Origin of the sequence: Marinimicrobium koreense (assembly GCF_003762925.1) — a bacterium.
In the GTDB taxonomy this organism is placed as follows: domain Bacteria; phylum Pseudomonadota; class Gammaproteobacteria; order Pseudomonadales; family Cellvibrionaceae; genus Marinimicrobium; species Marinimicrobium koreense.
The window spans coordinates 2,416,212-2,646,897 of sequence record NZ_RJUK01000001.1; the positions used below are offsets into that span (position 1 = coordinate 2,416,212).

The 230,686-nt window shown below is 59.4% G+C and carries 189 protein-coding genes and 2 pseudogenes (2 of these 191 only partly in view); 69 read left to right on the top strand and 122 right to left on the bottom strand.

What is annotated here, in order from left to right; genetic code table 11:
- The 3 genes in view from EDC38_RS10575 to EDC38_RS10585 are tightly spaced (at most 35 nt apart) and all read left to right on the top strand, a layout consistent with a single transcriptional unit that may run on beyond the window.
- Positions 1–48, top strand: the 3' portion of a protein-coding gene (locus EDC38_RS10575) for an anti-sigma factor (protein WP_123638479.1). It extends 666 nt beyond the left edge of the window; 48 of the gene's 714 nt are visible here — the last part of the coding sequence; its start codon lies beyond the left edge, outside the window; its stop codon occupies positions 46–48.
- Positions 49–83: 35 nt separating this feature from the next.
- Positions 84–722 (top strand): leucine-rich repeat domain-containing protein, encoded by a 639-nt coding sequence (locus EDC38_RS10580; protein WP_123638480.1) that lies wholly within the window; start codon positions 84–86, stop codon positions 720–722.
- The gene (locus EDC38_RS10585; protein WP_123638481.1) at positions 712–1,944 is read left to right on the top strand and encodes a hypothetical protein; all 1,233 of its coding nucleotides are present in this window, start codon (positions 712–714) and stop codon (positions 1,942–1,944) included. Before EDC38_RS10580 ends, EDC38_RS10585 begins: the two co-directional genes overlap by 11 nt.
- Positions 1,945–2,184: 240 nt before the next feature.
- Here EDC38_RS10585 and EDC38_RS10590 read toward each other — a convergent pair whose 3' ends face one another.
- Genes EDC38_RS10590 through EDC38_RS10600 form a run of 3 tightly spaced genes read right to left on the bottom strand, consistent with a single transcriptional unit; the run spans position 2,185 to position 5,776 of the window.
- Positions 2,185–3,285, bottom strand: a complete 1,101-nt coding sequence (locus EDC38_RS10590) for a hypothetical protein (RefSeq protein ID WP_123638482.1) — start codon at positions 3,283–3,285, stop codon at positions 2,185–2,187.
- Positions 3,269–4,078 (bottom strand): hypothetical protein, encoded by an 810-nt coding sequence (locus tag EDC38_RS10595; RefSeq protein WP_123638483.1) that lies wholly within the window; start codon positions 4,076–4,078, stop codon positions 3,269–3,271. The genes EDC38_RS10590 and EDC38_RS10595 overlap by 17 nt, the downstream gene beginning before the upstream one ends.
- 15 nt (positions 4,079–4,093) lie before the next feature.
- Positions 4,094–5,776 (bottom strand): hypothetical protein, encoded by a 1,683-nt coding sequence (locus EDC38_RS10600; protein WP_123638484.1) that lies wholly within the window; start codon positions 5,774–5,776, stop codon positions 4,094–4,096.
- 183 nt (positions 5,777–5,959) lie between these two features.
- Between EDC38_RS10600 and EDC38_RS10605 the strand changes: the two genes are divergently transcribed.
- Both EDC38_RS10605 and EDC38_RS10610 read left to right on the top strand, forming a co-directional pair.
- Entirely contained in the window at positions 5,960–8,251 is a 2,292-nt protein-coding gene (locus tag EDC38_RS10605) for a TonB-dependent receptor (protein ID WP_123638485.1), read from the top strand.
- Positions 8,252–8,273: 22 nt separating this feature from the next.
- Complete coding sequence (locus tag EDC38_RS10610; protein ID WP_123638486.1) at positions 8,274–9,611, top strand: PepSY-associated TM helix domain-containing protein; 1,338 nt, start codon at positions 8,274–8,276, stop codon at positions 9,609–9,611.
- Between the two features lie 110 nt (positions 9,612–9,721).
- On the opposite strand, the gene EDC38_RS16355 is transcribed toward EDC38_RS10610, so the two are convergent.
- The 3 genes from EDC38_RS16355 to EDC38_RS10625 form a co-directional block, all read right to left on the bottom strand.
- Positions 9,722–11,182 (bottom strand): RICIN domain-containing protein, encoded by a 1,461-nt coding sequence (locus tag EDC38_RS16355; RefSeq protein ID WP_170162894.1) that lies wholly within the window; start codon positions 11,180–11,182, stop codon positions 9,722–9,724.
- Between the two features lie 240 nt (positions 11,183–11,422).
- Positions 11,423–11,860, bottom strand: coding sequence for a DUF3429 domain-containing protein (locus EDC38_RS10620; protein ID WP_211331071.1), 438 nt, complete (start codon positions 11,858–11,860; stop codon positions 11,423–11,425).
- Positions 11,861–12,802 (bottom strand): pirin family protein, encoded by a 942-nt coding sequence (locus EDC38_RS10625; RefSeq protein ID WP_123638487.1) that lies wholly within the window; start codon positions 12,800–12,802, stop codon positions 11,861–11,863. It abuts the gene before it with no gap.
- A gap of 152 nt (positions 12,803–12,954) precedes the next feature.
- Between EDC38_RS10625 and EDC38_RS10630 the strand changes: the two genes are divergently transcribed.
- Together EDC38_RS10630 and EDC38_RS10635 are read left to right on the top strand one after the other, a co-directional pair.
- Entirely contained in the window at positions 12,955–15,201 is a 2,247-nt protein-coding gene (locus EDC38_RS10630) for a methyl-accepting chemotaxis protein (RefSeq protein ID WP_170162895.1), read from the top strand.
- 72 nt (positions 15,202–15,273) lie between these two features.
- Complete coding sequence (locus tag EDC38_RS10635; protein WP_246004381.1) at positions 15,274–16,260, top strand: Gfo/Idh/MocA family protein; 987 nt, start codon at positions 15,274–15,276, stop codon at positions 16,258–16,260.
- 146 nt (positions 16,261–16,406) lie between these two features.
- Here EDC38_RS10635 and EDC38_RS10640 read toward each other — a convergent pair whose 3' ends face one another.
- A complete protein-coding gene (locus EDC38_RS10640) occupies positions 16,407–17,582 on the bottom strand; it encodes a phosphoglycerate kinase (RefSeq protein ID WP_123638490.1) in 1,176 nt (391 codons plus the stop codon).
- 163 nt (positions 17,583–17,745) lie between these two features.
- On the bottom strand, positions 17,746–19,743 hold the full coding sequence (gene tkt, locus EDC38_RS10645) for a transketolase (RefSeq protein WP_123638491.1): 1,998 nt from the start codon (positions 19,741–19,743) through the stop codon (positions 17,746–17,748).
- 491 nt (positions 19,744–20,234) lie between these two features.
- Between tkt and EDC38_RS10650 the strand changes: the two genes are divergently transcribed.
- The 8 genes from EDC38_RS10650 (at position 20,235) to EDC38_RS10685 (ending at position 28,123) form a co-directional block, all read left to right on the top strand.
- Positions 20,235–21,239: an ArsR/SmtB family transcription factor gene (locus EDC38_RS10650; protein ID WP_123638492.1), complete on the top strand. Its 1,005-nt coding sequence runs from the start codon at positions 20,235–20,237 to the stop codon at positions 21,237–21,239.
- A gap of 49 nt (positions 21,240–21,288) precedes the next feature.
- Positions 21,289–22,449 carry a methionine adenosyltransferase gene (gene metK, locus EDC38_RS10655; RefSeq protein WP_024461470.1) on the top strand — a complete coding sequence of 387 codons (1,161 nt, stop codon included), beginning with the start codon at positions 21,289–21,291 and terminating at the stop codon, positions 22,447–22,449.
- 162 nt (positions 22,450–22,611) lie between these two features.
- Positions 22,612–24,012, top strand: coding sequence for an adenosylhomocysteinase (gene ahcY / locus EDC38_RS10660; protein ID WP_123638493.1), 1,401 nt, complete (start codon positions 22,612–22,614; stop codon positions 24,010–24,012).
- 137 nt (positions 24,013–24,149) lie between these two features.
- On the top strand, positions 24,150–24,998 hold the full coding sequence (gene metF / locus EDC38_RS10665; protein WP_123638494.1) for a methylenetetrahydrofolate reductase [NAD(P)H]: 849 nt from the start codon (positions 24,150–24,152) through the stop codon (positions 24,996–24,998).
- 561 nt (positions 24,999–25,559) lie between these two features.
- On the top strand, positions 25,560–25,904 hold the full coding sequence (locus EDC38_RS16685; protein WP_342769073.1) for an aspartyl/asparaginyl beta-hydroxylase domain-containing protein: 345 nt from the start codon (positions 25,560–25,562) through the stop codon (positions 25,902–25,904).
- 3 nt (positions 25,905–25,907) lie between these two features.
- The gene (locus EDC38_RS10675; protein WP_123638496.1) at positions 25,908–27,038 is read left to right on the top strand and encodes a hypothetical protein; all 1,131 of its coding nucleotides are present in this window, start codon (positions 25,908–25,910) and stop codon (positions 27,036–27,038) included.
- Positions 27,039–27,119: 81 nt separating this feature from the next.
- Positions 27,120–27,413, top strand: coding sequence for a DUF6916 family protein (locus EDC38_RS10680; protein WP_123638497.1), 294 nt, complete (start codon positions 27,120–27,122; stop codon positions 27,411–27,413).
- 89 nt (positions 27,414–27,502) lie between these two features.
- Entirely contained in the window at positions 27,503–28,123 is a 621-nt protein-coding gene (locus tag EDC38_RS10685; RefSeq protein ID WP_123638498.1) for a phage tail protein, read from the top strand.
- A gap of 74 nt (positions 28,124–28,197) precedes the next feature.
- Here EDC38_RS10685 and EDC38_RS10690 read toward each other — a convergent pair whose 3' ends face one another.
- Entirely contained in the window at positions 28,198–28,692 is a 495-nt protein-coding gene (locus tag EDC38_RS10690) for a GNAT family N-acetyltransferase (protein ID WP_123638499.1), read from the bottom strand.
- Positions 28,693–28,823: 131 nt separating this feature from the next.
- On the opposite strand from EDC38_RS10690, the gene EDC38_RS10695 reads away from it, so the two are divergent.
- The 4 genes and pseudogenes from EDC38_RS10695 (at position 28,824) to EDC38_RS10705 (ending at position 40,976) form a co-directional block, all read left to right on the top strand.
- Positions 28,824–29,681, top strand: coding sequence for a sulfotransferase family protein (locus tag EDC38_RS10695; protein ID WP_123638500.1), 858 nt, complete (start codon positions 28,824–28,826; stop codon positions 29,679–29,681).
- A gap of 212 nt (positions 29,682–29,893) precedes the next feature.
- Positions 29,894–30,490, top strand: a pseudogene (locus tag EDC38_RS16725) (DUF4347 domain-containing protein); the annotation flags it as partial.
- A 372-nt stretch (positions 30,491–30,862) separates the two neighbouring features.
- Positions 30,863–39,358 (top strand): tandem-95 repeat protein, encoded by an 8,496-nt coding sequence (locus EDC38_RS10700; protein WP_246004382.1) that lies wholly within the window; start codon positions 30,863–30,865, stop codon positions 39,356–39,358.
- Positions 39,359–39,566: 208 nt separating this feature from the next.
- Entirely contained in the window at positions 39,567–40,976 is a 1,410-nt protein-coding gene (locus tag EDC38_RS10705; protein WP_123638502.1) for a PTS transporter subunit IIC, read from the top strand.
- Between the two features lie 8 nt (positions 40,977–40,984).
- Here the strand turns inward: EDC38_RS10705 and EDC38_RS10710 are convergent, their stop codons facing one another.
- From EDC38_RS10710 to EDC38_RS10720, 3 genes are all read right to left on the bottom strand, one after another.
- On the bottom strand, positions 40,985–41,539 hold the full coding sequence (locus EDC38_RS10710; RefSeq protein ID WP_123638503.1) for a CBS domain-containing protein: 555 nt from the start codon (positions 41,537–41,539) through the stop codon (positions 40,985–40,987).
- Positions 41,540–41,628: 89 nt separating this feature from the next.
- Complete coding sequence (locus EDC38_RS10715) at positions 41,629–41,931, bottom strand: hypothetical protein (RefSeq protein ID WP_123638504.1); 303 nt, start codon at positions 41,929–41,931, stop codon at positions 41,629–41,631.
- 112 nt (positions 41,932–42,043) lie between these two features.
- Entirely contained in the window at positions 42,044–42,703 is a 660-nt protein-coding gene (locus EDC38_RS10720) for a Fe2+-dependent dioxygenase (protein WP_123638505.1), read from the bottom strand.
- A gap of 83 nt (positions 42,704–42,786) precedes the next feature.
- Here EDC38_RS10720 and EDC38_RS10725 point away from each other — a divergent pair, with 83 nt between their 5' ends.
- Complete coding sequence (locus EDC38_RS10725) at positions 42,787–43,617, top strand: hypothetical protein (protein WP_123638506.1); 831 nt, start codon at positions 42,787–42,789, stop codon at positions 43,615–43,617.
- 95 nt (positions 43,618–43,712) lie between these two features.
- Here EDC38_RS10725 and EDC38_RS10730 read toward each other — a convergent pair whose 3' ends face one another.
- From EDC38_RS10730 to EDC38_RS10760, 8 genes are all read right to left on the bottom strand, one after another.
- Complete coding sequence (locus tag EDC38_RS10730) at positions 43,713–44,042, bottom strand: YnfA family protein (protein WP_123638507.1); 330 nt, start codon at positions 44,040–44,042, stop codon at positions 43,713–43,715.
- A 54-nt stretch (positions 44,043–44,096) separates the two neighbouring features.
- A complete protein-coding gene (locus tag EDC38_RS10735; protein WP_123638508.1) occupies positions 44,097–44,642 on the bottom strand; it encodes a cytochrome b in 546 nt (181 codons plus the stop codon).
- Positions 44,643–44,688: 46 nt separating this feature from the next.
- Positions 44,689–45,255, bottom strand: coding sequence for a manganese efflux pump MntP (locus EDC38_RS10740; RefSeq protein ID WP_024461480.1), 567 nt, complete (start codon positions 45,253–45,255; stop codon positions 44,689–44,691).
- A 124-nt stretch (positions 45,256–45,379) separates the two neighbouring features.
- Positions 45,380–46,015, bottom strand: a complete 636-nt coding sequence (locus EDC38_RS10745) for a tetratricopeptide repeat protein (protein ID WP_123638509.1) — start codon at positions 46,013–46,015, stop codon at positions 45,380–45,382.
- A 1-nt stretch (position 46,016) separates the two neighbouring features.
- Positions 46,017–46,880: an SDR family oxidoreductase gene (locus EDC38_RS10750; RefSeq protein WP_342769069.1), complete on the bottom strand. Its 864-nt coding sequence runs from the start codon at positions 46,878–46,880 to the stop codon at positions 46,017–46,019.
- Positions 46,777–47,469 carry an iron-containing redox enzyme family protein gene (locus EDC38_RS16415; protein ID WP_211331073.1) on the bottom strand — a complete coding sequence of 231 codons (693 nt, stop codon included), beginning with the start codon at positions 47,467–47,469 and terminating at the stop codon, positions 46,777–46,779. Before EDC38_RS16415 ends, EDC38_RS10750 begins: the two co-directional genes overlap by 104 nt.
- 5 nt (positions 47,470–47,474) lie before the next feature.
- Positions 47,475–48,992 (bottom strand): AMP-binding protein, encoded by a 1,518-nt coding sequence (locus EDC38_RS10755; RefSeq protein ID WP_211331074.1) that lies wholly within the window; start codon positions 48,990–48,992, stop codon positions 47,475–47,477.
- A 10-nt stretch (positions 48,993–49,002) separates the two neighbouring features.
- Positions 49,003–49,656, bottom strand: coding sequence for a thermostable hemolysin (locus tag EDC38_RS10760; RefSeq protein WP_123638511.1), 654 nt, complete (start codon positions 49,654–49,656; stop codon positions 49,003–49,005).
- Positions 49,657–49,818: 162 nt separating this feature from the next.
- On the opposite strand from EDC38_RS10760, the gene EDC38_RS10765 reads away from it, so the two are divergent.
- Positions 49,819–50,499, top strand: a complete 681-nt coding sequence (locus EDC38_RS10765; RefSeq protein ID WP_123638512.1) for a response regulator — start codon at positions 49,819–49,821, stop codon at positions 50,497–50,499.
- Between the two features lie 38 nt (positions 50,500–50,537).
- Positions 50,538–51,974 (top strand): ATP-binding protein, encoded by a 1,437-nt coding sequence (locus EDC38_RS10770; protein ID WP_211331075.1) that lies wholly within the window; start codon positions 50,538–50,540, stop codon positions 51,972–51,974.
- Here the strand turns inward: EDC38_RS10770 and EDC38_RS10775 are convergent.
- The 10 genes from EDC38_RS10775 to EDC38_RS10820 all read right to left on the bottom strand — a co-directional run bounded on the left by EDC38_RS10775 (position 51,959) and on the right by EDC38_RS10820 (position 64,753).
- Positions 51,959–55,063: an efflux RND transporter permease subunit gene (locus EDC38_RS10775; RefSeq protein ID WP_123638513.1), complete on the bottom strand. Its 3,105-nt coding sequence runs from the start codon at positions 55,061–55,063 to the stop codon at positions 51,959–51,961. The genes EDC38_RS10770 and EDC38_RS10775 overlap by 16 nt on opposite strands.
- A gap of 15 nt (positions 55,064–55,078) precedes the next feature.
- Positions 55,079–56,098: an efflux RND transporter periplasmic adaptor subunit gene (locus EDC38_RS10780; protein WP_123638514.1), complete on the bottom strand. Its 1,020-nt coding sequence runs from the start codon at positions 56,096–56,098 to the stop codon at positions 55,079–55,081.
- The gene (locus EDC38_RS10785; RefSeq protein ID WP_170162897.1) at positions 56,095–57,345 is read right to left on the bottom strand and encodes a TolC family protein; all 1,251 of its coding nucleotides are present in this window, start codon (positions 57,343–57,345) and stop codon (positions 56,095–56,097) included. The genes EDC38_RS10780 and EDC38_RS10785 overlap by 4 nt, the downstream gene beginning before the upstream one ends.
- Positions 57,346–57,557: 212 nt before the next feature.
- The gene (locus EDC38_RS10790) at positions 57,558–57,911 is read right to left on the bottom strand and encodes a hypothetical protein (RefSeq protein ID WP_123638516.1); all 354 of its coding nucleotides are present in this window, start codon (positions 57,909–57,911) and stop codon (positions 57,558–57,560) included.
- 94 nt (positions 57,912–58,005) lie between these two features.
- Positions 58,006–59,223, bottom strand: a complete 1,218-nt coding sequence (locus EDC38_RS10795) for an EAL and HDOD domain-containing protein (RefSeq protein WP_123638517.1) — start codon at positions 59,221–59,223, stop codon at positions 58,006–58,008.
- A gap of 110 nt (positions 59,224–59,333) precedes the next feature.
- Complete coding sequence (locus EDC38_RS10800) at positions 59,334–60,554, bottom strand: EAL and HDOD domain-containing protein (protein ID WP_123638518.1); 1,221 nt, start codon at positions 60,552–60,554, stop codon at positions 59,334–59,336.
- A gap of 129 nt (positions 60,555–60,683) precedes the next feature.
- Entirely contained in the window at positions 60,684–61,691 is a 1,008-nt protein-coding gene (locus tag EDC38_RS10805) for a zinc-dependent alcohol dehydrogenase family protein (protein ID WP_123638519.1), read from the bottom strand.
- A 188-nt stretch (positions 61,692–61,879) separates the two neighbouring features.
- Positions 61,880–63,478 carry an alkyl hydroperoxide reductase subunit F gene (ahpF, locus tag EDC38_RS10810; protein WP_123638520.1) on the bottom strand — a complete coding sequence of 533 codons (1,599 nt, stop codon included), beginning with the start codon at positions 63,476–63,478 and terminating at the stop codon, positions 61,880–61,882.
- A 97-nt stretch (positions 63,479–63,575) separates the two neighbouring features.
- Positions 63,576–64,142 (bottom strand): alkyl hydroperoxide reductase subunit C, encoded by a 567-nt coding sequence (ahpC, locus tag EDC38_RS10815; RefSeq protein WP_123638521.1) that lies wholly within the window; start codon positions 64,140–64,142, stop codon positions 63,576–63,578.
- 260 nt (positions 64,143–64,402) lie between these two features.
- Entirely contained in the window at positions 64,403–64,753 is a 351-nt protein-coding gene (locus EDC38_RS10820; protein WP_123638522.1) for a DUF3147 family protein, read from the bottom strand.
- Positions 64,754–64,908: 155 nt separating this feature from the next.
- On the opposite strand from EDC38_RS10820, the gene EDC38_RS10825 reads away from it, so the two are divergent.
- The 9 genes from EDC38_RS10825 (at position 64,909) to EDC38_RS10865 (ending at position 73,972) form a co-directional block, all read left to right on the top strand.
- Entirely contained in the window at positions 64,909–66,102 is a 1,194-nt protein-coding gene (locus EDC38_RS10825; protein WP_123638523.1) for an acetate/propionate family kinase, read from the top strand.
- 5 nt (positions 66,103–66,107) lie between these two features.
- Positions 66,108–68,243, top strand: coding sequence for a phosphate acetyltransferase (gene pta, locus EDC38_RS10830; RefSeq protein WP_123638524.1), 2,136 nt, complete (start codon positions 66,108–66,110; stop codon positions 68,241–68,243).
- A 129-nt stretch (positions 68,244–68,372) separates the two neighbouring features.
- Positions 68,373–69,953: an ABC-F family ATPase gene (locus tag EDC38_RS10835; protein ID WP_123638525.1), complete on the top strand. Its 1,581-nt coding sequence runs from the start codon at positions 68,373–68,375 to the stop codon at positions 69,951–69,953.
- A gap of 249 nt (positions 69,954–70,202) precedes the next feature.
- Positions 70,203–71,033, top strand: a complete 831-nt coding sequence (locus EDC38_RS10840; protein WP_123638526.1) for a class I SAM-dependent methyltransferase — start codon at positions 70,203–70,205, stop codon at positions 71,031–71,033.
- Between the two features lie 229 nt (positions 71,034–71,262).
- Positions 71,263–71,661, top strand: a complete 399-nt coding sequence (locus EDC38_RS10845) for a hypothetical protein (protein ID WP_123638527.1) — start codon at positions 71,263–71,265, stop codon at positions 71,659–71,661.
- A 495-nt stretch (positions 71,662–72,156) separates the two neighbouring features.
- On the top strand, positions 72,157–72,546 hold the full coding sequence (locus EDC38_RS10850; protein WP_123638528.1) for a hypothetical protein: 390 nt from the start codon (positions 72,157–72,159) through the stop codon (positions 72,544–72,546).
- 57 nt (positions 72,547–72,603) lie between these two features.
- The gene (locus EDC38_RS10855; protein ID WP_123638529.1) at positions 72,604–72,828 is read left to right on the top strand and encodes a hypothetical protein; all 225 of its coding nucleotides are present in this window, start codon (positions 72,604–72,606) and stop codon (positions 72,826–72,828) included.
- A 90-nt stretch (positions 72,829–72,918) separates the two neighbouring features.
- A complete protein-coding gene (locus tag EDC38_RS10860) occupies positions 72,919–73,563 on the top strand; it encodes a hypothetical protein (protein WP_123638530.1) in 645 nt (214 codons plus the stop codon).
- 190 nt (positions 73,564–73,753) lie between these two features.
- On the top strand, positions 73,754–73,972 hold the full coding sequence (locus EDC38_RS10865; protein WP_425462029.1) for a type II toxin-antitoxin system Phd/YefM family antitoxin: 219 nt from the start codon (positions 73,754–73,756) through the stop codon (positions 73,970–73,972).
- 171 nt (positions 73,973–74,143) lie between these two features.
- On the opposite strand, the pseudogene EDC38_RS16530 reads toward EDC38_RS10865, so the two are convergent.
- From EDC38_RS16530 to EDC38_RS10885, 4 genes and pseudogenes are all read right to left on the bottom strand, one after another.
- Positions 74,144–74,254: pseudogene (locus EDC38_RS16530) on the bottom strand (Txe/YoeB family addiction module toxin); the annotation flags it as partial.
- An 11-nt stretch (positions 74,255–74,265) separates the two neighbouring features.
- The gene (locus EDC38_RS16535; protein ID WP_246004384.1) at positions 74,266–74,415 is read right to left on the bottom strand and encodes a hypothetical protein; all 150 of its coding nucleotides are present in this window, start codon (positions 74,413–74,415) and stop codon (positions 74,266–74,268) included.
- The gene (locus EDC38_RS10880; protein WP_123638531.1) at positions 74,396–74,668 is read right to left on the bottom strand and encodes a type II toxin-antitoxin system Phd/YefM family antitoxin; all 273 of its coding nucleotides are present in this window, start codon (positions 74,666–74,668) and stop codon (positions 74,396–74,398) included. The genes EDC38_RS16535 and EDC38_RS10880 overlap by 20 nt, the downstream gene beginning before the upstream one ends.
- 138 nt (positions 74,669–74,806) lie before the next feature.
- Positions 74,807–75,697 (bottom strand): SRPBCC family protein, encoded by an 891-nt coding sequence (locus EDC38_RS10885; protein ID WP_123638532.1) that lies wholly within the window; start codon positions 75,695–75,697, stop codon positions 74,807–74,809.
- Between the two features lie 115 nt (positions 75,698–75,812).
- Between EDC38_RS10885 and EDC38_RS10890 the strand changes: the two genes are divergently transcribed.
- Complete coding sequence (locus EDC38_RS10890) at positions 75,813–76,610, top strand: helix-turn-helix domain-containing protein (RefSeq protein WP_123638533.1); 798 nt, start codon at positions 75,813–75,815, stop codon at positions 76,608–76,610.
- Between the two features lie 35 nt (positions 76,611–76,645).
- Here the strand turns inward: EDC38_RS10890 and EDC38_RS10895 are convergent, their stop codons facing one another.
- Positions 76,646–77,161, bottom strand: coding sequence for an MOSC domain-containing protein (locus EDC38_RS10895; protein WP_123638534.1), 516 nt, complete (start codon positions 77,159–77,161; stop codon positions 76,646–76,648).
- Between the two features lie 17 nt (positions 77,162–77,178).
- Positions 77,179–78,186, bottom strand: coding sequence for a histone deacetylase family protein (locus EDC38_RS10900; protein ID WP_024461515.1), 1,008 nt, complete (start codon positions 78,184–78,186; stop codon positions 77,179–77,181).
- Positions 78,187–78,300: 114 nt separating this feature from the next.
- On the opposite strand from EDC38_RS10900, the gene EDC38_RS10905 reads away from it, so the two are divergent.
- The 3 genes from EDC38_RS10905 (at position 78,301) to EDC38_RS10915 (ending at position 83,306) form a co-directional block, all read left to right on the top strand.
- Complete coding sequence (locus EDC38_RS10905; protein ID WP_123638535.1) at positions 78,301–78,675, top strand: hypothetical protein; 375 nt, start codon at positions 78,301–78,303, stop codon at positions 78,673–78,675.
- A gap of 87 nt (positions 78,676–78,762) precedes the next feature.
- Positions 78,763–80,178 (top strand): efflux RND transporter periplasmic adaptor subunit, encoded by a 1,416-nt coding sequence (locus tag EDC38_RS10910; RefSeq protein ID WP_123638536.1) that lies wholly within the window; start codon positions 78,763–78,765, stop codon positions 80,176–80,178.
- On the top strand, positions 80,175–83,306 hold the full coding sequence (locus EDC38_RS10915) for an efflux RND transporter permease subunit (RefSeq protein WP_123638537.1): 3,132 nt from the start codon (positions 80,175–80,177) through the stop codon (positions 83,304–83,306). The genes EDC38_RS10910 and EDC38_RS10915 overlap by 4 nt, the downstream gene beginning before the upstream one ends.
- An 8-nt stretch (positions 83,307–83,314) precedes the next feature.
- Here the strand turns inward: EDC38_RS10915 and EDC38_RS10920 are convergent, their stop codons facing one another.
- From EDC38_RS10920 to EDC38_RS10935, 4 genes are all read right to left on the bottom strand, one after another.
- Positions 83,315–84,220 carry a DUF3667 domain-containing protein gene (locus EDC38_RS10920; protein WP_123638921.1) on the bottom strand — a complete coding sequence of 302 codons (906 nt, stop codon included), beginning with the start codon at positions 84,218–84,220 and terminating at the stop codon, positions 83,315–83,317.
- A gap of 22 nt (positions 84,221–84,242) precedes the next feature.
- Positions 84,243–85,175, bottom strand: coding sequence for a sensor domain-containing diguanylate cyclase (locus EDC38_RS10925; protein ID WP_123638538.1), 933 nt, complete (start codon positions 85,173–85,175; stop codon positions 84,243–84,245).
- A gap of 108 nt (positions 85,176–85,283) precedes the next feature.
- Positions 85,284–86,921: a methyl-accepting chemotaxis protein gene (locus EDC38_RS10930; RefSeq protein ID WP_123638539.1), complete on the bottom strand. Its 1,638-nt coding sequence runs from the start codon at positions 86,919–86,921 to the stop codon at positions 85,284–85,286.
- 160 nt (positions 86,922–87,081) lie between these two features.
- Positions 87,082–87,846: an alpha/beta fold hydrolase gene (locus EDC38_RS10935; RefSeq protein WP_123638540.1), complete on the bottom strand. Its 765-nt coding sequence runs from the start codon at positions 87,844–87,846 to the stop codon at positions 87,082–87,084.
- Between the two features lie 165 nt (positions 87,847–88,011).
- Between EDC38_RS10935 and EDC38_RS10940 the strand changes: the two genes are divergently transcribed.
- Together EDC38_RS10940 and EDC38_RS10945 are read left to right on the top strand one after the other, a co-directional pair.
- A complete protein-coding gene (locus EDC38_RS10940) occupies positions 88,012–89,160 on the top strand; it encodes a helix-turn-helix transcriptional regulator (protein WP_123638541.1) in 1,149 nt (382 codons plus the stop codon).
- 160 nt (positions 89,161–89,320) lie between these two features.
- A complete protein-coding gene (locus EDC38_RS10945; protein ID WP_123638542.1) occupies positions 89,321–90,358 on the top strand; it encodes a LacI family DNA-binding transcriptional regulator in 1,038 nt (345 codons plus the stop codon).
- 74 nt (positions 90,359–90,432) lie between these two features.
- Here EDC38_RS10945 and EDC38_RS10950 read toward each other — a convergent pair whose 3' ends face one another.
- Positions 90,433–92,097 carry an alpha-amylase family glycosyl hydrolase gene (locus tag EDC38_RS10950; RefSeq protein WP_123638543.1) on the bottom strand — a complete coding sequence of 555 codons (1,665 nt, stop codon included), beginning with the start codon at positions 92,095–92,097 and terminating at the stop codon, positions 90,433–90,435.
- Positions 92,094–93,602 carry an MFS transporter gene (locus EDC38_RS10955; protein ID WP_246004385.1) on the bottom strand — a complete coding sequence of 503 codons (1,509 nt, stop codon included), beginning with the start codon at positions 93,600–93,602 and terminating at the stop codon, positions 92,094–92,096. Before EDC38_RS10955 ends, EDC38_RS10950 begins: the two co-directional genes overlap by 4 nt.
- 368 nt (positions 93,603–93,970) lie before the next feature.
- Between EDC38_RS10955 and EDC38_RS10960 the strand changes: the two genes are divergently transcribed.
- The 5 genes from EDC38_RS10960 (at position 93,971) to EDC38_RS10980 (ending at position 104,063) form a co-directional block, all read left to right on the top strand.
- A complete protein-coding gene (locus tag EDC38_RS10960; protein ID WP_123638544.1) occupies positions 93,971–95,599 on the top strand; it encodes an alpha-glucosidase family protein in 1,629 nt (542 codons plus the stop codon).
- 345 nt (positions 95,600–95,944) lie between these two features.
- Positions 95,945–98,755: a TonB-dependent receptor gene (locus EDC38_RS10965; RefSeq protein WP_123638545.1), complete on the top strand. Its 2,811-nt coding sequence runs from the start codon at positions 95,945–95,947 to the stop codon at positions 98,753–98,755.
- A gap of 74 nt (positions 98,756–98,829) precedes the next feature.
- Positions 98,830–100,320, top strand: coding sequence for a tryptophan halogenase family protein (locus tag EDC38_RS10970; protein WP_123638546.1), 1,491 nt, complete (start codon positions 98,830–98,832; stop codon positions 100,318–100,320).
- Positions 100,321–100,333: 13 nt separating this feature from the next.
- The gene (locus EDC38_RS10975) at positions 100,334–102,175 is read left to right on the top strand and encodes a glycoside hydrolase family 13 protein (protein WP_123638547.1); all 1,842 of its coding nucleotides are present in this window, start codon (positions 100,334–100,336) and stop codon (positions 102,173–102,175) included.
- 13 nt (positions 102,176–102,188) lie between these two features.
- Positions 102,189–104,063, top strand: a complete 1,875-nt coding sequence (locus EDC38_RS10980) for an alpha-amylase family protein (RefSeq protein ID WP_123638548.1) — start codon at positions 102,189–102,191, stop codon at positions 104,061–104,063.
- Here EDC38_RS10980 and EDC38_RS10985 read toward each other — a convergent pair.
- Positions 104,060–104,965, bottom strand: coding sequence for an alpha/beta hydrolase (locus tag EDC38_RS10985; RefSeq protein ID WP_123638549.1), 906 nt, complete (start codon positions 104,963–104,965; stop codon positions 104,060–104,062). The genes EDC38_RS10980 and EDC38_RS10985 overlap by 4 nt on opposite strands.
- 416 nt (positions 104,966–105,381) lie before the next feature.
- Here EDC38_RS10985 and pulA point away from each other — a divergent pair, with 416 nt between their 5' ends.
- Positions 105,382–108,876 (top strand): pullulanase-type alpha-1,6-glucosidase, encoded by a 3,495-nt coding sequence (pulA, locus tag EDC38_RS10990; protein ID WP_246004387.1) that lies wholly within the window; start codon positions 105,382–105,384, stop codon positions 108,874–108,876.
- 69 nt (positions 108,877–108,945) lie between these two features.
- Here the strand turns inward: pulA and EDC38_RS10995 are convergent, their stop codons facing one another.
- Positions 108,946–110,580: a lytic polysaccharide monooxygenase gene (locus tag EDC38_RS10995; protein ID WP_123638550.1), complete on the bottom strand. Its 1,635-nt coding sequence runs from the start codon at positions 110,578–110,580 to the stop codon at positions 108,946–108,948.
- A 299-nt stretch (positions 110,581–110,879) separates the two neighbouring features.
- On the opposite strand from EDC38_RS10995, the gene EDC38_RS11000 reads away from it, so the two are divergent.
- From EDC38_RS11000 to EDC38_RS11025, 6 genes are all read left to right on the top strand, one after another.
- Positions 110,880–111,473 carry a uracil-DNA glycosylase family protein gene (locus EDC38_RS11000; RefSeq protein WP_246004388.1) on the top strand — a complete coding sequence of 198 codons (594 nt, stop codon included), beginning with the start codon at positions 110,880–110,882 and terminating at the stop codon, positions 111,471–111,473.
- Between the two features lie 98 nt (positions 111,474–111,571).
- The gene (locus EDC38_RS11005) at positions 111,572–113,440 is read left to right on the top strand and encodes an extracellular solute-binding protein (RefSeq protein ID WP_246004389.1); all 1,869 of its coding nucleotides are present in this window, start codon (positions 111,572–111,574) and stop codon (positions 113,438–113,440) included.
- Positions 113,441–113,468: 28 nt separating this feature from the next.
- A complete protein-coding gene (locus tag EDC38_RS11010) occupies positions 113,469–114,542 on the top strand; it encodes a microcin C ABC transporter permease YejB (RefSeq protein WP_123638551.1) in 1,074 nt (357 codons plus the stop codon).
- Positions 114,543–114,557: 15 nt separating this feature from the next.
- Positions 114,558–115,574 carry an ABC transporter permease gene (locus tag EDC38_RS11015; protein ID WP_123638552.1) on the top strand — a complete coding sequence of 339 codons (1,017 nt, stop codon included), beginning with the start codon at positions 114,558–114,560 and terminating at the stop codon, positions 115,572–115,574.
- Positions 115,575–115,578: 4 nt separating this feature from the next.
- The gene (locus tag EDC38_RS11020) at positions 115,579–117,189 is read left to right on the top strand and encodes an ABC transporter ATP-binding protein (protein ID WP_123638553.1); all 1,611 of its coding nucleotides are present in this window, start codon (positions 115,579–115,581) and stop codon (positions 117,187–117,189) included.
- 68 nt (positions 117,190–117,257) lie between these two features.
- Positions 117,258–117,449, top strand: a complete 192-nt coding sequence (locus tag EDC38_RS11025) for a CPXCG motif-containing cysteine-rich protein (protein WP_024461539.1) — start codon at positions 117,258–117,260, stop codon at positions 117,447–117,449.
- 135 nt (positions 117,450–117,584) lie between these two features.
- Here the strand turns inward: EDC38_RS11025 and EDC38_RS11030 are convergent, their stop codons facing one another.
- The 5 genes from EDC38_RS11030 to EDC38_RS11050 all read right to left on the bottom strand — a co-directional run bounded on the left by EDC38_RS11030 (position 117,585) and on the right by EDC38_RS11050 (position 125,478).
- Positions 117,585–118,349, bottom strand: a complete 765-nt coding sequence (locus EDC38_RS11030) for a slipin family protein (RefSeq protein ID WP_123638554.1) — start codon at positions 118,347–118,349, stop codon at positions 117,585–117,587.
- Positions 118,350–118,388: 39 nt separating this feature from the next.
- The gene (locus EDC38_RS11035) at positions 118,389–119,807 is read right to left on the bottom strand and encodes an NfeD family protein (RefSeq protein WP_170162898.1); all 1,419 of its coding nucleotides are present in this window, start codon (positions 119,805–119,807) and stop codon (positions 118,389–118,391) included.
- 326 nt (positions 119,808–120,133) lie between these two features.
- A complete protein-coding gene (locus tag EDC38_RS11040; protein ID WP_123638555.1) occupies positions 120,134–121,726 on the bottom strand; it encodes a general secretion pathway protein GspF in 1,593 nt (530 codons plus the stop codon).
- Between the two features lie 69 nt (positions 121,727–121,795).
- Positions 121,796–124,285 carry a LamG domain-containing protein gene (locus EDC38_RS11045; protein ID WP_123638556.1) on the bottom strand — a complete coding sequence of 830 codons (2,490 nt, stop codon included), beginning with the start codon at positions 124,283–124,285 and terminating at the stop codon, positions 121,796–121,798.
- A complete protein-coding gene (locus EDC38_RS11050; protein ID WP_425462030.1) occupies positions 124,285–125,478 on the bottom strand; it encodes a hypothetical protein in 1,194 nt (397 codons plus the stop codon). The genes EDC38_RS11045 and EDC38_RS11050 overlap by 1 nt, the downstream gene beginning before the upstream one ends.
- A gap of 304 nt (positions 125,479–125,782) precedes the next feature.
- Between EDC38_RS11050 and EDC38_RS11055 the strand changes: the two genes are divergently transcribed.
- From EDC38_RS11055 to EDC38_RS11080, 6 genes are all read left to right on the top strand, one after another.
- Complete coding sequence (locus EDC38_RS11055; RefSeq protein WP_123638557.1) at positions 125,783–128,614, top strand: HzsA-related protein; 2,832 nt, start codon at positions 125,783–125,785, stop codon at positions 128,612–128,614.
- A 398-nt stretch (positions 128,615–129,012) separates the two neighbouring features.
- Positions 129,013–129,717 carry an SH3 domain-containing protein gene (locus EDC38_RS11060; protein ID WP_123638558.1) on the top strand — a complete coding sequence of 235 codons (705 nt, stop codon included), beginning with the start codon at positions 129,013–129,015 and terminating at the stop codon, positions 129,715–129,717.
- The gene (locus tag EDC38_RS11065) at positions 129,687–130,325 is read left to right on the top strand and encodes an outer membrane beta-barrel domain-containing protein (RefSeq protein ID WP_123638559.1); all 639 of its coding nucleotides are present in this window, start codon (positions 129,687–129,689) and stop codon (positions 130,323–130,325) included. Before EDC38_RS11060 ends, EDC38_RS11065 begins: the two co-directional genes overlap by 31 nt.
- Positions 130,326–130,360: 35 nt before the next feature.
- Entirely contained in the window at positions 130,361–130,837 is a 477-nt protein-coding gene (locus EDC38_RS11070; RefSeq protein ID WP_123638560.1) for a TlpA family protein disulfide reductase, read from the top strand.
- Positions 130,834–131,058, top strand: a complete 225-nt coding sequence (locus tag EDC38_RS11075; RefSeq protein ID WP_024461549.1) for a DUF4266 domain-containing protein — start codon at positions 130,834–130,836, stop codon at positions 131,056–131,058. Before EDC38_RS11070 ends, EDC38_RS11075 begins: the two co-directional genes overlap by 4 nt.
- Positions 131,045–132,235: a DUF3570 domain-containing protein gene (locus EDC38_RS11080; protein WP_246004390.1), complete on the top strand. Its 1,191-nt coding sequence runs from the start codon at positions 131,045–131,047 to the stop codon at positions 132,233–132,235. The genes EDC38_RS11075 and EDC38_RS11080 overlap by 14 nt, the downstream gene beginning before the upstream one ends.
- 33 nt (positions 132,236–132,268) lie before the next feature.
- On the opposite strand, the gene EDC38_RS11085 is transcribed toward EDC38_RS11080, so the two are convergent.
- The 32 genes from EDC38_RS11085 to ftsY form a co-directional block, all read right to left on the bottom strand.
- A complete protein-coding gene (locus EDC38_RS11085) occupies positions 132,269–133,276 on the bottom strand; it encodes an NAD-dependent epimerase/dehydratase family protein (RefSeq protein WP_123638561.1) in 1,008 nt (335 codons plus the stop codon).
- A 119-nt stretch (positions 133,277–133,395) separates the two neighbouring features.
- Positions 133,396–135,681: a TIM-barrel domain-containing protein gene (locus EDC38_RS11090; protein ID WP_123638562.1), complete on the bottom strand. Its 2,286-nt coding sequence runs from the start codon at positions 135,679–135,681 to the stop codon at positions 133,396–133,398.
- A gap of 49 nt (positions 135,682–135,730) precedes the next feature.
- Positions 135,731–137,827, bottom strand: a complete 2,097-nt coding sequence (locus tag EDC38_RS11095; RefSeq protein WP_211331077.1) for a hypothetical protein — start codon at positions 137,825–137,827, stop codon at positions 135,731–135,733.
- 160 nt (positions 137,828–137,987) lie between these two features.
- Entirely contained in the window at positions 137,988–138,170 is a 183-nt protein-coding gene (locus EDC38_RS11100; RefSeq protein ID WP_123638563.1) for a PLDc N-terminal domain-containing protein, read from the bottom strand.
- A gap of 52 nt (positions 138,171–138,222) precedes the next feature.
- On the bottom strand, positions 138,223–139,173 hold the full coding sequence (locus EDC38_RS16335) for an AgmX/PglI C-terminal domain-containing protein (protein WP_148071157.1): 951 nt from the start codon (positions 139,171–139,173) through the stop codon (positions 138,223–138,225).
- Position 139,174: 1 nt separating this feature from the next.
- Positions 139,175–139,684 (bottom strand): ExbD/TolR family protein, encoded by a 510-nt coding sequence (locus tag EDC38_RS11115; protein ID WP_123638565.1) that lies wholly within the window; start codon positions 139,682–139,684, stop codon positions 139,175–139,177.
- Complete coding sequence (locus EDC38_RS11120) at positions 139,681–140,199, bottom strand: ExbD/TolR family protein (protein WP_123638566.1); 519 nt, start codon at positions 140,197–140,199, stop codon at positions 139,681–139,683. The genes EDC38_RS11115 and EDC38_RS11120 overlap by 4 nt, the downstream gene beginning before the upstream one ends.
- A 47-nt stretch (positions 140,200–140,246) precedes the next feature.
- Positions 140,247–140,927: a MotA/TolQ/ExbB proton channel family protein gene (locus EDC38_RS11125; RefSeq protein ID WP_211331078.1), complete on the bottom strand. Its 681-nt coding sequence runs from the start codon at positions 140,925–140,927 to the stop codon at positions 140,247–140,249.
- A gap of 198 nt (positions 140,928–141,125) precedes the next feature.
- Positions 141,126–141,434 (bottom strand): hypothetical protein, encoded by a 309-nt coding sequence (locus EDC38_RS11130; protein WP_123638567.1) that lies wholly within the window; start codon positions 141,432–141,434, stop codon positions 141,126–141,128.
- Positions 141,431–142,111 (bottom strand): tetratricopeptide repeat protein, encoded by a 681-nt coding sequence (locus EDC38_RS11135; RefSeq protein WP_170162899.1) that lies wholly within the window; start codon positions 142,109–142,111, stop codon positions 141,431–141,433. The genes EDC38_RS11130 and EDC38_RS11135 overlap by 4 nt, the downstream gene beginning before the upstream one ends.
- Entirely contained in the window at positions 142,098–144,965 is a 2,868-nt protein-coding gene (locus EDC38_RS11140; RefSeq protein ID WP_123638569.1) for a tetratricopeptide repeat protein, read from the bottom strand. The genes EDC38_RS11135 and EDC38_RS11140 overlap by 14 nt, the downstream gene beginning before the upstream one ends.
- Positions 144,962–146,815 (bottom strand): tetratricopeptide repeat protein, encoded by a 1,854-nt coding sequence (locus EDC38_RS11145; RefSeq protein WP_123638570.1) that lies wholly within the window; start codon positions 146,813–146,815, stop codon positions 144,962–144,964. Before EDC38_RS11145 ends, EDC38_RS11140 begins: the two co-directional genes overlap by 4 nt.
- Complete coding sequence (locus EDC38_RS11150) at positions 146,812–147,348, bottom strand: AraC family transcriptional regulator (protein ID WP_123638571.1); 537 nt, start codon at positions 147,346–147,348, stop codon at positions 146,812–146,814. The genes EDC38_RS11145 and EDC38_RS11150 overlap by 4 nt, the downstream gene beginning before the upstream one ends.
- 118 nt (positions 147,349–147,466) lie before the next feature.
- Positions 147,467–148,483: an FAD:protein FMN transferase gene (locus EDC38_RS11155; protein ID WP_246004391.1), complete on the bottom strand. Its 1,017-nt coding sequence runs from the start codon at positions 148,481–148,483 to the stop codon at positions 147,467–147,469.
- Between the two features lie 9 nt (positions 148,484–148,492).
- Positions 148,493–149,272 (bottom strand): type II secretion system protein N, encoded by a 780-nt coding sequence (locus EDC38_RS11160; RefSeq protein WP_123638572.1) that lies wholly within the window; start codon positions 149,270–149,272, stop codon positions 148,493–148,495.
- A gap of 15 nt (positions 149,273–149,287) precedes the next feature.
- The gene (gene gspM, locus EDC38_RS11165; RefSeq protein ID WP_123638573.1) at positions 149,288–149,770 is read right to left on the bottom strand and encodes a type II secretion system protein GspM; all 483 of its coding nucleotides are present in this window, start codon (positions 149,768–149,770) and stop codon (positions 149,288–149,290) included.
- A complete protein-coding gene (gene gspL / locus EDC38_RS11170; protein ID WP_123638574.1) occupies positions 149,767–151,020 on the bottom strand; it encodes a type II secretion system protein GspL in 1,254 nt (417 codons plus the stop codon). The genes gspM and gspL overlap by 4 nt, the downstream gene beginning before the upstream one ends.
- Positions 151,021–151,095: 75 nt before the next feature.
- Positions 151,096–152,094 carry a type II secretion system minor pseudopilin GspK gene (gene gspK / locus EDC38_RS11175; protein WP_123638575.1) on the bottom strand — a complete coding sequence of 333 codons (999 nt, stop codon included), beginning with the start codon at positions 152,092–152,094 and terminating at the stop codon, positions 151,096–151,098.
- Positions 152,075–152,776 carry a type II secretion system minor pseudopilin GspJ gene (gspJ, locus tag EDC38_RS11180; RefSeq protein WP_123638576.1) on the bottom strand — a complete coding sequence of 234 codons (702 nt, stop codon included), beginning with the start codon at positions 152,774–152,776 and terminating at the stop codon, positions 152,075–152,077. The genes gspK and gspJ overlap by 20 nt, the downstream gene beginning before the upstream one ends.
- Entirely contained in the window at positions 152,763–153,188 is a 426-nt protein-coding gene (gene gspI / locus EDC38_RS11185) for a type II secretion system minor pseudopilin GspI (protein WP_246004392.1), read from the bottom strand. The genes gspJ and gspI overlap by 14 nt, the downstream gene beginning before the upstream one ends.
- Positions 153,185–153,754: a type II secretion system minor pseudopilin GspH gene (gene gspH, locus EDC38_RS11190; protein ID WP_123638577.1), complete on the bottom strand. Its 570-nt coding sequence runs from the start codon at positions 153,752–153,754 to the stop codon at positions 153,185–153,187. Before gspH ends, gspI begins: the two co-directional genes overlap by 4 nt.
- The gene (gene gspG / locus EDC38_RS11195) at positions 153,754–154,212 is read right to left on the bottom strand and encodes a type II secretion system major pseudopilin GspG (protein WP_024461570.1); all 459 of its coding nucleotides are present in this window, start codon (positions 154,210–154,212) and stop codon (positions 153,754–153,756) included. The genes gspH and gspG overlap by 1 nt, the downstream gene beginning before the upstream one ends.
- Positions 154,213–154,248: 36 nt before the next feature.
- On the bottom strand, positions 154,249–155,481 hold the full coding sequence (gene gspF / locus EDC38_RS11200; RefSeq protein ID WP_123638578.1) for a type II secretion system inner membrane protein GspF: 1,233 nt from the start codon (positions 155,479–155,481) through the stop codon (positions 154,249–154,251).
- 26 nt (positions 155,482–155,507) lie between these two features.
- Positions 155,508–157,055 (bottom strand): type II secretion system ATPase GspE, encoded by a 1,548-nt coding sequence (gene gspE / locus EDC38_RS11205; protein WP_123638933.1) that lies wholly within the window; start codon positions 157,053–157,055, stop codon positions 155,508–155,510.
- Between the two features lie 18 nt (positions 157,056–157,073).
- A complete protein-coding gene (gene gspD / locus EDC38_RS11210) occupies positions 157,074–159,029 on the bottom strand; it encodes a type II secretion system secretin GspD (protein ID WP_246004393.1) in 1,956 nt (651 codons plus the stop codon).
- A gap of 60 nt (positions 159,030–159,089) precedes the next feature.
- Positions 159,090–160,151: a type II secretion system protein GspC gene (gspC, locus tag EDC38_RS11215; protein WP_170162900.1), complete on the bottom strand. Its 1,062-nt coding sequence runs from the start codon at positions 160,149–160,151 to the stop codon at positions 159,090–159,092.
- Positions 160,152–160,453: 302 nt separating this feature from the next.
- Positions 160,454–161,179, bottom strand: a complete 726-nt coding sequence (gene trmB / locus EDC38_RS11220; RefSeq protein ID WP_246004394.1) for a tRNA (guanosine(46)-N7)-methyltransferase TrmB — start codon at positions 161,177–161,179, stop codon at positions 160,454–160,456.
- A gap of 43 nt (positions 161,180–161,222) precedes the next feature.
- On the bottom strand, positions 161,223–161,603 hold the full coding sequence (locus EDC38_RS11225; RefSeq protein WP_123638581.1) for a DUF423 domain-containing protein: 381 nt from the start codon (positions 161,601–161,603) through the stop codon (positions 161,223–161,225).
- 85 nt (positions 161,604–161,688) lie between these two features.
- Positions 161,689–162,546, bottom strand: a complete 858-nt coding sequence (gene rpoH, locus EDC38_RS11230; protein ID WP_024461577.1) for an RNA polymerase sigma factor RpoH — start codon at positions 162,544–162,546, stop codon at positions 161,689–161,691.
- A gap of 296 nt (positions 162,547–162,842) precedes the next feature.
- A complete protein-coding gene (gene ftsX, locus EDC38_RS11235; protein WP_024461578.1) occupies positions 162,843–163,850 on the bottom strand; it encodes a permease-like cell division protein FtsX in 1,008 nt (335 codons plus the stop codon).
- Positions 163,847–164,515 (bottom strand): cell division ATP-binding protein FtsE, encoded by a 669-nt coding sequence (gene ftsE, locus EDC38_RS11240; RefSeq protein WP_024461579.1) that lies wholly within the window; start codon positions 164,513–164,515, stop codon positions 163,847–163,849. Before ftsE ends, ftsX begins: the two co-directional genes overlap by 4 nt.
- Before the next feature lie 17 nt (positions 164,516–164,532).
- Complete coding sequence (gene ftsY / locus EDC38_RS11245; RefSeq protein WP_123638582.1) at positions 164,533–165,684, bottom strand: signal recognition particle-docking protein FtsY; 1,152 nt, start codon at positions 165,682–165,684, stop codon at positions 164,533–164,535.
- 79 nt (positions 165,685–165,763) lie between these two features.
- Here ftsY and rsmD point away from each other — a divergent pair, with 79 nt between their 5' ends.
- From rsmD to EDC38_RS11260, 3 genes are all read left to right on the top strand, one after another.
- Positions 165,764–166,378 carry a 16S rRNA (guanine(966)-N(2))-methyltransferase RsmD gene (rsmD, locus tag EDC38_RS11250; protein WP_425462024.1) on the top strand — a complete coding sequence of 205 codons (615 nt, stop codon included), beginning with the start codon at positions 165,764–165,766 and terminating at the stop codon, positions 166,376–166,378.
- An 82-nt stretch (positions 166,379–166,460) separates the two neighbouring features.
- The gene (coaD, locus tag EDC38_RS11255) at positions 166,461–166,952 is read left to right on the top strand and encodes a pantetheine-phosphate adenylyltransferase (RefSeq protein ID WP_024461582.1); all 492 of its coding nucleotides are present in this window, start codon (positions 166,461–166,463) and stop codon (positions 166,950–166,952) included.
- Positions 166,953–166,954: 2 nt separating this feature from the next.
- Positions 166,955–167,893, top strand: coding sequence for a DMT family transporter (locus tag EDC38_RS11260; RefSeq protein ID WP_123638583.1), 939 nt, complete (start codon positions 166,955–166,957; stop codon positions 167,891–167,893).
- Here the strand turns inward: EDC38_RS11260 and mutM are convergent.
- The 5 genes from mutM to EDC38_RS11285 form a co-directional block, all read right to left on the bottom strand.
- Positions 167,884–168,696: a bifunctional DNA-formamidopyrimidine glycosylase/DNA-(apurinic or apyrimidinic site) lyase gene (mutM, locus tag EDC38_RS11265; RefSeq protein WP_123638584.1), complete on the bottom strand. Its 813-nt coding sequence runs from the start codon at positions 168,694–168,696 to the stop codon at positions 167,884–167,886. The genes EDC38_RS11260 and mutM overlap by 10 nt on opposite strands.
- Positions 168,697–168,865: 169 nt before the next feature.
- Complete coding sequence (gene phoR / locus EDC38_RS11270) at positions 168,866–170,155, bottom strand: phosphate regulon sensor histidine kinase PhoR (protein ID WP_123638585.1); 1,290 nt, start codon at positions 170,153–170,155, stop codon at positions 168,866–168,868.
- Between the two features lie 61 nt (positions 170,156–170,216).
- The gene (gene phoB, locus EDC38_RS11275; protein WP_024461605.1) at positions 170,217–170,912 is read right to left on the bottom strand and encodes a phosphate regulon transcriptional regulator PhoB; all 696 of its coding nucleotides are present in this window, start codon (positions 170,910–170,912) and stop codon (positions 170,217–170,219) included.
- A 136-nt stretch (positions 170,913–171,048) separates the two neighbouring features.
- Entirely contained in the window at positions 171,049–171,972 is a 924-nt protein-coding gene (gene ubiA, locus EDC38_RS11280) for a 4-hydroxybenzoate octaprenyltransferase (RefSeq protein WP_123638586.1), read from the bottom strand.
- Positions 171,969–172,571 carry a chorismate--pyruvate lyase family protein gene (locus EDC38_RS11285; protein WP_211331079.1) on the bottom strand — a complete coding sequence of 201 codons (603 nt, stop codon included), beginning with the start codon at positions 172,569–172,571 and terminating at the stop codon, positions 171,969–171,971. Before EDC38_RS11285 ends, ubiA begins: the two co-directional genes overlap by 4 nt.
- 167 nt (positions 172,572–172,738) lie before the next feature.
- Between EDC38_RS11285 and EDC38_RS11290 the strand changes: the two genes are divergently transcribed.
- The gene (locus EDC38_RS11290; protein ID WP_123638587.1) at positions 172,739–174,001 is read left to right on the top strand and encodes a dicarboxylate/amino acid:cation symporter; all 1,263 of its coding nucleotides are present in this window, start codon (positions 172,739–172,741) and stop codon (positions 173,999–174,001) included.
- Positions 174,002–174,015: 14 nt separating this feature from the next.
- Here EDC38_RS11290 and EDC38_RS11295 read toward each other — a convergent pair whose 3' ends face one another.
- The 5 genes from EDC38_RS11295 to EDC38_RS11315 form a co-directional block, all read right to left on the bottom strand.
- Complete coding sequence (locus EDC38_RS11295) at positions 174,016–174,429, bottom strand: acyl-CoA thioesterase (protein ID WP_170162901.1); 414 nt, start codon at positions 174,427–174,429, stop codon at positions 174,016–174,018.
- A gap of 22 nt (positions 174,430–174,451) precedes the next feature.
- The gene (locus EDC38_RS11300) at positions 174,452–175,228 is read right to left on the bottom strand and encodes a 2-keto-4-pentenoate hydratase (RefSeq protein ID WP_123638589.1); all 777 of its coding nucleotides are present in this window, start codon (positions 175,226–175,228) and stop codon (positions 174,452–174,454) included.
- A gap of 69 nt (positions 175,229–175,297) precedes the next feature.
- Entirely contained in the window at positions 175,298–176,698 is a 1,401-nt protein-coding gene (locus tag EDC38_RS11305) for an HDOD domain-containing protein (RefSeq protein ID WP_123638590.1), read from the bottom strand.
- Positions 176,699–176,926: 228 nt separating this feature from the next.
- Entirely contained in the window at positions 176,927–179,017 is a 2,091-nt protein-coding gene (gene recG / locus EDC38_RS11310; protein ID WP_123638591.1) for an ATP-dependent DNA helicase RecG, read from the bottom strand.
- A gap of 12 nt (positions 179,018–179,029) precedes the next feature.
- Entirely contained in the window at positions 179,030–179,950 is a 921-nt protein-coding gene (locus EDC38_RS11315; protein WP_024461613.1) for a hydrogen peroxide-inducible genes activator, read from the bottom strand.
- A gap of 76 nt (positions 179,951–180,026) precedes the next feature.
- On the opposite strand from EDC38_RS11315, the gene EDC38_RS11320 reads away from it, so the two are divergent.
- Entirely contained in the window at positions 180,027–180,884 is an 858-nt protein-coding gene (locus EDC38_RS11320) for an SDR family oxidoreductase (protein WP_123638592.1), read from the top strand.
- Positions 180,885–180,893: 9 nt separating this feature from the next.
- On the opposite strand, the gene EDC38_RS11325 is transcribed toward EDC38_RS11320, so the two are convergent.
- The 10 genes from EDC38_RS11325 to EDC38_RS11370 all read right to left on the bottom strand — a co-directional run bounded on the left by EDC38_RS11325 (position 180,894) and on the right by EDC38_RS11370 (position 197,691).
- The gene (locus EDC38_RS11325; protein ID WP_123638593.1) at positions 180,894–182,120 is read right to left on the bottom strand and encodes a Dol-P-Glc:Glc(2)Man(9)GlcNAc(2)-PP-Dol alpha-1,2-glucosyltransferase; all 1,227 of its coding nucleotides are present in this window, start codon (positions 182,118–182,120) and stop codon (positions 180,894–180,896) included.
- Positions 182,117–183,940 carry a DNA helicase RecQ gene (recQ, locus tag EDC38_RS11330; RefSeq protein ID WP_123638594.1) on the bottom strand — a complete coding sequence of 608 codons (1,824 nt, stop codon included), beginning with the start codon at positions 183,938–183,940 and terminating at the stop codon, positions 182,117–182,119. The genes EDC38_RS11325 and recQ overlap by 4 nt, the downstream gene beginning before the upstream one ends.
- A gap of 524 nt (positions 183,941–184,464) precedes the next feature.
- The gene (locus EDC38_RS11335; RefSeq protein ID WP_123638595.1) at positions 184,465–186,966 is read right to left on the bottom strand and encodes a glycoside hydrolase family 9 protein; all 2,502 of its coding nucleotides are present in this window, start codon (positions 186,964–186,966) and stop codon (positions 184,465–184,467) included.
- Between the two features lie 29 nt (positions 186,967–186,995).
- Positions 186,996–188,141, bottom strand: coding sequence for a PD40 domain-containing protein (locus EDC38_RS11340; protein WP_123638596.1), 1,146 nt, complete (start codon positions 188,139–188,141; stop codon positions 186,996–186,998).
- Positions 188,142–188,312: 171 nt separating this feature from the next.
- Entirely contained in the window at positions 188,313–190,298 is a 1,986-nt protein-coding gene (locus EDC38_RS11345; protein WP_123638597.1) for a glycoside hydrolase family 6 protein, read from the bottom strand.
- Positions 190,299–190,497: 199 nt separating this feature from the next.
- Positions 190,498–192,111 carry a cellulase family glycosylhydrolase gene (locus EDC38_RS11350; protein ID WP_123638598.1) on the bottom strand — a complete coding sequence of 538 codons (1,614 nt, stop codon included), beginning with the start codon at positions 192,109–192,111 and terminating at the stop codon, positions 190,498–190,500.
- A gap of 520 nt (positions 192,112–192,631) precedes the next feature.
- The gene (locus EDC38_RS11355; protein ID WP_123638599.1) at positions 192,632–194,680 is read right to left on the bottom strand and encodes a discoidin domain-containing protein; all 2,049 of its coding nucleotides are present in this window, start codon (positions 194,678–194,680) and stop codon (positions 192,632–192,634) included.
- Positions 194,681–195,416: 736 nt separating this feature from the next.
- Complete coding sequence (locus tag EDC38_RS11360) at positions 195,417–196,178, bottom strand: ABC transporter permease (protein WP_123638600.1); 762 nt, start codon at positions 196,176–196,178, stop codon at positions 195,417–195,419.
- Positions 196,175–197,101 (bottom strand): ABC transporter ATP-binding protein, encoded by a 927-nt coding sequence (locus EDC38_RS11365; protein WP_123638601.1) that lies wholly within the window; start codon positions 197,099–197,101, stop codon positions 196,175–196,177. Before EDC38_RS11365 ends, EDC38_RS11360 begins: the two co-directional genes overlap by 4 nt.
- Positions 197,102–197,160: 59 nt before the next feature.
- Entirely contained in the window at positions 197,161–197,691 is a 531-nt protein-coding gene (locus tag EDC38_RS11370) for a GyrI-like domain-containing protein (RefSeq protein ID WP_170162902.1), read from the bottom strand.
- A 157-nt stretch (positions 197,692–197,848) separates the two neighbouring features.
- On the opposite strand from EDC38_RS11370, the gene EDC38_RS11375 reads away from it, so the two are divergent.
- On the top strand, positions 197,849–198,823 hold the full coding sequence (locus tag EDC38_RS11375) for a helix-turn-helix transcriptional regulator (protein WP_123638603.1): 975 nt from the start codon (positions 197,849–197,851) through the stop codon (positions 198,821–198,823).
- A gap of 25 nt (positions 198,824–198,848) precedes the next feature.
- Here the strand turns inward: EDC38_RS11375 and EDC38_RS11380 are convergent, their stop codons facing one another.
- The 7 genes from EDC38_RS11380 to radC all read right to left on the bottom strand — a co-directional run bounded on the left by EDC38_RS11380 (position 198,849) and on the right by radC (position 203,564).
- Complete coding sequence (locus tag EDC38_RS11380; RefSeq protein WP_123638604.1) at positions 198,849–199,193, bottom strand: YciI family protein; 345 nt, start codon at positions 199,191–199,193, stop codon at positions 198,849–198,851.
- Between the two features lie 180 nt (positions 199,194–199,373).
- Entirely contained in the window at positions 199,374–199,850 is a 477-nt protein-coding gene (locus tag EDC38_RS11385) for a CBS domain-containing protein (protein ID WP_123638605.1), read from the bottom strand.
- A 193-nt stretch (positions 199,851–200,043) separates the two neighbouring features.
- Positions 200,044–201,294: an RNA polymerase sigma factor gene (locus tag EDC38_RS11390; protein WP_123638606.1), complete on the bottom strand. Its 1,251-nt coding sequence runs from the start codon at positions 201,292–201,294 to the stop codon at positions 200,044–200,046.
- A gap of 30 nt (positions 201,295–201,324) precedes the next feature.
- Positions 201,325–201,906 (bottom strand): porin family protein, encoded by a 582-nt coding sequence (locus EDC38_RS11395; protein WP_170162903.1) that lies wholly within the window; start codon positions 201,904–201,906, stop codon positions 201,325–201,327.
- A 192-nt stretch (positions 201,907–202,098) separates the two neighbouring features.
- On the bottom strand, positions 202,099–202,254 hold the full coding sequence (rpmG, locus tag EDC38_RS11400) for a 50S ribosomal protein L33 (protein ID WP_024461630.1): 156 nt from the start codon (positions 202,252–202,254) through the stop codon (positions 202,099–202,101).
- 12 nt (positions 202,255–202,266) lie between these two features.
- Positions 202,267–202,503 (bottom strand): 50S ribosomal protein L28, encoded by a 237-nt coding sequence (rpmB, locus tag EDC38_RS11405; RefSeq protein ID WP_024461631.1) that lies wholly within the window; start codon positions 202,501–202,503, stop codon positions 202,267–202,269.
- 386 nt (positions 202,504–202,889) lie between these two features.
- Positions 202,890–203,564: a RadC family protein gene (gene radC / locus EDC38_RS11410; RefSeq protein ID WP_024461632.1), complete on the bottom strand. Its 675-nt coding sequence runs from the start codon at positions 203,562–203,564 to the stop codon at positions 202,890–202,892.
- A gap of 134 nt (positions 203,565–203,698) precedes the next feature.
- Here radC and coaBC point away from each other — a divergent pair, with 134 nt between their 5' ends.
- The 4 genes from coaBC to slmA all read left to right on the top strand — a co-directional run bounded on the left by coaBC (position 203,699) and on the right by slmA (position 209,122).
- Entirely contained in the window at positions 203,699–204,895 is a 1,197-nt protein-coding gene (coaBC, locus tag EDC38_RS11415; RefSeq protein ID WP_123638608.1) for a bifunctional phosphopantothenoylcysteine decarboxylase/phosphopantothenate--cysteine ligase CoaBC, read from the top strand.
- Between the two features lie 44 nt (positions 204,896–204,939).
- Positions 204,940–207,408, top strand: coding sequence for a phosphomannomutase/phosphoglucomutase (locus EDC38_RS16540; RefSeq protein WP_123638609.1), 2,469 nt, complete (start codon positions 204,940–204,942; stop codon positions 207,406–207,408).
- A 45-nt stretch (positions 207,409–207,453) separates the two neighbouring features.
- A complete protein-coding gene (gene argB / locus EDC38_RS11425) occupies positions 207,454–208,368 on the top strand; it encodes an acetylglutamate kinase (RefSeq protein ID WP_123638610.1) in 915 nt (304 codons plus the stop codon).
- 142 nt (positions 208,369–208,510) lie between these two features.
- Entirely contained in the window at positions 208,511–209,122 is a 612-nt protein-coding gene (slmA, locus tag EDC38_RS11430) for a nucleoid occlusion factor SlmA (RefSeq protein ID WP_123638611.1), read from the top strand.
- Between the two features lie 16 nt (positions 209,123–209,138).
- Here the strand turns inward: slmA and EDC38_RS11435 are convergent, their stop codons facing one another.
- Both EDC38_RS11435 and pyrE read right to left on the bottom strand, forming a co-directional pair.
- Complete coding sequence (locus tag EDC38_RS11435) at positions 209,139–209,750, bottom strand: coiled-coil domain-containing protein (protein ID WP_123638612.1); 612 nt, start codon at positions 209,748–209,750, stop codon at positions 209,139–209,141.
- 41 nt (positions 209,751–209,791) lie between these two features.
- Positions 209,792–210,433: an orotate phosphoribosyltransferase gene (gene pyrE, locus EDC38_RS11440; protein WP_123638613.1), complete on the bottom strand. Its 642-nt coding sequence runs from the start codon at positions 210,431–210,433 to the stop codon at positions 209,792–209,794.
- 258 nt (positions 210,434–210,691) lie between these two features.
- Here pyrE and EDC38_RS11445 point away from each other — a divergent pair, with 258 nt between their 5' ends.
- Complete coding sequence (locus EDC38_RS11445) at positions 210,692–211,465, top strand: exodeoxyribonuclease III (protein WP_123638614.1); 774 nt, start codon at positions 210,692–210,694, stop codon at positions 211,463–211,465.
- A gap of 100 nt (positions 211,466–211,565) precedes the next feature.
- Here the strand turns inward: EDC38_RS11445 and rph are convergent, their stop codons facing one another.
- Complete coding sequence (rph, locus tag EDC38_RS11450) at positions 211,566–212,300, bottom strand: ribonuclease PH (RefSeq protein WP_123638615.1); 735 nt, start codon at positions 212,298–212,300, stop codon at positions 211,566–211,568.
- Positions 212,301–212,427: 127 nt separating this feature from the next.
- On the opposite strand from rph, the gene EDC38_RS11455 reads away from it, so the two are divergent.
- Positions 212,428–213,294, top strand: a complete 867-nt coding sequence (locus tag EDC38_RS11455; RefSeq protein WP_123638616.1) for a YicC/YloC family endoribonuclease — start codon at positions 212,428–212,430, stop codon at positions 213,292–213,294.
- Between the two features lie 70 nt (positions 213,295–213,364).
- Here EDC38_RS11455 and EDC38_RS11460 read toward each other — a convergent pair whose 3' ends face one another.
- The 7 genes from EDC38_RS11460 to EDC38_RS11490 all read right to left on the bottom strand — a co-directional run bounded on the left by EDC38_RS11460 (position 213,365) and on the right by EDC38_RS11490 (position 219,804).
- Entirely contained in the window at positions 213,365–214,327 is a 963-nt protein-coding gene (locus EDC38_RS11460; RefSeq protein WP_123638617.1) for a sensor domain-containing diguanylate cyclase, read from the bottom strand.
- Complete coding sequence (locus EDC38_RS11465) at positions 214,317–215,162, bottom strand: alpha/beta fold hydrolase (protein ID WP_211331080.1); 846 nt, start codon at positions 215,160–215,162, stop codon at positions 214,317–214,319. The genes EDC38_RS11460 and EDC38_RS11465 overlap by 11 nt, the downstream gene beginning before the upstream one ends.
- A gap of 111 nt (positions 215,163–215,273) precedes the next feature.
- A complete protein-coding gene (locus EDC38_RS11470) occupies positions 215,274–215,507 on the bottom strand; it encodes a hypothetical protein (RefSeq protein ID WP_123638619.1) in 234 nt (77 codons plus the stop codon).
- A gap of 37 nt (positions 215,508–215,544) precedes the next feature.
- Positions 215,545–217,020, bottom strand: a complete 1,476-nt coding sequence (locus EDC38_RS11475) for a sodium:solute symporter family protein (protein WP_123638620.1) — start codon at positions 217,018–217,020, stop codon at positions 215,545–215,547.
- Positions 217,017–217,409, bottom strand: a complete 393-nt coding sequence (locus EDC38_RS11480; RefSeq protein ID WP_123638621.1) for a RidA family protein — start codon at positions 217,407–217,409, stop codon at positions 217,017–217,019. The genes EDC38_RS11475 and EDC38_RS11480 overlap by 4 nt, the downstream gene beginning before the upstream one ends.
- A gap of 63 nt (positions 217,410–217,472) precedes the next feature.
- Complete coding sequence (locus tag EDC38_RS11485; RefSeq protein ID WP_123638622.1) at positions 217,473–218,909, bottom strand: N-acyl-D-amino-acid deacylase family protein; 1,437 nt, start codon at positions 218,907–218,909, stop codon at positions 217,473–217,475.
- 28 nt (positions 218,910–218,937) lie between these two features.
- A complete protein-coding gene (locus tag EDC38_RS11490) occupies positions 218,938–219,804 on the bottom strand; it encodes a MurR/RpiR family transcriptional regulator (protein WP_123638623.1) in 867 nt (288 codons plus the stop codon).
- A gap of 709 nt (positions 219,805–220,513) precedes the next feature.
- Here EDC38_RS11490 and EDC38_RS11495 point away from each other — a divergent pair.
- Positions 220,514–221,701: an amino acid deaminase gene (locus EDC38_RS11495; RefSeq protein ID WP_123638624.1), complete on the top strand. Its 1,188-nt coding sequence runs from the start codon at positions 220,514–220,516 to the stop codon at positions 221,699–221,701.
- 25 nt (positions 221,702–221,726) lie between these two features.
- A complete protein-coding gene (locus EDC38_RS16545) occupies positions 221,727–225,572 on the top strand; it encodes a family 20 glycosylhydrolase (protein WP_170162904.1) in 3,846 nt (1,281 codons plus the stop codon).
- Here the strand turns inward: EDC38_RS16545 and EDC38_RS11505 are convergent.
- The 4 genes in view from EDC38_RS11505 to EDC38_RS11520 are tightly spaced (at most 44 nt apart) and all read right to left on the bottom strand, a layout consistent with a single transcriptional unit that may run on beyond the window.
- Positions 225,569–227,095 carry a tryptophan halogenase family protein gene (locus tag EDC38_RS11505; RefSeq protein WP_123638626.1) on the bottom strand — a complete coding sequence of 509 codons (1,527 nt, stop codon included), beginning with the start codon at positions 227,093–227,095 and terminating at the stop codon, positions 225,569–225,571. The two genes, EDC38_RS16545 and EDC38_RS11505, sit on opposite strands and share 4 nt — an antisense overlap.
- 44 nt (positions 227,096–227,139) lie before the next feature.
- Positions 227,140–228,156: a cupin-like domain-containing protein gene (locus EDC38_RS11510; RefSeq protein WP_123638627.1), complete on the bottom strand. Its 1,017-nt coding sequence runs from the start codon at positions 228,154–228,156 to the stop codon at positions 227,140–227,142.
- 1 nt (position 228,157) lies between these two features.
- Positions 228,158–229,714, bottom strand: a complete 1,557-nt coding sequence (locus EDC38_RS11515) for a tryptophan halogenase family protein (RefSeq protein ID WP_246004395.1) — start codon at positions 229,712–229,714, stop codon at positions 228,158–228,160.
- A gap of 42 nt (positions 229,715–229,756) precedes the next feature.
- On the bottom strand, positions 229,757–230,686 hold the end of the coding sequence (locus EDC38_RS11520) for a TonB-dependent receptor (RefSeq protein ID WP_246004396.1). The gene runs 2,349 nt beyond the window's last position; 930 of the gene's 3,279 nt are visible here — the last part of the coding sequence; its start codon lies off the right edge, out of view — the gene reads right to left on this strand; the stop codon is at positions 229,757–229,759.

Below are 230,686 nucleotides of genomic sequence, written 5' to 3' on the forward strand. Positions count from 1 at the left end.
GACCGGACGCTGGCAAGAGGTGCCTGCGTGCGCCTGTCGACGAGCTAGAATGAGAGAATAACGGAATACAACGGAAGGATAGTATGTTTACACGCCACTGCGCGGTTTTGCTGTTAAGCCTCGCCGTCGACCCGCTGTTGTGGGCCGACGACGCCCCTGTGCCCGACCCCGCGTTCAACCGCTGTGTGAAGACGCTGATGGCGGAGCACGGCTGGTCCTCGCCCGCCGAAGTCACGGCGATCGAGTGTCACGGCGCGGGTATTGAACAGATCGGCGATCTGTCAGCCTTCACCGCCCTGGAAAAACTGTCACTTTATGACAACCGCCTTGAGCAGGCCCAGCTATCCGGCCTGCCCCACCTGAAACACCTCAATCTGGCCCGCAACCACCTCAAACAGGTTTCGATCCGTGAACTGCCCCGACTGGAAGAGCTGTATCTGTTTCGCAACCAACTCGGAACCCTGACATTGCAAAACCTGAAGGCACTGAAGGTGCTGCGGGCCAATTCCAACCGCATGCAGCGATTCGAGTACGAAACACTGCCCGCGCTGGAAAAGATCTACCTGTTCGACAACGAGATGGAACACATCGACATCCATCATCTGCCGGGCATGCGTTATATGGATGTGCGGGAAAATCCCATGCCGGATCCACTGTACGAGGAGATGGACCGGATGACCCAGGTCACCATTCTGCATGACGGTAATGCCGATGACTGGTAAGCACCGGGCTACCCTGATCAGCCTGTTATTGTTCAGTGTCTGTTGCGGTGCGGCCGAACATTCGACCGATGTGAGCGTCCGGGCCCGCCTGGCGGATGCCTCGGTCGCGGGTGAAACGGGGCGGGCGGCCTCCCTGCTGCTGCGCGCGCGCCTGGCCAGCCGCTGGAACCGACAGTGGTCCAGCCTGGTGGAGATCGACCATGTCAGCAGCACCTGGCGGAGCGACCACAGCGACGGCCGACGCCTGAACGGCAAGCCCCTGATTCCCGATGTGCCCGGCACCGAAGTGAATCAACTGGCCCTGCGCTACCGGGGTGCGGAAACCGAAGTCACCCTGGGACGCCAGCGCCTGGAGTGGGACGAGCAGCGGTTTCTGGGCAGTGACAGTTTCTGGCAGCAGGACCAGACCTTCGACGCCCTGGCGCTCGAACGGCGCCTGCTGATGAGCTCCCGCTGGCAATACCTTTATATTGGCCGGGCCCACCGCATTTTTGGTCGGGGTCGGGACCAGTCCGAGCACGACTATCCGCCCTACCCGGAAACGGACGAACCGCCCGGCTATTACCCCGACGATTACAGCTTGGCTGGTGAGCACCGACACGACAGCCATCTGACCCGGCTGGAACTCAATGAATGGGACTACACCCAGCTGGTGCTTTATGGCCTGGCAGTGGACAACCGCGACCAGCCGAGCATGTCCAACGACACCCTCGGCGCCCGTTACCGGTTTTCCTACCAGGCGCATCCGCTGCGCTACCGGCTGCTGCTGGAAGTGGCCGGACAGGAGCGCCCGGAGCTGCCCGGACGCCCCCAGCCGCACTATTACTTGGCGGAACTGGCAGTAGGCTTTCAATCCTGGGAATGGCTGGGACGCCACGAAGTGTTGGGTTCAGACCAGGGCTATGGCTTTACCACCCCCATCGGTTCCACTTACCTCTTTCAGGGGTTTGCCGGCGTCTTTGCGATCACGCCCGATGACGGCCTGAAAGACAGCTCCCTGCGCCTGAATTGGCGCGCCCACCCATGGGAAGTTTCCGTCCGCCACCACTGGTTCAGCGCCCAGACCGACGGCCGGGACTACGGCCGAGAATGGAATATTGAAGTGCAACTCAAACCCGCCCGCCCCCACGAAGTCGCCCTGCGTTACGCCGATTTCCAGGGGTCGTCCCCTTACCTGCCCAACCAGCGGTGGGCCTATCTCGACTATCGCTACAACTTTTAACCTCTTCATCAGCGGGTGCAGCGTCAAGTCCGGGCCGCTGCGGGACAAGCCCTTTCAAGACACGCCGTAAATACGTCCATGTAGGCTCGAATCGCGGGTCCCCCGCTCCACGGTCTTGAAAGGGCTTGTCCCGCATCGGCCCTCAGTGCCAGTGGTGACGTAGGGCGGATAAGACCGAAGGTCGCATCCGCCGCAATGACGGTCGGAGTATCCAACGGCAAACCGAGATGCAAACCAACTTCAATAGTAAAAATGCAGCTGCACAAACCCCTGGGTGAAGTTACCCGTTTCACGCTGGGGAATATCCTCGCCGACGCGGATTCCACCGCGCAGCTGTACACTGGCGTAGGGGGTATATTCCAGCAGGAGTGAATGGCGAGTGCGTTCGTTTTCGTCGATGGCGGTATCCGGGTCCAACCATTCGGTGGTCAGCTTCAGGTTATAGCCCTTGGCCAGTTCCCGGTTGAGTTCCACCAGACTCACCTCCTGCACCTGGGCAATGCCCGGCCGATTGGTGACCGACTCGTCCTCAATGCGACTGAGCTCCAGCAGCACCCCGTAGCCACCGAAAGTGAAACCGCCAAACAGGCTGGCCAGCTCGCGTTGCCCAATGTCGGCATCATTCAACACGTAGCTGCCACCGGCACGCCAATGGCGGGTCACGTATTCCCCCCGGGTCAGGTACTGAAAATTCCGATCATCGTTGTTCTGGCTGTTGCTGCCGTTGCTGAGCGCTACATCGACGCGGAGCCGGTCGAAGTTCAACCCCAACTCGACGCCCTGATCACTGTTATTGAAATTGAACCCGGACGCCTGGCGAACAAAGGCGCTGTCATCCTCCAGCCGCAACCCGAAGGGCAGCATCAGATTGCCCGCCTTCACGCTGTGATCGCCAAGGCGCATCATGACGAAGGCCTCCCGATTACGACCGCCCCCGGGCAGCAGTTGCTGATCCAGGTACAACATGACCGGTGAATCCTTGGGCTGGAACGCCAGATACAACTGCCCGGTCTGGGTACTAAAGCTGCGAGCATCGCCGGCTTCATCACCGTCGAAGTCCATCTGGGTGGCGCTGAAGCGCAGGTCGGTGCCCAGGCGCAGGCTGTCATTGACCTGGCCCCCGTCGAACGCCTCCATGGCACCCGGCTGAGCAGGCAGCTCATGCGTACCGTAGTAAGCGCCGTAACTGGAACGCAGACCGCCACCACTGGGATTGACGTGGCAGGCGGCACAGGGTTGCCCTGTGCGCACGGCCAGATAGGGCTCAGCACTCAGTATCGAAGGTACCGCCAGCAGTGCCCCGAGGAACAGTAAACGAATCACACTAGAATGAGATTTCATGGCGGAACAACCCTCCTTCGGTTCGGTCTCGGTCACCGTCCAGCACACGGTGTTGTTGATCCAGCAGGGTGGCGACAGCGGGGTCATTCACGACAAACTCGGCGGCCGTGACCGGGTAGTCCGGTAAGTACCAGTGAATCCGCAGTTGCTGTCCGTCCTGCAGACTCAGCGCATACTGCTCCGGCGATGCCAGAACACGTTGACCATCACGATGGAAATAGACCTGCACGGCATCGGACAGCGACTCGGAAGAGATCGCCCGGCTGAAGCGAAGCGTCACAACACGCTGTTCAGACTGATGGCCCTGCAGGGAAACGCTGGTGGGTGCATCACCTACACCTTCCCGGGGTGCACCGTTTTCAATCCAGTCGCGCACCTGGGCAATGCGGGTGGCACTGAGCGGACTCATGCCCAGAGGCATTTGCCCGCCATCGATGCCGTCGGCCCCTTCCAGTTTACGCAGCAGGTAGCTCGCCTCCGGGTCTCCCGGCGCTACGCGCAGCACTGAAGGCTGCTGACCGGAGGGCTGGTTGACCAGAGAATCGTAACTGTTCTGCTCGGAGTCCAGCCGCAGGCCCTCCGGCGCCGCGCCACCGGTGTGGCACTGGGCGCAAATGGGGCTGAAGATATCCGCCTGTAGCTGGGCCAGGCTGCCCGGCACCGGCGGCGTGTCATTGCCGCCGGTGCCGTTGTCATCCGAGGGTAGACCCTGCTCGTCCAGTCCCTCCCCGGACCCGGCCCCACAGCCGGTCAACAGACCGGCGAGCAGGAGACACAGTGATACTCGCTTCATGACCGCGCCTCCCTGTTACGGCGTTGCGAAGAACCAGGTACCGAAGCCATCGGTAATATCGCCGTTGGCATCTCCCGGTGCGCTGTCGCCCGCGTAGAAGTAAAGGGGCTCCTCCTGATAGCGCCACTGGAAGCCGCCCTCCGGGTGCTCGATCACGCTGAAGTCACCGAAGTCGCGGGCGTCCGCTGGTGCATATAAGGCGGGCCAGACATCCAGGCAACTGCCCGTACAATTGGACTGGCCGTCGGTATCTTCGGAGAAGGTATAGAGCGTGAATCCGTGCCGCTCGTTGTCCGGGTCGCCATTGGCGTCCACCAACATGCCCCAAGCAACAAACAGCGCACCTTCATCGGGATGGGTGTTGACTGCCACCGGTGGAATCCGGGCAAGGCGCCAGAGGTCGTTGACTTCGTCGCCACTGACATCTCCGGGCTCGGAATCCCCGCTGAAGAAGTACAGCGGCATGCCGTGCAGGGCCCACTGCTGTTCCCCGGAACCGCGTTCCACCAGACTGAACGGCGCGACCGCTTCGGCACCGTCATGAGCGATCAGCGCGGGCCAGGCGTCCAGGCAACTGTCGGCGCAGTTGGAGACACCCGGTTCATCATTATCGAAGGTATAGAGGGACATGCCATGAGCGGCGACCGCGTCGGTCTGCTCCGCCATACCATCGGGCGTGGCCTGCAGCAGCAGTCCGGCGCCGACATAAGCGGAACCCCGCGATGTGTCCTGAATCAGCCAGGGCAGTGGGCGCGCCAGCTCCCAGTTCTCGATGGCGGCACCATTGACATCCCCAGCCTGGGTATCGCCGACAAAGAAGTACAAGGGCATGCCCTGATAGGCCCATTGCATGGCCGTGGCCCCCTCGGTGTCCATAGCCCGTTCGATCAGGCTGAAGGGCGGCTCGGCCACATCGTTCTGCTCGGCCAACAGCGGCGGCCAATTGGCCAGGCATTGACCATTGCAGACGGATTCTCCCGACGGGTCCATGGCAAAGGTATACAGGGTGTAGCCGTGCCGATTCTGTTTTTCGGCGACAAACACATCGGTCTCGCCGTCGGTTTCGGGGATACCCACGGCAACCTCACCGGTGGCGGTAAAATAGCGCCCTTCATCGGTATTGCTCATTTCATCACTGAGCCGGGCCGGTTCGGTAACTGCCACCCGCCAGAGATCGTTGACGCCCTCGCCATTGATATCGCCGGGCTGGCTGTCACCGGCGTAGAAATACAGCGGTTCGCCGCGCAGCGCCCACTGGGTGCTGCCATCGTCCCGCTCCACGGTGGACAGGGGCGGCTCCACCACCGAATCGTCAGTGGTCAGCAGCGGCGGCCAGGCCTCCACACAGTCGACATTATTGCAGGCCGACTCACCGGGGTTATCCATATCGAAGGTGTACAGCGTCATGCCATCCAGCTCGCGGTTTTCTTCCATAAAAGTGCCGCCGTCGTCGTACAACACGCGGGCATTACCATCGGCCACATAGGTACCGCCAATAAGCGTCACCGTCGTCTGCAGTGGCGTCGGCCCTGGGTCATCCACCGTGCCATTGCTACTGCTACTACTGCTGCTGTACCCGTTGCCGTTGCCATTCCCGTTGCCGTCACCGTAGCCACCACCTCCACCGCCACAGGCGGTCAGAGTCAGGGTCACGGCACACCAGAAAATCAGAAGTCGGAATAAATTGGAGACTGTCATGGGTCGCACTCCTTTTCAGATTGAGTCTCCGCAAGTTACGGATCAATCAGAAAAAGGTTGCAGGTGACGGGAAGCATTCAATCACTTCGCGGCTGCGACAATTTGTCACTGTGCGCCGGCGTCCGTCTACCTTAAGCTTGCGCGCACAGCGGATCAATACGAACAAAGCGGAGGCCAGTGGTCATGTCATTGTTGGGAAAGCATAACCTCCTGGGGCTGAGTCTGGCGGGGCTACTGGCACCGTCTGCCGGCGCGGATCATGCGCCGGGGGAACTGGCCACGGAGGAGGTGCGGGTCTGGGGTGAGCGAGGGCGCGGCAGCGAACACCAGACCACCGGCCCAAGCCACACCATTGGCCCGGAGGATATCCGGGGTATCAATATCACCACCACCGAGGACCTGGTGAAATTCGAACCCAGCCTGGTGGTGCGGCGCCGGTTTATCGGCGACGCCAACGGCACCCTGGGCATACGCGGCTCCAACATGTTCCAGACCGCCCGCTCGATGGTCTTTGCCGACGGTGTTCCGCTGCACTACCTGCTGGAGTCGCGCTGGAGCGGCTCGCCCCGCTGGACCCTGGTGTCCGCCAGCGAGATCGCCCAGGTGGAGTTGCTCTACGGCCCCTTTTCCGCGGAGTACAGCGGCAACGCTATGGGCGGGGTGATCAACATTGAAACCGCCATCCCCGAATCCCGCCGCATCCGCATCGACGGCAGTGTTTTCTCCCAGGGTTTCGACGCCTACGGGTTTGACGATTCCCTGAACGGCTACAAAGGTTTTGCCTCCTATGGCGACCGCTTCGGCGATCTGAGCGTTTATCTGTCCTACAACCACCTGGACAATGAGGCCCAGCCCCAGTCCTATTACTACGGCGGCGGCACCAATAATCCCACGCCCCAGCCGGTCAGCGGCGCCATCCGGGGGTTGGACAGTGAGGGCAACGAGCGACTGTTTTTCGGGGACACCGGGGTGATCAACACCACCACCGACAACCTCAAGCTCAAGCTCGGCTACGATTGGACACACTGGTCCACCCTGCTCAATGTGGCTTATGAGGATCGCCTGTCCCGCACCGACGATGCCAACAGCTATGTGACCGATACCAATGGCGACCTCGTCTGGGGTGGCGACCTGGTGCAGAACGGCGCCGCCTTCTCCATGCCCGCCTCGCGCCTGAACGTCAGCGCCATGGAGCGGGATACCCTGTCCACCGGCTGGCGTCTGCAGGGTGACCTGACAGAAGACGTCTCCCTGGAAACCAGCCTGAGTCATTTCACCATCCTGCGGGATGAAAGCCGGGCGTCGGCGGTCAACCCGGCGCACCCCGAGGCCTCGCCCGCCGGCCAGGTCAGCGACTACGGCGATACCGGCTGGCGGACAGCAGAAGTCAAACTGCGCGCGGAAAACTGGCTGACCGAAGGCCTGTCCCTGGTGACCGGCGCCCGCACCGAAGCCTACGAATTGAACCTCAATGTTTACGACTCCGACGATTACCGCGCGGGCGAGAAAACCGAAGCCACCAGCCGCAGCGGGGGAGAAACCCGCATCGACGCCTTCTACGCCCAGGCCGCCTGGCAGTTCCATCCCCGATGGGATAGTACATTGGGATTGCGCTACGAAGACTGGCGAAGTGACAACGGCTATTTCTCCAACGACCAGCCCGACACCCCGGCGTTGGATCTCACTCCGGTGCCGGACAACAGCCGTCAGCGCGTATCGCCCAAGTTTTCCCTCGGGTTCACGCCGAACAACGACTGGCAACTGCGCTACTCTCTAGCCCGGGCCTATCGCTTCCCCATCGTGGAGGAATTGTTCAGCCAGTACCAAGCGTACAACGCGGTCAGTGAAGCCAACCCGGAACTGAAACCGGAGGACGGCGTGCACCACAACCTGATGCTGGAGCGGCACCTGACCAACGGCCTGATGCGCCTCAACCTGTTCCAGGAAAACGTGAAGGACGTGATCGAATCCCAGACAGAACTGTTGCCGGGCGGAGGCTCGGTGCGCACCTTCGTGCCCATCGACGAAGTGGAAACCTGGGGCGCCGAGTGGATCGCAGACCTGCAGGGTCTCTGGCACCCACAACTGGATTGGCGTTTCAACCTTACCTACACCCGCTCGGAAGTCACCGACAACGAACCTAACCCGGACCTCGAGGGCAACACCTTTCCACGCATGCCGCGCTGGCGTGGCAACCTGCTTGCCAGTTATCACCTGAGCGCCGACTGGCAGGTAAACGCCAATATCCAATACGCCAGCGACAGCTTCGGTAGCCTGGACAACAGCGACACTGAGAAGGGTGTCTACGGTGCCCAGGACGGCTACATCTTTATTGGCCTGAAGACCCGCTATCAATTGGACGACCACTGGGGTTTCAGCCTGGGCCTGGATAACGTCACCGACGAACGCGCCTACGTGGCACACCCCTGGCCCGGTCGAACGGTATATGCCAGCTTCTCCTACGATTGGCACTGACGTTGAATGAGGCTCCCCCACAATGAACCAAGCCACCTTTCCCGACAAAGAGTCCCACCATCAGCGGAGCACTGCCAGAGCCGGGCACTGGTACCGAACCCTGTGGCGCTGGCACTTTTACGCGGGTCTGTTCTGCATCCCCTTTGTGGTCATACTGTCGGTTACCGGCGGTATCTATCTGTTCAAGCCGCAACTGGACCACTGGGCTGAGCGGGACTTTCGGAACCTAGCCACTGCCGGGAAAGCTTTGCCCATTGAGAAACAGATCGAACACGCGCTGGTGGCCTACCCCGACGCCATGCTGGTCAACATACGGGTAACCGCCAATACCCAGGACGCACACCGATTACTGATTCGGCAAGGCGGTGAAACCATACATCTGTACGTGCATCCCGCCACCGGCGAGGTGTTGCAGGCCAATAATCCGGACCGACGCTTGACTGCCTGGGTAAAAAATCTGCACGGCGAACTGTTGATCGGCACCGCCGGTTCAATACTGGTGGAGCTCGCCGCCTGCTGGGCCTTTGTGCTGTTGATGACCGGCGTCTACCTCTGGTGGCCCCGAGGCCAGAAAGGCCTGGGCGGCGTACTCTATCCCCGACTGCGTAAGGGCGGGCGCACGTTCTGGCGGGACCTGCACGCGGTGATCGGCTTCTGGCTGGTAGGGCTGACCTTCTTCCTGCTGATCACCGCCCTGCCCTGGAGTCAGGTGTGGGGCAGCGCGTTCAAGGAGCTGCGCCAGCTTGCAAGCGGGCCAACGGAACATAGCTGGCGAATCAGCAGCCACTCTCATGGCGATCGCACCTCATATGACACACCCTTGCCCACCACCAAGGTATGGCAGCAGGCTCGAGCGCTTGAATTTGCCCCTCCCGTGGAGCTGTCCTGGGACCACCAACGACACCACTGGAAAGTGGCTTCTCAGCACCAGAACCGCCCGCTGCGCCAAACCGCCTGGCTGGATTCCGACACTGGCGAACTGATTGAGAGCAACGGCTTTTCAGAGAAAGGCGCACTGGATAAAGCCATTGGAATCGGCATTGCGGCGCACGAAGGGCATTTATTCGGCTGGTTGAATCAACTGTTGGGATTACTGACGGCCCTGGGGTTGATCACGGTGTGCGTGTCCGGCGCAGTGATGTGGTGGCGACGACGCCCCGAAAAACGACTGGGTGCGCCCAAGCCTGTGGAAGCCCACACCGGAAAAGTGATCGGAGGCCTAGTCCTGCTGCTGGGTGTGTTGTTGCCGGTGGTGGGGTTGTCGTTGATTGCCTTGTGGATGATGGAGCGATGGGTAGTGCGGCGCTTTAAATCCGTGGCGGTTTGGTTGGGTGTTTACAGGGATATTCAGGAAAGTTAACGGCGGATGCGCTTCGCTCCGATACGTCGAACCGATCCGCCCTACAGATGCTGCCGTGGTCCGCGTAGGGCGGATAAGGGCCGCAGCCCGCATCCGCCGTTACTCGAACACTACTGCCGGATCAACTCAAACTGCTGATTGGTGCTATCGGCACTGCAGGTCCACTGAACGATATTGGCCCCATCCCCCTGACTGCGGGCCTCCACGTCCAGGCACTTCTCGCTCTGCCGGCCAATGATGCGCCAGCGACCTTCGCCCGCACTCTGAAAACGGAACTGCTGGTTGTGGCCCCCAAGATACTCCCAGAGCATCAGGTTCGCGCCATTGTCGGTCGACAACCCCTCCACATCCAAAGCCCGGCTCGAGGCATTGAGTGGCGAAATGCGGTGGTAATCGCCATCGACCGGGGAGATATCCCACTTTTGGCAATCGTTGTTCAGCCAGCTCCACTGCTGCACATTGGTACCGTTTCCGGTGCCGCAATTGGCCACGTCCAGGGTCTTGCCGCTGTGCACCGGCACAATGCGGTAGATGCCATCCACGGTGCCGTTATTGCCACCCCCTGAACCACCACCGGGCGCCGTACCGACACTGTCGCAGCCGGACACATTGATACTGGAGCTATCGGTGCGCACCAACTGGCAGTTGGGGTTGCCGTTGGAGACCGAGCCGCTCAACACATGGGTATCTGAAGCGTCTTCCAGAAAAATGCCGTGTGAGGTGGTATCGGCAATGTCCACATAGTTGACGGTGGTGCCATGGCTGTCCGAGACGCTGAAAAAGCCCCGTCCGGAGTTGCGCGAGTAAACACTCTGCACGCTGACATTGGGGCCGTTATTGTTGGCCACCCGGAAGGTCGCATAACCACCCCCCTGATTGTTGTAGTGGCCGGTCACATTGCCCACGGTGCCGTTGCGGGAATTGTTCAGCAGCAGGCCGCAGCCCCCGTTGTTGGTGACCGTCACATCGCCGATGGTGAAACCGTCAATCCCGTAGGTTTCCACCCCATGGCCCTTGGCTCCATTGATGTTGATATTGCCCGCAATGGTCAGGTCAGTTGCCGAGCCGGTGGAATCGTCCACCCGGATGCCCAGCCCGACCGGGCTGTTGTTGCTCAGGTCCATGGTGATGTTTTCCAGGGTCACATGAGAGCATCCCCGGAACCAGATACCGTAGCGCGGATTACCGGTCACGTGCAGGTTGCGTACCGTGATGTTGTCGCGACGATCACAGTACACCGGCACCACCAGATCGCCGCCGTTGGCATTGACGGTGTGTCCGTGAAAATCCAGTGTCTGACCGGCACGGGGCCGGATGGAGTAGACATTGCCCCCATCGGGGCCACTATCGCCGGAGTTGCGAATATTGACCGTACCGGAGCCCATATTGTTGATCGCGGCGTTGATCGCATCGAAATAGCGGGAACCGTCATACACCGTATTGCCATCCACCCGAGCCAACCAATTGCCATTGGTGCGGGTCACTTCGGCGTCCGCCCAGAGGCTGGGCGACAGGAATATCAGAAACAACAGAACAACCAGCGGCGAGCGCCGCAGACGAGATAGGAACATAGATTCTCTCCAGTTTTTATTGCCGTTATGGTGGAGACGCTGACGCGTCGGTCCGACGAGAGATACCGCATGTGAGGACTGCCAACCCCACTCAGGTCGGGAACCATGAACCTACAAGAGTTTTCCGCTAACTTGTATTACATTACGCTCAAAATGCGAACCAATTCACACATTATAAATCACTAACGCGCACAAATAGTCGTATAAGGGCATGAAACCCAGTCAATTCCGTCAATATCGCTACCAGACAAGCGCATAAAGCAGGTGCATAAACACCACCACTGCGGTCAACTGCCAGCGCAGTTGGGGATATCGCGCCGGGTACTGGCGATCCACGCCCGCCAGATATTCAAACAGACGCAACCCCAAAAACAGAGCCGCCTGGAGCACGAGCGCTTCCGGGGGACGCAGGAACGCAAAACCGACGATGCTCGCGACCGGGAAAGCCACCGCCACTAACGCCCGGCGCGTGGGATGTGCCGACTGGTACAATACCGGCCAAAGCACACCGGCCATAAAGCCCAGAATCAGAGCGCTGTACAGTTGAAACAGGCGTAACGCCTGACCGGTCTCAATCAGGCCCAGAGCGGACAAGGGCGGCAGGAGCACAAAAGGCAAGAGCCCCAGATAGCCGAGGCGCTGGATGGCGTTCAGACGTTTGATAAACGACAGGTTCATTCAGGTTCTCCAGGGAATCGGTGGTGCGGGCAGCGGATCACCCTCGTAGCCGGGTACCTTGCCAAAACGCTCACTGCCCGTTTCCCACTCATCCTGAGCCTCGGTGATCTCCTCCCGGCTGTGCCCGACGAAGTTCCACCAGATCAGAATTTCTTCCCCCAGTGGCTCTCCGCCCAGCATCAGCAGGCGGGTACCCGCCGTCAAATGGACGCGTACTTCATCGCGACCACCACCGATATACGCGAGGTGGTTGGCGGCAAACGCTTCACCCTCCACCTGAATATCGCCCTCAAGGGCGACCAGACCGTATTCGAAGTCAGGTCGCAAACTCAGCGTCAGATCACCGGCCTGCTCCGCCAGAAATTCCACCGCGACCAGCGGACTGAAACTGAGCGTGGGTGCTTGACGGCCGGCGTACTCGCCCACCAGCAGCGTCGCCTCGACATCCCGCTCCTGCCAGCGAGGCAACTCCGGGTAGTGATCAAACCGCGGTACCGTATCTTTGTGCGCTTTGGGCAAGGCTATCCATAACTGAGCGGCGTGCATCATCGGCTCGGGACCCGTGGCCTCTTCGGTATGGGCAATGCCGTGACCCGCAGTCATCAGGTTGACCTGCCCCGGGCGAATCACCTGCTCACTGCCGAGACTGTCCCGGTGCAACACCTCCCCCTGAATCATCCAGGTAAAGGTCTGCAACCCGATGTGCGGGTGGGGCCCGACCCGAAAGCCGGGGGCATCCTCCGGAAAACGGCTGGGTCCGGCGTGATCGAGAAAGCACCAGGCGCCGATGGTGCGCCGCTGTCGGCGCGGCAGAATCCGGTTCACCGGAATGCCGCCCACGTCCGCCACCCGTGGAGTCACGGTCTGAATCTGGTAGCGACCATCGACCTTAGGACATTCTAGGTTGGATTCGGGGGTCTTGGGCCATTCGGTATTGGTCATGGTCTTATCCTGTTCGTGGATTGTGCGTGGTCGGCAGAGTCGTGTGAATCATAGCAGTGCTCGCCCTCTGCAAATGGCGCGAATATCAACAATAGTCTTAAAACTGTCATGTTTTGTTCTTACTCTGCCCGCTGTTATGAGAGAGGATGCCTATGACCATCTCCCGCCGCCTTATGTTGGGCGCCTTACTTCTGACCACTTTATCCGTCGTAAGCTCCACCGGCATCACTGGCTGGCTTGCCTTGACCAAAAGCTCCCAGGCGATTGAGCACTCACTGACCCGGCAGTTTCAGACCATTGCCACCAGCCGTGAAGATGCCATCAGGCAGCTCTTTGACGGGTACCGCGACCTGCTCCAGGCGCTTGCTCACAACCGGATGACTCAGGAAGCACTCTACGGTTTTGTTCGCCCCTTTGACTCCTACCGATACGAAGTGCCCTACACGCCAGAGGAAGCCCTGAGAGATGAGCTGCAAGGCTGGTACCAAGACCGGTTTGCCTCTCAATACCGGCGCATCACAGGAAGCAATGCCCCCATACACTCTTGGCTGGACGGCATGACCTATGAGGCACAGTTGCTACAGCGCCATTATCTGGTAACCAACCCACAGGGGCTGACCGAACCGGAACGATTGGTAGATGCCCAGGACGGTACGATTTACGGACAACAGCACAAAAAGTATCATCCCAGCTTTCGCGATCTTCGCCAACGCTTTGGCTTCAATGACCTCATGCTGGTGGATCGCCAAGGCGAACGGATTGTCTACGCGGTGCGCAAGGGGCCTCACTTGGGCACCTCTCTCCGCCAGGGCCCGTTCAAGCACTCCGCATTGAGCAAATTGATCGCCTCGCTACGTGACAAGCCCGACGAGCTGGCAATTTCCGGTTTTGAACCGGCCACCTACCGCTACGACCAACCCGTTATCTATATGGCAATCAGTGTCAGCCATGACACTCTGAGTCCGGATCAACCCACGGGCTACCTGGTTGCTGAAATCCCGGCAGACCGACTCAGCAGCGTTACGACTCTGGCAGGTGACTGGCAGGGACTTGGTCTCGGTGAAACCGGCCAGGCGTTTCTGGTCAGCCCTGAGGGGGAGCGAATCACCACACCTCGTGGCCAACATGCCGATGCGCCGGTCGGCCAATTGACGCCGGTCCGATCAGCCCTGGCCGGCGAGCGCGGCATTGGTACGTTGGAGGACGGTCTCGGGCAACCGCAACTGTTTGCCTGGCAGCCCGTTCGCCTGGGCCAGCAAGACTTCGCTCTGGTAGTACAGCAATCTCCTTCTGAGGTGTATTCGGAGCTGGACGCTCTTCGCGCCCAGATCTGGGCAAGTGCACTGATCTCCTCTACCCTGCTGTTACTGCTTGCCTCCGTACTGGGTTGGTACTTTGCCCGCCGACTCAGTCAGCCACTGACCCAACTGACCCGGCAGATCGATCAGGCAACCAGTGAACTTGACCTGACCGCAGCGTTCACCACCGACCGTCAAGATGAAATTGGTACCATCAGCCGTAGCCTGTCGACGCTGTTCGCCAGCCTTCGCGACACCCTGGGGGACGTTCATGACGCAACCCGGCACGCCGCCGAAACCGCACAGGACAATGCTGCCATTAGCTCACAGTGCCGGATTGAAGCGGATAAGCAGCGGGTAGGGATGTCAACGCTGGATTCTGCAATCAGCCAGACAAGCAATGCCCTTGAAGGTATCGGTGGTGAACTCGGCCATGTAAGCACAGCCGTACAGGAAGCCTCAGAACTGGCCGAACAAGGACGCAACCAGGTCGACAGTGTGGCTCGAAATGTCGAAGCATTGCGTCAACAGGTTATTCAGTCTGACGCCAGTATGGGAGACTTGATTCAGGCCGCCGACTCGATTGTCGCTGTGGTTGACACCATCCAGAGCGTCGCAGAACAAACCAATCTGTTGGCCCTGAACGCCGCCATCGAAGCCGCACGGGCCGGTGAGCACGGCCGTGGTTTTGCGGTGGTGGCGGATGAGGTCAGACGCCTGTCAGCCAGCACCCATCAAGCCACCGGGGAAATTCAGGCACTGGTCGATCGCCTTCGACATACCGTGGCCTCAACCGCCGAGGGGCTCAAGGCCGAGCAGGCCAGTGCCCAGGCGTGTACGGAACAGTCACGGCAAGCCGAAGGCGCCCTGGGAACCATTTACGAAACGGTCATACGCGCCCGCCAGGTCACCGACGGACTCCAGAGCCGCTCACGGGAAGAGCGCCAACGCGCGGGCGAATTACACCGACAGCTGGAAACCATGGTAAGCATGGTGGAAGACACCGATGCGGCCATCAGCCGACTCGCGGACAGTGCCGTCGCACAACGCCGAATGACCGAGAACTCTTTGCAGCTCCTTCGGAAAATCAAGATCTCATAAGCATAGGCTGGTAGAGCCGGGCCCCTGTAAGGTAACCTTTTGGGCCGAATGAAGTTACCGAGGTCAGTCAAGGTGTCAAACTCAAATGCCGTTATCCGCTGGGGCATCATCGGCGCCGGCGATGTCTGCGAAATCAAAAGCGGGCCGGGCTTTCAGAAGGCGCCAGGCTCGGAGCTGGTCAGCGTCATGCGCCGCAATGCGGCCAAGGCGGAGGACTTTGCCCGGCGCCACGGCGTCCCCCAATGGACCGACAATGCCGAGGCGCTGCTGAGCGATCCCGATATCGATGCCATTTATATCGCCACGCCTCCCGCCAGTCATAAAGATTACGCTGTTGCCGCACTGGCCGCTGGAAAATCCGTGTATGTGGAAAAGCCGGTCGCGCGCAACGCGGCCGAGTGCGAGGCGATGATTGCGGCCGAGAGCACCTCAAACGGCAAGCTTTGCGCGGCTCACTACCGGCGGTTTTTACCGAGCTTCATGAAGTTGAAGGCGTTACTGGACGAGGGCGCGATCGGGAGGCCATTGATCGTTCGGCTGGATATGCTGCAACCGGCGGACTCAGCGTTGATCGCCAACTCTGAAGAGAACTGGCGCATTGAGCCGTCCATTGCCGGTGGCGGTCTGTTTCACGATCTGTCTCCCCATCAATTGGACCTGATGCTGCACTGGTTCGGTCCGGTGTCCCGGGCGAGCGGGTTCGGCACCAATCAGGGCGGTCACTACAAGGCCGATGATTGTGTACACGGCTGGGCCGAGTTCGACAGTGGCGTGGTGCTTCAGGGGCGCTGGCACTTTGCGGTGCCGGAATCCGAGGCGCGGGATCTGTGTGAGGTGATCGGCACCGAGGGGCGGATAACCATCAATTTTTTTGGGGAGCAGGTGTTAAGGCTTTTCAATAAAGATGGAGAACAGACTTTCCGCTTACCCAACCCACCCCATATTCAGCAACCGATGATTGAGCAGGTGGTGCGTTACTTTCAGGGAGAGAGGGACAACCCGTGCAGTATGACGGAAGCGCGGGATGTGATGGCGTTGATGGATGCGTTTGTAAAGTGAGGAGGAACGAGAGGGTAACGGGATAACGGCGGATGCGGCCTTCGGCCTTATCCGCCCTACGGGACTCTGTGCAGGGCGGATCCGCCGGCACCAAAAAAGGCGGCCCGCTTACGCGGCCGCCTTTTTGTTTCGCGTGACGATAACCATCAATCGTTCGCGCGCTGCTCCAGAATCTCTACAGCCGGCAATACTTTACCTTCGACAAACTCCAGGAAGGCGCCACCACCGGTGGAGATGTAGGAGATCTTGTCCGCCAGGTTCCACTTGTCGATGGCCGCCAGAGTGTCACCGCCGCCGGCGACGGAGAAGGCGCTGCTCTCGGCGATGGCGTCGGCCACGACTTTGGTGCCCTTGGCAAAGGCATCAAACTCGAACACACCACAGGGACCATTCCACAGAATGGTTTTGGCGTTCTTGATGATCTCCGCCACGCGCGCCGCGGTTTCCGGACCGTAGTCGATGATTTCTTCATCGGCGCCGATCTGATCGACCTTCTTCACTTCGGTCGGCGTATCATTGGCCCAATCATCAAACCCGGCCGTGGTGGTACGCACGTCAGTGGCGTAGATCACTTCGGTGGTGTTGGTCAGACGCTGCGCTTCGGGGATCAGGTCTTTCTCGTGCAGGGAGTTACCCACTTCGTAACCGGCCGCGGCCACAAAGGTGTTGGAGATGCCGCCACCGACCACCAGGGTGTCGGAGATCTTGGACAGCGAGTCCAGCACGCTCAACTTGGACGAGACCTTGGCACCCCCCACGATGGACACCAGCGGGCGCTCCGGGTTATCCAGCACCTTGCCCAACGCGTCCAGCTCGTTGGCCAACAGCGGACCGGCGCAGGCGACGGGCGCGTACTTGGCCACACCGTGAGTAGAGGCCTGGGCGCGGTGTGCGGTGCCGAAGGCGTCCATCACAAACACGTCGCACAGCTTGGCCATTTTCTTGGCCAGCTCGTCGTCGTTGGCCTTCTCGCCCTTATTGAAGCGTACATTCTCCAGCAACACTACGTCGCTGTCGCCCATATCCACACCATCAACCCAGTCGCGGATCAGGGGGACGTCTTTACCCAGAGACTCGCCCAGCGCCTTGGCGACCAGTGCCAGGGAGTCTTCCTCGCTGAACTGGCCCTCTTCCGGACGCCCCAGGTGGGACATCACCATGACCTTGGCGCCCATTCCCAGGGCTTTCTTGATCGTGGGCACGGCGCCGTCCAGGCGCACGGTGCTGGTGATTTTGCCATCGCGAATCGGGACGTTGAGGTCCTCGCGGATCAGTACGCGCTTTCCGGACAGGTCCTGGTCTTGCATTCGTTTTACGGTCATGAATGGCTCCAAATTCGTTGCATTCTGGGTGGCCGTCGGGTCTGATAACCACCCCGGAAAAAAATAGCCCGACTCGGGCGAGTCGGGCTAATGATAGCGCATTCGCGCCCGGCCGTCGCCGACGCGCGCTCTCGCGAGGCGCGCGGGGAGCGGCCGGAACCGCTTACAGCAGGCTTTCGGCGGTTTTGGCGATGTTTTCCGCAGTGAAGCCAAAGTGCTTCATCAGGTCGCCACCTTTACCGGATTCCCCGAAGGTATCCAGAGTCACGGTAGCGCCATCCAAGCCCAGGTACTTGCGCCACTGGTCGCCGTGGGCGGCTTCCACCGCCACCCGGGCGGTAACGCTGCGCGGCAGCACTTCGTTCTGGTATTCCTTGCCCTGCATATCGAACAGGGTGGTGCTCGGCATGGACACCACGCGTACCTTGCGACCTTTCTCGGTCAGCAGGTTGGCGGCTTCCAGGGTCGGCGCCACTTCGGAACCGGTGGCCATCAGAATGACTTCCGGCTCGCCGTCGCAATCGCTCAGGATATAACCACCGCGGGCAATCGCTTCCACCTGCTCGTCGGTACGCTCCATGGCGGGCAGCCCCTGACGGCTGAAGACCAGCGCACTGGGGCGATCCTTGTTCTCGACCGCGAGTTTCCAGGCGGTGGCGGTTTCGGCCGCGTCACAGGGGCGCCATACGTCCATATTCGGCGTGGCGCGCAGGGTGGCCATGTGCTCAACCGGCTGGTGAGTCGGACCATCTTCACCCTGACCGATGGAGTCGTGGGTGTAGACAAAGATGTTCGGCAGCTTCATCAGTGCGGACATGCGCACGGCGTTGCGGGCGTAGTCCATGAACATCAGGAAGGTGGCACCGTAGTGAATGAAACCACCGTGAGCGGTGATGCCGTTCATCATGGCGCTCATGCCGAACTCGCGTACCCCGTAGTACACATAGTTACCGGAGGCGTCTTCTTTGGTGATCGGCTTGGAACCGTCCCAGATGGTCAGGTTGGAACCCGCCAGGTCGGCGGAGCCACCCATCAGCTCGGGCAGAATCTTGCCGAAGGCTTCGATGGACTTCAGCGACGCCTTACGGCTGGGCATATCTTCTTTCTTGGCCTGGCACTCTTTGATGAACTCGTTCGCCTTGGCAGCGAAGTCGGCCGGCAGCTCACGCTTGATCACGCGGCGCTCAAATTCAGCGGCCAGTTCGGGATGGGCTTTTTTGTACGCCTCGAAACGCTCGGTCCAGCTGCTCTCGGCGGCCTTACCCTTCTCTTTGGCGTCCCAACCTTTGTAGACTTCGTCCGGAATTTCAAACGCACCGTGTTTCCAACCCAGCTTCTCGCGGGTCAGGGCAATTTCATCATCACCCAGGGGCGCGCCGTGGGAGGAGTGGCTGCCCGCCTTGTTGGGCGAACCAAAACCGATCACGGTTTTGCAGCAGATGATGGTGGGCTTGTCGGTTTCAGCGCGGCCGGCTTCGATCGCCGCCTTGATGGCCGCCGAATCGTGACCGTCTACGCCCGGCACCACGTGCCATCCATAGGCTTCAAAACGCTTGGGGGTATCGTCGGTGAACCAGCCTTTAACCTCACCGTCGATGGAGATGCCGTTGTCATCGTAAAACACGATCAACTTGCCCAGGCCCAGAGTGCCAGCCAGAGAGCTGGCTTCGTGGGAAATGCCCTCCATCAGGCAACCGTCACCGGCAAACACGTAGGTGTAGTGATCGACAATGTCGTGACCATCGCGATTGAACTGGGCCGCCAGGCTCTTCTCGGCCAGCGCCATGCCAACACCATTGGCCAGACCCTGACCGAGCGGACCAGTGGTGGTTTCAACACCGGGGGTGTAGCCCAGCTCCGGGTGGCCCGGGGTTTTGGAGTGCAACTGACGGAAGTTTTTCAGCTCTTCCATTGGCAGGTCATAGCCGGTCAGGTGCAACAGAGAGTAAACCAGCATGGAGCCGTGACCGTTGGACATGATGAAGCGGTCGCGATCGGCCCATTCCGGGTTCTGCGGGTTGTGCTTCATGAAGTCATTCCACAGGACTTCGGCGATGTCTGCCATACCCATGGGGGCGCCGGGGTGGCCGCTGCCGGCTTTCTGGACGGCGTCCATACTCAGGGCACGAATGGCATTGGCTAGATCGTTACGAGTGGGCATGTTTTGAATAGCTCCTTCGATAATGGTTGGGTGTTCTGGGTTTTACCGGCCGCTGGTGGCCCGCCGGGCAAGGGCGGCATGGGCCAATGATTCAGCGCCTGGGCCAGGGTTTCTGGCCTCTGCCGGCATCAAGTCACGCTGGCTCGGACTCCGGTCGCGTCGATTCGGAAGCGTCAGGACACGGGGTATTCATCTGTGTTCTTGGGGTCTCTGCGCTCACAACGCGGATTGTACGACTCTTGTATGACGCTCGGGCGTCCCGACGATCGGACCCACCTAGCTGAGCTGGCCGCTAATTGTATGACATTTGGCGGAGAATTTTAACTGTTCCGCCCAACTTTCACTGCATTGATCATAAAGCGCGCTATTTTCCCCTACCCGAGGCCGACAGTAAAGCCTTGTTATAGTTTTTATGACTATTAAGGGCATTGCCAACCACCTATATCAAAATATTTTGATATAGAACCAAACCCCTGCTAAACTCCCCTCCCATGAATCAAGCCCACACCCTCCCAGACCCGGACACCCTCGCGCCGGACGCCCTGCCCCAGCTGCTCAAGGCCGCCGGCGATTCTCTGCGTCTGGACATTCTGCGGGTCATGAAACGGGACTCCTTTGGGGTGCTGGAGCTGTGCCAGTTGCTGGATGCCAAACAGTCCGGCATGAGCCATCACCTGAAGGTGCTGACCAACGCAGGGCTGCTGGCGCCGCGGAGGGAGGGCAACTCGATTTTCTACCGGCGCGCCTACCTGGCCCCGGACAATCCGCTGCAAGCCCTGCAGCAGCAGTTGTTCGCGACGCTGGACCGAGAGCCCCTGCCGGCGGCACTGAGTGAGCGTTTAAAGGCCCTTCGCGGTGAGCGAGCACTCGCTTCACAGCATTTTTTCGCGGACAACGCCCACAAATTCCGCGCCCAGCAGGACCTGATCGCCAGCTATCCGGTGTACGCCGAGCAGGTGGGCCAGCTGCTGGCCAATACGCCCCTGCCGGACAACCACCTGGCATTGGAAGTGGGCCCGGGGGAAGGCGAGTTCCTGCCAGTGCTGGCCCGGCGGTTCAAGCATCTGGTGGCCCTGGACAATGCGCCCATCATGCTGGAACGCGCTCAGGCCCTGGCGGCAGAACGGGGGCTGAGCAATGTCGAGTTTATCGGTGGCGATACCCGAGCCCTGAAAGCCCATAAAGTGCTGGCTGATTGCATCGTGGTGAACATGGTGTTGCACCACACCCCGTCACCGGCGGACATCTTTCAGGACCTGAGTGCCGCCCTGGTACGCGGCGGCGCCCTGCTGGTGACCGACCTATGCCGCCACGAGCAGACCTGGGCCCGGGAAGCCTGCGGCGACCTGTGGCAGGGTTTCGAGCCGGACGATCTGTCCCGCTGGGCGTTCGATGCCGGCCTGAGCGAAGGGCAGAGCGTTTATTTCGCCTTGCGCAATGGTTTTCAGATCCAGTTACGACAATTTTTTAAGTCCGTTAATCCGTTACAACCGTAAATAGCATTCACGACTTTGACTGTTCACGACCTTGATATAGGAGCCGCCCATGGCTGAGTACTCACTGTTTACCTCGGAATCCGTATCCGAAGGCCACCCGGACAAACTGGCGGACCAGATTTCCGACGCCGTGCTGGATGCGATTCTCAAAGACGATCCCAACGCCCGCGTTGCGGTGGAAACCCTGGTCAAAACCGGCATGGCCATCGTGGCCGGGGAAGTGCGCACCTCCACGTACGTGGATCTGGAAGACCTGATTCGCCAGGTCATTCTGGACATCGGCTACAACTCCAGCGACGTGGGTTTTGACGGTGCCTCCTGCGCCGTACTCAACGCCATCGGCAAGCAGTCCTCCGACATCGCCATGGGCGTGGACGAAAACGAAGCTTCCGCCAAAGATCAGGGCGCCGGTGACCAGGGCCTGATGTTCGGCTACGCCTCGGATGAAACCGACGTGCTGATGCCCGCGCCGATCTATTTCTCTCACCGGCTGGTGGAAAAGCAGGCCGAGCTGCGCAAGAACGGCACCCTGCCCTGGTTGCGCCCGGACGCCAAGAGCCAGGTGACCCTGCGCTACGAAAACGGCAAGCCGGTGGCGGTAGACGCGGTAGTGCTGTCCACTCAGCACAACCCCGATGTCAGCCAGAGCCAGATTCACGAAGCGGTGCGAGAAGAAATCATCAACAAGGTGCTGCCCGCCGAATGGCTGCACGCCGATACCCAGTACCACATCAACCCGACCGGCCAGTTCATCATCGGTGGCCCGGTGGGTGACTGCGGCCTGACCGGACGGAAGATCATTGTCGATACCTACGGCGGCATGGCCCGTCACGGTGGCGGCGCCTTCTCGGGGAAAGACCCCTCGAAAGTGGACCGCTCCGCCGCCTACGCCGGTCGCTATGTGGCGAAAAACATCGTTGCCGCAGGCCTCGCCAGTCGCTGTGAAATTCAGGTCTCCTACGCCATCGGCGTGGCCGAGCCGACCTCGATTTCAATCAACACGTTCGGCACTGGCAAACTGCCGGACAACGAAATCGCCAAAATCGTACGCGAGCACTTCGACCTGCGACCCAAGGGCCTGATCGACATGCTTGACCTGAAGCGCCCGATATACCGGCCCACCGCCGCTTACGGACACTTTGGTCGAGAGCTGCCGGACTTTACCTGGGAGAAGACCGATAGGGCCGAGTTGCTCAAGAAGTATTTGTAAGGGCGTGAAGTTGGGTTACGGCGGGTGCGGCCTTTGGCCTTACCACGCCCTACGCAACCTCTGAGGTATCCGTAGGGCGGATAAGCGCGACGCGCGCATCCGCCATCACCCAAACCGACACTCGCACCAAACCGAATTCCAACGCTTAACCGGAGCTAAACCATGAACATTGCTGCCAACTTCACCGACTACAAAGTCGCCGCCAAAACCGCCGAACAATTCCAGAAAGACGCCGACTGGGGCCGTCGCGAAATCGACATCGCTGAAGGCGAAATGCCCGCACTGATGGCACTGCGCCGCAAATACAAAGCGGAAAAGCCGCTGGCCGGCGCCAAGATCATGGGCTGCATTCACATGACCATCCAGACCGCCGTGTTGATCGAAACCCTGGTGGAACTGGGCGCGGAAGTACGCTGGGCCTCGTGCAACATTTTCTCCACCCAGGACCACGCCGCGGCCGCCATCGCCGCCGCGGGCATTCCGGTGTTTGCCTGGAAAGGACAGACCGAAGAAGAATTCTGGTGGTGCATCGAACAGACCGTCAATAAAGACGGTAAGGTCTGGGACTCCAACATGATTCTCGATGACGGCGGCGACCTGACCGGACTGATGCACGAGAAATACCCGGAGCAACTGGACAAGATTCACGGCATTTCCGAAGAGACCACCACCGGTGTACACCGTCTGTTGGATATGCTGAAAAAAGGCGAGCTGAAAGTCCCCGCCATCAACGTCAATGACGCGGTCACCAAAGCCAAGAACGACAACAAGTACGGCTGCCGCCACAGCCTGAACGATGCCATCAAGCGTGGCACCGACCACCTGCTGGCCGGTAAAAAAGCGCTGGTCATCGGTTATGGCGATGTGGGCAAAGGTTCGGCCGCTTCACTGCGTCAGGAAGGCATGATCGTCAAAGTCACCGAGGTCGATCCGATCTGCGCCATGCAGGCCTGTATGGACGGCTTTGAAGTGGTGTCCGCCTACAAAAACGGCGTCAACTCCGGAAAAGACGAAGACATCAACCACGCCGTGCTGAGCAACACTGACCTGGTAGTCACCACCACCGGCAACGTCAATGTCTGCGATGCCCCCATGCTGCGTGCCCTGAAGAGCAGCGCCGTGGTGTGTAACATTGGCCACTTCGACAGCGAGATCGATACCGCCTACATGCGCAAGAACTGGCACTGGGAAGAGGTGAAGCCGCAGGTGCACAAGATCTACCGGGACAAGGACAGCAACGATCACCTGATCCTGCTCTCAGAAGGTCGCCTGGTGAACCTGGGCAACGCCACCGGTCACCCCTCGCGCATCATGGACGGCTCCTTCGCCAACCAGGTACTGGCACAGATGTACCTGTACGAGCGCAAGTTTGCCGACCTGCCCAAGGACCAGAAGAAGGAGCACCTGTACGTGAAGGTATTGCCCAAGAAACTGGACGAAGAAGTGGCCAAAGACATGGTGGAAGGTTTTGGTGGTGTAATCACCAAGCTGACCCCGCAGCAGGCCGAGTACATCGACGTGCCGGTGGAAGGGCCGTTTAAGCCGGAGAGCTATAAGTATTAATTGAGTAATGGTTACGGCGGATGCGGCCTTCGGCCTTATCCGCCCTACGAAAGTCTGCGTAGGGCGCGGTAAGCGAAGCGCACCCGCCGTAACCCAACCCTGAATCTACGAAAAAAGACCAAAGAGCACCACCCAAAATGACCGACACCGATCAACCCCAACTAAGTTTCGAATTCTTCCCCCCCAAAACCGACCAGGGCCGGGAAAAACTTCTGAACGTACGCAAGAAGCTCTCCGAGTTCGCCCCGGACTTTTTCTCCGTCACCTACGGCGCCGGCGGCTCCACTCGCGACAACACCAAAGGCATCGTCAAGCACTTCAAAAGTGAAGGCGTATCAGTGGCACCCCACCTGTCCTTTGGCGGTGATGACGAAGCCACTATCATCGAACTGATTCAGGAATACAAAGACGCGGGTATCGACCGCATCGTCGCCCTGCGCGGGGACATGCCCTCCGGCGTCGGCGGCGGCTACCAGATGGTATACGCCAATGAACTGGTGGCCTTTATCCGCAAGCACTTTGGCGATCACTTCCATCTGGAAGTGGCGGCCTACCCGGAAATCCACCCCCAGGCCAAGAGCTACGACGACGACGTCAAATTCCTGAAAGGCAAATTCGATGCGGGCGCCAACAGCGGTATTACCCAATACTTCTACAACCCGGACGCCTACTTCTACTTTATGGACCAGTGCCACAAGGCGGGCATCACCCAGCCCATCGTGCCCGGCATAATGCCCATCATCAGCTTCAAAAACCTGACCCGTTTTTCCGACGCCTGCGGCGCGGAGATTCCCCGCTGGATGCGCAAGCGCCTGGAAGCCTACGGCGATGACAGCGACAGCATCAAAGCGTTTGGCGAGGAGCTGGTCACTGAGCTGTGTGAGACGTTATTGGAAAACGGAGCGCCGGGTTTGCATTTTTATACGATGAACCAGTATCAGCCCAGCGCGCAGATTGTGCATAACCTCGGCCTGCAGCCGGAATAAGCGACTGCACGACTTGCCAGTAGGCCGGATTAGCAACGCTTAATCCGACCTACTGGATAGCCGACATCCCTATCCCTCAAAGATAGTAACAACTCACACACGGAACCCTGCCGACCAGTCAGAAAATTGGCGCTTTGCTACCTTCAAGATTGACCACCTCAGTCCGACAATAAATCGTCACCACTAACATTCCCCTTTGGCCTTGTTCCCGACAACCTAAGAGCAAAAAAGTATTTGCACTCATCGGGGCGCTCCACTAGCCTTATCCCACTTGGAATCGATATGTGCCAAAGGGGGAATACCTTGCGGGAGGCGCTCAAGGATCTACAGGAATCACCCATTGACCGGGCCCGTTTACACACGTCAAGCTGCCTTGAGAGCTTGCAGAGCGATGTTAAGAGGCTTTCACGCGACCCGTGGACCGATCATGTCAATTCGGCGGACTACAGTGGCGGCTGGGACGTTCTACCGCTACGGTGTTTACGCCGACATCGCGATGCCCACCCAATCCTGCAAGCGTTCGCCCATGAGTCCGAAGATGAGTGGGTTGACCTGCCGTCAATGGCGTGCACGCCGGCTATTTCAGCCGTTGTTGAATCTTTGCAGTGCCCCGTTCAGTCCGTTCGGCTCATGCGTCTCAAGCCGGGCGCCATTATCAAGCCACATCGAGACCATCAATTAAGCCTGGAATACGGATTGGCACGCCTGCACATGCCGATCGTAATGGAGGACGATGTGCAGTTTGTATGCAACCATAACCCCGTCCCCATGAAGCCGGGAGAGCTCTGGTACATCAATGTCGACAAGACCCACAGTGTTCGCAACACGGGAACAACGGATCGAATCAACCTGGTGATCGACTGTATTGCCAACGACTGGTTGAAGAACAAGGTTCTCAAAGGTTAACAAATGGTCAGCATTCAATCCGCGTACAAGCAGACCATTTCATCGTCACTGGCATCGGAAGCGCTTGGCCCGCCAATGACGACCGACCGCTGGCTGGCCCGGTTCAAGCGCCAGTGGCAGCTTGAACCGCTGCCCGGCAACGACCTGTTGGCGGCCCTTTCTCACTGTAACCAGCGCGCCATCAGCCTGAACGTGAACCGTATCAAGGGGCATTGGGTGCCTCGCCGCTATCACCCGGCCGATGGGACGCTATCCCTCTGCAGGCCGGACGGCAGAGCCAACGAACCCTTTTATGACCAGTTTGTGACCCGCTCCTGCCAGCGGCTCCCCGTCAATCTCCTAAGCCCCAGGATACCGATAAAAGCGCTGGAGCAAGTACACTCGTCGTGTTTAAGGAGGCCGGCAGGGTTTATTGCGCACCTGTCCCGCTGCGGGTCGACCTGGGTTTCGGGCAGCATGGCCGAATTGGACCGGTCCGCCGTCATATCCGAGTCACCCGCGCTGACCGAGTTTCTCCTTGACGCGCAACTGAGTGAGGGTGAACGCCAACAGCTGTTACCACGCTTGGCGGACTTCCATGTTCCCGGTGGCTCGGCGACATCACGCCCCGTGGTCAAATGGAACGCTTGGGACCTGTGTCATTGGCACACGGTTCAGGCCGCTTTCCCAGACACCCCGGTGCTGTTAATCATTCGCCACCCTCTTGAAATACTGGCCTCTCACCGTCGGCAGACGGGGCGGCACATGTCGGGCGACCCCACCCTGGCGTCTCTCGGCCCCACATTTCGTCCAGACCACAGCAGGAACCTGTGGGAGCTTCGCCTCCGGGTTCTGCGTCTGTTGATGGAGCACATGATCGACATTTGCGGGAACGAAAACACCGAAGTGATTGATTACTCACAGATCAGCCCGGTCACGATGCGGGACTTCGCTCGTCATTTCGGATTTCGTGCCAGCAAACAGGAAATGGCCCGAGTGCACGAACGCTCCGCCTATTGCGCCAAACACCCGGAGCGGAAGTTCATCCCGGATAGCTCGATGAAACGAGAAGGCTTCAGCAGCCGTGAAATCGAGGACGTTGAACGCGAACTTATGCCCCTGTATTGTCGACTTATGAGCCAAACGAGCCACTAATTCGTTTACAGGGGAATTAGCGCTGGCAACTGAAGCATCGTGGATCGCAAGAATTGTATAATTGAAAGGAAACAGCGTTCGATGAATGAACTGAAATACGACACGTTTAAAAAGCTGGAGGGCCAGCAGGTCGAAGTGTGTGACGCCAACGGCCAACAGGTGCCGATGAAAGTGAAAACGGTGGACAAATACGACATGCAGTCCAGCCAGTGGCTGGGATGGAGCATGTTACTGGAGACCGACCAGCCCCTTTCAGTTGCCGATGGCTCCTACCAACTTAAGCATCCAACCATTGGCGAACCATTATTGCACCTATCCGCCAAAGGCGAAGCATACTATGAAATTGTTGTCACAGAGGCGTGTGACGCCGAGTGACCGTACCGGGTTAGCCAAGGCTGACAAGGCGGCAATGCGGGAGCCTTGCCGCATCCATAACAACATTGCATCATTAAGGAGCATAAGCGATGTCAGAACCATTTATCGGTCAAATTCAGATGTTCGGCTTCGACTTTCCACCGCGCGGCTGGTCGCTGTGCCAAGGACAACTGATTGCCATTAGCCAGAATACGGCACTCTTTTCATTGATTGGCACAAACTTTGGCGGCGACGGCCGGACCACCTTTGGCCTTCCGGATATGGCCTCCAGGGCACCGGTCGGCCAGAGCCGCGGTCATACCCCACCCGGTTTGACGCCTTTTCGAATTGGCCAACATGGCGGTGCCCAAACGCACACCATGATCGAGACGGAATTGGCACGGCATACGCACCAGGCGACCTTTACGTCAGGCGGCGGCAATACCGAGGTTAAAGCGACGACAGATGAGGGCGATGCCACAACACCCAGCCAGGGAGCCTATTTATCCAAGACGAAAGCAACCGGTGGCCCCCAGGATCAGGATGAGAACATCTACAAATCCAATCCATCGGACGACTCGCTCGTCTCGCTGGGCGGAGTATCCGGTGGCGCCAGCGGTACGGTTCAAGTTGAAGCCGCAGGCGGTGGCCAACCGTTCAGCATACAAAACCCGTTCCTGGCCCTTAACTTCTCCATCGCACTTCAGGGTATTTTTCCTTCCCGGAACTGATGGCCGAGAAGTAATAAAGCGCAGCACAAAGCGTGCTGCGCGCTTTGGCTCTCATTTGACGGTTTACGGGGCTCCTATCCAACTCCGGGGTACCAAAGCATAAACAGGTGGCTGATGGAGTTTTCGTAGGGAGAAAAGCCCAGCGAAAGATACAACTTCCGGGCTCGGGTGTTTTGATGTTCGACCGACAACCCGACGGGTAACCGCTGCTTTTGGGCAATGTGCTGGACGGCCTGAATCACCGCCTTGCCATAGCCTTTGCCCCGAGCCTCCGGAATAAACGACAGATCAACAATATGGGCGATGTTTTTGCCAAAGTCCAACACCAGGCGCCCGATGGGCGTTCCTGACTTATCAATAATGAAAGTCATGGCATCCGGCGACTGTTCGCCATAAGCCTCGGTCTGAATGTCGAGCTGCTGGTCAATAAGGTGGTGAATATAGTCCTTATCCTGATCAGCCAGGTAAAACGCCTCGCGGGTGGAGTGAAACAATGCAGCAATAAAAGGTTGATCGGAAGCGGTTGCCTGACGCAACCCCAAACCATCGGGCAATGTGACTTTATCCATGCGGTTACAGGCTCACCTAGGTACGTTTGATCATCTAATTTGTCGAAAGAACAGTATGCCCACAATTCGCTACACAGATCAATACAACCGGAACCATCAATAGTATCGTTACCAACAAACACAGTAACTCTATGAATCGAAACTACCATTTTATTTCGGGATTGCCTCGATCCGGCTCCACGCTGCTGGCCGGCATCCTTCGGCAGAACCCTGATTTCCACGCCGCCATGTCGAGTCCGGTGGCGGCCTTAATGAATTCCTGCCTGGAGCAGATAGGTGCCGGCAGCGAGTTCTATGCGTTTTTCGACAGAGACAAACGAAAACGCCTGACCGAAGGAATCTTCGAAGCCTACTACAGCGACAAGGACGAAGCTTCCACCATTTTCGACACCAACCGAATCTGGACAGCCCGGATGCATCAGCTTGTAGAACTCTTTCCTGAATTCAAAATGATCTGCTGCGTTCGCAACCCGGCGTGGATCATGGACAGCTTTGAACGTATTTACCGGAAGAATCCGTTTGACTACAGCCGAATGTTCAACCCCGCCTCACGCATGACCGTCTACAGCCGCTGCGAGACCCTAATGCAAGCGGGGAGCGCCGTTGGCAGTGCCTGGACGGCGCTGAAGGAGGCCTACTACGGTGAACACTCAAACCGGTTATTGCTGGTTGACTACGATTTATTAGCAACGAACCCGGCCCGCACTATTGAACTTGTCTATCGATTTCTCTCGCTACCAGAGCATGATCACGACTTCGACAACGTGGAATACGAGGAAAATGAATTCGATCAAACATTGGGCATCGACGGGCTTCACCGGGTGAAACGCAAAGTGGAATTCACACCCAGGCGAAGCATCCTGCCGCCCGATTTATTTACAAAATATAGCGATATGGCCTTCTGGAAAGACCAGACCGGAACGGAGTCCAGCATTATCGCACCCAAACACACAGCTGAAGAGCCTATCAGTCTGAGGAGCCAACCATGAACCAAAGAAAAATGACCCCCTTAATGGCGTTGTTAGTGCCTTTAGGCGTTCTTTCCATGCCAGCATCGGCATATACCACGGTTGGAAGCTACCAAAGACGACTATCTCATCCGGGTGAAATTTCTTACAAAAGTAACGGGGGAGAAAGCCAACTTGGCACTAACCGTGACCGATTTGTAGCGACCGAAAGGGGCCCGCTCTCGGCAAGTGATATGCGGCTTGTGAAACCGGCCAAACAAGCCCTCGACCTGAAAGTAAACACTCACACTTTAAAAAGCGAAAGCCCACAAGCACAACCGCTCGATTTGCAGGCGGGACGTAACATCAGGGAAATTGTGATTATCGACACGTCCGTGCCCAACTACACGACATTTACACAAAACCTAAAGCCCGGATTGCAAGTTCGGTTTGTGAATGCGGATTCCGACGGCGAACAGCAGCTACAGTCTATCCTCAGCGACTATGCGGATCTCGATGCTATCCACATCGTTTCTCATGCTGCGTCCGGCCGCATTCAACTGGGCACGAGCACATTGACCTCAGAAAACTTTGGCAGCGACGCCACAGCCACCTCGCTCAACGGCGCGCTGCGTGAAGGCGGCGATCTGCTTTTTTATGGTTGCAACCTGGCAAACGGACGGAAGGGCAATGAGTTTCTCGACCTTGTCTCTTCACGCACCGGTGTAGACGTAGCGGCCTCAAACGACTTTACAGGGGACGCCGGAAAGCATGGTGATTGGGACCTTGAGGTGGCCAGAGGTACCATTGAGTCATCAACGCCTTTTTCTCCATCCGCTCTCAAGAGCTTCAACCATGTTCTTCCCCTCGTTAGCGGTGGAGGGGGTTCTATTTCCTACGCAGGTTCCCAGGGCGGTGCCGCCAGCATCGATGCAACCTACACGCTTTCGGGGGGCCAAACCCTTGAGTTCGATGGCGCGGACGTCAGCACTCACATTATTACTTACGTGACAGCAGGGTCCAGTGGGTCCTACGAGTCCACGCTAACGGTATCCATGACCGGTGGAGAAACATTCGATGTTTCCAGCCTAGAGTTCTTCGGTACTGGGTACACCTATACATTCACACCCAGTAACGGGTCACCTGTAGACGCTTCGGGGTCGGGAACCGCAACGCTGAACTTTACTGGCGTCTCACATTTTACAGTGACATCCACTGGCAATATGTACGCCTCATTCGGTGAAATTGGTATAAGTAATATTCAAGTTCCCTCTCCCAACAACGAGCCCACCCTGACTTCGACGGGCGATAACCCGACCTTTATCGAAGGCGGCTCCGCGGCCAGCCTGTTCAGTGGCACCACTATCAGCACCTCTGACTCCGGGCAAACCATTCAAGCACTGACCTTTACCGTTTCCAATCTCAGCAACGGCAGCAATGAGCGAATCAACCTCGACGGCTCAACCATCGTACTGACCGATGGCGCCAGCGGCACCACGGCGGGTAATGGCCTTAGCTACAGCGTGTCGGTCATCGGGGGTACCGCAACGGTCTCCCTGACCGGCGGTTCCCTGTCCGAAGCGGCCGCCCAAACACTGGTTGACAATATCAGCTATCAGAACAGTAGCAACACGCCGGATACTACTAACCGTGTGGTTACTCTGACGAGCCTTCAGGACAGTGGCGGCACCGCAAACGGGGGTGATGACACTGTTTCACTGGCCGTCGACTCGACCGTCACCATGGTGGAGACCAACGACGAGCCCACGCTCACCGCCACCGGCAGCAACCCCACCTTTACCGAAGGAGGTTCGGCGGCCGGTCTGTTCAGCGGCACCAGCGTCAGTACCATCGAAGCCGGCCAGACACTGGGCGCCCTGACCCTGACGGTGACCAACGTCAATGACGGCACCGATGAAGTTCTCTACGCGGATGGCACCGCCATCGCCCTGACCGACGGCACTTCCGGCACGACAGCGACCAACAGCCTTAGCTATAGCGTCTCCGTCGCCGGCACCACCGCCACGGTGTCCCTGAGTGGCGGCACGCTGTCCAGCGCGGCCACCCAAACCCTGGTCAATGGACTGAGCTATCAGAACAACAGCAATACACCGGACACCAGCAACCGCGTGGTAACCATCACCTCTCTGCAGGACGATGGGGGCACCGCCAACGGCGGCGACGATACGGCGTCCCTTGCCGTGGCGTCCACCGTAACCCTCAACGGCGTCAATGACGAGCCGATGCTGACCGCCACCGGAAGCAATCCGGTCTTTACCGAGGGCGGCGCGGCGGCCAGCTTGTTCAGCGGTGCCAGCATCGGTACCGTTGAATCCGGCCAAACGGTTAACGGCCTGACCTTCACCGTCTCCAATGTAACCAACGGCAGCAACGAGCGGATTAATCTCGACGGGTCGACCATCGTGCTGACTGATGGCACCAGCGGCACCACCGCCAGCAACGGCCTGAGCTACAGCGTGTCGGTGGTCGGCGGCACCGCAACAGTCTCGCTGACCGGCGGTGCCCTTTCCGAAGCAGCCGCCCAAACACTGATTGACAACATCAGCTATCAGAACAACAGCAACTCACCGGACACCAGCGACCGGGTCGTCACACTGACGAGCCTTCAGGATAGCGGCGGCACCGCCAATGGCGGTGACGACACCGTCTCCCTGGCCGAAACCTCCACGGTGACCGTTGTCGGAACCAACGACGAGCCCACGCTTACCGCCACCGGCAGTAACCCCACCTTTACCGAAGGCGGCGCGGCGGCCGGCTTGTTCAGCGGCGCCAGCGTCAGCACCGTCGAATTCGGGCAGGCCCTTGAAGGCCTGACTTTTACGGTCACCAACGTCAACAATGGCAGCGATGAGGTGGTCAATGTAGACGGCACCGCCATCGCCCTGACCAACGGCACGTCCGGCACGACCGCCACCAACAGCCTTAGCTACAGCGTTTCCGTCTCCGGCACCACGGCTACGGTTTCCCTGAGTGGCGGCACTCTGTCGAGCGCGGCCACGCAAACGCTGGTTGACAGCCTGAGCTATCAGAACAACAGCAACACACCGGACACCAGCAACCGCGTGGTGACCATTACTTCACTGCAGGACAACGGGGGCACCGGCAACGGTGGCAGCGATACCGCGCTGCTGGCCGTGGCTTCCACCGTCACCGTGAGCGAAGTCAACGACGAACCGACGCTGACCGCCACCGCCACCGACCCGAACTTCAGTGAGGGCGGCAGCGCCGTCGGCTTGTACTCCGGTGCAAGCGTGTCAACGATTGAAAGCGGCCAAACAGTATCCAGCTTTACGTTGACGGTCAGCAATCTCAGCAACGGTGTGTCGGAAACTCTGAACGCCGATGGCAGCTCCATTGCGCTGACTCACGGCACCTCCGGCTCAACCTCGAACAACGGATTGAGCTATTCCGTCGCGGTTGTAGGTTCCACGGCTACCGTCAGCTTCACAGGTGGCAGCCTATCCGGCGCTCAAGCACAGAGCTTGATCGACAACCTCTCTTATTTGAACACTAGCGTCGAGGTCAGTACGTCCTCGCGTGTTGTTACCTTAACGTCTGTGACGGACAGCGGAGGAACGGCGAACGGCGGAGACGACACAGCGGCCTTGTCCATCGCTTCGTCCGTTAGTTTGGCGGATGACGTCTCCCCCTTGGTGAGCGATGCCAATATCAGCCTCAGCGGTAGCTCAGGCAACGGAGGCGCTTACGTCCTGGGCGATACCGTCACCGCCACTTGGGACAATACCGCAGGTGGCGACAACAACAGTGACATCATCAGCAGTGTGGCAATCGACTTCTCCGCCTTTGGCGGCGGAGCCTCTGTCCCCGCCACCAACAGCAGTGGCACATGGAGCGCGTCCTACACCATTGATGGCAGTTCAACATCTGGAAGTAACCTGAATGTGTCGGTTAGCGCCACGGACAATGCCGGGAATACAACGACCGTTGCCGACAGCAGCAACGCCGAGGTCGACAATGCCGCGCCCACTGGTCACAGTGTCAGCTTTGACGACGCCAATGTTGATGCCAGTGAAGCAAGCTCCATTGGCTTCACGTTCAGCGGCGCCGAAGTGGGTACCAGCTACAGCTACTCCATCAGTAGCAGTGGTGGTGGCTCAAACCTCACGAACACGGGCACGATTACCAGCCCCGGAGAGCAGGTCACAGGCATTGATGCCAGCGGCCTGGGCAACGGAACCCTTACACTGGCTGTTACGCTGACCGACTCGGCGGGCAACGCCGCCACCGCTGTCACCGACACGGCTTCTCTGGATACCACGGTACCCACCACCAGCCTGAGCACGGCCGCCAGCGACCCCACCAATGGCGCTTTCGACATCACCGTCACCTTTGGTGAAACCGTCAGCGGCTTTGATGTCAGCGATATTACGGCCACCAACGCCAGCTTGAGCAGCTTCAGCGGCAGCGGCGCCAGCTACACCGCCACCGTCACACCGACAACGGACGGTTCGGTGAACGTGGACGTCGCCGCCGACGTGGCTCAGGACTCGGTCGGCAATGGCAACACGGCGGCAACGACACTGAGCCTGACCTACGATGGAACGGCGCCGGCGCCGGCCATCACCAGTGCCGAAACCAGCCCGAGCAACAGCGCCAGCTTTACCGCCACCATCGATTTTGGTGAGACGGTCATCGGCTTTGCCGTGGGTGATATCAGCGCCGGCAACGCCTCGCTGAGCGGCTTTACCGACAATGGCGACGGCAGTTTCGATGTCACGGTAGCGCCCAGCTCCGAAGGGACCGTTACTCTGGACGTCGGCGCCAGCGCGGCGCAGGATACGGCCGGCAATAACAGCGAAGCCGCCAGTCAGTTCAGTCTGGAACACGACGACAGCGCCCCCTCCCTCACTGGCTCCTCACCGGTCGATGGCGCAACGGGCGTCTGGTTCAATACAGATATTGACCTAACTTTCAGCGAAGCCGTCACCGGCCAGTCCGGTGGTGTGATCGAGGTCTTTGAAGCCGACGGCACGCCCGTCAGTTCTGTGTCGGCGACATCCAGTGATGTCTCCATCAGCGGTTCCACGGCCACCATCGACATACCCGACCTGGAGCCCACCGTCAGCTACTACGTGCAAGTCTCGAGCGGTGCCTTTGCGGACAGTGCGGGTAATATCTACGGGGGTATTGCCGATCCCTCTGAGCTGAATTTCACCGTCACGAACCTGGCCCCCTCCGCGGGTGGTGACGCGGCACAGATTGTCGAGGACCAATCCGCGGACCTGGGCATCCTGAATAATGACTCAGACCCTGAGGGCGACCTCAACCCGGCCAGTGTTCAAATTGTCACTCCACCGGCTCATGGCAGCACCAGTATCGATACCGGCAGCGGCGCGGTGACCTACACACCCGATGCCAACTTCGCCGGTCAGGATAGCTTCACCTACACCGTCGAGGATGCCCTTGGCGCCGTGTCCAATGAAGCCACCATGACCATCGGCATCATTAACATCAACGACGCGCCCGTGGCCGGTGACGACACCGCCAACACGCCGGAAGATAACCCGATCAGTATCGACGTGGCGGCGGATGATACGGACATCGACGACGGCGACAGCGTTGATCCGAGCACCATCGTCATCACCGCCGCACCGGCCAATGGCAGCGCGGAGCTGGTCAACGGCGAAGTGCTGTATACGCCGAATACCGATTTCAACGGTACGGATCAGTTCAGCTACACCATTGAGGACCAGAACGGCGGCGTGTCCAACGCGGCGACTGTTATCGTCAACGTCAACGGCGTGAACGACACGCCCACCGCCGCCGACGACTCGGCCAGCGTGGACGAGGACAACCCGGTGGACGTCGACGTAACGGCCAACGACTCCGACATCGACGGTTCGGTGGATGCCACCACCGTGCAGGTGCTGGATGATGTGACCAACGGTACGCTGTCGGTGGACGGCACCACAGGTGTGGTCACCTACACCCCGGACGAGAACTTCAACGGCACCGACACCTTCACCTACGTGGTGCAAGATGACGCCAACGGCACGTCCAACGAAGCGACCGTCACCCTCACCGTCAACCCCGTCAACGACGCGCCGGTGGCCGAAGACAATGCCGCCACGCTGCAGGAGGAGACGCCGCACGAGGTGAATGTTCTGGGTAACGACTCGGATGTGGACGGCAGCCTGGACACCGCCTCGGTGGAAGTGGTCAGCGCACCCAGTGACGGCAGCACCGCCATCGACACCGCGACCGGTGCCATCACCTACACACCGGACGAGAACTTCGATGGCAACGACAGCTTCACCTACCGGGTGACGGATAACGAGGGTGCCTGGTCCAACGTGGCGACCGTCAGCATGACGGTGCAGGGCGTCAACGACGCGCCGCTGGCCAACGACGACGATGCCACCACGGAGGAAGACACACCCGCGACCATCGACCTGCTGACCAACGACAATGACGTGGACGGCACCCTGGACGTGGCGAGCATCGCCCTGACCAGCCCGACCCACGGCAGCGTCAGCCTGAACGGCGACGGTACGGCGACCTACACCCCGGACGAGCACTTCAACGGGGCCGACAGTTTCACCTACACCGTCAACGACGATGTGGGCGAACCGTCGAATTCGGCCACCGTGTCCGTCACCGTCACCCCGGTGAACGACGCGCCCACCCTCAGAGGCACACCGGCGGCCAGTGTGAACGAGGGCGAAGCCTACAGTTTCACCCCGACCGCCGACGACGTGGACGCCAACGAAACGCTGACCTTCAGCGTTACGGGCCAGCCCGCCTGGGCCGAGTTCGACAACACCACCGGTGCTTTGACCGGCACGCCGGGGATTGCCGCCAGCGGCCGCTATCCGGGTATTGTGATCAGCGTTAGCGATGGCGATGCCACCACCGACCTGGCGGCGTTCAGCATCGAAGTGATCGACGTGAACAACGTGCCCACCATCGGCGGTATGGCACCAACCACGGCGACCGTGGGACAGGCTTACACCTTTACCGCGACGGCGGAGGACTCGGACGAGTCCGACACGCTGACCTTCAGCGCCGCCGGTCTGCCCGGCTGGCTGACTCTGGACAGCAGCACGGGCGAGCTGACCGGCACACCGGCGGACGACGATGTTGGCAGCTACACCGGCCTGCAGGTCAGCGTCAGCGACGGCGCCGAATCCGCCAGCCTGGCCGCCTTCGACCTGACGGTCGAGCCGGGAGCGGACAGTGACGGCGACAGCTTCAGTGATTACCAGGAAAATCTGGACGGCACTGACCCGAACGACCCGGCCAGCTACCTGGACCTGATGCCACCACAGTTGGTCGCGCCGGAGGAACGCGTGCTGGACTCGGAAGCTCTGTTCACCCAGATAACCCTGCGCGACTTATTGGGGCTGGACGAAGAGGCCAGCGAAGCCGAGCTTCAGGACGCTCTGGACCAACTGGCCAGTGACGACATCGACGGCGATGCCTGCTGCTACCCGCGTGTTGAAGGCATGGAAGGCAACCAGCTACGCCTGGCGCCGGGTCGGCACGAAATCACCTGGCTGGCTGAGGACTTCCAGAGCAACAGCGCCGAAGCCACGCAGGTAGTCAACATCCGGCCAATGGTGTCCCTGAGCAAGGACCAGGTTGCGGTTGCCGGCTCTACAGCGGTCTTCTCCGTAATCCTGAACGGCGAGTCGCCCTTCTACCCGTTGGTCATTCCCTATCGGGTATCCGATGCCAGCACCGCCAACGACGAAGATCACGACCTCACCGATGGCACTGTGGTGCTGGAGGCCGGCGAGCAGCGCAAAACGGTCGAGGTCACACTCGCGCCCAATGATGGCGAAAGCCGCGAAACACTGATCATCGAGTTGGATGACCGCACAGGCAACGACGACGACCTGGCTGACGGCTACGATAAGGACAACCCGAATATCTATGACATTAACAGTGGCGCCAAGCGCCAGCACCGAATCGCAATTGTCGATGGCAACGTTGCGCCACGCGTTCAACTGCAACTGGTTCAGGGCGAGGAAAATCGTCGCTTGATCCCGATCGAAGGTGGCACGGCAACCGTCACGGCATTGGTTACTGACCCGAACGTCGGAGACAGTCACCAGTACGACTGGTCGGCCAGCGACAGTGCTCTGGTGGACACCGACGGTGACACCGGGAACAACACGCTTGTGTTTGAACCGCAGGCATTGAACCCCGGGCGCTATCGCGTCGCCACGACGGTAACCGACAGTGCGGGTGAAGCCACCAGCGTCAGCCGCCACTTTCTTGTCGTACCGGTACCGCCGACACTAAGCCCCGACGAAGACAGCGATGGTGATGGTGTAGACGACGACGCCGAGGGCTTCGCGGATGACAACGGTAACGGCATCCCCAACTATCAGGATAGCCTCATTAGCTCCAACGTCCTGCTGGAAAGCGCCGAACGACAGGACGCTTTCCTGATGGAGTGCGATCCCGGCCTCTCCTGCGGTTTAGGTGCTTTCGCACTGCCCACCGACAACGGTGGTGCTCAAGTCGGCGAGGAAACCGTGGGGCCCACCGGCGCCATACCGGAAGACGCATCGTTTGAGCCGGTCGGCGGCATCTTCGATTTCGAGTTGGGCGATCTACCCGAACCGGGGCAAAGCGCCCGAATCGTGATTCCACAAACAAGCCCTATTCCCGCTCAGGCAACCTATCGCAAATTCCAGGACGGGGCGTGGGTCACCTTTGTGGAGGATGCCAACAACGCGCTTCACTCCGCTGCGGGTAACCCTGGGTATTGTCCCCCTCCCGGCGATGACGACTGGGAAAACGGCCTGATTGAGGGTTACCACTGTGTGCAATTGACTATTGAAGATGGTGGCCCGAATGATGCCGATGGAGAAACCAACGGAAACGTCGCAGATCCCGGAGCCGTCAGCCGCCAAAGGGGCGACTCACAGCCAGAAGAACCCAACCCGGAAAATCCGGACCAAGGGGCCTCAGGCTACGACGGCGAGGTCACTACCCGAAGCTCAGGTGGTGGTGCCACGGGTACCTGGCTACTGATAAGCCTCTTGGGGCTTGGCCTGTTAAGAAGCCGGCCGGTCAGCCGCCGACTGGGCGCTTTGATCGGTGCTCCGCTACTGGGCCTTACGTTGATGGGTGCTTCGCTGGACTCAGTGGCTCAAGCGGTGGACCCGATCAACGATATGCGGTTTGAACTTGGGTTATATAGCGCCAAGAGCTCGGTTAGCGCCGGAGATTTTGCCCAGCGCATGGCGAGCCACAGCGACCCAATATCGCTCAGCCAATACGATGTCAGCCGACGGTCGATAAGCCTGGGCATAGAACTCCCTCTTGCAAGAGAGTTCAGCCTGACACTGGGCTATTTAAACCTGGGGGAAACCCAGGCCCGCTTCCAAACTCAAGTGGACAACAGCCAACGGTTGCAACAGGCTCTGGAACAACACTACCCCTACAGCGCCAAGGGCTGGACCCTCGGCCAGAGACTGCGCCTGCCGCTGCACGAACGGGTCAGCCTGCTCGCCGAGGTGGGACTGTACCGGTGGCGAAGTGAAGTCAGCGCCATCGGCCCCCAGATAACGCCGGAGTCGACCGAGGGCACCGATCCGTTGCTGGGGTTGGGACTGGAGATGCCGCTCAATGAGCGCGTGAGCGCCGGCCTCAAAATCCAGCGGGTGTTCTTCGGAAATCAACAGGTCGACCTTACGGGCGCTACAATTAATTGGCGATTCTGACCCCCCTCCTTTTTCCAGATGTTTCTGTCGGGTTACGGCCTTCGGCCTAACCCGACCTACTAAAACGTCACTGCCCAGTAGGTCGGATTAGGCCGAAGGCCGTAATCCGACACCAACACCTAACCTACACCAACAAGCATAACGTCACCTTGACTCTAAGTCGGCGGATCACTAAAGTCCCCACTCCATTTCCAGCCAGGATTTTCCCGTGGACACCATCCAGCAACTCCTCGACGCCTTCTTCAGTTTCAAAGCCTACGTCATGCTGCCGGCGATCATTTTCATCATCGCCCTGGCGGTCCGGCTGCCGTTCAAGAAGTCTCTGCTGAGCACCGTTGAACTGGCGGTCGGTTTTGCGGGGGTGTTTATCGCCTTTGACTTCTTCGTGGCGAACATCAAACCCGCAGTGGAGCAATTGATGGTCATTCGCGGCCTGGAGTACAACGTGCTCGATGTGGGCTGGCCACCGTTGGCCGCCATTACCTGGTCCTCACCGCTGGCGGCGCTGTCCATTCCGTTGATTCTGTTTCTGAATATTTTCATGCTCGCGGTGGGCTGGACCCGCACGGTGTATATCGATCTGTGGAACTATTGGCACTTCGCCCTGCTCGGGGCGCTGGTGATGGCCACCAGCGGCAGCATGGTGTTGGGGCTTTCGGCCACGCTGTTGTTGGCCGTTTACTGCTTCAAGTTGACCGAGTGGACCGCGCCGGATGTGGAGCGCGAACTGGGGCTCAAGGGCGTATCGGCCTCGCCGGTGTCGGTCAATGGCATCGTGCCTTACACTGCCTGCATCAACTGGGTATTTGATCGCATTCCGGGTTTCAACCGCCTGTCCTACAATCCAGAGAAAGCCGCCATCAGCCACGATGTGCCCGGCGCCGACGAGGACGGCCAAGACAGCTCCGAGAAGGATCACTCCATGAGTTGGCTGGCGTTCTTCAGTGAGCCGATGGTCATCGGGGTGCTGATCGGGCTGGTGTTGGCCTTTGCCGCCGGTTACGACACCAAACAGACATTGGAACTCGCGGTGCACATCGCCGCGGTGATGTTCCTGTTGCCAAAGAGTGCCGGCCTGATCGGAGAAGCCATGATGCCGATCACTCACGCGCTGCGCGCTCAGGTCGAGCGGCGCTTTCCGTCCCGCAAGAATCTCGTGGTCGCGCTGGATACCGGTTTTCTGATGAGTCACAAATCAGTGATCGTCACTGGTCTGATACTGATGGTGGTGGCGGTACTGATCGCCCTGGTTCTGCCGGGCAACCGGGTGCTGCCTCTGGGCGACTTGCCCAATCTGATTTCAGTAATGTCGATATCGGTACTGATGTTTCGTGGCAATGTCATCCGCGCGGTACTCGCGGGCATCCCCGTCATCATTACCTTTCTGTTGATTTCCACTCACCTGGCTCCGTTGTACACGGAGTTGGCCAATCAGACCTCCGGCTTTGATGCCGAGGGTCTGGGCCTGATTACCGCCTTTACCGACGGCGGCCATCAGGTACGCTACCTGTTGCTCCAGCTGTATCAGGGCAACCTCTGGGCCGTCGGCGGCGTAGTGGTTCTGGTAATGATGATGGTCTTCACTTGGCGGCGCTGTAAGGCGCTACAGCGCCGCTGAGCTGATGACTAGGAAGACAGAGCCCGAGCGATGGATCGCTTGGGAACAATCGGCACCTCGCGATGCAGGCGCTCGGCGATATCGTCCACCGCAATGACACCCCGGATATGGTGCTGGTCACGGTCCAGCACCAAGCAGTGTGTCTCACCCGTTTCACGTAGCACTTGTACCAGATCACCCACCGTCGCCGATGTTAAAGCCTCTAAATCCAGCGCCGGTATTGAAGCCCTGGGTAACATCAAATCGCCCGCGGTCAAATCGCCACGCTCCACGCCCTGCAGTGTCTGGGCCACCAGAATGTACTGCTCGGAGAGACGCTCGGCCGTCAGAAGTCCAATAAACTCCTGCTGAGAGTCGACCACCAACTTCCAGCTCACACCTTCCATAGCCATCAGGCGGGCAACGCCCACCGCCGACACACTGGATTCAACGGTGTGGGGTTGATGGGCGCGAAAGTCGGTCATCAAATCCAGCGCGGGTGAGTGTTCAGTCAGATCCTCAAACTCTCTGGGCTGAACCAAATGATCCACAGGATCTAGTTTGTATATGTTTAACGCTTTCATGAAAATTACCTCCGGGACGGGCACCACCTATGGATGCCAGCCAAGATTCGACAATGGGCTGAAGCCCAAACTTTAAAAGATGAATCGAATCACAAACGGACCGGCGAGGCCCGGGCGGGAGGACGTTCCGAGGTTCGAAGCAGGAAGGGCGAGGGCGGCAGGCTTTCACCCACCCCCGACTGGAGGGCGGCCACAGGCCAAAGGAACACGGCAGAAGAGCCATCGTCCGCATCCGTGTCATACGACGACGCCGAGAGACCAGCGCTGTCCAGGGCCACATCGGCAAAGGCTTTCCCGTTCTCATACCCCCAATCGGCCACCACCACGGGGGCCGAAAGGCTCGCGCTCAAAAACAGCGCGAGAAGCAGAGTGAACAGAGAGCGATTTACCATTTAAGTTTCGTTGGCCAGTTCAATATGGATCCATCTACGCTAGCGGAGCCTGCGCAAAGGTACAAGCGCCTTAACAACACTTTATGTTATATGAGGGGCCCACGGCCAAAGTTCAATCCTCCAGCCACAGCCTGAGTAAATTATTGCGGCTGCGACTCAGGCGATCGAACTGCTCGGTTTTTCCGTGGGCATCAAACTCGGTGCGCAGCGCGGTATCCAGGTCCAGCAGAATTTCCCGCTGTTCACTGCGCCGCACCAGACTGCGCACCCAACCGACCACCGCCATCCGCTGCCCGGTGCGAACCGCCTCCACCCGATGCAGGTAAGTCGTGGGGTACAGCAGCAGATCCCCCGCATCTACCTTCCAGGCCCGGTCCCCTGTGCTGTCCTCCAGCACCAGCTCGCCCCCCTCGTAATCCTCGGCGGGTGTCAGCCCCAGGGTGAACGACAGATCCGTGCGCTGGCCGTGAATCACCGCATCATCCATGTGGGACCCGTAATGCATACCCGGCCCATAGCGGTTGATCAGGATTCTGGGAAAGCGTTTGGGCAGCGCCGCACTGGCAAAGAGGGGGTGCGCCCGAAGCCGTTCCTCCACCAGACGAACGATGGCCGCACGGGTCTTGTCATCCCGGGCCTGTTCATTGCGCTTGACCGGTTTGGCCGCCCAACCGGCGCTGGCGGCACCATCGTCGAAGGCCTGGGAGGCCAGCCGCTCCTGCACCGCCGACAGGGTGCCGGCGTCGAGCAGATCTTGAATGTAAAGAATCATTGCATACCCTATATTGAGACTCACTCTCATTTATGCCAGAATCCGGGGCATTATGCCACCCTTTCCAGAATGGGAGCTCTACCATGAAAGAACAACGCAAAGTCTGGCTCGGCCTCGGCGCCGCCCTGCTTGCCTCCAGCGCCACCAGTCAGGCGGCCGACAGCACGCCCTTTGACCATCACGCCAGCCAGCAGACCCTGCAGGTGGCCGCACTTGCCGGTGAGGGCGGTGAAGGCGAAGGGGGTGAGGGAGAAGGCGGTGAAGGTGGCGGCGCTGCCGACCTGACCAAAGACGACGCCGCCTACCTCGGCCAGTTGGGCCTGGTGCGCGGCCATCTGTGGGTGGGCGTGCAACTGTACAAGGCCGGCCATAAAGACATGGCGCTCACCCACATGAAACACCCCGGTGATGAGTTGTACGCAGGATTGAAGCCCGCCTTCGCTGCCCGCGATGAAGAGGGCTTTGCTGAGGCGCTGAGTGCTCTGGCCGACGCCGTTGAACAGGGCCAGTCCGTTGAGATGGTCGAGCAGCGTCACCGGGAGCTGGAAGCGGGCATTGCCGATGCCGAGAATCTGCAAAATGCCAGCCTGAAAGTCGCGCTGGCCAGTATCGAGCGCATGGTTCGCACCGCGGCTGAGGAGTACGCCATCGGCGTTCGCAACGGCGAGATCGTCAACGCCCACGAATACCAGGACGCCTACGGTTTTGTCGAAGCGGCCAAGGCTCGCCTCGCATTGCTGAATGATGTACAGCGTCAGGAGAGCCCGGACGCTGTGGCCGAGGTGGAGACGCAGCTGAATGCGGTCGCGTCACTCTGGCCCGCTTTGGTACCCGAGGGTACAGTCGAGGGTGATGCCAGCAAATTGTACGGCGCCGCAGCGCGGATTCAGTTGGCGGGTTGGGAGCTCGAGTAGGTTTCTGGTTTTGTGAAAGACGGCGGGTGCGCTTCGCTTACCCGCCCTACGGATAGCTCTGAGGTTGGGTTGATGGTGGACAAGCCCGAGGTGCGTCATCCACCCAACCGCTGTCCGCCATACAAAATCAACCCCGCCCCACCGATACACACCAACGCCCCAAGGTAATCAAACAGCTGCGGGGAGCGGTGCTCCAACAACGCCATCCAACCCAGCGACGCCGCAATATAAACACCGCCATAGGCGGCAAAGGCCCGCCCGGCCAATTCGGCATCGGCCCGCGTCAGGAAAAACGCAAACAGGCACAACGAAATCACACCCGGCACCAACCACCAGGCGGAGCGATCCAGCCTGAGCCACATCCAGAAGGTGTAACAACCGGCGATTTCCGCCAGAGCGGCGAGGATAAACCAGATAAAGGTCATTGCCCGCTCCCGTCCTTGAGCACACCGCTTCTAATGCCATCGGAGCCCACTGGGTCACTCTCCCAATTCGGCGGGGGTAACGGACCGACGGTGCCAGAAGTAATGAAACGCCCCCACAATATGCAGCAATAACAACGCCGGGAGCACGTAAAGCCCGGTAATGACATGCAGCACTTCCACCGGCTCATGGATAAAGGCCAGGCTCTCCAGCGGGATCAGCACCGTGAACCAGCCAAACACATTGACACCTTCATTTTCGGTGAACAGGTACAACGGGCCGGTAAAAACCTGCAATACCAGTAACCCCAATACGAGGCGATGCACCCACCATGCCAGCTGGCGCTGCCACGGGGTTTGCCCCTGAGTGGGCGGAAACCCCTGGTGCACGCGGTACGCTGCCCGCCAGAGCACAAACCAGAACACAAAGAAGCCGAGGCTGACGTGTACCGACATGATGAAATCTTCGGCACTGTCCGGCGCCGCTGACGCCAGCAACCCCAGAATCAACATTGCCATTACCAGCAACACGGTAATCCAGTGGTTGATCACCGAAATCGCGGAATAGCTTTCCCGCCCACTCGTCTGTATCAAACTGCTCATATCACCTCCTGATCAGAAAAAATCGGTTCCGTTAGGTATAGCATAGTCAGACAAAGGAAATATGATCGTTGAGGATAAAAGCACCTACCAAAACCAGAATTACACCGCCCAACACCTCCGTTCTTCGCCCGAAAGCGGAGCCTATACTCCGACCCACCATTACTCCGGTCGTCACCATGAACAGCGTTGCCAAACCGATACAACCCGCCGCGAGCAGAATATTCACCTCAACAAACGCTAGCCCGACCCCGACAGCCAGGGCATCAATGCTTGTTCCAACCGCCGTTAGCGCCAGACGGATGAATGAGTGCCGTTGAATAACCGCCTCTGGTGTCTCCTGATGTTTGCAACCTTCGATCACCATATGCAAGCCGAGTCCAGTCAAGACCGCGAAGGCGATCCAGTGATCCCAGTTTTCCACCAGAGTGGATGCGCTACGCCCCAGAAGCCAGCCTATAATCGGAGTGATGGACTCAATCAGACCAAAAATAACGCCGGTGCGAAGCGCTTCAGAAAAACGCGGGCGGTGTAAACTCGCCCCTTTCCCAACCGCGGCCGCAAAGGCGTCGGTCGACATGGCAAAGGATAGCGAAAGAAGCGCAAGAGGTGACATTACTAAATATCCAGTTCGTAAGCCATTCACAGGTTAAGATCAGGGGGATGGGCAATGTACCATATCGCCCCCGACCGATCATCACTCAGGCCCACGGAAATCCAGCAACCTCACACACACCAGCTTATTCAGAAGTGGGCAGTTCGGACAATTTCTCCTTTATCTCAGCTCGTCTGCCTTCATCCGCCAAGGGTCTATCCGGGCGGCTTTCGGCCTGAAACGCCTTCTGAAAATAACGACGAGCCTCACCATGGCGGCCCTGGTCCATGAGGAAATCCCCATAAAAATAGTTGGGATCAATGCCATCGGGATTGATGGCAAGCGCCTCTTTAAGGTAGGCGTCTGCTTTCTCGTCGTCACCAAAGCCCAGGGGCCATCCGGGCACCTGGTAGTAAAGGCTGCCCAGTGATGTGTAGGCCGACCCTTGTAACGCGGATGCATCGATCGACAACGCACGCTCAAAATCGCTACGGGCCACTTTCACCAGTTTCAGGGCACCCAGACCTCCCTTCGCCCCAGCATAAGTGCTCAACACAATCCCGTGCCAGATCAACGGCTCCGCACGCCCGGGGTATTGCTCTACCAGCGCATCAGCCTGCTCCGCCAAGGCTTCAAAGGCCTTCTCTCGCTCGGCCTCCGGCATTTTATACTGAATCTCAGCCCAGCGATGTTGAATGTCGGTCAGTCCGTCTATGGGTTTTTCCGCCAGTGCCGCTACAGAGGCGACACACAGCGACAGGGTCAACAGGATACGTTTCATGTCAGTACTCCGATTTGAGATACGATTGAATAATGGACAGTTTTCGGCGTAGCGCGGTATCCACCACCGCCGGAATAAGGTTGTTAACAGCCACAAACAGCCGTTCAGGCCACCCCAGATACCGTCGCCCACGCTTTCGCTCAATCGTCCGTACAATCGCGAGAGCAACGGCCTCCGGACTGTCAGAACGGTTCCCCAACGCCCGGTTCATGGCTACAACAGCCGGGGAATTCATACCCGTTCTGGTCGCTCTAGGGGCGATATAACGTACCGCAATTCCACTGTCTGCCCACTCCCGGCGCAACGCTTCGGTCAGGCCCCGCAGGGCAAACTTGGTCGCGCAATAGGCCGAGTAGCCAGGGAAGCCAATACTTCCAAACGTGGAACCAATAAATACCAATTCACCATGGCCGCGCTGACGGAAGTAGCTCGAAAAGCAGCGGGCCACGGCGTAAGCACTACGAAGGTTCACTCGCCACAACCGCTCCAGCTCCTGGAGCGGAGTCTGCTCCACGGCCGCGAAAAGGCCCTGACCGGCGCAGTGAATTACGCCATCGATGTCCGGGTAGCGCTGACAGATGTCCGCCATTTGGGCCTCGACATCCTCCGACGCAAGGTCAATCCGCACGTAAGTAGAGCCTTCTGCACGGCAGGGCGTGGGCGACCGGCTTGCGAGCAGAAGGCGAGCTCCTTTGCGGGCCATTTGCTCTCCCAGCGCCTCTCCGATTCCTCCGGAGGCTCCCAGTATGAGCCAACGCTGATTACACCAGACCACGACGCACCTCCCTGATCCGATCAGCCGGTGACGCCAATGGAACATCTCTGAGCATATCCCCATAGAGCCGATAAACGACATTGGCTGCATCAACGATCGCCCGTTGGTCTTCCCGCTCAGTGATGCCGTTCATCAGGCTTTGAAAAAATTGAAAGTGCTCCTGATCCAGGCTTCCATGAGAGTAGAGGTAGCTGAACGCAGTATCCGGCAAGTTCAAAGTACGCTGCACTTTTTCTCCCATCGGCGTTGCCACGGCCACACTCGTTCCCTCAAGCACCTGTACCATGCCAAATAGCCCCACCGGATTCCCTCGGTTGATCAGGTCGTACAAAAAAGCCACCATCAACCGTATCGGCAAATCGGGCTGACCGTTACGAACGGTATCCGGGTCGACACCACAAGCTTTCAGATCATTGAGAATCCACTCGTGGTGGCCATACTCCTCCTCGATGTACTCCACCAGTGCTTTACGCACCGGCTCCAATCGATCCGGCAAGCGGGCACCGCAGGCCATCATCAAAGGCGCGGTATGTTTTACGTGATGGTAAGCCTGACTCAGAAAATAGGTGTAGCTGTTTATATCGAAACGACCATCCTCAATGGCACTGAAGATCGGCGCCTCGTAAAGCGTTTTGCGGCCAAATTCGGAAGCATTTTGCAGTTCATCAAAAAAAGTCATAGTGATTACTCCTGGGCGAACATTCTCGGTTGAGGCTGTTCAATGGATTGAGTGGAAAGACATTCGGCACTCGCCAGCCAGGACTCCAGGCTTTCCAGCACCAGTGCCCTCCTGATCCGGCCGTTGGGTGTGACTGCGGTGGAATCTATGTTCTGGAACGGGCAAGGCAACAGATACACGTGACTCAAGCGCGCATAGTCAGGCAGATTTGCATTGAGTGCCTCAATCGCCTGACGACAATCCTCCACACCGTTGTCAGTTGATCCCGGGTACAGCAGCGCCAATGGGTGGGGCTCCCCGTCACCGAACACCAGGGCCTGCGCCATACCGGCACTTTGGGTCAGTTCCGCCTCCAGCCATTCCGGGCTGATATTGCGCCCAAAACCGGTGATCAGCAGGTTCTTCTTCCGTCCGGACACCCATAGAAACCCGTCCTGATCCAGAAAACCCAGATCACCACTGGCTACCGCATGCGATTCATCCACGGGCGTTTCTCCCAGGTAACCGAGAAAACTGCTGCCAGAAATCTGCAGTTCACCACCGGGGCCAACATGGACATCTACATGGTCCAGAACGCGGCCCGCCGAACCGATACGATTGTCTGCGGGTGCGTTCAGCGCTACCACGGAACCACACTCCGACAACCCATAGCCCTGAAACATCGGCAATTCCAGCTTCTCCGCTCGGCGCAGTAGCGAGGGCGATACGCGCCCACCACCAACGGCCAGGAAGCGATAACCCCGGTGCTGGAGTGCGCCCGATTCCGCGCCCTCGATCAGCACTCGTGTCAACTCCGGCACCAGAATCAACGACGTTGGCTGCCAACGATTCTGCTCCGAGAGCCAGCGCTGTGAGTCCATGCCACTACTACCGGATAACCCCAGGCTGGCAAGTCCCGGAACTGACACTTCAGCACCTCGAAACAGGCTCAAATACACGCCCGCGACGTTTTCCAGAAGCGTCGCCAAGGGTAAAACCGACAGATGCTGCGGCAGCTCCAGCTGGCTCAATCGGGTGTCCAAAGCCCGCAGGGTGCGTCCCAGTTGTGCAGCGGACAAACAGACCCCTTTAGGCGTGCCGGTGCTGCCAGAAGTGAACGTGATTTTCACCGTGCCCGGGGGTAACACTGACAGTTCCCGCTCAACGGGAAGACGGTGCATCCAAAGGCCACCGCCAACCGTCTCGGCCACCTCGTCAGCCCGCACATCGGCCGTGGACAGCAGAATCCCGTCCAGTCCTGCCGTTTCGACAAGATGCTGACGCTGCGACGGCGAGAAGAACGTCGGAACGGGCACCGAGACAACCCCGGCACGAACGCAGGCCAAATCGGCTACGACCCAGGCAACCGAGTTGTCACCCACCAGGCCAAGTCGCTGAACGCCCGAATCCATAATTGCCTGCGCAACCCCTTGCACACGGTTCCATAACTGTCGGTAAGTCACCGTCTGCTCATCGTCGCGAAGCGCCACTCGGCTCGGGTGCAACAAAGACCACCGGGCCAAGCGCTCAAGTAATTCATTCATAGTGACTACCTCAGACCGTGGTTTTTCCCAGCCAACCGGTGTGCCGCATTGCCTCGACACCACTGGGAACGTGCGCCAGCACCACTTCGGGGCGGTTCTGGTAATACGCCCCCCAGTCTTGCGCCGCCCCCTGCAGCCGCTCGGGCAACGCTGGGCCGAGTACCCTCGGTTTAACACCCATTTTTGCGAAACTCAGCCGGATCGATTGAGTCCCGGTAAAACAGATCCATTCGACACCTTGGGTAACCAACCATCGAGCAATCGCGGGAAAGAACAATCGACTGACGCCCTCAACGGCGCCGGCCAAGTGAGCGATCTCCACGACCCCTTCCCGATGGCCAAGGGCGCCTGGAGGTAAATATTGCTCAATGGGATGGTCCAGATAATCCTCAAGGAACAAAGGCTGATCTGCCGCGTGCCGTGTGCCCACCGCGGCCATAACCAGCCCGGACCGGGCGACAAGAATCAGAGGAGAGGGGACAACAAGCGACGGGCAACGCCCATACGCCGCACGAAAGCGCTGTTCGATGAAGAAGGCAATAGCGTCTGTGGCCCGTGATTCGGGATTTACCGAGCACAGTTTCCAGTCCCCCACGGGCATCAGCTCTGTGACGGACGGATCGAACAGGTCCACTTTTAACGGCAACAAGCAGGAAGATGACATCAAATGAAACTCCAGTGAGGCACTCTGTCCTGCTCATGCTAAGGGTGCTATCTTAATTAACGCTTAAACAATGCCCCCTGAATTCTTAAGCCAGAATTAAGAAAACTCTGCCACACTGGGGGCATCCACCATTTCCAGGCGCAACGCTGCTGCGGGAGGACCATGAGAATATTGCTGATTGAAGACGACTCGATGCTCGCCCAAACCATGATCCGCATGCTTGAACAGGCACAGCACCAGGTTGACTGGATCAATGACGGCAGGAAGGGACTGAATGCCCTGAAAGATCAAACCTTTGATATCGCCATTGCCGATTTGACGCTTCCTCGGCTGGATGGTCTTGAGATTGTTCGGCAAGCCAGAAAGGCACAATGCCGAACCCCCATTATTATTCTCACCGCTCGCGAAGAGCTGGATGACCGGGTGCAAGGGCTCGACTTCGGAGCGGACGACTATTTGACCAAGCCATTTAAAATGGCCGAGCTTGAAGCCCGCATGAGAGCCGTTATCAGGCGAACCGACGGCTATACCGACAACAACGTCCTGACATCGGGCACCATTCGCCTGAATTTGGATCATGCGGAGCTTCAGGTAGGGGAGAAGCGCTTCCAGCTACCCAAGGCCGAGTTTCAGATCCTGCAGGTACTGATGCGTAACACGGACAGAGTGGCCACAAGGCGACGGCTGGAGGAAGTACTCTATGGGTGGGACAGAGGCGCAGAGAGCAATACGCTAGAGGTACATATTCACCACCTTCGCCAGCGCCTGGGTAAATCCGTGATACGCACGGTACGCGGCGTTGGGTACACCCTGGATAGCGAAGCCGCAAAGGACGCTGGATGATGTCACTGACTCGTACGCTCATCCTTCTGAATACAGCAATGACCTTGATTATTGTTACCCTGGCCTCGACCTGGAGCTATTGGCAAAGCAGCCACGAGCTGGAGGAACTGTTTGATGCGGAGTTGGCTCAGAATACCCGAATTGTTGAGGGCCTCGTTCGTCACTTGGCAGAGAATCGCAGCCGGCAGGAGTTACAACATACGCTGAGTGAGACTCTGGACCCCCTGGCGCTAACCGCGGACACCTCAGAGCCGGAAGAGCGTTGGTTCGAAAGTCGTGAGGACGAGATCCTATCCGGCGGCCTCGGACACCGATACGAAAAGAAAATTTCTTTTCAGGTCTGGACTGAAACCGGCCAACCGATTCTACCGAACAAGTTCGGGGACGTGGATACCCTTGCTCCCGACAAGACAGGGTTTGGGTGGCTCAGCCAGTCCGATTACCGGTGGCGCACATTTACATTACACGATGAGAAAAACGGATTCTGGATTCGCTCCGTACAGCGCGAAGATATTCGGGAGGAACTGAGCGGCCACCTTGCTCTGGGCAATGTTCTTCCTATTGCTTTTGCGCTGCCTCTTTTTATCGTCGCGACACTGTGGGCGGTCCGTACCAGCTTCCGCCCGCTCCGCCATCTGCAATCCATCGCCGCCCGCCTGGGACCGGGCACCGACAGGTTTTTACCATCGAATACCGTCCCTCAGGAAGTGGAGGGGTTGGTCACAGCGCTGAACCAACTGTTGACCCGCCTTAACCGGACGATCGAGCGCGAACGTCGCTTTTCCTCCGATGCAGCTCACGAACTGAGAACACCGCTGGCGGCATTGCGCCTGCAACTGGAGAGCATCAGCCAAGACTCCCCGACCGTGGTCAATGAGCTGTTGCAGTCACTAGACCGAATGGCCCACCTGGTGGATCAGATGCTGGTCCTGAGTAAAGCCGACTCTGATTTCAACGAACACCCGGAACGCCTATCCCTGTCAGAGTGGGTTGCCCAGAGCGTGGCGGATGTCTACCCGCTGGCCCAGGAAAAGCAGATTGAGCTGCAGTTGCTCGAAACAGATGGCGAAGCCTGGATTATGGGCAACCCCACGCTGATCAACACCATGATTCGCTCATTACTGGCCAATGCCATACAGTACGGGCCTGAGAACAGTGAAGTAACACTCACATTAAGCCCGACTCGCGGTGGGTACCAGCTTAAAATCTGCGACCACGGCCCGGGCATACCGGAAGAGGAAAGAAACAAGGCGCTCAGCCGTTTCGTCCGCCTCGACCAGCGCCAAGGCTCCGGAGCCGGCCTCGGCCTGGCAATCGCCCAGAGAATCACCGAGCGCCACGGCGGCATATTGACACTGGAGGATCGTCCCGACGGGCAGCCAGGTTTATGTGCGGCGGTATGGCTGCCACTCCCAGCAAACTCCAGTGTAATACGCGGCAAAGCCTACGCTGGTTCGAATCACGGCGTTGATTGATCGCCACTGGAACGATCGGCGAACCAGGGGTACAGCGCAGGCAGAATCACCAGCGTGAGAATGGTGGCGGTCACCAGGCCACCGATCACCACAGCGGCCAATGGACGCTGCACTTCACTACCGGTTCCAGTGGCGAACAACAATGGTGCCAAGCCCAAGCCGGTAGTGACGGCCGTCATGATAACCGGACGCAAGCGCGCCATCGCACCCTGAACGCAGGCTTTCGCCATGGGCACACCATCGCGCACCAACTCATTCAGGTAGCTGACCAGCACCAAGCCGTTTTCAAGCGCGATACCGAACAGGGCAATGAAGCCCACGGACGCCGGCACCGATAGGCTCAGCCCCGCCAGCCACAGCGATACAATACCGCCAACCAAGGCCAGAGGAATATTGAGCATGATCAACAGCGCATTGCGCAGCGAACCGAAGTTGGCGTACAGCATGAAAAATACCAGCGCCAGGGTGATCGGCACCACCACCATCAAACGCTTGTTGGCCTGCTGCTGAAGTTCGAACTGGCCGCCCCACTTCAGGAAATAGCCCGGCGGAAGCGCCACCTGCTCGGCAATCATTCGATCCGCCTCGGCCACATAGGAGCCAATATCCCGGTCCCGGACGTTGGCCTGAATGGTGATAAAGCGCTGGTTGTTTTCCCGGGTAACCTGTCGTGGACCAACCACCTCTTCCACTCTGGCGAGCTCGCTGAGAGGAATCTGCTGGCCCTGTTCGTTGCGAACTTTCAGATCCCGAATCACTTCCGTTCGGTCTCTTGAGGACTCTTTCAGGCGCACATAGATATCAAACCGACGGATACCCTCGAACACCTGACCGGCGCTGTCCCCGCCAATGGCGATACTGATGGTTTCCTGTACATCCGATACATTCAGGTTATAGCGGGCAATGGCTTCCCGGTCCAGTTCGATGCGAACCTGGGGTGTGCCTCCCACCTGGTCCTTCTGCACGTCTTCCCCACCAGAGACCTGACGCATCACCTCGGCAATTTCCGTGGCTTTCTGATCCAGAACACTCAGATCATCCCCAAAGAGCTTGGCGGCCAGCTCGGCTTTTGTCCCTGTAAGCAACTCATCCACCGCTGCGGCAATGGGCTGGGTAAAGTTGAACTTGGTGCCGGGGAAGTCTTCAAACTCGGCGCTCATTGCGGAGTATAGGCCATCGAGTGTTTCCGCCGTCTGCCACTGCTCCTTGGGTTTGAGTCCGACAAAGATCTCCGCGCTGTTTACCGGGTCGGCATGCGCACCGACTTCACCGCGGCCGATCCGGGTCACGACCTGAGTCACTTCCGGGAAACGCTCCAGCAACTGACGTTCAAACAGCGTCATGGACTGTTTGGCCTTATCCAGCGAGATGGAGGGCGCCATAGTGGCCCGAATCAGCAGATCCCCCTCGTTGAATCGAGGCACAAACTCGGAGCCAAGACGAGGCCCAACAGCTACACCGACGGCAAGTACCAGTCCCGCGATGGTCACCCCAATCCAGCGGCGTCGGATAACGCCCTGCAATAGCGGTCGGTAACCACGGGCAACCAAGCCAATCAAACCACCGGGCTCGTCCGACGCCTGTTCTGACTTCGGACGACGCATGATCAAAGAGGCCACCACCGGAGCCACCACCAGAGCGAAGATCAGCGAGCCCACCATGGCCAGAGAGACCGTGTACGCCAAAGGCCGGAACGTGGCCCCTTCCACCCCCTGCAAACTGAACAGGGGCAGGAACACCACAATAATGATGCTGATGGCAAAGAGTATGGGCCGAGCTACCGCCTGACTGGCCCGGGCCACAATGTGCAGGCGCGACTCACCCGCAGAGGACTCGCGCAACAGTCGGTCGATGTTCTCGACCACCACTACGGCGCCGTCCACCATCATGCCGATGGCAATGGCCAGACCGCCCAGAGACATGAGGTTTGCGGAGATACCAAACCACTTCATGGCAATCAACGCCAGGCATACCGAGAACGGAATGGACAGCGCCACCACCAGACTGGGGCGCCAGCCCCCCATAAAGGCGAGCAACACGATCGCGACCAAAGCAATACCCTGAAGCAACGCATTGGTCACCGTGGAAACGGCGGCCTGAACCAGTTGCGCCTGGTCGTAATAGGGGCTGACTTCGATCCCTTCCGGCAAGTTGGCATTGATCGTCGCCAACTCTTCTTTCACCGCACCGATCACATTGGAGGTATTGGCACCAATCAGCTTTAACACCATCCCCACCACGGCTTCGCCTTCACCATCCTTGGTGGTCAAGCCGCGACGGATTTCACCACCAATGGCCAGTTCGCCCAGTTGATGCAGATAGACGGGTATACCATCAACACTTTTGACCACGATGTTGCGAAGGTCATCGAGATCTTTTGCCAGACCGACAGAGCGAACAATGAATTGCTCGTCATTCTGGATAATAAACTGGGCACCGGCATTGGCATTGTTTGCTTCGATCCGGCGTTTGATCTGCGGCAAGGAAATGTCGTACTGCAACAGCGCCTGCGGATCGATACGCACCTGAAACTGCTTGACGTTACCGCCAATTGACAGCACTTCAGTCACGCCCTTGACCGTCTGCAGATTGAACTTGACGATCCAGTCCTGAATTTCCCGCATTTCGGTGCGGCTGTACTCACCACTGGTATCTTCCAGCACATAGAACAGAATCTGTCCCAGACCGGTTGTAATCGGCCCCATGACCGGTTCACCAAACCCGTTCGGAATGGCCTCTCTGGCCTGTTGCAGCCGTTCGCTGACCAGTTGTCGGGCGAAATAGATGTCCGTGCCGTCCTCGAAATAGATGTTCACCACCGAGAGGCCAAAATTGGACACCGACCGAACGTGGTCCAGTTTCGGCAAGCCGTTCATGGCGCTTTCCAGGGGGTAGGTCACATACTTTTCCACCTCTTCCGGCGCGAGCCCTTCGGTCTCTACAAACACCTGTACCAACGAAGGTGAAATGTCCGGGTAGGCATCCACCGGCAGACTCCGATAAGCGGCATAGCCACCAATCACCGTGGCCAGGGCCATCACCACCACCAGCAGCCGGTTTTGCAACGCCGCTCGAATAATCGCTTGCATAAAAACCTCCGAACGCTAGTGGTTGTGGCCCGATTCGAATTCACTCTTGAGCAAATCCGCTTTCAGCGTGAAGCCGCCTTTTGCGACGTATTGTTCACCGGAAGCGAGGCCGGACCGGATGACCACCTGGTCCCGATCTTTTGCACCCAGAGTGACGGGCCGGAGGTGCCAACGCTCACCCTCCCGTACAAAAACCACCTCGCGGCCCTGATACTCGATGACCGCCGTATGAGGCACCACCACCTCGGCCTGTGTCTCGGCCAGCGTCACCTCAGCCTCAATAAACATGCCGGGGCGCCATTGGCCCGACGTGTTATCAAGATATACCCGGGCCAGGCCGGTGCGTAGCTGTTCGCTGACCATGGGATCGAGATAGTCGATTCGGGCGTTGACCGGTTCGGGACCGAACGCCGTGCTGATGCGCACCGGCTGGCCTGTCTCCACACGCCCAACCTGCCGTGGGTAGAGCGCAATATCGACCCAGAGCGTGGAAAGGTCCGCCACAACGAACGCGGCGTCGGTGGGTTGAATCTGTTCACCCAGTGTTGCGGAGCGATCAATGACCGTGCCGCGAATCAGGGACTTGAGCGGAAAGCGCTGCAGGGTCTGGGAGCTCTCGCCAACCGCGAGCGTATCGCCGGCATCAACAGAATCGCCAATCCGGGCACTGACATCGACAATCTGGGCCGGGTAACGGGGGCTGACCTGGGCCACAGCCTCTTTGTTCAGGCGGACTTCCCCAGGCAGAGACACGGTCTGGCGCACTTTTCCGGGGCCGGCGACGAGAATTTCTCCGCCCAGCGCCCGAAGCATTTCGGGATCAATCGTGGCTCCCTGCTCTTCATGGCCATCGTGACCCTCATGGCCTTCGTGCTCACCATGCCTATCGTGGGCTCCGTCGTCCTCGCCATGGGCCTGGTGCTCAGATTCATGCTCGCTGTGCTCGGCTTGCTGAGCCTGCACGCTGATGCTGACCCCGGACAAGGGCAGCGCCATACTCATCATAAAAATCCAGAAGGATGTTAACGGCTTCATGATTCACCTGCCTGTTCGTTAAGGTAACGGGTTTGGGGTTTGTAGGGTTCAGCGGCCCCGTCTATTGCATCGGGGGTCAGTTGCCATTGCCCGGTCAAACCCGTTCCGGTCAGTTGTTCGAGAGTCACCAGCGTCTGGTGGAAGTTGATAGCCGCCTTGAGCGCATCGCGCTCTACCGCCAGGCGCTCTTGCCGGGCATCCACCAACTCCAGGTAGGTATAGAGCCCTTCCTGATAGCCACGGCGAATGCTCTCAAGGGCGGCGCGCGCGGAAGGCAATGCCTCCCCTCGCAGGCGAAGCGCCGTGTTACGGAACACTTCCAGCTCCTGGTACAATCGCTGGATTCGTGCCATCAACTGCACCCGAGTGGCTTTCTCTTCCAGTGCCAGTTGCTCGTACTCGGCCCGACGGGCCCGGACTTCGCCCTGGTTTCGATCGCTGACGCCGAGCGGCATGGACAGGCTCAGGGTAAAGGCGTGGTCGTCGGTTTCCCGCACCTGCTTGACGCCGACCCCGACTCGAAGGTCCTGCCGGCCACGGGCCCGGGCCAACTGCAATTCCGCCTCGCGCAGTCGCCGTTCGGTGATATAGCGGGACAGCTGTGGAGAATCTTCCAGGTGACGGCGTACTCGGCTGAATTCCGGCAATGCCACCAGGTCGTAAAGCGCGGCGCTGACCCGTTCGAAATCCGGTTCGGTCTCGCCCCACTGCGCGGCAAGCTCGACTCGGGCCGACGCCAACTGCTGCTGAGCCGACTCGAGGGCCAGCTCAGCGCGCGTGACCGCAATGGCCGAACGCTGGAGAGACGCATCGCTGGTGGTTCCTGCCTCGACACGCCGCTCAATCGTTGCCTGGCTTTCCCGCGCCAACGCCAAAGAGAGCTCGGCCAGTTGGATGTCTTCCTGGGCTTCCGCGACACTCAGATAGCGACGTACGGTCTCCGCCAAAACCTGCCAGCGAACCTGACGGTACTCACTATCAACCAGGTCAGTGCGATAGCGTGCAACGTCTTCCCGCTGACCGCGTTTTCCCCCCAGTTCGATCAGTTGACTCAGCACCAGCGAGGTTTCGGCCGAACCGGTACCGCTAAAACGGCCACTGCCGCCAATATTTTCCACCTCCACGGCCAGCTCCGGGTTGGGCCTCAAGCCCGCCTGAAGTTCACGGGCTTCCGCCGCTCGGCGACGATAGGGAAACTGCGCCAACTCGGGGTGGCGCTCCAGGGTATAAGCCAAGGCTTCATTCAAGGACAGAGGCTTTGGCGCCGCACTAGCGGGCACAGCGGCCGAGGCCCACAGGAGCGCAAGAAGCCCAAATAGCCCCCTCCGCCTTGACGGAAGGGTGAATAGAGAGAGAAACATGTGTTACCTGCCTGACGGTTCAGAAATAGACACGGGCCGACTCATGCCGGGCCAATCGCCGGGCCGACAAGTCGACGCTTGATCACTAAGGTGTCAAATCAGGCTATGGGAGGTGGCACATCAGGTGCCATAAAGAACTGCGGAGGTAGGGGCAAGTGCTCCGCCTGCCAGCGGTGGCCGATCGGTCGGAGGGAGCCAAAATCACCATTGGCGACAAAGAACAGGTGAGCGTGGGCGTGACAGCTGTGGGCGTGAACGCAGCTTCCACCCGGGGGATGAGAATGCTCGGAGTGAGAGTGTTCTGAGTGATCGGCATCGACGGCGCTATCCGCATCCGCGATCTGCTCCAATGCCGTTGCATCTCCCATCACCAACTCATGCCAGTCCGCAGCGAACACCAGGTTCGCGACAGCAACCAACATCAGAAACAGGATCAGGGAGCTTCTCTTCATGGCATGGAGTCTACCTGTTAACGGCCAAGGACGACAAGCTCCCCACACGATCAACAGCCCATTGCACTCTACTCAATGACGCGCAGAGTGCCGATCAAACATGATTGAACAGCGCCTGCACGTTCTGTGCGCTCTGTTCGTACAGCCGAACCAGGGTTCGGTTGACGGTAGACAGGTCTTGTTTCATCGCCAGGCGGCGCTCCAGCCGCTCTATGACATCGACCACCTTTCCAAGACCGCCTTCTCGGGTCAACGCGGCGGCTTTCACATCACTGGAAATATCCAGCGCATCCAGAAACGTCGGCAGATCAACGCCCAGCATCACATCCGCCCCGGACAACAACCCGGCCAGGAACGCCCGCCCGGAATCCAGCGGCTTGCCTCGGTAGTATTCGGCCAGAGCGGCGCAGGCCTGGGCACGCACCAGAATCAACCGCACCTTTTCCGGCGAGCCACCCTGCAGGGAAGAAATCAGCAATACCCAACGACGGATCGCCAGGATGCCCATGCGCATGACCACCTCTTTGAGCGAGCTGACTTCCTGGCGGGTTTTGTAAAGGGGGCTGTTGACGATCCGGATCAGACTCACCGACAGCATCGGATCTTCGGACAATACCTGGGTGATACGATCAATATCGGGTTCAAGTGCGTACAGAAGTCCGATCAGGCGGGCGACATTCAATGCGGCGGGGCTGAGTTTCTTTCCGTGAATGATTTTCGGGCGGGCAAAGAAGTAGCCCTGAAACAGATCGAAACCAGCGGCATAGAAACGTTGATGATCTTCGGGTGTTTCAATTCGCTCGGCCAGCCAGCGCACCGGGTAGTGGGATAACTGTTTGCGGTAGGTGAGGGCCTGATGAAAGGGGGTTCTCTCAACATCCACCTTGATGATGGATGTCATGCGCAACAACGGCTCCCATTCGGGTTTGAACTCAAAGTCATCCAGCGCAAAACTGAAGCCACGCTGATGCCAACGCCGCACCGCTTCGATCACCTCCGCGTCCGGGTCAATCCGCTCCACCAGCTCCACCACGACCCGACCCGGGTCAATGGGCAGAAAAGCACCTGAGCACAAAAAGCTGCGAGAAACATTGATAAAGGCCGGTGCGCGATACCGTTGTATCTGATCGCTCACGCCGGTGCAGAAATTGAAGAGCACTTCGTTGGTCGCCTGGCGTTCTCCCACATCGAACGCGGTGAGCCCCTCGTCATTCCGGTACAGCAACTCGATACCGGCCACCCGGCTCTCCCGATCATAAATGGGCTGGGCTGCCAGCAGTACACTGTTCTCCGGATCACCTTCACTGGTCATAATCGAACGAGTTGCTCTTCAGTTAACGCTAAAGTCACTGAAGTATACGCACGGGTCCGCCCCCTGTCTCCCCAGTGTCGGCAACTTTGACATCGGGACGATTGGTGACACTAAACGACTTCGTTAAACAGCGCTTGTACATTCCTGGCGCTTTCATCATAAATCTGGAGCAGTGTGCGGTTGATACTCATCGGGTTAGACTTGAGAGCCAGGCGCCTTTCGACCTCCTCCACTTTGCTGACCACTGCGCCCAAGGCTCCACGTCGATGTAGCGCGGCGTCCTTGATATCTGTGCTCAGATCCATTTCCCCAAGAAAGCTCTCGAGGTCGACTTCCAGCATCACATCGGCACCAGAAAGCAGACCTGCCAGAAAGGCCCGATTGATATCAATGGACTCAGCTTTATAGTGAGGCGCCAGCGCGGAACAGGCTTGTGCCCGGATCAGTATCGTCCGGGCGGTCTCCGGCGAGCTCGCCTGAAGCGACGAGATCAGAATCGCCCAGCGCCGAATTGCCACGATTCCCAGACGAACCACCACCTCTTTCATCGTGCTGATGTGTTGCTGGCTCTTGTAAAGCGGGCTGTTGACGATACGAATCAGGCTGACCGACAGCACGGGGTCATTCACCAGAACATTGGTGACTTCATCGAGGTCCGGTTCCTCGGAAAACAGCAACCCGATCAGTCGAGCGAGGTTCAATGCGGCTGGGCTGAGCTTTTTCCCATAGATCACGCCAGGCTTGGCCAAGAAATACCCCTGGAAAAGGTCGAACCCGGCCTTGAGATACTGTTGATGCTGCTCCCCTGTCTCAACCCTCTCAGCCAGCCAGCGCAGTGGATAGCGGGCGAGCGCCTGTCTGTGCCTTATCGCATCCTCCAGAGAAGTAGCGTCGATGTCCACCTTGATGATATCGGTGTAACGCAACAGCGGTGCCCAGGAAGGCTTGAACTCGAAGTCGTCGAGAGCAAATCGAAAACCCTTGCTATACCAGCTGGCCACCGCCTCCACCAAGGCTGCATCTGGCTCGAGCCGCTCAACAAGCTCTATGATGACGCGGCTTGGGTCTATCGGAAGTGAGGCCCCGGAGCAGAGAAACTCTCGGGTAACATTGATGAAGGCCGGCTGATGGTAGTGGTCCACCTGCTGCGAAACGCCCGTGCAATAGTTGAACAGCAGTTCACTTGTCGCCTGGTCTTCGCCGATATCGAAGACGCTTTGCCCGGCATCATTCCGGTATAAAAGCTCAAAGCCAGCGATTTCATTCGCGCGATTGTAAATCGGCTGGGAGGCAAGCAGGGCGTTGCCGCTCCCCGTCGCATTATCGGTCATCGGCGCCTCTGGCCACTGGAAAGGGTTGACGCTTTTTTAAACATAGCAGCATTCTACCCCCAGACCAGCCCACTGACCAGCCTGGCCAACACTAAGCGTTTACTAAGGCCCCTGGCGTTTCCAGATCCCCTAAATCGACAGGCAGATTTTGCCGAAATGCTGGCCCGACTTTTCGTACCGAAAGGCGTCAGCGACATCCTCCAGGGCGAACGATCGGTCAATCACCGGCTTTAGGTTCAGCACCTCCAGTGCGCGCACCATCGCTTGCTGATCCGCACGACTGCCGACAATCAGCCCCTGAATTCGAGCCTGCTTTGCCATTAGCCGAGCGGTCGGAATATCGCCCGCCACGCCGGTCAACACCCCGATCAATGCGATGTGTCCGCCAATCGCCACCGCGTTAATCGATTGCGGCAGGGTTCCCGGCCCCCCCACCTCAATGATGTGGTCGGCGCCGTGACCGTCGGTGAGCTTGCGCACCGTTTTGCCCCACTCGGGATCGCTCTGGTAGTTGATCACATGATCGGCACCGAGGGCTTTGAGCTTTTCCAGCTTGGCATCGGAGGACGACGTGGCAATCACCTGCGCCCCCATTGCCTTGGCCATCTGCACCGCAAAGATCGATACCCCACCGGTGCCCAGGGTGAGCACCGTCGAGCCCGCTTTCAGGCCACCATCGACGACTAGAGCCCGCCAGGCCGTATGGCCAGCGGTGGTGAGGGTCGCCGCTTCTTCGTGGCTGTAGCCTTTCGGGGCCAGCGTGAAATAGTGTACCGGGCGCACGACCGACTCCCGGGCATAGCCGTCAATACCGTCACCCGGGGTAGTGGAGAAATCACCGATACGGGGTGGGCCCGACAACCATTGGGGGAAGAAGGTGGACACCACATGGTCGCCCGGCTGGAACTCGGTGACCTCCGGCCCCACGGCCTCCACCACCCCCGCGCCGTCGGACATGGGGATACGGTTGTCCTCGGTGGGGATGATGCCGGTGACCACGCTCAGGTCATGAAAATTGAGGGAGCTGGCGTGCAGACGCACGCGGATTTCCCCCGGACCGGGTTCACCCGGCTTCGGGCGGTTTTGAAGCTCCAGAGATTCGAGGGTGGCGGGGTTGCGTACCGCAATGGTTTTCATGGGGCACTCCTTCGAGGTGAAATGAATGATCCCAGTGTAGCTTATGGGGAGGTGGGTGTGGTTGGGGGATGGTGCAGGCGTTGGGTGACGGCGGATGCGGCCTTTGGCCTTATCCGCCCTACGCCTGGCTCCGAGGTACCCGTAGGGCGGATAAGCCGAAGGCGCATCCGCCGTTACCGCATGTAAACCTACGCCGTCACCACTTCGGCCTTCGCCGTTGCCGCCGCATCATCTTCATCTTCCACCGAGCTGCGGATCAGATGATCAAAGGCACTCAACGCCGCCGTCGCACCGGCACCCATGGAAATCACGATCTGCTTGTAGGGCACGGTGGTGGCATCCCCCGCGGCAAACACGCCGGGCATGGAAGTCGCACCGCGGGCGTCGATCTCGATTTCACCAAAGCGGTTCAACGCCAGGTCGCTGCCCTTGAGCCATTCAGTATTGGGCACCAGGCCAATCTGGACAAACACCCCGGCCAACTCAATGGTCTGGCTCGCGCCGGTCAGGCGATCGGTGTAGGTGATGCCGTTGACCTTGTTGCCATCGCCATTGATCTCGGTGGTCTGGGCGCTGGTGATGATGGTCACATTCGGCATGGATCGCGCCTTGCGCTGCAACACGTCATCCGCCTTGAGCGTGTCGGCATATTCGAACACAGTCACATGCTCGACAATGCCTGCGAGATCAATCGCCGCCTCGACACCGGAGTTACCGCCGCCAATCACCCCGACATGCTTGCCTTTAAAGAAGGGGCCATCACAGTGCGGGCAGTAAGCGACGCCCTTGTTGCGGTACTTGGCTTCGCCGGGCACGCCCAGCTCGCGCCAACGGGCACCGGTGGCCAACACCACGGATTTGCTCGACAGAGTCGCGCCGCTTTCCAGTTCCAGGTCAATCATCTTGTGCCGGGCGATGCTCGCCGCACGCTGTTCGGTGATGATGTCCACGCCGTATTCCTTGACGTGCTGCTCCAATCCGGCGGACAGTTTTGGGCCCTCGGTATAAGGCACCGAGATAAAGTTTTCAATGCCCATGGTATCCATCACCTGGCCACCAAAACGCTCGGCCAACAGGGCGGTGCGCACGCCCTTGCGCGCGGCGTATACGGCCGCGGCGGCACCGGCGGGGCCACCACCGACAATCAATACATCATAGGGATCTCGCTCACTCAGCGCGGCGGCCTTCCGGTCGGCCGCACCGGTGTCCAGCTTATTGACGATCTCTTCCAGGGTCATGCGGCCCTGACCAAAGTGTTCGCCGTTCAGATAAACGGCGGGCACCGCCATCACTTGGCGCTCTTCCACTTCCTGTTGAAACAGACCACCGTCGATCATCTCGTGGGTGATATTCGGATTCAGGGTCGCCATCAGGTTCAGGGCCTGAACCACATCCGGGCAGTTCTGGCAGGACAGGGAAATGTAGGTTTCAAAATGGAATTCGCCTTCCAACTGACGCACCTGCTCCAACACCTCCGGGTCGGCCTTGGACGGATGACCGCCCGCCTGAAGCAGCGCCAGTACCAGCGAAGTGAATTCGTGCCCCATGGGAATACCCGCGAAGCTGACGCGGGGTTCTTCACCGGCGGGGGCAATCGCCATGGCCGGACGGCGCTTGCCGTTACCGGGTTTCTGTTCAATTTTGGCGGACAGCTCGGCGATTTCACTCGCCAGACTCTCCAGCTCGGAAGACTTGGGGGTTTCATTACCGGACACACGAATCTCGATCGGATTGACGATCTTCTGCAAGTAGGTGTCCAGTTGCTGTTTCAGCGTTGCATCCAACATCGGTGTGTCCTTAAAAAATTCGGTCTAACGGATTCGTTAAAAAAGGGCCCATCCGAAGATGGGCCTAAGGCGTGATTAAGCAATGAACGGGTCGGGATTAAATCTTGCCGACCAGGTCCAGTGACGGAGCCAGTGTCTCCTCACCTTCTTTCCACTTGGCGGGGCAGACTTCGCCCGGGTGAGCGGCGATGTACTGGGCGGCTTTGATCTTGCGCAGCAGCTCGGACGCATCGCGGCCGATACCACCCGCCGTGATCTCCACGATCTGGATCTTGCCCTGAGGGTCGACCACAAAGGTACCGCGATCGGCGATGCCTTCCTCTTCAATCAGCACGTTGAAGTTGCGGCTGATCTGACCGGTCGGGTCGGCGATCATCGGAAACTGGAGCTTGCCGATGGTTTCGGAGGAGTCGTGCCACGCCTTGTGGGTGAAGTGGGTATCGGTGGACACCGAGTAGATCTCGACACCCAGCTTCTGGAATTCAGCGTAGTTGTCCGCCAGGTCGCCCAGCTCGGTGGGGCATACAAAAGTGAAGTCGGCGGGGTAAAAGAAGAATACGGCCCACTTACCCTTCGCATCTTCGTCAGTGACTTTTACGAACTCACCGTTGTGGTAAGCATGGGCACTGAAGGGTTTCAGGTCGGATTCAATATAGCGAGACATGCAAAGTTCCTCGTTGAGTGGATTTAAGGGAAAACCTAATACGAGGCTTATGCTATTAAAAAATATCTTTTAATAGAAATTCTATATATAAATGGGCATGATAGCTATTGGCAATATTGATTTGATAGCCAAAATATATCGAATCTGCTTTATGAGTTTTCGGTGGATGACAGCCCCTTCGGGGCCTTATCCACCCTACGATGCGTCGATGTCGTGTCGGGTGGATCGGTCCGACGCATGCCCGTGCCACAACGTCAAAGTCACCAGAGCTCGACTCCAAAACGGCGAACCAACAAGGCAAAGCCAATAAAACTGACCAGCGTAATCACCACACTGACTCCCAGGGTCGGCCAGAACCCCAGCTTTGGCAGCATGAATGGGAACGCGAGAAACATCGGCAGCGTTGGCACCACGTACCAGAAGGTGTACCAGGCATGGTTGGCGATTTTCTCCTGGGGCTGGTTTTCGATGTAGAGCCAGATCAGGGCCAGCACCGTCACCATGGGCAGGGCGGCGAGCAGGCCGCCCAGGCGATCACTGCGCTTGGCGGCTTCGGTGACCAGCACCACCACGGCGGCGGTGAGCAGGTATTTGGTAACAATCCACATCATGGTCTTGCCCTTTTTGAGGTTGTCATGAAGTGTCGGGCGGCAGCGCCTTGCCCCTCGAACCTGAGTATAGACCTCGCCCTACCCCTATTGGCCGACTCCCCTTCCCCGTTCTCACCCGCTACACTGTGGCAATAGCCACAGTCACGGAGTCGTTCATGGTTCGCAGTCCCGTTCTGGTGATCAATTCAGGCAGTTCATCGCTAAAATTCTCGGTGTTTGATATGCACACGGGCCGCGAAGTCCTCGCCGGTCTGGCCGAGCGGTTGGGATCACCGGAGGCGCTGATGAGCTGGCAAGGCGAGGGCGCCAAACAGCACCGGGCGATTCCGGACCAGGGCCATGACGGTGCCTTGCGCGAGGTGCATTCGCTGCTGGATGACGTCGGCACCCTGGTCGCCATCGGTCACCGGGTGGTTCACGGCGGCGAAGCGTTTTCTGGCTCGGTGGTCATTGATGAGGCGGTCATTGAGGGGATCGAGGGTTGCGCCAGCCTTGCGCCACTGCACAACCCGGCCAACCTGCTGGGTATCCGGGCCATGCAGCGACTCTACCCGTCGGTTCCCCAGGTGGCGGTGTTCGATACCGCCTTTCACCAGAGCCTTGCGCCCGAAGCCTATCTCTACGCCATCCCCATTCGCCTGTACCGGGAGCAGCGCGTGCGCCGCTACGGCTTTCACGGCACCAGCCATCAATACGTAGCGGGCGAAGCGGTTCACCGCCTGGAACTCGACCCGCAGGATCACGGCCTGATTACCGCCCACCTGGGCAATGGCTGCAGCGCCGCCGCCATCCACAATGGTCGGTCGGTAGACACCACCATGGGCATGACCCCGCTCGAAGGGCTGGTGATGGGCACCCGTAGCGGGGATGTGGACCCGGGCCTGCATGAATTTCTGGCCGAAAAGCTGGGGCTGACACTGGCGGAGATCACCGCCATGCTCAACCGGGAAAGCGGGCTGCTGGGCCTGTCGGCCCTGTCCAACGATATGCGCACTCTCACTGAAGCGGCCCAGTCCGGCAACGGCGATGCCCAGCGGGCCATTGAGGTGTTCTGTTTCCGGTTGGCGCGGCAGATCGGTGCGCTCGCCGCGAGCCTGCCAAGATTGGATGCGCTGGTCTTTACCGGGGGTATTGGCGAGAACGCCGCCCCGGTGCGCGAGCAGGTACTGAAACGCCTGCCCCTGTTCGGCTTTGAATGTGATACCGCCCTTAACAACCAGCACGGCGACGACCGGGGGCGGATCAATGCCCCGGGCACCACCACCGCGGTGGTCATTCCCACCCGCGAAGAGTGGATGATCGCCAACGATGCTTTTCAACTCACTCATCCGTCATCAGGCGTGGAGTAACCGCTGTGCAACACACCTTTTTCATTACCGCCACTGGCGTCGGTACCGGCCTGACCTCCGTGTCCCTGGGCCTGGTTCGGGCGCTGGATCAGCTCGGCGTCAAAGTCGCCTTCTGCAAACCCATTGCCCAGCGCTCCGGTAACGATCGCGGGCCCGAGCGCTCCACCCATATGGCCCAGGCCACACTGGGCCTCAAGCCAGCCGAGCCGCTGCGCCTGAGCGATGCCCAACAAAAGCTCGCCCAGGGCGATGCCGATGCGTTTATGGAAGACGTCATTCAGGTATATCAGCAATCCGCGGGCGACGCCGAAGTGGTGATTGTGGAAGGCCTGGTGCCGCTGGCGGACAACAACTACATCGATCGACTGAACCAGGACATGGCCAAGGCGCTGGATGCCGATATCATTCTGGTGGCCGCCAAAAACGCCGACAGCACCGCACAACTGAACGAGCGCATCAAAATGGCGGCCAGCCTGTTCGGCGGCTTCAACAATCCCCGGTTACTCGGCTGCGTCCTGAACAAGGTGGGTGCGCCGGACCTGGAGTACCAACAGGTGGTGGCCACCGAGGAACCTACCAGCGAAGAGCCGGAGAACATCGGACTGGAGCGCATCATCGCCTCGCTTCCGGTGTTCTCCCAGCAGCACTTCCGTTGCCTGGGTGCGATTCGCTGGCAACCCCACCTGGTGGCGCCCCGCACCCGGGATGTGTGTGATTACCTCAATGCCGAGATCATCAACGAAGGGCAACTGCTCGAACGTCGGGTACAGAACATCACCGTCTGCGCGCGCACCATGAAAAACATGCTGCAGACCCTCAAGGCCGGCACCCTGGTGGTGATTCCGGGGGACCGGGAAGACATTCTGGTGGCCAGCTGCATGGCCGCCCTGAACGGGGTGCCACTGGCGGGCATTCTGCTTACCGGCAGCCTGCATCCCGACCCGAACGTCATGGCGCTGTGTCAGGCCGCCCTGAAAACCGGCCTGCCAGTACTGCTGGTGGGCGGCAACACCTTCAAGGTGGCGCAACAACTGAACAGCATGAACACCGAAGTACCGCCGGACGATATCGAACGCATAAACAATGTGATGGACAGCACCGCCGCCGACCTGGATGCCCGCTGGCTGATTGAGCGGACCCATGTCCGGCTGGAAAAGCGACTGTCCCCTCCGGCCTTCCGCTATCAACTGGTGCAGCGTGCCCGCGCCAACCCCAAGCGCATTGTGCTCCCGGAGGGCGACGAGCCGCGCACGGTTCAGGCCGCCGCCCTCTGTCATCAGAAAGGCATCGCCCGCTGCGTACTGCTCGGCAAAACGGATGAAGTACACCGCGTGGCGGCCAGCTACAACGTGGTGCTGCCCGAGGATATCGAGATCATCGACCCCGAAACCGTGTACCGCCATTACGTGGCACCCATGGTGACCCTGCGCAAACACAAGGGGCTGACCGAGCCCATGGCCGAGGCCATGCTGGAAGATACCGTGGTGCTGGCCACCATGATGCTCGCCCAGGGCGATGTCGACGGCCTGGTCTCCGGTGCGGTGCACACCACGGCGAACACCATCCGCCCCGCGTTGCAGTTGATCAAAACCAAACCCGACGCGGCGCTGGTGTCCTCCATCTTTTTCATGCTGTTGCCGGATCAGCCGGTCATTTACGGCGACTGCGCCGTCAACCCGGACCCCAACGCCGAAGAGCTGGCCGATATCGCCATCCAGTCCGGTGATTCAGCCATCGCCTTCGGTATTGAGCCGCGCATCGCCATGATCAGTTATTCCACCGGCAAATCCGGCTCCGGCAGCGACGTGGAAAAAGTGCGCGAGGCCACCCGCCTCGCTCAGGAAAAGCGCCCGGACTTGGTGATCGACGGCCCTCTGCAGTACGACGCCGCCAGCGTCCCCTCGGTGGCCAAAAGCAAAGCCCCGGACAGCCCGGTGGCGGGCAAGGCCAATGTGTTCATTTTTCCCGACCTCAACACCGGCAACACCACCTACAAGGCGGTACAACGCAGCGCCAACCTGGTAAGTATCGGCCCCATGCTCCAGGGCCTGCGCAAACCGGTGAACGACCTGTCCCGGGGGGCCTCGGTGGACGACATTGTGTACACCATCGCCCTGACCGCCATTCAGGCCAGCGCCTGATTCCGCCAGCCTGGCGCCCCGCCCCGGCAAATCCGCTTGGGCTGGGCGCCCGTATCCGGTAGACTGCGCCCCTTTTGCGCCCTTCCCTACCGCGCTTGCGGCGCCCACACCTCCCAGTTGGACCCCTTTGTGATCTCTACCGCCAATATTACGATGCAGTTCGGGGCCAAGCCCCTGTTCGAGAACGTCTCGGTCAAATTCAACAACGGCAACCGCTACGGCCTGATCGGCGCCAACGGCTGCGGCAAATCCACCTTCATGAAAATTCTGGGCCGCGACCTGGAACCCTCCGGCGGCCAGGTGATGCTGGAGCCAAACGTGCGCATGGGCATGCTGCGCCAGGACCAGTTCGCCTTTGAGGAATACACGGTGCTGGATACCGTGATCATGGGCCACACCGAACTGTGGAAGGTGAAAGCCGAGCGCGACCGTATCTACAGCCTGCCGGAAATGAGCGAAGACGACGGCATGAAGGTGGCGGAACTGGAAGTACAGTTTGCCGAGCTGGACGGCTACACCGCCGAAGCCCGCGCCGGCGAACTGCTGCTGGGCCTGGAAATTCCGGAAGAACAACACACCGGCCCCATGAGCGCCATCGCCCCCGGCTGGAAGCTGCGGGTGCTGCTCGCCCAGGCACTGTTCTCCGACCCGGACGTGTTGCTGCTGGATGAGCCCACCAACAACCTGGACATCAACACCATCCGCTGGCTGGAAGGCATTCTGACCCAGCGCAACAGCACCATTATCATCATTTCCCACGACCGGCATTTCCTGAACAGTGTCTGCACCCATATGGCCGACCTGGATTTCGGCGAGCTGCGCATTTACCCGGGCAACTACGACGACTACATGATCGCCTCCACCGCCGCCCGCGAACGGCTGCACAACGAAAACGCCAAGAAGAAAACCCAGATCGCCGATCTGCAGTCCTTCGTAAGCCGCTTTTCCGCCAACGCCTCCAAAGCCAAGCAGGCCACCTCCCGGGCCAAGCAACTGGAAAAGATCAAACTGGAAGACATTCCACCCTCGAGCCGGGTCAGCCCCTTTATCCGCTTCTCTCAGGACAAGAAGCTGCACCGTCTGGCAGTGGTCATGGAGAAAGCCAACAAGGCTTTTGACAAGACACTGTTCGAAGATCTGAGCCTGAGCATTGAAGCGGGAGAAAAAGTCGCGATCATCGGCCCCAACGGCGCGGGTAAAACCACCTTGCTGCGCTGCCTGTACGGAGACGTATCCGCCGACTCGGGCACCATCAAGTGGGCCGAGCAGGCCGACGTCGGCTATGTGGCACAGGACCACTCCGATGATTTTGCCTACGAGGCAACACTGTTTGAATGGATGCAGCAGTGGACCACCGGTGATGAACAGGTGGTACGCGGCGCCCTGGGGCGCATGCTGTTTTCCAACGACGACGTGAAAAAATCGGTAAAGGTGATTTCCGGTGGTGAACAGGGCCGGATGCTGTTCGGCAAACTGACCCTGCTCAACCCCAACGTCATGCTGATGGACGAACCCACCAACCACTTAGACATGGAATCCATCGAGGCACTGAACCTGGCGCTGGAGAACTACCCCGGAACGCTGATTTTTGTCAGCCATGATCGGGAATTTGTGTCTTCACTGGCTACCCGGATTATCGATATGAAGCCGGATGGACTGGTGGACTTCCACGGCTCCTATGAAGAGTATCTGCGCAGCCAAGGATTGTAGGGCACCCACGCGGTGCCACCACATCCATCAAAAAGAGCACTCCAGAATATTATCCTCGCGCCTTATAGCGATACAGTATAAACAAGACGTAACTCGCCGTCTGAAGCATGATATAACGTTGCCCAAGACAGCAGTCTTCCGGCTGAATACAGACACACCTTACCTGAGGGCATCAGGCAATAAAAAACGGGTGAAAGTGCATTTTCATTCACTCTCAATAATGAATATACACCACAAAAGGATCTGGCCATGCTGATCAAGCTACCCTGCATCAAACTACTTTGCGCAAGCCTGTTTCTTCTGGCAAGCCACACCAGCTTTGCCGACACTGACAATATCACCCAAGCTTTGCGACATGAGGTTCGCACGGAAGAGAACAAAGCACGAGATTCAGCGCGCAAGCCCGAACAGGTACTGAGTTTCTTTGAAGTTACGCCGCAAAGTACTGTCGTTGAAGTGTGGCCGGGCTCTGGCTGGTATACCGAGATCCTGGCGCCATTATTGGCGAAAGAAGGAAAACTCTACGCTTCCCACTTCTCTGACAAGTTCAGTCTTCTGGACGCCGAATATATGCAGAAAGCCCGGAGTGAATACCAGGACAAACTTGAGTCGCACCCGGTTTACGACAATGTGATACTCACCGAGTTTGCCCCACTGGCCGATATCGCTATTGCGCCGCCAGCGAGCGCTGATGTGGTGCTCTCCGTTCGCAACCAGCTTTATGTATTTGAAGGCGAGAAATCAATGAATCACGCCTTGGCCAACTTTTATCAGGCGCTCAAACCCGGCGGAGTATTGGGAGTTGTGGCGCCACGCCTACCGGATGACTTGCAGGATGCGGATTGGGGGAAATCAGGTTATGTCCCCGAGCAACTATGGTTAACGTTGGCTGAAGAAGCCGGATTCAGCTTTGAAGGCAAAAACGACCTGCTGCTAAACCCGAAGGATACTGCCGATCATCCGCAAGGAATCTGGTCCTTACCTCCCTCCTTGATGGGAGATGCAAAAGACAAAGAAAAGTACCTGTCCATCGGCGAAGCCAGCCGGATGGTGCTGAAGTTCAGAAAGCCAAGCAATTAGAAGGTCGGAGTTTGTAATCCCGTAGGGCACCCATAGGATGCCGCTACTCGGATTTTTGCCTACGCCCCAAACCGGGAAAACGGGCTGCGCACCGCATTGCCTTCTGAACCGCTGCCTCATCAATATCCTTGACGCGCAGGCGCATCACTACGCGGCCTGTCGGCCGCCGGATGCTCGCAAGCTTGCACCGGTCTACGCGGCGCTATGCAAAAATTTGGAGTCTGAGATTATGGAAATAGTTATAACTGTAGTCGCTGTCCTGGCAGCCACTACCATTCTATATAAGGTGCTGCCTCACCGGAATCTTGGACAAGAAAAACCGATATTTGCACTTTTCCCAAAATACAAGAACGAAGTGCCAAAGCCTAAATCCGATTATCGTGTGGAAGAGGTAATGTCGTCCTTGGGATTTGAGAAGAAAAAAGATCAAGGCGGCTCAATAAAGTATTCGAGAGGCTCTATAGCTGGCGACATATCTATTGAGCTTATGAAGATAAACGTTACGTTTTCGCCAAGAAGCAATGGTAATCTTCCTTACACTGTTGAAGCCGCCTGGGTTGTTGCTTTCGACACAGGAGATCATTGGGACTTTACAAAGCAACTGGGCGATAAGATCGAAAATGCATAACGAAGCGCAGCACTACACAGTCTCCGGCTGCCGAACACTCGCAAGCTCCCACCGCTATGCGATAAAAATATGCCAAGTATTCGTAGGTCTTCTAGCGATTGTAGCTACAGGGTGTGCAGGAATCGGAGCTAATTTTCCTATGTCGTTGTGTGGCGGAGAAAATTCCTACAAGTATGACCAAGTCGTTCTGGAGAAAGCGCTAAAGAAGGCTCAGATGTGGTCAAATATAATATACGGAAAAGATTGCGTTGTTTGTGCTGAACTCCTACCAGATCCTTCGAAGTCACGTTTTGAGCTCCATATTACTAGCCCTGGTGACTTACTGTTCAACACCTCTGCCACTATGGAGTTCAGAAAATCCGATGGAAAAGTCATTGATAAATCGATATACCATTCTTGCAAAGTACACTACAAACCAGAAAATGACGCATAAAAAACGCTTCCATTTGACGCCGCAAAGCGGCGCAAATGAAGCCGGGCGCTAAGAGGAAAAGTATGGCAGAACTGGATCACGATGAATGGAAAGAGATTAGAGGCAGAGTAGACTCTCTAGCGAATGCGGTGTTCTTGATTGCAGGTGGTGCACTAACATTGTCGGTATCATCACTGCTTAGGTTCGCCCAAGAGATCGGACCTGAATTAAAGACTTATATAAGTCTTTCATGGCAAATACTATTCGGCTCTATAGTTGGTTTCATACTATTGAAGGTAAGCCTGATTGCACAATCGTATATGCGGTGCACCCTTCGCCCTGAGCAGTACAATCGTATAAACGGAATTACCAATTCCTTCGGCTGGACGGTAGGGATTTTAGCATTACTATTGTTTATAGCGGGAATGTACATGATGTTTGGCGTTGCTTTGGTCGTAATTTTCCCAACTTAACAACCCAAGGCAGCGGGGCATATTGATATTGGTTGCCCAGGTAAGGAGGGCTAAAACATGGAAAATGCAGATCAGGTAAAAGGTAATGTTAGGCTGCTAGTATTTATAGTTACTTTGCCCTTTTGGGCACTACTAGCCATTGAGGTGTACAGCATTTGGCTGGGTGACCCTTATACTTTCGATATCACGCACGCTCTGGTTGCAGCGGCAATATATGCGTTCTTTCGAATAGTAGTACAGGGTAAGAATCCAATGGGGACAACTGATAATGCAAAGCAATAACAATACGTACCATATACCACCGCAAGTGGTTCAGGTCCACACTTCTAACATGCCCTTCATGCAAGGAGTTATGAGGCTATAGGAAACACTATGAAATACCGTCTAGCATTCATTTTGGTTTTAGCGTTCCTGCAGTCTTGTGCCACGGTCGATAGTCCGACTGAGTCTTTCGCCTTTTCCCGTGAAATGAAGTATGGCTTCTACTCCTACAATTTCAAACGACTCGAGGGCTACAAACCTGAATCGGAATTAGCGTTGATTTTCCCGTCGATTCCTGGAGCAATCTTTGGAAACCCCACAGATGATATATTGTATGTTGCTGAAGTCAGAAATAGCCATACCTTTAAACTCGTCCTTCCCAGCGATATTGATGCGAAGTCGGCTACTATTAGACAGTCGGGTTTAAATGTTGTTCCAGCCGACACAAAGCTATTGAGGCTAGGCACTTTTCACGCATTTTCGCCGTACCGCGATGACATAGGTGGCGGTGGATTTATTAATACAATAGACAACGAACCGCTAATTCTAGTTTATTTTTCCAACCCGGCAAATATTCGAGGAGTGCTAACGTTAGGAAAACAAAAGTTCGACCACCAGATCACCATTTCCAGTGCGGGCTGGAATTGGATAAAAGTAGTTGAGCTATCCGATAATAACTACCGACTATCTGAGTTTGACGGTGATAAAGGAGATATCGAGTTTAGTGTGGTCGTCAATACTTCTGTCAGCATATAAGTATATGCTTTACAACGCGCAGAGTTACACTGTCCCAGGCGGCGGGACGCTCGTAAAATCGCTCCCGTGTGCGCAAAGTTATGTAGGTAAGGCGGTAGGAAAACGACAAATTGTGGCCAATAACATGTGTTGATTACTGGTCTTCTTTTGGTGATTTATTCGTCATATTTTTTATGATTTTTCCGTAAGCATCTCAGAATTAAAGAAGAGTCCGTCCGCGCTGCTTTCTCAGTCTAGTGGTTCAGCAATCGTCGTTCTGAACCATAACAAGCCGGTGGCCTACCTGATCCCTACGGAGACCTACGAAGCTATGATGAGTATGACTGAGGATTATGAGCTAGCTAAGCTTCTCGATGAGCGTCTAAAAGATAAGAATCAAGCAGTATCGGTGTCTTTGGACGACCTATAAGCTCAAGTTTCTACCAGTTGCGCTAAAATAGTAGGAGAAGTTTGGAGCTCCAGTCAAAAGCCAGTTTAAGAAAAATCTGGCGGCCTGACGGGAAAATCCAAGGATGTCAGCGGATAAACTAAGCGGTTACGAATCGGTTTATAAGATCAAGCGGCGGTGGGACGCCCGTCGTTATGGCTTTTGGTCGTAATGGCCCCCAATGGCAAAGATATACACGTAGTGATCGTCAAACTTGTAAATCACACGATCTTTCTGAGAAATTAGCCGGGACCAGAGTCCGGAAAGGCTGTGCTTTAATTGCTCAGGCTTTCCCCGCCCGCTGCCGGGTCGGCGCGGAGCGCTTTTTTCAGTAACTGGTAAAGAGCTTCATGTAGCTTTTTGTCCTTCTCCCGGAGCTGCTCATAGGTAGCCCAGGCACTGCCTTCAAAGACGAGTGATCTCATTGATTTCCTCTTCCTTGGGGGTATATCCAGTGCCTTGGGTATGGGTAGCGGCAGACTCTGCCAATTGGCGCATCAGGCTGCTGTTCTGAAGCACATACAGGGTTTCTTGCTCCCGCTCCCACTCGTCGGCGCTCATTACCACGAATGCCTCACCGGAGCGCCGAGTCACTTTCAGCGGCGTATGATTGCTAGCTGCTTGTTCTACAAAGGCTTTTAGGTTGTCTCTGAACCTGTTTACACTAACAAAGTCCATATGGCTCACCTCAAACGTACGGAGTTCCCGTACATTATAGGGAGAGTAAGCCACAACAAATCAAGAATGTTCGCCACAGCAAGCTCCCTTTGGTCGCCGTACTCCCCCACTACCTTTCTTAAGCGTTGGCCTGGGACGTCACGTTTTCGCTTCATGCTCCATTCTGGACGACCAAGCGTCTGCCAAATCGATCAAAACCCCGGAAAACTGCCTTTTAGCCGCAAGGACAAAAAGCCACCGCTTGATAAAGTTTCCTTTGGGTTTCGCCACTAAAACAATATTGAACTCGGAACCGGCATCACCTTCTTTAACAGACCAACGACCTCTTAGCTCCGAAATGGGGTATGGATAGCTCTTCTCTTCAGTGTGAACATTGAAGGCATAAGTTTTCCCATCCTCGTACAGATCACAAGTCTCTCGCCAACTTTCGCCGGCGCGCCCATAGCATCGACGCTCCATGCCGACCCCATGTCCCGATAGAACCTCGACTTTAGAAAGATTGCTCGCAACGTCCGCATAACCCGGGTGATCTGTCATCACTTCCCATACCCTATGACTTGGTGCATTGACTGCTCGCCTCACCGTGGCAATTAGCCTTCCTTTTTCTGAACGCATTGAAACCTGACTCTTAGTCGGTATTATTCTTCCTGAGCCAACGTATTGGCCTACTGCAAAAATTGCGACAACGGCGGCAACGACACTAACCAGAGACTGTCCAGTGTCTGTAAAAAACTCAGGGATCATAAAAAGTAGCCCAGCACTAGCGATCACCCAGCCAACATCCATCATGGTGATCACCAGAACCTGCATTTTTGTAATAAAACGGTTGGATGCCATCAGAAAGAGAACACATGCAAACATCAACAATCCAGCACCCAATATACGCAACGCAAGCGGTAGCCAACTGTGCTGCCCTGAAAATATCATTTCCGAAACAGAGCCAGAGGCCACCAATAGGTCGCCCCCTATAGCCAAAGAAAACGTGGCGTTTAGCGCCAAAAATATCCGAGCTGTGCTGCTGGCTTTCATGTCAAATCATCTCCTATGGTAATCACGACTTAGATCCAGTTTTCCACTGGAAGTCAATGACGGCAATTACCTTGGAAGTAATAGACAGAAAACTAATCAATTGATAACTTAAGGAATGACCTCAATCCTGAGAACGACAGATACCCCCTTTTCGGGTTTCCTGAAGACTTGGCGCACACGGCGGCGACTGAGCCAGCTTGAGCTCTCCTTAAAATCGGGAATGTCACAACGGCACATCAGCTTCCTGGAAACCGGACGCTCGAAACCGAGCCTCTCTGCCATTGGCCAACTGGGGGATGCGCTAGATATGCCGGCAGCTGAAATCGATGCAATGCTCCTTTCAGCAGGCTTCGCTGCACGCTCGTCTCAACGTCGTTGGAGTCAAGAAGCTAGAGAGGCTGTCGGCGCATCAATTGATCATGTTCTTCAGAGCCATGCGCCCTATCCCGCCATGGCGGTGGATCGCATTTGGAATCTTCAGAAAGCAAATGAACCGGCTCTGCAATTTTTTGCAATGCTCGGCAGCACCGGGACCCCCAATTTACTGCGTGAGGTAATGATGCCCGGAGCATTGCGCTCCCGCACCATCAACTGGGAACAAACAGCGAGAGCCTTGTACCGACTACTTGAGCTGGAAGTTGCGAGGCGTCCACATGACCAGGAGGCTCATGAGCTACTGAATGAGCTTCGAGACATTAGTGGCGTTGCAGAGGCGATCAGCCAACCCAGCTCCGAAAACCCGCTTCCCGTACTTAGCATACAGTTTCAAGTCGAGGACGCGGTATTGAGCCTGTTTTCCCTGATCGCAACGGTCGGCATGAGCTCTGACCCGGTAATTGACGATATCCGACTGGAGACACTGCTCCCAGCCGATGACGTCACAAGGGAGTGGTTTACTAAACATTTTTTATGATAGTTTGGCTTTGGTGGCACCTTTTAAGGTGGACATCAGCGAGCGCCACTGTCCAACCCTGGCAGTCGCACCACAGAATCCCCCACTGCCATCTGGCCACCTTGAACAATCCGGGCACAGAGCCCCCCATAGCCAAACATCGCTGCAGCGCCCCCTGCGCCCAAGGCTTCGTCCATTCGGGAACAGGGGTGACAGAGGGCGGTGGTTTCCAGTACGGCTTCGCCAATCTGTAGGCGCTGGTGGCGCAGCAGGTTCATGTTCATTCCGGAGATCACCAGGTTGCGCCGTAATAGCGCCGGGTCGATCTCGGAGTGGCCGGTATGACGAGCGATGGCCTCGATAAATTCGCGGCTTATCAGGGTCACCTGGCGGGAGGAGCCCGGGGTTTTGCTCATGCGGTGATCGCCTTCCAGGCCCAGCCCCTCTGCCGCCGGGGCGCTGTCCACCACGTGGATGTCGCCTCGCCGCTTACTGCGCAGGCCGATCCATTCGAGCCGCCCCTCTGGCAGGCTTTGGCACAACTTGTCGAGTAAGCGGGCTTGGGCTGTCATATCGTCACCGGGATGCGTTACGGGTTCAGGCCACTGAAGAAGTTTTTGGCGTTGGTCGCCAGGGACTCCAGGTGGTAGCCGCCTTCCTGTATCACCAGGGTAGGAAGGTTCATGGCGTTGATGCCTTCGCCCATGTGCCGGAAGCCTTCGCTGCTGACCGAGACTTTGGCCTGCGGGTCTTCGTGGTACACATCGAAGCCCAGGGCGACGATCAGTACGTCCGGCTCGTACAGGCGGATGGCGTCGGCGGCGTCGGCCAGTTTTTCGAAGAAGGTGGACTCGGGGGAACCGTGGGGCATCGGCATGTTGATGTTGTAGCCATAGCCGGGGCCCGCGCCCCGCTCGTCTTCGTAGCCGCTTACCACCGGGTAGAAGTTGGTGGGGTCGCCGTGGATGGAGATATAGAGCACGTCGTCCCGATCGTAGAAGATTTCCTGAATGCCCTGGCCGTGGTGCATGTCCGGGTCGAGAATGGCGACTTTGTCGTAATGGTCCAGCAGGGCTTCGGCGGCGATGGCGGCGTTGTTCAGATAACAGAAGCCACCGGCGGCGTCGCGCCGGGCGTGGTGGCCGGGCGGGCGGCACAGGGCGTAGGCCCTCTGCTGTCCGGTAAGAAGCTCATCGGCGGCGGACAGGGCGCTCTGGGCGGACCAGTAGGCGGCCTCCCAGGTGTGGGGGCCGATGGGGCAGCTACCGTCGGCCTGATAGCGGGCACATTCCGCCAGAATACCGCGCATGGGGTTCGGTGAACGGACGAAGATGTTGGACATGACTTCCCCGCCCCAGTCTTCCGGCCAACGCCGGTGGGCTGACTCAAGAAAGCGCAGGTAGCCCAGGTCGTGCACCCGATTGATCACATCCATGCCGTGATCGGTGGCCTGTTCCGGCCGGACGCCCAGGGCTTCCAGGCCCTTGACCAGCTCCGGGGTGCGCTCCGGCAGCTCTTGAGGGGGGCGCATCTGGCCGCGGGTCAGGTAGGATTGCGGGGCATGTTTATCCTGGGACGGATGAAAAAACGCTTTCATGGTCTCTCCTGTCTCCGGTGATCGTGGGTGTTATTGCCTCTGTTGAGACTAGCACATACCGGGCCGGGTTCACCCTGGCTTTGCCCACGGACCCAGGTGCGCTAGACTAACGGCATGAATCGCCACTCCTTCCGTCATTGGTTGTTTGCGCTACTGCTGTTTCTGGCAGGGCCGCTGGGTGCCTCGCATCCGCCGATGATGACCGATACGGCGCCCGAACCCTGCCATGACACCATGGAGATGGCTATGGCCGATGGTGGTGCCATCCACAGTCATTCAGAGCATGACTCTACGCACCTCGCAGCCACCCCGGATCACGACTGCGACAGCCAGTGCGCCTGTTGCCCCGGCTCCTGCTCCGGTTTTGTGGCCCTGACGGTGCAAGCGGTCCCGCCAATCTCAACCCCGAATCACTTCCTCTCTTCAGCCACCGACGCTGCACCCACGCGCGCGCCGCTGGAACTGCTCCGCCCGCCCAAATTCGCCTGACCACAGGATAGGTGCGCCTGACGATCGCACCCCCTTGGCCCTCCGCGGCCGTTTTTCTGTTGTGGTATTACCTTGTGGACAGGTGTTATGAACAAACCTCTATTTTTCGTGGCGCTGCTGGGCGCCTTTGCGCTGGGTGTGGGCAGTCATTTGCTTTGGCCCGAGCCTTCGGACAACGCCGAACCATCCAAGACTAGCGACGAGAAGGAGCCCCTTTACTGGGTGGCTCCCATGGATGACAGCTATCGCCGGGATGGGCCCGGCAAGTCCCCCATGGGCATGGATCTGGTGCCGGTGTATGCGGAGGACCAGAAACGCGAGCCCGGCGATGTCCGGATTAACCCGGCGGTTGCCCAGAACCTCGGGCTGACGCTGGCGGAGGCGACCCACGCGCCGGTGGGCCAGACCATTGAAACGGTGGGACTGGTGGAGGTGAACCAGCAACAGGTGCAGCACTTTCATGTGCGCGCCTCGGGCTGGATCACTGAACTGGCGGTGGCCACCGAGGGCGACCCGGTCAAAGCCGGTGAAAAGCTGTTTGAGTTTTACTCGCCGGAAATCATCAATCTGCAACGCGAGTACCTACAAAGCCTGAGAGACCAGCTTCGGGGACGGGCGGAGGGCTCCCTGTCTCAGATGCGCGCCAAAGGCGTGAGCGAGCGGGAAATCGAGCGACTGAAACGCGAACGCAGCGTACGGGAGAAGCTGCGCTACTACGCGAGCCGGGACGGCTATGTGGTGCAGCTCGGTGTGCGCGAGGGCAACTTTGTGGACCTGCCGCAGAACCTGATGTCCATTGGCAGCCTTGAAGACATCTGGGTCAATGTCGAGCTGTATGAGGCCGATGCGGGTCGTATCACCACCGGCCAGCCGGTCACCCTGACCACCGCCAGCTATCCCGGTGAAACCTGGGAGGGCACCGTGTCCTACCTCTACCCCATCCTGAACAGCGACACTCGCACGCTGCGCGCCCGCCTGGAATTTGCCAACGAGGAGGGTCGGCTCAAACCGGGCATGTTTGTCCGCGCCCGGATCGAGCCCGAGGATGAACAAGCCGTGCTATCCATTCCCCGAAGCGCCCTGATTCGCACCGGCGCCGGAACCCGCGTAGTGCGGGAAGTGGAACCGGAGGTGTATCGCTCGGTACCGGTCAAGGTCGGACAGGTCGGCCGCGAGCGTGCCGAAATTCTGAAGGGTTTGCGCCACGGGGATCGCGTGGTTGAAGACGGCCTGTTCCTGATCGATTCCGAGTCCAGCCGCGAGGCGGATTTGGGCCGAATCGAAACCCGAACACCAGAAGAGGACGAGGCTGATCACGATGCCATGGATCATGACGCAATGGATCAAGGAGACATGGACCACGGTGAAATGAACCAAGACGATATGGATCATGAAGAGATGGACCATTCCGAAATGGATCACGACTCGATGAATCATGACCGGGAAAATAACGACGCACAGAGTCCTCATGAGCACCACGACCACGGAGGAAGCGCGCCATGATTGCCGCGATCATTCGCTGGTCCATTCACAATCGCCTGCTGGTGGTACTGGCCACCTTGATGTTGTTGGGCTGGGGGCTCTACTCGGTGCGCAACACACCCGTGGATGCCATCCCGGACCTGTCCGATGTGCAGGTGATTGTCAAAACCTCCTACCCCGGGCAGGCGCCCCAGGTGGTGCAGGACCAGGTGACCTACCCGCTCACCACCGCGCTTCTGTCCGTCCCCAAAACCCAGACCGTGCGGGGCTTTTCCTTTTACGGCGACTCTTACGTTTATGTGATTTTTGAGGAAGGTACGGACCTCTACTGGGCCCGCTCCCGGGTGTTGGAGTATCTGAATCAGGCCGCCCAGGATTTACCCGAAGGCGCTCGCCCCGAACTCGGCCCGGATGCCACCGGGGTGGGCTGGGTATTCAACTATGCGCTGGTCGACCGCACCGGCCAGCACAACCTGGCGGAACTCACGACGCTGCAGAACTGGTTTCTGAAGTACGAGTTGCAGGCGCTCGATGGTGTGTCCGAGATCGCCACCATTGGCGGCATGAACCGGCAATATCAGGTGGAGGTCGACCCGCAGAAGCTGCGCGCCTATAACCTGCCACTGCAACAGGTGCACGCCGCCATCGTCAACGGCAATGCCGAAACCGGCGCGTCGGTCATCGAAATGGCCGAGGCGGAGTATATGGTGCGCGCCACCGGCTATGTGCAAAGCATAGAAGACCTGGCGCAGATTCCGCTGGGCACCAACGAGCGGGGAACCCCGCTGCAGTTGAAAGACGTCGCCACCATCCAACTCGGCCCGGAAATGCGTCGGGGCATTGCCGAGCTGAACGGCGAAGGCGAGGTGGTGGGTGGCATCGTGGTGATGCGCTCGGGCGAAAACGCGTCGGAGGTGATTGACCGGGTGAAGGCCCGGCTGGATGAACTGAAGCCCAGTCTGCCCGACGGCGTGGATGTGGTCACCACCTACGACCGCTCGCAACTGATTCGCAATGCGGTGAGCAACCTGTACGAAAAGCTCGGTCAGGAACTACTGGTAGTGGTACTGATCTGCGCCCTGTTTCTGTTTCACCTGCGCTCATCCCTCGTGGTGGTATTCAGCCTGCCGCTTGGCATTCTCATCGCGATGATCGTAATGCAGATCCAGGGCATCAATGCCAACATCATGTCCCTCGGCGGCATTGCCATCGCCATTGGTGCCATGGTCGATGGCGCGGTGGTGATGATCGAAAATTTTCACAAACACCTGGAGCGCCACAAAGGCGAGCTGAGCAACGAACAACGCTGGCAACTGGCGGCCCGCTCGGCATCGGAAGTGGGCCCGGCGCTGTTTTTCTCGCTGTTGATCATCACCCTGAGTTTTCTGCCGGTGTTTGCCTTGGAGGCCCAGGAAGGGCGGATGTTCTCCCCGCTGGCCTTTACCAAAACCTACGCCATGGCGGCCGCCGCCGGGTTGGCCATTACCCTGGTGCCGGTATTGCTCGGTTACTGTGTGCGCGGGCGCATCCTGCCCGAGCGGAAAAACCCGATCAACCGGGTGTTGATCGCAGGCTATCAACCGCTGCTGCGCGGCGTGTTGCGCTTTCCCAAAACGACACTGCTGATCGCCCTGGCGATCATGGTCATCGGACTCTGGCCCGCACAGAAACTCGGCACGGAATTTATGCCCACGCTGGATGAAGGCGACCTGATGTATATGCCCACCACCTACGCGGGCGTGTCCATTGGCGAGGCGCGACAGATTCTGCAACAGACCGACAAGCTGATCAAAACCCTGCCGGAAGTGGAGACGGTGTTCGGCAAAATCGGTCGGGCCGATACCGCCACGGATCCGGCCCCGCTGACGATGATCGAGACGGTGATTCAGTTCAAGCCCAGAGACCAATGGCGACCCGGTGTCACCCCGGAATCCCTGCGCGCCGAGCTGGATCAGTTGATCGACTTTCCGGGCCTGACCAATGCCTGGGTGATGCCGATCAAAACCCGGATCGATATGCTCGCCACCGGCATCAAAACACCGGTGGGGGTAAAAATTGCGGGGCCGGACCTGTCGGTGATTGAACAGCTCGGGCGGGAGCTGGAAACCGTGATTGGCGAGGTACCCGGTGCGAGCTCCGTGTACGCGGAACGCGTGGCCGGGGGGCGCTATCTGACCGTGGATATCGACCGCGCCAGCGCCGCCCGTTACGGGCTGAATATCGCCGATGTGCAGTCGGTAATCCGCACCGCCGTGGGCGGTGCCAATATCACCGAAACCGTCGAAGGACTGGAGCGCTACCCGGTCAACCTGCGCTATCCCCAAGCCTATCGTGACTCGCCGGAGGCGCTGGCCAATTTACCCATTGTCACCCCCAATGGAACCCACATTCCTTTGAGCGAGGTCGCCCGTGTGACCATCGAAGATGGACCGCCCGCCATCAAGAGCGAGAATGCCCGGCTGAACGGTTGGGTGTTTGTCGACATCACCGAGCGGGATCTGGGCTCCTTTGTGGCCGACGCGCAAGCGGCGGTGAACGAGCACATTGAGTTGCCCCCCGGCTACTCGCTGCGCTGGGCCGGTCAGTACGAATACATGGCGCGCGCTCAGGAAAAGCTGGCGCTGGTGATGCCGATTACCCTGGGCGTGATTGTGTTGCTGCTGTACCTGAACTTCCGCCGCTTCAGCGAAGTGGCGATGATCCTCATGACATTACCGTTCGGGTTGTTGGGCGGCGTCTGGTTGCTGCTCGCGTTGGGCTATGACCTGTCGGTCGCGGTGGCCATGGGTTTTATCGCCCTGGCCGGGGTGGCGGTGGAAATTGGCGTATTGATGCTGGTGTATCTGAACCTGGAGTATCAGGCCGCCGAGGAGCGCTGCACCGAGGCCGGTCGGGCCTTCACCCGCGCGGACCTACAGCAGGCGGTGATGGAAGGGGCCGGGCTGCGGCTGCGGCCGATTGTGATGACCGCCGCCACGCTGTTCGCGGGCCTGCTGCCCATCATGCTCGGCGGCGGCACCGGTTCGGAGGTGATGCAGCGCATCGCCGCGCCGATGGTGGGCGGCACCTTCACGACACTGATCCTGACCTTGTTGGTGCTACCGGTGATCTATTACCTGTGGCGCTCGGTGGGTAAGCCGGCGACTTGATCGCCGGCTTAGCTGCGCAGGATGCTCTGGATCGTCGTAAACAAAAACGCCGTGAAGAGCAGAAAGCTGTAAGCAGTGGCAGTGAGTAAAAATTTAAGAACCGATTTCCACCATCCCTGACGATAAAACGTTTTGTGGCTCAGTAGCAGGTAGAGAGGCACCGACCAGAACAGCAGGCTACTGAGCACACTCAATGCCTCGGGCACCACAGGCCAGGCCGCGATGGCATCCTCAAGCATGGCCAAGCCCACCACCACCACAGCCAATTGCAACCCGAAGCTGTGGGTGTGGAGGGCAAGTATCAGGTGCTCCATATAATAGTGATGTCGCCGCCAGTAAATCAATTTCAGAACCAGGGCAAACAGCGGTAATAGCAAGAACATTACCTGGGGAGCAAGGGAAAAAAACTGATTGATGCCGATCTGAGGGTTCTCGGCAATACGACCAAAATTATATTCGAGTCGGCGATTGATTTCGTCGCTGACCAAGGGCAGCTCAAAGTGCACATCCCGGCCCGGTATGGGTGGCGCAACCAGACCGCTCCTCGATTCTGACCCCTCACCCGAGGCTCTCTCGGTCGTCTCCTCCGGTGGATTCAAGTTGATCGAATCCACCGGTATCGCCTGAGCGAACACCAGAAAAGCCACAATGGAGGTAAAGATGTACAGGCGCAGCGGCGGAACATATGGGGCTCGGTGCCCCTGAACGTAACGCAGACTCAGAAACCCCGGGCGGACCCACAGTGGCCGCAAGGTCCGCCAGAGACGATTGTCCCAGTTGGTGAACTCCCCCAGGAACTCGGTGATGAGTCCGAAGGCGCTGCGTACATAATTCTTGTTGTCCTGCCCACAGCGATGGCAATAATCGCCCTGAAGCGGCGTATCGCAATTGGCGCAGAGCGAAGGCTGAGTCATGTCATCCCTGTCGGCCATTGCGCTAAGCCACCACCCGGTCGCGCCCTTCAAGCTTGGCTTGATACAGTTTTCGATCCGCGCTCTCAATAAATTCCGCCAGCTCACACTCGTGATCGGGAATAATACTGGCGACGCCGACGCTGATGGAAACCAACTGACTGGCATCGGAAGCGGCGTGGGGAATCTGCAACTTCAAAATGGCCTGGCGGCATCGGTCGGCCACCGCATGAGCGGCCTTTCCATCCGTTTCCGGGAGCACCAGCATGAATTCCTCGCCACCGAACCGGGCCAGGAAATCCCGGGGGCGGGAAGCCACAGTATCCAGGGTCTGGGCAATCGACCTCAAGCAGTCATCGCCCTGCAGGTGTCCGTACCGATCGTTGTACTGTTTGAAATAATCGATGTCGATCAGCAATACCGACAGCGGCTGGCGGTTGCGCCGGGCATTCAACCACTCCACATCGAGAATGGAGTCGAGCATGCGCCGGTTGGCCACGCCGGTCAGGCCGTCCTGGTAAGACAGCGTCTCCAGCTCTTTCTGCAGTTTGATCAGTTCCTGCTCGGTTTTCTTGCGCTCACTGATATCGAACATGAAGCCGATCAGTGCTTCCACTTCACCTTGCTCATTGCGGGCGACATGGACCACGTCCCGAATCCAGACGTAGTCGCCGTCTTTGGTCAGTGCCCGGTAGTCCGCCTCATGGTCCACACCGGACTGGGACTGGCTCACACAGAAGTTCACCACCCAGTCCCGATCTTCCGGGTGCATCCGGGTCGCCCAGTCCTCTACGCTGACCCAGCTTTCCGGCGTCCAGCCCAGGAGCGCTTCAATCTGGGGGCCGATGTAGGCGAATTTCATGGTCGCCCAGTCGATTTTCCAGGGGATGGCCTTGGTGGATTCAAGCAGGGTTTTATAGACCGCGCTATCAGTTGCGTCGGAAATGGGGGAGCTCATGAATAGGTGGCCCGGTGCTGGTTGGTCAAAGCCGCTCCTCTGCCGGGAGCGATCACGCTGCCTCAATATACTCCGAACCGCCGGGGCGGCCAACACCCGCCCACCTGACTACACCTCGAAATGGGCCACTTTGCGCGACAACTGCTGAGCCAGCTCGGACAGCTCCCGACTGGACCCCGCTACCTGATCGGCGCCAGCGGAGGACGCCAGGGTCGCTTCGCTGATCCGGTTGATGTTCTGATTGACGCCCTCGGCCACCTGACTCTGCTCCTCGGCGGCGCTGGCAATCTGGTGGTTCATATCGGTGATGGATACCACCTCCTGACGAATGGTGGACAGGGCGCTCTCGGCCTCCCGGGTTTTTATCACGGTTTTCTGGGCCAATTGATGGCTGGTTTCCATCACCTCCACCGCGTCTCCGGCCCCGGTCTGCAGGGTGCCGATCATCTCCCGAATCTCCCGGGTCGAGGCCTGGGTGCGGGTCGCCAGCGAGCGGACCTCATCGGCAACCACCGCAAAACCCCGGCCGTGCTCGCCGGCGCGGGCCGCTTCGATGGCCGCATTCAGGGCCAGCAGATTGGTCTGCTCGGCGATACCGTTGATTACATCGATGATTTTTTCAATATCGCCACTCTGGGTCGATACCGTCTGCACTTTGCTCACCGCGTCCTCAAGGGTCTGCGCCAACTGTTCAATGGCGGAAGCGGTTTCCTGCACCGTCTGATTGCCGGTGTTCACTTCCCGGTCAGCGCTCTGGGTGGCGTTTGAGGCATTGGCCGCGCTGCGGGAGATCTCCACCACCGAGGCACTGAGCTGATTGATGGCGGCGGCCATCTGCTCGGTTTCCGAGGACTGCAGGCGCACCTGTTCGCTGTTGTCATCCGAAGTCCGGGTCAGCTCTTCCGACGAGCGGGCCAGGGTTTCCGCCGCCATGCGTACATCGGTGATCACACCGGCGAGCCGGCGCAGGGTTTTATTGATATTGGCCATGACGCTATTGGGGTAGCGAGAGCTTTCGGTCACGGTCAGTTGCCCTGAGGCGAAGGCTTCGATCACCTCGGACAGGGCTTCCGGCTCGGCCCCCAGTGTGGCTTTGATGTTCCGGATGATCACCACAGCCACCACCGCCCCGGCGATCAGCGCCAGAAGCAGAAACGCCACCATGGCCTTGGCAAAATCGCCGGCCACCGCCTGCACATGATCCACGTCCCGGCGGATATCCGCTTCCTGATAGTCAATAAACGCATTCACCCGAGCCAGCCATTCGGTATAGGCCGCCGAGACGTCGGATAACAGAAACTGGCGGGCCGCCTCGATGTTGCCAGCCTGGCGCAGGGCGATCAACTCAGAGGTCAGGCCCAGGGTTTCCTGTTCAATGGCCTGAATTCGATCCAGAAGGCGCTGCTCTTTATCACTCACGTGTTGGCTTTCGAAGAGCGCGTCCATCTGCCGGGCCGAGTCCTGATAAAACGCATCCAGGTCACGCACGTCCTGCAAGTGAGCCCGCAGGGCGCTGTCGTTCTCGACCAGCACGGCATCGCGAATGGCGATGGCCCGGTCGTGGACACTGCCCCGGAAATTGATGGCAAACCGTTGCTTCTGGGAGGCCCCCTCGTTGACGGCGGACAGGGTCCGGTCCATGACGGTCACCCGCTGGATCCCCAGCACGGTGACCACGGTAAACAGTAAAAGAATCAGTCCGAAACCCGAGCCGAGGCGCTGGGCGATGGTGAGCGATCTAGCCATGATAAGTACTCTGTATGCGGGGGGTCGCCCCTGGAATGTCCTTGGCTCTGCGGCCAAGTGTTAATTTTCCCGACAGAGTACGTGTCAGCGTGTCGCATAGATCAACATTGCGACCATTGGGCTGGAAATAGTTGGATTACGCGCTTTGCGCTAATCCAACCTACTCAAGTTGTGGCGCTATGGTTTCCAGTGATTGCTGTAGTGCGTGAGCGAAGGCCTGGGGCTGCTCGAACTGAGGGAAGTGATGGGTGCCCGGCAGGATGGTCTCCTGAACGTAGGGCGCACAACGCTTTTGCGCCGCCTCGGAAATGTGCTCTCCGTTAAGCGCCACAATGGGGCCTTTGATCTCGGCAAAGGCCCCGTCCGGGGACCAGCGCAGCAGGTTGTGCCAGATGGGCAGCAGGCGCTCTGGATCGCCCGACGACATCCGGGCTTTGATCCACTCACGGATCTCAGGATCCAGCTCCGCCACCGTGGTGTTGTCCACCAGCCCGGCCATGGCGCCGCGAAAATCCGCCTTGAAAGGCTCTTCAATGGAGGCAATGGTCTCGGCATCCATATCCCCATAGGGCAGCCCGAAACTGTCCACCAATACCACGCCCACCGGTCCGGACCAGCGCCGGGCCGCTTCCAGCGCCACACAACCGCCCATCGAGTGACCCACCAGTATCAGTCGGCGGGCGCCCTTCTTATCAGCCACCTCGGTTACGGCTTTGGCCAGGCCCTCGATCGTCCAGTCATCCCAGGGTTTATCCTGCGCCTCACCGTGGCCGGGCAGATCCAGTGCCAGGCAGTGGAGGTCCCGGGGCATGGCAGCCAGTGTTTGCACCCAATCGGTGCGCTGGCAGCTCCAGCCGTGAATCAGAATGACCAGAGGTTCGCCCTGGCCCTGCTCGGTCACACAATCGTCATAGTGGTCGGACATGGTTGGCTTCTCGTTGGAATGAGTCGTGCTTGAATTAGTCATTGCAGATTGGCGTATTTCAACGCAGACTTATTTAAAATAAGCGAAAATCGCGCCAGAGTCGATGATTTGATCTCCCGCTGCCCGCCACATCCTCTGGCGGCGGCCTTACGGAACCACGGTGCCATGCCAGACGATACACTGCGGAAACGCTTTGCTGAGCATAACGAACAACTCCTGGGAACCCTTTACGGCAGTGCGCTGAGCAACGGCCAGTGGGGGCCGTTTCTCAAGCGGATGATCGATTTGACCGGGTCCCGCTCGGCCCGCTTACTGCTGTTGAATCAGGGCGCGAATACCGTTCAGCGCAGCATCAAGGTCAACATCGACGATAGTGCGCACCAGCGCTATGTGGAACACTTCGTCAATTTGTGCCCCTGGCGCACCGAGCTGGGAGAGAAGCCAACCGGGCAGTTGTATTCCACCTACCTCGATTTCAGTTGCCGACAGCCGACGTTTTACCAGACCGAATTCTTCAACGACTGGGCCAGAGGCCTGGATATTCATCACGGCGTGTGCGGCACGGTCTACAGCACCGAGCAGCACAAGGTGCAACTGTTGATTCAGCGCACCGGCGGGCAGGGGTATTACTCCCGGGAAGAGACCAACCTGATCAACAGCGTACTGCCCCATATGCGCCAGGCACTGCGACTCAGTGCCCAGATGGCCGACCGGGAGGCTCGGCTGACATCGGCCCTGAATGCCGCCCAGAGTCACCCGCTGCCATTTGTTCTGTTTAATGCGAATGGCCAGATCCGTTACCTCTCGCCTCAATTGGAGCAGGCCGCACCGATGGGCCTGCGCTTCACCTCCAACGGTGTTGAATTCACCGACCCGAATCTGAATCCCCCCTTCAAAGCGGCTCTGCAGCGTCTGACGGGCCAAGCGGCCCACTGCCAGAGCCTGGAGTGGCGCTTTGAGGTGCCCCGCCCCCACTGCCCGCCCCTGTATTGCCTGTTGACGCCGGTGTTTCCGGGCGCCGAACCCAATCTGCCGTTCTGGCAGACCGATATCCACGCCGCGCTCTATATCCGGGACCCATTGGCTCAGATCGGCCGACGTCACCAGCAGTTGGTCACCGCCTACGGACTGACCGACACTGAGGCCAGGCTGGCCCTGGATATCGCTCTGGGTCTGGAACTGAAAGCGGTAGCCACCCGGGACCACCGCTCGATCCACACCCTGAGAAGCCAGTTGAAATCCGTATTCAATAAAACCGGCTGCTCTCGACAGAGCCAATTGGCGGCCTTGGTCAACCAACTGCCGGCCCGATAGTCCCGCAACGGCACTGGTGCCACTTTTGCTCAACCCTGTGATATATTCATTCCCGATCCGGCATTTGGCCCCACACCCAGTGTCGGGTTTGCCAAGCAACGGCAATCGCACACAGAGCCATAACAACAGAGGCCAGTAACAGGCCCGGGACTTTCGGTGTATGAAAGACGACAAGCCCACCTCGTTCGATATTGCCTATCGGGCCGGGGTTTCCCAATCCACAGTGTCACGTGCCCTGCGCGACAGCCCGTTGGTCAACGAGGCCACCCGTAAGCGAGTCCAGGCGATTGCCCGGGAGCTGAACTACAAAGTCGACAAAAACGCCCGCAACCTGCGCTCCAAGCAGACCCGGACCATCGCCCTGCTGCTGTGTGAAGATCAGGGTATTGGCGACTCCATGATCAACCCTTTCTTCCTGTCCATGCTGGGCAGCATTACCCGCGCCTGCGCCAACCGCCAGTACGACCTGCTGGTGTCCTTTCAGCAGATGAGTGATGACTGGCACGCGGATTTTGAGGACGCCCACCGGGCCGACGGAATCATTTTCCTGGGGTATGGCGACTATGTGACCTACGTGGAAAAGCTGATCCACCTGAACGAAGCGGGCGCTCACTACATTACCTGGGGTCCGGTGTTACCGGGCCAGCCGGGCGTGTCCATTGGCTGCGACAACTACAACGGTGCCTACAAGGCCACAAAACACCTGTTACAGCTCGGCCGGAAACGGATCGCGTTTATTGGGGACGCCAGCGAGCACTCCCCCGAGTTCCGCCGCCGCTATGAGGGGCACGCCCGGGCACTGAAGGAATTCGGGATTGAGCTGGACCCGGCGCTTCAGGTCGCGGCGGAAACCTCGGAAACCGACGGTAAGGCGGGCATTGAAACCCTGCGAGCGCGGGGCGTGGAATTCGATGCGGTATTTGGTGCGAGCGACCTGATCGCCATCGGGGCGATTCAGGGAATTGAGGCCGCCGGTCTGATCGTACCGGATGATATTGCGGTGGTGGGCTTTGATGACATTCCCACCGCCTCCTACACCCATCCGCCCTTGACCACGGTGCAACAGAACACCCGACTGGCGGGCGAGCTGCTGGTAGACAACCTGCTGAAGATGATCGACGGTGAGAAACCGGAATCTTTCCTGCTGCCCACCGACCTGATCGTGCGAGGCTCCTGCGGCGCCCCCAGATCGAACTAAACCGTAGGCCGGACCAGACAGTAGGTCGGATTAGCCTCGCAGAGGCGTAATCCGACACTCCCCGCCCAGCTCAACTAAAACGCCTGCAACTCCACCAGACGCTCAGCCAACTGGGCGTTATTCACCTCGCCATCAAACAGCAACACCCGCACACCATTCCCTGGCACACCCAGGGTAAGCTGATCGCGGACGTCGAACCGCTCACCGGTATCCGCATCGCGCCACTCCCCCTCGTTCAACCAGCGATCGACACTGATGCTGGCGGCCTCGTCACCCTTGTTCAGAAGCACCAGCGCGGTCTGCGCCTGATGTTCATCCTGATACACACGCAGGAAGGAGGCAGTGTCACCGTCGAAATCCAGGTTGGCCTGCAGACCTTTCTGCAGCGCCACGGATTCCTGACGGATATGGGCGATGTGACTCAGATTCTCCGCAATCGGATGCTGCTTTGCCTGGTCGATTCCCGCTTCGCCAAAGTAGTTGCGGTTACCCTCATGCTCCTTGGTACCGGGCATAAAACCAATTTCCGAGCCGTAGTAAATGGAGGGAATACCGCGAGAGGTAAACAGCCAGTTATTGGCATTGATGTACGCCTTGGTGTCCCCGTCCATACGCCGGATATCGTGATTTTCGTAGAAAGAGACCAGCTCGTAGGGGTTGTGGTACGGGCTGTCTTCCAGATGCAGGTAGCTGAGAATGTCCGAGTAATCACTCTCGGGGTTTTCAAAGACCTTGGTCAGGGTTTCCTGGGCCGGGAAGTCCAACAGGCTCAGGCCACCGTTCTCCGGCTGGGTGTGCTCGCCCAAAAACTCGGCGTCGAACACGAAGCTTTCGCCAAACATGAAAAAGTCCGGGTGTTCCTCGCGAATCCGGTCGGCAAACTCCTTCCAGAATTCATGGGGTTTGTGCCGCAGTGTATCGATACGGAAGGCCGCCGCGCCCTGGTCAATCCATTGCAGGTAGGCTCCGACCACATACTCCATGACCGCCGGGTTGTCCGCATCGAACTTACCCAACTGTGCCAGATCTTTTTCCCGCTCGTAAAACGCATGTAGCGGGTTGTTGGGATTGAGCTGTTCCGGCTCCAGGTTTTCGTGGTCGGCAATCAACTCACCATTGGGGCCGTAGACCTCGCCGAACATCGGCTGATCTTCTTCCATGGAATAAGCCGGCGAGCTGTGATTGGCCACAATATCGAGCACCACTTTCATGTCATGCTCTTCCCGCAGGCGACGGGTCAGGTCGGCAAAGCTCAGGCCTTCGGACTCCCAGTGCTCATCCACTTTGTAAAAGTTGGTGCCCCAGTAGCCGTGGAAACCGGTTTTCCCGCCGTCTCCCGGTTGGGCAAAGCCCACTGGATCACCGCCGTTAAAGGCCTGATTGGGGTTATCGACAATCGGGGAGATCCACAGCGCGGTGACACCCAGCGACTTCAGGTACTCCGCGTTATCGAGGATGCCTTTGAAGTCCCCGCCCAGATAACCGACGTTGGCCTCTTTGCCATCGGGACCCGGCATGGGCACATCAAAGGTTGGAAACTCGCCACCCTGATCTTCGTGGTTGTTGGCCGGGTCGCCATCCACAAAGCGGTCGGTCAGCAGAAAATAGATGGCTTCCTCGGCAAAGGCTTCCTGCGTGCCGTAGTAATGCGGCCGCTCTTCGGTGGAGGTAGAGGCACAGGCGGCCAGTGCCACCGAGGTGGCGAGAATACTCAAACGGGTTGTCAGTGCGCGCGTCATGCGTCGACTCCTTCATCATTCACAATCAGGGTAGCGGCGGCGGCCACCAGAAACGAAACGCCACCGGCCACGAGCACCCAGATGGCCTCGCCGCCGAACAGCTTGTTCAATATCAGCCCCAGCAGGCTGCCGGCAATGATCTGCGGGATGACAATAAAGAAATTGAAGATCCCCATATAGACGCCCATTTTATGGGCCGGCAGTGAGCAGGAGAGAATCGCGTAGGGCATGGACAGGATGGACGCCCAAGCAAACCCGACCCCTATCATGGACACCAGCAGCCAGACCGGATCGCGGATGATCACGAATGAAATCAGGCCCGCCGCGCCCAAGCACAGGTTCACGATATGCGCCCCCTTGCGACCCAACTTTCTCGCCAGCAGCGGAATAACGATCGCCGCCAGTGCCGCAAAACCGTTATAGGCACCGAACAGAACTCCCACCCAGTCGGCGCCGTCGTTATACAGCTTGGAGGAGGTGTCGAGCGTCTCATAGTGGTAGCTGGTCACCGCGCTGGTGGCGTAGATCCACATGGAAAACAGGGCAAACCAGGAAAAGAACTGAACCACCGCCAGCTGGGCCATGGTCCTGGGCATATGAAACAGGTCGTGCGCGACCTGATAGACACCATTCCCGGTTTTTCCCCGGGAGAGCATATAACCGGCTACCAGTTGCAGTATGCCAACGCCGCCCAGAAGCCCGGCCAGTACAATCACCTCTTTCTGTAAACCGAAAGCGTACACCGCAATGGCCACCACAGTGCCAGCCACCACAAAAGCCACCCCCCAGGCGCCGTAGGAGACGGCAGAGCGGGTTTCAACCTCTACCGGTGCGGCCTGCTTTTGCTGCGCTTTGAATTCCTCAAACGCCGCCAGCTCTTCCGGGCTGTATTCACGGGTTTTGAACACGGTCCAGAGCACCGCCAGCAACAGGATGGCACCACCGATCCAGAACGAATAGATGACCGAATCCGGAATGATGCCGGGCTCGGCAGTATTGCTGATGCCTAACCAGTTGGTCATGATCCAGGGCAGAAAGGAAGCCACCACAGCGCCGATACCAATAAAAAAGCTCTGCATGGCAAAGCCTTTGGTGCGCTGCTTGTCCGGCAACATATCACCGACAAAGGCCCGGAAGGGTTCCATGGAAATATTGATGGAGGCATCGAGGATCCAGAGCATACCGGCGGCGACCCACAACGTTGGGGAATGCGGCATGTACAGCAGAGCGAGACTCGCGAAAATGGCACCGAACAGAAAATAGGGACGGCGGCGGCCCAACCGGTTCCAGGTTTTATCACTCATGTACCCGATGATTGGCTGCACCAGCAGGCCGGTTACCGGCGCCGCCAGCCAAAGAAAGGCCAGATCGTCGATGGGGGCACCGAGAGTCTGAAAAATACGGCTGACATTGGCATTCTGCAGGGCGAAACCAAACTGAATGCCCAAAAATCCGAAACTCATGTTCCAGATCTGCCAAAAGGTAAGTTGCGGTTTTTGATTCATGTCAATCACTTGTTATCTGTTATCGGGTGCCTTTTAGCTTAGCATGTTCACACCCATGGAAAGCCAGCCGTTCAAATTAAGGAAGCAGACCCGACGCGGCAATAGGCTGCATACGTATTCATCCCAATTTGCCGATTTTTTGAGCGCTTTTTCGGCCACCCACACAATGCATACGTATGTAGCGTATTGCTGACGATTCCAGCGCTAACGTATATTGACTCAACACTGAAAAAGGCCGGGCATTCGACGATCCCGCCCACATAACGAACACAATAATGTGTCAGGGCTTCTCGCTATGAACTTTTTACTGACTTTTGCAAACGGCTCCTACCGACCGGGCCGGCGTGAACTTTCCGCGGAGGTAACCCATGCAAACTAACCCATGGTGGCGTGGTGCCGTCATTTACCAGGTGTACCCCCGCAGCCTGATGGACAGCAATGCCGACGGCATTGGTGACATTCCGGGCATCATCGAAAAGCTGGATTACATTGCCAGCCTCGGGGTGGACGCCATCTGGGTATCCCCTTTCTTCAAGTCGCCCATGAAAGATTTTGGCTACGATATCAGCGACTACCGGGACATCGATCCTATATTCGGCAATCTGGATGATTTTGATCGGCTGATTGAGCAGGCCCACGCCAAAGGCATCAAGATCATCATCGATCAAGTGTTAAGCCATACCTCAGACCAGCACGCCTGGTTTGAAGAGAGCCGCCAATGCCGGAACAACCCGAAAGCCGACTGGTATGTCTGGGCCGACCCACGCGAAGATGGCACGCCGCCGAATAACTGGCTGTCCATCTTTGGCGGCTGCGCCTGGGAGTGGGAGCCGCGCCGCGAGCAGTACTATCTGCACAACTTCCTGAAAAGTCAGCCCGACCTGAACTTCCACAACCCGGAAGTGCAGGCGGAGATTCTCGATGAGATCGAGTTCTGGCTGAAAAAGGGCGTTGACGGGCTGCGCCTGGATGCGATCACTTTCTGCTTCCACGATCAGCAGCTGCGTGACAACCCGGCCAAGCCCAAAGAGGAGCGCAAAGGCCGCGGCTTTTCCGAGGACAACCCCTACGCCTTTCAGTATCACTGGTACAACAACGATCGTCCGGAAAACCTGCAGTTTCTGGAGTCAGTGCGCTCCCTTATGGACCGCTACCCGGGTTCGGTCACCCTGGGGGAGATTTCCTCCGAAGACTCTCTCGCCACCATGGCCGAATATACCAAGGGCGACAAACGACTGCACACCACCTACAGCTTTGAGCTGCTGGTGGAGAAATTCAGCACTCAGTACATCCGGGAAACCGTGGAAACCCTGGAATCTCGACTGGGTGGAGGTTGGCCGTGCTGGTCCATTGGTAACCACGACGTGCGCCGAGTAATGACTCGTTGGGGTGGCACCGAGAAGCCCGATGCGCTGGCCAAACTGTTCAACGCCATGATGCTCTCCCTGCGCGGCAGCGCCTGCAGCTATCAGGGCGAGGAACTCGGCCTGACCGAAGCCGATATTCAGCAGCACGAACTGCAGGACCCTTACGGCATCACTTTCTGGCCACGCTTCAAAGGGCGCGATGGTTGCCGCACTCCCATGCCCTGGAGGCACGACCAACACCAGGCCGGTTTTTCCGCCGCTGAGACAACCTGGCTCCCCATCCCGGATGAACATAAAGCCCGGGCGGTGGACGTGCAGGACGATGTCCCGGAATCGGTGCTCAACGCCTACCGCACCTTTATTCAGTGGCGCAAGGACCAGCCAGCGCTGCGCTTGGGCGACATTGCATTTCTGGACGCGCCGGAAGGCCAGATGCTGTTTACCCGTTACCATGATGATCAATCGCTTCTGGTAGCGATGAACTTTACTGATCGGGAGACCACTCTGGACTTGGGCGATTTATCTGTCGGCGCGGAACTTGAGGGGCATGGCTTCAGTGGAGCGCGGATTGAGGGCCAAAAGGTCATTTTACCGGCCTATGGCGCGGGGTTCTTCCAACGGAATAGCTAGCCTGTCAGGCGGAAAACTCGATTAACGGTTTTACAGTGCACCCAGCGCCGGCTATTTCTGGATAGTCGGCGTTTTTTATGGACCGGACCACAGCCCCCATGCCAACACTTCTTCCCGAAATGGATTCACTCTGCATACGTATTCAATTGGCTAGTGGCCAAATTCCGGGTTTGAATACGTATGCAATGAATTGCCCGCCTATACCCGATGGGATAGCCTGAGTTTCAGCAGGAAATTAGCGGAACATCGCTGGAACTGGAAACGCCCAAGCTGACAATGATCAGCGACCGGCACCAACGTTTTATCACTGCTCAACCATAATAACCTATGAAAGGGGATTGTTAGATGATGAACACCAAGAAGCTCATTCTGCCTTCCGTGATTGGCTGCCTCGCCGCAGGAATGACCGTTGCTCCCGCCTATGCCCAAGATCAAGAAGCCGGCATGCTCGAGGAAGTGGTGGTAACCGGTATTCGCCGCAGCCTCATGAACGCCATCGCCATCAAAGAGAACTCCTCTTCCATCGTGGAAGTGGTCTCCGCCGAAGATATCGGTAAGCTACCCGATACCAGTATCGCCGAGTCACTGGCACGTCTGCCCGGCCTGGCCGGTGAGCGGGTCAACGGCCGCACCAGCGGTATCTCCGTTCGCGGTTTCAACGAAGACTACGTCGCGACCACCATGAATGGTCGTGAGCTACTCGGCATCGGTGACAACCGTGGCGTTGAGTACGATCTGTACCCTTCCGAAATCATTTCCGACGCCGTTGTCTACAAAACCATGCAGGCTGATCTGGTAAACCAGGGCCTGGGTGGCGTGGTCGATCTGCGCACTCTGCGCCCGCTGGAAAACGATCGCATCATCAGCTTTAACGGCAACTACGAAGTCAACGGCATGGAATCCGCCAACCCGGACTACGATGACACCGGTCATCGCCTGGCCTTCACCTACTCGGACACCTTTGCTGACGACACCATGGGCTTTGCAGTAACCCTGGCCTCCATGGAATCACCCAGCCAGGAAGAGAACGTTCGCATCTGGGGTTACCCCGAAATCGATCAGGGCTTCATCTTCGGCGGTCACGACTCCTACGTTCGCTCTGCCACCATGGAGCGCGACACCGTTTCCAGCGTCTTCCAGTGGGAACCCAACGAAGATCTGAGCGTTACTGTTGATGCGCTGTTCATCGACTTCCTGGAATCCAAAGTCTTCCGTGGCTTTGAAGAGGGTGGCCCGGTATGGGGTGGCGCGAACTACACCGCCGGTGACGTTGAAGACGGCCTGGTCATGAACGGTCAGTTCGACGGTTTCCACAGCGTGATCCGCAACGACGGTGAAGACAAAGAAGGCGAGCTTTACACCTTCGGCTTCAATGCTGAATACCAGATTAACGACACCTGGTCTGCCGAACTGGACTTCGCCACCAGCGAATCCACCAAAGACCTGATCAACATCGAAAGCTACTCCGGCACCGGTCGCGCCGGCACCACCCAGCAGGGTGATCCGGCGGCTCGCGCCTGGCAGCAGGTCTCTCCCGAAGGTGTCATGTTCAGTGAGCACCCCACCATCGACATGCCTGACTACACCGATCCGGCTGCGATCCGTCTCGCTGGTCCGCAGCCTTGGGGCGGCGCCATTGCCCAGCGCATGGGAGGCAAAGACAATGCTCAGGACGGCTTCGTCAACTATCCGAAGTTTGAAGAAGAGCTGGACACTCTGCGCCTGTCCACCACGGCAGCAATCAACGGTGACTTCTTCCAGAGCGTTGAGCTGGGCCTGAACTACTCCGACCGTACCAAGAGCAAGGTCAACTACGGTGCCTTCCTGGTTGCTCCGGGCTTTGACGCCGATGAAGCGCGTGAAGATCAGACCGCTCTGTCATTCACCGACGCAGCACTAGAGCCTTACTATGTCGGCACGACCAACCTGAGTTTCCTGGGCCTGGGCGGCATGGTGGCCTACGACGGCGTGGGCATGTACCGCGACGGTGTGTACACCGAGATCGACGCGACTGAATTTGAAACCGCTCGTCTGGGCGATACCTACTCGGTCACTGAAGAAGTGCTTACCGCTTACGCCAAGACCGACTTCGAAACCGGCATTCTCTCCGGTAACTTCGGCGTTCAGATCATCGACACCGACCAGAGCTCCAATGGTTTCGCCAGTGTCGCTCGTGAAGACGACGACACCGGTCTGGTCAGCGTAGTCGCCACCCCGGTCAGCGGCGGTGATGACTACCTGAAGATTCTCCCGAGTCTGAACATGAACTTCCAGATGACGGACAACCAGATCGTTCGCTTTGCGACTGCCAAGACCCTGTCGCGGGCCCGTATGGACGACATGCGCGCAAACAACACCATCAACTTCAGCTTTGATAACGGCCGTCGCGAAAGCGCCGATCCCGAATTCAGCGCCTGGAGTGGCTCCGGTGGTAACCCGAACCTGCGTCCGCTCGAAGCGGTTCAGACTGACCTGTCCTATGAGTACTACTTCACCAACGACGGTTATGTCGCGGCTTCCTGGTTCTACAAGGATCTGCTCAACTGGCACATCAGCCAGGACGTGATCACCGACTTCGAGCCCTACTTCATCGAAGGCTATCACGATGCGGGTGTGGACAACTTCCAGTCTTTCCAGGGTCCGACCACTTCTATCGCCGAACTGGGTAAAGGCAAGGTGGAAGGTATCGAGTTGCATGGCAGCTTGCCGTTCTACACCTTCAGCGAAACGCTGGACGGCTTCGGCCTCATTGCCGCCGCGACCTTCCTCGACGGCTCCATCGAGTATGACGGTGAGCAGCAGGAAATTCCCGGTCTGTCCGAGGAGTCCTATCAGCTGACCGTTTACTACGAGAAGAACGGCTTCGAGTTCCGCGTCAGTGGTCGCAAGCGTGACGAGTTCCTGACCGAAACCCGCGGTCTCAGCCTGGCGCTGACTCCGACCACGGACCAGGGCTCCGAGCTGTGGGACGCGCAGATCGGTTATGACTTCGGTGCCGGTGGTTTCGACTCACTCGACGGCCTAAGCGTCACCCTGCAAGCGCAGAACCTGACAGACGAAGAAACCGTAGCGGCGGCAGACGAGGATCCGCGCCGGATCACGTCTTACCAGACCTTCGGTGCTAACTACCTGCTCGGTGTGAACTACCAGTTCTAATCAGGGCATGAAGGAGAGCCCCTGCTATAGTGAAGAGCTGTAGCAGGGGCTTTTTTTTGGCTGGAGATAAAGACGTGAATCATTCCATAAAAAACGTACTGATTGTGGGCGGGGGCTCATCTGGCTGGATGGCAGCCGCGGTGCTGGCCCGGTTTTTCAGCAAACAGATACAGATTCAATTGGTGGAATCGAGCGAAATCGGCACCGTGGGTGTTGGCGAAGCCACGATTCCCCCCATAAGAACCTTCAATGACGTATTGGGTATAAAGGAAGCCGACTTCCTGAAGCAGACCATGGGCACCATCAAGCTCGGCATTCAGTTTGAGAACTGGAGCCAACCGGGCGATAGCTATATGCACGCCTTCGGTGAAATCGGGCGTAACCTCGGCATTGCCGGTTTCCATCACTATTGGCTGAAAGCCCGACAGGCCGGTGTGGCCGAAGACTTCTGGCGTTACTCGCTCAACGAGCAGGCCGCTCGGCATAACCGCTTTGCTCCCATGGAAACCATTCCCGGCACTCAGTTTCCGGGGCTTACCCACGCGTATCACCTTGATGCCGGCCTGTACGCACAGATGTTGCGCGCCTACAGCGAAAAGCTCGGCGTCAAGCGCATTGACGGCAAAATTCAGACGGTCGACAAGGATTCCGAGTCCGGCGATATCGCCGCCGTTCAGCTCGAATCCGGTGAACGCCTGGAAGCGGATCTGTTTATCGACTGCTCGGGTTTTCGTGCACTGCTGATCGGTGAAGCGCTGGACGTCGACTTCGAGGACTGGAGCCACTGGTTGCCCTGTGATCGCGCTCTTGCGGTTCCCAGCGAGGCAGCGGAAACCATCACGCCGTATACCCGGGCCATCGCCCACGAGGGCGGCTGGCAATGGCGAATCCCGCTTCAGCATCGCACGGGTAACGGCCTGGTCTACAGCCACCGCCACCTGAGTGACGACGAGGCGACGCATACCCTGTTGTCCAACCTGGACACCCCCGCCCTGGCGGACCCTCGCCCCATCCGTTTCAAAACCGGACGCCGGGTTCAGCAGTGGTGCCAGAACGTCGTGTCCCTGGGCCTGTCCAGCGGCTTTCTCGAGCCTCTGGAATCCACCAGTCTGCACCTGGTTCAACAGGGGCTGACCCGCCTGATCAAACTGTTCCCCCGCAACGGCATACAGCCGAGCGATATTGAAGAATACAACCGGCAGTCACAGATCGAGTTCGAAAAAATCCGTGACTTCATCATCTTGCACTATCACCTGAACAGCAAAACCGACAGCCCGTTCTGGCGCATGTGCCGTGAAGCGCCCAAGCCGGAATCACTGCTTCGGCGCATTGACCTGTTTGCCGGCTCGGGACGGGTGTTTCGCGAACAGGACGAGCTGTTCAGTGAAACCGCCTGGGAGCAGGTCATGATCGGCCAGGGCATTACGCCACAGGACTATCACCCACTCGTGGATAACCTTGAAGATCATCAACTGCGCGAGTTTATGAACTCCTGGCAGCGGATAGTCGACAAAACCGTCGCCCAGATGCCCTCCCACAACGACTTTATTGCCTCTCTCAAGTAGTGGATACCTCATCATGATACGCCTGACATTATTCCTCACCCTGCTCCTTGGAATACCCGCCGCGCTAGCCGATCCCATTGACCGCGTAGAGCCGCCGTTCTGGTGGGCGGGCATGCACAACCCCCACGTACAGCTGATGATTCACGGCGACCGGATTGCCCAGTGGTCTGTAAGCCTGGAGCATCCTCAGGTTGCGGTGACCGATGTGCACCGCGTCGAGAGTGAAAATTATTTGTTTGTCGATCTTGACGTTCGCAGCACCTTTCAGGGCGGGACTGTCACCCTGCAGTTTGCCCATGAAAACGGCGAAAACTTCCAGCATGACTATGCGTTCCACACCCGCCGGAAAGACTCCGCCGACCGCAACGGCTTCAACACCACCGATGCCATTTATCTGATCACCCCGGATCGTTTTGCCAACGGCGACTCGAGCAATGACACCCTTCCGGAGCTCAAAGAAGCCGCGAACCGGGACAGCAGCGTCGGCCGTCACGGCGGCGACCTGGCCGGGATGATCCAGCACCTGGATTACATCGCGGACATGGGTTTTACCGCCATCTGGCCAACCCCCATGCTGGAAAATGATCAACCCGAGTATTCCTACCACGGTTACTCCATCACCGACTTCTATCGGGTAGATCCGCGCTTTGGTGACAATGAGGACTATCGACAGCTCAGCCTGCAAGGCAAAGCCAAAGGCGTCGGGCTGATTCAGGATATGATTCTCAACCACATCGGATCCGGCCACTGGTGGATGGACGATCTGCCCACCGACGACTGGTTGAACTTTCAGGACGAATTCGTCCCCACGACCCATTACCGGACCAGCGTTCAGGACCCTTATGCGGCCGACATCGATAAACAGGAATTTGCCAACGGCTGGTTTGTGAAATCCATGCCGGACCTGAACCAGCGCAACCCACTGGTCGCCAATTACCTGATTCAGAACAGCCTCTGGTGGATCGAGTACGCCGATCTCTACGGCATCCGTACCGATACCTATTCCTACTCCGACAAGGATTTCCTGACCGAGTGGACCCGCCGCATTATGGCGGAATACCCCACGTTCAATATTGTCGGGGAGGAGTGGAGCACCAATCCCAATGTGGTGTCCTATTGGCAGCGCGGCAAAGACAATAAAGACGGTTATGTGTCCTATCTTCCCAGCGTAATGGATTTCCCCATGTACGACGCCCTGCGCACCGCACTGACGGAAGACGAAGCCTGGAATCAGGGTTTGATTCGCGTCTACGAAACCCTGGCGGATGACAACCTCTACGCGGACCCGATGAGTCTGGTCATTTTTGCCGAAAACCACGATACCAGCCGACTGTACAGCCTGATTGATGAGGACGTCGAACGGTTCAATATCGCCATGACCTTGCTGGCCACCATGCGCGGGACCCCTCAATTCTTTTACGGCTCGGAAGTTCTCGCCACCAGCCCGAAGACCCGGGACGACGGCGCCGTGCGCAGTGACTTTCCCGGCGGTTGGGCCGGAGATACGCGCAACGGGTTCACCGGCGAAGGTCTGACGGATACCCAACGCTCTGCACAGGAATACCTTCGTCAGTTACTCAACTGGCGGCAGGAACAGGAAGCTATTCACCACGGTGACCTTCTGCACTATGCCCCTCACGATGGCGTTTATGTGTTTGTCCGCTACACCGAGGAGCAGCGCATTCTGGTGGCGATCAATCACACTGGGGAAACCCGTCAACTCTCCAACGAGCGTTACGCACAGGCCATCAATGGTCACCTTTCGGGTACCGATGCCCTGAGCGGCGAAACCCTGTCCCTGGATAACGATCTGACACTCGAGCCGATGAGCGCGCTAATTCTGGAACTGCACTGACGGAAGCCATGCCATGAAAAAATCCTGGATCGCCACGGCGCTTCTGGCCTCACTGGCCGGATGCGCCCAGTCGCCCAAACCGATCGACAGTACGGACAGCCCGAAAACCCATGCCGGCAAACCCGTGGTCTATCAGATGTTCACCCGGCTGTTCGGGAACACCGAGACCACCAACAAACCCTGGGGCACCCTCGAGGAAAACGGCGTCGGCAAATTCGCTGATATAACCGACACCGCGCTTCGGGAGTTAAATGCACTGGGGGCGACCCATATCTGGTACACCGGCGTGCCCCACCATGCCGTGATCAACGACTATACCGATTACGGCATTTCCCTGGATGACCCGGACGTGGTCAAAGGCCGCGCCGGCTCACCGTATGCGGTCAAGGATTACTACAACGTCAATCCGGATCTGGCCGACAACCCGGCGCAGCGCCTGGCGGAGTTCGAAGCGCTGATCGAGCGCACTCACGACAACGGCCTGAAGGTCATTATCGACATTGTTCCCAACCACGTGGCCAGGGATTACGATTCCATCAGCCGCCCCGAGGGCGTCGATAACCTCGGTGCCCGGGATGATGACTCTGTCACCTATGCCCGTGACAACCAGTTCTACTATGTGGTCGGCGAGCGCTTCAGAGTCCCCGAGCCCGAGGGCGGTTACCAGCCATTGGGCGGCGATGTTCACCCGCTTGCCGACGGCGAGTTCGGGGAGAATCCGGCCAAGTGGACCGGCAACGGCGCCCGCGCCGCCCAGCCGGATTTCAACGACTGGTATGAAACCGTAAAAATCAATTACGGGGTAAGACCCGACGGTACCAACGACTTCCCGCGTCTGCCGGACGACTATGCCGAACGGTCAATCCAGGCTCATCACGCTTATTGGCAAGAGCAGGACCTGCCGGACTCCTGGTACAAGATGCGCGACATTGCCCATTACTGGCTAGACAAGGGCGTTGATGGTTTCCGTTACGACATGGCGGAAATGGTACCGGTGGAATTCTGGAGCTTTCTGAACGCCTCCATCAAAGTGAAATACCCCGACGCCTTTCTGCTCGCGGAAATTTACAATCCGGACGCCTACCGCGATTACATTCACCTGGGGAAGATGGACTACCTCTACGCCAAGGTGGATATCTACGATACTCTGAAGCCCATCATGCGCGGCGAAGCCGGTACCGATACCCTGCCTCCGGTGCGCGACGCGCTCGCGGACATCGATCAGCACATGCTGCTGTTCCTCGAGAACCACGATGAGCAACGCATTGCCCACCCGGAATTTGCGGGCGACGCACAAAAAGGCAAGCCGGCCATGGTGGTCTCCGCGCTCTGGGGACGGGGCCCGGCGATGATCTATTTCGGACAGGAAGTGGGCGAAGACGCCGATGAAGATGCCGGTTTCGGCAAAGCCAGCCGGACCACCATTTTCGACTACTGGGGCGTGCCCGCCCACCAACGCTGGATGAACGACGGCGCCTTTGACGGTGGCCAGCTCAGCGAGCAAGAGGCCGCGCTGCGCGAGTTTTATCAGCGCGTGTTACGCCTGGCACGGGAGGAGCCCGCCGCCGGTGGTGAGATCATGGACCTGCACGACTACCAGCGTGAGCACAGCAATAGCTACACTGCCGAGCTTTACACCTGGGCCCGTTGGTCGGGCCCACAACGGTGGCTGCTTGTCAGTCACTTCGGCGACCAGGCAGCAACCGAGGTGGCCTTGAGGCTCCCGCGCGAACTGATCGCGGAGTGGCAGTTAGTGCCGGGGCAGTACCCGCTTCGGGATCGGCTCAATCCAGATCGCAAAGCGACCCTGACGGTGGACGAGCAAGGCGCGGGCACCGCGCTCCACCTGGAGCCACTATCATCTGTCGTGCTGGAACTTGAACGCTAGTCAATATCCAACAGAAACCGCAGCGGAATACCCAGCCGGGCGCGCCACGCCGCTTCACTGTGAGGCGCGCCGTCAAAGCGAAGGCTCTGCCAGTGCGCACCGCGCCGATAACCTTTGGCCACCATGATACGGTCCATGTCCCGCTGATAGGGTTCGTAGGCCGCATCCAGCGTTTCAGTGCCATGATCGAAGTACCAACGGTGAACGCCCGGCTCCGGCAGATGGGTTTCAAGATACCGGATCAAGGCACCATCGCCGGCGGGCCAATGGCTCGACAGACAGGCAGCGGCGCCAAAAACGTCCGGATGCTCCGCAACGGCATAGGCCGACAGCAAGCCCCCCATGCTGGAGCCCATGATGACGGTATGCTTGAGGTCCGTTTTGGTAGCGTAGTGCCGGTCGATAAACGGTTTCACTTCCTCGACGAGGAAGCGCAGATAAGCATCGGCCCGCAACGCTGACTGCGCCACATCCGGAACACCGTGTATGCCCATGGACACCGCGCTTTGAGTCTGCGCTTGTTCAGGCATGTATTCGGCAAATCGCTCCGGCGTGTTCCAGATGGCCACTACAATCGGAAGCGCGATATCAGACTCATCCGCCAGACGCGCCAGGGTTTCATCCAGCCCCCATTCCTCACCGCCGTAAGATTCCTCTGCTCGAAACAGGTTCTGACCGTCCTGCGCGTAGATGACCGGATAACGTCGGTTCGTTTGCGGGTCATACCCTGGCGGCAGCCAGACATCGACCGTGCGTGCGGGAACCTGGTCGGACGGAAAGGCTTCATAACGATGAAGCGTCCCGAACGAAAGATCGTCATCAATCAGCCGGTGCTCGGGCGCGGCGGACACGCACCCGGTCAGTAGCATTACAAAGCACCAGAGCGGTAAAAATACTTTCATAAGCGACCTGATATTTATCAAAAGGAATTATGGCAATGGGCCATTTTTAGAACCAAATGCGGTAACGCCGGTTCAAGGCACCCGAAGGATAACTCGAAATCCCCGCCGCGCAGAAAATGCATACGTATTCATTACGGTCCGACGAACTGCATACGTATGCAGGCTATTGAGCAGTCCGTCGCCCCGTTCTACGATGAATTCATGGTTTGGGAACTCTCCTTCCTTGCCAGCCCAGGATCACTCTTGGGCCGCTTTTTGAAACCTTACGGTTTTACCCTACTCTCTCATTGCTTTGTGTTGGGAAACTTTGGCGCAGTCTACTGCGCCTTTTTTTTACCCGGCCGTTCGTGCTGTCGATCCTGTCCGGTCGGGTACCAATAAACATAACAGTAACCAGTAAGCTTGGAGATACAATAATGAACGATAACACCCGCAACGACCGGGCAATGCCCCGGTGGCTAATGCATAGCGCACGCGCCCTACCCATGATCGCTCTGGCGATCGGCGCTCAAGCCGACCATACCTCAGACCCCTCAAGTGTCAGCATCCCGGGTAATCTCAACCCCGCGATGGGCTGCCCGGGCGAGTGGCAACCGGACTGTACCGATGCCGCCCTTGACGAAGACGCGGATGGTATCTGGCGCGGCAGCTTCACGCTTCCGGCCGGGGATTACGAATACAAGGCAGCCATCAATGGCGGTTGGGATGAAAACTACGGTGCGAATGCCACCTCCGGCGGTGACAACATTCCGCTGGGCGTGCCAGAAGAGCAGGACGTCCGTTTTTACTACAGCCACGAGAGCCATTGGGTCGCCGATAGTGTCAATGACGTCATCGCGGCCGCGGTCGGCGACTTCCAACAAGCGTTGGGCTGCGAAAGCAATTGGGCGCCGGACTGCATGATTGCCTGGGTTCAGGACATCAACAACACCGGCATCTACCAATACACCACCACTGATATTCCCCCCGGAAACTACGAGGCAAAAATCGCCCTGAACGAAACCTGGGACGTGAGCTACGGTGTAGACGGTGGCAATGTGCCTTTTACCGTTGAAGCGGACGGCGAAGAAGTCACCTTCACCTACAACAGCCTGGACAATAGTGTGTACGTGGGCGATGTGATTTCCGCTGGCGATCTGAGCCAATCCAAAGCGTACTGGCTGAACGAGAACACCATTGCCTTCGCGGTCACACCGGACGCCAATGTACAACTGCACTTCGATCCTCAGGCGGACATGACCAGCAGCCCCGAGGGCATTTCTGGCGGCGAAGCCATCACGCTGACCCACGATGCCAATGACATGAGTGATGCGCTGGCCGAAAAATTCCCCCACCTGGCCAACTACCCCGTGTTCACCATTGCCGAGGCGGACCTCGAACAGATTGGTGACATTCTGAAAGGGCAGATCGCCGTGTCGGCCAGCAACGAGGACGGCAGCCTGGTCGATGCCACCGGCGTGCAGATTCCGGGCGTGCTGGATGACCTGTACACCTATGACGGCGACCTGGGCCCGGTGTATGACGGTGATGTCCCCAGTGTGCATCTGTGGGCTCCGACCGCACAGAACGTCACTTTCCTTCTTTACCCCGACAGCCACACGGATACCGCGCCCACCGAGCTCCCCATGACGTTCAACGCAGAGACCGGCGTGTGGAGTATCACCGGCGATGCGAACTGGGATCGGCAGTACTATCAGTTCGACGTGGAAGTGTACGTCCCGCAGACCGGAAACATTGAAACCAACCGCGTGACCGACCCTTACACCCTGAGCGCGAGCACCAACGGCCAGCGCAGCCAGCTGGTCAACCTGGATGATGACGACCTCAAGCCCGAGGGCTGGGATAACCTGGCGAAGCCGACCTTCACCGCACCCGAAGACATGGTGGTGTACGAAGTGCATGTACGCGACTTCAGTGTCAGCGACAGTGAAGTACCGGAAGCCTATCGCGGCAAGTTCAAGGCCTTTACCGTCTCGGACAGCCTGGGCATGACCCACCTGAAGTCCCTGCAGGAAGTCGGCCTAAGTCACGTCCACCTGCTTCCCGTCAACGACTGTGCCACCATTCCGGAAGATCCGGCCGACCAGCTAACACTTCAAGACGACCTGTCCCAGTACGCCCCGGACAGCACCGAGCAGCAGGCGGCGGTCAATGCGATTCGCGGCAGCGATGCCTTTAACTGGTGTTACGACCCGCACCACTTCAACACCCCGGAAGGCAGTTACGCCACCGACCCGGATGGCGTGGCCCGCATTCTCGAATTCCGCGAAATGGTACAGGCACTGAATGAAGCCGGACTGCGAGTGGTGGTCGATGTGGTCTACAACCACACCAGCCAATCCGGCCTGGGGGACAAATCCGTTCTGGATAAAGTGGTACCCGGTTATTACCACCGCCTGAACAGCAGCGGCAATATCGAGCGCAGCACCTGCTGTGAAAACACCGCCTCCGAGCACGCCATGATGGAAAAGTTCATGGTGGACTCACTGATGACCTGGGCCGAGCTGTATAAGGTCGACAGCTTCCGCTTTGACCTCATGGGCCATCACAGCAAAGCCAATATTCTCAAGGTAAAGGAGCAGTTGGCCACACTGACCGAGGAAGATCACGGTGTTAATGGTGAGCATATTTACCTGTATGGCGAAGGCTGGAACTTCGGTGAAGTGGCCGACAATGCCCGCTTTGAACAGGCCACCCAGATCAATATGGCCGGCACTGGTGTGGGCACGTTCAACGATCGCTTCCGCGACGCGGTACGCGGCGGAAGCCCGTTTGACAGCGACGTCAATCATGTCATCAACCAGAGTTTCATCAATGGTCTGTATTACGACCCCAATGCCGAGAATGACGGTAGCGCCGACGAGCTGGAGTGGTTGCTGACCAGTACCGACCGCATCCGCATTGGTCTGGCCGGTAGCCTCAAAGACTTTGCGTTTATCGATTGGCAGGGGAACGAGGTGACCGGTGATTACGGCGCCGCCGTGGGCTACACGCTGGACCCGCAGGAGTCAATCAATTATATCGAGAAGCACGACAACGAAACCCTGTTCGACATCAACCAGTACAAGATCCCGCTGGATCGTACTCCGGAAGATCGGGTACGGGTGCACAACATGGGTACCAGCCTGGCGTTGCTCGCTCAGGGCGTTCCGTTCGTGCAAGCAGGCCAGGAGCTGATGCGTTCCAAGTCCATGGATCGTGACAGCTACGATTCCGGCGACTGGTTCAATCTGCTGGATTACAGCTATCAGCAGAACGGCTGGGGCCGTGGCCTGCCGCCGGCCCACTCCACCGAAGCGAGCTGGGATACGATTCAGCCCCGGCTGGCGGATGAGACTCTGGCGGTGGACGAGGCGCATATCCTGAGCAGCCTGGCGCACTTCAAAGAAATGCTGGCCATCCGTCACAGTTCAAAACTGTTCCGCCTGGAAACCGGCGCTGCGATTAACGAACAGGTGAGTTTCCACAACACCGGTACCGAGCAGAAACCGGCACTGGTCGCCATGCACATTGCCGATGGCAGTGAAGACCTCGACCCGGAACGGGATGCGGTGATGGTATTTTTCAATGCCCATGTGGACGCTCAGACGTTGAGCTCCGAAGACTGGACCGAAGCAGGGTGGGAACTGCATCCGCTGCAGCAGGCGTCCAACGATGAAACCGTTAAGGGCGCCACCTTTGATGCCGACACCGGTACCTTTACGGTACCCGCACGGACCACCGCGGTGTTCCAGATTGCCCAGGCCGATACCGGCGACGATGACGACACCGACGGCGGCAATGACGACGATACCGATGGGGACAATGAATCTCCCGAACCGGATCGCGGCAGCAGCGGCAGTGCCAATTCCGGATTGTTGTTGATGTTGCTGGCGCTAGCCGGGATTCGCCTGGTATCCCGCCGGAGCTGATCTGACGACGCTAAAAAGAATCCGGGGGTGACACCACCCCCGGATTTTTTTTGCTCACACTCCCGGTGATCAGTCGCAGATGTCGCCGGTCACCTCGGGGGTTTCAGCACTGCCGGTACCCTGGAAGCCAAATTCCACAGAGCTTCCCGGTGCAATACTCGCATTCCAGCTCATATTGCTCGCCGTGTACGGGCCCGTCCCCGACAGTTCGGCACTCCAACCATTGGTCACCTGGGTGTTGCCGCTGTAATCCCAGGACACTTCCCAACCGTTGATGGTCTCGGAACCGTTATTGGTAATCACAATACCGGCCACGAAACCGGAGCCCCAGTCGCTATTGATAACGTACTCGCAAGTAGCGCCGCCGTTTCCGTTGTCACCACCGTCACCATCATCCGCTTCGTCCACCTGCAGGAAGGCGCCGCTGTAGGCGGACGGCACTTGCGCGTACACACGGTTTTCCGTGGCGCTCTGAGTCGGCTCGACGTCACCGTCATCGTTCAGCACACCAACCCGTACATCGGTGTTCTCCCCATTGACGGCCTGAGCGAGCTCATAGGTCCAGACGGCGGCGTCACCATTGTCGACCACAAATGGTGTGCTCGGCAGGTAAACATCCGTCCCCTCATTGGTCACCAGGCGCAACTGCACTTCGTCGCCCGCACTGAGCGTTTGCGCCGCGTTGGTCAGCGGTGCCACATCTTCCCAACTGGTGCCGGTGGAGGGTACGTGACTGAAGCTGAAGGCGTCAGTGTCCGAACCATCGGCATTGCTGACCTGAACCCGGACGGTCACGTCGCTCTCAGACTGCGGCTCGGCCAGAGTCAGTACCGTGCTGGCGTCCGAAGTACTGCTCAGGGAGTACAGAGCGCTGTTGCTGGCTTCGACGCTCCAGTTATAGCTGAGGTTGCTGCCGGATGAGCCAGAGGCGCTGAGCTGAATCTCGCCGGCACCGGCAAACACGCTGTTTGCCGGCGAAGCGGTCAGATCAGCCACGACCGGATCCGGTTGCGGATCGCCCCCGTTGTCACCATCGAACTGCACGTCAATACAGCCGTGGAAGCGCTCGTAGGTATAGTAGTTGCGCCCCCATTCCCCGTAGATCACATGCCGCCCGGTACGCTCCGGCACCACACACTCGGTATGGAACAGCGAGCTGCCCTTCTCCGGTGTAATGTTCGGCGTGGCGCCGGGGTTTGTGTCGTCATAGCCGGTGAGGTCACAGAAAGGCTCACTCTCAAAGTCGTCCCAGGTCAGCGGCTTGCCCACCTCATACTGGAAATCCGGCTTGGTGATGTAGTAGACGAATTCTTCGGTGTCATCAAAGTGCGGGCCCCAGGAAATGTCCCAGGTGATGGTCAGAGGCCCGGGGCTGATTTCATTGGTGGGCCAGTCAATGGGCTTGTCCCACGGGGTGGCGCCGCCCTGCCAGGTCTCACTGTCGAAGCCACAGACATTGTCCGGCAACGGAGACACACCTTTACGACCCAGATCGTGAGTGAGCACACTCATGAACTGGTAACCGCCCTGGAAGTCACCTTCAAATGCTTCAGCACAGGCACTGCCCGCCGGAGCTGTATCAGGTTTGGTGATAGCGCCACAGGTCCAGTTGCGTGACGCCGGTTCCGACATCACGCCATGCCCCATCACACTGGCGGACAACATCAGGGTAAATGAACCGAATAACAACGATTGGTACCGCATAGATAGTCCCTCTTATAGTCAATTATTAAATAACGATTTCGGGTACAACAATCCCACAAAGCCTTACGGCTCTGGTGCCGAAACGGGTTGGGATCGACGGTAGCTTCGTGTTTTTGGCGGGAAAAAAATATGAAGCCGGACACATCTCGTACAACCCGTGACCGACATTTCAACAAGTGGGCACAAAAGTCCACAGGCCATCGGGGCTGGCATAAAACTCAACCCATCATCCGGCACGACAGGGGCGCGCTAAAGGCTTTACAATTTCCCGAGCCCAGACCACCGAGAGAGGTACTCGCTTGCCAACATCCTACGACGACTGGCAACCACTGCTGGACGACGTTCGCCGCTGCACCCTGTGTGCCCCCTCACTCCCCCTGGGGCCCCGGCCGGTCCTGCAGTTTCACCCGGACGCCCGCATCCTGGTAGCCGCTCAGGCGCCCGGACGGCGGGTGCACGATACCGGGCTGCCGTTCAATGACCCCAGTGGCGACCGGCTCCGGGACTGGATGGGCATCGACCGCGAAACCTTTTACGACCCCACCCAACTGGCCATCATCCCGATGGGCTTCTGCTACCCGGGCAAGGGCCGCTCCGGCGACCTGCCGCCGAGGCCCGAATGTGCCCAGACCTGGCACCACCACCTGCTGGCGCAACTGCCCAACCTGGAATTGACCCTGGTGATCGGCCAATACGCCCACGCCTACCATCTGGGCAAGAGCCGCGAAAGCCTGACCCAGCGGGTGACCAACTGGCGGGACTACTGGCCCGATAAGCTGCCCATGCCCCACCCCAGCCCGCGCAACAACCTGTGGTTGCGGCGTAATCCGTGGTTTGAGGCGGAGGTGGTGCCGACACTGCGGGCGCGGGTGTCCGACCTGTTACACCCATAACCATGGAAATTGGCGCTAAATTGCCTTAGCCTTGAACCCATTCGACGTGCGGAGTTCTAACCGCCTGAGCTACCGGCTTCATCATGATGAGGATTACCATGTTCGATCAACTTCGTCCGGGCTTCTACCGCCAGACCCTTCGCGCCCTGAACGGCTCGCTATTCGCCCTGCTGCTACTGAACGTTTCCGCCATGGCCGAGACCGAATCACCCGCCGAGTCAGCCGCGACGCCCATAATAAAAAGCCACGCCTTCGCCGCCCGGGGTGAGCCCAAATACGGACCCGACTTCGAGCACTTCGATTACGTCAATCCCGATGCCCCCAAAGGGGGACAAATCGTTCTGGCGGCGATCGGCACTTACGATAGTTTCAATCGCTACGCCCAAAGGGGCGATGCAGAAACTTCGGTCGAACTGTATGACCCCCTGATGGCGGCCAGCGACGACGAGATTGGCGTTTATTACCCGCTGATCGCCGAAAGCCTGGAATACCCCGAGAACTACGCCTGGGTGATTTTCAATATCAATCCGGAAGCCCGGGATCAGGCCGGTAAACCGATTACCGCCAAGGATGTCGCCTTCACGTTTGACAAACTGATGGATCAGGGGGTGCCCTTTGTCAGCAACCACTACAAAAATGTGATTCAAGCGGAGGTGCTGGACGATCACCGGGTCAAGTTTCATTTTGAGACCCCCAGCCGGGAAGATATACAGAACCTCGTGGATTTTCCGGTATTTCCCGCTCACTACTGGCAGGACCGGGATCTGTCCGAGCCGCTGGACAAGCCACCGGTGGGCAGCGGCCCCTATCGCATCAGCGAGTACAAAATGGGCCAGAGCGTCACCTATGAGCTGGTAGACGATTATTGGGCGGCCGACCTGCCCAGCCGCAAGGGTCTCAATAACTTCAAAACCATGCGCTACGACTACTACCGGGACACCAATGTCGCCCTGGAGGCCTTCAAAGCGGGTGAATACGATTTCCGTCAGGAAAATGTGGCCAAGCAGTGGGCTGAAGATTACGACGTGGCAGCGGTAACCCGCGGCGATATTCAGCGAGACGAGCTGGCACACGATATTCCTCAGCCCGCCCAGGGGTTTGTGTTCAATATCCAGCGCGAGCTGTTTGCCGACCGGCGCGTGCGCCAGGCGATCAACTATGCGCTGGATTTCGAATGGATGAACAAAAATCTGTTTTACGATCAGTATCAACGCACTTACAGCTTTTTTCAGAATACGCCCTACATGGCCGAGGGCGAGCCCTCCGAACGGGAAATGAGCATTCTGGAGCCGTTCCGTGATCAGCTCCCGGAAGAGGTGTTCGGCAAGGTCTGGGTACCCAACCAGACCGATGGCTCGGGCAATATTCGTCCGGCGCTGCGCAAAGCCATGGCGCTACTGAAGGATGCTGGCTGGGAGCTGAAAGACGGCAAAATGGTGCATGGGGAGAGCGGCAAGCCGTTTGAATTTGAACTGCTGATTTACTCCTCTTCGGGCGAGAGAATCGGTCTGCCGTTCAAGCGCAACCTTGAGCGCCTGGGCATTACCATGAACCTGCGCCAGGTCGACAGCACCCAGTTTCTGAACCGATTGCGTTCCCGGGATTACGATATGATTTTCCAGGGCTACCGGGCCAATCCCTACCCTCACCCGAATATGCGCATTACCTGGCATTCGGACTATGTGGACTCCACCTATAACCAGGCAGGAGTCCAGGACCCCGTGATTGATGCCCTGATACGGGGCATCGAAGAAAACCAGCAGAACGACGATAGGCTGCTCGCCTACGGCCACGCCTTTGATCGTGTCGCGCGCTGGAATTTCTATTTGGTTCCCCACTGGCACTCCAGCTACTTCCGGATCGCCTACTGGAACCAGTTCGCTCGTCCGGAGAAGCGGCCCGAATACGCCATTGGGTTGAGCACCTGGTGGTTTGACGACGAAAAAGCGAAGAAACTCAAGCGCTAGTGGGTCGTTTAACGCGGAGTAAGTTGTCGTGACCGCCTATCTCATTCGCCGGCTGCTGTTGGTCGTCCCCACCCTGCTGGCCATCATCACGCTCAACTTTTTTATTGTCCAGGCCGCCCCCGGCGGCCCAGTGGAGCAGATGCTGGCAACCGCGCTGGATGTGCAAGGCACGGACCTGGATCGCGTCAGTGGTGCCGCCTCGGGCGAAGTCGCTCAAAGCTCCGGGGACAGCCGAGCTGCACGAGGCTTGGACCCGGAGGTGATCGCCGAGATCGAACGGCAGTTCGGGTTCGATAAGCCGCTCTGGGAACGCTACGTCATCATGCTCAAGGACTATCTGGTGTTTGACTTCGGTGACAGCCTGTTTCGTGCCCGTTCGGTAATCGAGCTGGTCATCGAACGCTTACCGGTCTCTCTGTCACTGGGGCTGTGGAGCACGCTATTGATCTATGCCATCTCCATTCCGCTGGGCATCCGCAAAGCCGTGCGACATCACTCCCGGTTTGATGTCTGGACCAGTTGGGTGGTGGTCATCGGCAACGCCATCCCGAGCTTCCTGTTTGCCATTCTGTTGATCATCCTGTTTGCCGGCGGCTCCTACTTCAACTGGTTTCCACTGCGTGGCCTGGTGTCGGAGAACTTTGACGAACTGCTCTGGTACCAGAAAATCCTCGATTACTTCTGGCATATGGCATTGCCCGTGCTCGCCTTGACCATCGGTGGTTTCGCCAGCCTGACGATGCTGACCAAGAACTCGTTTCTGGATGAAATCAATAAGCAGTACGTCATGACGGCCAAAGCCAAAGGTGCGACCGAAAAACGTATTCTGTACAAGCACGTATTCCGCAATGCCATGCTGATTGTGATCGCCGGATTCCCGGCCACTTTTATCAGTATGTTTTTTGCTGGATCACTGCTGATTGAGGTGATTTTCTCCCTGGAGGGTCTGGGCCTGCTCGGGTTTGAGTCCACCCTGCAGCGGGACTATCCGGTAATGTTCGGCACCCTGTACATTTTTGGCCTGCTGGGTCTGCTGATCGGGATTATCAGTGACCTGGCGTACACCTGGGTGGACCCCCGCATTGATTTTGAATCCCGTTAGGAGTTGCGCTTGACCATGACCCCACTCAATCAAGAGCGCTGGCATCGGTTTCGCAACAACCGGCGCGGCTACTGGAGCCTATGGGTTTTTCTGGCGCTGTTTGCCGTGAGTCTGCTGTCCGACCTGATTGCCAATGAAAAGCCCATCCTCATCAGTTTTCAGGACGAGCTCTATTTTCCGCTGTTGAACGACTACACCGAGGTGGAGTTCGGCGGTGACTTCGCCGTTAACGCCGATTACCGGGACCCCTATATCGCCGAATTGATCAACGACGACGGCTGGATGCTCTGGCCCCCGATCCGTTTCAACTACCGCACCATCAACTACGACCTCCCCTCGCCAGCACCCAGCGCCCCCACGGGCGAAAACTGGCTCGGCACCGACGACCAGGGCCGGGACATAGTTGCCCGCCTACTGTACGGCTTTCGCATCTCCGTGGTATTCGGTCTGATCCTGACCGTACTGACCTCCATTGTCGGCATTGCCGCCGGCGCCGTGCAGGGTTTTTACGGGGGAAAAGTTGATCTGTTCGGGCAGCGCCTGCTGGAGGTCTGGTCCAGTGTGCCAACACTGTTCGTGCTGATCATCATTGCCAGTTTTGTCCCACCCAGTTTCTGGATTCTGCTCGGCATTTTGCTGTTGTTCGGCTGGATGGCGCTGGTGGGCGTGGTGCGCGCGGAGTTTCTGCGAGCCCGTAATTTTGACTACGTACAGGCGGCCCGGGCACTCGGGGTATCGGATCGCGCCCTGATGTTCCGGCATTTGCTGCCCAACGCCATGGTGGCCACGGTCACCTTCCTGCCGTTCATCATGGTTGGCTCGATCACCAGTTTGACCGCGCTGGATTTTCTCGGCTTTGGCCTGCCACCCGGCTCGCCCTCTCTGGGAGAAATGGTCAGCCAGGGGAAAAACAATCTGCACGCCCCCTGGATCGGGCTTTCGGTGTTTGTCGTGCTGTCCGTGTTGCTCACCCTGCTGGTGTTCGTCGGTGAAGCCGCTCGCGATGCCCTCGACCCCAATCGGACCCGGTGACGCCATGACCGAAATACTACTGAATATTGACCGACTGTCCGTCCAGTTCCGCACCGGAGATGCCTATAAAACCGTCGTCTCCGGCGTCAGCCTCGCCATCGCCAAAGGCGAAACCCTAGCGCTGGTGGGGGAAAGCGGCTCCGGCAAATCCGTTACCGCTCAATCCATTCTCCGGTTGCTGCCGGAGCACAGCGCCCGCTACACCGATGGCGCCGTCTATTTTGAAGGTCGGGATTTGCTGCGCCTGGAAGAACGGGACCTTCGCCCGATTCGCGGCGCGCGCATCAGTATGATTTTCCAGGAGCCGATGACCAGCCTCAGCCCGCTGCACAGCATCGAAAAACAGCTGGCCGAAGCCCTGTTTCTGCATAACGGCACTGCCCGCAAGAATGCCCGCCCCACGGTGTTGAAGTGGTTACATCGGGTCGGCCTGCGCAATCCCGAGCAACGACTCGATGCCCTGCCTCACGAACTCAGTGGCGGTGAACGCCAACGGGTGATGATCGCCATGGCGCTGATCAACGAGCCGGACCTGCTGATCGCCGATGAGCCCACCACGGCACTGGATGTCACCATTCAGGCGCAGGTGTTGAAGCTGATTCAGGATCTGCAGCAAGAACTGAATATGGCGGTACTGTTCATCACTCACGATCTGGCCATTGTCCGCCAGCTCGCGGACCGGGTCGCGATCATGCAATCGGGCGAAGTGGTGGAAACCGGACCCACCCGGGAGGTTTTCAAACAGCCCAAACATGAGTACACCCGTCGACTGCTTGATGCCGAGCCCAGAGGCGAGCCCGAGCCGGTCCCCGATGATGCCCCAACGATTTTAAGCGCCGATCAGATGCGCGTCTGGTTCCCGATGACCCGCGGCGTTTTCAAACGTGTGTATAATCACGTCAAAGCGGTTGACGATATCAGCCTGTCGATTCGCGCCGGGGAAACCCTGGGTATTGTGGGTGAAAGTGGCTCCGGAAAAACCACGTTGGGCCGCGCCCTGCTGAGGCTGATTGGCAGCCGGGGCGACATCTGGTTCAACGAGGAAGGCGAGCAGCGCTTCAATCTCAACGCTCTGGACCACAAGGCGATGCGACCACTGCGGCGGCGTCTGCAGATTATTTTTCAGGACCCCTACGGCAGCCTGAGTCCGCGCATGTCGGTCAGCCAGATCATCGCGGAAGGATTGCGGGTACACACCTCAATGAACGCCGACGAGCTGGACCGCGAGGTGGTACGCGCCATGGAGGCGGTGCAACTGGACCCCGCCACTCGCCACCGCTACCCGGGGGAGTTTTCCGGCGGCCAGCGCCAGCGCGTTGCCATTGCCCGGGCGCTGATACTCGACCCCAAGTTACTGATTCTGGATGAACCCACCTCGGCGCTCGACCGCTCGGTCCAGAAAGACATTATTGATCTTTTACGCCGCTTGCAGCGCGAGCGACGCCTGAGTTACCTGTTTGTCAGTCACGACCTGAGTGTGGTGCGGGCCCTGAGTCATCGGGTAATGATCATGAAGGCCGGCAAGATGGTTGAATCAGGCGATGCAAAAGCCGTATTCGAAGCACCCAAAACCGAATACACTCGCCAATTAATGGCGGCAATCCCCACGCTTTGAGCCACCCGGGAACACCCGGGATCGACAAACGTCCAAGAACAAGGCGCTATCTATAGGGAGAGGCGGTTATGTCTGAACAGATCGAGAAAAACATCCACTGCCCGTATTGCGATGAAGTGATCACCCTGTTGATCGATCCGTCGATCAGCGAGCAGTCTTATGTGGAGGACTGCCAGGTATGCTGTCAGCCCATCAATGTGGATGTGGTGATTGATGAGACCGAGGCGGTGGAGGTGTACGCGCGGCAGGAGAATGAGTGATGGTGGGTGGTTAGCGTCGTTTTACGGCGGATGCGCCTGCGGCTTATCCGCCCTACAGCCGAGCGCAGCGGTATAGATTCGCGTAGGGCGGATAAGGGCGAGGCCCGCATCCGCCGTTTCCACAGCCGAAACACCTTACGACCCCTTGGATTTGAACTGCTCCATGATGCTGCCCAACATATCTACCGGCAGCGGAAACACAATGGTGGAGTTCTTTTCGCCGGCGATATCAATCAACGTCTGAAGGTAGCGCAGGGTCATCGCATTGGGGTTGCGGGACAGCTCCACCGCCGCATCGGTCAGCTTGGCCGCGGCCTGTGACTCACCCTCGGCGTGAATGATTTTCGCACGCCGGGAGCGCTCGGCCTCAGCCTGACGGGCAATCGCCCGGATCATGCTCTCATCCAGGTCGACGTGTTTGATTTCCACGTTGCTGACCTTGATACCCCAGGTATCGGAGCTCTGGTCCAGAATTTCCTGAATATCCTGGTTCAGCTTGTCGCGTTCGGAGAGCATTTCATCCAGCTCGTGTTTACCCAGTACCGAGCGCAGCGTGGTCTGGGCCAACTGACTGACGGCTTCGTAGTAATGCTCCACATTGATGATCGCCTTCTCCGGGTCAACCACTCGAAAGTAAACCACTGCATTCACCTTCACCGAGACGTTGTCCCGGCTGATCACGTCCTGACTCGGCACGTCCATGACAATGGTACGCAAGTCCACCTTCTCCATGGTCTGGATGAAAGGAATGATGATTACCAGACCGGGGCCTTTGACCTTCTGAAAACGGCCCAACATGAATACCACTCCCCGTTCATACTCGCGCAGAATGCGAATTGCATAGGCGAGCAGTAACACCACAAACGTGATGAGTAGACCAAAGAAATATTCGTATAACATAGGGAATCTCCGTTCTTGGATAAAAGTGCCAGCCGCCCTTTACTGACCGGTAGGGCGTACCCTCAAGTGCAAACCGTCCTGCGACACCACCTCCACCGTGTCGCCAGGCTTCAGTGGTTGTTCGCTGGACACTGTCCAGAACTCGCCATCAATACGAACCGTTGCATGCTCTTCACCTACCTGGGTAACGTCCGCAACCCGACCCACCATGGCGTGGCTGACATCCTTGCGCGGCATTCGCAAGCTACGACCGACCATGGTGACAATGCCCAGCACAACCAGTGATCCCACAGCGGCCACCGCACCCACAATCTCATAGGACACCTCCATACCCGGCACGTCGGTATCCACCAGCATGATGGACCCCATCACCAGAGCTATCACTCCGCCTATGCCGAGTACCCCGAAGCTGGGCAGGAATGCTTCCGCCAGTATGAGTATGCCCCCGAGCACGATCAGCGCCAGCCCCGCATAATTCACCGGCAACACCTGCAGCGCATAGAGCCCAAGCAGCAGACAGATGATGCCGACCACACCGGGCACCAGGGCGCCCGGGTTATAACCTTCCAGTATCAGCCCATAGACCCCGATCAACAGCAGAATCGAGGCAATCTGCGGATTGGTGATTATGCCCAGTAACTCACTGCGCCAATCCGGCGCATAACTCACTATGGGCAGATCCGCCGTCTGAAGGGTGAATGGGCCGCTTTCCAATTTGACCTCGCGGCCATCGAGTTGCGCCAGAAGATCCTCGCGGTTGTCGGCCACCAGATCGATCACGTTCTGCTCCAGGGCTTCGCTGGCGGTCAGGCTCACCGCGTCGCGCACGGCTTTTTCAGCCCAGTCGGCATTGCGGTCATAGCGCTCCGCCAGGCCGCGGATAAAGGCCACCGAGTCATTGATTACCTTGCGCTCCATGGCGCTACCGGGTTGGGGAGACTTTTCCGAGGATTCTTCGCCGGAGTCCTCACTGCCATCGTCCGCCGGCTCTTGCTCCCCCGAAGGCGGCGTGGGCAGGCCGCCCATCTGCACCGGGGTCGCAGCGCCGAGGCTGGTAGCGGGGGTCATGGCGGCAACATGGCTACCGTAAAGGATATAGGTGCCGGCACTGGCGGCGCGGGCGCCGGCGGGATGGACGTAGGTGATCACCGGCAGGGGGGCGGCGAGAATGCCTTTGATCATGTCGCGGGTAGCGGCGTCCAGGCCACCGGGGGTGTCCATGCGGATCAGCACGGCGTGGGCGCCGGCTTCATGGGCGGTGTCGATGGAGCGCAGAATATAGTCTTTGGTGGCGGGCCCGATGGGTCCGTCAATGGTGAGTTCGGCCACATGGGGGCCGGCAGACGACGTATCGTCCGTTTCCTGGGCCTGCAGGCCGAAGGCGCCCAGCATCAGCAAGGCCAGCCAGAGCAGCAGCCCTGGCCGTAGTAAGGTAAAACCGCGTCGATTCCATCTCATGGGTTGCCACCTCCACCTATGAGATTAGCAGAGATTGAGCGTCACCCAAACAATACGGTGGGCCTAGTGTAGGCAGATCACAGCCCGGGCCGAGAAGGGGAAGCCCTCAGTGCCACAGGACGATTTTGGCGTGGGTCCTATTTCCCGAAACGTTACGCTCGCTCTGCGGAGGGAGGGTAGACCATTCCGGGACCGTCACCCGCCTGGATGGCGGGTGTCGAGCCCCCATGGATGGGTTCACGGCGTGTCTCGGAATGGTCTACCCTCCCGCAGCCCCCAGAGCAAGGTCCGAGGCGAATTGCGCGGGCGCGAAAAAGTTCAAAAGGTTATACCGGATTATTGATGGTGCCGTTACAAATTGGCTGGAACGCCGTCAGTCGATCCATCATGGCGGCATTGCCCAGGCCATTGCGGGGGAACTTGTCCGCGTCTCCAAAGCGGCTCTGCTCACCGTGCAACGCCATGTAGTTGAGCACCACGGTTTCCACCAGCAGGTTGACGTTGTTGGCCGCCGGGGTGGAGGCGGTTTCCACGTCGCCGCTGGGGCGCATGTAGCCGATCTGCTGATGCGCCTCTGGTCCACCGTTAGACTCCAGTAACTGCGGACGACCGTTGGGGTTGTACACGAGGAAGAAAGACGCCGCGGTCTGCTGGTTGTCACCGGTCCAGACACCTTTGCCACGGCCCTCCGGCGAATCGTCGATCATGCCGTTGCTGAATACCGAGCCATCGCTGAACACATAGACCATGATCGGCACGCCTTTACGGGCGGCGTATTCCAGGCAGGCGCCGATGCAGCGCCCGGCGCGCAGGTCGCGGATTTCGCCCGTGGCCCGGTCGCCGGTGTGGTAGTCGTAGCCACCCATGGTGACGGTGCCCGCGCCCGCGCGGCCCTCCACCACCAGTTTCATGACCGAGGCGGTTTTCCGGAACTCCCGGTCGCTCATGAATTCGGCTTCCGAGAAAATGCCGTTGGGGCCGATGATATCCGGGTCCGCTTCCGGGTCGATGGAGGCCGGGTCGCCGAAGCGGGCCGCCAGATCGGCGCTTTTCACGTAGCCACAACTCAGCAGTTCCTTGAGCTGTTCATCCTCGGTAGTACCAAAATTCAGGTTATTCAGCCGCGCCCGGCTCATGCGGGTCATGGATTCCATCACCCGCACCGTGTCTTCCTGACTGAGCATGTTGACCAGGTCCCCGGTATCCACCAGACCGGTGACGTCACTGGGCTGGTCCACCTTGGTGGGGCGCACCTCCGGGTTGATCAGGGAGGCGGGCGCCAGGGAGTTACCACCGGAGTCGTTGGCCCGGGAGCCGATCAGCGCCAGCAGCTCGCCGTTGGCACCGGCGCGGTTGATGCCGTACATGGGGTTGTGGGGGTTATTGCCGGTATCGTTCTCCGAGCGGGCCGGAATCACACAGCCGTTGACCAACTCCGTGCGGGCGCCGGCCCGCTCCAGAATGCCGGCGAGCATCTGGCTGTCGCTGTGAAACGCCAGGCCCAGATCGGTGTTCACAAAATCCTCGGTGGAGGATTGAGGGGTCATGTCCCCCGGCAGGCCCTGCTTGCTGTAGCCCGCCGTACTCAGGAAATCCAGTTGCCCTCCCGGGCCGCCCACCAGCACATTGGAGCCCGCCATATTGGCGCCCCCGGCCAGATCGAAACAGATAAACGGAATCTTGCCCGCCCCGGTGCTGGCAATGCCGCAGTCCTGGCGCAGTTGCTCGATATCGTTGGCCAGATTCACCTCTTGGGCGAGGGCGGAGTTGACGATCAGCCCGCTCAACGAGCCGCCAACGATGGTACCGGCCCCGGCCTTGAAGCCGTGGGAAATCAGCTCCCGCCGGGTCATGGGGCGGTGGTGACCGTCCAGTAGCAGCGGTGCATCCGGGTGCAGAGGAGCCTGTCGTTTAGCCATAATGGTTTGCCTTGTTGCTCCGGGTTGGGTCGAGATCAATGTTCATCAATAACGGTTCCTGAAAGCCGGTTACTGCACCAGCGTCAGCGCACTGCCCAATGTCGCCGCACACAGGGCGGTAACGATGGTACGGCTGCGCTCGGCATCACCGCCGCTAACCGCCATCAGATCAATCAGATCATTCATTTCCGTGCGCAGAACCACCGGGTCCGCCTGGCTGGCCAGCGGCTGGCCTTCAATTTCGGCGGCGAGCAGATGTTTCAATAACGGCTCGATCACCGCCGACCGACCGTCGGTATCAAAGGCACCACTGACACCGGCGCTGAAATCAAATCCGGCGTAATAGTCGCTGCGCTTGTCGCTGTCTGCGGTCAAAGCCGAACAGTAGGCCACGGCCAATTGGGTCACCCCCATCTGGTGCGCAGCGACAAAGCCGTCTACCTGCGGGGCGGTGGGCAATTGCTGGCGGACTTTTTCATAGGTGCCGACCACCGAGGCGGTGGTCGCCGGGATACCCGTGGCGGTAGACAGGGTGGCGTTGATTGCGGCGAAGGAGCGCAAGCCAAGGCGTGGTTGATCCTCAATCACCGGGGGGCTACCCGGCGCTGGCGGTTCGGACTCCACGCGAACGAATTCATGCTCCCCCAGACGATCAAAGGTCAGGAAGAACTGATCGCTGTCCGGCCCCTGTTGCAGCTCAATCACGGCACCCTGGCCGGACAGGGGTTGACGCCCCTCGACAAACGCTTCGGAACTCAGCTCGGTATCCAGGGCGGCAAATACCTGACCCGTCGGGGCCTCTCGACCATTGACGCCAATGCGTATGCCCTTGATCGGGGTGGGCGGTACGGTCACGCCATCACCCAGAGTCAGGAAGAAGGGCTCGGCAAACAGGTATCCGTAATCGTCGAACTGCTGCACCTCAAAGGCGACGTAGGCGCCGTCAACGTCAATCAACTCAGAAATGTTGAACAGCAAATAAAAGCGCGCACCCACACCGACATCAAAGTTGGCGCGAATGGCCTCGGGGGCGAGCGAGCGATTGTGAATGGCGAGAAAACGGAGGCTGCCGCTCCAGGCGTAATCACTGCCCGACACTTCGTTGCCGAGCACCAACGCAAAGGTTTCGCTCCACTCTTCCAGCGCGGCGCCCGCCAGAGGATCCTCATCGTTGGTAAACTCACCATTCACATATAGGCGCCGACCGTTGACCGGATCAAAAGTAGCCACCACATGCTGCAAGGTGGCCTGCAGGCGTTCGTCGGCGTCATTGGTGGACAGTGCGGGCAGACCGTTGACATCCGTTTCGCTGCTGCGATTGAGGAAGTCGTAATTGTAGAGCGTCTGGCCCAGAGTGAAATTGCGTACATCATTGCTACCTGAGTAACTGACAATGCGGGCGGTATCCGCACCGCCGTCCCCCTGGGTCACGTTGTCGGGAATCACCCAGGCTTCGATACTGTACTCACCGGTGGCGGTGAGCAGGTCGTGCAGCTTGCGGCTGCCGCTGGTGGCCGCCTGGGCCTTGCCGTCATTGCCGCTGCTGTTCAGTCGAAGCCCCCAGGAGCTCATCCACTGCACATCACCACTGAGATTGAGGTTGGCGGCGGGCTCGACACCACTGGTGTCATAGGCGATGGGACCCTGACCGGTTTTGAACTCGTACTTGGCAATAATGTGGGTATCGACCCGTCCGCCACTGCTGGCGACAATACCGTTACCGAGGCTGAGCGCTCGACTGACCACCAGATCCGGATCGATCTCGGTTTCCGCAATACTGTCGGCGAATTCGGTAATGGCCGCGGTCATGGCATTGGCATCGCTCTGGCAGTCGTCACTCCAGCAGTTATGGCCCTCGTTACCCAGTCGTTGCACCAGTCGGGAATCGGCCGGATCATCCAGGCGCATACGGGTGCGCGCCGCTTCGAAAGAGAGAGATACCGAGCTGCTACCCAGGTAGGGCTGCTGTGCCGTGGGCGCGCTGCGTGTGTGACACTCGCTGCAGTATTCGGTCAGCAACGGATAGACCGTGCTGGCAAAAGCGCCAGGTTCGGCAGGCATGATTTTACTGCTGCCCACGGCCTGATCATCCGGCGCCTCAAAGACCACGCGAGTACTGACCGAACCGGAGGCACTGGCCCAGGCCTCAACGTATCCCTCGATGATGTCGGCACAGGCGTCGGCACTGGCCTGCCAACAGTTGTGGCCTTCGGCGACCTTGGTCACCAGACGGGAATTGGCGGGTTGCTCCAGGTCGATGTAATCATTGATGTCCGCATAGGCCAGATTGATATCGTCCGCGCGCACGAAGGTGGGTTCCTGTCCGCCAGTGCCATGGCAACTGCCGCAGCGGTTTTCCACCGCCAGTGGATCCCACACCGACAGTTTGAACTGCTGCACATCATCGGTCTGCGGAGCCGGGCCGTCGTAGGTGGCCGCCGGGGGTTCCTGGTTGGGGTCAACATTCTGTTGGACGTCGCTGCCACTATCGGAGCCACAGCCTGCCAACAGGAATAGAAGTCCGAGGACGATTGGAGAGTGCTTTATCATGTTCATCATCACTCTCCCTTGCAGTAGTCAGCGGTGTCGATAAACGCGCGGCGCAGATCGAACCCGGCGCTGGCGAGATTGTCGGTGGCGGTTTCGATCAACTGGTGATCCTCGGGGCTACCCGGTTGGCGCAGACATACCTGGCGGAAGACTTTCTCCACCTGACAACTGGCAAACGCCTCGCTGTGGGCCAGCTCCATGCCCATGCTCTTGGCGCCCTCACCGCTGCCCGGCAGTGCATCACTCCAGCCCAGCACCCGGTTGTTGCCCTCGCGCCAGTAGTTGTCCCACTGATCATCCATGGTCACGTAGCCATAGCGGAAGGTATTGGCATTGATGTGGTACTTGGGCACCACGCGGGTGCCGGTTTCCGCTTCCGTTTCACCTTCGCGGTTGTAGGTCAGTCGGCCGTCCTCGCCCTCAGGATCGGCGTCGGCATCATAGTCCCAGTTGTAATAGGCATAGGCCTGGGCCAGGGGATCCATGCCATTGTGGCAGCCCATGCAGTTGTTCAGGAAGACCCGGCTGTCCCCTCCGGGGCTGCGACTGACATCCTGGCGGATGCGGTCTGGAGTGAGACTGGTGTCGTGCACCTGCTCCAGATCCCGGCACAGGTGATTCAGCAGTGTAAAGCGGAACATGGCGCGGTTGGTGCCCGCGTAAAAGAAGGCGCGTGCCGCGGCTCGACTGGTCATCACCCCCGCGGTCGCCTCGGCGGGCAGACCATTGACGTCCGACTGGGTGCGCTTGACCAGCACCTCAGGGTCTCCCAGCGACAGGCCTTGCGTTTCCAGCGCCTCGTAGTGCTGATTGTCGTCATTGGCGTAGGCCGGCAATCCGCTGGTGTTTCCCACATACAGAACATTGTCATAGAGCAGGCCACGAATATCTTCGCCGTCGCGAACCATGCCGATAAACGTAGCGGTGTAATCGTTAAGCGGGGCAAACACGCTCTGCTCCCGGTTGGTCCAGGGCGTGGCCATGTTTTTCAGGGTGACACTGTAAAAATGCTCATTGTCCATCGCCAACTCAACCGCTGCGTCGACCTCTCCCTCAGCGATCAGGTCGGCCATTTGCAACAGCACGCTTTCGCTGGGCGGCACGCCGGCAATGCGGTTATGAATCTGCAGCGCCTGCTCCCGGGGGCCGGCCTGCGCTGCAACGCTACACAGTATCAGCAACAGACAAAAAACGGAGCGCAGGCAGAGAACGCCTCGCTGCAAAGGTGGGTGGGTGCTTTTCACAGTTGTTCCCCAAGGCCATTGGTGCGTATCCGCCAGACCGGGCCACGTTGGCCGGCAGGGGTCTGGTGATTACTTGTGTAATATTTGACGCGCTTTTCAGACCATTATAGGGATGATACCGGCCAGTTCCTGTGCGGGTTTAGCCACAGGTTTTGATAAGTGGATCACACTTCCGGCATTCAATGCCGTTTTTTGGCACTGGATCCCATTCCGTAGGCCCCGAAAGCCCTGATAATGGCGCTTTTGCTCCGGGACAACCGTCATGACACTTGGTGCCATCACACGTTCGACATTGCTGCCGATTCTGGCTCTTGGGCTCGCTGCCTGTGGCGGAGGTGTGGGCGACCCGGTGGGGTCCGGTGACGACAGCGGCGGCGGGCAGACACCGGACCCGGTCGTGGTGGATTTCCCGATTGTCTATGTACTGCGCTCCGTCCCCCGGGATGAGGACTCCGACGAAATTCTGGCTGACGTACTGACCGAGCCGGCCCAGTTTAACCCCGGAGCCCGACTGTACTTCCAGGACCGGGCCACCGCGACGGCGGGCCGGCGGGAACTGACCGCCGGGCTGTTCGATGGGGAGGCGCTTTACGATGTGAAGGACATTGCCGTCCACCCGGATGGAGACCGCTTTCTGTTTGCCCTGCGGGCGCCGGAGATCGAAGACGCGGATGACGACGAGCAACCCACCTGGAATATCTGGGAATATGACCTGCACACCGAGTCCCTGCGCCGGGTGATCAGCTCCGATCTAAGCGCCGAGGCAGGTCAGGACGTCAGCCCGCAGTACCTGCCGGATGACCGCATCCTGTTCAGCTCCACCCGTCAGAGCCGCAGCCGGGCGGTGTTGCTTGACGACGGCAAACCCCAGTTCGCGGCCCAGACCGAAAACGACAATCAGGATGCCCTGGTGCTCCACGTGATGGACTCGGACGGGCGCAATATCGACCAGATCAGCTACAACCAGAGCCACGACCTGCAGCCGCTGATCGACGTCGAGGGCCGGGTGCTGTTCACCCGCTGGGATGGTTTCGCGCAAAACCGGCTGAGCTTCTATCAGCTCAACCCCGACGGAACGGGCCTGGCGCCGCGCTACGGCTACCACAGTCTGGCCGGCAGTGAGGCACCCGCCCTCTTCTCGACCCAATTGACACTGGACGGTCAATTGCTGGCCATTGCCAAGCCACAAGACGAGCTGCTGGGCGGCGACCTGGTGCGGGTGGATGTGGCCAACCATGTCGAGAATGATCAGACTCTGGACGGTGTGGCGGGCGGCCCGGCCCAAACGTCACTCGCCGATCGACCCATTCCCCTGAACGGCGATATCTCCCGCGCCGGGCTCTACCACGCGGCCTATCCCATGCAGGATGGTAGTGAGCGCTTACTGGTCAGTTGGAGCCCCTGCCGGGTGTCCGTGCCCGACCCCGAGCAGGAGGATGGCGTCCGGATTCGCCCCTGTACCGAGGAATGGCTGAACACCGAGGGTAACGAACCCGCCCCACCACTGTTCGGCCTGTGGGTGTTTGACCCCGAAGGCCCGACCCAGCAGCCGGTAGTGCTGCCGGAAGAAGACCAGATGGTCACCGACCCCATCGCCCTGGAACCCCGCCCCCGGCCCGGCTTTCAGGAGCCCCTGGTGGGCGAGTCCAACTGGGTCAGTGAAGGCGTCGGGGTACTGCATATTCAGAGTGTGTACGACCTGGACGGCGAGGCGAGCGTCGATATCGACGCGCTGATGGACCCGGCCCAGACCACGGCCGACGAGCGACCGGCCCGCTTCCTGCGACTGCTGAAAGCCGTCTCCAGCCCGGACAATGATACCCTGAACGACCAGGACGACGAGGTGTTCGGCAACCGCTTCAACCAGAACCGGGGCCTGCTGGAAATTCTCGGCTATGTGCCCATCGAGCCCGACGGGTCGGTAATGACCAAGGTGCCCGCGGATATCGCTTTCAGTTTCGATATCGTCGATGCCGAGGGCACCCGGATCATGCCCCCGCACCGCAACTGGTTGCAGTTGCGTCCCGGGGAGCAACGCCATTGTCAGGGCTGCCACAGCGCCGATAGTGAAGTCCCCCACGGCCACCCCGAGCGCGGGCCGCTACCCGCTTATACCGGCGCGGATACCGAGGGCCTCCCCTTTCCCAATACCCGGCGCACGGATCGATTTGACACCCCGGTGTTTCCCGAGCTGGAGCAGACCATGGCCGAGTTCGACGCGGCCATCGCCTTCACCTGCAGCAACCCCGATGATCCCGCCACCTGCAGCCCCAGAGGCCCCCGCAAACCGGACGTGAATATCCGCTACACCGACATCTGGACCGACCCGGCGGTGCGCGAGCCCGACCCGGATCACCAGCGCCTGTACAGCGCCCTGGCGGCGGACGATTACCGTGAGTACGTCAATGGCGAAAACCCTGACGAAGGCCTGACCGTCTCGGCCACTTACCCGCCCACCAGCGAAGGCTGCCAGACCCAATGGACCGCGTTGTGCCGGGTGGTGATCAATTATGAAAACCATATTCAGAACCTGTGGGAGCGTCAGCGGCTGCTGACCGAGGAAAACGACGAGGGTCAGGCGACGTTGGTCCTGAATGAATTCGATGAGCCCGTGGACCACACCTGTGTGGGCTGTCACACCCGTTTCGACGCCGACGATGCGCCTCGGGTCCCCGCCGGCCAGTTGGAGCTGACCCGCAATGCGGCAGGCAACGGTCAGATGACGTCTTACCTTGAGCTACTCAATGGTGACGATGAGGTGACGCTGGTCGATGGCGCGGTGATCGACCTGTTGGTGGAAACCGGGGAGTTTGAAACCGATGAGGAGGGTGAGCTGGTATTGGATGACGACGGCAACCCGATTCCGATTCTGACCACGGTGCCGGTACAACCGCCATTATCCCGAGGCGGAGCCGCTGCCAGCGCCGCGTTCTTTGCGCGTTTTGAGCAGACGAACGACCTGACTGCCCCCGACGCGGTGGATCACCGTGGTATGCTCAACCCCGATGAACTCCGACTCCTGCGGGAATGGCTCGACACCGGTGCCCGCTATTACAATAACCCTTTTGACCGGGCGCGACAGGACGACGAATGAGGGACTTGGTTTTTTTGCATAGGCTTGAACCTTCTGGTTTAGCTTCACGTCCGGTCAGGGACGTGGTACTCCATTCCGGGACTCGCTGTGAATACATCCCTGTACGCTCCTCACCGCTAGTCCCGCGGGTGAGGGTCCCGGAATGGAGTACCACGTCCCTGACCTCCTCACGCTGTAGTACGTTTGGAGAAATCCCGACCCAGGTTCAATGGAGAAGAGTCGGAAGCTTACAAGGCACTGAGGCCCGATGTGGGGTAGACCATTCCAAGACCGTGAGCCGAGGGACTCGCGCTCTCGAGCGTACAGGGATGTATTCACCGCGTGTCTTGGAATGGTCTACCCCACAGCGGGCCGGACGTTCACCTATCACGGCAGGCATAAAAACACTCCTTATTGCGATGCTGACTCTACTCAGCGCACTGACAACCGCCGACGCCCCGAAAGTCACCGTCGCCACCACTTATATCGACGTTCATACCGGCCCCGGTAAAGGCTATCCGATCTTTCATATCGTCGAAAAAGACGAAGCCATCACCCTGGAAAAACGCCGCACCGACTGGATCAAAATCACCACCCGGCGCGGCAAAACCGGCTGGATACACGTCGACAGCCTGGCCAACACCCTCGACCGCACCGGTCAGGCCCCCGACATTCGTGCACCCGGTCGCGAGGACTATGGCGAGCGGCGCTGGGAACTCGGGTTTGCCGGGGGTGACTTTGATGGGGCCGACTCCCTCGGGCTCAACCTCGGGTTTCGCTTTACCGAACACCTCACCGCCGACCTGCGGCTGAGCCAGAGTACCGGGCAGTTTTCCGACAGCCGGATTGCCAGCATCGGGTTGATGCACCAGCCCTTTCCCGACTGGTGGGTCTCGCCCTATTTCCGGCTGGGTACCGGGCAGATCCGTATTCAACCGAGTGCGACGCTGGTGGAAGCCGAGGACCGGGAAGACAATCTGTTTCAGACCAGCCTGGGTGCTTACGTCTACCTGACCCGGCGCTTTTTTCTGCGCCTGGAAATGACCCAACACCAGATACTCACCAGCCGCGACACCAACGAAGAGGTTAACGAATGGCAACTGGGTTTCAACGTCTACTTCTAGCCCTCGCCCTGGCGAGCACAGCACCGCTGGCCCTCGCTCAGGACGGGCCGCTGGGTGATATTGTCGGCCCGGACGAAGAGCGCCGGCGGATCAGCGAGCGCGACCTGGACACCGAGAATTTCGAGTTCGGCGTGTTCTACGGGCTGATGAGCGTGGAGGACTTCGGCAGCAATCCCGTGGCCGGAATCAGCCTGAGCTATCATGTCACCGAAGCGATTTTCCTGCAGGCCAACGCCGCACAGACCGAGACCCGGGAAACCAGCTATGAATTGCTGAGCGGCGCGGTGGAACTGCTGACCGAAGACCAGCGGGACTACACCTATTACAATCTGTCCCTGGGGTACAATTTCCTGCCGGGGCAGATTTACCTCACAGAAAACTGGAGTTTCAACACCGCCGCCTATGTCATCGGCGGTGCGGGCAATACCGAGTTCGCCGGGCAGGATTACTTTACCTACAACCTGGGCGCCGGTTTCAAACTTTACACCACCGACTGGCTGGCTCTGGACCTGGGCATGCGCGGCCACGTGTTTACCCACGAGCTGTTCGGCCGGGAGGTGGAAGTGAACAATCTGGAGGCACGTCTGGGCGTGTCGCTGTTTTTCTAATCATGATGATCGGGTTTTAAGAGAGGAATTGAGCCATGAGATTGACGCACTATTTGCTGTTCGCCCTGTTCGGTTTCGCGGCCTCGGCTTATGCCGAGAAGGCGCCGGACTTCACCCTGAAAAGCGACAACGGCGACAACGTCCGGCTGGAGGAGCAGCGTGGCAAGGTGGTGATGATCAACTTCTGGGCCTCCTGGTGCGCGCCCTGCCGCAAGGAGATGCCGCTGCTGGAAGAACTCCACGACCGCTACGAGCAGGCCGGCTTCACTCTGTTTGGCGTCAACGTCGAGCAGAACCCCGAGGCCGCGCAGAAATTCCTGGATGACGTGGGCGTCACCTTCCCGATTCTGTTCGATCCCGAGAGCACCGCAAGCCGCGCTTACCAGGTGAGCGCCATGCCCACCACTGTGATGGTGGATCGCGATGGCAATGTGCGTTACGTCAATCGCGGCTACAAAGACGGTGATGAAGCCAAGTACCGCGACCAGATCCGGGAGTTGATTCGCGAATGAAGCCCCTTCGCTACAGCCTCGCGCTCACCGTCTGCGCACTGCTCGGTGCCTGCAGTGTGCAGCCCTGGGTACAACCCTACGAACGCCAGAAGCTCGCCGACCCGATCATGAGCTTTGATCGCGACCCGGCGTCCAGCAGTTATCTGGGGCATGTGCACGACGCCCGGGAGGCCGGTCGTGGCGCTGATGGCAGTGCGGGAGGCGGCTGTGGTTGCAACTGATCGATCGCGCACGCGGGTAAGGCAATGGCTGGCGCTACTGGTTGTCGGGTGTTTTGCCGGAACCGCCTGGGCGTCCGTGCTGCCCGAGGAGCGTATCGATGTTCTCTATCACAGCTATGACGGCGGCGGCGTCAAAATTGACGGGCCTTCGGTGTTGATGCGCAAAAGCATTGGCGGATCGGTCTCGGTGTCCGGTAAATATTACGTCGATACCGTCAGCGGCGCGTCCATTGATGTGGAAGCCGCCGGGGTGGACGTCAACTCCGCCGCCAGCCCCTACGCCGAAGAGCGTACCGAGTACAACGCCGGTATCGACTATCTGAACGACCGCACCTTGATCAGCGCCGGCTACGCTACCAGCCAGGAAAATGATTACGACGCGGAAACCGTCAGCTTCGGTATCACCCAGACTTTTTTTGGCGACCTGACCACCGTCAGCCTCACCACCAGCTACGGCGACGATGTAATCGGTCGCAACGATCGACCGGACTTTGAAGAGCATCTGGAGCGCCGCCGCTACGGACTGACCCTGACCCAGATTCTGCGCACCGACCTGATTGCCGCGTTCAGCTATGAAGCGGTCATTGACGAAGGTTTTCTGAACAATGCGTATCGGCAGGTGCGCTACCGGGACTCCAGTAGCGCCCGTGGCTATAGCTATCAACCGGAGGTCTACCCCAACACCCGCAACAGCGACGCCTTCGGTCTGCGGGCCATTTACCACCTGCCCAACCGCCGCTCCGCCCTGCGCGGGGAGTACCGATACTTTCAGGACAACTGGGCGATCGAAGCCCACACCGGTGAGCTGCGCTACACCCACAGTCACGACGACAGCTGGTTGTTCGAGTTGAAGTTGCGCCACTACGATCAGACCGGCGCGGACTTTTACTCGGATCTGTACGACTTCCGCGACGCCCAGAACTACCTGGCCCGCGATAAGGAAATGGGGCCCTTTAGCTCCAATACGATTGGCTTGGGTGCCACCTATAATTTACCGCGCTTCGCCATCCCGGGTTTTGAACGCAGCAGCATCAACCTCTATTGGGACCACATCCGTTTTGACTACGAAGACTTTCGCGATGTCCGGGTTTCCCCCGACGACTACGCCGCCGGGGAAGAGCCGCTGTATCAGTTTGATGCCAACGTGATCCGGTTTTATTTATCTTTCTGGTTTTAAACTGGCCAGGTTCAGAACCTCTGAAACTACTGACTAAATGCTCTCCAAAAACTGCTCATAGGCCGCAATTGCCCGATCCATGGTGGCATTGAGTGAGTCATCAACAGTCTGGCACTGCGGATGATTTCGGTAGTAGGCCACGGACTGGCGAATTCCCTTTTCAAAACGCGTAGTGGCCCTATAGCCCGGCACAAACGTTTTGATTTTGGTGTTATCCAGAACAAAGCTGATACTGGCATCTCCCAACAGAGGTGCTTCGAACTCGGGCAGAAACCGGGCGATGCATCCGCTGGTCATATGGATGGGACGGGGTTTGACGCCCAGGGCCCGGCCCAGCTCGTCCAGGTATTGATCCCAGGTTTTCACCTCATCGGAGGTAATATGAAAGGCATGCCCCAGGGTTTGCGTGTGTCCCAATAATCCGGCAAAGCCCTTGGCAAAGTCGGTGTTGTGGGTGATGCACCATAGAGAGCTTCCGTCGCCAGGAACTATCACTTTTTTGCCTTTCAGAATCCGATCCGCCAGGGTCCAGGGATGCTCCGCGCTATTGACGGCGAACGGAATGCTGGCCTCACCATAAGTTTGTGAAGGCCGGACAATAGTCGCGGGGAAATCATGCTCCCGGTATGCAGCCAGAAGCCGCTGCTCGCACGCAATCTTGCTGGTGGCATAATCCCACACCGGGTTGTGCTGCGGCGTCGACTCATCGAGAACGTAATACACCGGCGGTCTCTGGTAGGTCGCCACCGTGCTGATAAAAATATACTGGCCAGTTTTGCCGGTAAAATACTCGATATCCCGATCAATCTCGTCGGGGTGAAAGACAATCCAGTTCACCACCACATCAAAGTATTCATCTTTGAGCAGCGCCTGAATGTCGCGGCGGTTTTTGATATCACCCTGAACAACCCTCGCTCCCTCAGGCACAAACTCACTGCGGTTACCGCGATTGAGTAGCCAGAGATCAACACCCTCAGCGGCCAGCAACCGGGACACCGCCGTGCTGATCTGACCGGTACCACCAATAAACAATACTTTCATATAACCGACGCCTTATCTGTTGCTCCAAAGAGTCAGAGTGACCTTATAGCCCTGAGTGTGCACTACTTCGTACCGGATTGAAAACCGGGTGTCCATTAGAAGCAAGCGGAGGTTCTTTTTTATAACACAACACGCACATCCAGCGGTCTGCCCTTGGGCAACTCAATTTCAATCTGCCCCTCATCGGGCAAAAATCTGACATTCGTGGAGATTTCATTGACTGTTACCGAATCCGGCTTTTGATCAAGACGTACGCGCAGTACAGACGTCGACATCAACGCCGGGCCCTCGAACCCAATGACGCCTGATGAGTGGCTCAATGTCATGGGCTTGTGTTGGTTACCCTGATGAGGGTCAACATAAGTGAAGGTGGTCTTCTCCCCTTCGTCCCCAGGATAGGCGTGAATGGTGAGCTCACCCTTACCTTTCAGCTCGCCGCGCCAACGTCGATCACTGCCCCGGTAGATATCCCCCGTAACATGCAGGCTGTTTGCCCGGATAAACACTGGCGTTTGGTCAAAAGCGTAATCCCGGGTCAGCATTTGTTCGCCCGCAAAGGTCTGTGTCGGGTCGTTAAAGTCGTACCAGCGCCCCTCGGGAAGATAAATCTCCCGCTCGTCTTCCGGCCCAAACAATGGAGCCACCAGAAAGGCATCGCCAAATAGATACTGATCCCACATTTGATGGGTGCGCTCGTCCTGCGGATAGACATAAGCCATGGGTTTCATCAGCACACCGTTCTGCGCCGAGGTATTGGCCAACGAATAGCTGTAGGGAATCATGGCGATGCGCTGTTGCGACACCTGGCGGAAAACCTTCTGCAGACGTTCGGAGTAGCGCCAGGGAACCCGATCTTCGCCCTGACCGCCGATGCCATCGAGTTTGACTTCGAACATGCCGTTCCAGGCACCCCACTGCAGCCAGCGCGCGTAGAGTTTTTCATCAATATAACCATCGCCCAGATAGCCACCGGTATCGGTGCCCCACACCGGGAAGCCCATAAAGGAAGCGCGCATGGCGTTGGCCTGGTTGCCTGCCATACCCTGCCAGTTCGGACGCACGTCGCCACCCCAGACCGCGCTCAGGAAGGGTTGGGTTCGGTGAATGGCGGTGCGGGCGAAGTTGAACTGATCGTCGCCATGGGCGCCGCGCAGCAACTGATCGATGACTTTCGAGTAAAGGTAGGCGTAGGTGTTGCGGGTTTCGGATTCGGACACCGGGTCGTGCCACTGGGCGGTGAACGGAAAGTTTTCATCGGCCCGATCCATCTTGTGGCCCTTGATGCCCACCTGATACTGCTGGGTCTGCATACGCCGCTCGAATTCCACCAGCGCTTCAGGATGGGTCAGATCGATATAGGTCCGGTGGTTGGGTAACAGCCCGGGAAAACCCTTATCACCGAAGGTCATGGGGCCCACCCAGCTCATCACTTCCAGACCGAAGTCGTCATTGAGCGTGCCGATCCATTGTTCCGGATTGGCAAACGGCTCGGCGAAATTCATCTTGGACCATTCATGGCCCCCGTCGCTGTAGGGACGGTCCACAAAAGTGGCGGTCAGGGGAATTTCCAACTCGGCAAAACGCTGCATATCCTCGAGGATTTCATCCTTGCCCGTGTTGTGGTCGCGCCAGACCACCGGCCCCAGGGCCCAGAGCGGTATCGATTTGGGCGCACCAATGACGTTGTAGTATTTCTGGTGAATTCGCGACCCGCCCGGGCCGTGAAAGAGGTGCCAGTCGAGTTTGTCGGTCTGGTGATAGATGCGGGTCTGGCCACGCTGCGCGAAACGGTATTCACCTTTGGCGAAGGTATCAAAGAAGCTGCCATAGCCGGCGGTGCTGATATAAAACGACGAGAAAGCCGAGGCGTAGTTTTCCGCAAAGTCGCGCTCGCCCTGATGGTAGACCTCGACATCAACGGTTTCGCCGCGCAGGTCCGGGCTTTTGCGATTGTCCGGGTAGAGTTTTTCAATCAGGCCGTAGTAGTGCTCGTCCTGATCCGCCAGAGTGATGCCGATATGCCGGAAGCTTGGGTGTGCCGCCTCAAAGTGAAAGTGCCCGTCGCGGTGGCGGACAACAAGCTCCACGGTATCCGGTAGCGTCGGTTCATAACCGTCCGAGCCAGTCACAGTGAGCCGCAGCGTCACACCGTCGGTTTGAGTGGCGACAACCCGGTCGAACACCGCCGGGATGAAGTTGAATTCGAACTGCTCAATATGCGCCAACGTCTGACCTTGATGGCGAACTTTAAGGCCGTCGTCATTCAACGACAAGGCGTAGTCACCGCTGCGCCACACCTCTGCAGGGGCTTCTGAAGCAGCGTTCTCGCCCAACTGGGCGCAGGCGCTGAGCAGGCAAAAGGTCAGCGCCAGGACCAAGCCGCGATACTGTGAAAAACCACGCATACGTCAATCTCCGTCGTTCGTTATTGTTAATCAGTTGCCTGCCCGCTTGTCACGGAAGCGGCGTCAGCCCCTCGTGCCGAACGGTCCAGTCGTCGGGAAAGCCGGGCGTATGGTCATCGGGCGTGCCTTCCCAGCCGGCGGCCATCATGGCCAGGGCGGTGAGCAAGCCACCGTTGCCCGGCAGATAAATGGTCAGGCGCTCGTCCTGATAGTTATGACCGTTATTCAGATAGCGGTTTTTCTGTACATCCATCAGCAGCGCATCCACTGCCTGCTCAGGCCGACCGACACGGGCCGCACTCATGGCGATCATCGGGTAATCCCAGCCCCAGGTCCGCTGCCAGTTCCAATCGTGCATTACAGCGTCCAGCGTGTCGGCCATGGCATCTGGGTCGATGCCCGAACCGGGCAGCATGCCGTAGGCGCCCAGCATGGTGGGGTGATCGTTTCGGTGGATCGGGTCTTCGAAGGTTTCCAGGGCGTTTTCGGAATTGGGGTAAAGCCCCTTGTGCATGGGGTAATCGGAGAGCTTGTTCAGCACCTGGTCCCACTCCGGCTCGGCGTCCAGCGCCAACCGCTCGCGCCAGCGCTGGGCCACAGAGAGACCATAGCGCCAGTAGGCCAGCTCGAATACCGGGTTGAAGGCCTCCTCCGGCGCATAAATCTCCTGCCCGGGAATCAGCGGCGGCCCCAGGCGGTAACGGTCGGCATCGGGCTCGTAAATGGCGTAGTCGGCCATAAAATCGGCGGTGGCGAAGACGATATCGCGGTAGCGCTCAAGAATGGCCGGATCCTGATCGTGATACTGGTACAGCAACTCGGCGAAATAGATCGGATGGGGCTGTTGCCAGATCAGGAAAACACCGACGGTGGAGGGACTTTCATTGGCCTGCGGGCCAATCATTTTGGGCCAACGGGCACCGGCATAGCCCTGGCGCTGGGCTTTCTCCCGCGCCTTGGCCAGGGCCACCTCGTGGTACCAGGGCAGACTTTTTTCAAACAGCTCGGGCTTGCCCCAGAGGACATAGTGCACCCCGTGCCACCAGTGCATCTCCAGGTGAAATTTGCCGTACCAGCTGTTGTAAGTCAGCCCGGTTTCCGCCGGGGGCAGCGAACTGGCGGTCTGGATGGCGGTGAGATAACGCGATAGCACCATACGCCGCTCCAGCTCCCGGGCCCGTGGATCGTCGGTGCCGGAAAAATCGATGGCCCCACCACTCTGCCAGAAAGCGGGCCAGTGCTCGGCGCTGGCGGCCAGGGTTAACTCGGTATCGGGCTGCTCGCCTTCGGGTTCGGTGCTGCTGTAGTGAATGGTAAAGGCCAGCTCAGGCTGATCGGTACTCAGGCGAAACTCATGTCGGTCGGTCTGGGCCAAGCTGGCCTCACCTTCCCAGCTCAGGCGCACAAAATAGCGATCGCCGTCGAGCTGGCGGCGCAGCAATACATGCTGACTGCCCTGCTCATAAACCAGTGTGGAGTGTCGCTCCGGTTGAGACCAGTCGGCGGTCTGCTTGCCCCAGGACAGGGAGCCGTAGGGAAAGGCCAATGTCAGCGCGACCCGGTCTTCCGCCAACAGGGGTGAGCGGATACGGGCGGCCACTTGATCCCGCTCCGGGTGCACTGCGGTGATAACGGACACCGGCTCCCCTCCCAATCGAAATTCGCTGTGTAACTGCCCCCGCCACATATCCAGCCGTTGCGTCGGGTCAGTCAGGGCCTCGGGCCCGGCTGCCTCGCCCGATCCGGTGCTCAACGCCAGCCCGACACGCCCCAGGTGCAGGCGGTGTGGATTGGCCCTGAGCCACTCCCCCGCCTCAGACGGCTGTCCGGCCGCGTAGGGCACGGCGCGCCCATCGGTGTCGTAATTCTTGAAGGTGTCCGCCAGCTGATAGCCGCCGGTATTCTCCACCGAGTGCCAGCCCCACTGCGCCAGAGTGCCCAGCGGTATGCCCTCTTCATAAGCGTCGGGAAAGGTCTGCAACCCGGTGAAGTCGGCCGTAAAGGCAAACTCGCCATTACCCAGCGTAAAAGGCGATAGCGGGTCCAGCCCGGATTGGGAGGGGTTGTGCCGTTCCACCAACGCCTGTCGATCAATGGCCTCCGACTGGCCTGGCGCCTGGCAGCCGAGCAGGACGATCGAGGCCAAAAGCAGCGTGAGTCCAGCCCGGAAGGGGCTCCGGGCCCTGATCCTGATGGGATAAAGCATGGCTAACCACCGGTTGTTATTGGTTGTGATCAGCTCAACTATAGTTCATGTCACCATAAGAACCTAAACATCCGGCGGGAGTAGTGCCGTGGCCCCCGAGTTACTTGCCTCTGGGACCGATAAACAGCCAGATGATAAAACCGAGGAAGGGGAGGAACAGCAGGACCAGAATCCAGATGAGTTTGGCGGTGCTGGATTCATTGCTTTGCGCGACCTGCAGCAGGGCGTAGATGACGCAGATGAGCAAAATCAGCCCCAGGATACCGGTGATCTCAATGGACATTGAACATGCTCCTTATCGGATGGGTGACGAGCGTTTGTTAACGGAACAAGCGTTATCTTGGCAAGAAATCGAAAGTATAGTTCACTTGCGTCACGGTCACATCCGCATCGGGGAAGGTGATCAGCAGAATTCGGGCCAGCAGGCGCTGTTCAAGTTCTTCATTGTTCAATTCACTGGACTCGATCCGCGCTTCGGAGATTTCCCCGCTGGGCTCGATGACCATACGCACCACCAGTTTACCCTGCAGGAGCGGATCCTGGCGCAGGGCGCGGTTGTAGATGGCAAAGATGGCGCCCATGTGCTGATCGATGACCTGACGGATTTCCTCGTCGCTGCGAGCGGCCAGCTCTCTCGAGCCGCTCGCGGCGGCCTCGGCCTCGGCAGCGGCCAGAGCTTCCGCTTCGTCGCTAACCCGGGTGGATTCCCGGGCGGCCAGCTCGCCACCGCCGGTATCCCGGCTGAGTTGATCGGTATCGATGCCACCGCTGTCCTCGGCGACCTGCCCTTCCAGGCGGTTGCGTTCGGGCCGCTCGGCCTCGGACTGACCCTCGGACAGGGCGGCCTGCTCGACCTTACGGGTATCCAGGGTATTGCGCATGGCGGCCAGAGCGTCCCGATGTTGCATCAGGCCACTGCGAGCGGCGGTTTCCCGGGCCTCTTCCACCCGGGCAGGGGGCGGTGGCTCAGGTTGAGGCTCGGGTTCCGGCAGGGGTTCGGGCTCAGGCTCCGGTTCTGTCTCTTCCGGCTCGGGTTCGGGCTCCGGTTCCGGCTCGGGCTCAGGAGGCGGTGGCGGCTCCTCTTTTTCCAGTATCACCCGGGCCAGTTGCGGTGGCAGCTCCGGTGCCTCGTCCCGGCTGGGCCCTGGCAAGGGCACGAACGGAATCACCAGCCCGAGAATGAGCAACAGTATGATCAGCCCGCGCAGAATTCGCCGGTAGCGCTGATCGTCCTCGGCGCTGGATTCCCAAGGCAGCTCGGTGTTGGGGCTCGGATATCGGGTCATATCAGCCCTCGGCCTCCGAGGCGATCTGGTCGACCGCCAGAGCGATATCGCGATAGTCCGAGGCGGCGCAGGTGGCCATCACTTTTTTCAGCAGTTTATAGGGAATGCCTTTATCCCCCATGATGGTGATCGGTCGGCCGATCTGCGCCTCGGCCTCCGTCAGCGGTCGGGCGCGCTCGGCGCGCAGGGCCAACTCTTCCGATAAACCGGGGATCTCTTCGTCCAGCTGCGCCAGAACATCGGCCACGGACGCCACCGGTCGACCGTTTACCAGAATCTGCTCATCCCCCACCACCAGCAGCAGACTTTCATCCGGTTGCTGGTCCGCCACCGAGGCGGGCAACTCGATATTCTTATCCCGGCTGAGCACTTCCACCTCGGACGAGTTGACCAGCAGGAAGAACACCAGGATAGTGAAGATGTCCATCAGGGACACCAGGTTGAGTTTGGGCAACTGGCTCAGGCGACGGTGGTGCCGGGCCATCCGGCGGGCGCGCATGGACTGCTTCATTCGCTCGCCTCCTGTGCGGGGGCATCGCCCAGGGAAATGACCGGGAAGAGTTCCGCGTTCACTACCGATGCGGCCACTACCGCCCTGAAGGATCGGGCGGTGTCCATCGCACTGACCAGTGTCTGATAGGGGGTATCGGGCTCGGACAGAATGACAATATCGTTTTTGTCGATGCCCTGATTCTTGAGCATCTGTTTCACCTGCTGGAGCAATTCCGACAGGGCGGGCAGGTCCGGCTCACCGTCTTGATGAGGCACCCGCTCGACGGGAGCACCGGCGGGGAAGTTCACCTGGAAATAATCGTCACGAATAATCAGTTCAATCTGCTTATTGGGCTCGTCGGTTTCGCTCGCTTCGCTGCTGGCACTTTTGGGCAGTTGCAAATCCAGTACGGTGATGCGGGCGAATACCATGCTCATCAACAACACCGGCACCAATATGATCATCAGATTCATAAAGGAGGTGATGTCGAGTTCGGCTTCTTCTCTGTGTCGATGGCGCCGTCGATGAAACATCGCGCTTGCTGTCCTTTAACCGGGTCTTAGGGCGTCGGGAAGACGACTCAGGCTTTGGGCGCCGAATCGGCACCCGGTTTGGCAGGCGCCCGTGCGGCTGTGCCCACACCCATCAGGTTCAGGCATTTGACGCCCGCCATTTCCAGGCTGTCGATGATCTCGGTGGTTTTGGTCTGCAGGGTGGCGTGAAACAGCAACAGGGGAATGGCCGACATCAGGCCAAAGGCGGTGGTATTCATGGCGACAGAAATACTGGCGGAAAGCAGGTTGGCTTTTTCCGCCGGGTCGGCATCGGCCACCGCGGTAAAAGCGGCAATCAGGCCGATGATGGTGCCTAGCAGGCCGAGCAGGGTGGCGATGTTGGCCAGGGTGGCCAGATAGGGCGTGCGCTTCTCCAGACGGGGCATGGCTTCCATCACGCCCTCTTCCATCGCCAGCTCAATGTCATCGCGACGCTGGGATTGGCTCATCCGGGCGACGCCCGCACTGATGATCCGGGCAATGGGCGCGTTGGAGGTTTGCCCCAATTTCATCACGCCGGCGTAGTCGCGCTTTTTCAGCAGTGGCATCAGTTGCTGGAACGCCTTGCGGTTGGCGGACTTGGCGTGAGTCAGGTAAAGCCAGCGTTCCAGCGCCACGGCTACCCCCACCACCAGCACCAGTGCAATGGGATACATGAAGGGGCCGCCGTTCTGGAAAAAACGCAGCACGGTAGTGATAAATTCCATGGGTAATGCCCTCAAAATACAAACGCGACGTCGCCCTTGGAGAACGACGGATGTTTATAAAGCCTGCTATGTTTTTTGAATATGTTTTTTGAAATAGTTTTGAGACGGGCAAACCCGCCTGACGCATTGTTCATTATGCCGACTTGGCCGCAGCGAAACTGTGAAGCAGGTTCGCTTTTGGGAGGATTCCGCTGCCGTTCAGTCGTCGATTTCGACCGCCTCTTCCCGCTGACGCAAGGTGCGCTGCAATTCATCCCGTTCGACGTGGCCGAAGACGCTCTCCAGTTGCCGCTCCAGGGGGTCATAGTCCGGCTCAGGACTTTCCGGAGTCTGCCAGGGCACCACATGAAAAACCTGGGGCTGCTCGCGGTTGCCGGTCACACGGGATTCCAGCTCGATCACCGGCCCGGCGTCCCGCTCAGTATCGGTTTCACTGTCTTGCGCCCAAAGCGACGCGGACAACCCCGCCAGCAGCAAGAAAAACAGCCCACGGGTCCAATGATTCATTGTGCCTCCTCCGCGGCCAGGCGCCGCTCCAGATCCACGATCCAGCCCGCCACCCGACGGTCCGGTTCATCCTGGCGTTGCTGGTAGGCGCGGTAGTGCAATAGCGCCTGTTCACCTTCGCCCCGATACAGGTCCAGCAAGATCCCCAGGTTCAGGTGGCTTTGGGCGTGAAACGGCCAGACCGTCAGCGCCTGCCAATAGGACTGCTCTGCGGCCTCGAAGGCACCGGCTTCACGCTGCAACAGGGCCAACTGATTGTAGGCATCCAGATTGTTGGGGTTGATCGACAGGGCCTGCTCAAGGGCAGCCTTGGCCTCCGCTACCCGACCCTGTTCACTATGAATCTTTGCCAGATTGACCCAGGGGCCGGACAGCGCGGGATACTGTTCGGTCATCGCGCTCAGCCACTGCTGTGCCTGAGAATGATCACCCTGCTCCATGGCCGCCAAAGCCCGATCGAAATCCGCCCGGGCCTTAGCGCTGACGGATACCGTCGCCTGCTCATAGGGATTGGGCGTCACGGGCCCTTCGGGCAGCGCTGATGGCGCCGACGCCTCGGCTTGCACGTTCACCTCCGCTTCCGGACTCGATTCCGGTGCTGTGGCACAGGCGGTCAGACCCAGAAAGGCGCACAGCACAGTCCACCGCAACACAGCACTCAGATCAGTAAATGCCACGACTGACCTCCGCCACCTGTTCTTCCTTGCCATAGCGGGCCGGCAGTATCTGCGCCAGCGCCTCGAAGCTTTCTCTCACCCACTGGTCGTAAACGCCGCGCTGGGTGCGCCGGGCATTGATTTCGTAGAGCTCGATGGCTTTTTCCTCAAAGGGGTAGGCCTGCTCTTCCAGTAGAATGTCGTACTGCTCCAATTCCAGCACCCCCAGACCTTCCGGGCGTTCGGAGTCCATCAGATCACGCCCCAGTTGATGGTAGATGGCCGCCATGCGATGACTGGCGCGGGTACTGAACTCGGCCACACCGTAATCCAGAATGGCTTCCTGATCCGCCAGCGCCCGCTCCAGTGCCGCCTGTTTGCGTTCCAGGCTCGGCCCCAGAGGCAGGCGCAGTTTGATTTGACTGAACGCATTGAAACTCGACTCCGCCAGTTCGCTGGCGGCGAAGGCGGCAAGATAGTTGGAGCGACCGTCCCCCGACTGATGACCGTCCACCAATCGACGCAACCAGAACGCGCGTTTGTCCGCCTCACCGGTCTGCCGATAGAGCTCGGTCATCTGGTACTCCGCCTCGCGCCGGTCGGCCGCCGGTTGCGGATAGTTGTGCGCATAGCGTCGAAAGGCGTCGATCGCTTCACTACGTTCCCCCGCACGCTGGTATAGCTCAGCGGCCAGGTAGAGAGACTCGCGCTGCAGCTCGGGATCGTCGCTGATCTGCTCCACGCGGCGCAGCTCGGCGGCGGCCGCCAGCCAGTTTTCCCGGGCCTGATAGACCCTGGCCAGACGCACCGGAATCTGCGCCTGCAGTGGGCTATCGGGATAGGCGGCCCGGAACGTCTCCAGGGCCTGTTGCGCCTCGGGCCAGCGTTCAAGCTGCATCAGGTAGTGCGCGGTATCGAACTGGGCCTGCGCGGCCACGTCAGTGTTGGGCAGCGTCTGGGGAATTTCCGCGAGCAGTGCCACCGCCCCTGAGACATCGTCGGCATCCAACCGCTGGCGGGCGCGCTGGTACATGCTGGCGGCAATACGCTCGCGCACCTCGGCCCGACTGGGCGTACCGGCCATCATTTCGGCACTACCTTCGTCAGTCTCGGGCCAGCGCTCAAGTACCTGCCAATAGGCCCGCTCCGCGGCGGCAAACTGCCCCAGATCGAACTGACTGTGGCCGAGTACCAGCCAGGCGCTGAACTGCTCGTCAGGACTGGCTGGCGGCTGCCAATCAAGTAATCTCTGCGCCAGGGCGGCGGCGCTATTAAGCTCGCCGCGCTCAAGCTGTCCGCGGGCCAGGTGACCGAGCACCCCGGTCGCTCGCGGGTCGTCGGCATACTGATCCGCAAACTGCTGGCCCACCTCCAACCGCCGGGCCCACCATTGATCGGTCTCCAGTCCGGCGCGGCGCTCCAGCTCATCGGCGAGCAACACCGCCGCGTAGCCGGCTTCGCGGCCGTACTCCGGGTCCTGGTGGTCAAACGCCACCCGGCGGTAATGATCCAGCGCTTCGGGCCACTGCCCGGCGGCATTGAGGGCTTCGGCCAACAGAAAGCGCTGCTCCGGTACGGCCGGGTCGTCGGGGAAACTGGCCACGAACTCCCGGTACCAGGTGGCGGCATGAGCAAACGCCTGACGGGTCCGCTCTTCCCCGTCGCCCTGGTCCGCCAGGCGCTGGGCCCGCGCGTGCTGAAAGTTCGCCAGCACCGGCAGAAACTCGCGCAATGACTCTTCGACCAATGACCCCGGCTGACCGCCGCGCTTGAACCAGTAGGCACTGAGCAGACCGTAACGGCGCACAAACTCTTGTTGGGTAGAGCGCACCAACGTGGGGTAGCGTCCCTCCCGGTAGGTGTCGATCTGGGCCAGGGTGAAGCCCGGCGCCAGATCGCTGTCGGGGTTTTCGGCCACGTACCGTCCGTAGGTGTCGGCGGCGTCGCGCACCCGCTCCTGTTCGCGGTAGGTTTCCGCCAGGCGTTGATAGAGCCGGTGCTCATAGGGGCGGGCGCCGATTCGGCGCTCCAGTTCACCAATGCTGTCAGGCCCCTCAAGGTAGGCGAAGGACAGGGCCATGGCGCGCAGGGCATCGCCCGCCACTTCGGCCTGGGCGCCACTGAGTTGCGCCCAGGCCCGATCCAGTTGCGCCGCGTCATCCGCCGGCAGGAGCAGATGATCCAGGACGCCGGCGAAACTCACCAGTGCCTCCGGGTAATCGCCCTGCTTGAACTGGGCCCAGGCGCGCATGTAAAGGGCGTTCTGACCGAACTCGGGAACCGCGCCCACATCCGGCAACAGCTCGCGGTAAAGTGCCTCGGACGCCGCGTAATCCCCTTGCGAGAAGGCCCGCTCGGCACGGCGGAATTGGGCCTCGGCGTAGTAGCGCGATTCGGGGAACTGCTCGGCAAGCGCCACCAGTGTCCGATCCGCTTCCTCCATACGGCCATCCAGCGCGTAGGCTTTGGCCAGCTGGTAGTAAAGATGATCCGGGGAGGCCGGCGGTTCGATGCCGTCCTCCGCCCAGCGGCCTTCACGGTAATCGCTCAGCAGGGCCCGGTAGCGCTCGATCGGCTCGTCAAATTGCGGCTCGGCACTGTCCGAACGTGCCAACGCCGCCTCGCTGCGGGCCATTGCCAGATCCGCCAGACGCCAGCGAATGTCCAGTTGCAGCGCCGGATCCTGCGCCACCGCCAACGCCCGCTCGTAACGCTGGGCAATGCGCTCGGCCGACTCCGGGGTGAGCGCTTCGGGCCCGGGCAGCCGGGCCTCGGGCAATGCCTCCAGACCACCGTGCCGATTCCCGGAACTCACGCAGCCTGCCATCAGGGCCAGGGCACTGACCAAGCCCAGGGATCTGAAGACGCGACTCACGGTGCACCGCCCTGTTCGCGCAGCGCGCGATCCTGCAGCCGGGCGGCGCCCAGTCGCACGCGAGAAAGGTACTGCGTCAAACGGGCCTGGTGTTGTGCCAGGTGCGTCTGCAGGTTGTCCGCGAGCTGCTCGGTCTGACGCTGCTGCGCCTCATCAAGGCGTTGCCGCTGGCGCACAATCGCCTCGGTCCGCTCGGCGATACGGGCCAGTGCCGGTTCAATATCCGGGTTGTCCGCAATCACCGTGCGGACCCGGTCTTGCCGGGTGCGCAACTGCGCCAGGGCCCGGTCCAGGTCCCGCTGCTGTTTGCGCACCCGCCACAGATGGTCTGGATAGTCCTGAGCGGCACGCCAGAGCAATATACCCCGGTACAGCGCCAGTCGGTCCCGGGTTTCCCGGGGGTTCTCCAACTCGCCCGCCGCCGTCAGCCGATCGGCCCGCTCACGCGCCGCCTCGACGCGCTCGTATAGGCGGCGGGTTTCGTCATCCGCCAGGGCCAGATAATCCGACCGGGCCTCGATGTCCGACAAGCGGGCGACCAGAGGGGCACGTCGTTCACGCAACTGCCCGATCTGGGCCCAGAGTTGGCGCCGTGCGACATCCGCCTGACGGTCATTGCGCAGAGCGCGCTTGTTCCGCAACAGTTGGCCGTAGTGGGCCAACTTCTCGGGCCAGTCCGCCAGCAGTTGCGCCTGATCACGCAGATCGCTGAGCGCCTGTACCTGACTCTGAAACGGACTCTGATTGACCCAGTCGGACAGGTAGGGATCGGCGCTGGCGGCAACCGTGGATTCGGTCAGTGTCAGCCAGTTTTCACGGCCTTCCAGATACAGGGTGCCCCGGGGGTCGGTGGCCGCCAGTTGGCGGCGCAGATAGGCGGGAGTCAGTTGTCGCCGGAGCTGATCTACCCGGGCGAGCTCTTCCTCCAGACGCGCATCGGCCCGATCGTAAGCATCCAGCGCCGCCTGGGGAGCGTCGAGTTGGGTGTAGGCGTAGGGGAGGGCTACCAACGCCTCCTGGGCCGCGCTACCGGTGAGTGAATGCTCACCCAGAGCCTGCCAGGCGCGGACCGCGCGGGCGGGCTCCCCCCGCTCCAGGGCCGCCCAGCCGTAGCCCAGCAGTGCCTGGTCCGCATCCTCGCGGGACAGGCGCACCCGATCGAAGGCCTGCTCGGCGCGCTCGAAATCCTGCTCCAGCAGAGCCGTAAACCCCAGGGCGGTAAAGGCCCGATCGCGCAGGGTCAGGTATTCGGCTTTGTGACGCTCTTGGCGGGGGACTTCCTCCACCAACACCTGGTAGTAGTGCCGGGCCTGCTCCCGATCACCGGCCCGGGCGAAAGCGCCGCCGAGGTTGTAAAGCACCACCGGGGCCCATTCACCCAACTGGTCCCACAACGTCTCAGGGTCCACGGGCTCGGGCTCACCGGTGCGCAGGCGCCACTGCCACTCAAGTGCACGACGCTCCCGAGCTAGATCCGGGTCGAGGGCATCACCCACTCGCGCCCAGGCATCGGTGGCCTGCGCCCAATCGCCCCGCAGATAGTGAAGCTTACCCAGATAGAAACGTGCCGCGTCGCGCTGCTTCGGGCGGCCCGACAAGGCGGACTCCAGCAGACGCTCGGCACTGGCCGACATGCCGAAGGCCATACGGATGGCACCCTCGTGGACCGCCCCCCGGTCAAGCCCGAGGTCCCCCTGCTTTCGGGCCACCATCAGCTCGCTCAAGGCCGGCAGGTAATCGTTCTGATAGTAGTGATAGCGAGCCACGCCTTCACGCAGCTCGGCCTGGCCCCAGGTAACCGGAGCCAGGCCGAGCAGGGCAAACGACAGTGGCAGCGCCCAATGCCTCATTGCAGCGCCCACTCCTCAATGGCAAAAACCGGCTGCAGTTTGCGTTCGGAGTCCACGATTTTCAGCTCCAGCACCAGCGGCTCCTGACCTTTTTCCACCACCAGATCGGCGCCGCGTTTGTAATCCCGGCCGTCGGGCCCGATGCCCGTAAAGACCGCGCTGATCTCATGTTCGCCGGAAGTGAGGTTACCCAGATAGAGCCGCTGAACGCCGCCTCGATACAAGGCTTCGCGCTGAGCATTGGTATACAACTGTGCGGCCACCGGATCGCCATCTACCTGAAGGCGCACCCCGTCCAGATGAAAGAATTCCCCGAGATCCACCGACAGGTACACCGCTATCTGGCTCGATGCCGGATAGAGTAGCTCTTCTTCCAGAATCAGCAGGTCGCGGTTGAGGTTCAGGGTGTCCTCTTTAAGCTGCTCCAGATCGGCCTCGAGATCACTTTGGGCCCAGGCCAAAGGGACGGCCAATACAAGGGCCGCACAAAGTCCGACAAGCCGCCGCACCGGACGGAAGGAATGGGATGACATTGGAAGGCTCTCCTGACGGAAACGTGCGAGTTCTGGCGCAGCTTACAACGGCTTATTATTTTAGTGGCACCGGTGCGCTGGAATTGTGACGGCGCGCACACTTGGCCTATACGGCGCCCTATTCTTCGGGGTCAATCAGTCCATCACTGTAATGCACTCGACCGTCGTCGGTGATCACAATGGCTTCGAATTCCGGCTGCCGATTGATCAGCGCCAGGCCCGCCTCCAGACCGAGAACAAACACGCTGGTTGAGAGCGCATCGGTGTCCATGGCCCGTGGCCCCAGAACCGTCGCGCTGATGATGCCCCGCGCCGAAGTACCGGTGCGAGGATTGAGAATATGGTGAATGCGCTCGCCCTGCGCATCCACAAAGTAGCGCTCGTAATCGCCGGAGGTGGAAATGGCCTCGTTATTTAGAGGTACTACAATCGCCACATCTTCGGGCGCACGGGGGTTTTTGATGCCCACCCGCCAGGGGCGACCACGATGATCGCCGATCAGACGGGTATCGCCTCCGGCGCTGACGCTGGCATGCTCTATACCCCGTGCACGCAAAAGCTCAATGGCCCGGTCCACACCGTAGCCTTTGGCAATACCACCCAGATCGACATACAACTTGGAATGGCCAAACCAGACGGTATCTTCTTTCCGGTCCAGGTAAATCCGTCGGTAATCGATGGCCGTCAGCAGCGCCTTGCGGGTGGCGTCGTCGGGCTGACGGCCCGAGCGGTAGTCGTAGAGACGCCCGACCGAACCAAAAGTGACATCGAAGGCACCCCCGGTCAGTTCCCCGTAGTATTTGGATCGAGACAAGAGTTCGGTGAGTTCAGCGCTGATCGTCAGAGGCTGCTCAGCAGTGGCCTCGGGCGCTTCCCGGTTCAGGCGGGACAGCTCACTGTCCGGTTTGTAGGGACTGAAATGGCGGTCGATACGATGCAGTTCGTTCATCACCGCGGCCAGGGCGGCTCGCCCCTGCTCAGGATCGTCGTGCCAAAGGCGAGCCACCACTTCGGTGCCCATGATGGCCTGCTGGTCGCTGTACCACTCGGCGGTACTGGGCGAGCTGCCCAGTACCAGGAGCCCCAGCATCATGAACCTGAGAGCGATGACGACCGGGAGGCGGGGCATCATCATGGCGCGCCGTCAGAACTGCAGGTCGACGTGGTAGCGGTTGCCCTCTTGGTGGTCGAGCACCATGGGCAGCCATTCGCGCGCCTGGATCTGGTCACTGAAAGCGCCGGTCAACTCCAGCTCACCTTCCACAAAAATGCCTCCGGCGAGGGGCAGTCGGGTTTCCACTTCCAGATCGATGGGACCGTCGAGATCAAACACATCTGCCACCAGCGCATCGCGTTCGGCATCGTAGCGGGCCTCGGCGGCGAAGCTGCCGAGTGTCACCCAGGTGCCGTCCGCCTGAACCCTCGCGCCGGTCCAACTGAGGTTGCCCTGCAGTTCAGACAGGCGTCCGCCCTTCATGCGCATGGTTTGAATATTGGCCGCAAGCTGTCCCCGAATCGGCACCGGAACCCCCGCCTGGATCAGGCTCGCCGGCGCATCGACACTGGTGTCGCTGACCCGGACCGAGCCGCCCAGTCCAGCGCAGACCCGCCCGTCGATGTTCTGGTTTTCCAGGGTGGCGCTGACATCCGCGCAGGGTGTCAGGGTAAGCAAGGACCAGGGGCTGAGTTCCCAGCGAAGCGCACCCAGTGAGTAGTGCCGATTGTCGATCTCGATACTGGCCATGCGCGCCTGCCCGGACCAGACGGTTCCCTGCACGCCGCTGAGTCCGAGGGTGTTGCCCTGGGTCATGAAGTAGGCGGCCCAGGTCGCCGGAATGCGGGTCAGGGCGAACAGCAGGGTCAGGACGATCAGCAGGAGTATCCAGCGGATCGGGGGAATGAATTTTGACAGGGTGTCCCACATAGCGTTGTCGTTATCTCAGTTTTTTTGCAGTCGAATATTGACGGTCACGCGACCCTGTTCACTGGTCCCGGCCATGGAGAAGTCCACCACGGAGACGCCATGCTGGTACTCCATGTCGTAGAGCCATTGGATAAACCGGTCGTAGGGCACGTCGTCCAGGCGCACTCTGACCTGGCCCCCGGTACCCGGCTGGAAGCCACTCATGCTGAGGTTGTTGGCACGCAGGCTACTGTCCACCAGGGCACTGAGGTTACTGTCGTTCTCCCGATCACTTTGAGCATTACTGCGCGCCTGCTCAATCTGGGCGGCCAGCAACTCCACTCGCCCAAGGGACTGACTCACCGCCCGATTGGCATTGAGCTGGCGCTCTTTCCAATCCGCCATGGGCACCAGCACCGCTTTCCATAAGAGGTATAACAGTACGGCCACGCCACCGATCAGAAGAATGGTCTGCTCGCGCCGGTTATAGCGGGAGAGCCAATCAAATACCGCTTTCATGGGCGACCTCCGGTAACTTTCAGGCGAGCCGTGTGACTGTCGCCCTGGGCACTGGCGCTGAGCAGCTCAGCCTGCAACCCTCGGGTCTGAATGTCACCGCGTAGGGATTCAATGGCGTTGAAGGTGTCGGCTCGGACGTTAAGGCTCAGCTCACCACTGCGGGCCGCATAGGACACCGCACTGAGAGTGACCCCGCCGGATTCCGCCAACGCCGGGAACAGATCGCCTAAAAATGGCGTCACCTGACCACTGGCACTGGCCGGCTGCAGCTCGGTCAACTGCTGGCGCAACTGACGCTCGGCGTCCACCAGATTGCCCGGGCCCGCCACCGAACGATACACCTGCTCGATGTCCCGGCGAATCTCGATATTCTCCGCTTCCAGTTGATTCACCTGATAAACCGTCACCCCCACATACAGGACGAGACAGGCAGCGGCCGCCACTACCACGCCCTGCCAGGAGCGCCACCAGCGCTCAATCGGCAGTCGCTGGGAGAATTCTCCCTGACACAGATCCACGCGGCCGGTTTCGGCAAAGTCCAGCTGCCAGAAAGGCACCACGGCCTGTTCGTCAATACGGTCCTGGAGTTCATCCGGCAACAGCGCTTTCAAAGTGACCAGTTCCGCATCGGTCTCCGCCCGCAGGTTGAGCCGGGGCAGGTTATCCACCCGGTTCTGGGCGGTGAGCAGCATCTGCAGGCTCAGGCGTGCCTGTTCCCGATCAAGGCTAAAGCCCAGGTTGGGGGCGTACCGCACCAACAGCTGATCGCCCTGCATCTGCAGGGTCCAGTAGGGATACTGCTCGGACAGGTCGGTCTCTGGCGGCAAGGGCAGCATCAGCGGCAGGGGCCAGGTGCGCTGGACCTCGATGTGATACTCGCCCAGATGATCGAACAACTGGCGCAACCAGGATTGCTCGACATAGGCGGCAATGGCACGCCCTTCACGGACCGGGCCAAGAGCGAAATGAAATTGCTCGATGTCGCCAATCACACTTTCTTCAAGCTGGAAGGGTAAAAGCCGACGCAGATGTTTTTTTTCGGCTTCCGCGTATTCCAGCTCGCGAGTGACCACCTGGTTTCCCGGCAGCAGTAACCAGACGCTGTGATGCCCCTCCCCGAGCATCGCCCCCAGGGTATCGAGATCCCCCGAGGCGGCGCTATCGAGCAACGGTTGCCCGTCGGCATCGAGCCAGCACCAGCGAAACTGGTCCTGGGCGCGATTGGTGTAAAGCACAAGTTGGTTGGCCATAAGCGCTATCGTTGTTGTTCCGTTATCCGACGGCTGATCCCGTCTGTAAATTGATTGGGCGAATACCCACGCCCGTCAGTACACATCTGTGCGACGCACCACGTTCAGTTCGTCATTCGAACGCTGCAGGATACTGCGCATCGCCCGGCGCTGCTCCACCAGTGAAGCGATCGTATTGACCGCAAAGTGGCTGGTGCTCACCGACAGGGTTCCGGTTTCCGGATTCACCCCCAGGCTGGCCCAGACACTGTCACCCCGGAAACTGCTGACGTCCGGGTAAAAACCTTCCGCCGGCCAGCCCTGGCGAAGCAATTCCACCTGGGACTGACTGAGCGGCAGCAGATCCTCGGTGCTGTTGATGGTCCGCAGCAGCCGATCCGACATCGTGTTGACGTTGGTCTTCAACCCCGCTGGCAACACTTCCAAGTGCGGCCGCAACAGCTCCATCAGTTCCGGAGTAATATGCCGCACCAGACGCAGTTCCTCCACACTGGCAAAGGTCCGGTTGGCCGGCAGATACTCCGGGTCCAGGCCCAGGTAGTAATCGCCCTCGGCGCCGCCGAAACCGCTCACTTCGTTGTCCGTGTCCATCCAGTCCACCACCGATTCGAGTATGGCGATGGCCTCATCGGGGTTCAACGGCACCCCCTCTTCGTCAAACGTCTGCAGCAGACGGATAAAGCGCCGCTGCATCTCCGTGTAGCGCTGCGGGTCATTGTGCGCCCGTTGGGAGTTCAGGTTGCCATCTCCGAGGTCATTCAGGTTGATGCGGCTCTGAGCGTCGGTGATCGACACAAACAACCAGACGCCGCCCAGCTCCACCGGGGTTTCGCCGCCCCAGCCTTCCTCCGGGTAGTCCACTTGCGGGTCCGGGTCGAGCTCCAGCACAAAGCGGGCCACGGTCTCCGCCGCCAGCAGATAGGAGCGCGCCTGGGCGCCGTGCCAACGACTCTCGGCCTTGGCCAGGCCCAGCTGATACTCGCCGGTGAACTTCACCGCGAGCCCGGCCACCACGCTGACGATCAGCAGGGCCATGATCAGCACGGCGCCGCGCTCAGAACTGGGTGATTTCAAACAGGCGTTCACTGACACCGACGCCCTCCATTTCTATGCGCACCAGAACCGCCAGGGGCAACTTCGCCGGGTTGCCCCCGACCTGATCCGGGTCGGGCCAGGCCTCGGCCCAGTCCCGAAGGTAATCGTCACCATCCAGAGCGCTGCGTCCGGAGCGGTCCAGCAACGCCTGGGACAGGAAGCGGAGCTCCACACTGGTCACTCCTTCCAACAGCCGCTGTCGAAGCGCCTGTTCCTCAAAATCATACTCATCGAAGGGCCGATTGCGGACCGGCCGATAATCCCGCCACAGCGTTCCCTCCTCGAGGCGGTAACTGACTTCCTGCAGATCACTGCGCAGCCGCTCCATCGGATTCAACCAGGAGTGGCGGGTAAAGAGCATCAACCGCTCCTCCTGACCGATCCCCCCAAACGGATCGGCGGCAAACGGATTGCGTAGCCCGGTGGGGCCCCCCGGCTCCGGCGGCAGAATATGGCGCAGGTCCGCGCTGATGATCTGCCAGGCCCGATCCAGTCGGTTGATACCCTCCATGACTTCCCGGCTGCGCTCGGCACCGCGGCTGGCCGAATCCAGGGCCTGGTACGCCATGGTCGCAATGGCCGCCGCAATCGCCAGCGCCACCATCATCTCCAGCAGGGTAAAACCCCGCTGAGGGGCCAGGTGTAATCTAGGGCTCCGCATTGAAAATTCCTTCCAAACGGGCCAACACATTGTCCGGATCGGTCTGTGGCGATACCGCAATTTCAATCTGTCGAAACGCGGCCATCTCGCCGTAGTCGCCCACCTCCAGAGCCTCATTGCTCAGTTCCCAGCGCCACTCCCGGCCCGCCAGGGTCACCTCTCCCTGGTCCTGATCCGGCAGAGTGAAATCATCCAGCTGGCTACTCTGCAGGTGAAGCCGGGTCATCTCGTTTTCGGCCACCCAGAACGCCAGGGTTTTGTTCCGGATCGCACCGGTGCCATCCAGTTGGGACATGACCAACATCAGAAACGCCGGTAACGCCACGGCGACCACGACCAGTGCCACCATCACTTCGATCAGGGTGAAGCCCTGCATGCGCTTGGCACTATTCCCCAGAGCCCGACGTATCACCGGTCCTCCCACTCGCGCGCTTCTTCGCGATTCAGCCAGGTCAGGTCGCCCATCATCGACACCTCCACCCGCTGGGTTTCGTTTTCGTCGAACTGTGCCGGCATGATCGCCATTTCGTAGGGGGTGGCCTCACCGCTCGGGTAAAACACCAACACCGGCCGCTGCGGATCCTGGCGGGGATCGTACTGCCACTGTTCCCCTTCCGAGCGGACCTCCAGTTGGAAGTCCTCGGGCAGACAGTCACCCCGGAGATTTTCGCTCACCGGGCTCCAGGCCTGATCCCGAAATCGCTGCCAGTGATAGCACCAGCGCTGGCGAGTGCTGCCCTCGCTGGTCCTCGGCTCCCAGAACAGGCCGATGATTTCCTGGTTGAGTACGGTCTGCTCGGAAACGAAACGTGCCTCCAACATAAACTGCTCGGTCGTTTCTTCGGCCCGCGAGGCGCTGTCATCACCCCCGATAGAGAGTGAAGCCATGGCCACAGCGATGCCGATAATCATCACCACCACCATGATTTCCACCAACGTAAAACCCCGCTGGTGGTTCATCGGGCAAGGGCGATTCATCAATCGTTCTGGACGCTCTCGTCCCAGACACTGATATCCGCATTCTGGTCCTGGCCGCCGCTGACGCCGTCGGCGCCCAGAGTGTAAATATCGTACTCGCGGGTTTCGCCCGGGCTCAGATATTGATAGGGCGAACCCCAAGGATCCTGCGGCAATTCATCCAGGTAACCGCCCTGTTTCCAGTTGCGCGGCTCGGGGGCCATGGTCGGGCGCTGCACCAGGGCTTCGAGCCCCTGCTCGGTGCTGGGGTAGACATAGTTATCGATGCGATACAGTTTCAGCGCGGTCTGAATCGCCTTGAAATCGGCCTGCACTTTCTGCAGACGCGCTTCGTCGGCACGGTTCAGTACCGCCGGCGCGACGATGCTGGCCAGCAGCCCGATGATGATGACCACCACCATGATTTCAATCAGGCTGAAGCCGCTCTGACGGCCAAGGCCTTTAAGGTTCCGGTTCATAGGTGTGACTCCCACTGTGTTATTGAAGGTCTCAGATCAGATGAGACTGTTCATTTCAAAAATTGGCTGCAGAATGGCCATCACGATCAGGCAGACGGCGCCGCCCATAAACACCACCGTCGCCGGCTCGAGCAGCCCCATGGCCACCCCGAGCATCATCTCCAGCTCGCGCTCCTGATCCTGAGCGGCGTTCTCGAGCTGCTCGGGCAGGGTGCCGTTGGCTTCACCGCTGGCCACCAGTTGCACCAGCAGCGGCGGAAAGAACCCGGCGTTTTCCATCGCCCGGTGCAGACTGGTCCCTTCCTGAACATCTTCGGCGACCGCTTCACAGGCTTCCTGCATGATCTTGTTGGTCATCACCTGCCCGGCAATCCGCAGCGCCTGCAACAGCGGTACGCCGCTGGAGGATAACAGGGCCAGGGTCGCCGCAAAGCGGGCCGAGTTGATCTGCCGGATCAGGTTGCCCATAACCGGCAGTTTCAATTTGATTTCATGCCAACGCCGCAGCCGCGCCTCGTTGCGCAGCAGGCGCCGGAACCCGACCACCAGCCCGATCAACGCCAACAGGGTGTAGTGCCCATAGTTGAGGATGAAATCGCTGCTGGCAATCAGAAACTGGGTCAATGCCGGCAGTTCCCGTTCCCCCTGCTGGAACACGCTGACCAGCTTGGGCACCACAAACGCCATCAGGGCCACAATGACCGTGATACTGATAAACAGCAGCACCAGCGGATAGATCATGGCCATTTTCAACCGCTGCTGAATCTGCTGGTTGCTCTGGGTGTACTCCGCCAGTCGCTCCAGCACCGGAGCCAGATAACCGGAGCTCTCCCCGGCTTTGACCAGCGCGCAGTACATGGTATCGAAGGCGCCGGGCACTTCCCCCAGGGCCTTGGCCAGACTGAACCCTTCAAGCACCTTAGTGCGCACCTGAAGGATGATCTGTTTGTTATTCGGTTTCTGCTGTTGCTTGGCGGTGGCCTGCAAGGCTTCATCCAGGGGCAGTCCGGACTTCACCAGAGACGCCAGCTGCCGGGTGATCAGGCTCAGATCCCGGGCGTTCATCTTGCTCCGCCAGCGCTGGCGGAGCCCCGCCAGGCCCGGCTCGCCTTTGGTGGCCCGACGCCCACCGGTGACGCTGCTGACGTCCAGGGGCTTGAGTCGCTTGGCGCGCAACTGACTGCGCACCTGACGCTCGGAGTCCCCCTCGAGAATGCCTTTGACCGTTTTACCGGCCTCATTCAATGCTTGATAACTGTAGGCACCCATGGCGTATCGTCTCGCGGTTACGTCGGCTAGCTGGCGGTGGTGACCCGGAGCACTTCCTCCAGGCTGGTCACCCCGTCGAGCACGCACTGGCGACCATCATCACTGATGGACGGACTGTTCTTGCGCGCCTCGGCAATCAGTTCATGTTCACCGGCCTGTTCGTGGATCAGGTGACGCATCCGCTCATTGATTTCAATCAGCTCGTAGATCCCCTTACGGCCCCGATAACCCATGTTGTTGCACTGCTTGCAGCCCACCGGTTTGTAGATGGTGGCTCCCTCAGGCAAGTTCATCAGTTCCCGCTCGGCCTGATCGGCCTGGTGGGGCTCCCGGCAGGCCTGACACAGTTTGCGCACCAGACGCTGGGCCATGACCACTTCGAGACTGGAGGCCAGCAGGAAGGGTTCAACGCCCATGTCTTTCAGGCGCATCACCGCACCGATGGCGGTGTTGGTGTGCAGGGTGGAGAGCACTAGGTGACCGGTCAGACTGGCCTGAATGGCGATTTCGGCGGTCTCGCCGTCGCGGATCTCACCCACCATGACCACGTCCGGGTCCTGACGCAGAATCGCGCGCAGCCCGCGGGCAAAAGTCATATCGACTTTGGAGTTGACCTGGGTCTGGCCGATGCCCGGCAAGAGGTATTCCACCGGGTCCTCAATGGTCAGGATATTGCGGCTGCGGGTATTGATGTGGCTCAGGCCGGCATACAGGGTGGTGGTTTTACCCGAACCGGTAGGGCCAGTCACCAGAATGATGCCGTGGGGCTTGAGCAGGGCTTTGGCCAGCCGGTCGCGCACAAAGGGCGGCATGGCCAGCTGGTCCAGGGTCAGTTGCCCGGCCGCCTGGTCGAGCAGGCGCAATACAATCCGTTCACCGTGGGCCGAGGGGATCGTGGACACCCGGATGTCTACGGCGTGGCCCGCCAGGCGCACGGTAATCCGGCCATCCTGGGGCAGGCGCTTCTCGGCGATATCCAGGCGCGCCATAACCTTCAGGCGCGATACCAGCACCGGGGCGAGCTCGGCCTTGGGGGACAGGATTTCACTCAGTACCCCATCAATACGGAAACGCACCGACACCCGATCTTCAAACGGTTCCAGGTGAATATCCGAGGCGCCCTCGCGCACCGCCTGGGACAGGATGGCATTGATCAGGCGGATGATCGGGGCATCATCATTGCCCGCCAGCAGGTCGGTTCGATCGGCCAGATCCTCGGCCATGGACGACAGGTCGTACTCGGCCCCCAGATCCTCGGCCGCCTGTTGCGCGGCGCCATCGCCACTCTGGTAGACCTGGGTCAGGCGCCGCTGAAAATCTTCGGTGGGAATTTCTTTCAGGCGAAATTCGGTTCCAAGGTATCGTTGCAGTTCGAGCAATACATTGAGATTGAGTCCGGGACGATAGAGCAGGGTGGCTTCGGTTTCTTCCTCGTCCAGCATCACCCCATGAGTGGAGGCGAAGGAAAAGGGCAGACGCGCGTGGGCCGCGTCCTCACCGGCGCTGGCGGCCTGAACCTCCTCTTCCTCCGGCAACTCCGGTGAAGCGCTGTGCTCTTCAAACTCGTCCAGCATCGACTCTACCGCCACAGGTTACTCCTCTTCCGCCTCGTCGGCCTGATCGTCCTCGCGCTCCTCGCTCATCATGCGAATGCGTTCGGCATCGTCGACCTTTTCTTGCCATTCGGGCAGCATCGGAATGTCGTCAGTGCTGAACAGCATGCCACCTGCGCGGCGACGGTTTTCCTGCTGTTCCCGCAGCGCCTTGTACTTCTCCGCGGTGGCGCCTTTAAGCAGCTGGTCATCCTCGATCACCGTAGCGCGAATGAACACCAGCAGATTGGTCTTCGACAGGGAGTCCACCTGATTACGGAACAGGCGGCCCATGATCGGCACATCGCCCAGGAACGGCACTTTCTGCACCGAGGTCTGAATTTCCTCTTCGATCAAACCACCGAGAACCACGGTTTCACCGTTCGCCGCCAACACCTGGGTTTCCAGTTTGCGCTGGTTGGTGATCGGACCATCGGAGTTGTTCAGGTTGGACAGGCTGGACACCTCCTGGGAAATATCCAGCACCACACTGTCCCCCGCGTTCACATGCGGGGTCACCTCAAGAAGAATACCCACGTCGCGACGCTCAATGGTCCGGAAGGGGTTCCCGGGATTGCTGTTACCGCCCGTCGAGGCATAGGAACCGGTGGCGAAGGGCACGTTCTGGCCCACGGAAATCGACGCTGTGTGATTATCGGTGGTCAGCAGGTTGGGCGTCGAGAGAATGTTGGTAGAGCTGTTTTCCTGCAGCATATTGAGAATGCCCAGAAAATCGGTGCGCTCGCCAAGTCGACCTATGCCGAATATCTGTCCCTGAGTCTGGGACAGTGTCCCCGCCAGACTGACCAGTCCGTTGTCGTTATCATCATTATTGTCCAGTGCACCAACACCAATAGCGCCAAGCTGACCGCTACCAGTGGTGGAGCTGCCGAAGCCGCGCTTGTCGTCGCGGTACATCCACTGAATGCCCAACTCCCGACCATCAGTGTCTTCCACTTCCACGATGATTGCTTCGACCAGCACCTGGGCGCGACGGATATCGAGGCTATCGATCACCGCCAGCAGTGATTCCATGGTATCGCTGTTGGCGGTGATCAGCAGGGAGTTGGTGTCCTCGTCTGCCTGAACATTGGTCTCCTGACGACGGGCATTGTTGTTGCCGCCCTCTTCGGAGCGGGCGATGTTCTGCATCACGCCGTTGAGCACTTGCGCCACATTTTCCGCTTTCGCGTACTTGAGATAGACCACCCGAACATTACTGTCTTTGGTGCGCGGCCGGTCCAGACGCTCAACCAGTTGGCGAATGCGTTCGCGCTGGAGATCATCGCCGTGCACCAGCACCGCGTTGATCCGGTTGTCCGGCACCACGGTGAGTTCGGATTGACCGCCGTCTCCGGCGCCGGGCTTTTCAATCTGGGTCACGGCGCGGGCCACGTCTTCGGCCAGCGCAAACTCCAGCTCGATCAGCTCGGTTTCCACCACAGAGGACTGATCAATCTGGGAAATGATTTCTTTCAACCGAAGGATATTGGAGCGGGTGTCGGTGACGATGATGGCATTGCTGGGATCGTAGGCGGACAGGTGGCCGTGTTGGGGAACCAGCGGACGAAGGGTAGGCAGTACCTTGGAGGCACTGATATTTTCCAGCTTCAACACCTGGGTCACGTAGGTGTCATCCCCGAGCGGATTGGAGCCCAGGTCCGTGGGGACCGGCAACGACCGGGCGTCCCGGTTGGGAACGATACGCACCACATTGCCATTCTCAACGGCGGTGAACCCCTGCACATCCATCATGGACAGGAACAGCTCGTACAGCTCTTCTTTATTGACCGCATCCTGGGAAATGACCCGCACCTGCCCCCGCACCTTGGGGTCCACCAGGATGGTCTTGCCGGTGGCGTCCGCAACGAATTTGATCACTTCCTGGATATCGGTGTCCTTGAAGTTCACCGTCCAGGTCTGTTGCGCCCAGGCATTGAGACTGACGCAGAACAAAACCGCTGCTAGAGTTCCTGTCAGACGTTGCACACACACTTTCACTGGTCTTCCTCGCTGTTATTCGAGCTCGATGTCGATTGAGACTTCCTGGCCATCCCGGTCAATCAGAAGGCTGGCGGAACGGGCATCACCCATTTCGCGATAAATTTCCATGACGCGCTGCGGGCTGGTGAGTTCAACCCCATTGACCGCTTTGACCACGTCGTCGGCCTGCAGGCCAAGTGAATCAAACAGTTGCCGATCCCGACCGGGGCGGATCTTGTACCCGACGATCTGACCGTTCTCCCGGTGAATACTCATGGACACCACATCGGACAATGACTGGCTGCCCACCCGTGCGGCAACCTCATCGGCGGCGTCTTCAAGCTCCTCCTGCGGCGCTTCCCCGGTGTTACCGGGCGTCTCCGCCGGGGTATCGTAGACCGGCTCTTCGTCGCCCTCCCAGCTGCGCCCCGGGGTATCGGGCACTGGTTGGCTGGCAGCGAGGCTGCTGCTCCAGTCGTCGTCGGTATAGAGCCACAGGGATTCGTAGCGCCCGGCGTTGTTCAGGATGACCCGCAGGGGCAGTACCTTTTCCAGGGTCACGCTGCCTCGAACCGGCAACTCGTCACCGGGTGCATATATCGCCTGGTCTTTGCCATCGGCAATGATCGCACGGGCAGCGGTCTCGTCATTACTGCCCATCACGCCCCGCAGTACCAGCTTAAGGTCGGTATCTACCGCCTGATCCTCAATACTGGGGCCGCTCGCGGGACCCGCGGCTTCCCCGTCCAACGCACCGGGCTCCTCGTCGGCCGAGGCCTCGCCAAAGATATTGAGTGACGCCAGCGCCGCGATATCCACGGCTCTGGCCGAGCCGCCACTGCGCTCGGAGGTCACCGCATTCGGCGCCACTTGCGCTTTGGGAATCTCCGGCGCCGGTATCAGCACCCACAGCAGTTGGGCCAGGGTGTAGCTGAGCCACAGGACAATGAGAAATTTGGCACCAAAACGCCAGACGCCGGACGGCACCCGAGCCAGCCATACGCCCCCCTGACGCAGCCACTCGGCCAGTCGTTCACTGCGCCAGTCGGTCCCTGCGGACGCCGACGGATTGTGTTGCCTTTCTGTGTTCGACAATTGACTACTCCACGCACGCTCGAACGCGCTACCACTGGCGATCTGCCTGCGCCACGATGGTTTTATTCTTATCCGGCCACGACCACGGATTGTACCCCAGATCAGTCAGGCCCGGAAAAAGACGCCAAAGCGCAAGAGGCCTTGTAACCGATGGTTATGACACTATTATGCCAAGGTAAATTCCGCTCGCGGAAAAAACGCTCGGCGAGCATACCGTCTCTGCCCCGGAATTGAAACCGAAACCCCTCCGGAATCGCGACCAGGGTCACGTTTGGCGGGGTCTGCCGGCCATTCCCGGGTCGCTACTCAGAGACCGGGGCCCGGTACAGCAAATCCCACACACCATGCCCCAGACGGGCACCGCGCTGTTCAAATTTGGTGATGGGGCGGTAGTCGGGACGCTCCGCGTATTGCCCCGGTGCCACCGCATTGGTGAATCCCGGAGCCACCTCCATCACCGCCTGCATATGCTCGGCGTAATTCTGCCAGTCCGTCGCCAGATGAAAAACACCGCCGGGCTTGAGCTTGGTGCGCACCTTTTCGACAAAGGCCGGCTGTACGATGCGCCGCTTATGATGTTTCTTTTTGTGCCAAGGATCGGGGAAATACAGCTGAAAGCGATCAATGCTGCCCTCCGGGATGCAGTCATCCAGAACATCAATGGCGTCCGCCATATACACCCGGAGGTTATCCAGCCCGGCATCGGCAGCACCTTTGATGAGTCGCCCCACGCCGGGCGGATGCACCTCGATGCCGATAAAGTCTTTGTCCGGCTCCTGCTGTGCCATGGCCAGCAGAGAATCGCCCATCCCAAAACCGATTTCCAGCACCCGAGGGGCCACGCGGCCAAAGGTGGCCTCCAGATCCAGTCGTCCATGGTGAAGGCTCAGCCCGTAACGGGGCCAGCAATCGTCAAAGGCCGCCCGCTGCCCCTCGGTAATGCGCCCGGCCCGAATCACGTAGCTTCGAATAGCCTTGGGTTTGTACTCCGGACGAATCATCAGCCGGCTGTCATCTTGTTCAGTCATGAATTCCACTATCGTCGAATGAGTTGAGGCTTCCCAGGTCGCCTCAGGTTTTCAGGGCCCGAATGCCCACCGCCAGCAACAGGACCCAGCCCATCATGAAACACAGGCCACCCAGAGGTGTCACCGGCCCCAGCCAGCGCGGACCGCCCAGAGCCAACCCATAGAGGCTACCGGAGAACAGCAACACCCCGAGGACAAAGGCCCAACCGGCGGTCAGCAGGGAGAGCGTCGGGCCAAACCAGCGCAGCAGCGCAACCACCGCCAGCAGCGCCAGAGCGTGGTACATCTGATACTGAACCCCGGTCTCAAACGCCGACAGGGCGGACGCCGGCAGCCGGGCTTTCAGCCCGTGGGCGGCGAAGGCGCCGAGCATGACCGATAGCAGACCAAACAACGCGGCCAACACCAAAAACACAGCCGCCATAGCGCACCGCTCCCCATAAAAAGTTCAGTTACACAAAAAAGCCGCGCGAGGCGCGGCTTTTTCGAGGGCCATTGGCGGCGCTTGATCAGGCAGCCAGTATGGCAGTTTTCACCTTCTTCATGGCGTTCTTTTCCAGCTGACGGATGCGCTCGGCGGATACGCCGTACTCATCGGCCAGCTCGTGCAGGGTGGCCTTGCTTTCGCTCAGCCAGCGCCGCTGCAGAATCGCCCGGCTTCGATCGTCCAGGGTTTCCAGCGCCTTCTCCAGGTTGTTGACGCTGTTTTCCTCCCAGTTGGCGTCTTCCAACTGGGTGGCGGGATCATACCGCTTGTCTTCGAGGTAGTGGACCGGGGCCACGTAGTGGCTGTCGTCATCGTCCTCCTCACCGGCATCGAAGGCCGCATCGTAAGAAGAAAGACGCCCTTCCATCTCACGCACATGCTTGACGTCTACGCCCAGATCCTCAGCCACCGCTTCGGCTTCATCGTTGTTCAGCCACGCCAGACGCTTCTTGGCACCGCGCAGGTTGAAGAACAGCTTGCGCTGGGCCTTGGTGGTGGCCACTTTCACAATGCGCCAGTTGCGCAGAATGAACTCGTGAATCTCCGCCTTGATCCAGTGCACAGCAAAGGACACCAGACGCACACCCTTCTCCGGATTGAAGCGCTTGACCGCCTTCATCAGGCCGACGTTGCCCTCCTGGATCAGATCCCCCAAGGGCAGGCCGTAACCGTTGTAAGAGCGAGCGATGTGTACCACAAAGCGCAGGTGCGACATCACCAGATGACGCGCCGCTTCGAGGTTGCCATTGTAGTACAGGTCCTCCGCCAGCTTCTGCTCCTCTTCCGCGGCCAAAACCGGGAAGGCGCTGACAGCCTGAACGTAGGCATTTAGGTTTCCACCGGGGGAAAGTACCCCGGCCGGCATCAGGCCAGTGCTCATTCACTTACCTCCTGAGAATTTGACCGTTGAGTGTAGCACTGCAGGGTTAGACTGCCAAGCCCTGAAAAGTTCCCTTGCCTTAGCATAAAAACCTTACGAATCAGTGGGTTAGGGTAAATATAGAGGTTTGGGGTGACGGCGGATGCGGGTTATGCCGCTGCGCTCGGACCCTGCGGGTAACGGCGGATGCGCTTCGCTTATCCGCCCTACGGCCGAGCGCAGCGGTATAAATCCACGTAGGGCGGATAAGTGCGTAAGCACGCATCCGCCGCCACCACGCTATGACACTGAATACGTCAACGCGGCTCTATCTGGATCAAATGCCGCGCCACCGCCAACCAGGCCCCCACCAACCCGAGCAGGCCGGACAGCAGCACCAGCTGAAGGCTCTGGGTCAGATCCAACCCCTGAAGACGAAAATCACTCTGGTACAGGTCCGCCAATCGGGCCACCGGCCCGGACAGCCACCACAGCCCCAACGCCAGCAACACCAGCGCCAGAATGCCGCCACCGAGGCCGTACCAGAAGCCGGTATACAGGAAGGGGCGGCGCACAAACGCATCGGTGCCGCCCACCAGCTTGACCACCAGAATCTCGTCCCGGCGGTTCTCAATGGCCAGGCGGATGGTATTGCCCACCGCCAGCAGCACCCCCAGAGCCAGTAGCGCCGCCAGAGCGAGCACCACCCGCTGGCCGAGCACCATCATTTCCTGCAGGCGCTTGACCCAGGCCATATCCAGGCGCGCTTCGGCCACGATGGCCTGCCCGGACAGGTGATCCCGCAGCTCGGTGAGCGCCTCCGGGTCATTGGTGGCCGGACGCACCAGCAGCACATCCGGCAACGGGTTCTCATCCAGCCCCTCCAGCACCCGACCGAGGCCCGAATAGGACTTGAACTCCTCCAGTGCCGCACTGGGTGGCACATGCTCCACCTGGTCCACCCGCGCATCCTCGTTCAGCGAGGTACGCAGCGCGTCAATCGCCTCAGGACGGGAATCCCGCACCAGAAAAACCGACATCTGCCCGGAATCCTGCCAGCTGTAACCCAGATTCTGGACGTTGCTCAACACCAGATACAGCGCGGCGGGCAGGGCCACGGCGACGGCCACCACCAGCCAGGTGAGCAAGCTCTGCAGGGGCGTGCGAAACAGCCGCTGCAGACTCTCCACCGCAGTCGTGCTGTGGTGGGCCTGCCAGGAATCGAGCCGATCGGTCAGCCGGGTGCGACTCTGACTCGCGCCCTGGCTGCGTGGCTTCGCCGCCGGAGCGGCGGTTTTACGGGCAGTGGGTCGACGGGGGCTCACGGCAGGACTCCATCGTGTGCCACCTGACCGCCGGAGAGGCCGAGCACCCGTTTGTTCATGCGCTTGAGCAGGGCCAGATCGTGACTGGCGATCATCACCGTCACACCCACTTCGTTGAACTGCTCGAACAGGTTCATGATATCCGCGGACAGCTCAGGGTCCAGGTTACCGGTCGGTTCATCCGCCAGCAGCAGCGGCGGCTTGTTGACCACGGCCCGGGCAATGCCCACCCGCTGTTGTTCACCACCGGAGAGCATGATCGGGTTGTGCCGCTCCTTGCTGAGCAGCCCCACCTTGTCCAGCGCCGCACGCACCCGACGGCCGACTTCCGAAGCCTGATAGCCGGCAATCTGCAGGGGCAGGGCGACGTTATCGAACACCGTGCGGTCGAACAGCAATTGGTGGTTCTGAAAAACCACGCCCACCTTGCGGCGGAAGTAAGGAATATGTCGGCGAGACAGCCGGTTGAGGTTGCGATCATCAATGAACACCTGCCCCTGGGTGGGGCGCTCCATCAGCATGATCAGCTTCATCAGGGTACTTTTACCCGCCCCGGAATGACCGGTGAGAAACAGCATCTCCCCCCGGGCCACGTCGAAACTGACCCGGGAAAGGGCATCCTGGCCGCTGCCGTAGCGTTTGCTGACGTTATCGAACCGAATCACGCGGACACTCTCCTCGGTCAGCCGCGCTGCTCGCCAAACAGGGCATTGACGAACGGCTCGGCGGCGAAGGGTTGCAGATCATCCACCCCCTCGCCGACGCCGATAAAGCGCACCGGCAAATTGAACTCCTTGCTGAGCGCGAAGATCACACCGCCCTTGGCGGTGCCATCAAGTTTGGTCAGCACCAGCCCGGTGACGCCGGCGGACTGAATGAATTCCCGCGCCTGACTGACCGCGTTCTGGCCGGTGCCTGCATCGAGCACCAGGAGCACTTCATGGGGGGCGGTCTCGTCAATTTTGGCCATGACCCGTTTGACCTTGGCCAGCTCGTCCATCAGGTGACTTTTGTTGTGCAGCCGACCGGCGGTATCGGCAATCAGCACGTCGGTGCCGCGGGCCTTGGCGGCCTGCAGCGCGTCGAACACCACCGAGGCACTGTCCGCCCCGGTGTGCTGGGCGATCACCGGCACATTATTGCGCTCGCCCCAAACCTGGAGCTGCTCAACAGCGGCCGCCCGGAAGGTATCCCCGGCGGCGAGCATGACTTTTTTGTCCTGGTTTTGCAGATGTTTGGCCAGCTTGCCGATGGTGGTGGTTTTACCCACGCCGTTCACACCCACCACCAGAATCACATAGGGGGTTCTGGATGAGTCAACCACCAGGGGCGACTCCACCGGCGCCAGCAATTCCGACAACTGCTCGCGCAGGGCCTTGAACAGGGACTCGGGGTCATTCAACTGCTTGCGAGCGACCCGGTCAGTCAGGTTGTCGATGATGTCGGTGGTGGCCTCATAGCCCACATCGGCCACCAGCAATTGGGATTCGATTTCCTCCAGCAGCTCATCGTCGATGGTCTTACTGCCCAGAATCAGATTCCCCAGCCCCTCGGAAAAGTGGCTGCTGGTGCGGCTCAGGCCGGCCTTGATACGGGCGAACAGGCCTTTTTTGGGCTTGGGGTCTTCCGGGGTGTCGCGGGCCGGGTCGGACGCAGCCTGTTGGGGCTCAGCCTCTCCAGACTTTCCAGACTCTGCGGGCTCTCTAGACGCTGAGGGCTCTTCAGTCGCTGATGGCTCTACCGACTCAGGCGCCTCCGGTGACGATGCCTCGGATGAGGGTTCCTGGCCTTCGGACGCCTCGGGCGTAGGCTTCTTGCGTTTGAAAAACAACATAAGCGAACGGGTCTACCTTTAAGGAACGGGCGGAAAGGCGCTATCCTACCACTTCTACCCGGTTCAGAGAGAGGCCCCATTGACCCGCACCCGAAAAGCGCCCCAGCGAAGCGTGACCCAATCCGCAAAACCTACCCCGGTCAGCCAACCCCTGCGCATCATTGGCGGTCAGTGGCGGGGCCGCAAGCTTACCTTTCCAGCGGTGGACGGGTTGCGCCCGACCGGCGACCGGATTCGCGAAACGCTGTTCAACTGGCTGGCCCCCTTCCTGCCCGGCGCCCACTGTCTGGACCTGTTTGCCGGCTCCGGAGCCCTGGGGTTTGAAGCCCTGTCCCGGGGCGCCGATGAAGCCTTGCTTCTGGAGCGAGACCCCAGCGCCGCCGCTCAGTTGCGCGAGAATCTCAAGACGCTGAAAACTACCGCCGGCGAGGTGATTCAGGCCGACAGTATCGAGTGGCTCACCACAGCGCCGGCCACGCCGTTTGATGTGGTCTTTGTCGACCCGCCGTTTCAACACGACCTCTGGCAGATCAGCATCGACCGCCTGGCCGAGGGCGGCTGGCTGACGCCGGATGCTGCGGTCTATATCGAGTCGGAACCGGACACCCCCATCGTCGTCCCCGAACACTGGCACCTGCACCGGGACAAAACCAGCGGCCAGGTTCGCTATCGGCTATATTTCGTAGACCACTGACCGGCACGCACCAGAAACTGGCGCCCCGAGGGCAAATTCATTACCATCACCGCCTTTGATGACCGCAACCAAGAGACTTCCCATGCGCACAGTGGTTTATCCCGGCACTTTCGACCCGATTACCAATGGCCATATCGATCTGGTGGAAAGGGCCTGCCGACTGTTTGATCGGGTGATTATCGGTGTCGCGGAAAGTCCGCGTAAGCGCCCTCTCTTCAGTCTGAACGAGCGCGTCTCCCTGGCCCGGGACACCCTCAGCCACCTGAGCAACGTCGAGGTGTGCGGTTTTGATTCCCTACTGGTGGACTTTGTCCACGAGAAAAAGGCCCAGGCCGTGCTGCGCGGTTTACGGGCGGTCTCCGATTTCGAATACGAATTCCAGTTGGCCAATATGAATCGCGCCCTGGAACCCAACATGGAAAGCCTGTTTCTGACGCCCGCCGAACATCTGTCTTTTATCTCCTCATCCATTGTGAGGGAAATTGCCAGCCTCAACGGCGACGTCAGCAAGTTTGTTCCCCACCAGGTTGAAACGGCACTGGCCCACAAGTTCGGCCACAAACCCCACCACTGAGCATGATCCGCGACTCGCTTTTCGGTCGCCGCCACTGGGTCATCGCCACGGCGGTGTTCTGCTGTTTTCTCTGGGGTAGTGCCTATCCCGCGATCAAAACCGGCTACCAGTTGATGGCCATGGCGGCCACCGACACCGCCTCCCAGATGCTGTTTGCCGGCTACCGGTTTCTCGGCTCCGGCGTCATTCTGCTGGTATTGGCGGCCCTGATGGGCAAGTCCCTGTGGCGCTTCTCCGCCCGCGAGTGGGGTCAGCTCGCTCTGCTAGGGCTGCTGCAGACCACGCTTCAGTATGTGTTTTTCTACATTGGCCTGGCCCACGCCACGGGCGTCAAAGCGGCGATCATGAATTCCACCGGCACCTTCTTTACGGTGCTGCTCGCGCATTTCATTTACCGCAACGACAAGCTCAGTACCGGCCGAAGCCTCGGCTGTCTGATCGGCTTTGCGGGGGTGGTACTGATCAACCTGGGGCAGGGCCCCCTGGACTTTGATGTCACCCTGCTGGGCGAGGGTTTTATCGCCATCGCTGCCCTGGTGCTGTCGATCTCCCTGATGTACGGCAAGCGCTTGTCCCAACACATCGACCCGATGGTCATGACCGCCCAACAGTTGACCATCGGCGGCGTGGTTCTGATTGGTATTGGGTTGAGCGGCGGTGGAGATATTCCCCGGCTTACTGCCACCAGCGGGGTGTTGTTTTTCTATCTGATGGCACTGTCCGCCGCGGCCTTTGCGCTGTGGAGCTTCCTGCTCAAGCACAACCCCGTGGGGCAGGTGATTCCCTTCCAGTTTCTGATTCCGATCTTCGGCGCGGGCCTCTCGGCGCTGTTTCTCGGGGAAACCATCCTGGCCTGGAAAAACCTGCTGGCGCTGGTCTTGGTTTGCGGGGGGATCTGGTTGGTGACGCGGCCCGCATCACCCATGACCGTTCAGCGCTGACAGTCGGTGCAATACACCGTCGTCCGGTTGTTCATCCGGATTTCTTTCAGCGCCTTACCGCACTGCTTGCAGGGCTCGGTGCCTCGACCATAAACCAGCAACTGCTGTTTGAAGTAGCCCGGCTGGCCATCGCCGCCAACGAAGTCCCTCAACGTAGTGCCACCTTGATCAATGGAGCGTTGCAGCACAAATCGAATTTGCGCAACCAACAGTTCGCTCTGCCGCTTGGTCAGCGTTGAGGCTTTCCGGATGGGCTTGATTCCCGCCATATACAGCGCCTCGTTGGCGTAGATGTTTCCCACCCCCACGACGGTTTTACTGTCCATCAGAAACTGCTTGATGGGAACCCGGCGCTTGCGACTGCGCTGGAATAAGTACTCAGGCGTAAAGTCCTCTCCCAACGGTTCCGGCCCGAGGCTTGCCAGCAGGCTGTGCCCGTAGGGATCCGATTCTACCCAGAGCAGGCAACCAAAGCGGCGCGGGTCACAGTAGCGCAGCACACGGTTGCCAAAGGCGATATCGAAGTGATCGTGAAAGCGCGGCGGCTCGTCAGGTTTTACGATGCGCAGACTGCCGGACATACCCAGGTGAATCAGTGCGGTGCCACTGTCGAACCCCAGCAGCAGGTATTTCCCCCGACGTCCGACCTCGCGCAGTCGCTTGCCCTGTATTGCCGCCGCGAGCGGTTCGGATACCGGCCAGCGCAGCTTGGGCTGACGGATGGCGACCTCGGTAACGGTTCGGCCTTCGATGTGGGGAGCAATACCCCGGCGGGTGGTTTCGACTTCGGGTAGTTCGGGCATAGCAATCTGGGGGGTTGGGTTTGGCCGGGTACTATAGCACGCTCTGGGGTCGTGTTGACCGGGGGAGGTTTTGGTATGGCGTGCGCGCTCTGCGGTTGGGTGACGGCGGATGCGGCTACGCATTATCCGCCCTACGCGGCCCACGGGTGTGGGGCGCCGCATGGGCGCCTTACTCGGTGGGGGGCTGGCTGAAGATGCAGGTGAAGGTGCTGCCCACGCCCACTTCGCTGCTGATCTGCAGCTCTCCGTCGTGGCGCAGCAGGACATGTTTGACGATGGCCAGGCCCAAGCCGGTGCCACCGGTGCCGCTGTTGCGGCTCTGTTCCACACGGTAAAAGCGCTGGGTCAAGTGCGGAATGTGTTTGCTATCGAAACCCGGGCCGTTGTCCTGCACGGAGAAAAAAATCTGCCGGTGCGCCTGCCACAAGCGCATGGCAATCTTGCCACCGGCCGGAGTGTATTTCACGGCATTGGTTACCAGGTTGGAGAAGGCACTGTGCAGTTCTTTTTCGTTGCCCATAAGCTGCAAGTCGGGCGACTCGCATTTCAGTGAAATTTCATGCCCTCGTTCGCCACTGAGTGCCGTGGCCTCGGAGCGAATCGCTTGCAGTAACGGTTCCAACTTCACCGGCTTGTGGTTGTAACCCGACTCCGTGGTTTCCAGTTTGGACAAGGTAATCAAGTCGTTGATCAACAGCGACATGCGCTTTGATTGCTGCTGCATCTGATCCAGCGCCCGCCGCCATGGCGGCGTCAGATCGGTACCACTGTCCGACAGGGTTTCCAGGTAGCCACTGATGACGGTCAGCGGGGTGCGCAGCTCGTGGCTGACGTTGGCCACAAAGTCCTGACGCATCTGTTCCAGCTTATGCAGTTGAGTCACATCACGCACCACGATCAGTCGTTCGTTGCGGCCAAAGCGGGTGATCTGAAACTGCAGACGTTTGGAGGTGAAACGTGGCGAGGGAATTTCCAGCGGCTCGCTGTAGTTGCCCTCTTCGAAGTAATTCACAAACTTGGGGTGGCGAATGAAGTTGATGACCGATTTGCCCTGATCACTGCTGTGAAAACCGAGTAGTCTCTGGGCGGAGGGATTCCACCAGTCCAGGCAGCCGCGCCAGTCGAGCACAATCACGCCATCGCGCAGCGCCGCGCTGGTTTCCTGAACACGGTTGATGACCGCCTGCAGGCTGTTTTTCTCCTGCACCTGACGGCGTTGCAGGTGATAGATATTGTCGAACAGGTCGCCCCAGATACCGCTCGATTCCGGTGGCGGCTCGTCATTGTTGCGCAGCAACCATTTATTCAACCGGCGGATCTGCCACACCATCCAGGAGACGTACAGCAGACTGCCCGCCAGTAGTGCCCACACCACATGATCGAACCAGAAGCCGACCAGGGCGCACAGGAAAAGGATTATCAGCAGGCGCCGAACTTCGACGCTGTAACCACGCAGCAAAATAACCGGCCTCTTCAGGGAGCCAATGCACAGGCCCCGCGATTCAACGGATGTTCAGGAATCAACCTGCCTGGGTCGAAAACCGGTAGCCGGTGCCGCGTACGGTCTGCACCAGATTCTCGTGGTCGTCTATGGCCAGAGCCTTGCGCAGGCGCCGGATGTGAACATCCACCGTGCGCTCCTCCACATAGACATTGCCACCCCAGACATGATCGAGCAACTGGCTGCGAGTATAAGCTCTTTCCTGGTGCGTCAGGAAGAACTCCAGCAACCGATACTCGGTCGGGCCAATATCCACCGGCCGGTTGTTGATGGTGACCCGGTGGCTGGCGGGGTCCAGGCACAGGCCCTGAACCCGGATGGGATTGCCATTGACCTGGGGGTCGGCCCGGCGCAATACCGCTTTGAGGCGCGCCACCAACTCCCGGGGAGAGAAAGGCTTGGTGATGTAGTCGTCGGCGCCGACTTCCAGACCCTGGATCTTGTTATCTTCCTCACCCTTGGCGGTGAGCATGATGATGGGGACTTCCGCGGTCACCTCCTCGCGCTTGAGCCGGCGGGCCAACTCAATGCCACTGGTACCGGGCATCATCCAGTCCAGCAGCACCAGATCGGGCCGCTCGTCGACGATCAGCTCCAGCGCCTCCTGGGCATTACTGGCTTCGAGACACTCGTAATCCGCCATCTCCAGGGCCACCCGGAGCATGTCGCGAATTGCGGCTTCGTCGTCAACTATGAGAATCCTGCGCCCTGCCATAATACCTGCCTGTCATCAGTGAACGATCGGGACGGCGGCATGACGCCGGCGCCCCGAGGTTGGAAATCAACCTTCGCGCCAGCGTATTTAATAAACTCAGTGTTACACAATTATGACAAAGCGGAAATGAATAAGGTTATTGTGACACCATGAAGTCAATCACGATGCCCGCAAAAATGACAAAGCCCACCCAATTGTTGTTCAGAAAGGCTCGAAAACAGGGGTCCCGTTCCCGAAAGCGGATCAGGTACTGATGGTAGCCAAAGAGCCCGGCCGCCGCGACCAGCCCCAGATAATAGGGAACACCCAACTCAAAGCGCCCGCCTACCATCACCAGCGCGTACAGAGTCAGCCCCTGCAGCACCGCCACCATGGCCCGGTCCAGATCGCCAAACAGGACCGCCGTGGACTTTATGCCCACCTTGAGGTCATCGTCCCGATCCACCATGGCATAGAGGGTGTCATACACCACCGTCCAGAGCAGCACGGCGGTGTACAGCAGCCAGACGTCCGTGCCCAGACTGCCCCGCTGGGCGGCAAACGCCATGGGAATGGCCCAGGCAAACGCGGCCCCGAGCACCACCTGCGGCAAGTGGGTGTAGCGCTTCATGAAGGGGTAGCAGAACGCCAGGGCGACCCCGCCCAGGGAGAGCTTCACGGTGAACGTATCGGTAAAAAGCACCAGGACAAAGGCCAGCAGACAGAGCCCCACAAACAGACTGAGCGCTTCCCGCTCCGAGACTTCGCCAGTGGCCATAGGGCGGGCTTTGGTCCGTTTGACATGGCCATCGAAATGCCGATCGGCATAATCGTTGATCACGCAACCAGCCGAGCGCATGACAAACACCCCCAGCACGAAGATGACCAGCAGATCCCAGTCCGGCACGCCGCCGGCCGCCAGCCAGAGTGCCCAGAGGGTAGGCCAGAGCAACAGAAAACTGCCGATGGGACGGTTCAACCGGGTCAGGCGCAGATAGGCGGACAGCCTCCCGCGCCAATCGATTCGGGACGAACTCGAGCCGCCACGACGGCGGGGGCTTTGAGCTGACGGTCGTTTCATAGACTCACACGCTCCAAAAAGGCGGGCAAAAACACTTCACTGACCAGCAGCGGGCGCCCCTCCAGGCGAAAGACGGACCGCCTCCCCCATAGGGTCTCACCCCGCTGCAATGACGGCGGCACGTAGCGCTGGCCGGGCTTCAACCGGCTGATTTCCATCGGCTCGCGCTCCAGGTCGGGCTGGCGAAACAGAAAGCCCCCCAGGGGCCGGGTGTTCAACTGACGCAACTGGCGTAACCGCCCCTTGAGGCTGCTCAGGGGCAGCAGGCTGCGGGCAAATACCCAGGATTCGCCCTTGCCCATCAGGATCACTTCCCGAACCAACACCCAGCGGCCGGGGCCGACCCCCAGACACCGGCGTTCGGACACATCCGGCCGGGCCAACCCCTGACGCAACACGCGGACCCGGAACTCCCCCTGACTGAACGCCATCAGCTTGGCCGTCAGAGAGCCCTGATCCAACAGCCAGGGCCTAAGGGCATCCGGCCAGCGGCCCTGTCGCCCCTGACTGGCCGGATGCCAGCGAGGCGCCTGCACGCCCGGCGCAAACCCTCCGGCCGCCGGGCGACTGGCCGGTAATACTGGAATGTCCTGTGTCAAAAATGCCTCCCACTGGCATGGCGTTCGCCGTAGCTGGCCGGCGCTGCATAAGCTCACATCGGCGGCTATTCTAACAGCTTCCCTAAGCCCTGCAGGCGGTGGGCGACTTTACCCGGCCGGCCGGGATTGCTTTAATGGCCGCTTCTTTATACCGATAAGAGTCCGCTATGACCCTGACCAAACGCATTCTGCTCGCCATGATTCTCGGTGTCGGCACGGGGGTGCTGATTCACCTGATCGCACCCTCCGAGGATCATTTTCTGCGCGCCTGGCTGGCCCGGGGTCTGTTCGATGGCATCGGCCAGGTGTTTATCGCCTCCCTGACCCTGTTGGTGGTTCCGCTGGTATTCGTCTCTCTGGTGTGCGGCAGCGCCGCGCTGGGAGGGCACAGCCGCATGGGGGCTCTGGCGATCAAGACCATCGGCCTCTACCTGGCCACCACGGCGGTGGCCATTACCCTCGCCCTGGGCATTGGCCAGCTGGTTAAACCGGGAGAAGGCATTGATATGCCCGGTGAAGTGGAAGAGTTTCAAGTCGCCGACAAGCCGTCCTTGAAAGATACCCTGGTGGGTATCTTTCCCAGCAACCCGGTGGAGGCCATGGCCGAGGGCAATATGCTGCAGGTGATCGTCTTTGCCCTGCTGCTCGGCATCGCCATCTCCCGCAGTGAGCACAAAGCCTCCCACTACATGCAGGAATTTTTCGGGCACCTGAACACGGTGGTCCTGAAGCTGGTGATGATTCTGATGCACCTGGCGCCCTACGGTGTCTTCTGTCTACTCGCCAAACTGTTTGCCGATCTGGGCTGGAGCGCCATCGCCGACCTGGCACTGTACTTTTTTACCCTGCTGTTTGTGTTGCTCTTACAGGGGCTGGGGGTTTACAGCCTGTTGCTCAAGCTGCTCACTGGCCTGAACCCGGCGATTTTTCTGCGCAAGATGCGCTCGGTGATGGTGTTCGGTTTCAGTACCGCCTCCAGCAATGCGACCATACCCGTTACCCTGCGTACGGTGGAACAGGACCTTGGGGTGGACAACCGGGTGGCCTCGTTTTCGGTGCCGCTGGGTGCCACCATCAATATGGATGGCACCGCCATCATGCAAGGCGTCGCGACAGCGTTTATCGCCCAGGTGTACGGTATCGATATCGGCCTGATGGGTTATCTGATGGTGGTGCTGACCGCGACCCTGGCGTCGATCGGCACCGCCGGGGTACCCGGCGTTGGGATGATCACCCTGGCGATGGTGTTGCAGCAGGCCGGCCTGCCGGTGGAGGGCGTCGCGCTGATCATCGGGGTGGACCGGCTGCTGGATATGGTGCGTACCGCGGTCAATGTGACCGGTGATGCGATGGTGTCGACGGTGGTGGCGAACAGCGAAAAGCTGCTCGACCGGAAGCAGTTCGAGCGCCCGATCTCCAACGAGGACTGACGCTCACGACTCAATCAGGAGGTAAACCACGTCCGAATGGAATCGGGCAGGGGCCGGGATTTGCCATCGGCGCCAACCCAGACCACCTTGGAGTGGGCTTCGGCGCAGGGCTGTTCGAGGTTGTCGGTGGTATAGAGCCGGTAATAGGCCACAAAACTGGACCGGCCCGGCTCCGCCGCGTAGCAGTCGATACGAAGGGTCGCCGGGTAGACCACCGGACGCAGAAAGGTACATCCAACGGTCACCACCACCGGGTAGCTATCCGCCGCCAGCGTGATGCCAGCCCGGGACAACCATTGAAAACGCGCTTCTTCGCAATAGCGCAGATACAACGTGTTATTGACGTGCCCGAAGGCATCCATATCACCCCAACGCAGTGGAATATCACAGGAAAAATTGGGTTGTTCGGGTAACTGGTCGGCTTTCATCCGGCGTCTCTCCGTCCCTGAATCACGCTTCAATGCGCGCCTTGAATGACACGCTGATCTCGCCCAGCTCACCGAACTGGACCCGCACCGGCTCCTCCATCGGCGCCTCGAGCACACCAGCATAGGAGCCGGTAATGATGATCTCACCGGCTTTCATGCCTTGCCCCCGGCTGCGCAGGAACTCCACCAGCCAATACAGCGGCGCCCGAGGCTGGGTATTGGGATGGCGCCCCTGGTGGTGCTCGGGCCCTGCGCTGCGGGTGTGCAGCGTAATGGGAAGCTCGCTCGCCTCCAGAGCCAACTCCGGGTCCACTTCCGGGCCGATGAACAACCCCTGATTCAGCAGGCCGTCAGCCAACATTTCGGGAAACGCCGCTTCGGCCGGATCGGCGTAACGGCTGTGAATCAGTTCGAGCACCAAGTGGGTGTGGGCAATGGCCTGATCCACTTCGCTATCGCTGTAGGGGTAGTCTCTGGGCGGCAGGTCCCGACCCAGCACAAAAGCCAACTCCGGCTCAATCCGCGCAAAGCCCTCCGGCGCCCATACCGAAACCGGGGCGCCCCGGTGAATGTCCTCGGCATGAATCGGTGCCACCACCAGGCGGCCAGGCGGTGGTTCAAGGCATTTCCAGCCACCGACCTGCGCCCCCAGATCCCGGGTGACCTCGGCCTGAATGGCCAGGGCAGACTCAAGATCCTCGGGGCGACAGTCCTTGGGCAGGCGTTCCGCCTGAACCCCACTGCGACGTCGTTCTGCCAGAATACGGGCCGCCTTGGCGATCCCTGACGGGTGCAACATAGCGTCTTCTCTCGACTGAAGGAGCCACCTTGGTGGTTGGCCCCGCGCTAACGATGGTGGCGACGGCGGTTAGCGGGGGCTGAGCTGTAAAGCAATGTGGTCCAGATCGTCCAGGGACTCCATCACGTTAGTGACGGTCGCCTGAGCCTTGTCCGGATCGAGGTGCAGATCGGCAAACACCGAGGCCGGGATTTCCAGCTTCGGCCCCAGACCCACGCCCTGCTGAAGCAATAACCGTTCGGCGACATAAATCAATTTGGCGTACTGGTGGTGCTCGCCCTGGTAGCGGGGATTGTTCTGGTGACGCAAGGCAACAACCACCTCGTCCGGCATGGACCAGAGCGACATCAGGGTGCTGGCGAGCTGCTCGCGAGTCACGCCCAACAGGTGTCGTTCGATCGGCTGGTGCGTACTGTGCGGATTGGCTTCGGTCATCCGGCAGTACTGACTGAAGTAGGGGGGAAACAGCTCTGCGAGAATCAGGAAGCCGAAGTTATGCAGCAGACCGGACAGGTAAGCCATGCCGAACGTGGGCCGCTGCTCTCGGGGAATCGCGGTCACCAACCCTTCAATGGTGGCCGCCATGTACACCGACTTTTGCCAGTAACCCAGATACCCCTCCGGGCCGTCTTTGGGCATGCTCAGGCTTCGTCCCAGGGCAAGCCCCAGTGCCAGGTTGAGCACCATATCAAAGCCCAGTACCCGGACGATGGCATCGTGAATGGATTTGATTTTGCCGGGGGCGGAATAGTAGGGCGAAGCCGCCCAGCTCACCACCTGAGCGGCCAGACTCGGGTCGGTTTCCACCACCTGGGCCAGGTCGCTGATGTCGGCGTTGGGGTCCACCCGCAGGTTGATGATCCGCTGCGCCGTTTCGGACAGCGGCGGCAGTTCCAGGGTTTCCTCCAGGCGCTGCCGGATGCGAAGTTGCGTAAAGTTGCGCACCGCGCCGAGAATCTGTTCCTCATCCCGCTCCGCACTGATATCCACTTCCAGTGGGTCCAGAGGCGTGGCGATATCACAGATGATGGCGTCTTCGAGAACCTGCTGAAAATCATCCCGGTTGATGTGCAACAACTGGGCATCGTCCCCGGAGTCGAGCAGCAGACTTTCCCGGCGTAACAACTGTTTGTCCACCAGCGTCGGGAGACCGGCCAGCTTGGGCAGCGCGGGCACCGACTGCAGGCTGTAGGTATCACAGAACTGACGCACCGCATCCTGATTGGTCGCCCGAAGCTCCCGATCCATCTGCCGATTGACGGCGTTCAGATCGAGCAGCGTGTCGGCGGAAATCACTGCGAGGATGCGACCTTTTTCGTCTTCAAGAAGAACCGCTTTGGCGGCCCCGACATTGCGCAGATGCTGGTCGTGCCACAGCGGTTGATTGTTGGCATCCACCGGGGCGGTGGCCAGGTCATAGTGGATATTTTGGCTGTTCAGCAACGATTCAACGCTGGTGGGTAGCGGCACGTTTGACTCCTTTTTGTTCAACAGACGCCCGTTCTTGATCTGGCTCGGCCAGTGTCGCCGAAAATTACGACTCCGATGTGACGTTCAGTGTGTAAGAAGCCGGGCGCTTGATCAAGCGTTTTATGCACAGGTTCTGTTTATTGAAGCCCGCCAGACGCGGGCTGTATCTGTTATTCAGTTTAGTCGATGTCCGCCGGACCGCTGTCGACTGGTGCACAGTTTGGCGTCTTATACCTGAAAATATCGTCGGTTATCCCCCAGCCAACGTTCCATGATGGCATTGCACAGCGCCGGGTGCCGACCGAGCAGTTGTTGGGCGCCCGCCTGGACGCGGGGTAACAGATCGGCATCGCGCTGCAGATCCGCGATCCGGAACTGCATCTCCCCGGTCTGCCGGGTGCCCAGCACCTCACCGGGGCCGCGCAATTCCAGATCCCGCTCGGCAATCACAAAACCATCGCTGGAATCGCGCATCACCGCCAGGCGCTCCCGGCTCTGGCGCGAGAGCGGCGAGCCGTACAATAAAACGCAGTGACTGGCCTCGGAGCCGCGCCCTACCCGGCCGCGCAACTGGTGCAACTGAGCCAGGCCGAGTCGCTCGGGATTTTCGATGATCATCAAGCTGGCGTTGGGCACATCCACGCCCACCTCGATCACCGTGGTGGCTACCAGCAGATCCAGCTCCGCCGCCTTGAACGCCGCCATCACCGCCTCTTTTTCCTTGGCCTTGAGCCGACCGTGCACCAGCCCTACCCGCAGGTGCGGCAGGGCAGCCGCCAGGTTCTCCGCCGTGGCCTCCGCCGCCTGGGCGGCCAGGGTTTCGGATTCCTCAATCAGCGTACAGACCCAGTAGGCCTGACGGCCCTGCTCACAGGCACGGCTGACCCGCTCAATCACTTCCGGACGGCGTTGCTCGCTGATCACCACCGTGGTCACCGGCGTGCGGCCCGGGGGCAACTCATCAATCACCGAGGTATCCAGATCGGCGTAGGCGCTCATCGCCAGGGTCCGGGGGATGGGTGTGGCGGTCATGATCAACTGATGGGGACGCAGCCCGGTGCGACTGCCTTTCTGGCGCAACTCGAGGCGCTGGTGCACCCCGAAGCGATGCTGCTCGTCGATAATCACCAGCCCCAGATTGGCAAATTCGACCTCCTCCTGAAACAACGCATGGGTGCCCACCACAACCCTCGCCTCGCCGCTTGCCAGGCGGGCCAATTGCTCCCGGCGCCGGGCGGCGGTCAGCCGTCCGGTCAGCCAGCCCAGCTCAATCCCCAAAGGCTCAAGCCAGGCGCCAAAGTTGTTGCGGTGCTGCTCGGCCAGGATTTCCGTCGGCGCCATGATCGCCGCCTGATAGCCACTGGCCACGGCGGTCAGCGCCGCCAGAGCCGCCACCAGGGTTTTGCCCGAACCGACATCCCCCTGAACCAGGCGCAACATGGGGATGGGTTTGACCAGATCTTCGGCAATCTCCCGGCTGACCCGCTGCTGCGCGCCCGTCAGCTGAAAGGGCAGCTGGCTGAGAAACTGTTTGTGCAGCGCCGGATCCGGGGCCAGCGAGGGCGCACCCTCCGCCTGGGTCTGCTGACGCAGTACCAACAGGCTCAGGTGATGAGCCAGCAGCTCTTCAAACGCCAGTCGCTGCTGGTAGGGATGGGTGCCGTCCATCAGCCGCGCCACATCCGCCCGCCGGGGCGGCGCGTGCAGGTAGCGCAGGGCATCGGCCAAGGGTACTTGATCCAACTCCCGGCGTAGATCCTCAGGCAGAAGCTCGGTCAGCGGATGTCGATCGAGAAAGGTCAGGGCCTGGCTGGCCAGGGCGCGAATGCGCTGCTGGGTGAGTCCCTCGGTGGCGGGATAAACCGGGGTCAGCCGGTCATCCAGGGCCACGGCCTCGGCGCCGTCGAGAAATTCATACTCCGGGTGATAGAACTCCAGACCCGAGGCGCCCCGACGGCTCTCGCCAAAACAGCGCAGACGGGTACCCGGAGTCAGGCGCTGCTTCTGGGCGCCGGAGAAGTGATAAAACCGCAGGGTGGTGGTGCCCGAGCCGTCCTGCAGTCGGCAGACCAGGCTGCGGCGGCGTCCGTAGACCACATCCACCGCCCGAATCTCACCCTCAATCACGGCATTGACGTTGGGCTGCAGGGCCCCGATGGGGGTCACCCGGGTGCGGTCCAGGTAGCGCAGCGGCAGATGAAACAGCAGATCCTGAAGGGTGTTGATCCCCAGCTTGCCGAGCTTTTCCGCCAACTTGCCACCGACGCCTTTCAGGGCGGTGACGGATACTTGATCCAGGTTGGCCGGGTCCTTGGTCACGCAGCGCTCCGGTTATTTGGCGTCGGCGAGCCGGCACATATTGATGGCTTTGCGCAGTGCCTCAATGGCCTTGTAGCGAGGGAAGCTGGCCCGCCAGGCCAAGGCCACGGTGCGACTCGGTGCCGGCTGGGTGAACGGGCGCGTCACCAACATGTTGTTGGAATAGTTGGCCGTGACCGCCGCGGACATCGGCAGGATGGTGATCCCCAAGCCGGAGGCGACCATATGGCGCAGGGTTTCCAGAGAGCTGCCCTCGGCGGCGGTGCGGATGCGGCTGTGGGGGTCGTCCATGGACGACTGCAGGTTCGGGCAGGTGGCCAGCACCTGATCCCGGAAGCAGTGTCCCTCGCCGAGCAGGAGGACATTTTCGGCGTCCAGCTCGTCGGGGTGGATCGCCTCCTTTTCGGCCAGCGGATGATCGTGGGGCATCAACACGACAAAGGGCTCGTCGAACAGCGGCTGGGTCACCACGTCCGCCTCGGTAAAGGGCAGGGCCACAATGATCACGTCCAGCTCGCCTTTGCGCAATTTCTGGCGCAGCGTCGCGGTGTAACCCTCTTCCACGTACAGCGGCATTTTGCTGGCAATCTTCTGCAGTTCAGGGATAAAGTGCGGCAACAGGTAGGGGCCAATAGTAAAAATGGCCCCCACATGCAGGGGGCTACTAAGTTGGTCCTTGCCGGCGTTGGCGATATCCTTGATGGCGGCGGTCTGCTCCAGCACCAGATTGGCCTGGGCGACGATCTTCTCCCCCAGAGGTGTGGCCTGGACCCGGGACTTGGACCGCTCGAACAGGGCAACCCCCAGCTCTTCCTCCAGTTTCTTGACCGCGATGCTGAGGGTCGGCTGACTGACAAAACAGCGCTCGGCCGCGCGACCGAAATGCTGTTCCTGAGCGAGGGTTACGATATAGCGCAGTTCTGTTAAGGTCATGCTGATCCCGTAGTAGCTCTGACGCCCGGCGGAACCGCCCGGCACTCCGATAATCTGACCACAAGTTTGCCCTGTTATGATCGAAGACGCAAAGGTAAATAGCCAGAAACTATTGATCGTCGGTTGCGGCGATCTCGGCCGTCGCCTGGCGGAGCGCATGGCGCCCCTGGGGTACCGGGTCACCGGTCTGCGCCGCCAGCCTCCCGCCGACACCGGGAGCCTGCATTACCAAGCGGTGGATACCGCCGATGCAGCCGCCTTTGAGCGGGTTCTGGCCGAGGACTTTGACGTGATTGTGGTGACCATGACCCCCTCGGAGCGCGGCGATGAAGGCTACCGCCGGGCCTATGTGCAGACCTGCGAGCATCTGATGGCCGGGCTGAACGCCACCGGAGCCTCGCCGCGTCTGATTCTGTATGTGTCCAGCACCGGTGTCTATGGCCAGAGCGACGGTGAGTGGGTGGATGAATACAGCCCAACCCAGCCAAACCGCGCCAGCGGCGAACGTCTGCTGGAAGCGGAGCAGATTATTGCCCGGAGCGGTTTCGAGCACTGCGTTGTGCGCTTCAGCGGCATTTACGGCCCCGGCCGGGACCGCATGCAGACGCTGGTGCGCCAGGGCCGAGCCACCCTGAGCGGCCGCTACACCAACCGCATCCACGCCGATGATTGCGCCGGGGTGATGGCGCACCTGATTGAACGCCATCGCCAGGGACGCCCCATAGAATCACTGTATCTGGCGAGCGACGACGAGCCCGCCCCCATGGCGGAGGTGGTCAACTGGCTGGCCATGCAGATGAAAGTGGATCAGGCGCGCTTTGCTCCGGATGACGGCGGCCTCGGCAAGCGCTGCGACAATCGTAGGCTCAGAGCCAGCGGCTACGAATTCCGGTATCCAAGCTACCGCGAAGGATATGAGGCGTTGCTCAGGTAGGCCACTGGATTACAGGAAAAATAACCCGGTTACCGTGCCATACATGATAAACGCCGCCAGGGGAATGTATCCGGCGAGCGTCGCGAGCTCCACTCCCTGTGGCAGCGCGGGTCGCCACAGATTGATCAGCAGATACGCCGGAAAATAGTAGCGCGGGTCCACCATCGGGTGGGCCACCACCGCCAGGGGCGCAATGAGCAACAACCAGTAGCAGCGCCGATCCGGGTAGGGCATGACCACCAGCGTCAGTGCCATCCAGGCCATGGGCACAAACAGCAGCCCACGCAGCCACAGATACTCCTCCAGCAGATGCAGCCAGCCGTTGTGCACAAAGAAGGTGTAGTGCGTGCGGTTATAACCGTGCTCGTTCGCGTAAAAGCTCATATAAAACGCGAACGCCGCCAGCAGCAGCCCCCACACCCAGGGGCGCCGCAGCAGGCGGACAATGCGGGGCAGCTGCTGAAGACACAAGGGTAGAAACAGCAACCAGGCACAGAACAGAAAGCCGTAGAGGTTACTGAGGTTGAAGCGCATCATTGGGTGACTGCCACTGTCCCCGATCGCCACACCACCGTTGATCAACACAAAACCGATGAACGCGCCAAACAGCGCCAGAAAAACCGGCCCTCGCAACAGCGCATCCCGAAGCACGGCACGCCAGGCAAAAGGCCGACTTAGCGTCAGATGTTCCGTGGCCATATACAGGTAGGCCAGCCCCAGCCAGATGATGGCATCCTGACGGATCAACACCGCCCCGAAACCAAACAGGCCTGCCAGCCAGGGCCTGCGTTCAAGCACCGCCAGAAAACTGAGCGCAATAAGCAGCAGTGCCCACAGGTCGGTGTAGACCAGAAAGTAATAGGGAAATATCAGCGGTGCGAACAATAGTTGCGCGGTACGGGCCGAGGCGGTGGCGGGCCGATAACGGCGCACCATGCGGTAAAACACCGGCAATAGGCACAGCGCCACCAGCAGGTTGACCAAGCGCAGCAGATAATCGTGGTAATAACCGATCAGGTTCATCACCGAAGCGATGATCTGGTGATAGAAGGTGGGCGTGGTGATGGTGTCAAAGGGCTCGTTGCCCCCGACGTAGTAGTGCCAGATCTGATGCGCGTGGAAGCCCTCGTCAGAGGCCGGTCCACCCAGCACACAGGAGGCCGCGTAGCCGAAGACCACGCCGGCCCAGACAACCAGCCAGAGCGCAGCGCGGTTCGCCCCGGCATCTGCCGTCACTGGGCGTGCTCCACAGCCTCCGGAGTGCCCTGGAGCACCTCGAGGAAGTCGGCGCCAAAGCGCTCCAGCTTGCTGTCCCCCACACCGCTGACATCGAGCAGCTCACCCGGGGTCTGGGGCCGTCGCTCCAACATATCCCGCAAGGTCACATCGTGAAAAATGACGTAGGGAGGCACCCCGTGCTCTTCCGCCAGCCGGCGCCGGCAGGCGCGCAACGCCTCCCACAAAGGACGATCCGCCTCGGTAATATCGGCATCGGGGCGACGGGCGGTGCGGGTGCTGGTGGGCTTGCGGGTACGGATATCCCGGCGCAGGTGCACCCGCTGCTCGCCGCGCAGAATCGGTCGGCAACTCTCGGTCAGTTGCAGCCCGCCAAAGCCTTCCGGGTCCACATCCAGATAACCGGCCGCGACCAGTTGGCGCAACACGGCCCGCCACTCATCGGCGCTCATATCCTGACCAATACCGTAGGTGGACAGCTTGTCATGCCCCTGAGCCAGCACTTTTTCGTTACTGCTGCCGCGCAACACATCGACAATATGGGTGGCGCCAAAACGCTGGCCGGTGCGGTACACGCAGGAGAGAGCCTTCTGCACCGCCTCGGTGGCATCCCAGGTCTGGGGCGGGGTCAGGCAGGTGTCGCAATTGCCGCAAGGCTCATCCAGCGTATCGCCAAAATAGCGCAGCAGAATCTGCCGTCGGCAACTGGTGACTTCACACAGGCCCAGCATGGCGCTCAGGCGCTGCTGCTCCTGGCGTTTGAACTGGTCATTGCCTTCGGACGCGCCCATCATCTGGCGCAGCTTAACCACATCCTCCAGCCCGTACAGCAGCAGCGCCGTGGCGGGCTGGCCATCGCGTCCGGCCCGGCCGGTTTCCTGATAGTAGGCTTCAATGCTTTTGGGCAGATCCAGATGGGCGACAAAGCGCACATCGGGTTTATCAATGCCCATGCCGAAGGCGATGGTGGCCACCATTATGATGCCGTCCTCGCGCAGGAATCGGCTCTGGTGGGTTTCCCGCAGGTTCCCCGGCAAGCCGGCGTGGTAAGGCAGGGCGTTAAACCCCTCTTTCTGCAACCACTCGGCGGTCTGCTCCACTTTTTTGCGGGACAGACAGTAGACGATGCCCGCCTGCTGGGGGTACTCATCTTTGAGAAAACCCAGCAACTGGCGGCGCGGATTGTCTTTCTGCTGCACCCGATACTGAATATTGGGCCGGTCAAAGCCGACGATAAACTGCCGGGCCTCTTCGAGCTGCAGCCGCTCAATGATCTCTTCCCGGGTGCGCATATCCGCGGTGGCGGTCAGGGCGATACGCGGTACCTGGGGGAATTCGTTGTGCAGCAGATCCAGACGCAGGTAGTCGGCCCGGAAATCGTGCCCCCACTGGGCCACACAGTGCGCCTCATCAATCGCAAACAGGGCGATGTTGGCCTGGTGCAGAAGATCAAGGGTGCGCGGCTGGATGAGTCGTTCCGGGGCGATGTACAGCAGGTCCAGCTCACCATCGAGCAGGGCCCGCTCGGTGTCCACTACATCGGGCCAGGCGAGGGTGGAGTTCAGAAAACCGGCGCGCACGCCCAGCTCCCGCAGGGCGGTCACCTGGTCTTGCATCAGGGCGATCAGGGGGGAGATGACGATACCGGTGCCCGGTCGGGCGAGGGCGGGAATCTGATAACAGAGGGATTTGCCGCCGCCGGTGGGCATGAGCACGAGGGCGTCCTGGCCTTCAATGACGGCGTTGACGATGCGTTCCTGTTGGCCGCGAAAGTCGTGATAGCCGAAGACGTGCTGAAGAATGTCCTGAGGGTTCTGCATGGCGAGCAGTATACTGGGCGCCCCCTTTAAATGGTAGGCCACCCGAGGAAGAACGCGTAGGTCGGATTAGCGATAGCGTAATCCGACGAATGGTTTTTGGACTTCGCTCCGAATGCTACGGGAGGGTATACCTTTCCAAGAGACGGACTGAGCGCATCTCCACCCAGAACCTATCGGTTTGCATCACGTTCGGGCCAAGGAGGGGAAGCCCTTTCAAGACACGCCGTAAACCCATCCCTGGGGGCTCGACGCGCGGAGTCCCTCCGCTTACGGTCTTGAAAGGGCTTCCCCTCCTCGGCCCTAAATGCCTAATCTAACCCTATTTATGAACACCATAAGTGTCAAAACAAAAGGGGCTATTTCCCGAGACGTAAAGCCCGCTCCGCGGAGGGAGGGTATACCGTTTCGGGACCGTCACCCGCCTGGACGGCGGGTGTCGAGCCCCCATGGATGGGTTTACGGCGTGTCCCGGAACGGTATACCCTCCCGCAGCACTCTAGTCGAAGCACAATGCAACGACAGAGTCAGTCACACACGCTTCCATTTACCTCTGGCACTTGCGCGGAACCGCTGCCGCCCTTGCTCACCTGGAAGCCGAACTCCACGGACTGGCCCGGTTGCAGGGTGCCGTTCCAGCCCAGATCGGTGGCGGTATAAGGGTTGCTGCCAGAAACCTGTGCGTTCCAACTGTTGGTGACCGACGAGCCGTCTGAATACTCCCAGTTCACCGACCAGCCATTGATCGCCTGGGCTCCCGTGTTGCTGATCAGAATAGCCGCAGTGTAGCCCGTGCTCCACTCATTGCTGATCTGATACTCACACTCGGCCAGGCCGCCATTGTCGGAACTTGAACTCGAGCTGGACGACTCACTGCTCTCGGATTCGCTGCTGCTCTGACTGCTCTGCGAACTGGAGCTGGACGAGGAGCTGCTGTCGTCACCGACAATGCCATAGGGGTCCGGCTGGGACTCGCAGGTGCTCGGCGCGATGCAGCTCTGGTTATCCTCCCAACCCCAACCGCTCTGGGTCTGTTCGCACAGCGGGTACAGCGTGCCGTACCAGTTGCACTGTTGCCCTGCGGGTTCGGAAGACGAGGAGCTGGACGACGAACTGCTGGAGCTGCTGCTACTGGAACTCGACTCGCTGCTCGACGAACTGGAGGATGAACTGCTGGACGACGAGCTTGAGGAAGAGCTGGATGAATTGCCCCCTTCGGCGTAGTCATCATGGAAGGCGAGCACCCAGGCCAGCGCACTGTTCCAATTGATGGTGATCTCGTTGGTGGACCAGGCCTCGATATCATCCAAGTAGCAGGTGGCCGGAGCCGATTCGCAGCCGCTCAGGGCATTGCGGGAAACGTCGTCCTCCAGGCCGTAGTTCGGACCGCCGGCCAATGCACCGGGCGGTAGCCACGGATAGCTGCCATCAAGGGCGCCGGCCCAGAACCGGTGGTGCGGTTCGGTCAACGCGTCTTCGCCGTGCCCGGAGACAAACGAGAACGACAGGGTATTGCGACCGAAGAGGTAATCAATCCCCGAACCCACACCGTGAGCATACTGATCGTCTCCGGTGAAGTCGTAGGCCAGCCCCAACAGGAACAGCTTGTTGGCGATCACATTGTTCGACCCCCAATAGTATTCCTCATCAGTATTGGGCACCCGATAGCCGGTGTTGGCAATGGTGATCAGATGCGTGTCGGCCACCGACTGGATGTACTGTCGTGCATCGCTGCGCAGGCTGGCGGTGTGCTCGGACGGCACCGTGGCAAGGGACATAACCCCTGGCAGTTCCGTATCGGGCCAACCCCAGTCGATACGCTCCAGTTCATAGTTCTGCAGCGTCGGCAGGTAACGGCTGTCACCCGTGGTGATGTAAAGCTCTGCGGCGGCCCAGTAGAACTCATCGGCGGGTTCGTCGTCGCCGTAGGCGCCGCCACCGTTGTCGTAACCGCTGGTGTAGACATCCCCCGGATTCGCCTCGGCGGCGTCCCAGGCGCGCTCGGCGGCGGTCAGGCAACGATCGGAGAATTCACTGTCGATGTCGGCCCAAATACGGGCACATTGCGCCGCTGTTGCCGCCAGGTTCAGGGTGGCGGTCACACTCGGTGGTACCAGGGCCCGGGCACTGCTGTCTTCGTGCGGCGCCAAAGGCAGACCGGTCCAACCGACGTCATGCATTTTGTGGTGCGCCATACCGGCTTTGGCTTCACCCTGGGGCACCTGCATGGACAGCAGGAACTCCATTTGCCAACGCACTTCGTCTAGCAGATCGGGGATGCCGTTACCGCTCTCGGGAATGTTCATCGTACCGTCGGCAAAGCGATCCAGGTTGCCCCCCAGGTGCTGGGCGCGCTCGTACATATTGAGCAGTTTCCAGGCAGAGATGCCACCGTTGACCACATACTTGCCGTGATCGCCAGCGTCATACCAACCTTTGGTCACATCCAGTGAATAGTTACAGGTACCTTCCCAACAGGGAACGTCGTAGTCGCCCTGATTGACGCCCTGGTTCAGATGGCCGGCCGGACGGGACCAGCGGGCATCGGCCGCGTAGCTGGTGTTGCCACCGCCGGTGTACTGGGTTTCGATCTCGATGCCGCTGCGGTTGTGGTAAAAATATTTCAGCGAGTCGTATAGGGGGCCGGTAAAGTTGTCGGCCGAAATGGAGAACGGGTAGCTCTCATCACCGTCGATCATCAGCACATAGCCATCGCCTTCCACCGTGACATCGGAAAAGCCCAGATGGTGTACGTGATCACCAGACGCCGGGTCCTGGCCGACCGGCACGGTTGTGCCTTCGGCGACCAATGAGCCGTTCTGATACAGACGCCAGGCTTTGCCTACCGTGCTGTCACTGACATAGGTCGCGACTTTTTCGCCGTTGGGCAGATAACCCACCTGGTTCACCCGGGGGTTACCGACGTCGGCGAATGCCTGGGAAGCCGTTGCCAAAAGTACCGCGCTGGCCAGGGTGTTACGAGCCACGGTGAACCGTGACGATTGCCGATTTGAAGCTGTTACCTTCATGGTTATTATCTCCGATTATTGTTGGCGGTTCAGTTCCATTGCAGTAACGACTCGGGGGCGACGCGCTGATGCAATTCACGCACCTCCCTGCCCTCGAGATCCATCGTGCGCACAGACAAAGTACGCGCATCGAGTGTCTCGGCGAATAAAAAACCGATGCGACGCCCGTCCGGGGAAAACACCGGCGCCCCATGTCGGCCTTCGCCCTGAGTGAGCTGACGGGCATTGCCCGACCGGTCACTGAGAAAAATCTGCATACTGCCTTCGTACACCTGTTCGCGCTGCGTCTCGTCGTAATGGAAATCAAAATCCACCAGCGCGGCATAGAGCAGAGCATCCCCGTCCGCCGACCATTGCACCGGGTTCTGTACGTGATGCTCCGGGTTGGATAGACGCCGACGTTGCCCGGTCTTCAGGTCATACTGATATAACCGGCGGGCACGATCCGGGCTGTTGACGATGTAGGCCACGGCGGAGCCATCGGGGGACCAGCTCACCCCGGTAATGACAGAGCCGCGCTCTTCTGGCTGCAGGTACGGCAGCTCGGGATCACGCTCCCCCGGGGCCGCGACAAACTCCAGGCGCGATCGACCGGGATCAAACACCACCACCGCAAGAGCACGTCCGTCGGGAGCCCAGGCGTAGTCGAGAATGTCCCGGGCCTGAGTGACCGGAGTCGCGCCGCGCGCATTGAGCTCGACCACTTCCAGTGCGGCATTCCCGGGCCGGGCGTGAATATAGGCCACCGCCTCGCCGCTCGGACTGAAGCGGGGCGATACCGCACTGTCGTCAGTGTCGCTGATGAGCTCGGGCTCGGCATTGCCGGGTTCGAGCAGGAAGATCTGCAAGCGTTCGCGATCTTTGTCCAGATGAATCTGATCGCGACCGTGACGGTTGGACATAAACACCAGCGTTCCCTGCGGCGACCAGTGCGGTTGTAAATCCCGCCAGCGCTCGCTGACCAGAACCGGCCCGCTTTCCCCGGTCGGGGACACCCGCTGCAACTGGGTCACCGGGCCCATCTTTTTCTGTACAAACGTCAGTTGGCCGGCCGCTGTGGCCGACGAGTGGGATGTGGTCTGACAGCCCGTCAGGCCGATCAGCACCAGAATCAGTACACCGAGTGCGCACTGAAACCAAGGGGAATATTGAAATCGTAAACTTTCAGTACTCATGCAATAACGCTCAATCAAAGCCTGGCTGATTGTTGGCTGGCAAACAGAAGCGAGACGCCTCTATTGCGATTCGTACATCGGGAAGCACACCACCGCCCGAAGGCAGTGGTGTGCGACCGGCGGCGAAAGGGGGGAACACCGCCGGTCAATTTCACCTGTTTCCGCACAACATCAATCCAGCGGCGGATAGGCGTTCTGCAGGTACAGCTCGAAGGCCTCCGGGAACCAACGACCGGCATGCGGTGCATTGGGCAATGCTCCGGTGGGAACCCCGGCGTCTTCGTTGTTTTCATTGGGGTTACACATGCCATCGTGCTGCTTGGCCGGATCGTTCGGATCTGGCTCGAAATCCGGATCGGAGATACCGTCGGATTCACCCTGCGGTTTCACCCAGACATAGGCGTCGAGGCCCGGAGCCGGATTGGCTTGGGGACGCTCGCCCACACCACCGGGCTGGTTACACCAGTTCCCGCGATGGTGACGACGGTCGATGCGCGACTCATCCACATAGGTATCCAGATCCGTGCTGGTCGACACGCCCGTGGGACGATCCGGTCCACCCCAACCGTTACGGCCGGTGTCGATCAACATACCGATGTCACTCGGGAAGCCCTGTTGGATCATCGCCTGACGCCAGTCCTGCGCGAATTCGATTTCCCCGAAGTAGGGGTTCCATTCATAGAAGGAACTGGAGCGAACCGGCTGACCACCCACCTGCAGGCTGGGGTCGGGCAGATACGGCTCTTCCAGCGGCGTGTAGTTGGCCGAGTTGGTGACAAAGCCTGCGATGCTGTCCACACCTTTGTCAGTGCCTTTGATGGTATTGCCGATAAGCTGAACGGCTTCGCTGAAGTTGTCGCTCCAGCCCAGCCAACCGCTGTGGGCAATATCAACATAGGAATACACATTGGGCAGGGTGCTCAACTCATTGAGCGCGTGCTGAATGCCATCCTCGTAACCACCGGGTCCGGCCGCTTCCTGACAGTCGGGTTCATCAAGGTTGGTGACCAGATTGGGCAGGGAGTCGACTTCCACAATGGCGACGATGTGCAGGTCGCTGTATTCCGGCTGACCCAGCAGTTGCACGATCGGGGCGATATAGTCCTGCTGATAGATTTCGAAACCGTTCTCCGAAATCCGCAGCTCGCCGTTGGACGCCAGGGCGGCACAATCGCGATTGGGCAGGTTGTACACCACAAACATGAAGGTGTCCGCGCCCTGATTGACCGCTTCATCCAGGTGACCTTTCAGGCCGATACCGTCGGTGATCGCACCAATGCGATCCATCCACACGGCGGTATTTTCAAAGGCAATGGCCTCGCCACCGGGTTCCGCCAGTGCTTTTGCAGACCAGACCGGATCGACGTACAGGGTGGTGCCGTCAAATGGGTTGTCGACACGCGTGTAATTGCCATCGGAAGATGAGCTGCTGGAGGACGAACTGCTCTCGCTGGAGCTGCTGTCACTGCTTGAAGAATCAGAGCTGGAGGAGTCCGAACTGGACGACTCGCTGCTCGATGAGGAAGAGCTCGACGATGAAGAAGAGCTGCTGCTCCCGTCGCCATCGATCACCCCATAGGGGTCCGGTTGCGCCTCACAGGTGCTGCGGGCGATACAGCTTTCATTGTTTTCCCAGCCCCAACCACTGTCGGTGGTTTCGCACAGGGAGTAAGTCGTGCCGTACCAGTTGCACTGCTGCCCCGCGCCGCCCGGGTCACTGCTTGAGGAAGCACTGCTGTCAATCGATGAGGACTCGGAGCTCGAGCTGGAAGACGAACCGCCGTCTTCACAGAGCGCGCCTTCCAACATCGGCCGTTCCGCCGCGCCCCCGTTTTTGTCCACCTGAAAACCGAAGCTGACACTCTGCCCCGGCTGGAGCGTGCCATTCCAGCCCATATCACTGGCGGTATAGGGATTGCTTCCAGAGAACTCGGCGTTCCAGCCGTTGGTCATGCGGTTGGCGTCAAACGTCCAACTCACATCCCATCCGCTGACGGCGCTGGCACCGTCATTGGTCAGGGTGACCTCGGCGGTGTAGCCGTTATCCCATTCGTTATTGACCGAGTAGGCGCATTCGGCTGACGCGCCGTGACTGGCGGCGGCAATAGCCAACCCCAGCAACGCCAGACCACTGCCTTTTTTTACTGTCGTTATCATTGTATTGGATCTCCTTAAAACGTACTTGGAAAGTTAAGTACTGCGTCGCAAATGCCACCACCTCCCGGTGAGTCCGCCGACGACCTTTCGCCGACGGTAGTCGTTTCCCTGACAGGCCAAGAAGCACGGGCGGTCGCACCGGCCCGTGCAATTCAAGCTCAGGCGACGCCCTGCAACCCGCGCCGCCCGACTAATCCGTTCAGTCACACAGCGGGCCAGACAGGCCGGGTACTTGGGCCTCCGCGCCCCCTTTGTTGACCTGAAAACCAATCTCGATGGTCTGTCCGGGTTGCAGGACACCATTCCAGTCGAGATTGGCTGCCGAGTAGGGGTTATTACCGGACAGCTCCGCGTTCCAACTGTTGGTGATACGTGAGCCGTCGCTGTACTCCCAGCTCACTGACCATCCGTCCACGGGCTGCGTACCGGAGTTGGTCAACCGGACGGCACCGGTATACCCCGAACTCCATTCATTGGTGATCTGATACTCGCAATCTCCAGCACCTGGCTGTGCGCTGCTGGACGATGAATGACTGCTGGAACTGCTAGAGGAGCTGCTCGAGGAACTCGACGTGGAGCTTGAGGAGCTTGAGGAGCTTGAGTCGACGATGCCATAGGGGTCGGGCTGCGCCGAACAGCTTTCGGGGCCGACACAACTTTCATTATTTTCCCAACCCCATCCGCTAGCGGTGCTTTCGCACAAGGGATACAGAGTGCCGTACCAGTTACACTGCGCTCCCATATCGGGACCGCTGGAACTGCTGCTTGAAACGCTGGAACTTGACGATGAGGAACTTGAAGAGGCGTCGCTACTGGACGATGAGCTTTGACCTTCGTAGACCGTCGCTGTCTGGGCCGTCTGGCGCAGTCCGTTACTGCTGTTGATCAGAAAATCGCCCCAGGAAGACAGATTGTCAACATCCCAGTTCAACGTGATATCCAGCGAGGCAACTTCGCTGCTGTTACCCGACCAGGACCACCCCAGATAGCCAATGCCATAGTCTTCGGCCACGGACAGAACCGACGCTTCATCAACCTCATTGCCGTAGTGATCCGCCCCGAATTCACCCACAATCAGCGGTAAATTATGGGTGGACAAGAATGTGGACACATAATTCTCAATAGTGGAACGGTCCTGGTACACCTCGTACATGTGAACGCTGAACAACGTGTTATTGCGCTCATCCGCGGCGGCCACGGTGGAGGCGTTATCGCGCATCACACCCTGCCAGTCCTGTCCCCAGTTGGCCGCATCCACCAGCAGTGTGTGGGTCAGGCCGGCTTCGCGCAGGCGCTGGATAGCGTCGACATGCTGATCCACCCAGGTACTCGCGGTTACCCCGTTTCCGAACGGCTCGTTGGCGATATTGATGATGACGTAATCTTCCTGCCCCTCAAGTACCGGAGCGATGTCGAGCCAATAGTCGACAACATTTTCCAGCGTTCCCGCACTGTCCTGCTCGCCATAACCGGTGGCGTCATGCACCTCCAGTACCGCAATCAGCTCGTTGTCTTTACACCATTCAATCACCTGCGCCACATCGGCGGCACTGTTGCGCGTCCACTGCTGGCCATCGGACAACACTATACGGACGGTGTTGGCGTTGAGGCTGGCGATATCGGACAGCGCCTGCTCGGTGCGACCGGTAAACCAGGTGTGAGGGTGGTTCACTCCGCGCATGATGAACGGATTGCCATTGCCATCCAGCAGTTGGGTTCCCGATACCTGAAATCCTGCCTGTACACCGATTGCAGCCGACAGGGCACTGGCACCCAAAGCGGCGCACGCGAGGGTTTTCTTGATAGCGTTCATGGTTCTTGCCTCTTTCTTTTAGGAAATGGAGCAACGTTAAAACCCGAGTGTTTGAAACGTTCGGGTCTAAATTGCTTTCAACGTTACCCAAGCGTGAACCGGTCGCGCCGATTGTCGTCCCGGAGGGCGGCGCGTTTTATTGTTTTATGATTTTCGGTGACCAAAAGCGTCTCTTTATCGAATGCTTTGCAACGCGTTTTGTCTCCGATCCGGCGACACCCTAAAGTACTTTTTGACCATAAGACAATCCTGAAAACGCGATCGTGGCGCGTAATAGCGTGTTCTGTGTCACGAATCAAAAATGTCAACGTCGAGGCGGGGTATGGATCACATAAGCATTGTCGTTTCAATCAAAAATGGCGGGATTGAGTGCAACTGTTTCTTAATAAATAACATTTTCCGTTATTTGAATTTTTGCTAACAGCTGTAGGGAAGGTGGTTTAATCCGACACAAAAAAAGCCGGCACAGAGGCCGGCTAAGTCAAAATTTTTTTCAGATGCTTCACATCAGCGCAAGGCGTTATGGAACCGGATCAATCGGTACAAACTGACTGTAAAGGCCATTGACGTCAAAGACAGCAATGGAGAACTCGTAGATTCCATCTTCCAGATTCAGTTCATGAGACGTGGCGTACGCATCGTTCACCACAACCGACTGAGACTCACCATCGGCGCCCTGCTGGTAGCGGATTTCATAACCGCCAATTTCATTCAACTCCAGGTAGCTACCATTTTCGCGCTGATCCGGCGTCGTCCACTCCAGGACCACGCCGTCACCCACAACCTGCTCACTGTTGGTGGTGACAACCAGCGTGGTGCTGTTTTCGGACCAGTTGCCCGCCGCATCACCCGCGCGCACCGAATACTGATAGGTGGTTCCTGAGGACAAGCCCGTGTCGGTGTAGCTGGTCTCAGGCGCCAACAGCTCCGTGATTCGGGCGCCATCGCGATACACCTCATAGCTCATCACCGCTTCGTTATCAGTCGATTCCGACCAGGACAGGGTCACGTAAGAGGTGCCAACCGCGGTATCGTTCAGTGAACCCGGCGCCGAGGGTGCCGTCGTATCCACCGTTTCCTCTTCAGTGGACTCTTCCCCGCCGGTGGAACCATCACCGGTGGAGCCATCATCAGAGCCGGTGTCGGTATCAGAGCCAGTGTCGGTCTCGGAGCCGGTACCGTCATCAGTGGAGCCATCGGTGCCATCGGACGGTGAGTCGGCGCTATCGGCCGGATAACCGAACACCTGCATTTCCCAAAGTGAGTGACCCCAGGATGTCGCCCGGGCCAGGCCCATCATGCGTACATAGCGACCGTGACCGTCGACGACGAGCTCATCGGTACCGCCATTGCCATCGACAATGTGCTCGACCGTTGTCCAACTTTGGCCATCGTAGGACGTCTGAATCTGGTATTCACTGGAATACGCCGTTTCCCAGTCAAGGTTAATTCCGGTGATCTGATGCGCCTCGCCCAGATCAACCTGCAGCCAGGCGGTATCACCGTAAACGCTGGCCCAACGCGTACTGCCGCTACCGTCAAAGGCATTTTCCGGCGCGTAAGCATCCCGCTCAGTGGACGAGGCGGTTGCCGGACGTCCCTCGGATACCAGTTGCGGTTCGGGTGCGACGTAGGGTTCCGCTCCATATACCTCAAGTTCCCACAGCGAAATGCCCCACTGGGTGGCGCGCCGCACGCTCTGAATGCGGACATAGCGACCGGTTGCGCTCAGCTCAACAACGTCCTCACCACCATCGCTGTTCGTGACCGACTGGGCCGTCTGCCAGTCGTTAGCGTCCGCCGACACTTGAATATCGTAGTCTTCGGCGTGCGCCACTTCCCAGCGAAGAATCAGGGAGGAGAGATCATAAGTTGCGCCAAGATCCACGGCGATCCACTGATCTTCGCCGTACTCACTGGCCCAACGCGAATTCATGTCGCCGTCGACCGCCTCTTCGGGCAACCGGCTGCTGTTCTCGGAGGAAGAAGCGAACATCGTCTGGTTTAACGCCAGATTCGCGCCGTCCCCTGAGGTGGTTTCGGAATCGGTTGTGGATTCAGGTTCAGTTTCGGGCTCGGGCTCGGGCTCGGGCTCGGGCTCGGGCTCGGGCTCAACACCGTAAACTTCCAGCTCCCACAGGGATACACCCCACTTGGTGGCACGCTTGACGCTTTCGACACGAACATAGCGCGCGGACCGGGTCATGGCGAAACTGTCGACACCGCCGTTGCTGCTGGTTACGGCGCTGACGGTTTCCCAATTGCTGCCGTCCAGCGAAACCTCAAGATTGTACTGCTCGGGATAGGCCGTTTCCCATTGAAGTATCACGGAAGAAATGTCGTAAACACTCTCCAGGTCAACAATGATCCAGTTGCCATCGGAAAAATCGCTGCTCCAGCGAGTACCGACATTGCCATCGACGGCAAACTCGGCGTCACGATTTCTGTTCTGGGAGGAGGAGGCGGACACCGGCTTGTCCAGGGCCAGATTTGACGGCGCGGCAGCCACCGCGCCATAGGCGGGGGCCAGCAATGCGGCGGCCAATACGGCAGAAGCAATGTATTTCATTGAATACCTCGAAAGTGTTGATTGCTACCGCTCACTTTCGAGGTGCGTTGCGTCAGGTGCGGCCGGACATACTCCCGCCGTCACCTTCCGCACTCCGGAAGGAAGCGATAACCCAGTTACTGATGCAACCCATGGAGCTATTCATAAATGGAATCCATCCGACCGTTAAATAGCTTTGAAAGAGAACGAGTGGCCCGGGAGCCATTCGCGTTGGTGGCAAGAATAGGGATCATTTTTCGTCTGTCAATCGACGGAAGGAGTTCACAATTTCAGAAATCTTTGCGGGGCGATATGCATTGATAGCGAGTGATCAACCACAGCGTAAAATAGGTTGAGCTGCTAACCAATTAGCATCGCTCATGTGATGAAAGTCCGCACCCGGAAGGACACAGGCCCAGATCGTCGTTTTAATAAACAGGGGTATAACCGGGAGTTTGGATGTTGCTTACGGACAGGGGAACCGCGTCGCACTTTTACCGGTAAACCATCGGGCGGCGGCGTCTCAAAAATGTGAACTGTTATATAAAGACACTCTTGACATTTCTTTTCCTGCTAAGAAAACAAGGCATCAGGTCGCCATTTCAAGACCATTTTGCGATAAAAACATCCGTTCTATAATTAAAAAATTGAATAAAACGGAAAAAATCTTCGGCTTTCCTGCTTGAAACCCCGATTTTTGTGGTTTGGCGCGACAACCTCCGAGATGGGCACCGTCGAACGATCGCCGCCACCCTCATCATGGCTTGATTTTATAGCCGGTTTTGAATAGCCACGCGATGACACCGAGACAGAGCAGCATAAACACCAGAATCATGGTGAGACTCAGCCCGACTCCCACATCGGACACGCCATAAAAACTCCAGCGGAAACCGCTGACCAGGTACACGACCGGATTGAACAGGGTAATGGTCTGCCACAGCGGAGGCAGCATGTTGATGGAATAGAAGCTGCCACCGAGAAACGCCAAAGGAGTGATCACCATCATTGGGACGATCTGCAGCTGCTCAAAGCTCTCCGCTACCACACCGATGATGAACCCCAGCAGGCTGAAGCTCAGCGATGTCAGAATCAGAAACGCCAACATCCAGAAGGGATGGTCGATGGAGTAGTCCACAAACACCCTCGCAGTCAGCAGGATGATCAAGCCCAAGATGATGGACTTGGTGGCCGCCGCGCCAACGTAACCAATGACAACCTCCAGGGCCGAAACCGGGGCGGACAGTATCTCGTAGATGGTGCCGGTAAACTTCGGCATATAGATACCGAACGATGCGTTGGAGGTGCTTTCGTTCAATACCGTCAGCATGATCAGGCCCGGAATGATGTAGGCTCCGTAACTGACGCCGTCGATCTCCACCATGCGCGAGCCGATCGCAGCCCCGAATACCACAAAGTACAGCGAGGTGGACAGCACCGGCGAGGCAATACTCTGCATGAGGGTGCGCCAGGCCCGCGCCAGTTCAAACAGATAGATCGCCCGAATCGCGTACCCGTTCATGCGCGCTCCTCCACGAGGCTGACAAAAATATCTTCCAGTGAGCTCTGGGACGTGTGCAGGTCCCGATAATCAATATTGAGTTCGGCCAGTTGCCGTAACAGCCGGGCAACCGCCACCGGATCACCCTGCGCATCGTAGGTATAGGTCAGTTGATAACCATCATCGGACAAGGTGGTCTGTTCCGCGGGCAGAGCGGTCGGTACCTGATCCAGGGATTCACTGAGCTGAAGGGTCAGCTGTTTCTGTCCGAGCTTCTGCATCAGCGCGGCTTTTTCATCCACCAGGATGATCTCGCCGCGCTGAATGACCCCCACCCGATCGGCCATATCTTCGGCTTCTTCAATATAGTGGGTGGTGAGAATGATCGTCACGCCGCTGTCGCGCAGTTGACGGATCATCCGCCACATATCCCGGCGCAACTCGACGTCCACACCGGCGGTGGGCTCATCGAGAAACAGAATACGCGGCTCATAGGCCAGGGCCTTGGCGATCAGAACCCGACGCTTCATGCCACCGGAGAGCGCCATGATCCGGCTGTCTTTTTTATCCCACAGTGACAGATCTTTCAGTAACTGCTCCAGGAACGCATCATTGGGTGGCTTGCCAAACAGGCCCCGGCTAAATCTGACCGTGCTCCATACGGTTTCAAAAATATTGACCGCCAGCTCTTGCGGCACGAGCCCTATTTTCTGACGGGCCGCCCGGTACTCCTTCACAATATCGTGGCCATCGGCCAACACTCGACCGCTGGTCGGATTGACGATGCCACAGATGATGCTGATCAGCGTGGTTTTACCGGCGCCATTGGGCCCGAGTAACGCGAATATTTCGCCGGGGTTGATGTCCAGGCTGACATCCGTCAGCGCCTGAAAGCCCGATCCGTATACCTTGCTCAGGCCCTGAACTGAGATTATCGGTTGCACAAGTACTCCTGATGGTTTCCCTGGTAAGTCGCCAGTGTACGGGGTAACGCCGGCCAGAACTACGCCCCGACCACCTCTTCCTGCAGGGGCACCCAGATCTGGATACCGCCCCACCCGGTGCGAAAATCAAACTCGGCGCCATAGCGTTCCAGGAGCAGGGGGCCATTGCGACGCTGGGGGCTTAAATTGAGCCCCGGCAGGCTATGGGCAAAAATGGTGTGCAGGGCCGGGCGCAACTCCGACACATGATCCCGGTGCAGAAACACCGCATAGCGCTGCGCCGGCACCGTCAGGCGATCCCAGTCATCATTGATTCTCTGGAAACCGGGCACTTCCACCGCGGTCATATAGTCGAAACCATCCGGCGAGTCGGCCGCGGGTAATAACACGCCATAACTGTGTTTATCGGTCTGATCCGGAATCCAGCCCCGGTAGGGCGAAAACTTCTCCCAGAACCCCGGAATCGCGGTCGATGGTAATCCCTGGATTTTTCGCCTCAGCCCCACCAGCCGAAATCCTGACAGCGACTCCACTCCCAGCAGCCCGGGAACGGCCGTAGCGGGCGCCTTGAAAGAATGCATACCTGTCATGGATGAGTCTCCTTCATTGTCATCAATGTTGTCGTCCGCACACCCCACAGATCGACAGCCCGTTACCGAAGCCATGGAATTTACCGGACAAATACGACATTATTTGACGTACATCGCCTCCACAATGCCGACGAACCAAAATTGAGGGGTCAGCCCCATGGCGAATACCGCGACACGCCTGTTCAATCTGATTGCTTATCTGCAGCGCCACCCCAACAGTTCGGCCTCACAGCTGGCCGAAGCACTGGATGTTTCGGCGCGCACCGTGCAGCGCTATATCGTCATGCTTGAGGATATGGGTATTCCGGTGTACGCCGAGCGCGGTGCCCAGGGTGGCTATTCCCTGGTGCGCGGCTACCGCATGCCACCACTGATGCTCTCGCCGGAAGAAGCCGTTGCGGTACACTTGGGGACCGGGCTGATCGAGTACGTGTGGGGCAAGCTGTTTCGGGGCGCGGCATTGAGCGCCATGACCAAAATCGAAAACGTCCTGCCGGAAGAACAACTTCAAGAAATCGCCTGGGCTCGTGGCAACCTCATCACCCAGGGCATTCCGCGGATCAACCCCAATCTCGATATGGAACAACTGGAGACTCTCTACCAGGCCGTTCGGCAGGGTTTTCAGGTGCGGATTCTGTATCAGGGAAAACAACAACCCACCCCTCAATGGCGGATCATTGAGCCCTATGTCCTGGTCTACAGTTGGGGCCAACAGTATTGCATCGCCTATTGCCGGTTGCGCCAGGCCATGCGGTCCTTTCGGGTCGACCGGATTCAAGCGATGGAGCGGCTCACCGAGACGTTCAACAAGCCACCCGAATTTGACCCAGCCCAGTACTTGGACGAGCACTTTGAAGGTCAGTCGTCCTACGAAGTGCGGCTGTTTTTCTCCGCCGAAACCGCCAGCGTGGCGCAGGACTACCGCTGCTGCTGGGAAAGTTTCGAGGAGCGCCCCGATGGATCGGTGGTGGCGGGCTTCCGCGCCAGCGACCTGGACACCGCGACCCGCCGTGTCATGTGTTTTTTACCGGACGCGCGGGTGCTCGGGCCCGCAGAGCTCAAGCACCGAATTGCCTCGACCAGCCGGGCCATTGCCGAACAGTACGAACCGGACAATGCCATGGCGCGCTGACTGCCATGGCGCGCGGAAAAGCGCGCTAGACCTGAAGCTGGCGGATCGGACGGACCTCAATACTACCGACCCGCGCCGGAGGAATACCGGCAGCGATGGTGATCGCTTCATTGAGATCCTTGGCGTCGATCATGTAAAAACCCGCCAACTGTTCTTTGGTTTCAGCAAAGGGCCCGTCGGTAATGCTCATCTGCCCGCCACGCACCCGCACGGTGGTCGCGGTGGCAACCGGCTCCAGCGCCTCTCCGGCCAGCATATGACCACGCTCGGCGAGGCCCTGGGCGTAGGCGTGGCACTCGGTATCTTCCGGGCTGTCGGGCAGACCGTGGAGATCCTGTTCATCACTGTACACAAGACAAAGGTATTTCATGGGATGTTTCCATTCACAGGGTTTGAAAGGGTGACCCGTATTATTACACCGGCGGGCACCATCTTACTGTGAGTCGCTTCCCGAGCGATGAATTCGACAGTGGCCTGGTCACGGCCCACAAAAAAAACCGGGCGCGCCGACGAAAATAACGACACGCCCGGGTATTCTGGCAGCTTCAGGTCAGCTGGCGGTCTGAAGCCATCGGGTTTCGCAAATCATCCGGGACATGGCCAACACTTCGTCCGGTGTCAGGACATCTTTATTTTTTGAGCTCCGACCACTTACCGTATGATCAATCAGGTCTTTCAGGCTGATCATGCCCACCATCTGTTGCTCGCTGTTGACGACCGGCATCCGCCGTATTTGTATGCTGCCCATGGTTTTGAGGACACTATGGATATCCTCTTCTTCATGGCAAAAATGACAGGCCTTGCCCTCCACCAGTTCACGGGCACTGATTTCCCACAACGGCCGATGTTTAAGCGCCGCTGCCATCGCGACATCCCGATCGGTAATCAGGCCCACGACCCGGTTATTTTCGGCCACCAGCGGAATGGCCCCGGAGTCTTCGTTCCACATCGTCGTCGCAATCGCCTCCAGGTCGCTGTCGATCGAACAGACTTTCGCTCCCTGGTGCATCACATTCTTGACTAACATTACGTGTCCTCCATGGTTGGTTCAGGGTTGTCACCAAAACGACCAGTCGTCGTAAACCTCGTGACTGGCAAGCGCTCAACGCATCCGATTGACAGTAGTCACAGTGGACACACAAAGCTGGATTCATCATAGGCGCTATGAGGGCGGGTGAATAAGATTGTTAATGCATAACGAGAGGGCGATTTAGCGAGATTCAGGCGCGCTGAAGTGCGTCCAGGCGACATTGAAGGTAGCGTCGCTCCGGCTCCTGTTGAACCAGCGCCAGGGCCTCGCCATAGGCCTCCCGGGCCTCCCGGTCGCGCCCCAGTTTCTCCAACAGGTGCGCCCGGGCGGCGGGCAACAGGTGGTAGCCCGCCAGCGCACCCTGATCATGCAACTGGTCCATCAATGCCAGGCCCGCCGCCCAGCCGTCGCGCATGGCAACGGCGGCGGCCCGGTTCAGCGCCACCACGGGCGAGGGCGACACCTGCAGCAACAGGTCGTACAGGCCGACGATTTCCACCCAGTCGGTCGCCTGCCAACTTGGCGCTTCGGCGTGGAGCGCCGCGATGGCCGCCTGCAGCGCGTAGGGGCCCGCCGGGCCCTCGCTCAATGCTCGACGAACCAGCCTCGCGCCCTGTTCAATAACGTCGGTGTCCCAGCGATTGCGGTCCTGATCCTCGAGCAGGATCAAGTCACCATCGGGGGTTGTCCGGGTTTTCCGGCGGGCGTGATGGACCAGCATCAGCCCCAGCAACCCGTGCACCTCCGGGTCCAGCAGAAGCTCCTGGAGCAGATACCCGAGGCGGATAGCCTCCTCGCTCAGGTCCCGACGCTGAATCTCGGGCCCGGCGGTGGCTGAGTAACCCTCATTGAACACCAGGTAAATGACCTGCAATACCGCCTGCAACCGTTCCGGCAACGCCGTCGGGCCCGGCACCTCGTAGGGTATCTTCGCAGCCTGGATCTTGCGTTTGGCACGCACAATGCGCTGCGCCAGGGTCGAGGTGGTGGTGAGGTAGGCCCTGGCGATCTCCTCCGTGCTCAGGTCACAGACCTCCCGCAGGGTTAAGGCGATTTGGGCGTCGGGGGACAGACTGGGGTGACAACAGGTAAAGATCAGGCGCAGGCGGTCGTCTTCAATCCGGTCATCATCGGTGAGCAGGTCGCGCTCGGTCTGCTGATACAGGGTATCGGCAATCGCCTGCTGAGACTCGTCAAAGCGGGCTCGTCGACGCAGCTGATCAATCGCCTTGAAGCGGCCCGTGGACACCAACCAGGCGCGCGGGTTATCGGGAACTCCCTCACTGGGCCACTGGGTCGCCGCCGCCATGAAGGCGTCATGCAATGCCTCCTCGGCCAGATCAAAGCTCCCCAGCAGCCGGATCAGCGTGGCCAGTACCCGGCGCGACTCCCGCTGATACACCTCGGCGAGCTGTTGCTGGCTGGAACCCTGATCAAGCATGCTGCCCCTGCCGACGTCCGATCACCGACCTCAGAAACGATAATCCCATTGCAGGGTGTAGGTTTCAAAACGGTAGTCATCGGTTTTGACCAACTGGCGATATTCGATATTGAAGTTCAACCGCTTGTTCACAAACCAGCCCATACCAATGCCATAGGATGTGCCCGACAGGGAGTCGTCGGCCTCGGTGCCGGTGTTGCCCTGCCAGCGCGTTACCTGGGTATCCAGTGCCGCGTAGCCCAGCAAACCATATAGCCTGGCCACCTCATTGGTGATTTCCGGGCGGTAGTACAGGGCCGAGTAGGTCTTTACCTCGCGTTCGATCTCGCTCAGGCTGGCATCGGTTGCCTGCTCAGCCAGAAAATAATCCGAGCTGATGTCCCGGTCGTCCTTCAGTCCCGCCCCCAGTCGAGCCTCGAGCCCCAACAGGCCGTTGTACTTGTACCCCGCCGAAAATTCGACCACCGGCATCTCGGCTTCATCGTAGGGGGTGCGGGCGTCTCCGGTGACCACCCCGCCACCAATACCGGCATAGAAACCCCGGTGGTTATCCGCAAGCGCGGGGACGGCCAACAGCACCAGTGCGGCGCCAATACTCCAAGCGGTTTTCATAAGCAGCTCCCTGAGGTGGGCGTTATCGGTCATTGTCACTTGGCGGGAAGTATCGCACAGCGGCGCGGGGGATCAACGGTCGGGGGACGATTTTCGAACCGGATTCACGTTTCAGTGGCGCAATTCCTACCCCTGAAACGACAGAACCCGGCACAGGGGCCGGGTTCTGATCGGAACGAAGCACAAAATCGCTTACTTGATTTTGCCTTCTTTGTAGACCACGTGCTTGCGGGCAACGGGGTCGAACTTTTTGATTTCCATTTTCTCGGGCATGTTCCGCTTGTTCTTGTCGGTGGTGTAGAAGTGACCGGTGCCCGCGGTGGAGTTCAAACGAATCTTATCGCGCATGGGAGTTCTCCTTTAAACTTGTTCGCCGCGAGCGCGCAGATCGGTCAGTACGGCGTCAATGCCGCGCTTGTCGATTACACGCATACCTTTGGAGGAAACCTTCAGCTTCACAAAACGCTTCTCGGATTCCACCCAAAAACGGTGAGAATGCAGGTTGGGCAAAAAACGACGCTTGGTGTGGTTTTTTGCGTGAGATACATTGTTTCCAGTAACGGGACGCTTGCCGGTTACCTGACATACCTTGGACATGGTCTTGCCTCGTCGTATTCAGCGCGCTGCGCTGCGGGTTGGTTGTCGCCACACCACAGCCCAGCACGGGGTGTTTTTGTAGCCTGATTCGATCAATTTGCGGCCCGGGGACACGAGGTCCGGGGGCGGCTCCTGGCGCTATGGCCGGCTACCCAGCCGCATAAGGGCGCGTTTTATACCAAAACCGACGAGCAATAGCAATGTTTTCTCCCGATTTTGGTGATTTTTTAGCCTGCAGAGTGATGCAGGTTTTTGCGGGTCCGGTCCGATATCGGGTGCACTGTCCCCGGACACGCCGTACATACATCCCTGTAGGCTCGGATCGCGGGTCCCCCGCTCTACGGTCCAGAAACAGTACACCCGACACCGGACCTCAGTGCCATTCTTCACAACCAACCGCGCTCGGCGAAGGAGACGACTTCACCGTCACCGACCACCATGTGGTCCAGCACTCGCACCCCCACCAGATCCAGCGCCTCCCGCAAGCGCTCGGTGATCCGGCGGTCCGCCTGGCTCGGCTCCGCTACACCGGAGGGGTGGTTGTGAGCCAGAATCACCGCGGCCGCGTTGTGAGTAAGTGCTCGCTTTACCACCTCTCTCGGGTAAACACTTGCGCCATCAATCGTGCCCTGAAACAACTCATCAAAGGCCCGGAGTCGGTGCTGGTTGTCCAGAAACAGCACCGCGAACACCTCGTGCGGGCGATGGCGAAGCTGGGCGCTGAGGTACTGGCGGACCAGATCCGGGCTGGTCAGGGAATCGCCCGCCTCCAGACTGGCGGATAAATGGCGGCGCGCCATTTCCAGTACGGCCTGTAACTGGGCAAACTTGGCGCTGCCCAGGCCCTGCCCCCGGCAGAACGCGGCCTGCGAGGCCTCCAATAACGGGCGCAGGCCACCGAATTCGGCCAAGAGCTCCCGCGCCAGGTCCACAGCGGATTTGCCGGCGCAGCCGGTACGAAGAAAGATGGCCAGTAGTTCGGCGTCGGAGAGGGCGGCGGGGCCGCGGCTGAGCAGTTTTTCCCGGGGGCGTTCGGCCTCGGGCCATTGGGCTATGGACATGATGTGACTCCCTGTCTTGAAACGTCTGACTTCTGAAATCGTCTGGAAACGCGTCGTCCTAGTGATTCGGGGCTAGAGAATGGTATCTTAGCCGGTTCAAGTCAAGCTGTCAGACCTCCACAGACCGGATCGCCATGAGTTCACTGACCAACAAACGTATTCTGTTAGGTGTCACCGGTGGCATTGCCGCCTATAAGAGTGCCGAACTGGTGCGCCGTCTCAAGGAGCGGGGCGCCGATGTGCGCGTGGTGATGACCGCTTCGGCGCGCGAATTCATGACCCCGCTGACCTTTCAGGCGCTGTCGGGCAATCCGGTGCATACCGATCTGCTCGATCCGGCGGCCGAGGCGGCCATGGGGCATATTGAGCTGGCCCGCTGGGCGGACCGGATTCTGGTGGCGCCTGCCAGTGCAAACTTCATGGCGCGCCTGGCCGAGGGCCGGGGCGATGACCTGCTGACCACCCTCTGCCTGGCGACCCGGGAGCCCATCATTCTGGCACCGGCCATGAATCAGGGTATGTGGCTGAATCCGGCGACGCAGGCGAACCTGGAAACATTAAAGGGACGGGGCATTCAATTGCTCGGTCCCGGCGACGGCAGCCAGGCCTGTGGTGAAGTCGGCCCCGGTCGCATGCTCGAACCCGACACGCTGGCGGAGGCCGTGGCCGCCCAATTCGCCACCGGGCAGTTGGCCGGCCGCCACGTGGTAATTACGGCTGGTCCTACCCGGGAGGCCATCGACCCGGTGCGCTACCTGAGCAACCACAGCTCTGGCAAAATGGGCTACGCTTTAGCCGAAGCGGCTGTTGAAGCAGGCGCCCGGGTGACACTGATCAGTGGCCCCACCGGGTTGCCGACCCCCGAGCGCGTCACCCGCATCGACGTGACCAGCGCCCTCGAGATGCTTGAGGCCAGCCTGGCGCAGGCACCTCAGTGCGATCTGTTTATCGGTGCGGCCGCCGTGGCGGATTACCGCCCGGCCGACTATCAGCCGCAGAAAATGAAAAAAGGCGATGAGGACACGCTGCAGATTGCGCTGACCAAAAACCCGGACATTATTGCCGCTGTTGCCCAGATAGAGAACCGACCCATCACCATAGGCTTTGCCGCCGAGAGCGAACAGCTGCTCGAATACGCCCGCGGCAAACGGGAGCGCAAGGGGCTGGATGCGATCATTGCCAATGACATCAGCCGCGAGGGGCTGGGCTTCAACAGTGATGACAACGCGGTCACCCTGATCGATGCCGAGCGTGAGCTGGCCCTGGGCCCGATGAGCAAAACCCGGCTGGCCCGCGCCCTGATCGCTGAGCTCAGCCGCTATACCCGCTGACTGACGACAACCATTCCAGAGACCGACAACGGGAATCCGATACCGTGGCGAACCGAACTTCCAAGGAACAACGACAAAAGCAGGCACGTCTGGCGCGCCAGAAGCTGATTGGCGCTCTGGTGCTGGGGGTACTCGTGCTGAACGGCCTGCTGGGTTACTGGCTGTACGGCATTCTGGTAACGGATGTTCAGGATCTTCGCCTGGAGGCGGCAGTGGAGGCTCAGGCCGAGCAACGCGCGCAGCCACTGCAGGATTATATTCGGGAGCTGCGCCAACGCGTGGCGGCACTGGCGGCAGAACCGGCCACCGCTGAGGCGCTTCAGGGCTCGACGGAGGTCCGACAGTCAGCGGCAGAAGCGATTGCCGCGCGCATTGAGCATGGCATTGCCGCGCGCCTGATTCCGGCGGGCAGCGCTCGGGTCGAACGCGACCACCCCGCCCCCATCCGGTTTGCCGAGCTCGACCTGATCCGCCGGGCGGAGCGCCGTGACAATCATCTCCCGGAGCTGGCCAAAGTGGATCAACAATGGCAGTTGCACGTCATTGAACCCATCCCGCCATCCGCCGACGAGCCCGTGGAGGGAACCCTCCTGGTCACACTCAATGACACCGGCTGGCGCTCGCTACTGGATGCCGCCAGTAAAAGCCTGGGGCGCACCGAGCTGCACCAACAGATTCCGGGCAGCAATCCCCTGACGGTCTACCTGAGCGGTCAGGGGGAGGGCGGCGCCAAGCACTCCGTCGCCATCCCCAATAGCCACTGGCGTCTGAGCTTCACGGCCTCACCCGAGCTGGTGGCCCAGACCCGCGAGCTTCCGACGCTCTGGCTGCTGGTCCTGTCCACCACCACCATCGGCGGATTGCTGCTGGCCTGGTTCAGTGGCCATATGATTGAGCGCCGACAGCGCCAGAGCGCCCGTCCCATTCAGGTGCCCGGCGCCGCGCGCTCGGGCGGCAAAAACGCCGACGCGCAGGACGAGCACGGCGAAGAAGAAATCGGCATGATCAACACGCTGTACCAGAACCAGGACATTCTGGATCTGGATGTCAGCGACGAAGACGAAGACATTCTCGCCCTGGACCAGGCGCCCACCAAAACGGCCGCCGCCGACGCGACCCAGGCGGGCCAGTCAGGCCCGACCATCCCCGAGGGGATTTTCCGCTCCTACGACATTCGTGGCCTGGCCGATACCGAAATCACCCCGGAGCTGGCCGAGCATATCGGGCGGGCACTGGGCAGCGAGGCGCTGGATCACGGCGAAACCGATATGGTGCTCGCCCGGGACGGCCGGACGCACAGCCCGGTATTGGCCGAAGCCCTGCGCAGCGGGATAGCAAGCACCGGTTGCAACGTGATTGATCTGGGCACAGTACCCACCCCCCTGATGTACTTCGCCACCCATCACCTGAGCGAAACCAGCAGCGGCGTCATGGTCACCGCCAGCCATAACCCCGGTAGCTACAACGGTTTCAAAATGATCATCAACGGGGTCACCCTGGCCGATGATGCGGTACTGGATGTACGCTCGCGGATTCAGCGCCAGCACTACCACCAGGGCGAAGGGGAGACCCGCAGCCACGACATCATCACCGACTATATCGAACGCATTTTCTCCGACGTCGCGCTGGTCGGTGCCGTGTCGCTGGTGATCGACGCGGGCAACGCGGTCCCCGGTGTGGTGGCGCCCCGGCTGTTCGAAGAGCTGGGCTGCGATGTGACACCGCTGTACTGCGACCTGGACGGCACCTTCCCCAATCACGACCCGGACCCGACTCAGGAAGCCAACCTTCAGGACCTTATTGCCAAGGTACAGGAAGTCGGTGCCGATCTCGGCGCGGCCCTCGATGGCGACGGTGATCGCCTGATTGTGGTCACCCCCCAGGGGCGGATCATCTGGCCGGATCAACTGTTGATGCTCTTTGCCCGCGACGTGCTCGGACGCAACCCCGGGGCCGATGTGCTGTTCGATGTGAAGTGCTCCCGCCAGCTGAACCAACTGGTGACCAGCTATGGCGGTCGGCCGATCATGTGGAAAACCGGCCACTCCCACATGAAATCGAAAATGATCGAAACCGGTGCGCTGATCGGCGGCGAGTATTCCGGTCACATTTTCATCAAGGACCGCTGGTACGGGTTCGATGACGGTTTATACACCCTGGCACGTCTGCTGGAAATCATCACCTTGCGCGATCAACCCATAGACGATATCTTCGCCGCCTTTCCGATTCTGCCCTCCACCCCGGAGCTGAAAATTCCGGTGCAGGACGACCAGAAATTCGCCCTGGTGGAACGGTTGATTGCCGAGGGCGACTTCCAGAGCGGCAAGCCGAGCACCATTGACGGGCTGCGGGTGGACTTTGCCAAAGGCTGGGGGTTGGTCAGAGCCTCGAACACCTCCGCGGCCCTGACCCTGCGCTTTGAAGGCGAAACCGAGGAAGCGCTGAACAAAATTCAGCAACTGTTTAAACGCGAGCTGCTGAAAATCGACAGTCAGCTCCAGATCGACTTTTAACCAACGTACCCTTAAACAAGGTACTTTTAAACAACGGACCCCGCTATGTCACTGAACCGCACCCAGGCCATGAACGTGGCTCAGGTACTGACCGAGGCGCTGCCCTACATTCAGCGCTTTACCGGCAAGACCATTGTGATCAAATTTGGCGGCAACGCCATGGTGGACGAAGAACTGCAGAACAGTTTTGCCCGGGATATCGTGCTGATGAAACTGGTGGGCATGAACCCCATCGTGGTCCATGGCGGCGGGCCCCAGATTGGCGATCTGCTCAAGCAGCTCAACATCGAATCCGAGTTTGTCGGCGGTATGCGGGTGACTGACAGTAAAACCATGGACGTGGTGGAAATGGTGCTCGGTGGCACAGTGAACAAACAGATCGTCAGCCTGATCAACCACAACGGTGGCCACGCCATCGGCATTACCGGTAAGGACGGGCAGCTGATCCGGGCCAAAAAGCTTTCGGCAAAGCGCCAGACGCCGGACATGCAGGCGCCGGAAATCATCGACATCGGTCACGTGGGCGAGGTCGCCAGTATCAATACCTCGGTGATCGACATGCTGATCAACAGCGACTTCATTCCGGTGATTGCCCCGATCGGGGTGGGCGATGACGGCGCTTCCTACAACATCAACGCCGACCTGGTGGCCGGCAAAATTGCCGAGGTACTGCAGGCCGAGAAGCTGATGCTGCTGACCAACGTGGCCGGCCTGCAGGACAAGAATGGCGAAGTATTGACCGGGCTGACCACGCAGCAAGTGGACGGCCTGATCGCTGACGGGACCATTTACGGCGGCATGCTACCCAAAATCGGCTGCGCGCTGGATGCGGTGAAAAGCGGCGTGAACAGTGCCCACATCATAGATGGACGGGTCGCTCACGCGGTATTGCTGGAGATCTTCACCGACGCTGGCGTCGGCACACTGATCACCAACAAGGCGCAGCAAGCCGCTCAGTAACACGCCCGAAAGCCGCACTGGCCATTGAAAAACGTAGGCGATGGGGCGGGCATGCCCCGCATCCTGTGCTAGGATATCCCCGTCGCCTGAAACGTCCTGAGGCCGCGCCGAAGGATTCACCCCTGACAACCTATGGACCGCCATGAGCAAGCAGCCCACCGCCAAATCCTCCCGCCGCCAACAGATTCTGGAGTCTCTGGCTCACATGCTGGAAGCCAGCCCCGGTGCCCGTATCACCACGGCCGCCCTGGCTCGGGAAGTGGGCGTCTCGGAAGCGGCGCTTTACCGCCACTTCCCCAGCAAGTCCAAGATGTTTGAAGGGTTGATCGAGTTTATCGAAGACACGATTTTCACCCGCATCTCCCTGATCCTGTCGGAGGAGCCGGCCGCTTTGCGCCGGTGCGAAAAGATTCTGCTACTGCTGCTGACCTTCACCGAACGCAACCCCGGCATCACCCGGTTGCTCACCGGCGACGCCCTGACCGGCGAAACCGAACGGCTTCGGCTGCGCGTCGCCCAGCTCTTTGAGCGGGTGGAAACCCAGTTGAAGCAGGTGTTGAGAGAAGCGGAATTGCGAGAGGGGTTACGGCCCAATTTGCCCTTGTCGGCCGCCGCCAATCTGTTGATGGCCTGCGCCGATGGGCGGATCACCCAGTTTGTGCGCAGTCAGTTCCGGCGCCCACCGACCGAGCACTGGGCGGAACAGTGGCCGGTATTGGTGAGCGGCCTGATGCGCGAACAGGTTCCGGCCTGATTCGCACCTCGGGGGTTCAGCGGCGGCCCTCGGCCGCCCGTATCTCGGCGAACGCTTCAATGTCCTGATCAAACTTGTCCGCCACCTCGTCGTACTCCTCCTGGCGATGACGGATCTGCGCCTGTATTTCCTGAACTTCGGTTTTCAGCGTCCCCAGATTGACCAGTACCGACTCGGGCACCTCCTGGCCACTGCGCTCCAGACGCGCGGCCCGACTCTCCAGGTCCCGTATCTGCAAGCGCACATTGCTCAGGTTGCTCTCCAGAATACTGATATTGCCCTGCAGCTCCGCCAGACTGCGCCGCTTTGCATCCTCGATATCCTTGACCGTGCTGTACCGACGCTTCAGTTCCTGCTCGTAGGCCTCACGCTCCTGTCGGGCCTGCCGTTCGCGTGCTTCGGCTTCCAACTCTTCGTCGCTGGGCGCTGGAGGCACGGTTCTGAGCACCTCCCCATACATGGACACGACTTCGTAACCTCTCGGGACGTACTTGGGTGGGATGCGATCTTCCAGCACCTGCACGCCTTCATCGTTGGTGTATCGGTAGTACACTTTCTCTTGCGCCTGGGCCAGCGACGCCAGACCCAGGAGGCAGGATACCGAGAACCACAACATTGATTTACGCATAACGCCCTCGTTGCTCCATCGCGCTTGGGAGCGGATTCTGATTACACGCCGTACTCGGCGCGATAGGCCTCAATGGCTGCCACCACCTCTGGGCGGGCTTTGTCCGCTTTCAGGTAGGCCACCACATCGTCCAGATTGACAATACTGATCACCGGAATGCCGTACTGCTGCTCCACTTCCTGGATCGCCGACAGGGAGCCCTTGCCGCGCTCCTGACGGTTAAGACCAATCAACACCCCCGCCGGTTCAGCGCCCGCCGAACGAATCAGTTCCATGGACTCACCCACGGCGGTTCCCGCAGTAATCACATCGTCCACAATGAGCACCCGACCGTCCAGCGGCGCGCCCACCAGGGAGCCGCCTTCGCCGTGGTCCTTGGCCTCTTTGCGGTTGAACGCGTAGGGCAGATCCCGCTCGTGGTGGTCGGCCAGCGCAACGGCAGTGGTGGTGGCCAGGGGAATACCCTTGTAGGCCGGGCCGAAGATCAGGTCCACCTCTACACCAGAGGCCATCAGCGCCGCCGCGTAGCAGCGCCCCAGCTTCGCCAGTGCCCGACCGGTCTGAAACTTGCCGGCATTGAAAAAATACGGGCTGACCCGGCCGGATTTGAGGGTAAACTCGCCAAAGCCCAGGGCCTCGTGCTCAATGGCCAACTCGATAAAGTCGCGCTGGTAGTTCTCCATGCAAAACTCTCAAAAATACGCTAGATTGAATAAGAATAACGGCTGACGCTGTGGGGGCGTGCCATTAACCGCCGGTTACTCCAGTGGCCCCAATTATAACCATCGAATGCCCACCTGCGCTGCCCAGCCGTTCACTGGTCCCGAACTAAAGTGCGGAAATGGCCTCCAAACGGCTGAATTCCGGGGTTTTTCTGTCACTAATTAACACAAAGATAACAAGCTCGGGTATCATACACAGTCCGTTAACAAGGGGCTAATATGAGAGTTATCAGTCTTAGCGTCGATGGTATTTTCCAGGCGGCTCAGCGCGGTCTGTTTGACTGGCTGGACAGCCAGGATGCAGACGTCATCTGTCTGCAGGATCTGCGCGCACTGGAATATGAACTGGAAGACAAGCCGGTATTTCAACTGGACGGTTATTTCAGCTACTTCTTCGACTCCGGGACACCACACTACAACGGCGTGGCCATCTACACCCGCAAGCAGCCCAAGGCCCTGATTTTTGGCCTGGGGTTCTCGTCCGGCGTGGATATGGAAGGTCGTTACCTGCAGATTGACTACGAACAGCTGAGCATTGGCTCAATGCTGGCGCCCAGTGCTACCTCGGAAATGGAATCCCAGGAAGTGAAGATCAAGTTCTTCGACGACCTGCAGGCCCATCTCGACAAGATTACCCGCAAGCGCCGCGAGTTCATCTTCTGCGGCAACTGGGCCATGGCACACACGCCCCGGGATGTGACCAACCCGGAGAAAAATGAGCACGAATCCGGCTTTCTGCCCCACGAGCGGCAGTGGCTGAGCCAGGTGTTCAACCAGATCGGCTATGTGGATGCCTTTCGCAAGGCCAACAAGGACCCGGACGAATACAGTTGGTGGCCCAGCGGCAAGATCAATGACGGTGAGGGCTGGCGCACCGACATGCAGATCGTGTCAGCGCCCATTGGCCAGCGGGTCGAGCATGCGGCCATTTACAAGATTCAGCAGTTCTCCAGCCACCTGCCGGTGATTGTGGATTACGATATCGAGCTTTGATCGGTCGGGTGGGGTAGCGGCGGATGGGGTAACGGCGGATGCGCCTTCGCTTATCCGCCCTACGCAACCCTCGGTTGCATCCATCGCAATCCGGTCCGGGTTACTCCGCCAGCGCCGCCTGCTGCAACCGATTCAACTCCCCAATCCCTTTCTTGGCCAACGCCATCATGGCTCCGAACTCGGCCTCGGTAAACGGCTCGGCTTCGGCGGTGCCCTGAATTTCGATGATGCCACCGTCATCGCCCATGACCACGTTCATGTCGGTATCCGCAGTGGAATCCTCTGGGTAATCCAGATCCAGCACCGGCACACCCTGATAGATGCCAACGGACACTGAGGCAATGGCGCGCTTGAGCGGACTGTCCTTCACCAACCCCTTCTCCTGCAGAAACGCGACCGCATCGGCCAGCGCCACCCAGGCACCGGTAATGGAGGCGGTACGGGTGCCGCCATCGGCCTGAATCACATCGCAGTCGAGCTGGATGGTGTTCTCGCCCAGCGCGTCGAGATCAATCGCCGCACGCAGGGAGCGGCCGATCAGGCGCTGGATCTCCACCGTGCGCCCCCCTTGCTTGCCACGGGCCGCTTCGCGATTCATACGCGAGCCGGTGGAGCGGGGCAGCATGCCGTACTCGGCGGTCAGCCAGCCCTGGCCCTTGCCGCGCAGGAAAGGCGGCACGCCCTCGACCACGCTCGCGGTGCAGATCACCTTGGTGTCCCCAAATTCCACCAGCACCGAACCCTCGGCATGCTTGGTGTAACGGCGGGTCAGGCGCACATCGCGCAACTGGTCGGGCTGGCGGCCACTGGGGCGCTGAACGGTCGTCTCGGTCATGATCGGATCCTGTACTGTCAAAGGGTTTGAAAAAGTCGTCTGTGGTAACATCGCCGGTTTAATGGGAGCGAAGCCTACCAGCTCCGCCCCCACAGTGTCACCGCCGCATTCAGACAGAGGATCGCCCATGCCACGCAGTATGACCGGTTTTGCCCGCACATCGCAGCAGTTCGACTGGGGCACACTCACCTGGGAGATCCGCAGCGTCAACCACCGCTACCTGGAACCGGCCTTCCGTCTGCCCGACGATCTGCGCGAAATCGAGCCCCATCTGCGCGAGCGCATCCGCAAGAGCCTGCACCGGGGCAAGCTGGAAATGAGCCTGACCGTGCAGAAGGAAGAGGGCGCCGACCAGGCTCTGGGCATCAACCTGCCCAGAGTCCGCCAGCTCGCCGAAGCCGCGCACACCATCGGCAACGAACTGCACGACGCGGCGCCGATCAACCCGCTGGAGGTGTTGCGCTGGCCCGGCGTACTACAACAGGCCGAACTCAATCGCGAGACCCTGATTGAAGCCGCCCTGGCACTATTTGACCAGACCCTGAAACAACTGTTGGAACATCGCACCCGGGAAGGCGGCGAGCTGGTGCAGTTCATTCACCAGCGGCTGGACAGCATCAGCGCCGAGGTGGTGAAACTGCGCGAGCGGTTACCGGAAATACTGACCGCCCAACGCGAGAAACTGCAGAGCAAAATCGAAGCACTGAAGGTCGACCTGGACCCGGAGCGCCTGGAGCAGGAGATTACCCTGCTGGCACAGAAGGCCGACGTGGACGAAGAGCTGGATCGCCTCGACACTCACGTCGCCGAGGTGAAGCACACCCTGACCCAGAAAAATTCCCTGGGTCGCCGGCTGGATTTTCTGATGCAGGAGCTGAATCGCGAGGCGAATACGCTTTCATCAAAAGCCATCGTGGCAGACACCACTCAATCGGCGGTGGAGCTTAAAGTGCTGATTGAGCAAATGCGGGAACAGATCCAGAATATTGAGTGACCTTAACGCAGCCTGGCAATAACGCGCGAGTGATGTTGCGTCAGGTGAAAGTCAGGCCAAAAAAAATTCCTCAGCGAACACACACCCGATTTCGCCCCTGATGCTTGGCATCGTAAAGCGCCCGGTCGGCGCGCCCATAGAGCAGGCTTTTGGTGTCGTGCGGGCAGATTTCGGTAATACCGAAACTCATGGTGACTTCACCGTAACGACCGCCATACTGCGCCACCAGTTCGCGCTTGCGCTCGGCGACCCTGATCGCCTGTTCCGCAGTAGTGCTCGGGAGAATAAGCGCAAACTCCTCACCGCCCATGCGCACCAGCGTATCAATTTCCCTCAGCCCCTGATGCAGGCACTGAGCAACATCTTTGAGTACCCGATCGCCCGCGTCGTGACCAAAGCGGTCGTTGATTCGTTTAAAGAGATCAATGTCCGTGAGAACGAGCGCAAAGGGCGTGCGCGTGCGGTGGAACAGGGCCAACTGTGCCTCTATCTGTCGATCGTACACCCGGCGATTGGCCAGGCCGGTGAGCGGGTCTTGTGTTGCCATCAACTCCAGTTTTGCGTTGAGCTCGGAAAGCTGCTCCTGGCGCTGCTCCAGTTCATGGGCGAGCGCCTGTACCTGCTCCAGAGCCCGGGCCTTTTCTTCCGTCGCCTGCTCCGCCGTCTTGCGCGCCTGCTGCAGTTGTTCCTCGACCAGGTTGCGTCGCTGCATGGGTAGCAGCAGTAACTGATACCCCGGTTCATCCCCGGCTACCGAGGATGCACTGAGCAGCACCGGTAGCGGTTGCCCGGAAGCGCTGGTAAAGGTCAGGGTCATTTCCTCGGCGTGGCCGTGCAGTCGCAGCGCCGGCAATACATGCCCCAGATAGTAGATTCTGGAACCACCGGTCATCCAGCTCTCTGGCGCATGCCCCACCAGCTCAGTCTCGGCCCGTCCCAGCCAATCGCAGAGCGTGCGATTGACGGCGGTCACGATGTTGGCCTCGTCGAGAACGATAAGGCCTCCCGGCAGGCGGTCTATGTCAGGCTGCACCCTGGGCGCCCTCAATCACGGCACGGGCCACCGCCCCAGGGTTGCTGACCTGAGGGTAGTGCCCCGTGGCGTCGAGCCGCCGGATGATTCCTTTGGGGAGCGCCCATTCGAGGTATTCGATCACTGCGGTCGGGACAATCACGTCCTGCTCGCAGTACAGCACCAATGTGGGTACCTGAACGTGCGGTAGCTGAGTGCGTATGTCACAGAGAAAAGTGGTTTCGGCAAAACGCCGGGACATGGCCGGATCGGCATTGAGAAAACTCTCACGCAACTGCTCGGCGAGGGCGGGGCGGTCACCGTTGGCCATGACGATCGGTGCCAGATAACCGGCCCACTCGAAGTGATTGCGCTCCATCAGGTCCAGCAGCTCACCCACGTCTTCGGCCTCAAACCCACCGATATAATCCGGCGGATCATTGATGTAGCGGGGTGAAGGCCCGATGGCAATAATCTGGCGAAACAGCTCCGGCTCGGCGATCGACGCCAGCCAGCCAATGGCACCGCTGACCGAGTGCCCGACCAGAATGGGCCGCCGCTTCAGGCCGAGGGCCTGCACCAGTTCGACCAGATCCTCGGCATAAGCCGAGAGGTCGGCGTAACGCTCAGCGTCGAACGCGCTTCGGTCGGAGCGGCCGCAACCGATGTGATCAAACAGCACCACCGGATACTCCAGGGCCAGGACATCCGCCACCGGCGCCCAGATCTGCTGATCACAGCCAAAACCGTGAGCAAGAATCAGCGTCGGTCGATCGGTTGAGTCGGGGGCAGGCCCCAACCATGAAACCTGGTGTCGCCTGAGGATGTCGGCAGATAACATGAGTACCTCGGTCAAGGGCCTCCGGCCCGATACCTCTTCAAGATAGCTCATGGTAGCAGAGGCTGCCGCTTATACGGACCAGTTCATAATGATTTTCGTGCCAACCTCTGGTCGCGCAATGGCAGCTCAACCCACGGCGCGCTGCCGCAGTCGCTGCCACTCTTCATCCAGGGTGTTGTCCGGCAGGGTCTCTCCCGCGCGGCGATACCAGTACCCCGCATTGCCCAGGTCGCCCTCTTCGCGATGCAGGTAGCCGTGAATCAGGCAGGAGAGGGGATCATCCTGGGCCTCCACCAGGTCGTGAGCACCATGCCACTCCCCCTCGCGAGCCAGTTCCAATGCTTTAAGCTGAGTATTCACCCGTAAGTCTCCTCGGACGGTTCGTAAAGATACCCCGTCAGGATACCGCATCCCCCACTCCAGGCTCCACGGTGGCCTCCATCCGCTCCCGCTCCTGATCCAGCCTGGCCAGGGACTGCGCCGGCGTGAGCGCTTGCGGGGGCGTCATCAAGCTGACCACCACACCAGCACCGAGCGCAACAATGACGGCCGGAATGACCGGATTGCCCCAGAGGGCCATGAACGAAGTCATCACCCAGACCGAGGCAATCGCGCCGCCCAGCAAGGATGCCAGCGCGCCCTGCCAGTTGTAGCGGGGCCAGAAACGACCGAGCAGGCCACAGGCGAACATGCCCGCCATCAGGGTGGAGATCATGCCGGTGATATAACCGATCAGGTCATCGGACAGGGAGGCCATCAGCCAGGCACCAGTGATCACCAGCGCCAATGTAATCCGGGAATTGCGCACCACCGTGATCCGCGATGGCGTGTGCCCGGTCACCATCACCCACAGGTCCCGCATCAAGACGGCCACGCCCGCCATGGCATCGGAGCTGGCACTGGACATGGTGGCGGAGAGCCCGGCAATCAGCACCACCAGCCCAATACCCAACGGCAGCACCTCCACCGCCAGAAACGGAAACGCGAAATTGCGATTGCCCAGTTCGGGGTTGAGCGCATAGGCACCCATACCGATAATCGCCGGTACCAGGGAAAAGAACAGATACAGGGTGCCGGAAATGACAAACGAGCGACGCACGGAGCCGACACTGCGCGCCGAATAAATCCGCTGGCGAAACGATGGGGTGGCCAACACCCCCACGGCGATGACCAGCACCAACGACAAGGCCGGCAAGCCCCCAATGGATTCCCGCGCCAGAGCCGCGACGTTGGCCTTGGGCTGGGCCGCGAGCAACGCACTCCAGCCACCTACGGCGTGCACCGCCAAGGCTGCCATCAATATAAAACCACCGAACAGGACAATCGCCTGAAGCGTATCGGTCCAGACCACGGCGCGATAACCGCCGACAATCACATAGATGGCAAAGCTCAACGCCACCACCGCGCGGGCCACATCAAGGTCCATGCCGGCGATCCAGGCCAGGTACAGGCCGCCGCCGAGAATGTGGGCTCCGAGCCAGCCGATGCAGGCCAGAAAAATCAGCACGGCCACGATATTTTTCACCAGGCGATTGGCCCCCACATAAAAAGAGAGCTCTTCGCTCATGGTCATGAACCGGTATTCCCGCACCGGCGCAAACCAGGCTGCCAACAACAGAATGCCGATGGCGCCACCCAGGCCATAAAGCGCGCCGGCCCAGCCATTAGCATAACCAAAACCCACCGCACCCATGGAGGACCCGGTGCCCACCATGGTCGCCACTGTGGTACCAATGGTCAAAAAAATGGGCAAGCTGCGCCCCGCCAGCAGAAAGTCATCCCCCCCCTGGTGTCGGCGAGTCACCCACCAGCTCAGGGCAATCAGAAACACCACATAGGCGGCGAAGGTGGAGAGAAACAGCGTACTGTTCATGCATCCTCGGCTTTGTAACAGACCACGCCCACTTCCACTTTACAGTCCACCACCAGATCGCATACCGAGCAGATGCGCGCGGGCGGGTGTGCGCCAAAATTCTGTTTGAACACTTTATTGAATGATTGGAAGTAACGGGCGTCGGTGAGAATCACCGTTACGTGCACCACATGTTCCGGGCCATAGCCGGCCTCGCGCATGATCGCAAAACAGTTGTCGATGGCCAGCTGTGACTGTTCGACGATACCGCCTTCCACCACTTCCCCATCGCGCATCGGAGTCTGCCCGGATACATACAACCACCCCGCCGCGCCGGCGGCGCGGGCAAAGGGCAAGGCCTGACCACCGGTGCCCACACCTCCTTCGGTACCGTAACGCTGAATGCTCACACAGGACTCCTTATCATTGCGGTTAAAAAACAGAGTTGAAAACAGACACGGTCGTTTTGAGCGCTATCGCCCTCGAAACAGGAATTCGCCCCGTCGCTCCAGATCGGTGCGTCCGGGTTGATAGCTCAAGGCGCCGTTCACCCACACCCGGTGAATACCCCGGGCGACCTGCTCCGGCTGCTCAAAAGACGCGGTGGATTCAATACGATCGAAATCAAACAGCACCAGATCGGCAAAAGCGCCTTCACGAATGACACCGCGATCGCGCAAACCAAATTCAGCTGCCGAGCGTCCGGTCATTTTGTGAATGGCGGTGGGCAGATCGAACAACTTCCGCTCGCGACAGTAGTGCGCGAGCACCCGAGGGAACGCCCCCCACAGGCGCGGGTGCGGATGCGGGTCCTTGGGCAGTCCGTCGGAGCCGATCATGGTCAACGGGTGGCTCAGAATATTCTCGACATCCTCGACCGCCATACAGTGATACACCGCACCGGCCGGTTGCAGTCGCTCGGCCGCCTCCATGAGGGAGAGTTTCCACTCCTCGGCAATGGCCGCCAGAGTGCGCCCACCCTGCTCGGGAAACGCCCGGGACCAGGTAATGAATACGTCGCTGTCCGGTGACACCTGGGCAAGGTCCAGGGTGCTGGAGCTGGCGGTATAGGGGTAACAGTCGCAGGCGACTTTCTGGTGCGCGGCGGCGCTCTGAAGATGCGACAGCACTTCGGTGCTGCGCCCCCAGTTGCCTTTGCCCGCGCACTTGAGGTGAGACACGATCAGCGGCACCCGACCTTCCCGGGCGGTGTCCAGCGCTTCGTCCATGGCCTCGATAATCTGGTCAAACTCGGTGCGCAGATGGGTGGTATAAATCGCACCGAACGCAGTCAACTCTTTGACCAATGCCAGCACTTCCGCCGTGTCGGACCGATTGGCATTGCGATAGGCCAGCCCGGAACTCATGCCCAGAGCGCCCTGCTGCAATGCCTCGCGCAACTGAACCCGCATGGCGGCCAGCTCTGGCTCGGTGGCGGTGCGCTGCAGATCGCTCATATGCCCAATGCGCAACGCGGTGTGTCCGACCAGCGCTCCGACATTGACCGCCGGACCGGCGGCCTGCACCGCGCGGGCATAATCCGCAAAGGTGGGATATTGAAAGTCTGCCCGTTCGCCCAGCAGGTTCAGTGGGTCGGGTGGCTCGCGGTTGAGTTGTACCGGACTGGCGCTGATGCCGCAGTTGCCGACAATCACACTGGTGACGCCCTGACTGAGTTTGGGCCTCATCTCGGGCTGATGGACCACCGCCAGGTCGTCATGGGTATGCACATCAATAAAGCCCGGCGCCAACACCAGGCCATCGGCGTCGACAGTGGTATCAGCTTCAGCATCAATTTGCTCGGCAATACGCACCACACGCTGGTTCTCAATCGCCACATCGGCCCGGTATGCTTTGGCACTGGTGCCATCCACCACCTGCGCGCCGCGAATCAGCGTGTGATATCCCATAACTAGCCCACTGTGATCGTGCGCTGGCTCAGTCCCCCAAAGGCAGTCGATCCTGTCCGCGTTTGTGGGTGTCCAGCGTATGTTTTATTCGACGCAAGGCCTCACGGCTTTTGCGTTTGTGTTTGGCGGCCAGTTCCGTGGCCAGCACATCAATCGCCGCGAGCATCACATAGCGGGACGCACTCGGCTTGAAAATATAATCCGTCTCGAGCGGCTGCATCGGGATCAGCTGATCCACGATTTTCCCGAGCGGCGAATCCGCCACGGTAATACCGATGGTGCGCGCGCCGTACTCTTTGGCGATTTCCGCTGCCTCCTGCACGTCCGGGCTATAACCACCCAGCGATAGGCACAACACCACATCGTTACTGTCGATGGCCGAGGCGGCCATGCGCATCAACATCGGATCCGAGTAGGCCGTGGCCGCAAACCCCAGTCGGAAAAACCGGTGCTGGCACTCCTGGGCCATCACGGTGGAGCCACCGCCGACCCCGAAAATCAGAATCTGGCGCGACTTGGACAACCACTCCACCGCCGGGCGAATGACCGCCTCGGTCACCAACTGGGCGTTGTGGTCCAGCGTGGTTTTGATGGTTTCATAAACGCTGTAAATGCCGCCGGGCTCAGGGCGCACATCGGTGTAAAACCGCTGCCCAACCGCTTCGGCCTGGGCCAGGCGCATTTTCAGGTCACGCACATTTTTGCATTCAATGGCTTTGGCGAACCGGGTAATGGTGGCTTCACTCACTCCGGCGCGCTCGGCCAGTTCGCTGATGCTGGCCTGAGCGGCGAAGCTCATGTCGTCGAGCACCAGTCGGGCAATTTTCTGTTCCGCATCGCGCAGGTGGCTGTACAGTGTGTTGATGCGCGAGATGATGTCTGGTTCGTGGCTCACGGCGGTGTCCTGTATCTGGTTATAAGACCGATCCGTCCCCGACCTCAGGCCAGGGAACCCCTGAGCCGATCATACGAAACTTGAGGCCAGTATAGATACCGTGTTTGTTATTTTCAATACTTGACTTTATGTTTTGGTAATTTCTATCATTAATGCCAGAAGTGGAGCTTCGGAATGGAGTGCTACGGTCGGGTAACCCCTTGTGAGACACGCCGTGAACCCATCCATGGGGCTCGATCGCCTGCCGTCCAGGCAGGCGACGGTCTCACAAGGGGTTACCCGACCTCCGCGCTGCCAACGTAAGGTTCCGGGAAATAGCTCCCACCGTAAAACATTTCGGACAACGGCAAATACGCATCGCTCTGAAGTATCGGAACCATTCGCCCGAAGTAACTTATGGCGCTAGTTCCCGAAACGTTATGCCTTCACCGCGGATGCAAATGTCTCGGTATGGCACTGAGGGCGGGGGAGGGGAAGCCCTTTCAAGACCGTAAGCGGAGGGACTCCGCGCGTCGAGCCCCCGTGGACGCCCCACAGGGATGTGGGAAGTGTCCCGAAGCGCCGGGAGCGCGAAGGGGACCGGGTTTACGGCGTGTCTTGAAAGGGCTTCCCCTTCCCCGCCCGGACGTTACATTGCACATACAATCTGTCGGATTATGCTTCGCTAATCCGGCCTAACGCCATTCGACATCAATAATTCAGGTGTTTTATGAACAGGCCGAACCTTCTGGAAGAAGACCTGCCGCTGCCAGCGGCGGTGGTGTACCAGTCCCGACTCGATAATAACCTGCACTGGATGCAACGGTTTGCCGAACAGAACGGTGTACTCCTCTGCCCTCACGGCAAAACCACCATGACGCCCGACTTTTTCCGTCGCCAACTGGACGCCGGTGCCTGGGGCATTACCCTGGCCACCGTTCCCCAGGTGCAGGCCGCAGCCGAGGCGGGGGTGCCCCGGGTGCTGATGGCCAACCAACTGGTGGGCAAAGCCAACATGGCGTCGATCAGTCACTTGCTGGACAACGGCCTCGACTATTACTGCCTGGTGGACTCACCGGACAATGTCCGCGCCCTCAATGACTTTTTTGCCGTGCATGGGCAGACCCTCAAGGTATTGCTGGAGGTCGGCGTGCCCGGTGGGCGCTGTGGTTGTCGCACGACCAAGCAGGTCGACGCCGTATTGAGTGCGCTTGCCGAGGCGCCGGCGTTGCAGTTGGCCGGTGTGGAAACCTATGAGGGCGTCATCCACGGTGACGACCCGGAAGCCTTGGTGCGGAAGCACTTGTTGAAGGTGCGCGATATTTGTCAGTCGCTCTATCAGCAGGGCCGGTTCTCCACCGACACCGTGATTCTCACCGGCGCCGGATCCGCCTGGTACGATGTGGTCATGGAAGTGTTCGGCCCGGTCCGCGAACAGACGGGCGAGCAGCGCATCCTGCCGGTGTTGCGCCCGGGCTGTTATCTGATTCACGATCAGGGCATTTACTGGGACGCCCAGAGCCGGATCATGGCGCGTCTGCCCCGTGACTGTCAGCCCGGGGGCGATCTGGAGTCGAGCCTGGAGGTCTGGGCATATGTGCAGTCGGTGCCTGAACCGGGTGTGGCCATCCTGACCCTCGGGAAGCGGGAGGTAGCCGTCGATGCGGGGCTACCGCAACCGGTGTTGCACTATCGTCCCGGCGACACCGCACCGCGTCGAGCACCAGCGCTCTGGCAGGTCGACCACATCATGGACCACCACAGCCGCCTGAGGCTGCCCGAAGACGCCGATGTGCGCGTGGGGGATATCATTGCCCTGGCCACCTCCCACCCCTGCCTGACCTTTGACAAGTGGCGTCAGCTACTGGTGATCGACGATGATTATCAGCTACTTCGCCGAGTGGAAACCCGCTTTTAATTCGCCCATTTCCAACGAGCCCGCTATGTTCAAGAATAATAAATACTCCATCGCTCTGACGGCCTTACTCTGCCTAAGCCCGCTATCTCTCGGCGCCGAACCGGACGAGCTGCCCCTTATGCCCTATCCGGCCTCCGTGGAGTACGCCGACGGTGCGCTTTCCCTGACGCCGCGCCTGACGCTTCGTCTGATGGGCGCGATCGGGTCGCTACCCGAAGGCACGCTCAAACGTTTCGCCCAGCGCCTGAAGCAGCAGACCGGCCGAACGCTGGAAAGCTCGGGGGAAAACGGCACTGCGCTGATGATTCATATCGATCAGCCGGCCCATCGTCTGCGCTCCTCCGAGCAACTGGACCCGAACCTGGAAGGCTATCAACTGCACATCATGGACAGCGGCATTCATCTGCATGCCACCACCCATCTGGGTGTGCAACACGGGCTGGAAACCCTGCTGCAATTATTGGCCGACAACCCGGACCGCCTGCCGGCCATGTGCATCGATGATCAACCCCGGTTTGGTTGGCGCGGGCTGATGCTGGACTCGGTGCGGCATTTCTTTTCGGTGGAGACCATCAAGCGTCAGCTCGACGGCATGGCCGCCGCCAAGCTCAATATTTTTCACTGGCACCTGACCGACGACCAGGGCTGGCGACTGGAGTCCCGCGCTTACCCCAAGCTTCACCAGGAGGCCTCCAACGGACAGTATTACACCCGAGAACAAGTACAGGAAATCGTCGCCTATGCCGCCGAGCGCGGCATTCAGGTCATGCCCGAAATCGATATGCCCGGGCACAGCAGCGCGATCGCGGTCGCCTATCCGGAACTTATGTCCGCTCCCGGTCCGTATCAGCCCGAGGACCGCTGGGGCGTGCACAAGCCACTGCTCAATCCCGCCAACGAGGCGGTGTACGAATTTGCCAAAACCATTCTGCGCGAAGTGGCCGAGCTGTTTCCGTTCGATTATATCCACGTCGGCGGCGATGAGGTCGATCCCGAGCACTGGTTGAACAACCCGGACATTCGTGCCTTTATGGACAATGAAGGTCTGGAGAATGCCGAGGCGCTGCACGCCCATTTCAATCAACGACTGTCCAACATTCTGACCCGACTGGATCGCAAAATGATGGGCTGGGATGAAGTGCTGCATCCGGATCTGCCTCAGCATACCGCCGTGCAATCCTGGCGGGGTGTTGACTCGCTGGGGCAGGCGGCCCAAGCGGGGCATCCCGCGGTACTGTCCACCGGATTTTATCTGGACCAGCCTCAAGCCGCCGGCTATCACTACCGGGTCCGCTTTGAACCCGAGCCCCTGTCAATAGAGACTCAACCCAGTGAGTCGGAAACCCGCCAGAGCTGGGCGTTTGAAATGCCACGCAAACGCGGCTCCGCGATAACCGGGTATGTCACCGTCATTCAAGGGTCGGGTAACCAACGCCGTGGCTATATCGACTTCACCGGGAAATCCCGGCAAACACTGCACAACCTGATCCTTGACGGCGATCGAATCCGATTCGATGTCGACACCTGGATGGGCCCGGTGCGCGCTCGGCTGGAATCCCGGGGTGATGCGCTCGATGGCGATATGGTGGTAGGCAACGCCGCTTATGCGGTCTCTGGCCAGCGCGTCGAACAGTCCCCAGAGCCTCTGACCAAACCCGTATTATCCGACAGTGACAAAACTAACATTCTTGGTGGCGAAATTGCCCTCTGGGCTGAATTGATCGACGAGCAGAGCATCGACCTTCGCCTGTGGCCTCGCGCTTTCGTGGTTGCCGAGCGGCTATGGTCTCCCGCTCAAAGGCGGGATGAAACATCATTGTATCGCCGGCTGCCGCTGATCTCGGAGTGGGCCGCCAAATCCGTGGCGCTGAAACACAAAGCGCAAGCCCGACAGTCGTTCGAGCGACTGGTGGGTTCAGACTCTGTGGCCGACGCAGAAGTACTCATCGAAGCCTTGGAACCGGCCCAGTACTATCATCGACACCATGAAAAGTCCCAGCGGGAAAGCTACTCCCGACGCGATCCGCTGGACCGGTTTGTGGACGGTCTTCCCGCCGAGAGTCTGGCGGCACGTTCACTGAAACAAGACATTGAACAGCTACTGGCAAACCCCGGTAACGACGTTTTAGCCAGCTCCATTGAATCCCGTCTGACCCGCTGGCAACAAAGCGCTCAAGCGTTGATCTCCAGGCTCGATGCCACTGGCGCCACGTCAGAAGTATACCGGCAAGCAGAGCGAGTCGTAACCGTCACCGAGTGGGGCCTCACACTGCTGCCCCTGTGGCGGGAACATACCGCGTTGTCGCCATCGGTTCGTGCATCGGCGCGGGACAGCTTGCGTCGCGCCCAGGGTATAGAGCATGAAATCGTGGTGGCCGCCGCCTACGTCATCGAAATGCTGCTTGATGCGATTCCGGAGCCACCGGCCACCGTCGACTGGATGCCCGACGACAGCTTTCCCACCGGCATAGAGGGTCCGGTCGTCGGACCGGAGGGTTCACTCTACGCCGTCAACTTCGAACGCCAGGGCAGTATCGGTAGAGTGAGGGAACAGAATCAGGGCGAGCGCTGGGTGGATCTACCCGAGGGCAGCATCGCCAACAGTCTTCGCTTTGATACCGCAGGCCAACTCTGGGCGGCGGATTACACCGGGCACAACCTGATTCGACTGAACCCGCGCACCAGCGACATCATTGCCACTTATCATGAACCGCGCATGCACCAGCCCAACGACATCGCCCTCACCCGTTGGGGCGCTATCTTTGCCACCGATCCTGACTGGGCCAACAACAGCGGCCAGCTCTGGCGCATGGACCCGGGTGGCGAGTTTACGTTGCTGGAAACCGGAATGGGCACGACCAACGGCATAGAGCTGAGCCCGGATGAACGTCGACTGTACGTGAATGAAAGTGTCCAGCGGCGGGTGTGGGTCTATCGGGTATCGGCCACGGGAGAGCTGAGTGACAAGCGTCTGTTCTATCAGTTCGATGACTACGGTCTGGACGGTATGGCCACGGACCCGGAAGGCAACCTGTATATCGCCCGCTATGGTGCGGGTACCGTTGCAGTTCTGTCACCCCACGGTGAGCTGATTGAAGAAATTTCTTTGAAAGGGCGGTATCCAACCAACATTGCCCTGGACCTGCGCCAGCGACCCCGCGCCTTTGTCACCCTGCAGCAACGCGGGGCCATCGAAATGTTTGAGCTGGCTCCCCGCCTTCATCAGAAACACCGACCTGCGGCTAATCAGACGCCCGTCGCCGAACTATTATCCCGCGAGCAGTTCAACAGCCTGTTTCCCGAACGCAATCCGTTCTACGACTACGACGGCCTGCTGGCTGCCAGTCGGCAGTTTCCCGCTTTCGCCGGCGTGGGCGATCGGGAGACGCGCCTACGGGAGTTGGCCGCCGCACTGGCCAACTTCGCTCACGAAACCGGCGATCTGGTCTACATCGAGGAAATTCACAAAGACGATTACTGCTCCAACACCGATACCCTGTGTGGTGTCTGCGCCCCAGGTAAACGCTACTTCGGTCGCGGTCCCATTCAACTGAGCTGGAACGGCAACTACTGCGCCGCGGGGCTCGCGATGGGTATCGACCTCTGGGCCGAGCCGGAGCGGGTCGCGCAGGAGTCCGCCATCGCATGGCAATCGGCGCTCTGGTATTGGCTGACCCGGCTGGGCCCGGGCACCATGACCGCCCACCGGGCCATGGTGGACGGCCAAGGCTTTGGAGAAACCATTCGCACCATCAATGGCAGCCTGGAATGTGACGGCGGCCGCCCAGAACAGGTCCAGAGCCGCATCGAGCGTTACCGGACCTATACCCGGATTCTGGGGGTAACCCCGGGCGATAACCTGGACTGTTAAACCACCGATTGTTCGGCGACAGCAGGCGCCAGCAGCTCGTTATGGGGACGAAAGTTCAGAGCGCAGCGGCGAATGAAGTCCGCCAACTGATCCTGCTCCTGCGATGCCTCAGCCGTTGGGCTGCCGGTGGAAGAGCGCAGCGGGGGAAACACCCCATAGCCAGCCAGAAGGCAGGCCCAGGACTTGGGCTGGTAGCTGCCACCGAGGTGATTGGCCTGCATTTCCTGCGCGAAGTTCTCACTGTGTTGCCACAGATACAGAATCCGACTCAGATGCTCCGATAGTTTGGTGTTCTCCGCATTGTCCCGCCAGTAGGCCGTATCCCGGCGCTGATTGACTTTGTAATGACAGACGATGTAATCCCGAATGCCTTCAAATTTGGTATTGATCTCGCGATTGAAATCATCCGCACCCTGGTTGGTGAAACCGCCCCGCTCAAAGTGCAACATGAATCGCCGGACAGTCTCGAAGGATAGCGCAATGGCGGTCGCTTCGAGCGGTTCGATAAAACCCTGAGACAGCCCGACTGCCAGACAGTTTTTGGTCCAGTGAGAGGCCACCCGGCCGACTTTCATGTTCAGATGCCTCGCCGGAGTATCGCTCTCGAGCAGCCCCAGGTTCTGTCGCAACTCTGTTTCTGCCCGATCCGCGTCGATATGACTGGAGCTGTACACATAGCCGTTTCCATACCGATTGGTTAACGGAATCTTCCATGCCCAGCCATTAGACAATGCCGTCGATCGGGTTTCCGGCGGAATGGTGGTTGAGGTCTCACTGGGCAGCACCACCGCCGCATCATTGAACAGGTTGTCTTCAAAACCCAAAAACCGCGTTTTCAGGGCACCTTGCATCAACAGCGATCGGAAGCCGGAACAGTCGACAAAGAAATCCGCCTCCAGGGTGTCATTGCCCGCAAGCCTGACGGAAGAAATTGCCCCATCGGTGCTCAGCAACACTTCCGTCACCGTACCGATAATGCGCTTTACCCCTCGCGCAACCGCTTTTTCTGACAGAAATTGCCCCAAAAGCTTTGAATCAAAGTGATAGCCATAGGCGGCGCCGAATGGAAAACATTCGTCGGCCAGGGGGCCCAGGTTATTCTGGGCAAGGTAGGTTTCCAGAAAATAGGAATCCGGATGCGCATGGGCATAGTCACCGCGCAGACGGGCCTGAACGTTACGCAAAAACAGGGGCACGGTCAGCAGGTCATCGGTCTGCGCGGGAAACGGATGAAAGTAGGATTCAAACCCCGGAATCGAGGACCAGCCGTGAAACGAGATACCGTTTTTATAGGTCGCGTTGCACTTGGGCATCCACTCGGATTCCTCGATACCGACGGCGTCGAAGAATACCTTCAGGTGCGGCGTGGAGCCTTCCCCAACACCCACAACACCAATATCGCGGGACTCGAGTACGCACACCTCGATATCCGGCCAGCGTGAATTCAGCAGGCAGGCGGCCATCCAGCCCGCCGTGCCTCCGCCGACGATCAGAATTTTTTCGGGCTTTCCTGTTGTGGTCATTCTGGTCATTCCACCAATGATTCTCTCATCCGATTCGGTGCACCTTACCGCTTCAACTTTTCGACAAAGTGATCCTTGATCGCTCGGGCATAATCGGGCGAAATCGGTCCCAACACATGCTGCTGATGTTCGGGAATGTAGGAGGCCGGATCAACGCCCTGCTTGAACAGATAGTGATCAAACAGATGACGCCAGGCATTGCGCTGCTCTTGGGACAGGTCTCGCATGGCCAGCAGCGCAATATTCAGGCTGTCGATCGGGCTCGGAGGTGTGGCCGCTTTCGCGGAAGACCCGTTCCACCAATAATTCATCAGGGCATTCACCTTTTCCAGTGACTCCACATGGTGCCACCAGAGCATGGGAATAAAGATCGCATCGCCCGACCCCAATTCCGCCGAATAGGCGTTGGCCAGGGCGGTTTCAAAGCGGGGGTAGCGCTCAAAATCCGGGTTGTTCAGGTCCACCAGGGAAGTGGGCGCTCCGGCCGGGGTGAAGTTGAGCGGGCCGGGGTAGAGATTGCCGGTCTGCGCCGGAGGAAAGAGCACAAAGCGTCGGCGGCCGGCGACCACGCAGGCCATATTGTCCGCACCGTCGTAGTGGGCGCTGACGATACCCTCGTTACCGACCCAGAGCCTTGGTGTCACATCCGGGAAAAACGGCGTTGGATTATCCTCCACCAGACCGGGTAACAGATTTTCCGGCGCGCCATTCTGCAAAGAGATGGCGGGATAGACCGACCGGTCCATCAGTTCCAGTAACCGTCCCAGAAACAGGTCCACGCGCTCGTCACCGGCCAGATAGTTCACGCCGGTCATATCGCCGTTGTAGTAAAAGCGTTTGTTGGCCTCGGGTGGGGCCAGGAGAATTCGGGCCTTTTGCCCCTGGTAGAACTGCAGCAGATACCGCACCCAGTCCTCGGGGGACTGCTGGGCGGCCGTCACCAGCGGCCAGTGCCGAGCGAAACCCCGGATCACCACCGGTTTCTGTTCGGGCGCGATTTGCTCAAAAAACTGGCCGGCGGAGAGATCATTAAACTCCGGAATTTTCCGATAGCCCGCCATCTCAGGAAACCTCCCCCGAGGTCCGGACCCGGCTCTCAACGCCGCAGTGCTGCCGAATATAATCGCCATGACTGGGCATCTTCATTACGGTAGTGCGGATATGGTCCGCCTGTTGCCGCAACTGCGCCGCCAGACGCTGACAGTCAAAGGCGTCCATCAACGGGTGGTATTTTCTGGGCCGGATGTTCATGCCTTCAAAGATGGAACACCAACTGTCCCTGCTGAAGAAATCTCCGCTGTTCGATTCCAGTTCGCCGCGCTCTCGAAACCGACGGATTTTTTCCCACAGAGAGTCCGGCACCGGAAGATTCTGGCAATTCTGCCAGAAAGGGGTATCCCGTCGATCCGCGGTACAGTAATGCAGAATAATGAAATCGCGGATTTCGTGATAGTCGGTATTGATCTTGCGGTTGAACGCCTGTTCGATACCGGGATCGAAATCCCGATCCGGAAAATGACGGATAAAATGGATCAGGGTTTTGTACACCAGGTGAATGGCTGTGGACTCCAGAGGCTCCAGAAAACCGGAGGCCAGCCCCAGCGCCAGGCAGTTGTGGTGCCAGATTTTCTCGCGCCGCCCGGTCACAAAGGGAATCACTCTCGGCTCGTTCAGTGCCTCGCCGTTCACCGTCGTCAGCAACGTCTGTATTGCCTGCTCGTCGGAGCAGTAACGGCTGGAGAATACATAGCCATTCCCGGTGCGATGCTGCAAGGGAATCCGCCAGCTCCAGCCCGCGGCCCGCGCGGTCGCCTGGGTATAGGGCACCGGGTCTTCGGTGTTCCGGGTTTGCACCACCACCGCCCGGTCACAGGGCAAGTAATCCGACCAGTCCCGATAACCCACATTCAATGCCCGGTCGATCAACCGGCCCCGAAATCCGGTGCAGTCGATGTAAAAATCGCTGGTTACTCTGGCACCGCTATCCAGACTCACGGAGCGAATGAACTGCCTGTCATCAACGGCAACGTCGTTGACGGTGGCTTCAATTCTGGCCACACCTCGCGCAAGGCACAGGTCACGCAGGTAGCGGGCAACCAGAACCGCGTCCAGATGCAGGGCGTAGCTGTAGTTTCGAAGTGCCCAATCGTTCGATCTCGGTGGGCGCAACATGAAGCGCGAGTGTTCCGCCATGATGGCACCGGGTGACTGGTCCAGCCAGCGGGTTGCCTGACCTTCACTAAGCGTTTTCAGCCAGGCCTGATAGAACTCGAAGCCATTGATATCCTGCCCGACACGGCCAAAGGGGTGAAAGTAGTGCTCGCCGACTTCCCGCCAGTCATCAAAACGGATCCCCAGTTTGAAGCTGGCCGATGTGGCTTTGATAAAGGCGTTCAGGTCGATCCGGCAGGCCCGGAGAAAATCCAGGATGGAGGGCACGGTGGATTCGCCGACGCCCACGCTGGCAATATCCGGCGATTCGATCACGGTGATCTTGATACCGCTGCCCTGAAGCGCCGACGATAGCACGCTGGCGGCCATCCAGCCGGCCGTGCCACCGCCCACGATACACAGTGAATTCAGGCTGTTCTGCATAAGCACGAAAAAGGCGCGCCGCACAGCGGCGACGCGCCTTCCCTGTTACCTCCAGTCAGTCACCGGTCAGAATACCGCGCGCACGCTCAGTGCGTATCGGCGGTCGGTGGTGAAGCTCAACGCGTCAGTTCGGTCACCGGCCTGGTTCAGCTGATACTGGGTTTTGGTCTCTTCATCCAGCAGGTTGCTGGCTTCCAGACCGACACTCCAGATATCGTTGATGTCATAGTACAGGCTGGCATCCATCATGCCTTGCGCTTTGGCGTACGTCGGTACGAACTCCTCGGATTCCCGCATCGTCAACAGATACTCCGAGCGCCAGGTGTAGGCCAGGCGGAACCGGATATCCTCGTACTCATACATACCGACGATATTGGCATTCTGATCCGAGTAGCCCACCAGCGGCAGACCGGTGAACCGACGGAAGGAGTTTCGGTTGTCGGTAATCGGTGTGCCATCACCACTATAGCGTATTCCCTCGGATGGATTGCTGTTGGGGTCTTCCAGGCCATCCTGATCGATATAGGTGAAGTTCAACTGCATACCCAGGCCGCTCCAGGCTCCCGGCAACATATCGTAGAACTGGGAGTATGAAAATTCGACCCCGCGGATCGTACCGGACCCGGTGTTGGCCGGACCGTCCGCAGACACCGGATAGGTATAACCCGCGTGCTCAACCTCAGTATCAAACTGGCGGTTGCGGATGATGTTGTCCAGTTCCTTGTGGAACAGACCAACCGTCAGAGAGCCCACCGGGGCAAAGTACCACTCGGCACTCAAGTCCAGGTTGATGGACTCTTCCGGTTCCAGGTAGGGATTGCGCGCATTGGCGCTGATCTCGATATCCGTCAGATCGACTACCGGGTTGGTTTCCTCGTCTTTACCCTCGTTCGGATCCTGCAATACCTCGGTGTAATCCAGACTCACCACCATGCTGTTACGGGCATCGGTCAAGGTCGGGTAATACAGCCCCTTGGAGGCACCAAAGCGCAATAC

Coding starts and splice junctions, on each gene's coding strand:
- EDC38_RS10930 (WP_123638539.1), bottom strand. CDS start 86,921: ATGGCTAGATCGCTCACCATCGCCCAGCGCCTCGGCTCGGGTTTCGGA.
- EDC38_RS10805 (WP_123638519.1), bottom strand. CDS start 61,691: ATGAAAACCATTGCGGTACGCAACCCCGCCACCCTCGAATCTCTGGAG.
- EDC38_RS10700 (WP_246004382.1), top strand. CDS start 30,863: ATGTACGCCTCATTCGGTGAAATTGGTATAAGTAATATTCAAGTTCCC.
- EDC38_RS10770 (WP_211331075.1), top strand. CDS start 50,538: ATGACCTTGATTATTGTTACCCTGGCCTCGACCTGGAGCTATTGGCAA.
- EDC38_RS11435 (WP_123638612.1), bottom strand. CDS start 209,750: ATGCGTAAATCAATGTTGTGGTTCTCGGTATCCTGCCTCCTGGGTCTG.
- EDC38_RS11035 (WP_170162898.1), bottom strand. CDS start 119,807: ATGAGATGGAATCGACGCGGTTTTACCTTACTACGGCCAGGGCTGCTG.
- EDC38_RS10630 (WP_170162895.1), top strand. CDS start 12,955: ATGACCATCTCCCGCCGCCTTATGTTGGGCGCCTTACTTCTGACCACT.
- EDC38_RS10940 (WP_123638541.1), top strand. CDS start 88,012: ATGCCAGACGATACACTGCGGAAACGCTTTGCTGAGCATAACGAACAA.
- EDC38_RS11375 (WP_123638603.1), top strand. CDS start 197,849: ATGGCGAATACCGCGACACGCCTGTTCAATCTGATTGCTTATCTGCAG.
- EDC38_RS10795 (WP_123638517.1), bottom strand. CDS start 59,223: ATGACCAGTGAAGGTGATCCGGAGAACAGTGTACTGCTGGCAGCCCAG.
- EDC38_RS10910 (WP_123638536.1), top strand. CDS start 78,763: ATGAACAAACCTCTATTTTTCGTGGCGCTGCTGGGCGCCTTTGCGCTG.
- EDC38_RS16335 (WP_148071157.1), bottom strand. CDS start 139,173: ATGACCCGATATCCGAGCCCCAACACCGAGCTGCCTTGGGAATCCAGC.
- EDC38_RS11360 (WP_123638600.1), bottom strand. CDS start 196,178: ATGAACGGGTACGCGATTCGGGCGATCTATCTGTTTGAACTGGCGCGG.
- EDC38_RS10890 (WP_123638533.1), top strand. CDS start 75,813: ATGACCTCAATCCTGAGAACGACAGATACCCCCTTTTCGGGTTTCCTG.
- EDC38_RS10685 (WP_123638498.1), top strand. CDS start 27,503: ATGTCAGAACCATTTATCGGTCAAATTCAGATGTTCGGCTTCGACTTT.
- EDC38_RS11320 (WP_123638592.1), top strand. CDS start 180,027: ATGATCGAAGACGCAAAGGTAAATAGCCAGAAACTATTGATCGTCGGT.
- EDC38_RS10920 (WP_123638921.1), bottom strand. CDS start 84,220: ATGACTCAGCCTTCGCTCTGCGCCAATTGCGATACGCCGCTTCAGGGC.
- EDC38_RS10960 (WP_123638544.1), top strand. CDS start 93,971: ATGCAAACTAACCCATGGTGGCGTGGTGCCGTCATTTACCAGGTGTAC.
- EDC38_RS10725 (WP_123638506.1), top strand. CDS start 42,787: ATGAAAGAACAACGCAAAGTCTGGCTCGGCCTCGGCGCCGCCCTGCTT.
- EDC38_RS11315 (WP_024461613.1), bottom strand. CDS start 179,950: ATGACCTTAACAGAACTGCGCTATATCGTAACCCTCGCTCAGGAACAG.
- rpmB (WP_024461631.1), bottom strand. CDS start 202,503: ATGTCCAAGGTATGTCAGGTAACCGGCAAGCGTCCCGTTACTGGAAAC.
- EDC38_RS10590 (WP_123638482.1), bottom strand. CDS start 3,285: ATGAAATCTCATTCTAGTGTGATTCGTTTACTGTTCCTCGGGGCACTG.
- EDC38_RS11370 (WP_170162902.1), bottom strand. CDS start 197,691: ATGACAGGTATGCATTCTTTCAAGGCGCCCGCTACGGCCGTTCCCGGG.
- EDC38_RS10885 (WP_123638532.1), bottom strand. CDS start 75,697: ATGAAAGCCAGCAGCACAGCTCGGATATTTTTGGCGCTAAACGCCACG.
- phoB (WP_024461605.1), bottom strand. CDS start 170,912: ATGGCAGGGCGCAGGATTCTCATAGTTGACGACGAAGCCGCAATTCGC.
- EDC38_RS11075 (WP_024461549.1), top strand. CDS start 130,834: ATGAAGCCCCTTCGCTACAGCCTCGCGCTCACCGTCTGCGCACTGCTC.
- EDC38_RS10605 (WP_123638485.1), top strand. CDS start 5,960: ATGTCATTGTTGGGAAAGCATAACCTCCTGGGGCTGAGTCTGGCGGGG.
- metK (WP_024461470.1), top strand. CDS start 21,289: ATGGCTGAGTACTCACTGTTTACCTCGGAATCCGTATCCGAAGGCCAC.
- EDC38_RS10925 (WP_123638538.1), bottom strand. CDS start 85,175: ATGAGCTCCCCCATTTCCGACGCAACTGATAGCGCGGTCTATAAAACC.
- EDC38_RS11395 (WP_170162903.1), bottom strand. CDS start 201,906: ATGAAAACCGCTTGGAGTATTGGCGCCGCACTGGTGCTGTTGGCCGTC.
- EDC38_RS11130 (WP_123638567.1), bottom strand. CDS start 141,434: ATGAATCATTGGACCCGTGGGCTGTTTTTCTTGCTGCTGGCGGGGTTG.
- trmB (WP_246004394.1), bottom strand. CDS start 161,179: ATGACTGAACAAGATGACAGCCGGCTGATGATTCGTCCGGAGTACAAA.
- EDC38_RS10950 (WP_123638543.1), bottom strand. CDS start 92,097: ATGACGCGCGCACTGACAACCCGTTTGAGTATTCTCGCCACCTCGGTG.
- EDC38_RS11385 (WP_123638605.1), bottom strand. CDS start 199,850: ATGTTAGTCAAGAATGTGATGCACCAGGGAGCGAAAGTCTGTTCGATC.
- EDC38_RS11510 (WP_123638627.1), bottom strand. CDS start 228,156: ATGGCGGGCTATCGGAAAATTCCGGAGTTTAATGATCTCTCCGCCGGC.
- ahcY (WP_123638493.1), top strand. CDS start 22,612: ATGAACATTGCTGCCAACTTCACCGACTACAAAGTCGCCGCCAAAACC.
- EDC38_RS11120 (WP_123638566.1), bottom strand. CDS start 140,199: ATGTTTCATCGACGGCGCCATCGACACAGAGAAGAAGCCGAACTCGAC.
- EDC38_RS10850 (WP_123638528.1), top strand. CDS start 72,157: ATGGCAGAACTGGATCACGATGAATGGAAAGAGATTAGAGGCAGAGTA.
- EDC38_RS11485 (WP_123638622.1), bottom strand. CDS start 218,909: ATGGGATATCACACGCTGATTCGCGGCGCGCAGGTGGTGGATGGCACC.
- EDC38_RS10945 (WP_123638542.1), top strand. CDS start 89,321: ATGAAAGACGACAAGCCCACCTCGTTCGATATTGCCTATCGGGCCGGG.
- EDC38_RS10855 (WP_123638529.1), top strand. CDS start 72,604: ATGGAAAATGCAGATCAGGTAAAAGGTAATGTTAGGCTGCTAGTATTT.
- EDC38_RS16545 (WP_170162904.1), top strand. CDS start 221,727: ATGTTCAAGAATAATAAATACTCCATCGCTCTGACGGCCTTACTCTGC.
- gspM (WP_123638573.1), bottom strand. CDS start 149,770: ATGAAAGCGGTATTTGATTGGCTCTCCCGCTATAACCGGCGCGAGCAG.
- EDC38_RS10585 (WP_123638481.1), top strand. CDS start 712: ATGACTGGTAAGCACCGGGCTACCCTGATCAGCCTGTTATTGTTCAGT.
- EDC38_RS10965 (WP_123638545.1), top strand. CDS start 95,945: ATGATGAACACCAAGAAGCTCATTCTGCCTTCCGTGATTGGCTGCCTC.
- EDC38_RS10905 (WP_123638535.1), top strand. CDS start 78,301: ATGAATCGCCACTCCTTCCGTCATTGGTTGTTTGCGCTACTGCTGTTT.
- EDC38_RS10610 (WP_123638486.1), top strand. CDS start 8,274: ATGAACCAAGCCACCTTTCCCGACAAAGAGTCCCACCATCAGCGGAGC.
- coaD (WP_024461582.1), top strand. CDS start 166,461: ATGCGCACAGTGGTTTATCCCGGCACTTTCGACCCGATTACCAATGGC.
- EDC38_RS11335 (WP_123638595.1), bottom strand. CDS start 186,966: ATGAAGGTAACAGCTTCAAATCGGCAATCGTCACGGTTCACCGTGGCT.
- mutM (WP_123638584.1), bottom strand. CDS start 168,696: ATGCCCGAACTACCCGAAGTCGAAACCACCCGCCGGGGTATTGCTCCC.
- slmA (WP_123638611.1), top strand. CDS start 208,511: ATGAGCAAGCAGCCCACCGCCAAATCCTCCCGCCGCCAACAGATTCTG.
- EDC38_RS10840 (WP_123638526.1), top strand. CDS start 70,203: ATGCTGATCAAGCTACCCTGCATCAAACTACTTTGCGCAAGCCTGTTT.
- EDC38_RS11260 (WP_123638583.1), top strand. CDS start 166,955: ATGATCCGCGACTCGCTTTTCGGTCGCCGCCACTGGGTCATCGCCACG.
- EDC38_RS10650 (WP_123638492.1), top strand. CDS start 20,235: ATGAATCAAGCCCACACCCTCCCAGACCCGGACACCCTCGCGCCGGAC.
- coaBC (WP_123638608.1), top strand. CDS start 203,699: ATGAGTTCACTGACCAACAAACGTATTCTGTTAGGTGTCACCGGTGGC.
- EDC38_RS11495 (WP_123638624.1), top strand. CDS start 220,514: ATGAACAGGCCGAACCTTCTGGAAGAAGACCTGCCGCTGCCAGCGGCG.
- EDC38_RS11100 (WP_123638563.1), bottom strand. CDS start 138,170: ATGTCCATTGAGATCACCGGTATCCTGGGGCTGATTTTGCTCATCTGC.
- EDC38_RS16685 (WP_342769073.1), top strand. CDS start 25,560: ATGGCGTGCACGCCGGCTATTTCAGCCGTTGTTGAATCTTTGCAGTGC.
- EDC38_RS10780 (WP_123638514.1), bottom strand. CDS start 56,098: ATGAAGCCGTTAACATCCTTCTGGATTTTTATGATGAGTATGGCGCTG.
- EDC38_RS10860 (WP_123638530.1), top strand. CDS start 72,919: ATGAAATACCGTCTAGCATTCATTTTGGTTTTAGCGTTCCTGCAGTCT.
- gspH (WP_123638577.1), bottom strand. CDS start 153,754: ATGAATCGCCCTTGCCCGATGAACCACCAGCGGGGTTTTACGTTGGTG.
- EDC38_RS11145 (WP_123638570.1), bottom strand. CDS start 146,815: ATGAGGCATTGGGCGCTGCCACTGTCGTTTGCCCTGCTCGGCCTGGCT.
- EDC38_RS11090 (WP_123638562.1), bottom strand. CDS start 135,681: ATGCGTGGTTTTTCACAGTATCGCGGCTTGGTCCTGGCGCTGACCTTT.
- EDC38_RS10845 (WP_123638527.1), top strand. CDS start 71,263: ATGGAAATAGTTATAACTGTAGTCGCTGTCCTGGCAGCCACTACCATT.
- EDC38_RS10690 (WP_123638499.1), bottom strand. CDS start 28,692: ATGGATAAAGTCACATTGCCCGATGGTTTGGGGTTGCGTCAGGCAACC.
- rph (WP_123638615.1), bottom strand. CDS start 212,300: ATGACCGAGACGACCGTTCAGCGCCCCAGTGGCCGCCAGCCCGACCAG.
- EDC38_RS10895 (WP_123638534.1), bottom strand. CDS start 77,161: ATGACAGCCCAAGCCCGCTTACTCGACAAGTTGTGCCAAAGCCTGCCA.
- tkt (WP_123638491.1), bottom strand. CDS start 19,743: ATGCCCACTCGTAACGATCTAGCCAATGCCATTCGTGCCCTGAGTATG.
- EDC38_RS11380 (WP_123638604.1), bottom strand. CDS start 199,193: ATGAAATACCTTTGTCTTGTGTACAGTGATGAACAGGATCTCCACGGT.
- EDC38_RS11025 (WP_024461539.1), top strand. CDS start 117,258: ATGTCTGAACAGATCGAGAAAAACATCCACTGCCCGTATTGCGATGAA.
- gspG (WP_024461570.1), bottom strand. CDS start 154,212: ATGAACCGGAACCTTAAAGGCCTTGGCCGTCAGAGCGGCTTCAGCCTG.
- EDC38_RS11005 (WP_246004389.1), top strand. CDS start 111,572: ATGTTCGATCAACTTCGTCCGGGCTTCTACCGCCAGACCCTTCGCGCC.
- EDC38_RS10745 (WP_123638509.1), bottom strand. CDS start 46,015: ATGAAACGTATCCTGTTGACCCTGTCGCTGTGTGTCGCCTCTGTAGCG.
- EDC38_RS11015 (WP_123638552.1), top strand. CDS start 114,558: ATGACCCCACTCAATCAAGAGCGCTGGCATCGGTTTCGCAACAACCGG.
- EDC38_RS10715 (WP_123638504.1), bottom strand. CDS start 41,931: ATGGTAAATCGCTCTCTGTTCACTCTGCTTCTCGCGCTGTTTTTGAGC.
- gspF (WP_123638578.1), bottom strand. CDS start 155,481: ATGGGTGCCTACAGTTATCAAGCATTGAATGAGGCCGGTAAAACGGTC.
- EDC38_RS10995 (WP_123638550.1), bottom strand. CDS start 110,580: ATGCGGTACCAATCGTTGTTATTCGGTTCATTTACCCTGATGTTGTCC.
- rpmG (WP_024461630.1), bottom strand. CDS start 202,254: ATGCGCGATAAGATTCGTTTGAACTCCACCGCGGGCACCGGTCACTTC.
- recQ (WP_123638594.1), bottom strand. CDS start 183,940: ATGCAGAACCCTCAGGACATTCTTCAGCACGTCTTCGGCTATCACGAC.
- EDC38_RS11290 (WP_123638587.1), top strand. CDS start 172,739: ATGACCCTGACCAAACGCATTCTGCTCGCCATGATTCTCGGTGTCGGC.
- EDC38_RS11040 (WP_123638555.1), bottom strand. CDS start 121,726: ATGGCTAAACGACAGGCTCCTCTGCACCCGGATGCACCGCTGCTACTG.
- pyrE (WP_123638613.1), bottom strand. CDS start 210,433: ATGGAGAACTACCAGCGCGACTTTATCGAGTTGGCCATTGAGCACGAG.
- EDC38_RS10680 (WP_123638497.1), top strand. CDS start 27,120: ATGAATGAACTGAAATACGACACGTTTAAAAAGCTGGAGGGCCAGCAG.
- gspJ (WP_123638576.1), bottom strand. CDS start 152,776: ATGCGGAGCCCTAGATTACACCTGGCCCCTCAGCGGGGTTTTACCCTG.
- EDC38_RS11055 (WP_123638557.1), top strand. CDS start 125,783: ATGACACTTGGTGCCATCACACGTTCGACATTGCTGCCGATTCTGGCT.
- EDC38_RS11150 (WP_123638571.1), bottom strand. CDS start 147,348: ATGTCATCCCATTCCTTCCGTCCGGTGCGGCGGCTTGTCGGACTTTGT.
- EDC38_RS11045 (WP_123638556.1), bottom strand. CDS start 124,285: ATGATGAACATGATAAAGCACTCTCCAATCGTCCTCGGACTTCTATTC.
- EDC38_RS10735 (WP_123638508.1), bottom strand. CDS start 44,642: ATGAGCAGTTTGATACAGACGAGTGGGCGGGAAAGCTATTCCGCGATT.
- EDC38_RS11505 (WP_123638626.1), bottom strand. CDS start 227,095: ATGACCACAACAGGAAAGCCCGAAAAAATTCTGATCGTCGGCGGAGGC.
- EDC38_RS11030 (WP_123638554.1), bottom strand. CDS start 118,349: ATGTTATACGAATATTTCTTTGGTCTACTCATCACGTTTGTGGTGTTA.
- EDC38_RS10625 (WP_123638487.1), bottom strand. CDS start 12,802: ATGACCAATACCGAATGGCCCAAGACCCCCGAATCCAACCTAGAATGT.
- EDC38_RS10640 (WP_123638490.1), bottom strand. CDS start 17,582: ATGACCGTAAAACGAATGCAAGACCAGGACCTGTCCGGAAAGCGCGTA.
- EDC38_RS11350 (WP_123638598.1), bottom strand. CDS start 192,111: ATGAACGCTATCAAGAAAACCCTCGCGTGCGCCGCTTTGGGTGCCAGT.
- EDC38_RS11445 (WP_123638614.1), top strand. CDS start 210,692: ATGAGAGTTATCAGTCTTAGCGTCGATGGTATTTTCCAGGCGGCTCAG.
- EDC38_RS11070 (WP_123638560.1), top strand. CDS start 130,361: ATGAGATTGACGCACTATTTGCTGTTCGCCCTGTTCGGTTTCGCGGCC.
- EDC38_RS10595 (WP_123638483.1), bottom strand. CDS start 4,078: ATGAAGCGAGTATCACTGTGTCTCCTGCTCGCCGGTCTGTTGACCGGC.
- EDC38_RS11125 (WP_211331078.1), bottom strand. CDS start 140,927: ATGGAATTTATCACTACCGTGCTGCGTTTTTTCCAGAACGGCGGCCCC.
- metF (WP_123638494.1), top strand. CDS start 24,150: ATGACCGACACCGATCAACCCCAACTAAGTTTCGAATTCTTCCCCCCC.
- ahpC (WP_123638521.1), bottom strand. CDS start 64,142: ATGTCTCGCTATATTGAATCCGACCTGAAACCCTTCAGTGCCCATGCT.
- EDC38_RS10955 (WP_246004385.1), bottom strand. CDS start 93,602: ATGAATCAAAAACCGCAACTTACCTTTTGGCAGATCTGGAACATGAGT.
- argB (WP_123638610.1), top strand. CDS start 207,454: ATGTCACTGAACCGCACCCAGGCCATGAACGTGGCTCAGGTACTGACC.
- EDC38_RS16415 (WP_211331073.1), bottom strand. CDS start 47,469: ATGACTTTTTTTGATGAACTGCAAAATGCTTCCGAATTTGGCCGCAAA.
- EDC38_RS11295 (WP_170162901.1), bottom strand. CDS start 174,429: ATGAAAGCCGACCAGTTACCCGAACAACCCAATTTTTCCTGTGATATT.
- EDC38_RS11475 (WP_123638620.1), bottom strand. CDS start 217,020: ATGAACAGTACGCTGTTTCTCTCCACCTTCGCCGCCTATGTGGTGTTT.
- gspL (WP_123638574.1), bottom strand. CDS start 151,020: ATGGCCAACCAACTTGTGCTTTACACCAATCGCGCCCAGGACCAGTTT.
- EDC38_RS16535 (WP_246004384.1), bottom strand. CDS start 74,415: ATGAGATCACTCGTCTTTGAAGGCAGTGCCTGGGCTACCTATGAGCAG.
- EDC38_RS11085 (WP_123638561.1), bottom strand. CDS start 133,276: ATGAAAGTATTGTTTATTGGTGGTACCGGTCAGATCAGCACGGCGGTG.
- EDC38_RS10760 (WP_123638511.1), bottom strand. CDS start 49,656: ATGTCATCTTCCTGCTTGTTGCCGTTAAAAGTGGACCTGTTCGATCCG.
- EDC38_RS11455 (WP_123638616.1), top strand. CDS start 212,428: ATGCCACGCAGTATGACCGGTTTTGCCCGCACATCGCAGCAGTTCGAC.
- EDC38_RS11225 (WP_123638581.1), bottom strand. CDS start 161,603: ATGGCGGCTGTGTTTTTGGTGTTGGCCGCGTTGTTTGGTCTGCTATCG.
- EDC38_RS10765 (WP_123638512.1), top strand. CDS start 49,819: ATGAGAATATTGCTGATTGAAGACGACTCGATGCTCGCCCAAACCATG.
- rpoH (WP_024461577.1), bottom strand. CDS start 162,546: ATGAGCACTGGCCTGATGCCGGCCGGGGTACTTTCCCCCGGTGGAAAC.
- gspE (WP_123638933.1), bottom strand. CDS start 157,055: ATGCTGGACGAGTTTGAAGAGCACAGCGCTTCACCGGAGTTGCCGGAG.
- EDC38_RS10880 (WP_123638531.1), bottom strand. CDS start 74,668: ATGGACTTTGTTAGTGTAAACAGGTTCAGAGACAACCTAAAAGCCTTT.
- EDC38_RS10730 (WP_123638507.1), bottom strand. CDS start 44,042: ATGACCTTTATCTGGTTTATCCTCGCCGCTCTGGCGGAAATCGCCGGT.
- EDC38_RS11355 (WP_123638599.1), bottom strand. CDS start 194,680: ATGAAATACATTGCTTCTGCCGTATTGGCCGCCGCATTGCTGGCCCCC.
- EDC38_RS11065 (WP_123638559.1), top strand. CDS start 129,687: ATGGCAACTGGGTTTCAACGTCTACTTCTAGCCCTCGCCCTGGCGAGC.
- radC (WP_024461632.1), bottom strand. CDS start 203,564: ATGTCCATAGCCCAATGGCCCGAGGCCGAACGCCCCCGGGAAAAACTG.
- EDC38_RS10750 (WP_342769069.1), bottom strand. CDS start 46,880: ATGCAGCCAATGTCGTTTATCGGCTCTATGGGGATATGCTCAGAGATG.
- EDC38_RS10755 (WP_211331074.1), bottom strand. CDS start 48,992: ATGAATGAATTACTTGAGCGCTTGGCCCGGTGGTCTTTGTTGCACCCG.
- ubiA (WP_123638586.1), bottom strand. CDS start 171,972: ATGAAACGACCGTCAGCTCAAAGCCCCCGCCGTCGTGGCGGCTCGAGT.
- EDC38_RS10915 (WP_123638537.1), top strand. CDS start 80,175: ATGATTGCCGCGATCATTCGCTGGTCCATTCACAATCGCCTGCTGGTG.
- EDC38_RS10720 (WP_123638505.1), bottom strand. CDS start 42,703: ATGATTCTTTACATTCAAGATCTGCTCGACGCCGGCACCCTGTCGGCG.
- EDC38_RS10600 (WP_123638484.1), bottom strand. CDS start 5,776: ATGACAGTCTCCAATTTATTCCGACTTCTGATTTTCTGGTGTGCCGTG.
- EDC38_RS11300 (WP_123638589.1), bottom strand. CDS start 175,228: ATGTTGCACCCGTCAGGGATCGCCAAGGCGGCCCGTATTCTGGCAGAA.
- EDC38_RS10985 (WP_123638549.1), bottom strand. CDS start 104,965: ATGAAAGTATTTTTACCGCTCTGGTGCTTTGTAATGCTACTGACCGGG.
- EDC38_RS16355 (WP_170162894.1), bottom strand. CDS start 11,182: ATGTTCCTATCTCGTCTGCGGCGCTCGCCGCTGGTTGTTCTGTTGTTT.
- ahpF (WP_123638520.1), bottom strand. CDS start 63,478: ATGTTGGATGCAACGCTGAAACAGCAACTGGACACCTACTTGCAGAAG.
- EDC38_RS11020 (WP_123638553.1), top strand. CDS start 115,579: ATGACCGAAATACTACTGAATATTGACCGACTGTCCGTCCAGTTCCGC.
- EDC38_RS11060 (WP_123638558.1), top strand. CDS start 129,013: ATGCTGACTCTACTCAGCGCACTGACAACCGCCGACGCCCCGAAAGTC.
- EDC38_RS11340 (WP_123638596.1), bottom strand. CDS start 188,141: ATGAGTACTGAAAGTTTACGATTTCAATATTCCCCTTGGTTTCAGTGC.
- EDC38_RS10675 (WP_123638496.1), top strand. CDS start 25,908: ATGGTCAGCATTCAATCCGCGTACAAGCAGACCATTTCATCGTCACTG.
- EDC38_RS10935 (WP_123638540.1), bottom strand. CDS start 87,846: ATGTCCGACCACTATGACGATTGTGTGACCGAGCAGGGCCAGGGCGAA.
- EDC38_RS10980 (WP_123638548.1), top strand. CDS start 102,189: ATGAAAAAATCCTGGATCGCCACGGCGCTTCTGGCCTCACTGGCCGGA.
- EDC38_RS11345 (WP_123638597.1), bottom strand. CDS start 190,298: ATGATAACGACAGTAAAAAAAGGCAGTGGTCTGGCGTTGCTGGGGTTG.
- EDC38_RS10800 (WP_123638518.1), bottom strand. CDS start 60,554: ATGACCGATAATGCGACGGGGAGCGGCAACGCCCTGCTTGCCTCCCAG.
- EDC38_RS10710 (WP_123638503.1), bottom strand. CDS start 41,539: ATGAAAGCGTTAAACATATACAAACTAGATCCTGTGGATCATTTGGTT.
- EDC38_RS10580 (WP_123638480.1), top strand. CDS start 84: ATGTTTACACGCCACTGCGCGGTTTTGCTGTTAAGCCTCGCCGTCGAC.
- EDC38_RS10695 (WP_123638500.1), top strand. CDS start 28,824: ATGAATCGAAACTACCATTTTATTTCGGGATTGCCTCGATCCGGCTCC.
- EDC38_RS10740 (WP_024461480.1), bottom strand. CDS start 45,255: ATGTCACCTCTTGCGCTTCTTTCGCTATCCTTTGCCATGTCGACCGAC.
- EDC38_RS10975 (WP_123638547.1), top strand. CDS start 100,334: ATGATACGCCTGACATTATTCCTCACCCTGCTCCTTGGAATACCCGCC.
- EDC38_RS11390 (WP_123638606.1), bottom strand. CDS start 201,294: ATGCTTGATCAGGGTTCCAGCCAGCAACAGCTCGCCGAGGTGTATCAG.
- EDC38_RS11160 (WP_123638572.1), bottom strand. CDS start 149,272: ATGTGGGACACCCTGTCAAAATTCATTCCCCCGATCCGCTGGATACTC.
- EDC38_RS10620 (WP_211331071.1), bottom strand. CDS start 11,860: ATGAACCTGTCGTTTATCAAACGTCTGAACGCCATCCAGCGCCTCGGC.
- EDC38_RS11155 (WP_246004391.1), bottom strand. CDS start 148,483: ATGATGATGCCCCGCCTCCCGGTCGTCATCGCTCTCAGGTTCATGATG.
- EDC38_RS10900 (WP_024461515.1), bottom strand. CDS start 78,186: ATGAAAGCGTTTTTTCATCCGTCCCAGGATAAACATGCCCCGCAATCC.
- EDC38_RS10825 (WP_123638523.1), top strand. CDS start 64,909: ATGGTTCGCAGTCCCGTTCTGGTGATCAATTCAGGCAGTTCATCGCTA.
- EDC38_RS10820 (WP_123638522.1), bottom strand. CDS start 64,753: ATGATGTGGATTGTTACCAAATACCTGCTCACCGCCGCCGTGGTGGTG.
- pulA (WP_246004387.1), top strand. CDS start 105,382: ATGAACGATAACACCCGCAACGACCGGGCAATGCCCCGGTGGCTAATG.
- ftsY (WP_123638582.1), bottom strand. CDS start 165,684: ATGTTGTTTTTCAAACGCAAGAAGCCTACGCCCGAGGCGTCCGAAGGC.
- EDC38_RS10790 (WP_123638516.1), bottom strand. CDS start 57,911: ATGAAGAGAAGCTCCCTGATCCTGTTTCTGATGTTGGTTGCTGTCGCG.
- EDC38_RS10775 (WP_123638513.1), bottom strand. CDS start 55,063: ATGCAAGCGATTATTCGAGCGGCGTTGCAAAACCGGCTGCTGGTGGTG.
- EDC38_RS11115 (WP_123638565.1), bottom strand. CDS start 139,684: ATGAAGCAGTCCATGCGCGCCCGCCGGATGGCCCGGCACCACCGTCGC.